The organism is Paenibacillus sp. LS-5, from assembly GCF_056121505.1.
Window position 1 is genome coordinate 1 of record NZ_JBWAVA010000004.1, and the last position, 230,686, is coordinate 230,686.

Consider the following 230,686-nt stretch of genomic DNA (forward strand, 5'->3'; position numbering starts at 1 on the left):
ATGACCATACCGTTCCGTCCCTCTTGAGTGCATAGCTACTACTTCTGTGGGCTGCAATGGCAACAACATTCGTTAGATTACTTACTTGTACCGGAACCAGACTGTCCGTGCCAGCTCCACTTTTGCCGTTTCCTAATGACCCAGAAAAGTTAACGCCCCATGCCCAAACAGTTCCGTCACTTTTGAGCGCCAAGCTATGCAAGGTCCCTGCAGCGACACTTATCACATGTGTTAACCCTGGTACCTGCACAGCTGTGGTCTTCGAAGTTGTAGTTCCGTCCCCCAATTGTCCAAGATTATTGGCTCCCCATCCCCACACACTTCCGTCTTCTTTGACTTGAAGGGTGTGCGCTTGTCCGGTACTAACAAGGCTAATTGGCGTTCGAACAACATATACCCCTTCAGTTGAAGAATTTCCTGCTTCATCTCGTGCAACCACTTTGAATGTATATGATTTATTAGAAATCAAATTATTAAATGTAAATTTAGTGTTTGTTGTATTCCCTAATAATACGGAATCTTGGTAGACATCATAACCTGTTACTCCAATATTATCAGAACACGGCAACCAAGATATACTTACCTTATTATAGTTAAATAAGTCGATATCAAATCCAGTAGGTCTCGTTGGCTTCGTTTTATCCACTTTTGCATCGCCAACAACGTCTTGACTAAGGTTAGTAGCATTATCTACTGATCGAGCTAAAACCTTATATAAACCCTCAGTATCGATAATAATAGGTGCGGTATAATCCTTCCATTCACCCTCATCAATCTTGTATTGGTACTTCTGAAATCCACTGTTAGGAACCCCCTTATTTGTATCGGATCCGCCAGTTAATGTAACGGTTACAAACATATTGGTCCACTTTAATGGCTCTACTGTCATAATTGGCTTAGGCGGATTGGTTTTATCAACTTTAGCCACCCCAGTTACTTCTTCACTCAGGTTAAATACATTGTCCATTGATCTGGCGTAAACATTGTATAGTCCTTCTGTATCGATTACGAAAGGAGCGGTATAATCTTTCCATTCTCCATCCTGGTTGATCTTGTACTGATATTTTTGAAAACCACTATCCGCATCCGTTCCTCCAGCTAATGTAATCGTGACAAACTTATTCGTCCATGTTGTAGGATCAACTGTCATTACAGGGATGGTCGGATTGGTAGTGTCAACCTTTACCGTCTCCGTTAATACTTCAGAGTCATTTCTATTTTTATCTCTTACATAGGATTTAAAATTATATGTCCCTGTAAGTGGTAGTGCTACTGGTTCTGTGTAATCTTTGTATTCAGAATCATTAAGATTATAAAAATATTTGTAAATACCAGATGTATTATCAGTTCCGGATAAATTATAATAAACGTTTTTCCCGTACCACTCATTGACACCTTTTACTCCAGCAACATGTGAGCTTAGCGTTGGAATTGTTTCGTCTTGAGTTCCTCCAAGATCAAGGTCAACTGAAGGAGAAATGGAACGTTCAATATTACCATCCCCATTCTGATCTACTTGAAGCACTACTTGCCCATTCTGAGTAACATCAGTTTTAAATATTGAACCAGGAGTAACAGCAACATTATCAAAACGCAATGTTTTATCTTCAACATCGTTTTCGTTCGCCCAAACTATTGAAAAGGTTAATTCCCCATATCCTGTACCAACGATGCTAACTTTATAGTTTTCAACATCGTTTACTAAAACAATCTTTGTTTCTCCATCTGTAAAATACTTAGCGTCTGGAATATTAGAATCAAAGTTGTCAGGACCACTTGGTCCAGTATGGTTTCCCGAAGAATCATAGACATGCAGTTCTACAGGACATTCAACTTTAAACTTTAGAGTATCTGTCTTAGTTGTTGTCGTACGTACATTAGGGACATTAACATTAGGTTGTCCCTTTAAAATGTTCAGAATTTTTTTCTGAACATCAACATTCTTTGCAAGGCCAATATGTGATGCTTTTACATAGTAAGTCCGGGTTGGGTCAAGTTGAAAGCCCGCTGTGGCACTAGAAGTAGGCACAACACCATCACCCTGTATATTTCTCACATCATCAAGATTAAAAGAAAGATTATTATTAGAATTAATACGGTAAACTAATTTTCCTAATGTTGGTTTTTGATCACCCACAAAATAGTATGAATCCACACTGTTAAGATTATTGACTACATCAAGAGATGAGTGGAAATTAATAGCTTGATCAAACATTGATCTATTAGAAAACTGTGTTGAATTGTTTTTTAAAAATTGGACAGTATCATTAAAATCATATTTCTTTATTGCCTCCCCCCGAGACTTATCGGGACCCAGAATTCTTCTCAATTCTATATATCCATTCGTCTGAAAAGAAAAGTATTCTTTTGTTGGAAGCAACTCAAAAAGTGAAGGAATATTTTTTGCGATTTGTTGTACAGGAATGTGGATAGCCAAATTTTGCAGATCAGTTTCTGCAATATTTCCTGTTTCCATCATATAAGCTGCTTGTGGTGCACCAAGAAAAGGAGTTCCTAAAGTAATCAATTTTTTTATCAGATGTCCGTTTCCCTGCCTTATAAATTCAGTAGCAATAATTCCCCCCATACTATGAGCCACAACATAGTAATTACTATAAGGGTGCTTAGTCCGCTCAGAATCTATAACTCCTTTCAACTCTTCGGCACTTTTGCTTGTACGAACCCTCCAATCATATGCAAAATCAATAACTTTAAAACCTTCATTATCAAAAAATGATCGTATGCTGCTATAGTAATCATCAATACTATGACCCACACTAATATTTTCAACACTTTCTCCAGAAGAATTCATTCTTAAATTGTGAATATCAGAAACAGCATTAAGATTTTGTCTTGGCATCCATTTCTTGTCCTGACCTAAAAACAATTCACTTCCCATGATCCCTGGAATGAATATTATCCTATCTTTGTAAACAGTAACTGTACATTCTCTTGTGTAATTAACAGCATCAGTAGGTTTAACTACAAATCTATATTCTCCTTCATCTCTTGGTTCATAAGAAAATCGTTCCCCCCAAGTTGAACCCCTAAAAATATAATCTGTCAATAATACATTATCCTTATAGATATTTATTAATACTGGGTGTGCTGTGTCATTAAAACCATAGGTTATGTATATTTTTTCACCAAATTTCACAACATTAGAATCGGGATACACTGAGGTACTTAATATTCCAATTGAACTAACAGTAGAATCAAGTTGAACTTTATTATTCAGTACATCCTGTTGTGTAACTTCTTTTGCAAGAATAACACCATTATGGCCAAATCCATATCCATTAATTAAGGAAAAGACCATCATTAAACACAACCATATTTTCCATTTTTCTCTCATATACTTAATCTCCTTCTACTAGTAATGTATGGATAGATAAACCTACACTTAAAGAAATCAATTAGTTTATTTGGGGAATTTCAATATCCAAAGCGCTATAATTAGAACTAATTGTATTAACAAGTAAGACAAAGGAAACAAAAACACCAATTCAACAAAACCATTGTCAAATTTAAAATCGATAAAACCAGGCCCATTCGCTTCATTCCCTTTAACTTTATTAAGAAAAAAAAGAATACTAATACTAGGAATAGTACTTGCGCAAAACCAAATTAAGTTATATTTAATTTTTTTTGTTACTAATGACATCATGCAAGTTACGTACAGAAGAATTATTAGAACAGAATAAATTATAAATATTTGTCGTATGGCCTCTTCCTCCCACTTTCCTACTTTTATATTCATAAAACGAATAACAAATAAATGTAAAATTACAATAAATACTATTTGTGAAATTGCTCTTATCCTGGTAGTAAATTTACTTTTCAATTTATTTACACCTCACAGTTATGCAATAAGAATTTGATAGATTTGGGCTCAATCTATAAATCTGTGATTGATATTCTCAACCAAATAAGCGATGTCGATTGCTTTCAACTAAAATGCCAGCTATGTAGCAAACGCGATTGCGAGTAAAATATTGTCTTCACTGATAAGCTTTATTGGGATCCCCTCTATACTTTCGAATGATTAACTTTTTTTCTTATTTTGATGAGATAATATAAAATCATAATAAATTGTATAATAAAAATACTCCAAGGAAGCAGAAAGAGCATTTCCGCTTGATATTTTGGAAAAAATTCAATAGAAACGAAAACTCCATACTCACTATCACCGTCACCTTGTATTGCTTTGAAAAATACAAGGAGTAAAAGGCTTGATAGCATAGTTACTAAAAACCAGATGACATTGTACTTTATCCTCTGAGTCCTTATTAACAAAAAAGAATTAATAAAACATAAAATTAGCGGCACAAAGTTAGATTAAGATAAGATGTAATCCAATAACTAGCGATACATAATGAATGGCTTGGAGAATTGTCTGTATTGATTCCCCCCTTTGACATTGTGTTAGGCTAAAGGAAAAATAACACTTCTACATCAACTACCTTTTAATGTAATTATCGGAAATATGAAGAATAAATTGAATAGTAATACTATCTTGGAAGTCGAAATAAAAAATTTATTTTGAACAGAGTATGAAACAAAAAAACAAAGTCAAACATAGAGAGCAACCTCTTTATAGAGTCTTTTGAGTTTTATGATTGATCTGATAAACTCAGGTAAAAACTGAATATAAGATAAAACGAAGATGAAGGTACTTTTCGCAACTACATCTAATTAGCAGCAGGATAGTGAGTAAAATCTTACGGGAGGAACGACCACTCATAGACAAAAAAAACTTCCAGTAAACCAATACAAGATTTCCGAAATTATTATCTTTACCCTCTTTACTGCGATAAGAGTTTGAGCTGTTCCTTCATCCACGTCTATAATGCACGTGTCTTTGTATTTACCCCCGCCGACGTTCACGTCAGCAAAGAACAGATTCACGCGCTTGTCTATGATGTGAAGAGCGGAAAATGGTTGCGCAAATGGCGCTCCTTTCCGAATATGATCTATGACCGCTGCCGGATTCAGCGCAGCCAGCGCTTCCAGCAGCTGCTGCGCTTCCGCGCGCGGTACAGCCACCTGACCTTTCTGAACCGCCCGCTGCGCAATAAATGGACGGTGCATCAGACCTTTTCGCAGCGGAGCCGCTTCCGGAAGCATATGCCGGAAACGCTGCTGTACCAGTCCTCTGCTGACCTCCACCGGATGCTGAAATCTAGTCCAGTCGTCTATGTCAAACCGGTCAACGGCACCGGCGGACGCGGGATCCTGCGGATCGAACGTCAGGGCCAAGACAAATCTCTCTACGATATCCAGGGACGCCGCCAGAGCCGGCAGATTATCGCGCCACGGAAGGTTTCGCTTACCCGCCTGGATTCTATTGTGCGCCAGTGGTGCCTCGGCGGACGCTTTCTGGTGCAGCAGGGCATCCCGCTGCGCCTGCCAAGCGGACGTTACCATGACTACCGCATGCTTGTGCAAAAGAACGGCCACGGTGCCTGGGAGCTGACCGGCATGGCCGGCCGGGTGGGTGCCGCCCGCAGCGTCACCTCGAACCTGCATGGCGGCGGTCACGCCATCCGTGCCGAGATTCTGCTGAAGCAATGGCTCGGGAGTGAAGACAAAGCTGATAAAGCGGTGAAGACCGCAGAGAAACTGGGCCTCGACGCTGCCGCTTATCTGGAGGAGAGCTTCGGTGCCCTCTGCGAACTGGCGCTGGATCTCGCCATTGACCGCGAGGGCCGAATCTACGTACTGGAGGTAAATCCCAAGCCTGCCCGCGAGGTCTTCGCCCGCTCCGGCGACAGCGGGACTTACCGCAAAGCGCTGGTCCGTCCGCTGGAGTATGCGATGTGGGTGTATAAGAACAAGAATACGCCGAGTTCGGTGAAGACGGTTGAGGAATAGAACAAAGTAAGATGAAGGTAACAGAGAAGATCAAAATGACCAATAAACCACAACCCATTAGGCAAGTTGTTTATTGGTCATTTAATTTTCAATATTACAGTAAAGATAATAAGTTATTTTGTTATTGTGAATATAACCCCCGCCCAAACGAAGCACAATATTCAACATTGATAACCAAATTCCCAGTCCTGCAAAGGCACTAAATATGAGGGATACTATGATTTCCTCCAAGCTTTATGTTCTCTGAAGTTCTTAAAATTCAGAAATAAATGGTATTACTAATTGACAAACAACCGCCCCTTCTCAAGTCTGCAGAAGGAGCGGTTATTTTGTAGATTGCGCTATTAAGCCTAATATCTATATAAGGGTGAAGCCGTCGGGAGAAGCCAACTTTGTTCCATGATAATTTGGGGCAGCCCCCTTCTCTTCTCGGTCCTTTCTGAATAGATAATCATCTGTTCCGTTGTGCCAACAGTTTTAGCAGAACCGTCACCGCCTCAGCTCTTGTCGCAGAGTCTTGCGGGGCAAACTCGTTATCCCCTCTCCCTTGTACGATTCCCGCTCGCTTCACGAATTCTACGCTGGCTTTCGCCCACGCCGGAATATTCTTATCGTCAGCGAAGCTGGTGGTCCGCTTGACTTCGGCAGACTTACCCAGGACTTTAGCGAGCATGACTGCCATTTCGGCACGGGTTATTTCCGCATTCGGATGGAAACCGCCGTCTCCATAGCCATTAATAATGCCTGCTTGCACCGCGTGTGCAATTGCTGTCTTCGCCCATACTCCAATTGTGTCTGTATCTGTGAAAGTTAGATCCGCTGCTGCTCCTTGCGGTTTCAGCACATTCATTAGCATCACCGCGAATTCCGCACGGGTTACCGTTTGATTCGGTTGGAACTTTCCGTCTGTGTAACCTTTAACCATTCCCATGTTCACCGCTTGCTGAATACTGGCCTCTGCCCAGTGCCCCGCGATATCACTGAAGTTCATTACCGTGGTTGTGTCCGTTACAGGTTCTGTGACTGGCAATCCCGTCACTTCGTCTACACTGAGCACAGCGTATTTCCCGAAATGATTCACTTCTACCATGATGTGATTCCCTTCGATCTTGCCTCCTGTTAATTCAACCCAGGCTTTCTTTACTTCGTCATAATAGAACACTGCTGCCTTTTGGTTACTTTTCACAAGGATTGGATCGAACGTAAGGTTCAACGTTACCGGTTTGTTGAAGTCCTCCGAGAAGTTTTTGGTAATCTCGTATACAGGGCTGAGCAGAATCTCGTTATTCGTGAACAGAACTTGAGGGCCCAGCACCTTTTCGATGGATACTATCAGTTCTTTAGATGCCGCTCCAGCGGGTATAGAGATCTTAACGGCGTCCTCGAAGCTAACCTCGCCCGCTTGGTTTACGGGAAGCGTTAAAGTACCATTCGTGCTGGTAACGATGATGTTGGTGGGTAGCGTGAAGGTACTGCCAGAGCCCGTATGGCTACCAGTGTCGGTATCAGTGCTAATAGGTGCTGTCGCCGGGAATCCGGCGGTCACAATACCTGAGTCCGCTGCATTCGTTGTGGTTGCCCCACCTACGGTGAAGAAATTAGCAGGCACTCCCGTTAAGGTATATCCTGGTTTAGGCGTGATTGTGATCGTAGCCGCGTAAGCTGTTCCTGGAACAAATAACGTCGTCGTAGGCGACCAGCTAACCGTTGCTGTATAATCTGGCGAATACGTTACCGTTGTTACTGGCGTTGCCCCGGTTACTGGGGCTGTTACACCAGCTATCCCTGCTGTTGAAATGGGGACGATTGTCACGGGTACTTCTGTGACAGGCGCCGCTGCGGTCGCCGGAAATTCGGCAGTTACAATGCCTGAATCCGCTGCATTCGTCGTGGTTGCTCCAGCTACGGAGAAGAAATATGCAGGCACTCCCGTTAAAGTATATCCTGCCTTGGGGTTAATTGTAATGGTTGCCGTGTAGGCTGTTTCTGGGTCAAATAATGTCGTCGCTGGCGACCAGCTAACCGTCGCGGAGTATTCTGCTGAATACGTTACGGCAGTTACTGGCGTTGCCCCGGCTACTGGTGCTGTTACTCCCGCTATTGCTCCTGTTGCGATAGGTATAGCGGCCGTTGCCGGGAATACCGCGGTCACAACCCCCGAATCCGCTGCATTCGTTGTTGTTGCTCCGGCTACGGTGAAGAAGTCTTTAGCCACTCCCGCCAAGGTAAATCCGGGCTTAGGTGTAAGACTTATCGTTGCCGTGTAGCTTGCTGCTCCGGCAAAGGCTGCATCTGCCGGGGTCCAGGCTATTGACGCCGTATATTCTGCAGTGTCCGCTATCGATGTTATCGGCGTTGCTCCTGCGACTGGTGCGGTTACTCCCCCTATCGCTCCTGTTGCGATAGGTATAGCCGCCGTTGCCGGGAATACCGCGGTCACAACCCCCGAATCCGCTGCATTCGTCGTGGTTGCTCCGGCTACGGTAAAGAAGTCTTTAACCACTCCTGCTAAGGTATAACCCGGCTTTGGTGTAAGGCTTATTGTTGCCGTGTAGCTTGCTGCTCCAGCAAAGGTTGCATCTGACGGAGACCAGGCTATTGAGGCTGTATATTCTGTTGCGTCCGGCAATGTCGCAACTGGTGTTGTCCCTGTTACCGGCACTGTTACCCCCGCTATTGCTCCTGTTGCGATAGGTATAGCCGCCGTTGACGGGAATACCGCGGTCACAACCCCCGAATCCGCTGCATTCGTCGTTGTTGCTCCGGCTACCTTGAAGAAGTCTTTCGCCACTCCTGCCAAGGTAAATCCGGGCTTAGGCGTTAGGCGAATTGTAGCCGTGTAGCTTGCTGCTCCGGCAAAGGCTGCATCTGCCGGGGTCCAGGCTATCGCCGCCGTATATTCTGCTGTGTCCGCTATCGATGTTTTCGGAGTTGCTCCTGCGACTGGTGCGGTTACCCCCGCTATCGCTCCTGTTGCGATAGGTATAGCCGCCGTTGCCGGGAATACCGCGGTCACAACCCCCGAATCCGCTGCATTCGTTGTTGTTGCTCCGGCTACCTTGAAGAAGTCTTTCGCCACTCCTGCTACAGTAAATCCGGGTGTAGGTGTTAGGTTAATCGTCGCCGTATAGTTTGCTGCTCCGGCAAAAGCTGCATCTGCCGGGGTCCAGGTTATCGCCGCCGTATATTCTGCTGCGTCTGGCAATGTCACAACTGGTGTTGCCCCTGCTACCGGCACTGTCACTCCAGCAATCCCCGCTTCAGTGATAGGTACTACGGTTTTTGGAAACACTGCGGTTACAACACCTGAACCCGCTGCATTCGTAGTTGATATTGCTCCGGCTACCGTAAAGAAATTCTCAGGAATACCTGTTAATGTATGAAAAGCGTCAGGAGTAATTGTAATCGTAGCTGTATAAGCCGTTCCTCCAGCAAATTCTGTAGTCGTTGGTGACCAGCTAATTGTTGATGTATATTCTGCCGAAGCTGTTATGGTTGATACTGGCACTGCGCCTGTTACTGGTACAGTTACTCCAACTATCGCTGCTGCGATGTTGTTGATTGGTCCACCACGATTCGCATCGTAACCAACTAAACCACCCACATAGCTTGATCCAGTCACACCAGTCACACTTCCTGTGGCGTAACTGTTGTTGATAGTTCCTTTGTAGTTTATTCCCACCAATCCGCCTACATATTGATGTCCATTCACATTTCCCGTGGCGTAACTATTGCTGATAGTTCCGTAGGAGCTTTGTCCCGCCAATCCGCCCACAACAGCCCAACCTTTCACTTCAACATTTTCCAGTTTCATATCGGTAATACTCCCATCAAATGATGCGAACAATCCAGAAAATCCATTAAAGTCTGCTTTTCTATCAATCTTCAAATTTGTGATTTTAAATCCATTGCCGTCGATGTTTCCATGAAAATTATTAGCACCGTTTTCATCGATTTGCCCTATTGGTACCCAGTTCACGTAACTGCTCAAATCAATATCCGCTGTCTGCTTAAAATAAAGACCCGGACCCAAATAATTCCTAACCTCATTCAGCTGATCGGCCGTTGCGATCTGATAAGGATCACTTGCTGTACCCGTTCCTCCAGCGAAGCTTACCGAAGCATGAGCCGTCCCCCCGCTAGGTACAATAACTCCTGAGATCCCACCCAATACCATTAACAACACTAGGAAGATCGACAATCCTTTTTTATACACCCTATCCATCGCATTCTCTCCTCCACAACTTCTCAACTTCATATATTTCTCACAAATAATTCCGATCTTCAAGCTCCATTGTGTCATTATTCATTGTGTTCATCCCACTATAAACTTTTCTGCGCAAAAAAGTACCTCCCCATTTGGGGAGGTACGCATAAATATTTATTAATTAAACTAAAATCCTTAATTCTTTGGCTCGCTGCAGAGCATGTACCCGATTGTTCGCTTCAAGCTTTCTGTACACATTCCGAATATGAAACTTTACGGTTTCACCTGTGATGTGTAGATCTGACGCAATCTGCTTATTCGTCAATCCACGTGCAATCAATACCAGAACCTTCGTTTCCTGATCGGTCAGTATTTCTTTACGAGGCTGTTCGATTTGGAAGCTGTCTTGGCTCGTGACCTGCATAGCCTGAAGCAGTTGCTGTACATAACCAAAAGTAACAAGCTGCGCATCTCCCAAGTAACTGCCTTGCAACCTCTTTCCATAAACCGATAGCAGCTCTGCCATCATAGGACCTTCATCTAAAAAGCTGCGAATATATCCCTCCGGCTCTGCTAAGTGTAGGGCTGTCTCTAACTGAAGGAGTGCTGCCTCCGTTTGACCAGAGCGCTTAAGCGCCATACTGTGCAAAATAATGACCTGAATACGATCCCGCAGACGGTCTTCCTTATCCGACATGCGATTTAACCGTTCCAGCAAGTTCAGTGCTTCATCCATCCGCTCACAAGCAACAAGTACTCTGGCATAAGCAAGATATTCTGCAACCCGGTTTAGCGAAACCTCATCCGTATGCACCATACCAGATCTTTGCAGCCAGTCCTCAGCTTCTTGTAGCGAGCCTTGCCGCAGGGACAGACAGGCCTGTTCCGCTTCAATTCTGAGCATAAATAATTCGTAATCTGGAGAGTTGATCTGCGATTTCAACCCGGTCAGCAGCGCAGTGGCCCGTTTAGGATTGCCTATGGCTTGTTGAATCCTTGAAGCGCTAATGGAAATTTGGATCATAATCCGCGCAAAAGGCTGCATATCCTGACGTCCGAGCACCATCGCAGCATACATCTCAGCTTCTTCCAGCCGGTTCCACTCGTATAACAGCTTGCTGTAGGAAGCACACAAGAATCCGAGAAAAGGATATTCCTGCTTGTTGTGCCACACGGTGATCCATTTGGGCAGGAATGCATCCGCTGCATGAAGATCATTGATATGGGCCAGCAGATCGTCAAACGAATCAAATCCCTGGTATCTGTTGCGCCCCACCGTTTGAAAGAAACTGCCTTCCGGCATATACTGTTCAACCAGCCCGAAGTAGTCTGACGTTCGTTCCAAATCTTTTTGCAGATAGGAGGTAATCGCATGGAAAAAGTAGATATTGCCCATGGCCTGCTTCCATTCCGCATCCGTTGCTTTGCCCTCCAGAGCTTGAAACCGGATGGTAGCTTGTTCCACTCTGTGAAAAGCTGCCGTCCATTCTCCAACGCCTAATAAGACGGATATATAGAACAATTCGATCATGGGCTTCTCCGCAAAGGAGTCGGCCGGCAAGACAGAGACCCAACGGATCAATACAACACTTTTCGTCTGAACTAACTTATGTAGATTTTTCTCAATCAAGCGGACAGCATCTGAAAACTGTTTTCCCTCTAAGTAATGTTCCACCGCTTCTTCGTCAAATCCTTGACTCTCCAGCCACTTCGCCGCACGAACATGCGCCTGCACCCATTGATCCGGGTCTGTTCTGAACAATAGCTGTTGTAAGAAATCCGAGAGCAAGTGATGATACCTATACCATTTCCGATGATCATCCAAAGGGACAATGAATAAATTCATTTGCTCTAATGTTTCCAATTGCGCTTGACCATTCATCTGACCGGTAACGGCCCGGCATAAGGATGCGTTCATGCGATTCAAGATGGATGTTTGCAATAAAAAAGCACGGGTCTGCTCCGGTTGATGGTGAAATACCTCTTGCAGCAAATAGTCGGAGATATGATGCTGATGACCGCTGAACTGCTGAAGGCTATCCGTAATATTGTCACTTTGTTTCAAGGAAAGGGCTGCCAGCTGCAAGCCGCTGATCCAGCCTTCCGTCTGCTGGAACAACATCTTCACTTGCTCTGGGGATAAGCCTAAATCGGTCGTTTCGCGAAAAAATACCAGTCCTTCGTCCAATTGAAACCGCAAATCCTGCATTTTAATCTGATGTAATTCACCTTTGGCCAACAGCCTGGCGGTAGGTATGGACAGATCCGTACGACTTGCAATATAGAGATGAATATGAGGTGGTAAATGCTCTAGCAGATAGATCATGGACCGATGGATAGAGGGAAGTTCAATGACATGATAATCATCAAGAATAATGACCAGATCGTGGGGGAAGCCGTTCAACTCATTCAAGAGTTCTGTGATGGCAGGCTCCGAGGAGATTGAAGGCCCACCATCAAGCAGGGATTGCACCGCTAAGCCGAACCCGGGTACTCTTTCCTGGATGGAAGCAGTGATGTAACTCCAGAACTGAATCCAATCATTATCCTGTGAGTCCAGCGAAACCCAGGCCACATCGCTATCGCATTGCTTCACCCATTCACTTAACACCGTTGTTTTCCCGTAACCCGCCTGCGCGGAAACCAGCGTCAATTTGGCTTCTCTTCCTTCATTCAGCTTATGAATCAGCCTCGGCCGGGCTACCAGAGATTTACGCACATGGGGGATATGAAGTTTAGTATGGACCAACAATAAATATCCCTCCGTATATTTAAAATAAAATAATAAAAGATATGCTGATAATCGCTATAAGTAAGCATGTCTCTTCAATCTCCAATTATATCAGATAAGATACATATAAAATATGGACTCAATCTCTACATTAGCGGTTGATATATTCACCCCAGGAAAGTATCACGCAGGTTAAACCGCCTCTCGACGCTGCCGCTTATCTGGAGGAGAGCTTCGGTGCCCTCTGCGAGCTGGCGCTGGATCTCGCCATTGACCGCGAGGGCCGCATCTACGTGCTGGAGGTCAATCCCAAGCCTGCCCGCGAGGTCTTCGCCCGCTCCGGCGACAGCGGGACTTACCGCAAAGCGCTGATCCGCCCGCTGGAGTATGCGATGTGGGTGTATAAGAACAAGAATACGCCGAGTTCGGTGAAGACGGTTGAGGAATGAAAAATACTGCCTAATAATAAAGCACCGCCCTGCATGTGCGGAGGGGCGGTGCTTAGTCCTTTTCTTCCACCGAATCGGACTCTTTATAGATTTGCGAATATGTAAATTATGGATGAAAAATAAACGATTATACTGGCCATATATAAGATGCGCTGTTTTCGCCTTTTGGACCAGAAAATGATCAGATAAAAAATGCCTAGAATGAGTAGTAAACCTAGTAAGGATCTATATAGATCAAAAGGATTATTATCACCAAACCCCTCTCCAGTACTAAACGCAATGACTATTATAAATTCACAGGTGATCCTTCCTAACACTGGAATTAACAAAAAAAGAAAACATCTTATAAGAAATGAAGAAACTTTATACACCATTAGCCTCCTCTCCTCTATCACTATTTCATAAACCCTATTTCTTGAAGGACAGTCCCTTTGCGGTGTCTGGAAGGTATAAATTTCATAATTATGAACAAATTAACCACATAGCCGGAGTGGCTCAGCCTCGGATTCTGTCTACTTTTATCAATTATTAGCTTATCGTTGAACGGAGTGAGTACAAGATGCTTAAACGGTGGATGAAAAAAGTTTTTATACAGAACCAAAGACAGAACCAAGATATCGAAAAAACCAAGAAGCAACAAACGGCTCGTGCGATCCTTCCCTCATTACCTCATACTCTACTCCTGCTTAAGGAGCAGTTCGGCCAAAGTCCTGACTTTATATTCCGCACCCTCTCCGGGGAACCGAGTGATGAATCCGGGATGGTCGTCTGTTACTTTGAAGGTTTAACAGATCAGAGATTATTGACAAGTGTATTCGAAAGTTTAATCCAAGAGGCTTCTGCCAATAATCCATTGACAACGAACCCTAATCTGCTCGCTTCCCGTTTACTCGAAAGGCTGCCTTCCGGGAACATTCAAATGATCCATACGGAAGATCAGCTCTTTACAGAAATCCTTTCCGGGAGCGTAGTGATTATAATTAACAACTGTCCGTTTTCTCTAGCGGTTATGATCTCTGGTGGGGTTAGACGCAGTGTGGAAGAACCTACCTCCCAAACCGTAGTCAGAGGTCCCAAAGAAGGATTCAACGAGGATATCTCCACTAACATTGCATTGATCCGAAGAAAAATCAAGTCACCCCGGCTCAAATTTGAATCTCACGATATCGGCCAACTCACGCATACCAAAGTAGTGCTGGCCTATATTGAAGATGTTGCTAACCCTGACGTGGTGAAAGAAATCACTTCGAGGCTGCAGTCTATTGATACCGACAGCATACTTGAAAGCGGCTATATCGAAGAGTTTATCCAAGATGCCCCCTTGTCACCTTTTCCTATGATGATTGACACGGAACGGCCTGATACCGTAGCCGGAAGTCTCTTGGATGGGCAAGTAGCAGTGCTCGTGGATGGTACTCCTTTCGCTCTAATTGCGCCAGTCACTTTTTTTAATTTCTTTCAGACGTCCGAAGATTATTATCAACGGTACGATATTTCCACTTTTCTGCGTTGTCTGCGACTAGTGGCTTTCCTCGTCTCTTTGCTCCTTCCATCTTTATATATTGCCCTGACTACCTTCCAGCAGGAAATGATTCCCACTACGCTCCTAATCTCACTTGCAGCACAACGGGAAGGCACTCCTTTTCCTGCCTTGGTAGAAACGCTCATCATGGAAATCACATTTGAAGTGATTCGTGAAGCCGGAATCCGGATGCCCAGGGTTATTGGGCCGGCTATTTCTATTGTGGGTGCCCTGGTTATCGGACAAGCCGCGGTCCAGGCAGGACTTGTATCCGCTGCAATTGTTATCGTGGTCTCTTTTACGGCGATCTCAAATTTTGTAGTTCCGTATTTTAGTATGTCCTCAGCCATTCGGCTTCTTCGCTTTGCCCTCATGTTTCTGGCAGGTTTTCTTGGATTATTCGGTATTTTAGCCGGGCTGATCCCTCTTTTAGCTCATCTGCTCTCACTGAAATCCTTTGGCATTGATTATTTAATGCCTTACAGTCCTTTTTTCAAATCCAATATGAAGGACCTGGTCATACGGGCTCCATGGTGGGCTATGAAGACAAGACCTAATGTCAAATCCAGCAAAAACAGAATTAGACAAGCCCCTCATCAGTTCCCAAAAGGGACCAGCAATAAATTGGACAACATGAAAGAGCCAGAACAATGAAGAGGTGATCGATATGCGTCGTTTAACATGTGTTCTTCTACTATCTATTCTTATATTACTGGGCAGTGGATGCGGTAACCGTACAGAGTTGAATGAATTAGGCATAACAACAGCAACAGGTTTTGACGGCGAAACAGGAGATTGGACAGTTACCTACCAGATCATGAATCCATCGGCATTATCCAATAGCAGCGGGTCATCTGGCGCCGGCGGTTCACAATCTCCCGTTCATACCTTCAGTACACACGGCAAAACCATAAGAGCAGCTGTGGCTGTAAGTAATCTGGAAAATCCGAGAAGACTTTATTTTGCCCATAACAATGTAATGCTGATTGGAAAAAAAACCGCGGAGCAGGGGATCGATGAAATAATGGACACTTACTACCGTAATCCGGACGCACGGGAAACGGTGAGGGTGCTTATCGTCGAGGGGAAGGCACGGGATTTTTTGAAAAAGCTAGATCCGCCGGAAAAGATACCCGGACAGGCATTATCTGAAATTTTGAAAAAAAACACTCAATTTGCATCCTTTTACCCTTCCATTACACTTCATGAGCTGGCACTAAAAATCACTTCAGACAGTGCTGCGGCCGGGGTTCCGACCTTGGCATTAACGGGAGAAGAGGATGTGAAAATGAATTCCACAGATATTTTCAATCAAACCTCTACAAAAGGAAAAATGAAGATATCGGGCTTATCGGTGTTCCGAAAATCCAAAATGATCGATGTAATTCACCAGCAAGAGAGCTTAGGTATTTCCTGGCTAAACAATCAGATTGATTTGACAACATTAACTACCCTGGATAGCCAGCCCAGACCATCGGCAATTCTTATCCAGAAAGCAAAAGTCAAGGTATCTCCCGTACTAGATAAAAATAATAATTTCACTTTAATGGTAAATGCTAAAGTCAGTGGCGAACTGCAGTCAACCCTCTCTAAGGAGGACATAACATCAATGTATGGTCTGGAGAAGTTACAACTCCAAGCGGAGGAGCTAATCGAAGCTCAAATGAGAGAAGGTTGGAAATCTGTTCAGCGAATGAAGATTGATCTGATCGGGATCGCTGACAAAATACACAGGAAATATCCAAAAGAGTGGAAACAATTAAAAAACTCTTGGCCCGATGAGTTAGCTAATATGAATTTGCAAATCAAGGTAAATGTAAATATAAAGCGGGTAGGTCTTCTGCAAAACTCCTTTGGTGATTTACTGAAGTCTGAATAATGAGAGTCTGTAAAATATATTGTGTAAACTCTCAAACCCATTAAAATGGAAGTAAGAGAAAGGTTGGGGAGAACACATGGGACTTTGGACAAAACAGCAGTTACGGGAATTTATTAAGGAAAACAATTTGGTAAGCGCACAGGATGCGCAGAATGCTCTAAAAGATCTATTTGCGGAGACAATTCAGGAGATGCTAGAAGCCGAAATGGATACTCACTTAGGCTACGGAAAGCATGAAGTGAAAGCGAAGCTCACGCCAAACAGCCGCAATGGAAAGAGCCGTAAAACGGTCGTCAGTGAGTACGGTGAACAGGAAATCGCTATCCCCCGGGACCGTCTGGGTGAGTTTGAGCCACTTGTCGTCAAGAAGCATCAGTCGAACGTAACGGGCATCGAAGAACAGATCATTGCCCTGTATGCCAAAGGTGTCAGTACAAGAGAAATCCAGGATCATCTAGGGCAGATGTATGGCATTGAAGTCTCTCCTACGCTCATTTCCAATGTCACGAACAAGATTGTTCCTCTCATTAAAGAATGGCAGAACCGGCCTCTACAAGGCGTCTACGCGGTCGTCTATCTGGATGCCATCCACTTTAAAGTGAAACAAGACGGGGCCATTATCAACAAGGCCGCCTACATGGTCATTGGCATTGATTTGGACGGAAACAAAGATGTGCTGGGCATGTGGATCGGGGAGAACGAGTCCTCCAAGTTCTGGCTTAGCGTGCTGAATGAGCTGAAGAACCGCGGGGTTCTGGACATTCTCATTATCTGCGTGGACAACCTGTCTGGGTTCTCTCAAGCGATTGCAGCCTGCTACCCCCAAACTGAAATCCAGAAGTGTATTATTCACCAGATCCGCAGCTCCACACGGTACGTGTCTTACAAGGACATTAAGAAGGTAACCGCCGACTTAAAGCCTATATACAAGGCTGCTACCGAGGAAGGTTCCTTGCTTGAACTCGACCGTTTTGAGGAAGTCTGGGGAGCGAAATACCCCCTCATTATACGTTCCTGGCGGACCAACTGGGACGAACTCGCTACCTTTTTCAAGTACCCGCCTGAGATCCGCAAACTCATCTACACCACAAATATGATCGAGAGTTACCACCGTCAGCTTCGTAAAGTGACGAAGGGAAAAAGCATCTTTCCCACAGATGAGGCTTTGCTCAAAATGCTCTATCTGGCCACCGTCGATGTTACCCGGAAATGGACGGGGCGTGTCCAAAACTGGGGGCAAATGCTACTTCAGCTCTCGGTCTTTTTTCCCGATCGGGTCGGTCAACACTTGCGTTAGATTCGCGACTTCCCCCTCGGGGGAATCTGTGCTTAAAAGAGTTTACACAAAATTATTGACAGACCCAATAATGAATGTAATCCATATCCGATAAGGGGTTGAGTAAAGCTTATGAGCAAGTATACCCTTCGCGTATCCGAATTGGTGATATGCCTCTCCTTATTTGAGGTAGGGAGCACTACTTTATTTTTCCTGGGTAGTGAAGCGAAACAAGATGCATGGCTGGCAATGCTTATTGGTGCCTTCGCGGGTCTGCTCCTGCTTATTCTTCATCTGTCCATTTACAATCAAGAGCCGAATCTGGATTTGTTCCAGCTTTTTCGAAGATATATGGGGAAATACCTGGGCTCCCTTCTGAATTTCATGTTTGTAGGTTATTTCGCATATGAGGCTTCAAGGAATCTACGTGATTTAGGAGAAGTCACTTTATTGACCCTCCTAAACCAGACTCCATTATGGATTGTTTCCTTAATTGCCATCCTGGTGGAGTCTAACACGATTCGTTACGGGTATAAGGTGTTCTTTGGGATGTGTATGATACTCTTCCCTGGAATGGTGTTTGGGTATACCATCATCAGTATCATCATTCCGGCCGCCGGCTTGCTCCACTTGGAGTATTTATTCCCGATTCTGGAAAACGGCTGGATTCCTGCCTTCAAGGCCGCGATTCCGGAGATTATCTCCTTTCCGTTTGGGCAAGTTGTGTTATTCCTTGTCTTCTATCCACACGCGCGGAAAGCAAAAAATCTTCGCAAAGCTGTAATAACGGTCTATATCCTTACAGCCATATCACTGACATTCCTCAATCAATTAACCGTATTGGTGATGGGCCACAAATTAGCATCATTCAGTACTCTTCCACTGCTCGAATCCGTACAATTAATCCGGTTGGCAGAGGTGTTTGAACGTATGGATGCTCTTTTTATCCTGCTGTTTTTTCTGGGTTTAGGCATTAAAATTGCTTTGTTTTTCCACGGTGCAGTCATCGGGCTCGAAAGAATCACAGGCGTTTCCTTTAAAAAGTGGGTGCTGCCTTTGGCTGCAGTGATTTATGGAATTTCCTTTTTGTCTCCAAATTACACCCACCACATTATAGTCGGACGCGAAGTAACCTTAAATACGTCTTCACCTTTTTTTCAAATCGTACTGCCTTTAATTCTATTTGTAGTGATGAAAATAACCAAAAAATGGCGGAAAAATCAAAAGAAGCCGCCCAAGCCTTTTGATAGCTAGGGGCAGCCTTCTTTGCTGATAGAATCTTCCCAAATAGCGCGTTTCTACTCCAGCATACAGATTCAGCATTCTGCTGCCGAAATAATGAATAGGAAGCTAAGAAGCTAACTACATAATGGTTTAAAGAAGGTGAATTATGCTGAAGGATCAATCGTTTATTCATGTAGTGGATGAGCTGCTTGTGCATTCAAACATCCAGGTCCAGGTGAAAATCGAAGCCTGCTTCCCCGGAAAAAGACTGGTTGGCGGCAAATATCATATGGGCAGTCACACCGTTTACCTATATAAAGAAGATATTATAGAGCAATGCGTCCGTCTGTTCGGGTCCCTGGACCGGCTGGAGGAATATATTGCGGTCATCTTTGCCCATGAACTTGGCCATTCGGAAGACCAAAGGCTGCAAGAGCTTGCCTTTCTTCTGGGCGAAGCCCTTACAGAAAGGGAACAGACGGAGATCAGTTTGACCATAGAAGAAAACGCATGGCATTATGCCCAGTGTCTGTTGAGTCATTATGACCCGCTTTTTATTGAACATATTATTGAACAATCCCTGTCGGGTTATCACCAGAGGCTCCAGACTAATATTGCCTAGACAGCCCTATAGTCAGGGAGACCACCATAAGATCCCAGAATGCTCAAGCTTTCTTCCTGAATATCCACTGTACACTAATGCCAACAGAGATCATCAGGAGAAGTAAGAATAGAATAAAGCCTACAAAAGGTATATTAACAAACGCAGTTAAGATAGCTGCACCAACCAGTACTTTCATCCAGTCAGACAATGGCTTATCCCCGTGAAATAGCTCACCGATTCGAAAACTTACTACTGTCGTTCCAAATGCCAAAGTAATCAGCATCAATAGAAGAAGCAGAATAATAAACGGGATACCGATTACAGTGACCAATAGAAGTGCACTTAATGCAGCGAGGATCAAAGTGCCAAAGAATCCGATAAGCAGCAGTCTTGTGAGGGATGCCAGAGGATACCGGTCCGTAAATGCGGCTATTTTTTGTTTACCGGCTATCCTGAAGAGAACTGGGATCAAGATCATTAGCAGACCTGCGGCGAGCTGCAGCACCCATACCCCCAGTGCAATCCCCCCTCCGATCAGCAGGCTGTTTTGAGTGGAGTTGTCCATGGAAATGTTATAAATGTCATCACCCAGCACCGCTCCCGGATCCTGCTTGACCAGACCTCCGATTACAACAACCAGACCTTTAATATCAGCGGTATTGCCCAAATGGAGATCTCCGTTCACCACAACCGCCACACCCGTCACCTGGCCAAAAATCTCAGCATTGCCTCCCACCACATAGACATCATCTACGGTTTGTCCTATAGGTACGGATGTATTCTGATGCTCAAAGATGCTCTTGGCGGATGCCATACCGGGAATGAGGAGCATGAGGAGCGCACAGCAACATAACGTATAAAAGATCTTTCTCAAGTATTTCATCCCTTTCAACTGGTTGACGTTTGAAGCAGGCGCCGCAGTGAGTATACAGAAGCCGTAATGATCCCTAAGGACAGTATAACCGTCAATCCGGATAAGACAGGCACACCTGACAGGAGATGCGATCCCATATATACCATGGCAAGCATCAATTTCAAGAATCCATGCAGCACTTTTGCGAAGATCGAGCCGGCGGCGAACCAGAGAATAACAAGAGACACGAAAGCTGCAATTGGAACCAGAAGCCAGCCCCTTTCTGACGTTGCCTGTTCCTTTTTGCCTGAGAGCGTCTGTAATACACGTATTTCCAGATTCTCCGGTTCTTGAATCTCCCCGAATGCATGAACGACGGTACTCTGTACCGATAATAATTCTTCCAGCAGGAGCTGACAGGACTCGCAGTTCTCCAGATGGGATTCGACCTGTCGCCGCTCCTCATCTGTTAATTCATCATCCATATAAGCTGACAGCTGATCCTCCAAATGACAGGTCATTCCTGGTCCTCCTCTGCTAATTCTCTGCGCAATGACATCCGTGCCGCGAATAATCTTGACTTCACTGTTCCGATGGGGACATTCAGCAGAGAAGCAATTTCTTCATATTTATAACCTTGAACATCATGTAAAAGAATGACCTCCCGATGGTCAACGGACAGCCTGCCTAAGCTCTCCTCTACAGACAACCTGGCAACCGGATCAGATATGCCTGAATCCTCTATGCGCTCATTAGGCTCATCTCTGAATTCCTGCTCTTTGTTATTCTTTTTGAGCCGGTCTTTGCACAGATTGGATACAATGGTCATCATCCACGATGAGAACGCATATTCATTATCCAGGCCGGACAAGGAATAGAAAGCTTTGACGAATGCCTCCTGGGAGACATCTTCCGCATCCATCCGATTGGTTAACATACCAACCGCATAACGGTATACATGGCCTTTGTATCTCCGGACCAGCTCAGCAAACGCCTCCTGATCCCCGCCCCTGGCCAGATGAATAATATGATATAGCTCAGCATCAACCACTTGAGTTCAACTCCTACCGAAACGGCAGCTTTGTCACTATCATGCCATAACTGAATTCGATTCGTAAATCATTCCCTGGAGGATCAGACGGCACTCCTATGATTGGTATGGAGCATTCTGAGGATCTCAAGCAGGAGTATGTTCAGACTGATCCAGACTCCGCCAAAGACATATCCGGCAACCACATCACTGGGAAATTGTACTTGAAGATATATCCGGCTGACTCCAATCAGAAGACATACGAATAATACAGCTGTAATGACCGCAACCCGGACAAGCTTATTCTTATAATGGCGGAGGATGAAGAATGCAGAGAACCCGCACACTGTGATTGAGGTTAGGGTCTCCTCACTGGGAAATGTATTAAACAATTGGAATCCGGCAGCAACAGGACCCGGACGATGAAACAAGCGACGCAAGCCGTCGTCAAGCCATTCTCCCCCAATGACGACCCAGAACAAAAAGCTAAGCTCCAGCAGTTTGTCGCGGACACCTGCAGCGATCCAGATAGCAGTTACAGCGATCAAAGGACCATATAGGTAAACCGTTCCAAGCTGGGTGAAAAGATTCATGAGAGGGTGCCATTCGGGTCCAAAAAGGGTGTGGACAATGTAACTGGCAACCTCATCAAATTGATTAAATTCATGGGCCAGGAAGTCCTGAATCAAGCCTAGCATCAAGGAAACAAATAGGACCAGGGCTGTAAAAGAAGACAGTACCAGAAATCTGACTTTGCCCAGAGAATGAAACCGACGTATACCTCTGGTAAGCAGAACGATCGAAGCTGTCAGCAGCCGTTGTCTGTATTTCTTCAACACATAGATCATCACAGTCAACAAAAGTGAAGCTATCGCAAAAATGATCATATAGCGGTTTACACTTTGGTGATAGACTTCCCATTTGGGTCCGAGGATTCTTCCAAGTGTAATGAACAAGCTGACCCAAAAAATCGCGCCGGAATAGGCATAAAGCGCATATTTTCGGAAGGGCATACGGGTTGCGCCGCAGAAATATCCTGTAATATGTCTGACCCCGGGTATGAAATAGGCAATAAACAGCAGCTTGTCACCATATTTCTCAAACCACACATTCATTCTTCCCAGCTGCTCTTCACCCAAATGAACACGATGTCCATGCTTCTGCAGGAATGGCTGACTCAGCCTGTACCCGATCCAGTAGGAAAGCGTAATGCCGGCGGTTACACCGGCACTCGCAGTAATAATACTGAGCACAAAATTCAGTTTCCCTTCAAATACGAACAATCCCGTATAGCTCATCATCATTTCACCCGGAAGAGGCAATGCGAGCATTTCAAGAAATAAGGCCGTAAATATTAGAGCATATCCATACTGTTCAAGCCAGGTGGTGATACTCATTGAAACCCCTCCTCTTCCTTATAGTGTGTACTTCTCCATTAACAATTAGACCGTTTCTCCATTCGCCGAGCCGCCAGCATTCCGGGCTGCTTTGCCCTGCATCCATTCATAGATAATCGGGATGACCACAAAGCTGTTAAGGGTGGAGGTAATCATCCCTCCGATCACTACAATGCCCAATACCTGGGAGATGACTGTATCGGCGCTGTGGGATAAGGCAAGGGGAATCAGGGTAAGCACTGTAGTGCCTGCTGTCATCATAATCGGCCGTACCCGGGACAGGCTTCCCTGAATTACCGAGCCCCGGAGGCTCATTCCCTCTTTACGGTTACGTTCAATGGTATCAATGAGAACTATTCCATTGGTTACTACGATACCGGTAAGCATCAATATCCCGATCAATGCGGCGAGATTCCACTGGCCATGGACCCCGTACAAGGCGATCACCACACCGGATAAGGCTAGCGGAATGCTGATCAATACGGCAAACGGTGCTTTCCAGCCCTTGAAGACAAAGCTGGTAATGAGCAGAACTAGAAGTATGGATACAACTACGGCTATAGCCATCTCTAGAACCATCTGCTTGACTTGCTGGGTAATGCCTCCAAGGGAGTAGGTCACGCCGTCCGGAAGCTGCATCTCTTTCAACGTCTGATCTACCGTATCAGACACTTTACTCATGTCACTGGAAATAATCTGTGCACTCACCACAGCGAACGGCTGGCCGTCGCGTTCCTGAATGGACGAGACCGCATCGCTTTTCTGAACGGAGGCCAATTGATCAAGCCGGTACATTTGCCCGTTGCTGCCAGCAAGTGTCTCCGCAGACAATGATGCCAGTACCTCTTCTGGCGTATAGACGGGCAATGACTTCTCATGGACAACGTTCGTTAGAACAGGATCAATATATACGTCTACCGGAAGGATACCCGTTCCTGTCGACGTCATGATATCAAAGTCCTTCCCTTTGGTCATGTACCGTTTCAGCAGGTTATTCAGATCAGCCTCTTTAATGCCCGCCTGCTGTACTTTCTCCCGATCCATGACAACGGCAAACTTCGGAATGCCGTTTGTCATATCCGTCTTCCCCGAAACACTAAGCCCCTGGATATCGACCAGTTTGGTTCGGACCTGATCAGCAGCCTTCTCAAGGGTTTGTTCATCTGCGCCCATCAGCATGATTTTGATTGTCGAATCATCGCCTGCAATGTTCTGGTTGGTTACCGTAATGGCTGCCCGGTCAGATAGGCTCGATAGATCCGATTGTAAAGCAGGTATGAATGTATTGACTGCCTTGACGTTTTTTAACTGGATAGAAAGATTGGCGACATTGGGCTGCTGAATGAATCCGCCGCCTTGGTCAAATACATCGTCAGCCTGTGGCGTGAACGAAGAACCAAAGGTAGCTGAATAGGAGGCGATTCCACCGTTGGCATGCAGAACATCCTCTACGGCTTTAACCTCCTTATCTACTTCCGATAGCGGTGTTCCTTTCGGGAGCTCCACTTTGACCGCAACCTGACCGCTGGCCGTGCTGGGCAGCAGGCTGAACGGAAGCCGTACAGCGAACAGACCGGCGACGATAAAGAGGAGGAGCGAGAGACTAATAACTATCTTTTTGTGCTTCAAAGCGTTCAAAAGAAATGGCTTCATCAAGGGTTCGAGCGTGACAGCCTGGGTCTTCGGCTCTCTCCAGCTGATAAAAGCAAAGGAAGGAATGACCAGCATGGCAACCAGGAACGATACCCCCAGTGCTATAACTACAGACCAGGCAAAGCCTGAATAAGAAGCGCCGATGATGCCGCCCACCAATGCAATCGGAACATAGACGGCAACAGTAGTCGCCGTAGAAGCGAATATAGCCGGCAGCATTTCCACTACTGCAGAAGCCAAGACGTGAAGCACAGGCTTGTCTTTATTTTCATGTACTCGACGGTAAATATTATCCAGAATTACAATGGCATCATCCACAATCCGTCCCATGGCTACAATCAGCCCGGACACAGTGAGGATGTTGAGCGTAACGCCCATCCATTTGAGCACTGCCACTGTAGCCAGCAGCGAAATAGGAAGCGATACGGCAATCAGAAGGGTGGACCGCACATTACGGAAAAAGAATAATACGCAGAGCATGGAGAACAGGCAGCCCAGCAGACCCTCACGAATCAGCCCTTTCAGGGAGTTATTCAAGTCATGCGCACGGTCCGTCAGCAAATTCATCGATACATCACTGCTTTTTACAGCGGAAATTCCGGAGACACGTTCTTTGACATGCTTAGCCACATCCGTGATGGTTGCCGTAGGTGTCTTGATGACATTAATAAGCACACTGGCTTTGCCATTGGTTCGCGAGACGGTTTTGACATCTGTCAGCGACCGGTTTACCGAGGCAACTGCCGATAAGGGGACGCTATCCCCGTCTTTATTTTTGATGGCAAGGTTGTTCAACTGCTGTTCCGTGAGATCCCAACCTTCTATTCGAATAGGAAAGGAAGCTTTGACATTGGCAATGTTGCCTTGCAGGGTGGGGAGATCCAATACAATAGATTTGTTGAAATCGTCCACGGACAGGCCGTTAGCCACCAGATCCTTCATGCGGAGTGCAACGACATATCCCTTATTCGCACCACCGACCGTCTGCACATCCGCCACTCCGGGCACGGATTTCAATTGGTTAACAATATCCGTCTGCAGAGACGATTGCAGAGTCAGATCATCGATTTGACCACTCTTCGCTGTCAGGCTATAACTTAGAATAGGAAAAGTACTTGAGGTTAAGCGGGTGACCACCGGCTTGTTAACTCCATCCGGCAAGTCCGCATCGTTCAACGCTTGCTTCAGTGTATTCTCCGCCTGCTCCATATTGTAATCCATCGGATAATACAGATTCATCAGAAGCCCGCCATCGTAGGAGGTGGTCTCCAGATTGGTAAGTCCGTCCGTCTTGCGGATAGCCTCCTCCAAAGGGGTGGTAATATCACGTTTGATCTGGTCTGCCTGGTACGAGGATGCCCTCAGGGATACCATCAGCGTGGTGTTATTGATCCCGGGGAGATAATCTCTCTGCATTTGATAGGCGGATACCGCCCCCCAGGCTAAAATAAGCACAACACCAATTATAATAATCGTCGCGCGCTGCATTACTGATTCTATGATACGTTTCATCTGTATGTCTCCTCTCAGGTCTATATAGAGAAAAGACTATGAAGTAGGCAGAATTGTTCACTCTGTAAAAAATATATTTTTCTCTATCATAGTTTCATTCTCCAAACGTCAACACGGGTGTCCTCCCTGCCGGATTATACGGCAGAAGTGACACCCGTGTTGATGTGGTTCTAATAGATATATGTTCCCTTCGATTACAGGACCTGCTCCATGCTGTTATCGTAAAGGCCGATCAACTCATCGAAAGCGGAGATAATTACATCCGATCCTTTCAGTTCATCCTGGCGTCCGAACCCAGCATAAGCGCATCCGATCACAGTCTGTCCGTTGCCTTTGCCAGCCTCCACATCGGAGGAACGGTCACCGACCATCCAGGCATCCTTTATGCCGTGATCATCCAGCAGGATGCGCAGCAGCTCGGTCTTGGTAGCAGTGCCCTGCCCGCCTGCGCTATAGAGACCCTCGAACAGCTCCTTCAGCTGATGCACCACAACAATGCTATCAATGTAATCCTTCAGCCCATTGCTCGCTACGAACAGTTTGACTCCGCGCTTATGCAGTGCTGCAAGGGTCTCAGTCACCTTGGGGTACAGCAGGGTACCGCCTGCCTCCAGTCCCTCAATCTCGAGCTGAAGCAGCAGTTCGTCTGCACGGCGGTGTACAGCCTCATCGGCATCCGGCATCACATTCTTCCAGATCTGTGACAGCAGCATACCCAGGCTGCTCAGAATCCGCTCCTCCGGCGGAGTAGGCCCGGAATATAGACCCTCCTCCCGCAATACATCAAACATTTTATGATAAGCGGGCAACAGCAAACTTTCGGTCTGAAACAACGTTCCATCCATATCAAATATGATCGCTTCCGGCTTCTTCAATTTCGTACTCATGAGGTATCCCAACCCTTCAAATGTATGTTTCTGTATTCTCTTCCTTCTGTTAACAGATATACTTCTTACTATGCCCTATAATATAGGATGGCAGCAGGTGTTGTCTACGTACGGTAAGCGGCTGTTCAGTCAATGAAAAGGGACCGGAAGGCAATACACCATAATGGTGTACGCCCTCCAGTCCCTGCTGCTCAATGCTCTATGAAGCCCGTTGCCGGTTTATACGTGATCGAAACTGGCAATCAATTCGTCAAGAACATCTTTGCTGACCATTTTGCCTTTGAAGTTGATGAGATTTTCCGCACTGCCGGAGAAGATGCAGGTAGGTTCATATTTTCTGAGGATGATCTTTTCACCATCAACGAAAATTTCGAGCGGGTCTTTTATGTCAATTCCCATCGTTCTGCGTAGTTCAATCGGAATTACGATACGTCCCAGTTCATCCACTTTTCTTACAATTCCTGTTGCTTTCATTACTATACATCCTCCCTCAAAATAATACTTCATATGTGTTGGTGTTAAAAGCTATCAAAGCTTCTAAATAGTAGAAATGATTAACCCTATATCTGCATTGTAAAGTTCTATTTCTTTCCTGTCAATTTTATTTCTACATCTTTTGATATATATCGACAAAATATTCGACAAAGTTTAGGGTTAATTCGACAAAATATTAGTTCATCCACCATTTTATCCAAAAACCTCGCCCATGAATAGTTCTTTATTTTTACAAAATTAATCTACCGGACACACAACTAAATAGAAACAGTCATAAAATAAAAAAAAACCTCCGGCAACAGTGAGATCTTCTCAGCAGCCAGAGGGTAATTCAGTAATTCAATATTTCAATAATTCAATATCTATGAATGTTTGTCATATTGTCAGGTGTGAATCTCAAAGAGGCGGGCGGTCTTGCCCTGCGGGATCGAGACGGTCAGCACACCACCCTGCTTGTCCCAGCTCCACTCCGAATGATGCTGTTTAGGATAAGCACAGCGTACTTCTGCAGCCTGATCTTGCAGCCCTGGAATCGGAAGCTTAACTGCCGCTGCATCTCCGGCAATCCGCCAGACCGCGAGATAGCGGGTACTGCCATGCCGCAGGCCAAAGCTGACCCACTTGCCCTCGCTGTCAGGCAGGCCCAGCGGCCAGAACGGCAGCGCCTTAGGAATGTGGGCACGGATGGATTTGTAATAATCCAAGGCTTCCTTCACGAGCTCTCTGCGCCGGGGCTCAAGCTCCGCCAGATGGCCGCTCTGATGCACACGGAGCAGCAGAGCGTTAACCATATTGAAGATGACCTCTTCATCATCGCCTTCACGCAGCGGATAGGACCAGACGGCCGATTGCTCCGGCGTAAGGGCTGCCGGCGAACCTGCGGCAATCGCCGCATACTGCACATAATCCTCCTGGTCGCTGGTGGATTGGATGCTGTGCCGGCTGAGCATGGCATAATCCATTCGCATGCCGCCGCTGGAGCAGTTCTCGATCACCAGCTCCGGGTAACGGACAAAAATACTGTCCAGCCAGGCCAGGTAAGCCCGGTTGTGCTGCAGCAGTCCATCACCGAAGCTGTCGGCATCCGTCTCTGTTCCTATGCCTGCATTGATGTTGTAGTCCATCTTAATATAACCCACACCGTACTGCTCCACTAATCTTGAAATCACACCGTCTGCATGAGCAATCACCTTAGGATTCCGGTAATCCAGCTGATAACGGCTGCGGTCTTTGACCCGTTTGCCGTGGCGCATGAAGAACCAGCTGTCATCGGTCTCAGCCAGCTTCGGACTGTTGATTCCCATGACCTCAAGCTCCAGCCAGAGGCCGGGAATCATCCCTTTGCTGCGGATATAATCGAGCACATACTTAATCCCCTCAGGGAAACGTTCGGCGGAAGGCTCCCACTGCCCTACTCCATCCCACCACTCCCCGGGTGCATACCAGCCGGCGTCGATGCAGAAATATTCACAGCCGACACCGGCAGCCGCATCGATCAGAGGAAGCAGCTTCTCCGTTGTCGGGTTGCCCCACAGGCAATTCATATAGTCATTAAAAATAATCCGCAGCAGCTCGTTGTCCTCATTCGGCCGGCGGATCAGCCGGCGGTAGGCTGTAAGCTGTTCCGCCGCACTCTGGAAGCCGCCTTGCACTGCGCCGACAGCTACAGGAACCGAGTTGAATTCCTCTCCCGGCGCCAGCTTCAGCCACCAGTGGTTGTCATGCTCGGTAGGTCCGCTGACCAGCAGCGTGAGCTGGTCGGCTTGATCCGTCAGCTCCCAGTGCCAGGAGCCATTATGCTCTATCTGCCAGAACAGGCTAGTCCCGCTCTCCTTATTGTGCAGAACAGCCATCGGCAGCAGCTCAGCCGCCGACCAGGAACCGGTGTTGCTGGCGGCGATACGCTTGGAGCCACGATCAGCCAGATGGGACATGCCAAGCTCCGGCAGCCGGTAAGTCCGCCACTGCAGCTCACTCTGCCACCCGCTGTGAGCAAGGGTGACCTCCATTTTGTCGTTACGGTCTCCACTGCCTTCCTTATCTACTCCAGTAAGCGCAAAGGTCGAGAGATATTCAACGGAGGCTATATCAGCCCCTTCATTCTTCAGCACCGTCCAGCAGCGGACGGTCTGCACGCCGGTATAGAACTGAAGATGCTGCACAGCTCTAACTCTAGTTACAGGGTCAACCAGACTAATCTCAAGCTTGCGGCCAAGCGCATTTACACTGTCCTTATGACCGGCATATTCCATCCGCAGCCCCGGGTAAGACGCGCGGTGCGTGCGCCCGTGATATTCATCCCGGTCTTCCCCTGAGAGCTGCAGCTCCAGTAACCGGAACCCCGGTTTGTTCTTCTCCGCGATCACTCCATCCTGCAATGGAGCTGCGCCAAAATGCAGCAGCCGGACATCCTGCTGCTCTGTAATTTCGATGGTAAGATAAAGTCCGTTTTCGGCAATTTCAATGAGCCTGCTGTCCATATATAACTTAGCCTCCTGACAAATGTTATTGTCTCTACCCTGCTTTGTGTCTCCTAATTATAAAGCGTCTTTTGTATTCGTAACTCTTGATTTCCAGCGTTCTGCAAAAGTGGCGAAGTAACGGAGGGGAAGTTTGGAATTGGAGGAGCGATAGCGTTCGCCTTTATGGTTGGATTTCCACTGCGCCCAGCAGTTTAAAATCAAGAAATCCAACCATAACAGCGGCCGGAAATCCAAACATTCCTCGCAGTTACGTCAAGCCACTAGTGCTTCCCGCCCCGAAATCTGTGTTACATAAAAAAAGACGGCTTATCCGGTAAATGAAATCTTACCTTCAAGAGCCGTCCCGGGATGGAAGCAATATTGATCTTATTGTTCAGCCGATCCGAATTGAATCCAGGCTTTCTGAATTTCATCGATGGCCTGATCTTTGGTTTTGCTGCCGCCGATATAAGCCTGCATCAGTTCACCGAATTTCTGGTGGAAGGTATCCAGCGAGTAGTTAACCGACAGGTCACCGGATTTCTCGGTTTTGAGGATTTCTTCCATTTCCTTAGGCATTTGCAGGTCAGGCATCGGAGCATCCTTGATTGGAGGGATTACCTTTGCCACTGTGGAGAACCAGTTCTTGCCGTATTCAGAAGTATACAGCCAGTTGAAGAATTCAATGGTTTCCTTAGCTACAGCGGAATCCTTGTTAATGCGAAGCGCCTGGTCGGCACCGGTAATGATCTGGGATTGTTCTGCTTTGTCACTGACAGGATATCCTGTGATTCCGAGATCAAAGTCAGGGGTAATTTTCTTGATGGCTTCTTCATCCCATGCGCCTTTACCAGTCATAAATGCCGCCTTGCCAAGAGCAAAGTCACTGACTTCCGCATTGCTGTCGCGTTCCAGCGGCTTGTCCGTTCCGTGTTTGACCGTGGTGTCGATGAAGCTAAAGAAATTGTTGTACAGTACAGGATGATCCTTGAAGGTAGTATCACCTGCGATGAATTTGCCTACAAGTGTCTTAGCATCCATGCCGGCATCCGTAGCCGCTGCATCCACGAAGTGTTGGAAGATATGCTTCCAGACCCACCACTCTTTATAAGCATTGGCAAATGGCGTAATTCCCTTGGCTTCAAGCTTGGTGATCGCATCATCCAGTTGGGCGGTGGTTTTTGGAACTTCGGTAATACCTGCATCAGCAAGCAGCTTTTTGTTATACATCAGTACGAACAGGTTGCCTTTGACCGGAAGTCCAAGAACCTTGCCGTCAGAGGAGGACATATTGGAGCGGACCGCATCGGTCATTGCAGATGCCAGCGGCTCATTGGTCAGATCGGCACTATATTCAGCAAAGGTGTCGATATCTCCGCCAGCCGTAGTCTGGAAGACGTCCGGAGTGCTGCCTGCGGCAATTTTGGATTTGAGGACCGTATTGTAGTCGGCCTGCATGATTTCCAGGTTGATGGTAACGTTCGGCTTAACTTTTTTGTATTCAGCGATATAGGCATTAAAAGCATCCGTGTACTCGGGAGATGCGGTGAACATATTGATGGTCACAGGTTTGGATGAATCGGTTGCTGTATCAGCTCCCTTATTAGCTCCACCTGTGTTGTTAGCGGCATTATTGGTGTTATTCCCGCCACAACCGGCCAGCAGTCCCCCTGCGAGCAGCAGACTCGCGGATAGTGCCATAATTTTCTTTACCTTCATGATGTGTTGCCCCCTTTTCCTCATGTTTCTTGTGGTCTTGGTGTTATTTTAAATAAAAAGAAAAAGGATAAGAATGTACATAAGTGATCTTATGAGGGTAAAAAAGTGGGCTGATGTAACCGTTTCACTTTTCTCCCTCTGCGAGCAGCAGCCGGAATTCAGTAGGTGAACATTCATAGTAATTGCGGAACGCCTTGCTGAAATAGTTCTTGTCCTTATAGCCCAGCCTCTCGGAGATATCCTGGATTTTGAGAGCGGGGTCCGACAGCAGATCTTTGGCTTTGTCCATTCTCACCTTTTGCACATATTCATGAATGCCATATCCATACTGGCCTTTGAACAGCTTCATCAAGTATTCTCTGCTCAGGAAGTACTTATCCGTGAACATCGATATTTTAATATTCTCAAAGTAATGGTTATCAATGTATGCTTTAATATTTTCCAGCACACTGCTCCGGTCTCCGGCCAGCGATCTGCTGATTTCTCTGGCATAGACATCCAGAATACTGCTGAGGACTACCTCGAACTCTCCAAAAGAGGCGAAATCACTGCCAATGCCAAGCCCCCTCAGCCCTTGGCGCCTTCCACTGCGCAGACGTTCCGGGACAGCATCCAGCTCCAGGGCAATATCCCCCAGCAAAATAATAAACTCTTGTATGGTCCGGTCCGCTTCACCAAGGCTGAACTGCTCCGAGGATTTCCACCTGTGCGTAAAATCGCTGAGTATACTCTTGGCATGATTCACATTCCCGCTCTCCAGGCTGCTGCGGATCAGCGGCATCCGCCCTGTAAGAGAAGGGCTGTCCTTGGCGACTGGCTTGGTATATTCCATATTCGAGACTACGCTGCCCTTCAGGCTCAGCAGATCGATCCCATCCAGTGCAGCTGTAGCCAGCTCATAGGACTGCGCAATCTCCAGACAATCGCTATAAGGCTGCCCAAGCCCGCCGGCACAGATTATCCCGAACAGTTCCTTCAGCGTGGAAGCCGCCTTCTTCATATGATGAAGCGAGAGAAACGCCGCATCTTCCGCATAACTGCCTTGTAAGGTGAAAATAGCGATAAACTCCCGCTCACTCCGGGGACTGGCAAAGCTGAAAGCCTCGAAATGACCGTCGCTATTCTCGTTAATCACATTGGTGACGGCAAAATGCAGCAGATCCCGGTCTTCATGGAACCGGTTATGGCGCACATGCTCCAGATTAAGCATCCGCAGAACCCCTACTGTAAAGTGATTACCGGGCTTGTCCGCACCGATCAGCGGCAGAAATGCCTCATTGGACTGGTTCTTGAAGCTGCGTTCAATGATCGACAGGTACATTTTCTCCTTCAGCTTCGGAAGGGACATATTTAAGGTGATGTTGCGGTTGATGAACTCGCTCTCCTTCTTGCGTTTGGCCTCAAGCACATCGACTGCCTTGCGCAGCGCACTGTTCAGATCCGCACGGTTGACCGGCTTCAGCAGATAATCCACAACCTTGGAGCGGATAGCCTGACGGGTATATTCAAAATCATTGTAGCCGCTAATGACAATCAGCAGCAGATCAGGGAATTCACTTTCAACAATTCTAAGCAGTTCGCTCCCGTTCAGCTCCGGCATTTTCATATCCACCAGGGCCAGATCAATCTTATGACTGCGAAGCATGTCCAGACCCATCTTCCCGTCCGTTGCCTCCAGTACCTGATCTACACCCAGGCCCTTCCAATCTCCAAGAATATTGATCGCTTCGCGCAGCGGCTCTTCATCATCAATAATCAGAACTTTATACATGTTGTCCCAGCCCTCCCCGCGGTAACCGCATATCCATTTGTGTTCCATGCTCATCACTGGCAATGCTAAGCCCAGCTTCTTCACCATATAAGAGCTTCAAGCGTGTATTCAGATTCTTAAGTCCGATGCTCTCCGCATAACCTTCCTCTGCTGACTCTACGCCGCTGTCATCCCACTGAACCTGCAGCGTGCTGATTACCTGCTGAAGGCGTTCTTCAGTTATACCCGGTCCGTTATCCAGTACGGAGATTATGCTGTACTCAGGCGTTATCCGGGCTTCAATCCGGATAGTAACCGTACTGGATACTTTCTCTAGCGCATGCTTGATACAGTTCTCCACCAGCGTCTGAATGGACAGCTTGGGAATTCTCAGTTCAAGCAGGCTGTCATTCCAGTCATATTCCACCTGCATCCGGTTGCCGAATCGGGCTTTTTGCAGGGCTAGATAACGTTCGATATGCTTCAGCTCCTCCCGTGCCTGCACCACATCTCTGCCGCTGATGCAGTATCTTAAGGTCAGTGCCAGATTATCAACCATCTCAACAATGTCATCATTGTTGTTCTTGAGTGCCTTGGTGGAAATCGCCTGCAGGGCATTATAGAGGAAATGCGGATTGATCTCCGCCTCCAGCGCCTTGAGCACAGCGTTCTTCTCGACAATTTTCATTTTATAGCGTTCATTAATCAGCTCATTCGTGTTCTCTACCATCTTGTTGAAATGGCGTGACAGGTAGGCGATCTCGTCACTGCCTTCCACAACTGCTTTGGCATCAAAGCTGCCGGTGCTGAAGCGTTTCATCTGCAGCGAGAGATGCTTCAAGGGACTGGTGATCTTGTTGGAAGTGAAGCTCACGAGAATGACGGACACGATCAAAAAGAGCAGACCGATCGAATAGCTCAACTGGCGCGTTGTCGTTGCCGCTTCATAGATCTGCTTGTAGGGAATCGGCTTGATGAGCTTCCAGCCTTCCTTTTGGCTGATGTCATAGATGACCAGATACTTCTGCCCGCTGTCCGACCAGGTCAAACGTCCGCCTTGGGCCGGAGTCAGCTTCTTAAGCAGCCCCGCCTTTTCAGACTTAAGAACAAATTCACGGTCATCCACCACAAACGGCTCATTGTCCGGACTGACATACATTAGATGCTCCCCTTCATTAAAGGGAATATCCTTCATAATCTCATCTGTGACACTGGAATTGAAATACAGGGACAGCACAGCCTGTGGCTCACGGGTCACAATCGAACGCAGCAGCCGGTGATAGCCCATGAAGCTTTTCTCCGTATTGACAGGGTAATCGCCACTGCTCTCCTCAGCCGACCGCTTCATCACAAAGGACTGATAAGAGCGGTTAAAAGGGCTGTCCAGCGCACGCTTGTACCACGAAAGATTCTCGATTGACGGATGCGGTGCCACCCGGACAGTAATATTGTAGTTCTCCTTGGTGACATAATAATATTTGTGCTCCTTGATCACGTACAGGTATATGGCTTCCAGATCATTTCGCGAAAAATAAAGATTCTTCAAATAAGCCTCTACATACATTTTGGACGCATAGTCACCGGATTCATGCAGGATCGCGTAATTGAACTCATCATAGGAGATCTGCGGCAGTGACAGCTGGCCGATTCCATCCAGATAACTCTCCAGATTACGTCCGACCAGGAGCAGGTTGTTCCGGGTGCTGGAGATACTGCTGTTGACCGATTCTTTGCGAAGCATCCCGTAGGAAATGAACGTCAGTGAGGTCACAACGAGAATAATGATAATTGTGAACAGCAGGATCAGCTTGTTCGCCAGACGGCGCGAAATCCGCTCCAGTAAAGGCTCAAACAGTTTGTGTAGGGTTCTTTTAATGATGCCTTCCTCCTTCTTGCACGGACTTTACGGGAAAATGTTCAGTTCACCTTTTTACCCCTAACTGTACTCTTAAATCCATTTTTGAGTATAGGGGTCTGCTCTATAATACACAATATAGCCTAACCGGAATGGTGATGTGTGGCAAGCCAGTTCAAGACTCCCACCCTATAAATCAAGAAGAGGTGCATCCATGTTAAAAACACTCGGCAGAAGATGGCGCGATAAATTAGACTTCGGGCTGTTCACGCTCCCTGTTCTAATCTGTATCGCTGTTGCGTTCTACATTCCTTTTATCATGACCATCCGGTATTCCATGACAAAATGGAACGGAATATCCAAACATCCCAAATTTGTCGGCCTGGACAATTTCAAAATGATCTTCTCAGGCGATACTAACTTTTCCAATGCAGCCTGGTTCACGGTAAAATATGCAATTCTCTATATTGTGATTGTCAACGTCCTGGCGATTCTGCTGGCCGTGCTGCTCGATATGAAGCTGAAGTCCACCTCATGGCTGAGAGCGGCCTTCTTCATTCCTTACATCCTCAGCCTTGTTATTGTCGGATTCATCTGGAAGTTTATCTTCATGCAGGGCTTCAACTCGCTGGGTGACAGTACAGGCTGGTCAATGTTTGGACTCAGTTGGCTGGGAACACCGGGGCTGGCATTTATCTCGATTCTAGGCGTTTCGATCTGGCAGTCGATCGGGTTCTACCTGGTAATCTATATTGCAGGCCTGCAGTCTGTCCCTGAAGATCTTAAGGAAGCCGCCACGGTTGACGGCGCCGGTCCATTGCGCAGATTCTTCAGCATTACACTGCCGCTGCTTGCACCATCCATCACGATCTCCGTGTTCATGGCACTAACCAACTCGATCAAGGTGTTCGATGTGATTCTGTCGCTGACCGGCGGCGGACCTGGCGGAACCACCTACAGTATCGCATATGATATTTACCGGGATACCTTCCAGAACAATCTGTACGGTTACGGCACTGCGAAAGCGCTTATCCTTTTCCTGGCAGTGCTTGTCGTAACGATCATCCAGCTGACAGTCTTCAAACGAAGAGAGGTTGAGGCATAATGAAAACTAACAACAGCAGAGCAGGCCGGATCATTCTCGAAGTGGTTCTGGTTATCCTCTCTCTTCTATTCCTTTATCCGCTGTTCCTGACGATTATCAACTCTTTAAAAAGCTTCAGCGAAGTCATGACCGATGTCATCGCGCTGCCGAAACATCTGACGTTCAGCAACTACTCGTATGTCTGGAAATTCATCAACTATCCCAGATTGTTCCTGAACAACTTCATCATTACCGGCCTTGGCCTGCTGGGTATTGTATTCGTCTCCTCCATCGCTGCCTATAAGCTGGCGCGGACGAAATCCAGATTAAGCGGAGTCATCTATTTCCTATGCATCATGCCAATGCTGATCCCGTTCCAGTCGATCATGCTGACTGTACTGCAAACGGCCAAGAACCTGAACCTCTCCGAGAGCACATGGGGACTGGGGCTGCTGTACTGGGGATTCGGCGCTCCACTGGCCGTGTTCATCTACCATGGTTTTGTGAAAGGCATTCCGCTGGAAATCGATGAGAGCGCCACAATCGACGGAGCTTCCAGCTTCCGGCTGTTCTTCAGTGTCATCTTCCCGCTTCTGAAATCGGTAACGACGACCATTGTTATTATTGACGTCATGTGGATCTGGAATGATTTCCTGCTCCCGCTCCTGATGGTTAATGGCTCACCGGATACCAAAACTTTGACGCTGGCCGCCTACACCTTCGTTGGACAATATACCTCCGACTGGCAGTATGCGATGACAGCGATGGTAATGGCCGTACTGCCTTCTATCATCGTGTTCATCTTCCTGCAGAAATATATCGTCAAAGGCGTTGTAGCCGGCGCGGTTAAGGGCTGATTAGGAAAAAGGCTGAAAGCAGCTGCTGATAGGTAAAATCGAAAAGCACCGCCAAGGAAGGAAAACTTGCCTTGGCGGTGCTTTTTGATTCTTCTTGGTTGATATCCTGTACCTACTTTCGCAATGCCACCCGGTACACCGGAACAGCCGTAACGCTGTGGAACACAGCGGTTGACTCTCCGCTATACTGCTTCTCTACTGCCATCGCGGCATCTGCCGCTATAGTCGTTACCCCCTTGCGCAGCGGTGTGGTCTCGAGAATAATCTCTCCGCTTCCCAGTACATCCCTGAAGCGGGATAAGCCGATCTCCCATGGCGCACCGTTATAGAAATGATCGTGAAAGAGTTGACCAGCCGTAAAGGCATATCCGACATTTCCTGTGTAATCGATGTTTAGCAGCACCTCTTCCACACCTTCCAGGAGATCCCGGGAAAGCTGAAGCGCTATTTTGTGGTCATGGATCCGGCGGAGGTCCAGCCGGATATCCTTAGCCGGCAGCTCCAGATCGAAGCTGTGGAACCATTCCCCGCTATGCTGCGCGATCGAGCAGTCTGTACGCGCCGTAGTCCACCGGGCAGGCGCAGCAAGGCTTCCGGTATATTCCCGGAAGGAGAAGCTGCTCTGGCCGCTGCTGAAGAATTCAATGCCATCCTGGGTCTGTACAGGCGGAACTTCCGAGAAAATGATCCGTTGCTGCCCCTCATCCTCCATCTCCCAGAGTGTAGCTGCTTCTTTGGCATGCATGGCATAAATCCGGATCTCCCGTGCGCCGTCCTGTGTAATCCGGATCATTCCTGAGCGATCATGCGGGATAACCACCGTGTACTTATTATCAAGGCCCTTTTCAACCGTTCCGACATCTGCCGATAGGCCTGTAATGCCCGATTGTGCATCAATCAGAAACTCCCCGTCCACACCCTCAGGCATGGAGAAAAAGTACGTAGCCGCTTCCGCAGACTCCACCAACGTCACCGGCTGGGCTGTAGCAAAACGCAGGTTCAGCCCGTCCAGCGCAAAGTTGAACGGAAAGATGAATGAGGCATTTTTACGGACGGTCAGTGAGCTCTTTCTTGGAAATTCAATCGTTTCGTCAGTCAGCAGGATAGCAAACCGGATATCCTCATGGGTCTCCATCACTACATGATCCTGATAGTTATTAATGAACAGGAACCCTGCTGTGCCATCCGTACGGACGGCATACCGCAGCGTATGTGAGTCTTCAGGAGTGATAGTCTCCGCACCTTCCGGCAGAGCCGTCGCCATTGGCGCAAGGCGTTCTCCGAACCGGCGGAGGAAATAATGCAAAGGACGCAGCAGGTGTGCCGAATCACGGATCTGTCCGAACTCTCCGATAGGAGCCTGGAAATCATAAGTAATCCTTGGAGTGGTGCTCTCATTCAAGTAAACGGTTCTCCCTACCGGATTCGTGCCGCCATGGAACATATAATAGCCGACAAAATTGCACCCGCCCCCGATCTTCATCAGGCTCATCGCCATCACACTTTCCGGTTCCACCTGGAACCGTGACAGGTACCAGGTCTGCATCCCTCCGCCCATTTCACAACAGGCAAACGGATATTTAGTCTTGGGATAGGGAGGATTGAATTCACCGGTTCCGGCAGCTTCATTATGATAATTCACGAATACATACTCTGGAGTCGGCTTCTGATGCGGATTCTGTTCGCTGATGCTCCATGGCGTATAAGCATATCCTCCATATAAAGGAAGCACCTCATCCTCCAAAAATGGTGCAGCTCCCCATCCTGTACTGGTATAGACCGGTGCAACCATTCCTGCTTCAACGGCATACTGCTTAAGCAGACGCATATGCTCGGAGCCAGCTTCACCGCCAAGTCCGCCGCTGAGGTATTCATCACCTTGCTTCGCGGTCAGCTCCCACAGGGCTGCAGCGGCATTGAACTCGTTCTCCAGTTGAATGCCAACCACCGGCCCGCCGTCTTTGAACATCTGCCCCGCTGCCTGTGCTCCAATCTCCTGGAACAGCCGCTGGACATAATTCAGGTAGCCTTCGTCATTGGAACGCACATCGAAGGAACGCCCGAACAGCCAGTCCGGCAGTCCGCCGTTACGGACCTCCCCGTGACAGAACGGGCCCACACGCAGAATGACGTACATATGATTCTTCGCGCACAGCTCTATGAATTTCCGTAAATTACGGTTACCCCGCCATTCAAAAAAACCTTCGATTTCTTCATGATGATTCCAGAAGATGTAGGTGGCGACAATATTAATCCCGGAAACTTTCATCTTGCGGATTTCTGCCTCCCAGCAGTCTTCCGGGTAACGGGAGTAATGGAATTCACCGCAGATGGCAAAATACGGCTTGCCGTTCAGCTCCATATAGTAGTTCGTGAAGCTGATGCGGTCTCCCTGTGGATGGGTTCCCCCCAGCCGCAGGGTCGCCGGATAAATATCTTTCGGGGCAATGCCCGCTTGGATGGTGTATGCCATATTCAGCAGCTCCTTTTCAAAATAAATAAGGGCCACCCCAAAGCTAATGCTTTGGAGCAGCCCGGAAGCCGTTACATAAGCTTCACTCTTATTCAGCTATTATTATTTCTTTGCAGCCAGGAAAGCATCGATCTGGGATTGCATTTCAGTCTGGACTTTATCAATACCAGCAGCTTTCAACTGCTTGATTAGATCTGCCTGACCTTTTTCAACATCATCGATCAAACCATATTCCAATGGAATCGCATAACGCAGCATTACGTTTCCGATATTTGCTACTTCGTTCTTCACTTTAGCGGAATCGAAGACAAAGGTTTCCAGCGGGAAGTGATAGATACTGGACTGCCAAGTGTTGAACATATCATCGGCTTCTTTCGGATATGCAGCATCTTGACGGTTCAGCGGGGAATTCCAGCCCCAGTTCGAGAAGCCCGTATAATTCGCAGCCGCAGGACCAGCAGTGTACTTGTCATCGCCTTGAGGAACATAGTTGCTTCCGGCAATACCGTACATAGTCAAGTCATGAATTTCCTTGTCATTCTGCAGCAGATCAATCAGCATCAGGGAACGTTCAGCGTTCTTTGATGTGGCATGGATGGACATACCGTTCTGGGTGGAAATGGCAGCGATTTTCTTCTTATCCGGTGTAAGGTCAGCAATTCCCAGCTCTACATCCGGTTTGTCGCGGCGCATTTCGGCAAGGTTAGCTGCTACCGTACCGAGGTTATGGGCGTAAGAGGAAACCTTTTCTGCTTTAACATCCTGCCATACATCGTTTTTATTGCTGACTACGTTTTTGGACCATGCGCCATTGTCGGCCAGATCTTTATAGTATTTAAGCAATGATGTGAATTCTGGTGTGTCATAAATGTCGAATACTTTGCCGGTAGCATCATCCAGCTTGTACGCCAGTGGCAGCAGGTTTGCATCCACCAGGTTGAAGTTGTTGTTCTGCTCGAGCAGGGTTTGGTCTAATTCATGGAACTTCCAGCCATCTGCAGGCTTAGCTCCGAAAGCATTCATTCCTTTTTCGTTCTTGGCAATTGTCTTCAAGTAATTAGCATAGGTTTCTGGACTGTTGATTGCCGGGAGATTGTATTTCTTGCGCAGATCTTCACGATACAACACAACTTTGTCAGTAACCTCAACATTATTGTTCGGAACCATGTAGAGCTTGCCATCTACTTTTGCTTGTTCCCAGTTTACTTTAGGCATAGCTTCCCAAGTTTTTGGCATGTACTTGGACAGCATATCATCCGTCAGCTCCAGAAATCCGCCTTTGAGGGCCTGATCGTTATAAAATGCCCAGTTTGCTGTGTAGACGAGGTCGAAATCCTCATTGGCTGCGAATTTCAGCGGGTACTTCTGTGTCCAGTCGGACCAGTCAAGGAATTCTGTTTCTACGGTTGCATTGATTTTCTCTTTCAACTTGGTGTTGAGCTCACCGAAGACTTTATCGTAATCGCCAGGCTGGCCGCCGACTAGAAGCATTTTGAGCTTAACCTCTTTAGAGGTATCCGGAGCGCCAGAATTTGTAGCTGCCCCTTCTGTAGCCTTTGCTCCGGCATTCGTGGCTTCCGCAGCTGTATTGCTGTTATTGCCGCCACCGCATGCGCTCAGGATTGTACCCAATGTCATCATGGTTGCCAGTGTAACGGTAAGTTTCTTTTTCTTGTTTGTCATGACAGATAGTGCCCCCTAAACTAATAATTGTGTGAAATATATTGATAACCGGGTTGCCCGGGTTTATCCTTTGACAGCACCGACAGTGAGTCCTTGCACAAAATACTTTTGAATAAATGGATAAGCAAGCAGGATAGGTCCTGTAGCCACAATGGTCATGGCCATCTTCAGGCTCTCTGTAGGCAGATCGGAATTCACCACGGCACCAGAAGCCATCATCGCTTTACGCATCCCATCCATGTTACCCAGCATTTTGTACAGGTAGTACTGAAGCGGCATGAGCTCGGACTTGGAAATAAAGAGCAGTGCATTATACCAGTCATTCCAGTAGGCAAGTGCGATGAACAGGCCGATGGTAGCCAGCGCTGGCTTGGACAAAGGCACAATCAGCTGCATGAAAATCCGGAAGTCACCCGCACCGTCAATTTTGGCAGATTCCGTAATCGCATCCGGGATACTGCTCATGAACGACTTCATGACGATAATGTAGAACACATTCATCATCATAGGCAGAATCAGCACGAGCAAAGTGTCTTTAAGATGCAGGTAGTTGACGATCATCAGATACCAGGGCACCAGACCCCCGCTGAACAGTGTAGTGAAGAAGAAGAAGAAGGAGAAGCGGCCGCGCCATTTAAAGTCTCTCCGTGACAGCACATAGGCTGTCATAGAGGTTAGAAACAATCCGAATAGTGTACCGATGGCTGTAACGGATATCGTCACGCCATACGCTCTCAGCATATCAGCCGGATATTTAAACAGCAGACTGTAGGCATCCGTTGAAAAATCAGTCGGGATCAGCTGGAAGCCTTTCTCGATAATCGTGCTCTCCTCACTTAGAGAGGAGGACACCACCAGAATGAAGGGAAAGATACAGAATATAGCGAGCAAAGTAAGTGACACATATCCGATAACCGACAGAAGCAGCCGGTCCGTATTAACACGCTTGCGCACTTTTGGGCTTTGTATTTTTGCAGTAGTGGTACTCATGGCATTACCTCCTTTTCCTAGAATAGGGCACGGTCTTTGTCGTATTTGCGTACAGCGTAGTTAGCCAGCATGATCGTTACAAAACCGAGCAGTGATTGATAGAAGCCTGCCGCAGCGGACATCCCAATCTCATTCGAGGTTGTGAGCGACCGGAATACGAAGGTATCAATAACGTCAGTGGACGAGAACAGCAGCCCGTTGTTACCGACCATATTGTAGAACATCCCGAAATCACCGCGGAAGATATTCCCAATCGCCAGCAGAACCAGTATGATGACTGTCGGCATCAGGTTCGGAACGGTAATCTTCATAATCCGCTGGAAAATGTTCGCACCGTCTATTTCGGCTGCTTCGTACATTTCAGTATCAATGCCTGTGATCGCCGCCAGATACATGATTGTACCATACCCCAGCGTCTTCCATGCAGACACGATCACCAGGATAACCGGCCAATAAGCGGCAGTATTGTAAATATCAACCGGCTCCATGCCCAGGCCTTTCAGCAATACATTAACGGTACCCACATCGAAGTTGAACAGGTTGTACGCAATGGCTCCAACTACAACCCAGGAAATGAAGTAAGGCAGGAACAGCATCGTTTGAGTAATCTTCCGGAACCATTTGCCAGCAACCTCAAACAGCAGGATACCCGCAAAGATTTGAAGCACGTTGTTCACAACAATAAATGCAATATTGTACAGCGCCGTGTTTCGTGTTACGCGCCAGGCGTCACCGGAATTAAAGAAGAATTTAAAGTTATCCAGTCCATTCCACGGGCTGCCGAAGACACCGCCTGTGTAATTAAATTGCTTAAACGCCAGTACAATACCCGCCATGGGCACGTAAGCGAATAACAGGAAAAACAATACTGCAGGTGTCAGCATGAGAAGCAAAGATTTGTGCTTCTTCACATCATCCCAGAATCCGTGTCGTTTCTCTTTCATCTCGAATCCCCTTTCCATGTCACTTTTCTCTATAGCTTTATTATAGAGAACCGCTTACCTGGTGTGGATTCAGCCTATCAACTAAAAGTAATACTTTTTCAACGATCAGTGGAAACATATGCTTTAATAAAAAACAAAAACGTTGCCCGGGGTCAGAAAACGGCCAGGGCAACGTTTTTATGGCTATATTTTATGCTTTTTACGATATTCTCCCGGAGTCATCCCCGTAATCTGCTTGAACTGGCGGTTAAAATAGATAATGTTCTTGTAGCCCATGCGTTCGGCGATCTCATAGATTTTGAGAGTCGGGTCACTAAGCAGCTCAGATACCCGGTTCGTCTTGCGTTCATTCACGTATTCACTGAAGGGGAGCCCATATTCCTCCTTGAACAGATAGCCCAGATAATTAGGAGTGAAGTCGAAATGAGCAGCTACTTCTTTTAAGGTAATCTTCTTCTCCAGATTTTCCTCCACGTAACGCATGATCTCATCAATTAGCTTACGCTTCTGCCGCTGCCGCTTCACATATAGCAGCTCCGATAGCTCGAAGAACCTGCGCCGCATCCAGGATAGGATATCATGGATAGTCTCGAACTGGAACAGGATATCCGGCTGATGGGATTCCCATTGCAGCAGCTCGTACAAATTCTCGTTCTGCTGCTGAAGATCGGCATGAAGCTTCGAGGTAATACGGATGATCAGCTCGTAGACTTCCTTCCTACCGGCACCGGGAAGATCCTTCGTGAACAATACCATGAGATGATCATCTATCGCAACGAGATCATACTGGACGATAGCCTCCAGCAGCAGATCTACCGTTTGTTCAATTTGCCCGCCGGCTGTTCCCCTTGGAGAAGATTGTATGGTATCGCGGATCAGACGGTTTTTGCCGAGCAGCCACTTTGCACTAAGCGCCGCTTGTGCTTGTTGGTATGACCCGTGCAACCCAGCCTCTTCTTCTGCATACTGTCCAATACCTACAGTCACCGTACATGGAGACGAATCGGCTACCTTGCGGATTAATTCCTCCAGCAGACTCAGAAAGCTCTCCTGCGGAAGTGAGGACAGAATGACAAACCGGGTATGATGTACAGCAATCCAGATCCCCAGCTTGGAAATCTCGACAAAATCTTTAATCACCCCGGCAATTTGCCGCGTGATACTCCGCGTATCTTCCTCGGACCAATCCCGCATTTTCCACTCCAGATCATCGATCTCCACGATCGCTGCGGCTGCCCCCTTCTGCAGCAAGGGAGTTAGAAGATTCCGAAGATGCGGCTCCACCGGTTCAGGAGATGCCTCATCGAACCAGCGCAGAAGCAGTTCCTTGTTCACCAGAGACAGGGCTTCAGTGAAAGACCGGTCCTGCTCCCTTTCCTGCTCCATTGTGCTGCACAGTGTGCCAAGCATTTCGTATAAGTCCTTATCCTGAACGGGCTTCAACAAATATCCCGAGGCATTAATCTCAATGGCTTCCTTAGCATAACTGAAATCCTCATGTCCGCTGATGAACACAATTTTGGTCTTAGGACTCAGTGCCTTCGCCTTGCGTGCAAATTCGGTTCCGGTCATAATCGGCATCCGGATATCTGATAAAATAATATCGACCTGTGCTTCCTCCATAATTTTCAGGGCGTTAAAACCGCTGCTCACCGTGCCCACTACGGTAATATTTAATCCGCTGGCAAGCACTCTTCGGCGCATCCACTCCAGATCAATAGCTTCGTCGTCCACCAGCAATACGTTAATGCTCATAGCTTAATGTTCCTCCTGTGTCAGTACAAGTTGCGGGTTGCAAGTTGCAAATTATGGGGTGAATTCATCATCCAGTTCCTCATTGTCCTTCATCCCGGCAGGAAGCAGGAGTTGAACGGTAGTGCCGGCCCCATAGTAGCTCGCAATGGTCACTCCGTAGTTATCTCCGTATCTGAGCTTGATCCGCTCATTCACGTTCTTCACTCCATAACCGCCGGCCTGGCTCGGCCCTTGCATCATACGTTTGATATCCGCAGGACGCATGCCAATTCCATTGTCGATGACTTTCAGTTCAATATTATCCCCGATCAGCCGGCCCGTCAGCCGGATCGCAATCGTCTCTCCAAACCATGCATGCTTAAAAATATTCTCCACAAAAGGCTGAAGTACCAGCTTGATGACCTGCATATGCAGAATCTCCTCGTCTACATCCAAATATACTGTGAACGCATCTGCATATTTGACCCGCTGGATCTCAAGATACGTAGCCACCTGTTCCAGCTCTTTCTCCAGTTCTATGTAGACATTGCCCTGATTCAGTGTTAACCGGTAAAAACGTGAGAGTCCCTGTACCATCCCGGTGACCTTATCAATCTCCCCGAGATTTGCCAGGCTGCTTATTGTAGAAAGGGTATTATACAGGAAGTGCGGATTAATCTGCGCCTGCAGCGCTTCCAGTTCCGCTTGCTTCTTTTGAATGCCCTGTACGTATACGCTGTTGATCAGCTCCTGGATATTGGTTGCCATCACATTGAAAGAGTCCGCAATCTGCACGAATTCATCATTGCCCGAGAAGCGGATACGCTTCTGGAAGTTCCCTTCCTGGAAAGAACGCACAAGTCCCACGATCCTGCTCATCTTGCGTCCAGACAGCCGCGCTACCACATAACCGATCAGCGTCATTACCAGGAAGCTGAGGGTGCATACTGCAATAATCACACGGCGCAGCCTGCCGGCATCCTTGGTCAGATATGTGTATGGTACCAGAGATTCGATGACAAAGCTGCTGCCGGGGATCTTTTCATGCAGACTGAGAAAATCACTGCCAGGCTCATCGTAATTCGCCGTACCACGTTGGAACAGAATATCGCCGGTGGTCTCCTCCACAAGCCGGAGGGTTATTCCCTCCTCCAGCGGGAAGGTGTCGAAGCCGCCGAACAAATCCTCAAGAGATACGGTAATGCGCACATAGCCGATCACGGTTTTATAATCGCTGAAGTTGACCAGTCTACGGACATGCGAGAGGTTATCCAGCTTCTGGTCTGTATCAATCTGCAGCCAGAGGTTGTCCTGTTTCGAATCCTTGAGGGACTGGTACCACCCGCTATCAGAGATATCTTTAAGCGGCAGAATGTAATAGTCGCTGCTGTAGATCGGCTCATCCAGATTATCACCGGATACAATGTTCAGATCACTGTTCGGCGTATACAGCATGAACCGGATCTTGTTCCCGAACAGCTGCAGCGGCGCGGTGATCTGGGGTACGATCTGGTCGATCATGGCCAGGTAGATCTCAAACGGGGTTCCCTTGAGCTCAAGTGCGCGCTGGAACGGCTGACTGCCGAACAGATTATCCGACATCCGCTGAATTTCATCCATCTGATAGCGGATATTGTTCCTGGACTGCTCCATTCCCGTCCGGATGTTGGACTCGGCCATCTCCGTCCGTGAATCGGTCAGCATGGAATAGGAGATATAGCCAATAGTCACATCGGTGAGAAGTACCAGCAACAGATAGGGAATCATCATTTTGTAGGTGAAAGGCATATATTTCTTCAGTTTGGGCATCAGGTGCAGAACATCCTTTGATATGGATTTCGGTATGTCTATATTATCGTCCCTATGGCCAGAAATAAATAGGGAATGGAAAAAGCGCCGGAATTCCTTCCGGCGCTGGTTTTTTTGTCCATTTTCAAATCGTTAATGCATGCAATACTACCTCTGCCGGTGCAAGTCCGGTGGCTACTGCCCGAACCATAATGGGACCTGCTTCCGCGGAAGTCTGGATCAAGGCCAGGCACCAGCCATTGAACGCCCGGCGTACGGACGCCTTGTCCGGCTCATGGCTGCTCGGATTGCCGTTGCCTACTCCAAGAAGAATTCCGGCGCCCTCCACTTCGAACCGGATTTCATGATCTGCGGTTGGAACTATATATCCGCGTTCGTCCACCACAGCCACACGGACCGGAATCGTATTCGAACCATCTGCATCACCCGTAAGCCGGTCCGGATATAAGCGAATCTGATGCGGCTGGCTGGCCGTAACCACCGTTTTCTCAGCCACAGTCTGGCTATCGCGTTTTCCAACCGCTTTTAACTCCCCAGGTTCATAGATGACTTCCCACGACAAATATCCGGTCCGGTTCACCCGTTGTTCTCCCAGACTTACGCCATTGAGAATAAGCTCCACTGTATCGGTATTGGAGAATACCCTCACTTCCACGGGCTGCCCCTCCGAACCTGGCCAATTCCAATGCGGCAGCAGATGAACCATCGGCTCATCCTTCCAGACGGCCTGCATGTAGTAATAGCTGTCTTTGGGGAAACCGCAGGTATCCATCAGCCCGAAGTGGGAATTCACACATGGCCACAGATAAGGCGTTGGCTCTCCGCGGTAATCGAACCCGGTCCACATGAATACACCGGTGAGAAAGCGGTTGTTAAGAGCATCACTCCATGCCTGCTGCGGGGTACAGCCCCATGAAGGAATATTCGTGCCGTATTCGGAGCAATAGCCGCGTACCGGGTCATCTTCGTAAATCCCTCTGGTCACTGTATAGCTCGCGCATTCACTGCCGATCATCAGCCTCTCCGGATGCTGCTCATGGTCCCGGATATCCAGATGATCCCGGTGTCCGTAATTGTAGCCAGTAATGTCAACAACCTCATTATATCCATTCTCATACCAGCCATGATTCATAGCCGCTGTGGTCGGGCGTGTGGGATCCATCCGGCGGACCGTATCCGCGAGCGTCTTCAGAATGCGTCTGCCGGTCACAGTTCCTTCCAGCACCTCTTCATTCTCCAGGTTCCAGATGATCACGCAGGGGTGGTTCCGGTCCCTGTAGAGCATCTGTGTCAGCTGCGATAGCCCATTCGGGCTGCTGTCGAGCTTGCGGTTCTCATCCATCACCAGCAGTCCCATCCGGTCGCAGAGATCGAGGAGCTCAGGCGTTGGCGGATGGTGCGCACTGCGGTAGGCATTAGACCCCATTTCCTTCAGCAGCTTCAGCTTATATTCAATCAGGCTGTCCGGCAGCGCCACACCTACTCCGGCAAAATCCTGGTGATTGCAAGTTCCCTTGATCAGCAGCGGTTTGCCATTGAGGAAAAAACCCTCCTCCGGATCAAAATAAATGCTGCGGATGCCAAACACGGTCTCATAGCGGTCAACCTCCGCATTCTCGTACTTCAGAATAGATACAGCTTTATAGAGATAGGGGGTCTCAGGGGACCATAACTCCGGGCGCTCCAGCCTGAACATCTGTTCCACTTCAGTCTCGCGGTACCAATCCACGTCAGTCTGGACCGATTGGGTATCTATCTTCTTCCCGGCGAAGTCGTATATTTCCGTATGCAGCGAGATCGCCCGCTCTTCTGTGTATTCATTTTGAATACGGGTGCTGACATGCACCTGGGCCTGGTGCTCCTCTACTTCCGGTGTCGTAATATACGTTCCATACTCCGCCACATGCAGCCGGTCCGTCTCTTCAAGCCAGACATGGCGGTAGATCCCGCAGCCTTCATACCACCAGCCTTCATTCTCAGTAGCATCCACCTTGACCAGAATGACATTCAAACCTTCCTCACCATAGCGGAGCACGTCCGTAAGATTATAGGTATAACCAGTGTATCCACCGCGATGTTCACCGATAAAATGTCCGTTAACCCACACCGTGCTCACCCCGGAGACGCCGTCGAAGGTGATTGTCCACTTGCGCTGTGCACCATCTGGAGGCAGCTTAAAGCTTTTACGGTAAAAGCCGATTCCTCCTGGCAAATACCCATGGCTGCCATCCCTCGAACCGAGCGATGCATCCTGTACATACTGCTGTTCCACGCACCAGTCATGCGGCAGGGATACAGACTTCCATTCCAGCTCCTGATGACTCATCCCTTTATCACTAAAGGCAATATCCAGCCATTCTCCCGCTTGCAGAGAACTATAGTCGGTTATGCCGCCTGTCATTCCTGCCTTCACAGCATATGGAATACGGATATCCCCTTTATAAAAACTCCAATCCTCATCAAACCGGCTTCTCTTTCTGACCGTTGCCATACTCACTTTATAACCGCCCCTTTACTAGACTATATTCTCATTGTAGATTAGATTATTAGAATATAGTTAGCACAATGCTAATATGAAACAGCACAAATTGAATGTGAGGGATATGTATGCTTCTGCCTTTTCGCCTATCCTCTGATCCTCTGAACTCAAGGTTACCGCTGGCTCTGTACAACGTCGGCTGCCACGCTCAGCATCCTATCTCCCGCCCGTCCGGTTATCTGGTGCCACAGTGTTTTATCGCATTCAAAGGCAAAGGCCGGGTTCGCTTCAGGGACGGAAAAAATCTGATTATGGAAGCCGGACAGGCGTTGATCCTTCCGGCCGGGCAGCCTCATGAATACTATGCGCTCCCTGGGGAACCCTGGCTGATTGGTTACGTGGGGTTTAAGGGAAGAATCGCGGAAGAAATGCTAACCGGCTGCGGGTTGCCGTTCAGCACAGTGATCGGCCTGCAAGACGCCGGAGTCTTGATGAATCCGCTGAAACAGTTATGGGAGCTTGCGGACCAGTCCGAAGCCTCCCGTGCCGCATACATCTCCGTCAGACTCTATGAATTCTTCCTGCTGCTCTCGGAAATAGCTGATCTCTCCTCCGTTGCTGATTCCCTTCCGGCAAACAGTACAGCACAGGAAGCCTTGCGCCGCGCTGCCGGGTATATGCAGGAACACTTCACCGAGAATCTGCAGATATCCAACATCGCCCATGTTGTGGGTTACTCCGTACAGCATTTCATGCGGATATTCCGTGAGGCCTACGGCATAACGCCTCATGCTTATTTACAGGGCCTGCGTCTGAACCAGGCCGTGAGGTGGATGGAGGAACACCCGGATATGCCCATCAAAGAAATCGCCGGCCGTCTGGGGCTGGAGCCCAATTATTTTATCCGCGCATTCAAAAAGACTTATGGGACTGCACCAGGAATGTACCGGGAGAATCTGTGGAATCACGCCGGATCTGACACAAACCAAAGGCCGGGCTCTAACACAACCCAAGACACGTGAGGTTTGAGCTGGGGACCTGAATGGAATCACCTGAGCTCTCCTTCCTTGCACAGAAAAAAGCCCAAGCCATGATCCAGCTAATCGCTCAGGCTTAGGGCCGAATGTTCTATTTCGTTCACTAATAATACGTCTTCACAGCTTCTCGCTAACCGCTCCATTCGCCGCAACACGGGCATTGAAAGAGAGCTGGTTCAGCCGCTTAATGGTGTCTTTATTATAAGCCTCTCCCATAAAATTGGGCTGGCCGCCGATAATCTTAACCGGAGTAATTCTGCCGGTTACACCGCTACTACTGACCTCAAAATTAACCAACATCGAATGGATCGTCTTGTCGCCGCCGCGTGTGGAACGGTTGAACACAAAATTGCCCAGCGAATAATAGATTGGCTTGTGCTTATAGTATTCAATCCCCATTAGGCAGTGGCTATGCGCGCCAATAATGATATCCGCACCGCTGTCGATCATCTGCTTCGCGAGCTTGCGGGCATAATCCTCCGGGTAGTCCTTGAATTCGTTGTTCCAGTGGATATATACAATCGTGTAGTCATTCTCTTTGGCCGATTTCTGTATGGCGCCCATCAGCGGTTCAGGTGTATAGGCTGAAGCTGCACCCGGACTGTTCTTCCCCGCATACCACGAAGGGCTGGAGAGCACACGGCTTACCCCGAGTATGGCGATCTTTTTCCCTTGTACCGTCTGGGTATATGGTTTATAGGCCTCGTTAATGTTCTTGCCTGCACCGGTATGCCCGATCTTGTATTTGTCGAGATGAATGAGTGTATCCAGCATAGCGACCTGCCCGAAATCCAGAATATGATTATTGGCAACGGTCACACCATCAATCCCTGCATAATTCAGTCCCGCAAGCGCTGTTGGCTTGGAACGGAACGCAAAGGTCTTCTCTGCCGCTTTCCCTCTCACCGATACCGGTGTCTCCAGGTTGGCAAAGGCAATATCCGCTTTCTTCAGAACAGGTGCTACCTTGGCAAAAGGAAAGTTCACACCGTACTTGGCGATCTGGTCGCCCACAAAACCATCCAGCAGAATGTCTCCTGCAAAAACAAGATTAACCTTCTCCCCGGCGGGAGCAGCTTGACTGAAAGCAGCCGGGGCAGGAATCAGCAAAAGTAATATTATAGTTATGACTGCAAATCTGCGCAAAATCGTTGACCCCTCTCTATCTGTTAACCTCTCATTATTCTACTATATTAGGAGAGGTATAACCAAATAAAGGATAGGTGCTAGATTCTCGCTTTTTTAAGTACGGCCCGGAAACAGTTCAGTCCGCCCCCCTGATCTGTACGCACAGCCTCTGCCGGAAGCTTGAAGTTTGTCTCCCCCCAGTACTCGAAACCGGCCTGAAGCAGCACTTCATTCATCCGCAGGAGATTAACGGTCGGATAGTCAAAAGTCAGCACCAGCAGCCCCTCACCATTCAGCGTACGGTGAAATTCTCTAACCGCCCGTACAGAATCCTCCAATGACAGGTGCTCCAGAGCCGAGATACAAAAAATCGTATCAAAGCACTCATTCTCATACGGCAGTGAGGTCAGACTCGCCTGGGCCAGATGGAGACGGTTCGTCCGCGCCGCTCCTGCCAGCTGCGCCGCCTCCTCCCCGACATCATCAGCAATTTCTGCGATAATAGCATCCCGGGACAGAATTCTTGCATCCATGTCACAGGCATGAACCTCCGCACTGTAGCTGGCAAGATAGAACTTGAGCGGATGGGATATTCCGCAGGCGGCATCCAGCACCACATCATGCGGGGATACGAAATTCGTACACCATTCGTATTCATAGGGCCGGCTCCACCAGGATTCCGGCAATTTGTAAACCAGCTTTTCGCGGCGGGCATCGGCATTCACAAAAAAACGGGAAACATACGGATGGGTAGGCATAGGCCAGGACTCCTTTTAGAGGAAATTCGGTAGTGAGAGTATATTCAGGAATCCCTGATTCATGCCTTAACCTTACACCAACCTGCACGCTAAGCATTTGTGGACTACACAAACAAGGCCATCCCATCCTCTGAAGGATGGAACAGCCAATGATTCGGACCTGTTTAATATAGATAGAATTCACACATAAAAGGAGAGCGGCTTCGCTTCAACGCCATGCTTCGCAATCAGGTTATCCACCATGGTACCCCATTCCGTATCGATGGTGCACAGCTCCGGGTGCTGATCGAACCACTCCACAGACCGCTTGACCCCTTCGGCAAAAGGAACCGTTGCGGCAAAATCCGGCACCAGCCGCTTAATCTTGCTGTTGTCGAATACACTGCTCACCGCCTGATCACCGATCAGCCCGTCCGCCGTTCCCGGCGGAGTAAAGGCCGTGATGAAATCGGTGGACATATGCACCACCTGTGGTTCTCGCCCAGCCGCCTTCCCGATGGCCGCATAAATCTGGTTCCAGTTCAGCAACTCATCAGAAGTAATATGAACCGCTTCTCCGATCGTCTCCGGTTGTCCCAGCAGCCCCACAAAACCTTTGGCAAAATCCGTATTATGGGTCAGGGTCCATAGTGAGGTTCCGTCCCCGTGAATCACGATAGGTTGACCTTTGCGGATTCGGTCGACCAGCGACCATGGATGCGCCCAGCTCGTTAGGCCTGCCGGTATCGCTGTTACCCCGTAAGTATGGGAGGGGCGGACAATCGTAACTGGAAAACCGTTATTCGTATAGGCTTCCATCAGCAGCTGCTCACAGGCGATTTTGTCGCGGGAATACTGCCAATAAGGATTCGTAAGCCGGGTCTCCTCGGTAATCAGATAATTCTGCTGCGGCTTCTGATAAGCAGAGGCGGAGCTGATGAAGATATACTGCTTGGTCTTGCCCATGAACAGATCCAGATCATTCTGCACATGCTCAGGGGTAAAGGCGATCCAGTCTACCACTACGTCGAACTCGTAATCGCTCAATATCTTTGCGGCTTCCAGCGGGCTCCGGATATCGCCTTGAATCACATGGGCACCTTCCGGCACGAATTCATCCCGCTGGCCGCGGTTGAATAGATAGAGCTCTATACCGCGCTCTACTGCAAGCTTGGAAACCGCTTCGCTAATTAGTCCTGTACCGCCGATAAATAATACCTTCACCGGTAACCCTCCTTTTACTTAGCTGATTATGGCTTCAATCGCTGTCAGAACATCTTCCGAGAGTTCTATGCCGGAAGCCTGCACATTCTCTTCCACCTGCTCAGGACGGCTGGCGCCGACGAGGGCGCTCGCGACATTCGGCTGACGCAGAATCCAGGCCAGGGCCAGATTGCCGACAGAAATATTCAGGTCAGCAGCAATCGCGCTCAGCTCTTGGACCTTGGCGATTTTCTCCTCGGTAATCCCCTTACGCATCCACTCCAGCTTCGCTGCGCGGCTGTCCTCCGGAATATCTGCGACCGAGCTGTATTTTCCCGTCAGCAGGCCTTGGGCCAGAGGGGAGAATACGACCTGTCCGATGCCCTTGCGCTGTCCCAGCGGAATAATCTCTTTTTCGATATAACGTTCGAACATGTTGTAGATCGGCTGATTAACGACAATATGGTCCAGCAGATACCGGTCGGCAACCGCCAGCGCTTCTGCCATTTGCGCCGCAGTCCATTCACTTACCCCCACATAGAGCACCTTGCCCTGACGGACCAGATCATCCAGCGCACGGAGGGTTTCCTCAATAGGTGTCTCAGGATCATAGCGGTGGCAATACAGCAGATCCACATAATCTTCTCCCAGACGTTTCAGACTGGCATGGCACTGCTCGGTAATGTGCTTGCGGGACAAGCCCCGGTCATTAGGACCGTCTCCCATTACGCCGTACACTTTAGTTGCCAGCACGTAGGATTCCCTTGGGAAACCGCGCAGGGTATCACCCAGGACCTTTTCGGCCGCCCCTTTTTCATAGACATTTGCCGTATCGAAGAAGTTAACACCCAGACCGTAAGCGGTCTCAATAGCTTTAACAGCATTGTCCCGCTCTACATAACCTCCATAAGTCAGCCAGCTTCCCAAACTGATCTCACTCACCTTAAGTCCGGTTCCACCCAATCTGCGGTATTTCATCTTGTACATGCTCCTCTCTGAATCCGGCCCATGCGCCGGCTGATTATCACTCAAACTCTGCTAAAATAGTTCGTCTATATTATATAGATTAAACGTGTGTTTTCCAAATCGATTTCATTCTCCCGATATTTTTGGGCCATGGGCATATGCCGTGATCATCCTAGGTTAAAGTCCATAGACTGTTGTCGAGATAAGATTAGAGGAGGCTATCCATGGATACAAATTACCAACAACTTGCTTGGAATTGTATGAACAAATATGTAGGTATGACTACGAATGACGGCCAGTCTTTTGACGGGTTTATTGCTCATGTGGATCAAGACTACGTCACACTAGCCATTCCTTCGAACGAAATGATGGGACAAATGAACGGAATGCCCGCCAGTGCATCTACTTACCGGCAATTCGGATATTATCCGGGTTTCTATCCGCGCCGACGTTTTTATCCGAGACGTATACCGTTTGGTGCTATCACTGCTTTGTACCTGCTTCCTTTTTTCATATATTGATGCTACGGGTATAGCTCCTATAGGGGTTATACCCTTACCGTTTGAAATGCAGCAACAATGCACTTTTTACCCTTAAAGGGTCTTGATCATGAGCACATGGGGGATTCCATCTTCCATAAAAACATCTGAGTTCGCTCATACCCCAACTTCTGATAAAAGCCTTCGGCCTGCTTCTGGCCATGCAGCTTGGCTCGCCGGAGACCCTTTTCAGCCGCCATTTTCTCCAGTGTTGCGATAATAACCGACCCAAGTCCGCTATTGCGGTACGGGGCAAGAAGACAGATCCGCTCCAGCTTGGCCCATCCGTCTACAATCCGCAGTCTGGCCGTTCCCACAGCCGCCTCTTCCTGATAGATCAAGATATGCTCAGCATCCTGCTCATATTGATCAAATTCATCGGCTAGCGGCACACCCTGCTCCTCCACAAACACTTCCCGTCTAATCCTAAAAGATTCCTGAAGTGCTTCTTCGGTCGTAACCCGTTCTATCCGCATATTCTCATTCCTCTCCTTCATTGGTATTCTTAATGCCCGCCCAGAAAATCTCCCAGATATCCTTCAAACGGCGCTCGAATTCTTCCTGATTATAAAAAAACATCTGCATGGAAATCCCGTCTTGTAAACAATAATAAGCCGCGAGCAGACTGTCCGTGCGCTGCCGCCGAATCTCCCCGGCATTCATGCCTTCCTCAAAAATAGCCTGGTAAAAGGCGGAGGACCGCTTCTCCATCATTGAAATCTGCTGCTCTAGCATCTCCTGAAAGAAAGGCGCCGGAAATTGAACACTTCTTATGTAAAAAGAGGTCAGTACCGGATGCTCCACCCTGTAATAGTAGGTCCGGTACATAATCTCACGAAGCCTCACCTCCGCAGATGTGCCAAGGATTTCCTTGAACAACTGATCCAGAAACTCAATATAGTGCCGGGCCATTTCCTGAAAAGCCGCCAGAAACAAATCTTCTTTTTTAGGAAAATAGGTAGCAATCGACTGTTTTTTAATGCCTACCGCCTGGGCAATCCCAGCCAGTGAAGCACCCTCAAAACCCTTTTCGGCAAATTGTGCTAAAGCGGCTTGCAGAATAGCATTAGCAGTCACAATAAACCACCTCCCTGACGATCGTCAGGACATTATTACATGCTCTTTCTGTTTTGTCAACGAGCAGAAATGCGGGATACGATGAGTATTGGGATTCTAGGATTGTGACCGGGGGTAAACTATCGATTCCGCAATTTTATCAGATATGCTATAATTTTCCTGCATCTAATCTATCTATTTAATAGGAGATGACCCATTTAATGTTTGCTATCCCGACCAATCGCCTTGTACTGCCGGCTGTCCAATCTATCCTAATTGAAATGACATCCATGCAGCAACGGGGAATCGATCCGGAAGAGTTAATCATCCTAGATAATGGACCTTCCCATGTAGTGAAAAAAAACAAGGAAGACATTATGGCACTTCAGAAGACCACTTCCATTCCGATCATTCACCATGATCTCAATGATCAATTAGAGTGGATTCAAGACTTGGCTGAGCATGGACAATGGGATCTCGCTGAATTAACCCGATTGCTCTATCCTCACCCGGAGGAAGTCGATTACGGTAAGGTTTTTAATATGCTCTATCTTGCTGCTGCGAGGTACGGGCGGAAGGTCATTCACCGCAGAGATTCGGATTGTTTTACTCCCCTGGGTGATGAGGCCTTGTATCCCGTTTCGGGGGAAATGCAGTTTATCGGCAAAACAGTTGCCGAGGTGCTTCCTATGATGGATACCTGCGAGAGCCTTACTGACGAATTACTGCCAGAAGAAATCTGGATCGCAGGCAGCGATTATATTGGGGATTGGAATGTGACTCTGGAGCTGCTTCAGCAGCATAACACACAGACACTAAATGAATTTCTGACCCTTCTAAGCATTCCTGAAGCCCGGATACCTGCTTATATCGACGCCAAATACAGTGATAGCGAGCTGAACTTCCGCACTCGGCCGTTATTAATCACTTGCGAGAAGCTTCCCGATATCCCTGAGATTGTCCCCACTTATCCTGAATGCGGCAATATTGCGATGATGGAAATTTTTAAGTGGATTCCCAATTTTATTGGCTCCCGCTGTATCGGATTCGATTATCACACTTATATATTGGGCTCACTGCTAAAGGTTCCCGCGGTCTATCATACCCAGCGCATTATTCATGCCCATGAATACACCCGTAAACAGCAGGACGGGACCTTGAACTATTGGAAAGGCATCGCGAAGCTGGCCGATTACAATTTTTTCATAACGGAATTCCGCTGCAATTATTTGCATCGGCTGGCCCTGCCTGAAGAGAACGGTTTTCATATTCTCCGGGATACGGGACCCTCCACTTTGGTGAATCTGCTATCCGAATGCCAGATGAACTTGGACAGGAAGACAAGGTTAGGCTTGGTTCACGATCTGGCACACAAAATTCTACTGCCCTCCGGGCTGGCCGAATATCGCTTGGTTGCTGAGGAACTGGAACGTGGTGCAAGCCGTCTGATTGACGAACTCGATGATGATTATACTAGAAGCATTAAGCTGCAAAATATCTGGAGAGAATTAATCCATCTTTCTGAGCAGATGGGAAGCGAATCCAGATGCAACGCATATTGAAACAACTACTGGCCGATTTAGCCGAATCGAGAGGCATCCCCACATATCTTCCTGCCTTAGCTTGCACCTTTCTGATGGGTGTCGGTTTCTCCTTGACCATGACATTCATGCCATTGTTCGGAATGCAGCAAATTGGAATGAGCTCATGGATGCTGGGGATATTTTTGACCGTCTCCTCTATGTTCGAGGTGGGGGTGTCCAGTTGGATCGGCAGGTTATCTGACAGACGGCTTAATCGAAAAACCATACTACTCGCCGCGTCATCAGCAGCAATCATCGGCTATACTCTTTTTGCTGTTTTTGAGAATTATTACACCTTACTGATCGTATCCATTACATTCATTGCTCTGGCGACTTCTGTATTCCCGCAAATATTTGCCTATGTAAGGGATGCAGCCACTGCGGTGAACAAGGACGCAGACATTGCGATATCTCTGCAAAGAACCTTATTTTCCCTTTCGTGGGTAGTAGGCCCGCTGCTTGCTCCCTTGTTGATCAGAAATCGGGATTATAGCCCGTTATTCCTATTTGTGGCGGGTCTCTATGCTGTAATAGCCTTGATTGTAATTGTATATCTGGTTAGATATGATCGTCCTTCCATGACTAGCACCGACCTGACTTTGGCGCAGACCAAGACTACCAAACAAACGGGACGCTGGCTACTGTGGGTATCCATCTCTGCCTTCATGATTTTCGAGACCAGTAATGCTATGTCAGGAATTGCCTTACCGTTGCTTACTACGGTTGATCTTCGGGCTACAGACCAAACCGTCGGTTGGCTGGTTGGGCTAGGCGCTCTGCTACAAATCCCGTTTATGCTTGGATTCGGTCTATTGGCTAAACGGTACGACAATACATTTATAATGAAAGCCGCCGGTGTATTTGGCGTTCTTTATTTTGTTTTATCGTCTGGGGCGGATACAACCTGGCAGCTGGCAGCTTGCCAGATTCTGAATGCTGCCTACGTATCCATTGTACTGGGCGTTGGCCTCAATTATTGTCAGGAGCTAATTCCTGAATCCCCTGGAACCGCGACAACAATGTACTCCAATGCTACAACCATCGGACTTATGCTTGGCGGATTCATGGCCGGGAGCATTGGGGAGTGGATGGGGAACCGTGCGATCTTCATTGCCTGTGCCACCTTGGCTGGGCTTGGACTCGTGCTTATTAACAGCACAAGCTTCCTAAGTAATAAGAAAGATTCCATGAAGAAGGCTGAAACGTTAGCATAATCCAGTAACTAACCACGAAACCTGCAGGTAAAAATACCGTACTACCGGGTAATTATAGAATAAGACCGCACTAAGCGGTCTATACAACCCTAGAGGAGGTAACATGATGCTAAAAAAAATTCTCGGCAAAGTCCTGCACTCCATGGAACACTCCCAACATGGAAGGCGGAGCAGATCTTCAAGCGGTCATAAAGGGAGGCCTGTGTACGGCAGACATTCTAGCAGTAGTCACGGATACAAGCGCCACTCATCTTCGGACTCGCACCATGGAGGAAATGGACATAAATATTATAAGAATCGCTACGGCAGCTCAAGCTAATGCTTCTTTGTTTGAACACTGTTCCAAAATCACAAGGCGCCTTTCATCTTTTGGATGAAGGCGCTTTTTTTGAAAATCAATATCATTGCAGGCTCTCATGCAAAGCTTCGGCCTCCCGGACAAATATGCCTGTATCCGGATAGGCTTCGTGCTCTCCGAGAAGCCGGGATACGATACGCAGCATTCCTGGCGACAAGTCCAGTTCTTCCCGCCAGCCCCGCTCCGCCTCTCCCGGTTCGGGAGTAAAACTGGAATACAGCATGAACAGCATTAATTGTCCTATGTCATACAGATCCGAGGCGATAACAGGCGGCATTCGTTTCGGTATCTCCTCCACCTTCGGGCTCTGCCTCTCCAGCACCGTTTCCGCTTCTCCGATCCGCCTTGCCAATCCGAAATCAATTAAGTACAATCCTTCATTCCGGAGAATCACATTGGGAATCCTCAGATCCAGGTGAACATATCCGCGCGAATGGACATGGGCTACCAGTTCCATCAGTCTCAAGATTGTGGCAAGACACTCCCGCTCGCCATAGACGATGTTCTCATCGAAGATCATATCCTCCAGCGTTTTACCCTCTATATAATCGGTTACCAGCCAGTTTGAACCCCTCTGTTCAAAGTAACCGCGGCACTTGGGAATGTGGGGATGATTCATGGCCTGTAAAATATCCCGTTCCTTGGCCAGCATACTCCGTCCCACCGCTTTCTTGCTCGGTCTGGACTGCTTGACGGCTAGAAGAGCTCCATTCCTGGTGTCACTGCACCGGTAAGTAAGCCCATAGCTCCCTTCCCCTAATAGGGATTCTATCGTATACCGATCACCGATCCGGCTCCCTTCCGGCAGCGGATAATCGTGCCAGGCCCGAACAAATCCCCGCCACCGTTCAAATGCCATTACTCTTTCACCTCTTCTGTCCTCATCTCGTATAGATTATACCAAGTTTCTGCGACTTGATCAGGATCAGAACCCAGACTGGGTCAATTAAAACGCTGTGATGATTGGATAGATTTGACTTCTTAGATTGAAGTCATAGTTCTGGTCAACAATACCTACCACATCGTTGCTATCATATAGCTCTACCATGAACCCCGCCATTTGTTCGGCAGTGTGGTACTTAGGCATGTTTGCTTTATAATCAAATTCTTCAACATCGATTGATTTCTTCACAAATTCCGTTTCGGTTATCGCTGGTGCTAACACTTTTGCTTTTAATTTCGCACCTTTAAGCTCCAGTTCTTTGGCAAGTCCTTCGGTGAAGGCACTGACATAGTATTTCGATGCAGAATAAGCCACACTCCCCACAGCAATCGCATATCCGAGTGCGGATGATACGTTAATTAACTGAGTTCCTTCTATATCAGCATAATCCCGCACAAATAGTGTAGAAAGGATCGTCAAGGATTCAACGTTAACCCGAAGCATAGTTTCAACTTTATCTAAATTCTGTCCTGCTACAAAAGAAGCTTCACCAAGCCCGGCATTATTAATCCATGTTTCAATTTGGTATTCCTTCAAAGTGTTATACAGGGTGTAGGCCTGCTCTGTAACAGACAGGTCACTTGTATGAACAATAACATTTACATTTGGATCCATTACCTGAATTGTTGATTTAAGCTCTTCTAATTTATCTAATCGTCTAGCTACCAAAATTAAATTTTTACCACGTGCAGCAAACGCCAATGCTGTTTTATATCCAATTCCTGAGCTTGCTCCTGTAATCACTGTGTACTTCATAATTATTCTCTCCCTTTTGTTTTGAATAAAATAATATTCTGAATGCATCCAACAGAGCTTTGCATACGATTTAGCTTGTAATTCATTCATCCTCCCTTATCAAATTCCTCCGGATCAATCGAGAACGATCATTCTAGTTAAAGCAAGTAAGACTCTGTTAGATCTGACTTGCACTAGTATAACAATTATAGAACGATTGGTAAAGAATTGTTTTGACAAGTAATGAGAACCACCTACATAAGCTCAAAATAGATACTTTTACAAATTTACTTTTGTGTGCGCTACCTATCTTCGTATTCATTTGCCTTAAGAATCATTCGTGCATTATACCAGCATTATTCAAAATAATATCCAGTTTCGGATGGTGTATAGCGAGTTCTTTGGCAAGCTGCTCAACACTTGAGGGATCACTAACGTCTGCCACCAGCCCAATGAGACCGTGATTGTTTTTTACTGCCTGATCGATGCGCTCTTGTGAACGCCCCGTAATGATCACGGTATTTCCCATCTCAAGAAAACGTTTAGCAAAAGCAAAGCCAATCCCAGATGTCCCGCCTGTCATCAGTATCGTTCTATTTATTAATTTCATTGTTATGGTCTACTCTCCTTAAAACCGGATGATCACTTTTCCTTTGGGATGACCTGTAGCCACAAGATCCAATGCTTCGTTAATATCTTCAATGTGGAATTCTGTCGGGTCAACTGCTGGTACAATCCCGTTATCTTCAATAATTTTCGTGATTTTCTTTAATTGATCGCCATCACTGCGCACAAAAATAAAATGATATTGAATCTTCTTTTTCTTCGCTTTGTAATCATACTTAGCTCCGGCAATGGCGAAGAGCTTCTGCTTCCAGCCTGACAAGCCCATAGCTTCGGCGAAACGTTTGTTAGGACCAGTCCGCAGAGAAAGAAGTCGTCCGCCTGCTTTAATAATTGAGAGTTCATGATCAAATTCGCTTGGTCCCAAGGTATCCATCACATAATCTACATCACGAAGTTGTTCCCAATAGTTCTCAGTCGTGTAATCAATATATCGGTCTGCCCCAGACGCCATTGTCCGTTCACGTGCTTGCGGGTTTCCACTAACGATGACCTTGAGCCCCATGCTTTTGGCAATAGGAATAGCCATTTGTCCAAATGAACCAGAACCCCCGGGAATAAACAGGCTTTCGCCAGCTTTAGCAGCTAATTCCTCATGTAATCCTTGATAGGCAGTCAATCCTGTTAATGGTGCAGCAGCACCGGTCACAAAATCCAGATTAGCGGGTAAGTGCCCGATGGCATCCGCACTAATCGCCGCATATTCCGCAAAGGCACCGATTTTGTGTAGTGGCAGGCGTGAATAAATGGTATCGCCAGCTTTGAAACCCTGTACCTTCTTACCAACTTTTTCAATAACACCCGTCAGCTCGTTACCGAGTACCAATGGGAACTTATAATCCTGAATCAGCTTCACGCTCCCGGTAGCGATAAGCAATTCTAAATGATTAACCGCCGCTGCTTTCACTTTGACCAAGACTTCACTATCACTTATTTCCGGGATTGGAATATCGTTGACTTCTACTTTGAACTTTTTTGAATATTTGGTGATCTGTGCTGCCTTCATAATTAATGGCCTCCTTTGCACTGAATAATAAGTAACATTTATTATTTTTTGTAACTTATACAACAAGCATAAATCCAGAGGTTACAAAAGTCAACAATTGTTACTGGCCATTGTATATGCTAAAATACAGGCAAGTGTATCAACGATGATTAAGGAATTTATTAAAGAAGAAAGGGTTGGCAGTAAGATGGCTAAAATCACACAAGAGCTCATTATAGAAACAGCTGAGGCCTTAATGGAGCGCACAGACAAATCCGAAGTGACGCTCTCCCAAATTGCAGATGAATTAAGTATCACCCACGCCGCGCTCTATAAACACTTTAAAAATAAGCAAGAGCTCTGGGCAGCCGTGTCTAAGAGCTGGTTCAACCGGATGATTTCAGAACAAATCCAAATCGATATGACTAATTCGGCTAATCCAAAGGAATTGTTACATGATTGGCTCTGGGCATTTGCTAACGCCAAAAAACGCGCCTATAACGAAAATCCCAAGATGTTCGCCCTGAATACGCAATACGTAGATAGCAATCCACTGGTATTACGAGACGTTCTCTGGGATTCCTACCAAATTATTGACGGATTCATGGACTATCACGATCCCCACTTAGAAAGGGCAGAGGCAATTCTATCCGCATTTGCGGTATTTAGCCTCCCATCCTTCAAAGAATCCTGGAATTACCCAGACTACCAAGACAGGTTCGAACGTATCTGGAATTTGATCAAACAGGGGCTGTGAATCCAAAAAACCGCTCTCTTATAAAAGAGAACGGCAGTTTGAATACTATTTTCTTATTTCTCCTCAGAATACCCGCTTCTTCTCCCTATCCTCAATAATGATCTGCACAGACTCCTGGAACCTCAGCGCATGCACAATCTCCCGCTCCCTCAGGAACTTGAGGCTGTCCTGCAGGTCCACATCGTCCGTCATATCGATCAGCCACTGATATGTAGCCCGGGCCTTTTCTTCGGCTGCGATGTCTTCGTACAGGTCGGCGAGCGGGTCACCCTTGGCCTGAATATATGTCGCTGTCCATGGAACTCCTGCTGCATTCTGGTAGAACAACGCATGATCCCGCGTCGCGTAGTTCGGGCCGAGTCCGGCAGCTTCCAATTGATCAATAGTGGCGTCCTTGGTCAGCTTGTAGATCATCGTGGCAATCATTTCAAGATGAGCAAATTCCTCAGTCGATATATCCGTCAGTACACCAATTACTTTGTCCGGAATAGCATACCGCTGATTCATGTACCTCAGCGCAGCTGCCAGCTCCCCGTCCGCTCCTCCATACTGCTCCATTAGGTAACGCGCCATCCGTACGTCGCATTTGCTTACACGTACCGGATATTGCAGTTTTTTCTCATATATCCACATTTGGGAACTATCCCTCCTAAAAATTTTGTGAGCATAAGAATCCTTGAATAAGCTTCGTACAAAACTCACTTCGGAAGCATGCACTTAGTTTTGTGAGCATAAGCATCCTTGAATAAGCTTCGTACAAAACTCACTTCGGAAGCCTACGCTTAGTTATGTGAGTGTAGGCATCTGCCAGCTAGACCTGCCAAGGCCAGGGGGTCTGATTCCATTCCCATGGACATTTCGAATAAGCGCGGCCGAAGTTCTGAAGCGGACCATACAGCTCCTGGAACTGGTTCGCCAGCCGTGTGCGCTCCTGAGTCAACTGGTTGAATTGCTCGATGGCCTTTAGATCCTCAAGATGAGTATCCAGATACAAATTCAGCTCCACCAATGCAAAATCGAGAACCTGCAGCTGCTCCAGCATCTCATAGTAACGTGGTTCGCAAGGACTTGCTTCCATGTTTACTTGCCTCCTTTGCTCTTGGATTCATACGGGCTGAACAGGGCAGGCCATAGCGTACCCGCTTTCAGAGCCTCGGGTAAAGCAAACTGCGGCAAGTTAGGCGGCTGGAAATTAATAAATTGATTCGGGGGTACTACATACGTCTTGAATGGCACCGGCGGGCAAGGATCAAACGGGCCACCGTAAGGGGTCCATACGCGTTCCTGGGGATTCATACTTTTCTCCTCCTCTGATTACTTGCAGCTCATTACCGGAGTAAACACAGTACTTTGTAATCAATATATGACCTGCGGCTAGTCCATAGACCAAGGAAAGTACTGCTCCCTGCAAGCCGGAACAAGGATACATCAGCGTCCCAGGTGCATATGCTAGTCCCTAGATTGTTTGGCGTAAGGTGAAGGCCAACTCGCAAAAAAAAGCGCCTCAAGAACCGTTATACGGTCTTGAGACGCTCCTCTTTAACAAATACTGCAGTTTGGCAGCAAATATATAAAAACAGATTTAGAGTTCATACTTATATTTCGGTATCCGGTCTGTTTGCTTATTACAAGCCTTCCTCATCTTCCCCGGCCTCATCGTCATCCACTGGGAGCGGTGTTTCACGGTGGATATTGATCCTGGTAATCCGCAGACGTGTAGATTCTTCCACCTCAAAGGTGACATCCCCAACGATTACCCGCTTGCCTTTGGATGGATTACCTTCCAGCTCCTTGAACAGCCAGCCCCCAATCGAATCCACCTCGTCGTCTTCGATCACAACACCAGTGAGGTCATTGACATCCTCGATCAGCATCCGGCCTTCTACAGAGATGTAATCTCCGTTGCGTTCTACACTTGGACGTTCATCTTCGAACTCATCATGCAGGTCGCCCACGATCTCTTCAAGGATTTCTTCTGCTGTGAGCAGCCCGGCTGTCCCGCCGTATTCATCCACCACCAGCGTAAGCTGGGCCTTGTTCTTCTGCATAAGGCGCAGCGCGTGACTAATCTCCATGGATTCCGGCACATTAAGGATAGGACGGACCAGCGAAGCCAGATCATTCTGCTGCTCTATCGGAGCAAACAGCAGGTCGGTAATATGAATGAAGCCGATAATCCGGTCTTTATCCTCAAAAGCCACCGGATAACGGGAATGCTTCGTCTCCGTAATAATCCGCATATTTTCTTCCAGAGAAAGATTGCTGTATAACACATCCATATCTGTACGCGGAAGCATGACCTCACGGGCCAGCAGGTCGGAGAATTCGAAGATATTGTCCATCAGCTTCATTTCATCTTTATCAATGACCCCGCTTTTGGCACTTTGATTCATCAGAATGCGGATTTCTTCTTCCGAGTGGGCTGCCTCCGCCTCACTGGCCGGCTCCACGCCTACCAGCTTCAGGAGTGCATTGGCTGATGCGTTAAGCACCCAGATAAACGGCAGAAACACATTATAGAAGAACATCAGCGGCGCGGAGAGCAGCAGCGCGGAGCCTTCAGTTTTTTGAATGGCCAGGGATTTCGGTGCAAGCTCACCCAGCACAATATGTAAAAATGTAATAATCGAGAAACCAACAATCACGGACACCGTGGAGATCAGGGTATGGTCAGTAACACCAAGCTGAATCATCAGCGGTTCCACGAGCAATTCAGAAATAGCCGGTTCTCCGACCCAACCGAGCCCCAGCGAGGCTAGAGTAATCCCAAATTGGGTAGCTGACAGATAAGCGTCCAGTTTTTTGTTAACCTTCAGCGCATATCCAGCCATCTTGTTGCCTTCACTGACGAGCTGTGTAAGGCGGGACTGCCTCACCTTTACCAGCGAGAACTCCGCTGCCACAAAGATGCCGTTCAACAATACGAGCACCAGAACCAGCAAAAGATTGAGCAGCAATCTCCCTACTTCAAATTCCGTATGCACTATAACAACGCCTCATTTCTACAGAGTGATCGCTTTTCTTGTTTTGAAATCAACCTTCGGATAATACATATCGGCTACGAGAAGATTGGGACCACAGCAGCCGGCTTCATCACAGTGGCAATTCACCTTCTGATTGAGCGGATGTTTCAACTGCCATTCGGTAAAAATATCATCCAGCCTGCTGCTGCCAATGTTGCCAAAGGCGGAAATATCGGCAAAATCCGTCACAAACACATCCCCTGTGAACAAATTGACATTCACCCGGTTTCTGCCGTCCGGATCATTGCGCAGAGTAACGTTCTTCTCCTCCCGCAATCTGCGCAGAAGCTTCTGGTCTTCTTCCAGAAAGCTGCAGGCAAAGAAAGGAAGCGTACCAAATAGCATCCACATTTCAGGATTGCGATGATCCAGCAGATCATGGATCGCTGCGCCCATTTCCTTCAGGGACAGCACAGGGAGCTTCGATGCAAAGCTGGAAGCATACATTGGGTGCACCTCATGCCGGCCTGCCCCCATCTCGCCAATCAGCTTATGAATGGCCGGCAGCTTGTTATGCGTCCGGTAATTAATCATAGATTCTGCCGAGATCAGCATGCCGTCGCTACTGAGGCGGCGGGAATTTTCCAGCATCGTGTCATAGAGCCGGTAAGCCGCTTCTTTCGAAACCGGGTGGCCGCTGTTCGCGAAGCCCACCTCGTGGAAGTCGTCTCCATTCACATAATTAAAAGAGATATGCATAACGTCCAGATACGGCAGCAACTGCTCGTAACGGGAATAAGGCATAGTGAGATTGGAATTAATCTGGGAACGGATACCCCGCTCGCGGGCATATTTCAGCAGTGGAACAATGGTATTCTCCACGGTACCGGCGCGGAACATGGGCTCGCCGCCAGTAATACTGATCGTCTGCAGATGCTCAACCTCTTCCAGACGGTCCAGCATATTTTTTAGCGGCAGCATTTCTCCTTCTTTGGTAGTCAGGCTGTCGCCAACCGCACAATGCTCACAGCGCATATTGCACAGATTGGTAACCGTCATCTCGACACTGGTCAGCACATGACGCCCATGCTTGCGTAGTGAAGAAATCGGGTCCCAAGGATCGTAGCTTGGCGACAGCTCCCTTAGAGGTGTTGAGGATGGTTCTAATATACTCATTTTTAATGGTACTCCTTCGATGCGTATTCCTTATTATTAACCCAAAATCAATGAAAAAGAACGGTAACTTAACCTACATCATACCACGACTGGGCAAAAACTGCAGGGAGGGCACTTTATGTGCTTCGTTTCCGATAAAAGATCCTGCTCAGGGCTGCTCATACCGCTAAGATATGTATAACAAAAAAAACGGGACAGCCACGATGCTCCGCACTCATGCGGCTTGCCCGTTTCCTGTCCTCGCTTCGAACCGGGTATTAAGTGGTTCTGACCACAACCCCGTCATCATCGGTCACATCCACAATCACTACTGACAGCTTGCTGCCCAAATCCAGCTCATACGGAGCGGTCGGTTCGCCTTCAGGTCCGTTCAGCACACGCACAACCGGTCTATGCGGCGTTGACGGGTCTATTTTGACTACTACACCGCTCTCCCCCGTACTAAGCTTGACAGTTAATCCAAGCGGATAAATGGCTACACGGTCTCTGAACAGCTCCAGCTGCTTCTGTTCATACAGTGTTCCTGAACCAACATAGAGCGCTTCAACCGCCTGATGCGGCAACATGGCCTTCTTATAGATCCGGTTCGAGGTCATCGCATCATAGGAATCTGCAACGCCCAGCCATTTGGCATATTCATGAATTTGCGGACCCTTCAAGCCGCGCGGATACCCCGAGCCGTCGATGCGCTCATGATGCTGCAGTGCGCAGTGTGCTGCAAGCAGCGGGATATTCGGCTCATCCTTGAGAATCCGGTAGCCAATCTCCGTATGAGCCTGCATATGCCGAAACTCCTCGTCGCTGAGCATGCCGGGTTTTTGTACAATTTTGAGAGGAATCTGCGTTTTGCCGATATCATGAAGCAGCGCACCCAGGCCGATAACCCGCAACTCCTCCCTGCTGTAGCCGTGAGCAATTCCAAGCACCAGTGTGTACAGGCAAACATTAAGGGAGTGGGCATACAGGTAGTTGTCGGCTGTGTGCATATCCAGGAGCATTATCATGGGGTCATCCTGCGTAGCCAAATCATCCAGAATGGAATCCATCACCCCGGAGAATTTCTTGTCCAGATGATAAAAGCCCTTGGCAATACCGGATACTCCTGACATCTGCTGGAACTGGTTCCGGACAACCTTGAGCGCCTGATTGCGGGTCTCATCCTGCAGCATTCCGGTAATCTCGACATCTTCTGTGAGGGAATCCTCTATGTAGATATATCCGATGTCAATCTTGGCCAGCCGCTTGATCATTGCATCAGTAAGCTCAACCCCGTCCGCAAGGAGGACCAGTCCTTCATCATTATATATTTTTTTACCCAGCTTCATTCCGGCTTGAAGCCGGTTTACAGATACTAGACGCACCTTGGCTCACTCCTGCCTTTAACGGTAAATTGCTCTTCTGTTTCAAAATCCCCAGGTGACTCTATGTGTATATACCGTTACCTCGAGCGATTAGTCATGAGCTTGTAATTAACGCATAATAAACAGCCAGAATGCAGCTGCCAGAATAAAGCGGTAGATCGCGAAATGGGTCGGTCTGATCTTCTGGATCATTTTCATGAATGCCACCACAACTACATAAGCAACCACAAATGAAATCACAAAACCGATCGCGAAATCCATAATCGTATCTTTGGTAAAATATTGGTAGGAATCGAGCAGTTCATAGCCGGATGCCGCACACATAATCGGGATTGCAATCAGGAACGAAAAATCTGCCGAAGCCTTATAGCTGACCCCGCTCAGCATACCGCCTGAGATGGTCGAACCGGAGCGCGAAAATCCCGGCCACAGCACAGAAATAATCTGATAGAGTCCAATGGCAAGAGCCTGGCCGTACGTCAAATCATCCAGCTCATGAGCCGTCACCCGGATCTTCCGCCGGTTTACCCATTCCGCCACAATCATCAGAATCCCGCCGGCGACAAGCGCCCAGAGTACGGTGGTGGCTCCAAACAGACTTTTAATGAAATCCCGGGCCAGAAAAGCAACTGCAAGCGCCGGTACAATCCCCAGAAGGACATGGATCAGATTCAGTCTGGAGGCCTTCATGACTCCGCCCCGGTCTGTCCGGCCGCGCCCGATGCCCAGCAGGTTCAGAATCCGCTGGCGGTATACCAGTGCAATAGCCAGAATAGCTCCCAGCTGAATCACAATCTCATACGTCTTCATAATCGACGACTGGTCATCAAATCCGAGCAGCTTGGTCGTTAGAATCATGTGTCCCGTTGATGACACCGGGATAAATTCCGTTATTCCTTCTACAATTGCGAGAATAATTGCTGTAATAGTGTCCATATAATCCTCCTGATCTTAAATAAATTAAACCTAATGCGGCTAGAGCTCCTAATATTCATACAAAATAAAATTCAGTGTTTATACAGACTTCGTACCCCACCGCAGTACCTCACATTCATCAAGGCTTCCCGGCCGCTGCAGCTCCATTCGCAGCAAATCCCTCAGGAAATGAGGCAGCAGATACAACGGATCCGTTCCGTTCGCAAGGCTCTCATATCCTGTGCGGAACGTGAACATATCCAGTGTTCCAACCGAATATATGGCGTAGTCATCCAGCGGTTCTCCGTCAACAAAGACGGCAATACCGTTATCATAAGGCATGATCCCAGGATCGTACAGGATTTTCAATCCATCCACTGCAAGGCTGCCCAGAACCTTTCCGCGGAATCCGTAGCCGTAAATAGCCTTGGTACGAAACTCTTCCGTAAGGCTCTGCTCAAGAGCTGTGCGGATATCCTTACCTTTCAGTTGAACAATACAGGCGTTAATCGGAGACGGACACAGCGCATGGAGCATCCCAGCAGTAATATTGCCTGCTGGCAGAGATTCAAGCAGTTGCCCGCTGTTGACCAGTGATAACGGTGCTCCAGTAAAGCGCCGGACAGCCTGGGCCAGAAGATTGCCGAAAGGGGATTCGCCCAGAGTATTCAGATCAAGCTCGCGGTCAGTGATGGCTACCGTCTCGTTAAGAACCTCCCGTCCATGCTTCAAATGCAGCGCCGCCGCAGGAAAGATTACATCCTCGGTAAGCGAAGGATCCACGGGGAAACATTGGCCGCTCACCAGCTCAAAGTCATGCCCGGCAGACTCCCGCTCAAAAATAAGCTGTCCGACATAACGGCCGAACTTGCCAGCACCGCAGACCGCAGTTCCGTTGATGATCTCCGGCGTCTCCAGCATATGATGGGTGTGGCCGCCCAGAATGGCATGAACCCCCTCCAGTTGCTCTGCCAGCCGTCTATCCGCCGGAAGCCCCAGATGGGACAAAATAATCAGGAGATCGACCTGCGGAGCTAGCAGTTCACATTGTTCCCGGAGCGCCATTTCCGGGTCCAGCGCCTCCCAGCCCAGCAGCGAATAAAAAGTGGAAAAAGCAGCTGTTGCTCCCGTAACCCCTATTTTGATGCCTTCTTTCTCCAGAATCGCATGCCGTTTCATCCAGCCAGGGGGCTCACCGGTTGAGTTCTCCAGAATGTTGCAGCATACTACCGGGCACTGGATACCTGCATACAGAGCAGAGAGCGTCTCATGCGGGAAGGTCAGTCCTTCATTGTTGCCAATTGTTACCGCATCATAACCGGTCAGGTTAATCATATCGATATTCGCCTGCCCCACAGTCCCCTCAGTCTCCACAGAGAACCGGTCCATATGATCGCCAATATCCATCAACAGCACAGGCTCGTCCCCTGCCATTGCCTTTAGCTTGGCTATTTCAGCAGCAACAGGGCTCATCATCTCAAAGTGGCTATGTATATCATTGGTGTGAATCAGAACCAACCTCTGCATGGCTCGCTCCATATGCTTCTCTTCCCTCCCACCTGTAAAGCCGTTTTAGAATTAGCGGCAGGCTTGTTATCTCATAGTGCTTAGCATAACATTTTCAGATTCAATATGGTATATTGGAATCATTATTGAAAGTTCAATAACCCTACATTCCGAGGTGAATCAAGCATGCATTTGACTATTCGTCTGTTCGCCGGCCTTGCCGAAATCATTGGCTCCTCTTCACTGCCCTTCCATTCGCATGAGGTTCCGCTTACTGCCGGAAGACTGAAAGAGCTGCTCTCTGCCTCCTATCCGGATGCCGCAATGCAGATCAAAGTGTCCCTGGTGGCCATTGACCATGAGTATGCACCGGACGACTCCTTCATTTCCGAAGCCTCCGAAGTAGCGCTCATTCCTCCCGTGTCCGGGGGAGAACCTTCTGAAGAGGACCAGGAGACCTCTGACGGAAGATTCATTATCACAGGCCAGCCCCTTAACGGAGAAGCTCTGCTGAATAAAGTGCTGGACGCAGGTCACGGCGCTTCGCTGATCTTCATAGGTACAACCCGTGAGATGACTGGCACCCAGCGCACCTCAGCACTATACTACGAAGCATATGTCCCCATGGCCCTCTCCAAGCTGCAGGAAATTGGCAGGGAGGTTGAAGAGAAATGGGATGCCCGCTGTGCCATTGCACACCGGACCGGGCTTGTCGGCCTAAAGGAAGCAAGCGTAATAATCGCCGTCTCGGCTCCCCACCGTGATACCTGTTATGAAGCCAGCAGGTATGCTATTGAGCGGCTGAAGGCAATAGTGCCCGTATGGAAAAAAGATATCGGCGACTCCGGAGAACAGTGGCTTGGAGCAGATCCCCAAGCTATGAAATACCGCAGTCTGTAAATGTTAATAAATAGCTTTTCTTCCTATTGAATAATCTTACATTAGTTGCTATGCTGGAAAAAATCGCTATAGTAAGGTGGCATAGTCATTGAAAATACACGTCTCAGATCTGAAACCAGGGTATTCCCTACTGAGGGATACCTTTAGCTCAAGAGGGTTACATGTATTGCCCAAAGGAACAGTGCTTCAAATGGAAGAGATTGCAAAACTGATGCAGCTTGGAGTAGATTATGTTGATATAGAATCTACTCAGGAAGAACCAGCGTCTTCCAACAGACCCGCTATCATCCAGTCAGCTTCCCAACATTTCGATTCCATGATTGACGGCTTTGAATCTGTATATATGGAAGCGGTAACTAAGGGCAGCTTCAATCAGACGGTGGTGGATGATATCCTTCAGCCTTCGCTGGAGTCCTTGGACAAACACAAGGATGTGGTTTCCTTACTGTTACTGCTTGACCGGGAAGATAATTATACATATAACCACTCGTTACAGGTGGGCATGCTTTCTTATTATATAGCAACCTGGCTGGGGTATTCCAAGAAAGAATGTTATGAAGTCGGCCGGGCCGGCTATCTGATTGATATCGGTAAATGCCGGATCTCCCCCGATATTCTGAATAAACCCGGCAAGCTGACTGCGGCAGAATTTGACGAAGTCAAACTACATACGATTTATGGCTATGAAATTATCCGTAATTCCATGGATGACCCTACCGCAGCCCTGGTGGCACTTCAGCATCATGAACGTGAAGACGGTTCCGGGTACCCGCATCAGTTGACCAAAGTTGATATTCACCCGTATTCCCAGATCGCAGCTGTAGCCGATATCTACAGTGCTATGACCTCTCAACGGATCTATCAATCGAAGCAGGAGCTGATCTCCGTTCTTCGTGAGATCTACACACTCAGCTTCGGCAAGCTGGACGGCAAGACTGTACAAGCCTTAATCCAACATCTGATGCCGAATTTCATCGGCAAACACGTGCTTCTCAGCACGGGGGACATGGGTGTAATCATTATGAACAATCCGCTCGATGTCTTCCGTCCGCTTGTACAGAGCGAAGGCAAATTCCTGGACCTGGCCCGCGAACGCAAGATTACGATCGTGGAGATTTATATGGATTGATTTTCGATTCCTTCCAGACCCTCCCTTACCAAGGGAGGGTCTTAAGGGTCTACCCTCTGGACACCTGGAAGCTTGGCGGAACGCTGCGGCTGTGGCAGAAGAAATCTTCGGTGCATTTAGCCCCCTTGAAGCTCTCTGCTTTGCTCCGTAAAGGACGGGTGCTTCAAAGCCACTATTCACTCCTGCAGTTTTTCCTACTATTTATACGAACTAATTCCACTTATTTCCCTGCAGTTCCCCACGTGCTCCCCACTTCTCCTCTGAGTCCGCCACCTCTCCTACACAGCAGATCATGCAGGTCGAAACACATATCTCCCTATTAGAAGACAATTATAATTTCCTGGGTAATAAGAAAAATAGGAGACTCCCTCACCGGACGGTTTGGGAATCTCCTATTTTGATGATATACCGGGTTTCTACAGCCGTAGCCATTTGCAGCCGTATGCAGCCGCTTGTCTCCTTCTTTTATAGTTCTTCACACAGATATTCGTGCCTGGGTTTGGATCGCTTTTTCTATGGCGAGAATGATAATAGTATTTCACATTCGGATGATTATAGGAGGGAGAATATGCTATCCATTCATCAGCGGCTTGCGGAGTTGTACATTTTAAGTCTGCAGCGGACCCTGACGGGTTATGAATTAACCGAACAGCAGCATTGTCTCCAGGTTAATGCAGCGTATTGCTGGGAAATGGCACGGCTGAACAATGAAGCGAAGCTTGCCACGGATACAAATGATGCCCAGTGGCAGCAGGAGATCAGTGCCCAAATGTACGAGGTCATGTTAACCGGCAAAGTGGGCAACCGGAGTACATAAAAGCAGCCCCTTCCACACCTAAACGTGCCGGAAAGGGCTGCTGCTGTCAGACTCTACAAGAAGCGGAACTGTGCTTCGATCAGACCGTTATAGATTCCCTCATGCGCTGTAAGCTCGGCATGGGTTCCTTCTTCCTTGATCTCACCGTGATCCAGTACGACAATCTTATCCGCATGACGGATAGTCGACAGCCGGTGGGCGACGATGAAGGAAGTACGACCCTGAAGAAGAATCTTCAGCGCCTCCTGAATCTTGATCTCCGTCTCGGTATCAATGCTGGCTGTCGCCTCATCCAGGATCAGAATCCGCGGATTGGCCAGCAGCGCACGGGCGAAGGACAACAGCTGGCGTTGTCCCATAGAGAGTGCGCTACCGCGTTCCTCGACCTCAGTCTCATAGCCGCCCGGCAGGCTGCTGATGAAGTCATGAGCGTCCACTGCCTTCGCCGCATCCTCCACCTCTTGATCCGTAGCATCCAGCCGACCGAAACGGATATTATCCCGGATAGTTCCTGAGAAAATAAATGTATCCTGCAGCACGATCCCGATCTGCTCGCGCAGACTCTGCAGTGTCACGTCACGTGTATCCCTGCCGTCGATAGTGATGCTGCCGCTCTTAATATCATAGAACCGGCCAATCAGGTTGATGATTGTACTTTTACCTGAGCCGGTATGACCGACAAGTGCGATCGACTGGCCGGCCTTAACATCGAGATCAATACCTTTCAGCGCCGCCCGGCCTTTTTCATATTCAAACACTACCTTATTAAACTGAATGTCACCCTGAATTTTTGGCAGCGGTGTTGCCCCTGGTTTGTCTTGCACAGCAGGCTGCTCATCCAGGTATTCAAAGATCCGCTCCGAGGAAGCCATCGCCACGAGCAGCTGGTTATACATCTGGCCCAGCCGGTTAATCGGGTCCCAGAAGTTGCTGACGTAAGTGCTGAACGCGACCAGAAAGCCTACCGTAAGATCCCCGGTCTGGATCAGATAGGCTCCGAACCAGAAGAGAATCATCGTGCCGAAGCCGCCTGTAATTTCAATAATCGGGCCAAATGCCTGGTTCATCGCCGAAGCCTTGTTCCATGATTTCCGGCTATCCATGTTCATCGCATCGAAGTAGTTCATATTTTCCTGTTCCTGGGTGTAGGCCTGAGTGACCCTTATCCCTTGAATCGACTCATTCAGGTGAGAATTGATCCGAGAGTTCTTCATCCGCACATCCTGCCAGGCTATCCGGATCTTCTGGCGCAGCTTGGTAGAGACAAAGAACATAACCGGTACGGTGATCATCACCGCCAGTCCCAGTTTCCAATTGATCAGCAGCAGAATCACCATAATTCCGAGCAGCTGTACACAGTCGATCATCAGATTGACGACCCCGTTAGTGAACAGATCCTGCAAAGAGTTAATATCATTGGTAACCCGAACGAGCACTGAACCTGCAGGACGTTTATCAAAAAAGTTGAAGGAAAGCTTTTGAATATGCCGGAAAAGGTCTGAACGCAGATCATAAATGACCCGCTGTCCTATCACATTCGTATATTTAATACGATAGACTCCGGCAATCCACTGGATCAGATAAAGTACAATTACAGCAACCGTCAATGTATATAATAGTGTCAGACTCGGATTCCCCGCCTTGGGAGCAATTGCCTTGTCGATAGCCATACTCGTCAGATAAGGGACCGTCAGCTTCGTAATCGTGCCGAGGATCATCATCACCGACACGAGCGGCAGCATCTGTCTTGCATAGGGCTTCATATAACTGAACAGCCGGGTGAACTGCTTCCAGTCAAACGCCTTGTCGATGATATCATCGTCTTTGTACACGAAACGTTCGTCTAACGCCTGCTCCTGGGCTGAACTTTGCTTCAGTTTTACAAATTTCCCTTGGTTAGCTTCTGGCTTCATGCCTGATCACCTGCCCCTCTTCCATGCTCCCTGTTCAGATAATCAGCATACTGAACCCGGTAGACATCCTGGTAAGGACCGGGAACCTCGATCAGCTCATGGTGGGTACCCTGCTGCACCATATTACCTTCGTTCATCACAATAATCTGATCGGCATGCCTCAGGGAGGATATCCGGTGGGCAATAATCAAAGTGGTCCGTCCGCGCATAACCTCCTGGAATCCCGCCTGAATCTCATGCTCAGTCTCCATATCAACGGCACTGGTGGCATCGTCCAGAATAAGGATCCGCGGATTCTTCAGAAGGGCTCTGGCAATGGCAATCCGCTGCTTCTGCCCGCCTGAGAGTCCCATTCCCCGTTCGCCAACCACCGTATCATACCCTTCAGGCATTTCCATAATAAAATCATGAGCCTTCGCCAACTGTGCGGCACGGATAATCTCTTCCATACTCACATCCTTCAAACCGTAAGCGATATTGTTGCGGATGGAGGAGGAGAACAGAAAAGTCTCCTGAAACACTGTGGCGATCTGCGACCGAAGGCTTCGTACATTATATTCCCGGATATCCACACCATCCAGTGTAATGCTGCCTTTATTCACATCATAAGCCCGCATCATCAGCTGGATAATGGTAGACTTCCCGGAGCCGGTACCGCCTAGAAATCCAATAACTGCCCCTGGCTTGGCATGGAAATGAATGTCCTTGACTGCAGGCATTTTGTTGCCATAGGCAAAGGTCACGTGATCAAAGACGACTTCACCTTTCACTTCTGCCGCCACAAGCTCACGGGCATTCTCTTTATCTTTTACATCGATAGGCTGATTAAGTACTTCAAGTACACGTTCTCCGGAAGCTTTGGATTGCGTATAGTTGTTGATATGGAAGCCAAGACCCCATACAGGGCCGATAATATACCAGATTAAGCTGAAAAAGGCTACAAGCTCGCCAAGCGACATATGTCCCTTGATGACCAGCGTTCCGCCAACCCCTAGCAATATAGCTACACTGACCGAAGCCAAAAGCTCCATCACCGGGAAAAACTTACTCCACAGCTCCGCGGCAAAAATCTGGTTATCCTTGTATCGCTCATTACGGTGTGAGAACTTCTCTACCTCATAGGCTTCTCTGGCGAATGATTTGACAGTCCGCACACCGGTAACATTCTCTTGGACAGCCGTGGTAAGAGAGCTGAGCACAAGCCGCATCTCCTGGAAGGCCGGGTGAATCTTGGATTCGAATCTGAATGCAACAGCAGCCAGAAACGGCATTGTGATCAGCGTAACAAGGGTAAGCTGCCAATTGATCGTGAACATCATAATGGAGCCGAACAACACCATAAAAAACACATTCAGCAGTTGGGCAAATCCGAACCCGATAAACAGCCGGATGGCCTCAAGATCCCCGGTCAGCCGGGACATCAGGTCACCTGTCTTCGCCGTGTCATAATAGCGGAAAGACAGGAATTGCAGCTTCTCATAACAGGCATTGCGCAGACGGTAGGCCAGAAAGTTGCCGAGCCGCCCTCCGAAAAAGCCATGGGCAAACTGAAGACAAGCCTTAACAAATACGACGGCCAATACGCTGAGCGCAAGGACGGGTACCTCAGTGAACTTCATGGGTACGATAACATCATCAATCAAACGTCTTAACAAGTTGGGGGTAATAAGCCCCACTGCAGTTGCGGCTGCCAAACAAACAATCGACAGAATCAGATAGTTCAGCTTCTCCCGATAAAAGCCCCGCAGTTGCCTGAGAACATCCATATCTCTCCTCCTTAGTGCGTGGATTTTTAGCGCTTCCATCTTAGTGACTTTATGCAGTTTATCACCCTTGATTTAATGCGGCAAAGGGGAGAAATCCTCATTTTCTCGGTTTTTCCCGAAAGATTCGGGCTTCCTCGCAAGGTAAAGGACAGCTTCAGCTTTAAATGCTTCCATTTCCTCCTGAATCCTATTGGATTAAGATAATCCATGATTCTGCCTGTTTTCCTGTACGCAGAGCGCATACAAAAAGAAGACGAACATAAAGTTCGCCTTCTGCACCAGCATTTTATTTTTTTGTTACCCAATACTGCCTTCCATTTCGAACTTGATGAGACGGTTCATTTCTACCGCATACTCCATCGGCAGCTCTTTGGTGAATGGCTCGATGAAGCCCATGATGATCATCTGAGTCGCTTCGGCTTCGGTGAGGCCACGGCTCATCAGATAGAACAGCTGCTCTTCAGAGACCTTGGAGACGGTCGCTTCATGCTCAAGCACGATGTTATCGTTCATGATCTCATTGTATGGAATCGTGTCCGAAGTGGACAAGTTATCCAGAATTAGCGTATCGCATTTGATGTTGGATTTCGCGCCTTCCGCCTTACGGCCGAAGGAAGCCAGACCACGGTATGTTACTTTACCGCCATGCTTGCTGATCGATTTGGAGACGATCGTCGAAGTCGTGTCCGGTGCCAAATGAATCATTTTGGCCCCTGCATCCTGATGCTGGTCCTTGCCCGCAACCGCGATGGACAATACCGAGCCTTTGGCTCCGCGGCCTTTGAGTACAACGGCAGGATATTTCATGGTCAGCTTGGAACCGATGTTGCCATCGACCCATTCCATCGTAGCGTTCTCTTCAGCAACGGCACGTTTGGTAACCAGATTGTAGATATTCGGTGCCCAGTTCTGAATCGTTGTGTAACGAACGCGAGCGTTCTTCATGCACAGGATCTCAACGACCGCACTGTGCAGAGAGTTCGTGCTGTAGATAGGAGCTGTACAGCCCTCTACATAATGCACGAAGCTGTCTTCATCGGCAAGAATCAGAGTACGCTCGAATTGGCCCATGTTCTCAGAGTTAATCCGGAAGTATGCCTGCAGAGGCACTTCGCATTTCACACCCTTCGGAACATAGATGAAGCTTCCCCCAGACCATACAGCACTGTTCAATGCAGCAAACTTGTTATCCGCAGGCGGGATAATAGTACCAAAGAACTTTCTGAAGAGCTCGGGATGCTCACGCAGAGCAGTGTCGGTATCGGTAAAGATTACCCCTTGATCTTCAAGGTTCTTCTGCATGCTGTGGTAGACCACCTCGGATTCGTACTGCGCCGAGACACCGGCCAGGAACTTCTGCTCCGCTTCCGGAATCCCCAGCTTGTCGAAGGTCTCTTTAATCTCGGAAGGAACCTCCTCCCAAGTCTTCCCTTGCTTCTCGGACGGTCTTACATAATACTGGATTTCATCAAAATCCAATTCATCGAGATTACCGCCCCATTTAGGCATCGGCATTTTATAGAATTGCTCCAGAGATTTCAGGCGGAATTCCAGCATCCACTCCGGCTCATTCTTGATGGCAGAGATTTCTTTAACAATTTCGGCCGTAAGTCCCTTACCAGACTGGAATATCGACTTATGCTCGTCATGGAACCCGTATTGGTACTCTTCCATATCAGGCGCTTTCTTAGCCATGGTGTCAGCCTCCTTGTTTTTAGTGTTCTTGGTGATGCTCTTCTTCTTCCTCGTCTATACCTTTGCGCAGCGCGTTCCATGCCAGTGTCGCACATTTGATCCGCGCCGGAAATTTATTAACACCGGAAAGGGCTTCAATATCTTCATAGTCATTAAAATCCGCTGCTTCGCCCTTCATCAGGCAGGAGAAACGGTCAGCCAGGTCAAGCGCATGCTGGATCGTCTGGCCTTTGACCGCTTCCGTCATCATGGAAGCCGACGACATGCTGATCGAACAGCCTTCGCCGCTATAACGGGCATCCTTGACGATGCCATCCTCCACCTTTAGCTGAAGTGTAATACGGTCGCCGCAGGTAGGGTTGTTCAGTTCAATCTTCACGGCGTCATCTGCAAAAGAACCACGGTTCCGGGGATTTTTATAATGATCCATAATTACGCGTCTATATAAGTCATCCAAGTTCATAGGCGAAATACTCCTTTGCCTTGATTAAAGCTTGCACTAGTGCATCCACGTCCTGCTCCGAATTGTACAGATAGAAGCTTGCACGGGCGGTTGAACTGACCTGCAGCCACCGCATCAGCGGCTGGCAGCAGTGATGTCCGGCACGGACAGCGACACCCTCAGCATCCAGCACAGTAGCTACATCATGAGGATGAACATCCCCGAGATTGAAGGTAACTACGCCGACCTGACGGCTGCGCGGTCCATAAATGGTGAGTCCGTCCACCCCTGAGAGACGCTCTTCCGCGTAAGCAGCAAGCTCCATCTCATGACGGTGAATTTCATCCATCCCGATTTCCTGGAGGAAATCAATCGCTGCCCCTAGGCCGACCGCTCCGGCAATAATCGGTGTACCCCCTTCGAATTTCCAGGGAAGCTCTTTCCACGTCGATTCATACAGGCCTACATCGTCGATCATTTCACCACCGAACTCGACAGGCTCCATAGCCTCTAGCAAAGCCTTCTTGCCATACAAGGCGCCAATGCCTGTAGGTGCAAGCATCTTGTGCCCGGACAATGCGTAGAAATCGCAGTCGAGATCCTGAACATCCACCTTCATATGAGGTGTGCTCTGAGCCCCGTCCACAACGATTACAGCACCGTGACGGTGAGCGATGGCTGCCAGCTCTTTTACCGGATGGGTAACACCCATTACATTCGATACATAGGCGATGGCGACGATCTTGGTCTTATCGGTTATCGTCTCCTCAGCATCCGCTAGTGTAATGGTTCCATCCTTCTGCAGCGGGAGGAATTTCAAGGTTGCCCCTGTCTTCTTCGCCAGCTGCTGCCATGGGATGAAGTTGCTATGGTGCTCCATCTGGGTAATGACAATTTCGTCGCCTTCACCCACATGGGCCGGGCCGTAAGACGAAGCTACAATATTCAGAGCGGTTGTTGTGCCGCGGGTAAAAATAATTTCCTTCGTACTGCGGGCGTGAAGGAATTTCGCCAGCTTCTCGCGGGCTCCTTCATAAGCGTCCGTAGCCCGGCTGCCCAATGTATGGACGCCGCGGTGTACGTTAGCGTTATCCCATTCATAATAGGACTTCACTGCCTCGATAACCTGGCGCGGTTTCTGTGAGGTTGCCGCGCTGTCCAGGTACACCAAAGGATGGCCGTTGATCTTCTGGTTCAGTATGGGAAATTGCTCCCGGATGGCGCTGTTAATCATTGGCCTAACTTCCTTTCCACAAGAGATTGGAGCTGATTGCGCAGTCCCTCCAGTGGAATTTGCGACACTACAGGAGCTAGGAAGCCGTATATGATCAGTGTTTCTGCATCATGCCGTGTAATCCCCCGGGACATCAGGTAGTATACCTGCTCGTAATTGACCTGTCCTACGGAAGCGGCATGGCCTGCAGTAACATCGTCTTCATCAATAAGCAGAATCGGGTTAGCGTCTCCGCGTGCTTTGGGACTCAGCATCAGAACTTTTTCTGTCTGCTGGCCATCGGCCCGGGTTGCGCCTTTTTCGATTTTGGTAATCCCATTAATAATGGAGGTTGCGGAATCACGCATAACCGCACGGGTAATCATATCACTTGGCGTGTTTTTGCCGAAATGCTGAGCCTGTGTGGTGTAACTAAGCTTCTGTACGCCTGAGCCCACTGCGATGACTTTGGCGTCGGAGCTTGATCCATTGCCTTTAAGCACGGACTTGGTATCGCTGGCGGTATCACCGTAGTTCATTTCGCCTACAATCCATTCAATCGTCCCATCGTTCTCCACAACAGCGCGCCGGTAAGTCACGTCAGTTGTATCCTCACCCAGCTGATGAACCGTAGCATAACGCACCTTGGCGCCTGCTCCGACGAATACTTCCACCGCACCGTTGTGTAGTCCGGCTTCAGCTTTGTCCGATACATAGTTGTCAACGTATGTTAAAGAACTATTTGCTTCAGCAACAATCAGAATATGCGGAACAAAAGCAGCTTCAGCATCATCTGTGAGCAGAACCGCCTGTAGCGGTGTCTCAATAATGACGTTCTTCGGAACATAGAGGAATACCCCGCCGTTCCAAAGGGCTGCATGCAGCGCGGCAATAGAATGCTCATCAGGCAGTATTGCCTTGTGCAGATAACGCTGCACCAGATCTCCATGCTCTTTGACTGCCGTTTGCAGATCGGTAAAAATAACACCCTGAGCTGCCAGCTCCGGAGCAAGCCGTACATATATAGCGCTGGAGTTGCGCTGAATAATCAGGCTGCCTTCCTCCTGATCCTTGATCAGAGCTGTAACAGAAGCAGGAGCTTCACTAAGTGCAGTGATAGCTTGGCTTGCTTTATAACTTCCATAAGTGTTCACATTCCAGCGGTCAATCCGGGTCTTTTCCAGTTTCGGCAATGCCAGGCCTGCGGCCAGAGTAAGTGCGTTCAAACGGCTGTCCTTCAGCCAGCCCGGCTCGCCGCTGCTCTGCGACAATTCGCTGAGCAACTGTGCATCCACCGGAAGAATGGTTTGCGTCGTCATAAGTGGTTTCCTCCTTCCTGGCGTATCTTAAGCTTCCTGTCCTACAGTTTCATCTTCAATGCCAAGCTCTTCCTTCACCCATTCATAACCCTCTGCTTCCAGACGTTCAGCCAGTTCAGAGCCGCCGGATTTTACGATCCGTCCTTGCATCATCACATGTACATAATCTGGCTTGATGTAATTCAATAGGCGCTGATAATGGGTAATCACTAGGAAACCGCGTTCGGGGCTGCGCATGGAGTTAACGCCTTCAGCGACAATTTTGAGTGCATCAATATCAAGGCCGGAGTCAATTTCGTCAAGAATGACGATCTTGGGATCCAGCATCATCATTTGCAGAATTTCATTACGTTTCTTCTCGCCGCCGGAGAAACCTTCGTTCAGATAACGGTGCAGGAACTCAGGGTTCATATCCAGTTCTTTCATCTTGGCTTCCATTTGACGGATAAAGCGGATCAAGGAAATCTCGCTTCCCTCTTCACGGCGGGAATTGATCGCGCTGCGCAGGAAGTCGGAGTTCGTTACGCCGCTGATTTCACTTGGATACTGCATCGCCAGGAAAAGACCGGCACGTGCGCGTTCATCCACAGCCATTTCGAGCAGGTCTTCACCCTCCAGAATAGCTGTACCCTCAGTAACAACGTACTTGGGATGACCCATCAGTGCCGAAGCCAGGGTGCTTTTACCGGTACCGTTCGGTCCCATGATGGCGTGAATTTCGCCGCCCTTCATTTGAAGGTTGATTCCCTTCAGAATTTCTTTTCCCTCAATTGTTGCTTTCAGTCCCTCAATGACAAATTCTGCTGCCATAATAATGTTTCCCCCCATTGTTGGATTTGCGAAATCAGAAAGCTGTATTGTAACAGGTTATCCCTGATGCCAGCAAAAATTAGATTTTATATCATATTATAATAATTATAAAGTGTATTGGAGTGATTATCAATGATTCTCACTAATTTTATTACAAACCATGTTTTTTTACAAATATCTATTTTTGAGTAAAGCTCATCATGCAAGGTCTAAGATATGAACAAAAATCAAAAAAGAAAGCCCCCACACTGGAGGCTTTACTTCTATTGTAGATTTAATTATCCGCAACGTGCGATCAGCCCAGGAAAGAGCGAAGCATCCATTGGTTTTTCTCCAAATCACTGCGGATTTTGATGAACAAATCAGCTGTAGGCTGATCGCTTCCCTGCTCGGCCAGCTCAATACCCTCTGTAAGCTCTTCGGCCACGGTGGCGAAGTCTTCAATAAGCGTCTGAACCATGCTGCGTGTATCTTCCTTGCCTGTTGCTTCCTGGATAGTAGACAATTCAAGATATTCTTTCATGGTTGCTGCCGGGCTGCCTTTGATGCTCAGCAGTCGTTCAGCCACCTCATCCATTTTGAGGGTAATATCATCATACAGCTCTTCAAACTTCACATGGAGGGAGAAAAATTGCTCTCCTTTCACATACCAGTGATAATTGTGAATTTTCACATACAGTACGTTCAGGTTTGCAACCTCACGGTTGAGTACTTGTTCAAGTGAAGTAGTGTTTACTTTACCAGATGCTTTAGCCATTGTAAGATCCCTTCCTTATCCATAATTTAGCCGGCTGCCTGTCCATGGTCCGGCTTGCAGTTGTCTATACTGAATTTACCCTTCCCTGAAGAGGACGAAACATGAAATATCCCTCCGGTGAAGACACCAATGTCCGAACTTCTCCGTTGTTGGATGGTTTATGCTTGTAGGATGAACCAAGCCTGCCCCGCTTATGCTTCTCCAGATAAATCAACCTTGGACAAAAGCTAAAGGGCAGCAAAAAGAGGCCCGAAAGGCCTCTCTTTTGAAGCACACAACTGCCAGAAAATCTTTTACAGCATAAGAAGCAAAGCTTCCGCCCCACTCATTCCAGGCACAATCCCCAGCTTCTCTGCTTCTATGGTTACGGACTCCAAAGGTGCAGCCAGAAGCTGTGGCAACGTACGAACTCCAACAGCCCGGGCTGCTATAATGCCGCGGTCACTAAGCTTGTCATTGAGCAGGCCCACATCTAGCGCTCCGCACATGATATACCCTTTATCCGTGCTGATTGACAGCAGTGTTGTCTTCGGAAGCTTCACTTCAACACCAATCATTACATGACCACCAACGACCATAGGTTCCATTGTAACCAACCCGCCTAACCTCCTTGTTCTTGATCCTCCATCACGATGTATGTGTATGCTATATTTGGGATCAGTGTGTGGACGGAGGACTATATCCTCTGTTAAAATATGGTCAATAGTCCTAATTTCTCAATAACGAGGTATATGCTTATTCATGAATTAATGGTATAGTTTATATACTTTTAAATTAATATTTTGAATAGTGTCTACTGACAAAGCTGGGGGATTTATGGACAAGAAACTACAACACACGGACGGCAACTATTTATTTAATGTCGACATCCTGATCAACGCCCGTACTAACCCGCTTGCCCTGCAATACTTGCTTGAAATGTTGAACGGCAACGGGAAAATAACAGATTTCAACATTAACTCAGGTCTTGAGCTTGGAAGAACGATTGACTCTCTTCTCCGGTCCGCAAAGCTAGCACTGAAGCAGGAACCCGCAGCTGTTGCTCAAGAACCTTTAAAATTGCCAGTAAAGCAAACAGGTAAACAAGCGGAGAAGCCCCAATCCAAGAATGTTCCCGCAGACAAACCTGCAGCAACCCCTGCGGATGCGTACGGTAAAATCAGACTATACATTCAAAATAACCAACTGGTCCGGCTCCGTGCTAACCGGCACGGCAAACAAGTGTCCATGCCCTGCCGTATACTGAATTTTGATGAAACCGCTAATACACTCAGTGTGTATCATGTGGATGAGAAGCAAGTGTATACTTTCCAGCTCAATGAGATTGACGAATTTTCGTAATACATCAATGGCTGTGACACCAGACAAACAAGCACCTAACCTAGAAGATAACCTTCGGGTCAGGTGCTTGTTTGTTGATGTGGGTTCTTATGCTTTGAATGTTCTTCAATCTTTTCGGGAAAAAGCTTCCCAGGCCAGACAAATCCATCCGGCAATAAAGCATACCCCGCCGATAGGAGTGATCGCTCCAAGCACCTTAATACCGGTAATGCTCAGGACATACAAGCTGCCGGAGAAGAAAAGGATTCCCAGCGTCAGCAGTCTTCCCGCCCAGCGCAGACGCGAGCTCTCCCCCCATTGTCCCGCGACCAGCCCAATTAAAATTAGCCCCAGTGCATGAATCATGTGATAATGTACGCCCGTCTCGTAGACCTTCAGGTAGTCCTCACTAATTGAATTTTTAAGCAGATGCGCTCCGAACGCTCCTATGCCGACAGACAGCATAACCAGCAAGGCTCCAAAGGCGATAAATCTTCGTTGCATGGATTCACAGCTCCTTCAATTGAACTTGTCCCTATCTTACCGTAACCGGGCTGTTTATTTCCAGCAGCAGCAACATTGGAAGGGTATACAAACAAGACTTGCTTTTGCCGCCATCTTATGGAAAAGTGGGTATGAAGCATCTTTTATATCAAATAGGATACAAGGAGTGCCGTGCATGGACGATTATTCTCTGCCAAAAGAAGAACAAGCCTTGGATGAAGCAAGTTATCGGGATCTCAAACATTCCGGCCCGGGAATCGCCTCGTTTATTATCGCCCTCATTACGTTTGCCGGCTACATTATCACCTTCGTTGTTGTAGGTGTTAACGCCTCTTCTGTCACAGGAGGAAGCGACTCTTTTATTACCAATTCTGCAGAGTCTATCTTTTATCTGGGGATGTCTGTCCTCGTACTGGCTGCGGTAAATGTGATCGGGACTGTCATTGGCATAATCGGACTCACCCTCCGTAAGCGCCGCAAGGTTTATGCTGTTATCGGGACTATTATTAATGGAGTTATTCTGCTGCTGTTCATGCTGATGATTGCCACAGTACTCGTTAATGCCGGTTCAGCCTAAGGCTTCAATATTTTGAGACCGCCGCCCATTCCAACGAAGAAGCCGCTCCGGTCTAACGGAAGCGGCCTTTTTAGTATATCGCCTACTGCAAACTGCAGCCTGGAACAGGATTAACGGCTTACCAGACTATCCAGCGAAGTGTAGACATGCGGTCCGAAACCCTCGGAAGCTTCACGCTGCGGGATGTTCAGCTTGATGATATATCCCTGCCCGTCCATTTCCTTCACCACATACTCGCGGGTCAGACCTGACCCCATGGCAGTTAGATAGAGCCGGATGCCGGTCATCCGCCGGTCACGTTCCTGTTGATCGAGAGCAGCTACTTTGCCAGTGGAGGAGAGTTCCTTTTCACCCTCCTTTTGAAGAGCATCGAGATTGAAGTCTGAGGGCAGCTTGGTAATCTCAGCGTAATATCCCGGATCGACTTTCATTGCCAATTTACCGGTCTTCGCATCAAAAGTGAAGATATCGAATACATAGAGCGAGTAGCCCGCTCCAGTAGCCAGGGTTGCCGTCTTTTCTTCCTCCATACCCTCCAGCGTCAGCTTGAATGTCCTCGTCTTGGGGAGTTCACTGGTAGAAGGCGCTGTGCTTCCGCTCTCCGCAGACTTCTCCAGCTTCGACAGCACGCGCTGCGAAATGGATGAATCCCCTTCTACACTGCGCTCCACATATTCGAAGACTACAGGATCATCCATATTCAAAGACTCCAGGGACTTTTCCAGCCCCGCGCCAAGCTCAAATGATGTTGCCCCTTCTTCTGTCTTGATCTCTACCGAATGATTGTCGATCTGTCCGACGTAGATCCCTGTACCGTGAATCGTGTGCGCGTCCCCTACAGGAGATGAAACAGGTTCAGTTGCGGGAGATGAACTGGGTTCAGCCACAGGGCTTGGCGACGGTGATGCCGTGTTCTGTGCCGGAGAGGCAGAAGCGGTGGCCGATGGCTCTACCGGAGCCTCAGCCGGGGTATTGTCACTGCATGCGGTTATCGCCAGTAATAATACAGCAGTTGCCGCCAGAACAGGTAGTGCACGTGGTGATTTCATGTTGACTGCCTCCTCTTTGGTGAATCGGTAATCGAATCGCCTGGCAAGGCTTACTCTTATAAACGAATAACCCTTCCCCCGGGTTGCATAAACTTAACGGCCGTTCCATTCACATATCCCTAAGCCTCATGAATATACTTTAGTTACAACCTGCCCTTCAGTTACCGCTTGTGCCTGTACCGATTATATTCCATGGGAGGTGGTCATCCTGCCGCATTCATCCGGTCATTACACGTTTGTCGTATCCAAAGAAGACTGGTCCCTTCACCGCAAAGGCCATCAGGATCAGGAACGTCATCAGCAGAAGGTCCGGGAAGCCATTAAGGATAATCTGCCCGATCTCGTGACGGAAGAAAATATTATTATGTCCGACGGCAAACAAATCGTAAAGGTCCCTATCCGCAGCCTGGATGAATACCGGATTATTTACAACTTTCGCAAGCAAAAACACGTCGGTCAAGGCGACGGCGAAAGTCAAGTCGGGGACGTGCTTGGCCGCGATTCCCAATCCGCCCAGCCGGGTAAAGGCGACAAAGCAGGCGATCAGCCCGGTCAGGATACGGTTGAAGCGGAAGTCGATCTGGAAGATCTGGAAGACATCTTGTTCGAGGATATGGAACTTCCTCATCTTGCCCCCAAGACACAAGAAGAGATTGAGGTCAAATCCATCGTCTTCAACGATATCCGCAAAAAAGGCATGATGTCCAACATAGACAAAAAACGCACCCTGCTTGAGAACCTGCGCCGCAATGCCAGCCGTGGCAAGCCAGGCATCCATAGCATCAGCCCAGACGATCTGCGCTACAAAACCTGGGACGATATCACGGTGCCTCACTCTAATGCCGTTATTATTGCGATGATGGATACTTCCGGGTCCATGGGCACTTTTGAAAAATACTGCGCCCGCAGCTTCTTCTTCTGGATGACCCGCTTCCTGCGCCGCCAGTACGAGAAGGTGGACATTGTGTTCGTGGCACACCACACAGAAGCCAAAGAGGTTAGCGAGCATGACTTCTTCACCCGCGGTGAGAGCGGGGGAACCATCTGCTCCTCAGCCTACCAGAAGGCGCTGGACATTATCGATAGCCGTTATCCGCCCTCCAAATACAATATCTACCCCTTCCACTTCTCTGACGGCGACAACCTTACCTCCGATAATGAACGGTGTGTCAAGCTGATCGGGGAGCTACTGAAACGCAGCAACATGTTCGGTTACGGAGAGGTTAACCAATACAACCGCAGCAGCACGCTGATGTCCGCATACCGGCATCTGAAGCAGGAGCAGTTCATGCACTATGTGATCAAAGACAAGAAGGAAGTGTATCAGGCACTGAAGACTTTTTTTGGCAAAAAGAACGCCGTACAATGAGCAAAAGACCTCCACCCGGAAAGGTGGAGGTCTTTTGCTGTCGATATCCTTTTGAACAATATGACAGTTATTCGTCACTTAATAAAAGCTCACCATGCAGCACAGTATCCCCCTTGTTATCCAGATACCATTTGCCATCGGAGGCCTTGACAACCGATTTAAGATAATAAAATAGTTCTATCACTGAACTTTTATCATCCTTGTCACGGACAGTATAAACAAAATAGACTGTGGCCTTATTCGGTCCATATGAGACAACGGTCGCCTGCTTCTTGGTATACTTCAGTTCGTGTTTGAGAAAGTTGTATTCCAGCAGCTGCTTGACCTGATCTTTGCTCAGATTTCGATTGATATAATATGCTTCTGGAGAGCGATCCACCGCCATGAGCGCCAGTGCATCCTCATTGTTCATTGCTTGTATATATTTATCAAGCAATGTATAGATGGCTACCTTGTCGGCATCCGGAACAGCCGCTCCCTTATTGGCAAGGGAGAGATCATCAGGAGACTCTGCTTCAATCTGGTAGACATCAATATTTTTATGAACGGCATCATAATTCATTCTGATATTGGAAGTAGCATTGAACAAATGATTCATAACCATTACATTGGCTCCGGAACCCAGTATCATTGGAGCATCTTTACTGTAGGTAAATTCACGGCCGTTAAGAAAGGTCTTCCCCGATTTAAGATCAATCTTATAGGAAGTATCCTTCAAATCTGCTGTGATCATCTTTTTGGCCGCATCGTAGTTGAACTTGAATCCTAAAGCCAGCACAACACTGCGGAACTCGATGTACACTCTGCCCCCTTGCACGATAGGAGCAGCCTTCGGATGGATTTCCTCGCTCTGGACGAAGACTCGGATCGTCTTCACGTTTGCTGCCGCTGCGGAGGCTGCTGCCGGACCCAAAGACATAACTGTCAGAACGAAGGCCAGAAAGAGCATTGCAATCTTACTCATATTTAAATTCTTCATTAAATACCTTATACCCCCATTTTAATTAAAATCACCCTTTCTACTTTATCGTCAACTTGCATGTAATTCCTTTGAAGTCCTAATTAGCCTTCTCTCTATCCTTACCCTTGTCGGATTCACCAGCGTTCTTATTTGCGGATTCACGATCCTTCATCATCTCGTCCACAGACTTCACCTTCAGCCGTGCAGCCCCGGCGTTATCAGCCATCGTCGGTACGAGATTACCGGAAGCAAGGCGAGCCTTCGCTTCAGCAATCGCAGCACCATACTGCGGTAGCCACTGCTCCCCGGCAACCAGCATCTCATCGACCATCTGCCAGATTTCCTTCGGATTGCAGACGGCTCCGACCAGCGGGTCCATCATGAAGGCTTGACGCAGCAGCTTATCATCGCCATGCACCGCAGCCTCAACTGCCAGACGTTGCACAGAAATGCTGACATTGCACACAGCAGCAAGCCCAAGCGGTAGTTCCCCTACCACCGGCATCGAGATGCCGTTATGATCGACGTACCCCGGCGCTTCAATAATGGCATCATCCGGCAGATTACCAATGATACCGTTATTGACGGTATTAAAGTGGCCTCTATATACTCTGCCCGTCTCCAATCCTTCAATAATATAGGAGCCATGCTCTTCGCCGCGGTGCTCAGCCGTGTATTCCAGCGCCGGGTCCTTCATCCAATTAGGAAAATCAGTCTCGAACCAGTTGCGCCCTTCTGTGCAGACCCGTAAGTATCCCCCGGTTTCTCCGTTGATCCAGCTGCCCAGGTCGATCCAGTCCATAATTTCGCTGCTTCGCTTGCGGTACCACGGAACATATTCGCTTAAATGTCCATTAGACTCAGTGCTGTAATAGCCGAAGCGGCGCAGCATATCGATCCGCACCTTTTCCGTCCGGCTGAATTCAGGGTGCTTTTCAAAAGCTTCCAGTAGTCCTGCGGTCAGATCCCTGCCTTTATGCTTGGCTGAGATATACCAGGTCTGGTGATTGATCCCTGCACATATGATATCCACCTCAGATTTCTCCAGCCCATAGACCTCAGCAATCTGCTGATGCCCATGCTGCACTCCGTGGCAGAGCCCAATGGTCTTCACACCCCCGTATTTATTGCAAGCCCAGGTCAGCACGGCCATGGGATTGGAGTAATTGAGCAGCAGCACATCGGGCGCAGCTACCTCCCGGATGTCACGGCATATCTCCAGCATCTCGGCAATCCCGCGCTGCCCGTACATGATTCCGCCTGCACATAAGGTATCACCCACGCACTGGTCCACACCATACTTCAGCGGAATATCCACATCGGTCGCAAAAGCTTCAAGCCCTCCCATACGAATAGTACAAAATACGTACTTCGCATCCTTAAGTGCTTCTCTGCGGTCTGTCGTAGGCGAGATTGTGATATTCAGGCCGTTCTCCCGGATATCCCGCTGACACAGCTCGGTGACCATCTGCAAGTTGAGAGGATTAATATCCATAAAGGAGACTTCAATCTCCTTAAATTCCTGTACCGTCAGCAGGTCACGCAGCAATCCCCGTGTAAAACCTATACTGCCTGCTCCAATAAAAGCTACTTTAAAAGACATTGCCATCATCCTCCCAATGAATGAATTATTCCTGTTCATTGTAGCAAGGAGGCTGCGGGAAGCGTTATCAATATCACGACCATTTTACTGATGAACTGTCAACAATCCTCACTTGTCGTCGACACCGGTTGATAATCCCCCCATGATAACCGTTCCATCGCATTACGGTACTCCACCGGTGTACAAAGGGTGTACTTCTTGAACAGGAGATGAAAATACTGCCTGCTGCTGATCCCCACGTAGTCGGCAATTTCCGCAACAGGAACTTCGCTCTGTCCGAGGAGCATCTTTGCCTTCTCCATACGCAGCATATTCAGATAGTCCGTCAGTGTCCGTCCCGTATGCGCCCGGAAGATGCGTTGTAAATACCCTGGATGCAGACTGACCTCGGCAGCAACCTCTTTGACCTGGATACTGCGGTCATAGTTCTGATGCAGAAATTCAATCGCGCGCCGCACATAAACCTGCGAGGGCTGCTGGGTGGCCTGTATCTGTTCCCTCCGTAGTCTGGAGAGGCGCAGCAGCAGCTCGGCGAACAGCAGACCGATCATTATGCTCCCTTGTCCCGTCTTTTGCGCTTCTCCGTCACCACCTTGCTGGTCCAGCTCCAATACTAGCGATTTAAGTACACGAAATATCTCTTCGGGGTCCGGCAGCACCAGACTGCAGAAGGGCACACGTAGCAATTCTGCCAGATCCGGCTCCTCCTCAGCCAGTCTGGAGATGGAAAGGGATGCCCCCTTGGAGGGTGTGAACCCAAATTCAACATTCAGCATTCGGCACGATGTTCCCTCTTCCACAATCAGCCGGTGCGGCACATTGGCATCGAGTATAATTAATTCTCCTCTTTTCAAGCGGATACGTTCCTCATTCACACCCTGTTGTACATCGACCACACAGCTTCCCGAGATTAGATACATGATCTCCGTCCAATTATGCTGATGATGCGCCATCGTATATGAATTCCATTGCTTATAATAGTAGGCAAAAAAATGCGGCCCATAATGCCCTTCCAGCAAAGCCTGCTGAAACAGGCTACCATTTAATTCCGGCAAGCAAATCCCCTCCTTTCTGTCTGCAGAATTCTTATTTCACCCTGCAAAACTTCTCGATTCCTTCTATATAGGACAAGTGTATCCCTTGAACCTCCCCGGGACAAGGAGCGGATACGTACAACAGGAAGCAGTCCATGCCAAAAACCCCCGCGCCGCCGATGACTCGGAACGCAGGGGCTATTTTCTATCCAGATTATCCCTGAAAAGAAACCAGAGACAGCTTCAACTCCTCAGCCAGTGCCTCCAGCTTGCCGGATAGAGCGACCAGTTCCTCGCTCACGATGAACTGCTGCGAGGACATGGAGGCCACTTCCTCCGTCGAGGCACTGGTCTGCTGGACTACCGCATGCACGCTGGCCATGGATTCACCGAGCAGCTGCTGGCATTCTGTCAGTGAAGCGATCGAGGCCGACGACTCATTCAAATATCCGATAAACTGTTCCATTTCTGTCCGGACACCTTCAAATATAATAGAGGATTCCCGTACAGATGCAATCTGCTCACGAAAAAGAGGCGCTGTCTCCCCCACAACCTGAACCGTATTTTCTATATGCCTGCTGATCTCTTCAGTGATTGTGGCCACAGAAGCGATCGACTGGTTGGATTGGTTGGCCAGTCCGCGGATTTCGTCCGCAATCACTATGAAACCTCTTCCGGCTGCTCCGGCTCTAACGGCTTCTATAGAGGCATTGAGCGCCAGAATATTCGTCTGCTTATTCACGGCGACCATCGGGGTAAGAATGCTCCGGATCAGAAGTGTGCTTTCTCTCAGCCTTATGGAATTTTCCTGAATCAAATCCATCATCCGCGCAGTAGATTCGCTCTGGGCAACCAGCGCCTTCATCAGCTCCGCTCCCTGGTCGCTGACCGTGATTACCTTCTCCGCCGATGTATCCATGGCCTGATTTATCTCCTTCACTTCCTTGATCTGGAGATTCATCCTTTCCACGTTGCGGTTGCTGTTCTCTGCTTCAAGAGCCAGGCTGGCTGCACCGCGGGCAATCTCTCCTGTAGCGGCCGCCACTTCTCTCGCATGGGTGGATGTCGCACCGGAAGCGTTCACTAACTGTTCCGAGGTAGCCAGTACCTGAGCCGCTGAACTTCCGCTCTGGCCTGCCAAAAGGGAGATCTGCTCCATCATCTTGTTGAAACTATGGCCCAGCCGGCCAATCTCATCCTGACCTTTGAAGCTGGTACGCACCTGGAGATTACCTTGCTCGCCTTCCTCCATCAGACGGGCAAGCTTGCCCAGCGGGCGCCCAATCTGGCGGACCAGCAGGTAGCCGATCAGCAGTGCAATCACAGCTGCAGCGAGGACAACCAACAGCGTAATATAGAGCAGCTTGTCCGCAGATTTGGTAAAGTCACTGACCGGAGCATATCCCATCAGAGTCCACTTAGCTGTATCCAGCGGCTGATAGACCACCAGTTGTGATGCCCCCTGCTCATTGCTGCTTGTAAATGAATGAAGCTGTCCCTGCGCCAGTTCTGTTTCAGGGTGTATGTATGAGGACTCACCAAGCAGCTTGTTGTCCGCTCCGTACACAATACTTCCTGCCGGGTCCAGAATGCGGATCTCTCCGGCAAGCCCGATATGGAGATTGGCGAGCATATCCGTAAGCGCCTGGCCCTTGATCTCAATCAGCATATAATACTCAGCCTCGGGATGCTGTATATTCCGCAATAGCCTGCCCATCGTCAATGAAGACTGGTCATAGGCATCGAAGAAGCCTTTGGCCCTTACCGGGAACCAGACGGGATTGCCTTTGGCTTCATCGATCTGCTTCACTCTGGCCAGGATGCCTTCATCGCTGCGGACAGCACTAATACCTGTCGACTTGTACGATTCGGCATCTACTAGGCTTTTGGAGATAAGCCGGATGCCCATCATCCGTTCATCCGAGCCCTTCACCGAGTCCAGCTTGCGTCGGATCCGGTCCTCAGCCGCAACTTTGGCGACGGTTCCGGCTCCCGGACGGTTCACCGTCTCCATATCTGCTTTTAAAATAGAATCCACAGCAAACTGCCGGGAGAGTGCTTCATACTCGGCAAATAAAAAGTCCAGCTTGTCTGCAGCCTGCACAATGGACTGTGAGGATGCAGCAGCAACCTGATCAGTGATAATGCCTTTAGCGGCATAATATGAGGTTAGGCCCAAAACCGAGGATAGTACCACAATCGTACAGAACAAAATGACGAACAGCTTAATGCCTACCGATCTAAATCGTAAATGAAGCGGTCGTTTCATTACACACTCTCTCCTCATGCAACAAGTAGAACCCGCTTTGTCGCCCTTTTTCTAAGGACGATATCCGTTTCAGCGAGAAATAGAAGGATAATTTATAGTGCAACACATATAAACTCTTCTATATTAAATAAAGATACAGCCCTTAATAGACAACATAAAGGCTGTACCCCTTGTTTCAATAATTCACAATCACACAAGACAACTATCCTTTGCTTGCACCTGCGGTCAAACCGTCAACGAGCAACCGCTGGAGGAAACCGAACAGAATCATAATCGGTACGGATATCAGTACAGCCCCCGCTGCGAACAGGGTGAAATTCGAATTCTGCATCGTATTCACCATATCCCACATACCGACGGCGACCGTCCAGTTCTCCTTCGTCCGCAGAATCAGCTTGGCAAAGATGAAATCCACCCAAGGACCGACGAATTGAGTAAGTGCCATATAGGTGATCATCGGCCGGGAGAGCGGAAGAATAATCCGGGCAAAAATCCCGAAATTGCTGGCTCCGTCAATCCGCGCCGCTTCATCCAGCGATCGTGGAATGGTGTCAAGGAAGCCTTTGGCGATCAGCGTTCCGCCAAGCGGCGCTCCTGCCGCATAGACGATAATCAGTGCCATATGCGTATCCAGCAGATGGAATTCTTTGAGCAGCAAATAGATTGCAATCATACTCATGAAACCCGGGAACATTCCGAGAATGAGCAGGGTCGACATGGTAGTCTTACGGCTCTTGAAACGAAATCTGGAAAGAGCGTAACTCGTCAGGAGTGTCAATATCACACCGATCAGCATGGAGAACACGGCAATCTTGAGCGTATTAGCATACCAGGTTCCGAACATATAGACGGGTGAAGTAAACAGTTCCTTATAGTGGCTAAGCGTGAAGTGTTCAGGAATCAGGGTCTTGCTGTACAGGGATTTACCGGGCCGGAAGGATGCGAGCAGAATCCAGAGTGCCGGATAGATCGCAGCAATCGCCAGCGCAACGAGAATGATATAACTGAGGCTTAAGCGAACAAAGTTCGCAAGCTTGCGTCCGATGATCATTGAATCATATCCTCCTCTTTAAATGATTTGGTCCGGCGGTAATTGTACAGGGAGAACCCGGCGACAATTATGAAGAGTATAATACCTATCGCGGAAGCCATATTATTTTTGTTCTGGTCCAGCGTCAACTTGTACAGCCAGGTTACCAGCAGGTCCGTTGATCCGGCATACTGGTAATTTCCGTTGACCGGATTGCCCGCAGTCAGCAGGTAAATCGCATTGAAGTTGTTGATATTGCCGGCAAATTGCATGATCAGCGTTGGTGCAGTGGAGAACAGTATCATCGGCAGCGTAATAATCCGGAACTTCTGATAGTTGGTAGCCCCGTCTACTTCGGCTGCTTCGTACATATCACGCGGGATTGTCGTCAACACGCCCATAATCAGCAGCATGGAAACCGGAATCCCGACCCACATATTAACGATAATGACCGTAGCCTTGGCCCAGAACGGATCCGTCAGCCATGGCAGCCCTCCCAGCCCGAAATAACCGAGATACTGGTTGATCGGACCGAACTGCCCGTTGAACAGATTGCGCATAAGCAGCAGGGATATCATCTGCGGGATCGCATAAGGCACTATCAGAATCAGTCTCCACAGACCCTTGAAGCGGATACCTTTTTGGTTAATCAGCAGAGCGACAAGCAGCCCGCCGAAGTAAGTAGTAATGGTGGATAGAACCGCCCAGATAATGGTCCAGGTAAGTACTCCGTAAAAGGTATGGCTCCATGATTTGAGGACCAGCAGGTTGCGGAAAGTTTGAAAGCCTACCCAGTCGACCAGCCTAGCCGGCGGAATATGATCCGGTGCGGCATAGTTCGTGAAGGCCAGCATGATCATAAAAATAATCGGCATGATTGTGAAGAACAAAATACCGATACCCGGAATCAGCAAAAAGCTCTGGGCAAACTTGTAATCCAGAATATAGCGTACAGATTGCTTGAATGTATTCGAAGGACGACCGGTTTCGCGTTCTTCTCCGATTTTATGGGCATCCTTAATATTCATGTACCAGCCAATCAGGAATAACACAAAAAACAACAGGGTAATCAAACTTTCGATCAAAATAACGATGGAATGGTCCCCGGGCACCATTTTAGCGATTCCCTTAACCTTTTCCAGATGGCTTGGAGAATCCCCCAGGGTTGTAATCCCCCAAAAGGCTCTACCCAAATTAGCTATGAAATAGACCAGAGCTCCAGCCTCTACGGCTATAAAAATAAGCCCTTTAATGAATTGGCGGTTATATATTTGTCCCAATCCCATAAAAATGGTCGACAGTATTGCGGCTCTGCTGCGGTGTCGCTGCATTTCCCTTCCGTTCTCCTCTCCGTGCGGAATTCAGGAAACTCGCCCGCCGCTACTTGGAGCGGCGGGCGAGTTGATTCCACTATGTGCTATTGTTTGGCTGATTGAAGACTCTCTTACTTGGCGGTTGAACCGTTATTGAGGTCCTTGATCTGCTGTACTGCTTTGTCCATAGCCGCTTTAGGGTCAGCATTGTTATCCCAGATTTCCGGAAGTGCAGCATTCACAGGGCTCCATACATTGCCCATCTCAGGGATCGATGGCATTGGCTGGGAGTTCTTAGCCTGCTCAGCAAAAGCGGAGATGAACGGATCACCTGTAATTTGCGCATCCTTCAGCGCTTCGTTATTGGTCGGAACAGCACCGATCAATTTATTGAGCAGAAGCTGTGAATCCTTGCTAGAAGCAAAGTGTGCGTATAGTTTCGCAGCGTTCGGATATTGCGAGTATGCGTTGACACCGAAAATTTTGATACCGGAGAATGTAATTGCCGGTTTGCCGTCAATGGTTGGAACTGGAGCGATACCCAGCTTGTCGCCAAGCGCTTCTTTGTATCCCGCAAGCTCCCAAGGACCATTAATATCCATGGCAACATCGCCGGAGCCGAACAAACTGCGTTTGATGTCGGCATTGATATCACCGCTCTTAATGGGCAGGATTTCTTTCAATTTGACGTAAGTTTTCAGACCTTCAATTGCAGCATCGCTGTTCAGGCCGATATCGTCTTTGTCTGTGCCGTCTTTACCAAACAGGTAACCGCCAGTAGTGGCGATGAAGGGATAGTTAAAGTACATGTTGCCGACTTCCCACATAATGCCGTATCTGTTCTTGGCTTTGTCTGTGAAGGTTTTGCTGAAGGTAATCACGTCATCGAAGGTTTTAGGAGCTTCTTTGACTAGCGATTTGTTGTAATAAAGGGCATAGGTTTCTGCCGCTCTCGGGTACCCGTACAGCTCGCCGCCGTAAGAGGAGCCTACGATGGAAGCCTCTGTGTTGTCTGCTTTGGTCTGCTCGGCAAAAATATCATTAGGGAGCAGCAGGCTCGCGCTTGCAGCTTTACCCAGATTGTCATGCGGGATCAGCACTACGTCTGCAGCCAGGCCGGATGGGCCATCCTGTGTGAGCTTGCCGACCTGATCTGGTGGTGCTACCTCTTCAATTTTCACGGGAACATTATATTTAGCTGTAAATTGCTTGGCGATTTCTTCGGCAAAAGGTCTTTCTTCTTTACTCTCCCACACAACCAGGGATGCGCCATCTTCAGGTGTAATATCAGTTGTTGCCGCAGTGTTGCCGCTATTTGTAGCAGCATTAGTAGCTGTAGCGTTATCTGCTGGTGCATTGGTTGCCGCAGCATTTCCCCCGTTATTCCCATTGTTGTTAGAACCGCACGCCGTAATGGATACTGCCATAGAGAACGCTGCGGTGAGAACCATGAGCTTTTTCAATTCCATTGCTTAAACCCCTCCTAATTTGTGTATCTTGCCTCACGCTTACGATGAAATCCAGATCTTGCGCAAACGATTTCAGGGGATTCAAAAAAAATGTATGTATTCGTTGATACCCCTTCTATATACGCTTCAACAAGTTCTAGAAAGCGCTTTATTTCCTATTTCATAATACAACAGGAATGTTAATAGTAAAAACGTTTGCACAGCGTATATTCAAGCGAATTTCTGCGTTTTTAATATAAAAAAACCGGTTTCCTCTCTTTTTCAAAAGAAAACTCATGTTTTTTCCGTTTTACAGTGATTCATTTCTAAAATATTATGATTTGAAGGTTTTTTATCGAAATAATTGGTTATAATTAGGTATTTATACTTATATAATCCAAAAGAAAACCGGTTTTCCGCGTTCCGACATTTTGTGCAATGGTTTGAACTAAAGTATTGAACCCATAATTATTCCATGCTATAATCCAAAACATTATTAACAGCCCGACCTTCTCTGCCAGTCATCACTGCTGCCCTTTCAATTCTTACAACCAAAAGGCAATGTTACTTTAAAAAAGGTACAACCTCGGACAAGCTACCCGGCGGCGGTTGTGCCTCTTTGTTATGGGCAGAGAACGGAACGTTTGTGCAATAAGGCATAAAAAGTGTGCAACAAGCATAAACGAAGCATTTTCTTGCTTTTTACTTTTTATGGATATTAATTGGCGTTAAGCATTCGTACATCTACGAGCGGTCTGCGGCTCCTTTGGCCGGAATTTCCCCGTAGGTTACCTATGCTCACAAAACTTAGTGTGTGCTTCCGAGGCCAGTTTTGTTCGAAGCTGTTCAAGGATGCCATGCTCACAAAACTTAGCGTGTGCTTTCGGAGCCAGTTTTGTTCGAAGCTGTTCAAGGATGCCATGCTCACAAAACTTTTAGGAGGAATTATGAATGTTACTTGAAGCTGTCTACCACCGTCCGCGGTTAAACTGGTCTTATGCTTATGATCACGAGACGATTCATCTGCGCCTGCGCGCTAAAAAAGGGGATTTAACCGAGGTGTTCGCCTGGGCCGGAGACAAGTATGCCTGGGATGCCACCAAGGAACTGATCCCAATGACTCTTTTTACCTCAGATGCGATGTTTGACTATTGGGAATGCTCTTCGGTACCTCCGCACCGCCGGCTCAAATATGGATTTCTGCTGCAAAAAGGACATGAACGCATATGGATGACTGAAAGTGATTTCCAGACCGAACGCCCTTCCAATCCCAACCGTCTGTTTGAATTTCCCTACATAAACCGTGGTGACGTCTTTTCTCCGCCGGCTTGGGTGAAGGACGCCATCTTTTATCAAATCTTCCCTGAACGGTTTGCGAATGGCGATGCCAGCCGTAATCCGGATAATGTACAGCCCTGGGGCGGTACGCCTACACCCGAGAACTTCTTCGGCGGCGATCTGCAAGGGGTTATCGACCATCTGGACCATTTAAGCGAGCTTGGTATTACCGGGATCTACTTCACGCCGATCTTTACCGCCACCACCAACCACAAATATGATACGGAAGACTATATGTCTGTGGATCCGCACTTCGGAGATGTAGAGACGCTCAAAAAACTGGTCGCCGCCTGCCACGAACGCGGGATTCGCGTGCTGCTTGATGCGGTGTTTAACCATTCAGGCCGAACCTTTGCCCCGTTTGTGGATGTACTTGAAAAGGGTGAAGCTTCCCCTTATAAAGATTGGTTCCATATCCGTGAATTCCCGCTGCAGGTAGTGAACAATATTCCGACTTATGATGCTTTTGCATTCGAGCCCCTGATGCCGAAGCTGAACACCGAGAATCCCGCTGTAAAGGAATATTTGCTGAAAGTCGCGGAATACTGGATCACCGAAGCCCACATTGACGGCTGGCGGCTTGATGTAGCGAACGAGGTAGATCATGAGTTCTGGCGTGACTTCCGCAAAGTGGTCAAAAAAGCCAATCCGGATGCCTATATCCTGGGTGAAATCTGGCATGAATCTGCCCCTTGGCTGGAAGGCGACAAATTCGATGCGGTAATGAACTACCCGTTCACCGATGCGGTGCTCGACTTCTTCGTCTATGGCACACTTGATGCCGAAGGCTTTGCCAACGCCATTGGCAAACAGCTTTCCCGCTACCCGCTGCAAGCCAGCGAAGTGGCCTTTAACCTCTTGGACAGCCATGACACACCGCGCCTGTTAACCCTGGCTGAAGGCGATAAGAACAAGCAAAAGCTCGCCTCGTTGTTCCAGTTCACATTCATGGGCACACCTTGCATTTATTATGGTGATGAGATCGGGATGGACGGTGAGGGTGATCCAGGCTGCCGCAAATGCATGGAGTGGAACCCTGAGAATCAGGATCTGGACTTATTCAGCTACTACCGCAAGCTAATAGAAATCCGCAGCAGTCATCCTGCACTTCGCACCGGATCTTTCACCTTCCTTGAAGCTGGACCGCAGGGCACCAAGCTGGCCTATGAACGCCGTCTGGGAGACGACATTATCCTGGTACTGGTCAACACAGAGGAGACAGCGCAAACTTTCCGCCTGGATGTGGAGGACCGCAATTGGGAGAACTTATTCACTGGCGAGGCACTGCGAGCGGAGCGGAACAAGCTGTCGATCAAACTGCCTGCCTACGGGTATGCCGTGCTTAAGGCGTTATTGTAAAAGCACAAGACAGCTATAAGAGTCATGAATTCGACTGACCTAGCTTATCAAACCACAGAAATAGAAGGGGCTGTCCCAACTTATGGGACAACCCCTTCTGTATGTCTGATAGGCTATCAAAAATGAATAACCCTATGCTCATTTGCACTCCTGTAAGTTTCAAATACAAGCTCCAGCGTCTTTATGTTGTCTTCTCCGCTGGTCTGAAATTCCTCGCCCGTGTTCAGACAATGGATGAAATGCGATTGCAGGCGGTAATGGCTTTCTTCAAAATCGAGGCTGTTGTTCTCCGAAACCTTGACTTCGGTGCCATGGTGGTCAATCACACTGATGGTGCCGTTGCTGTATAGCTTCACCGTTGCCTTATCACCCTCAATAACCAGTTGCTCCTGGTGTTTGGGAAGCACCGGGGTTGTTAACTTCTCCGGCAGGTTTTGCCGCGTAGCCCAGCTCATATCCATTAATCCCATATAATTATCATATCCCAGAGTTATCAGTCCCGCATCCTCCCCCTTGATATAAGGGCTGATTCGTCTGGTTTCGGCATACAGCCGTTTGGGGTCCCCAAACAGATAACGCCAGGTGTCATACCAATGAACCCCCATTTCATAGAACAGCATCTTGGGCATCTCCCGAAAAAACGGTTGCGGAAGCTCATTGTCCGGTGCAAAGCGCGGGGAATAATAATCAGTATGGATGTAACGGATCGTGTTCAAGTTACCCGCTACACCGTCATCAAGCATTTGTTTGATTTTCTGGAACGGCTGCAGCCAGCGCCAATTCTCTGTGACCATAAGCCGTACATTCGCGGCCTTAGAAGCTTCTACCATATATCTGGCTTCCTCTACAGAACGGGCAAAAGGCTTCTGGCACATGACATGCTTACCCGCTTGAACCGCTCGGCTTACTAATTCCGGGTGAGTATCCGGTGCAGTAATAAGATCAATTACGTCGACATCAGCGTTAGCCAGCATATTATCTAAGCTGACGTAGAGTTTATCGGCAGAAAGACCATAGACCTCTGCCTTCTTTTGCAGCTTAAGCGTATCCAGATCACACAGTCCTTGAATCTGAACACCTGGAATACGCTTCCACGCTTTCAAATGCATATCAGACCAATATCCCGCGCCTACCACACCAATTTTCCACATATCCGTCACCTCTCTACCGGCCGCCGGCATCTTCCAGACGAGTCATCCTGAGTGCCATGTACATCCGCCCAGGCAGATCGATCTGGAAATGGCCCTCATAGCTGCCCTCCAGCTTGTCAACAGTCATGTTCCAAGTATCGAGCAGTTCAACTTGATAGCGGATGCCTGGTTTCATCTTGAACTCGCGGAACTTGGGCTGATTGAAACCGAAGTAGAACAGGTAGTATTCATCTTCAATCCCGGCCCGGGGCAGATCCCAATCGGAAGGCAACGGGTTCAGGCCGTCTGCCGGCCCCTCATTCATAACACGGCGCAGAAATGCTATACGCTCTGGACTGGTTCCGTAAAGCTGACCACCTTTGGCCCACCAAATTTTATCCTCCGGATGCAGATACGTCTCCCCATGGCCAACATATCCTCCGCGAATATATCCTTCCCAGAAGCGACGGACCATTTCTTCTCCGGTAATGTTCCCCCAACCGTGTTCCATATTGCCTTCATATGCACATTCATCGATCACTACTGGCTTATTCCATTGGTTTCTCCATTCCCCTGTATTCTCTGCTGTCTTGTATACGTCAATACGTTGTATACTGCAATGCGTCACCCAAGGCTGATGATAGTCGTAAAATTGGATACCGTTGTGGTTGGAGATCAAGTGCCCGTAAGGGTCATTGTCTGTTACTATTTGAGCGAACCGTTCCCAATCCTCAGCGGTTTTATTCTCCATGAAATCGTATTCATTCGCAAGTGACCACCAAATATGCCGATAAGCCGATAGTCTTGCCACAATATAACGGAGATACCGGTCATCTGCTTCCTTGCCCATATCAGCAAATCCCCAGCGGTCATAGGGGTGAAACAGTATCAAGTCAGCCTCTATGCCAAGATCGCCAAGATTGACAATCCGTTCCTCAAGATGCCTAAAGAAGGCCGGATGAAATCTGGTGTAATCCCAGCCCTGTTCAATCGAACCTTCGAATGGATAGTATATCGGCTCATTAGTGTTGTAGCAGTACGACTTAGGGAACACGCACATTCTCAGTTTGTTGAATGAACTCGCTTCCAAGGTTGCTAGTGTCTCCTGTTCCATCTCCTCTCCCTGATGGGTCCAGGCATAGCATGTAGTGCCGACCGGAAAATAAGGGGTTCCATCCTCATAGGCAAAATGAAAGGTATGTTTAACACGAACCGGCCCATGATTCCCTGTGTCGGCAGCTACACATTCAAATCCCCCTTCAATTCCGTCAAGAGTGTGCTCCGTGCTGCTGGTTCTGAACGACCACTCGCCTTCTCTATCAGGCATAAATCGGATGCGGTATACACCTTCCCCATCATAGAACCCAGGGCTCTGAATAGTGTGTCCGCCCTCAGTAAATGCTGCTTGTAAGGTAACATCCACAAAAGGATTGCCCTGTACAGGTCCTTCATGCAGTACAATTTCACACACTCCCCATTTGGACACTTTATCCGGGATCATAATGGAGACCTTCTCTTGTCTATCCGTCATAACATCAACTCCTCCCTTCAACTTTTGCTACGAATAAAAAGTAAATCAAACCCAAAACCGATTACTAAACGACACTACTAAAAAAAGAAACAAAGCAAAACATTTAACTAAACAATAACTAAACAAAATAAAAAATACACTGTCTATTTTTATCCTACACGAAGATAAAAAGATCGTCAATATAGTGATTATATTGCAAAGTCAAGTGATCTATTATATACTAAACAAACTAAACAAATGTGAACGGAGGAAAACCGGTGAATATGGAAGAGCTTGCTAAGCTTGCCGGAGTATCCAAAGGCGCAGTCTCTTTGGCACTGTCCGGGAAGCCTGGAATTGGACAAGACACACGCGAGCGGATTCTTCGCATTGCGGATGAGGTTGGCTATACGTTAAAAAAGCAGAAATCCACGGGCGAAAGCACCGGCAGGTCTCTGCGGTTTTTGGTATTTACTAATGATGGACTGGTGCATGAGGAATATTATCAGCAGCCTTTTTTCAGAGAACTCATTCATCATATTGAAGAACGCTGCCGGATTAAAGGATATACACTGATCTTCTCTGCGATCGAACAGAACAGCTATGAACAAGACATTCAGATCGTTATGAACGAACGGACGGACGATGGAATCATTCTTCTGGGCACCAATTTACCCGCCCACCAAATCTCGGATATCGCAGACAAACTGCCCAATTTAGTAGTCTTGGATACCTGCTTCGATTCGCTTCCGGTTCGTTTTGTGGAGATCAATAATTTCATGGGGGCATATCAAGCAGGCAAATATTTGGCAGAGCTGGGACATCAGCGATTGGGGTATATTACCTCCGAAGAACGGATTCACAACTTTGAGGAGCGCAAAAGAGGGTTTTGGTCTGCCTTGGCTGAGTATCATTTGGAGATTTCCAAAAGCAACATTCTGGCTGTGCCTCCGACCATGTTATCCTCCCAAGGACCCTTAAAGGAGAAATTGCGCAAATTAATGGATCATGGACAACCTTTCCCTACCGCTTTCTTCTGTGAATGTGATTATATAGCCATCAGCACTATGAAGGCACTCGCTGAACTTGGCTTCTCCATTCCAGAGGATGTATCGGTCGTCGGATTCGATAATATCAACGAATCTCTCATTCTGACACCGGAGCTAACCACCGTTCACGTTGAAAAGCAGCAGATGGCGCATTGGGCCGTTGACCTCTTGACTTCACTTCACACGAGCTCAGGCGTGAGCGCAAAAATTAAAATCGATACCCGCTTTGTCGACCGGTCATCCTGCAAGCGGCTTAATTCGCCATAAATCGGCGCTTAATCCACAGCATTCATCAGTAAGACTATGTGCGAATGCGAATGTATCTTCCAACACCATAAAGGCACTCTTCCAGGTGGAGAGTGCCCTTGTGGTGTTATTTGCTATGTTGATGTACCGCCTGCTGAATTAGTCAGCTCTTGAGTCCATCATTAATGGCTACTTCCCAAGCAACCTGTAGATGACCTCTGCCGCTTCAGCACGGGTCATCGATGCCTGTGGCGCAAATTGGTTGTCAGTTCTGCCCTGCAATAGACCCAATTCAACAGCAGCCTGGACATAAGCAGTTGCCCATGAGCTGATGCTGGAAGTATCGGCAAACGCCGGGTTGCCAGTTACAGGTTCTCTCTTCTTACCTTGCTTCACCTCCAGTGCCCGGATAATCAAGACAGCCATCTCTTCACGGCTGATCGCTGCACCCGGAGCGAACAAGTTCTTGCTGCGTCCAGTCACCAGCCCCTGACGGACTGCTGCGGAAACATAGGATGCATACCAGGCATCCGCCTTCACATCCGTGAATCCGCTCTGCTCTTCCGCCTTCACATCCGCAAATGCAGACTGCCCGTCAGCCTGAAGTCCGAGCGCCCGCATGAGAAGTGCGGTGAATTCTGCGCGGGTGACCAGGCCCCCCGGTTTGAATTCGGTAGTCGTCACACCCGATATTACCTGCTTGGCACTGAGCGATTTAATTGCTGTCTCTGCCCAGTAGGAAACCGGAACATCCAGGAAAGATCGGCTGATCTCAAGCGCCGCATATGTGCTGAAATGAGTAACCTTAGCTGTAATTACATCTCCCTGCTGTACGCCTCCGATATACTCCAATGAATTGCGCTCACCCAAATTATATACACCAAGCAATGCCTTGTCGGGATTGCCCTTAACCTGGAAGGTCAGTGTAACCGGCTCAGCAAAAGAGGTCACCGGAAGAATCGTCTTGTCTTTACGTATAATCTCAAGCTTGAACTCATAGACATCCGATGCCGCTTTTACCACCGTATGATCCTTGTTGAGCCCAGTCAACAGAGCGCTTGATGCCTCGCCTTGCAGCGACGCTGCTCGCAACAGAATCTGCGCACCCTCGGCATCCGCTCCAGATAATGTTCCCTGAATTCGACCCAGAACCTGGGCTGGCAGCGTAATTGTGAGCCTATCCATATGAAGCACGAGATCATTTGGCCCCAGCATAGCTGCAGCCTGAATCGGCAGAAGCACTGCCTGCTTGCCTGAAGCCAGTTCCACTACAACTTTACCATCCTTGCCGTTCTTCAGCGTATCCCCGTTCACAAGCTGCGTATCTGCCGCAGGTGTGACCGTGGGGACGACAGGTGTTGGCACAGGTGCTGCCGTTTCCGCTGGTGCTGGTGTAGCTGTCGGGGTTGGTGTTGGCACAGGGGTCACCTTCGGCACTAAAGCCAGAATAACTGTTCCGCCCTCATCCCTGCCCGGCAATTCAACCGTAACTTTTTGATCTTGGGATACCGTATAGGTCTGCCCGCTATATTCATCCACAACCGCAGCCTGTGCGGCAAAAGGAACCGGAAGACTAACCGATGCCGCCTCTGTCTTCGTGTTGATCGCCGTTACTATATTTTCTTTTCCATACTGCTTGTCAAAAGCCAGATAACCCAGCCCATCCGAGCCGGCCAGCTTGGTGCGTACACCCTTAGAATAAATCTGCGAGTATTTGGCACGGATGTTCAGCAGCTTCTGGTAGTGATCGTGAAGATCCTGCTCCGCACTCAGCTGATCCCAAGGCATATCCCCCCGGTTCTCGCTGAACTCTCCTTTCGACATATCTCCGGCATTTGCACCGGAACGCCCCAGCTCTTCTCCGTAGTAGATGACCGGCTGGCCTTTGGCTGTAATCTGCAGCGCAGCAGCCACCTTCAGCTTGCCTTTGTCACCACCTATATAGCTGGATAAAAAGCCGTTCTCGTCATGACTGCTCAGGAATTGAGCCATCATTCCAGTATTGTCCATCCGGGCTTCCCGGGTTTGCAAATATGCATCTACAGCCGTGATTTTTCCGTCTGTAAAATCTTTTGCGGCATTCTTGAAGCCAAAATCAAGCAGACCATCCATCTGGCCGGACTTCAGATTGCCCCCATCGTTATCCAGAGTACCGCTGTAATATTCGCCAACCAGCTTGAAGGCTGGATCTATTGCAGTCAGCGCATTTTTGAACGCCTTCCAGGTTGTGCTATCCACATGCTTCACCGTGTCCACACGGAAATAATCGATTGTATCTCCGCGTTCGGTCCGGGCATTATCCAGCCAGCCCGTCTGCCAGTCGATAACGGTCTGACGCACTGCCGGATCTTCAGTCTTGAAGTCAGGCAGACCTGCCAATTCGCCCTTCACCGGGTCCGTATCCGCGGACACACCGTCCGTGCGGAGCATACCGCCAAAACGCGCCTTATCCTCAGCCGTAACACCAGGATAACTGTCCTCCGCCTTCAGGCCGTATCCGGTATGATTCAGCACAACGTCCACCATAATCTTGATGCCTTTGTCATGGGCTTTCTCGATCAGCTCTTTGAACGTGGCCATGTCCCCGAGATGCTCATCCAGCTGGGTGAAATCCTTGGCCCAGTAGCCATGATAAGCATATTGCGTGCCGCCAAAATCAATACCCTTGTTGAAATCGATATTGTCTACAATCGGCGTAATCCAGAGTGTATTAATGCCAAGCTCCTGAAGATAGTCCAGATTGTCGATCATCCCGCGGAAATCTCCGCCATGGTAGGCTTCCAGATGGGTTTTGTCGACATTGGTATTGTTCGTAGCATCCCCGTCCTTGAAACGGTCAGTCAGTGCGAAATAGATCCGGGCTTCATCCCAGTCAAAATCAAGCCGGTCACCCGTATACGTTCTTGCCTTCACCTCAACTTCAGCCGTGCCTTTGTGCGTATTTCCATAGGAATCCATTAGCGTAATCGGGATGGTTTTGATTCCCGCGGGCACAGTGTTCTTAACGGCAACCGTCTGTTTCATGAGCGCTGTGTCCAGCTTCACTGCAGCCGGTCCGCCCAGGGCAGTCAGATCCATATAACCGTCCACGAACGATACATCTTCCGCAGAAGCAGCTTTAACGGTTACCACTGCATTTTCATTGGAGGTAATGGCTTCCGGCTGGACTGCCGCAGTAATCGTCACATCCGGGATATGATAGACGACGACTGATTCACCGTTTACGGTGTTTTTCGGATCGTTCAGCTCTTCGGTCACTCCGTCCTTGGTCACGAGGAAAGTATACTTGTATGTGCCTTCCTGCAGATCCTTCAGCTGATAGCTGAACCATTCATTGGCCGTATCGTATAACATAGGATACTCCGTGCCATTCACTTTAATCTTAACCCCGCTGATTGCAGCCAGATTATCAGTTCGGAAGAGGGCATCATCCCGGTAGCGGAAGGTGATCGTCCCGTCTTTCATCACAGGACCGCTTATCATCGGTTTGATATCCAGCTCTTTTACCATACTGGTGATAACCACCTTGGTAAAAGCTTCACCAGCCGTGAGCGGAATGACCCGGTCGTCAGGGTAGTCCTGCTTGCCGGTATTCCAGTCCGTTCCCTTGCGAAGCACAAAACCCACACTCGTGGCATTCGGTGCCACCTCAAGCATCACACTGGCCTTGCCATCCTTGTAGGTAGTGAAATCGATCTGGTCGTTTTTGACTCCCGTATTCCACACCCAGAGATTCCAGTCGGTATAATCCTTATCGTCCCGTACATAGGTAATTTGAACATACCTTTTGGTATCCTCCGCGTCTTTGGTCACTTCAACAGCAACCGTTGTGGTGAGACCGCCATACGTGATTGTAATGGTGGCAGTGCCTGCCTTAACGGCTTGGACCAGCCCTTTGCTTGTCACCGTGGCAATCTCCGGATTGCTGGAACTATATGTCGACGTATCTGTAACCTTTCTGGAGCTGCCGTCATCATATTTGGCCATAACAGCACTTTGATGCGTGCTGCCGGTTTGGAGCGAATAGCTTGGGCTGTCCGTTCCAAGAGAAGTCAGCACAGCAGCGGCGGCATCCTTACGGATGACCACAGCAGTAAGCGGGGCTAGCGTAATCGAATTCGCTGTAAGCGTGAAGCCCGTCTGGCTCCCTGCAGGGATTGCCGCAGTTCCCGCTTGATCGTCGTCCACAAGCACCTGCCCTCCGGTCAGATCCTCGGAAAGCGTAAGGGTTCTCGCTGCATTATCCCCGTTCATGAAGACGTAGTAGAATCCGGTTCCATCGGTCGCTTTATTCTTGTAGCCGATCACCAGATCGGTTGCCTGGATTTCAGGCGCTGCGATCAGGCTGACATTCGAGTCCACCAGACTTTTGTCACCAAGTCGGAAGGCGTCGGTGGATTGTCTCAGCTGAATCAGTCCAGAAGTATATGCCCGGGTTGCATTCTGAACAGGATAGTTGATGTCATCCGTGGCTTTGGCCCAATCGAACTGGTTAACGGCATCCGAAGAATCGTAGGAATCGTTGATAAAATAGCCAACGCTCTGCCCGTTCCCGTCCTTCAGCTCCGTATATTTCTGCTCGGGAACCCCCGCTCCCTTCCACTGCTTCGTGCGTCCATACTCCTGGCCCTCCTGCAGGAAGGCTGTCCCTTGGGAAGTGAGCTCCAGCAGATTGCCCAGCCGTATCCGCTTCTGGATTTCCAGCTCATTCCCGGCAATCGACGGGTCCTTCCGGATCGACTGCGCAATGACATCATGCAGGGTCAGATTGTCATGGGCTTCGATATACGGCACAACATCACCCGGATCATCTGCAGGAATGTTGGAAGGCTGCGCTTTGATATTGTTGAAGATCGTAGCGATAGACCGTGCTCCGCCTGTTATGAACCGGGGCTCCCCTTCCGAGCCAAAACCGGACTTCAGCTCATTACGGAATTCATCGGAGAATACACCGATATTATCCGTTTTGTCCATCCAGGACTGGTCTGCGCCTTTACCGGTTAGTGCCGGATCGGAGGCGGCCCCGCCGAAGGTCTTCCAGCCTTCCCCGATGAACAGCGCTTGCGGATTAACCGCTTCAGCAGCATCATAAGCTGCCTGAACAGCATCTGCTGTCGCGTCCCCCATCATATCCCAGCGCATGCCGTCGATTTTATATTCGCTGAACCAGTATTTGACCGAATCCACCATCAACTTCTCGGCCATCTTATGGCTGGTCGCCAGATTGTTGCCAAAGCCCCCGATAAAGCTGCCGTTCGCATCCTGGAAGGCATAGTAGTTCGGTACGATGTCGTTCAGAAAATCTTTTTTCGCCATATGGGTATAGACGACATCGAGAATGACTCCCATGCCCGCCTTATGGACCGCATCTATCAGGCCTTTCAGCTCCATGATCCGCTCTTCGGGATCAGCAGGATTCTGCGAGTAAGCCCCATCCGGTGAGAAATAGCTCTGCGGATCATACCCCCAGTTGTATTCATTGTTCTGGGCTGAATAAGCGGATTCCCTGTTACCCATCTTCGTTTCGTCTCCATAATACCAAGCCATTACCGGCAGCAGCTGAATATGGGTCACGCCCAGGGATTTGATATAATCGAGCTTCTTCTCAAAAGCCGCATACGAACCCCAGCGTTCACCGCCCAGCTCGCTTTCAATCGACACATCCGAGGTGAAATCCCGTACATGAATCTCGTAAATAACAGCATCCTCCCGCTTCTGATAGCCAGGGATAGCCGCTGCCCCGAAATCCGGCGGATTCGTCCCGTTGAGATCAACGATAGCTGCTTTACCAACCATGTCTCCGTCAGGCCCAGCCGCACCTGTGGTATTCACAGTGAACACTGCCATTGATTTGGCATAAGGATCAAGTACCTGCTTGCTAATACCGTTATTCGTCACTTCGTACTGGTAGTAGAAGCCGCGCACATCCCCGGCCGCGGACGCACCACTCAGATCAGACGGCTTCAGCTGCACCGACCAGACCCCCTTATCGCCTGGAGTAAGGCTGACCTGACCCACCTGCATGGCGGCGTCAGTCTTGCTGTACACATTTGCTACTACACGGCTAGCCATGGGTGCCCACAGCTTCAGGGTCGCAGAGTGGTCTGCCGGATGATAGTTAGCCCCCAGATCATCTCCGGTGTAATTGTACATTTCATCAAGCATTCTCCAGCCTGCCGATGCCGATACACTTTTACCGGAATATGTCACGCTGAGAGGAGCCTGGTCCAGTGCAAAAGCCGCTGTGTCCACCTCAACAGAAGTCGTGCTCTTGATCATCACGGCCGTGACAGTAACCGGATTGCCCGCTTTGTCCTTGACGGTTATGGCAGATTTCAATGCAGCAGCATCCAGACCGTCCGTTAAAGTAAAGGTCAGAAGAAGCTTGCTGGTGGACAAGACCTCCGCCGATGCAAGACTCACAGGCAGCTCGCCAAAAGGGGACACATACACATGATCATCACCCTTTTTGATCCACAGCTGATTGTAGCGGTCCAGCAGACCGAAGGTTTTATCGCCGCCGTCCTTATCGCCGCTGGAACGGTTCACCACCACAAAGCCCATTTTTTTGGCATTCGCCTGAAGCGGAATATCGGCATAGAGTCCATAGGCATCCTTATGTTCGGCTAGAAACGGCGTCGCATCCCCCGGCCAGGTCACCGGCAGCGAAGCAACCTCATCCCAGAGCCACAAGCCGTACTGATTCTGGTTGCTATCCTCTCTCGTATAATGGACCCGCACAGTATTGGCCGGGAGTACCACCGGTTCGTAAGAAGTCACAGCATCCGAGTCTTGCTTGATCCAGACCTCATTGGTCTGCGGAGTGTTGATGGTAAAAAGCTTGTCGCCTCCGTCCTTTGCCTGTGTGCTGCGGTTAACGACGAGGAAAGAGATTTTCTTGGCCCCCGTCTTCAGCGGCACATCGGCATAAGCTCCATAGGCATCGGTCTGCCCATCAGGAAAAGGGGTTGCACCTGCCGGCCAGCCTGCGGAAGTTGAAGCCACATCATCCCACAGCCACAGCCCCTGATCGGTGTAATCCCCGGCAGGCCGGTTGTAATGAATCCGCAGCTGCCCATCCGGTACAGGAATCACTTTTCCGGGTACAGCTGGCGCTGTAAAAGAGGCACTAACCCCGTGGTCCTGTGCATTATACCTGAAGGTAACCTTCAGATCGTTCGGAAGCTTCAGGGTCTGGTCCACATCTGGGTACAGCTGATCCACACTCGGCGTATCTCCAGGAACATACACCCGATAAGTGTATTCACCTGCCGGCAGATTGGCGGTCCGTTCATAAATCCCGTCCATATCAGGATCGGATAACGCGGCCGCCGCGTCAGCCGGAGAAGAATCCCGCACATCGCCCAGCTCCGTCTGCAGCGTTCCAGTCAGCTTGGGAAGCCTGTCGGCCGCTATCGGTGTGTAATAGGTGGAATCAGCGATTTTCTTGGTGATGTCATTATAATAAAAGGTTACGCTGGTCTCAGCTGTAAGCGTTAACATAATATTGCCGTTTTTGTTGACTCCAGCGGGATTGGTGTAGCTGCTGTATCCGTAGCTCTCATCCCAGGTACCGTTCAAAGCGATCTTGTATTCATATACGCCTGCGGGCAAGGTACCCGTGAACTTGTACATTCCATTGTCCACATAGGTTAACTGTGTCACGCTGGCATCAGGATTCCAGTCTGCGGTAGGCGCTGCCCCCGTTGATAATTCGGACTGAAGATCGCCCACGAGCACAACCTTGGACGCTTCCGCTTGCACGTTGCCCGGGTAAGAGAAATAAGAACACACAAAAACCACACTCATACAAATGGCAAATGCCTTCTTGCCCCATAACGCCCATTTCATTTTGGCTGATACCCCCATCATTGAATTTGCCTAAAAACGCTACTGTTCCACCATCTCACGGCTCTTACATGGATCTTTCGCGATATTCTTTGCGGCTTCAATTGAGCCCTTTCATTCTGCTTTGGCAGCCTCCTCCCGATAAATAAATTTGTTATCGATCCTTTGAACTGCTTCGTTACTGCGAATTGCTTCTTTTCTGCGAATGGCTTCACTAAGAATGCGCAAACGTTTGCAATTAACGGCATGCAGTAGATAAACCATAGAAACTAAGGGTCCGGCATGACGAATCGAGTAGAAACAGCAAATGTAAGCGCTTTTTAATTCTGTTCAACATACTAATCCCCTATCTGGATCGTTGTCAATAACCATTTCCAAATGAACAAGTAGCCAGCATCTGGAACGGCCTTCTGCAACTCTTGCCATTTTGCACACAAATCCTGCCGGAAGTTGCGCAATCTTGCATCTCAGCTATCAAAAACTATCGTATCTCTCCCTCCTAACCACCTGATTTCACAAGTGAATTTCAGGAAGCGAATAGTCTTTGCTAGTCTTGCAGGACGCCTGCCTATGGCCCTTAGCAAGAGTTTCACTATTTACAATTAACAGCTCTTCGATTAATATTACAGAGTAAAGCAAACGGTTCCATAAGGAGGTTTCTATGACAGTTACCATCAAGGACGTGGCTAAGAAAGCGGGAGTATCTCCCTCCACTGTATCCCGGGTGTTGTCAGGTCATCCCAGAATTAGCCTAGAAACTTCCCGTAAAGTCAAAGTAATTATGGAGGAAATGGGCTACACTCCGAATATGATGGCCAAAAGCCTGGTTTCAAAGACCACGAACAGCATTTGCATCATCCTGCCGAAACCTGCTGAAGAGCTGTTCTCCAATTTATTTTTTATGGAATTGATCCGTGGGATTGTTACACAGTCCAGCCGATCCGGCTATGATGTACTGATCAGTTCCGGTGCGAACGAGAAGGAAGAACTTGAATCCGTCTCCCGCCTGCTCAAAGGCCGCCGTGTTGACGGCGTTATTCTGCTGTATTCACGCAAAGACGATGCGGTGATTGATTTTCTGGAATCGGGTGGCTACCCTTTTGTTCTGGTAGGGCGAAGTGACCGCTATGAGGACATCCTATCGGTGGATAATGATAATGTGATGGCTGCTTACGATGCTACCAACCACTTGATATCCATGGGACATGAACGAATTGGCTTTGTAAGCGGCCCTCCCAATCTCATCGTTTCACGCGACCGGCTGGAAGGCTACCGCAAAGCGATGGAGAAGAGCGGACTGGAAATGCGGGCCGAATGGATCGTTGAAGGTGAATTTTTGCAGGACAGCGGCTACCGGGCGATGTCTTTCTTCATGAATCTCCCGAACCGTCCCACAGCACTAGTAGCAGTCGACGATATGGTCTCTTTCGGCGTACTTCGCGGGCTGAATGAGCTGAAATACAAGGTTCCTGAGGATCTGGCGATTGTCAGCTTTAACAATATTCCGCTTTCGGAATTGTCCAGTCCGCCGATCAGCAGCATCGACATCGGTATCTACCATCTTGGCTACACCGCTTCCCAGGTGCTGATCCAGAGCATCCAGAAACCGGATAACCATGACGGATATACGAACCGGTTCGTGATCCCGCACCGCTTAATCGTCAGAGAATCATCCATGTATTCACCAGTGAAGAAGTAATTGCAGAACCAAATAAATGAAGCTATTGATGCTTCATTTATTTTTTCGAAGTTTGTACAAACGTTTGCGCTACATATTGTTCCAATTGCTCAACTCGACTTACCCTCATTCAGTTGAGATTGGGAATACGGTTTATTGCACACTATGAAGGATATCCGATTGCAGTACATCATACAGGATTCCACCAAATATATGTGCTCGGCAACCGTATTGTGGAACATCGCACCACACTTTCCGCCTGTTTAATTAGTGCAACTTGAGGTCTACCTTGTCTGAAAAACTATTACTAGGAGGTTCTACCATGTCAGAGATTAAAGCCTGTTTGTTCGATTTGGACGGAGTGCTCGTAGATACCGCTAAATATCATTTCATTGCCTGGAGAGAGCTGGCTCAGCAACTCGGCTTCGACTTCACCGAGAAGGATAATGAACGCCTCAAGGGCGTCAGCCGGACGGCATCACTCAACATTCTGCTGGAAATCGGCGGACTAACCCTGGATGAAGCACGCAAAGCCGAGCTCGCCGAGCAGAAGAACAAACGTTATGTCGAATACATCGCCAAGATGGACAGTTCGGAGATTCTGCCGGGCGCCTTGGATTTCCTGAAGGAATGCCGGGCGCAGAAGATCAAGACCGCTCTCGGCTCCGCCAGCAAAAACGCAATGATGATCCTGCAGAACACCGGTCTCACGCCTTATTTCGATGCCATTATCGACGGCACACACACCAGCGCAGCCAAGCCCGATCCTGAAGTCTTCCTTCTTGGAGCCAGAGCCGTATCCGCTGAACCGGGTGAATGTGTGGTGTTTGAGGATGCCGAAGCAGGAATCACCGCCGCCATCCGCGCCGGCATGCGCAGCGTAGGCATCGGTTCGCCGGAGACCCTTGCGGCAGCGGATATCGTTGTCCCTTCCCTGGCGCACATTAGCGTGGCTGCCCTAAGAGAATCATTTGCACGCGTATGACGAACATTAACAGTTATCGGTAATGTGAGTCTCTTTTGCCCTACTTTTTTTATAAATGAATTAAAAATGACGTTTTAGAGTTATGGTGACCAAGCCACGGAGTGGAAGTTTGGAACTGTAGGAGCGTCAGCGTCCGCCTTTATAATCAGATTTCACCCTTGAAAAGTGTCTTCAAATTTAAGAAATCTGATTATAACAGCGGCCGGAAGTCCAAACATTCCGCGTAGTGGCGACGCTGTCACAAGAATTCTAAGACAAGAGATTTAGTTCATTATATATCCTCATCCCCCATTTAAAAGGAGCCGGTACCCATGAAACAATATTTAAAAATCGACGAATGGTCCATCATCGAAGAATCTTTTGATCCGCAGACCCAGGAAATTTCCGAAAGCGTATTTAGTCTCGGGAACGGGTACATGGGCGGACGCGCCAATTTTGAAGAGCAGTACAGCGGGCATAGCCTGCAAGGCAGCTACATGGCTGGTGTCTACTATCCGGATAAAACACGGGTGGGCTGGTGGAAAAACGGCTATCCCGAGTATTTTGCCAAAGTGTTGAACAGTACGAACTGGATCGGGATCAATATTGACATCGACGGCATTCCGCTGGATTTGGCAGCCTGCACCGTCAGCGAATTTCACCGGGAACTTAATATGAAAGAAGGTACCTTGTCCCGCAGCTTCACGGCCACAATGGAGAGCGGTAAAGAAGTAAAGGTTGAGAGCATCCGTATTGTCAGCATGGCCCGCCGCGAGATAGGTGCGATCCGCTACTCCATCACTCCGCTTAATTTTGCCGGGGAGCTGACTATCACTCCTTACCTCGACGGTGACATCAAGAACAAAGATGCCAACTATGACGAGAAATTCTGGAACGAAGTCGAGAAAAAAGGCGCACCGGACGGCGGACACCTGACTCTGAAAACAAAGAAACTCGATTTTCACGTGACTTCGGCCTATCTCTTCGACATTCTCGTGAATGGTGACAAGCTTACACGCACAGCCGAAGCGATCGAGCAGGAAAAATATGTTGCCAGTAAAGTAGTTTTTCCGGTAAAGTCCGGTGATCAGGTGGTTATTTATAAGTATGCCGCAAATGTCACCTCACGTAATCATGGGCTGGGCCAGTTGGTTGAGGCCGCACAAACTGCGCTGCATAGTGCACGGGAAGCTGGTTTTTCGGCGCTTTTGACTGAACAGCTGGAAGCATGGAAGGACAAATGGAAGGAAAGCGACATTATCATCGAGGGTGATGTGTCGGCGCAGCAGGCGATCCGGTTCAATATTTTTCAGCTGAATCAGACTTATACTGGTGAAGATGACCGGCTGAACATTGGACCGAAGGGCTTTACCGGGGAAAAATACGGCGGCAGCACCTATTGGGATACAGAAGCTTATTGTGTGCCATTCTACTTAAGTACTGCGGATTCCTCGATTGCCCGCAACCTGCTGATCTACCGGTATAAGCATCTGGAAAAAGCCAAGGAGAACGCCCGCAAGCTCGGGTTCAAAAAAGGCGCGCTCTATCCAATGGTAACGATGAATGGCGAAGAATGCCACAACGAGTGGGAGATTACATTCGAAGAGATCCACCGCAACGGCGCCATTGCCTATGCCATCTATAACTATGTGAATTACACCGGAGACAAAGCTTATCTCGGCCAATACGGCCTTGAGGTGCTAGTGGAAATCTCCCGATTCTGGGAAGAACGTGTACACTATGTACCGCACAAAGACAAATATGTAATGCTCGGCGTCACCGGCCCGAACGAATATGAGAACAATGTCAACAATAACTGGTATACGAACCGGATGGCTTCCTGGACGATGGAATATACACTGGAAGCACTGGCGTATCTGCAAGAGAATGAGTCCGCCCGCTATGCAGAACTGGTCGACAAGCTGGAGCTGGATGAGGCTGAAACGGTGAAGTGGAATGAGATTATTGCCAAGATGTACTATGCTGCGGACGAGGAACGCGGGATCTTCCTACAGCAGGACGGATTCCTCGACAAGGAGATCATTCAGGTCAAGGATGTACTGCCGGAGAACCTGCCGCTCAATCAAAAATGGTCCTGGGACCGCATCCTGCGCTCCTGCTTCATCAAACAGGCTGATGTGCTGCAGGGACTCTACTTCCTGGGCGACCGTTATGACCTGGAGACCAAAAAGCGCAATTTCGATTTCTATGAGCCGATCACCGTTCATGAATCCTCCCTCTCCCCTTGTATCCATTCTATTCTCGCCTGCGAGCTGGGGTATAAGGAGAAGGCTTATGAAATGTACCTGCGCACGTCGAGACTGGATCTCGATAATTACAACAATGATACGGAAGACGGCTGCCATACCACCAGCATGGCGGGAACCTGGATGTCCATCGTACACGGCTTTGGCGGACTTCGGGTGCATTCAGACCGTCTGATTCTGAACCCATCCAATCCAGGTCACTGGACGGCTTATTCGTTCAAAATCATGTTCCGCGGCTCCCGTCTGAAGGTAAGTGTGACCGATGTGTTGGTTACCGTTGTCAATGAAACCGATATTCCGGCGTCCATCACGATTCATGGCAAGGACTATACAGTGAACGGACTGAGCAGCGTTACATCTGAGGGAACTTCTGTTACTGTATAATCTTTGTTACCCCGGAGGCTTTTAGTACTTCGGGGCTTTTTTTGTAATTTGAACTTGCGATGAGAATTACAAGATGAAAGTAACGGAGGGGACTTTTGGAACTGTAGGAGCGGTAGCGACCGCCTTTGTCACCGGATATCAACCGCTGGCAGCGGTATAAATTGAAGATATCTGGGGGCAACAGCGGCCGGAAGTCCAAAATCACCGCAGTTACGACCAACATCTAAATTGGAAACTTCTCTGGCTCAAATTCAAAACACTCAAAGGAGCTAACCGAATGAACAGAACCTTTTGGAAAGAAGCCGTAGTCTATCAGATCTACCCGCGCAGCTTCCAGGACAGCAACGGAGACGGGATCGGGGATCTGCAGGGGATTATCTCACGCCTCGATTATCTGCAGAAGCTGGGGGTGGATGTCGTCTGGCTCTCACCGGTCTATAAGTCCCCCAATGACGACAACGGCTATGATATCAGCGACTATGAAGATATTATGGATGAATTCGGCACCTTGCAGGACTGGGAGGAGCTGCTGAACGGGCTGCATGAACGCGGGATCAAGCTGATGATGGACCTTGTGATCAACCATTCTTCGGATGAACACGCATGGTTCCTGGAGTCCCGCTCCTCCAAGGATAATCCGTACCGGGATTATTATATCTGGCGTCCTGGCGGTTTGGATGGCGAGTTGCCGAACAATTGGAGCTCGATCTTCAGCGGCCCCGCCTGGGAGCTGGATGAACAGACAGGCGAGTACTATCTGCATCTGTTTTCCCGCAAGCAGCCGGATCTCAACTGGGAGAACCCGAAGCTGCGGGACGCGCTGTACAAGATGATGGCTTTTTGGCTGGACAAAGGAGTTGACGGACTGCGCATGGACGTCATCAACATGATCTCCAAGGTCGAAGGCCTGCCTTCTGCCCACTATGAAGGTCTTGCTCCCGGCGAACTGGCCGGTGGAGGAGAATATTATATGAACGGGCCTCGCGTCCACGAATATCTCCAGGAAATGAACCGTAAGGTTCTCTCCAAATATGATGTGATGACAGTCGGTGAAACCCCGGGTGCTACGGTGGAGGATGCCATCCTCTACACTGCAGAAGACCGTCAGGAGCTACAGATGGTCTTTCAATTCGAGCATATGGACGTGGACTCCGGCCCTGGCGGCAAGTGGAATGTGATTCCCTGGACACTGACCAATCTGCGCAGCATCCTGCATAAATGGCAGGTAGGTCTGGCGGAACGCGGCTGGAACAGCCTGTATCTGAACAATCATGACCAGCCCCGTATGGTATCCAGGTTCGGCGATGACGGGGATTACCGCATTATTTCGGCCAAAATGCTTGCTACCCTCCTCCATACCTTGAAGGGGACCCCTTACATTTATCAGGGTGAGGAGATCGGCATGACGAACGTGGAGTTCCCGCGCCTTGAAGATTACAAGGATATTGAAATCCATAACATGTACCGGGAAAAGGTTACCGAAGGCGGCGGGGATCATGATACGATCCTCAAGGCCATCCATGCCAAAGGACGTGACAATGCGCGTACACCTATGCAATGGGACTCTTCGGCCAACGCCGGATTCACGGAGAGCACTCCATGGCTGAAGCTCAATCCGCGTTATGAGGAGATCAATGTGGAACAGGCGCTGGCCGACCCGGATTCGATATTTTATTATTATCAGAGGCTGATCCGTCTGCGCAAAGAGCATCCTGTTATGGTCTACGGCGATTATGATCTGCTGTTGCCGGAGCATGAACATATTTATGCCTATACTCGGACGCTTGCGGGCGAGCGGTGGCTGGTGCTGCTGAATTTCTGTGAAACTCCGCAAACCGTGGAGTTTCTGGATGAGCTGAACCATGTGACTGAAATCATCATCAGCAATTATCCCGAAGAGCAGGCGGATATGGACCGGGGAACCCTGCGCCCTTATGAAGCCAGAGTCTGCCGGCTGGGGAACTGACGTCTTCTTCTCACTTGAGCTATACTTAAAAGAGCATGCCTGCCAGACGGGAGATTGAAGATTAGACCTGTCAGCGATGAGCAGAGAATAACAGGACCGCCCTGGGATTGGCATGATAGTATGGAATCAAAGGGAGATGGCAGACTTGGAATGGCTGATCCGCATGAAAGATGCATTGGATTATATGGAGAGCAAGATGACTGAGCCGCTGCGAATTGAGGATATTGCAAGGGTGGCTCATGTCTCTCCTTTTCACTTCCAGCGTATGTTCAGCATGCTGACAGGAGTTACGGTGGCAGACTACATCCGCAAACGCAGGTTGACCTTGGCAGCTCAGGAGCTGGCTATTTCACAAATCAGGGTGCTGGATGTGGCGTTGAAATACGGCTACGACTCGCCTGAGGCATTCGCCAAAGCATTCCGCAGGGCGCATGGGCTGACCCCATCCTCCGCGCGCGAGCCCGGGGTACAACTCAAAGCATTCCCCCGCCTCTCCTTCCATCTATCTTTGAAGGGAGATCAGGAAATGGACTACAAGATCGTGGAGAGATCAGCTTTTACTGTTATCGGTAAGTCTATGGAGGTTACTACAAGGGATGGAGAGAATTTCCGCAAAATCCCTGAATTCTGGAATCAATGCAATGCAGACGGTACTTCGGATAAGCTGATTCAGCTCGGCACCGAACCCAATTGGCTCGGGATCTGTATGAGTATGAACATGGAACAAGAACTGTTATCCTACTGGGTTGCAGTGGAGGGGAGCCCGGGAACTAACCCAGAGGGCTATGAGACTGCTGTCGTTCCGGCTGCAAGCTGGGCCGTATTCACATCAACTGGACCTATGCCCCATGCGATTCAACAGGTGTGGCAGCGGATTTTCCAGGAGTGGTTCCCGGGAACTGGCTATGAGCATACAGGTGGACCCGAATTTGAGCTATATCCGCCAGGAGATCCGAATGCAGAAGATTACGTATGTGAAGTGTGGATTCCGGTAATGAAGAAGTAACCGTCTATGTTGGAAGTTCAAGACCAGCCGCAGGTGCGGCTGGTCTTTTTGCCGGGACAGAAGTGAAACTATTATTTTCATTTTGAGAATTGGTGCGGGCTTGGTATAATTACAGATTATACGGCTTTTATACTATGAAAGATTGTCATCCGAGAATCGGTGAAGGAGAAATTCATGTCTATCGTAAAAATCTTTTCAGACAGCACATCTGATCTGCCTCAAGGCTGGAAGGAAACGTATGATATCGGTATCGTCCCGCTGTACGTGGTATTCGATGATGCTACTTACAAGGATGGGGTGGACATCACTCCTGAGGAAGTGTACCAACAGGTAGCAGCACGGGGTGCCCTTCCCAAGACAGCAGCACCCTCGCCTGCCGATTTCATAACTGCCTTCGAACCGGTGATCCGGGATGGGGCAGACATCGTCTATATCAGCCTTTCCTCTGCATTATCCTCTACATATCAGAATGCCCTGCTGGCTGCCGGAGAGTTCCCGGAAGGCCGGGTGCAGGTGGTTGATTCCGAAACGCTGTGCGGAGGCATAGCCCTCCTGGTTATGAAGGCCGCCCGTGCGGCAGCAAAGGGCGAAAGCGCCCTGGAGATTGCTGCTATGCTGAAAGCGTGCCGCAGCCGGGTAGAGACAGAATTTGTTGTAGATACGCTGGACTATCTGTATATGGGCGGGCGCTGCTCCGGTATGCAGAATTTGATCGGCAGCCTGCTTAAGATCCGGCCTGTGCTGCGCTTGATTGACGGTGCCATCGTACCAGTCAGCAGAGTCCGCGGCAAGAAGGAGAAAGCCGTCGAGCAGATGCTGCAGCATGTTCTGGACCACACTGGAGATATCGACAAGGAGCTTCTGATTGTCGCCCACACCCTTGCAGAAGAGGATGCCAAGTACTTGGAACAAGCACTCCGGGAGCAGACAGGAGTGGACGAAATCGCCTGCATCCACGCAGGCTGTGTAATCGGCAGCCACTGCGGCCCAGGAACAGTAGGCCTTATGTACATGCATTAATAGACTGTTGCGGGCTGGCAAGCGATCGTGCTCCAGCCTCAATAGAAATAGCTACAGTTCACTTAGACGAATCCATGGTCTACATTTTGTAGAGACATGGGTTTGTTTTTTCATTACAATCTCTACCCGCCTCTGCATGATTTACACTTTACGGGCTACTGCACACAAAAAAAGCAAGTCCCTGGTCATATCATTCACCCGAGACTTGCTGTATCATGCTGTAAAAGTCCTCCGGCTGTTCGGCACGCCAGGGTTAAATCAGAATGTCATATCCGCCTCTACCTCTTCTTTGACGAAAGGAAGCATGAAGCGGAAGGTTGAACCCCGGTCTTCTTCGCTCTCCACAAAGATCGTTCCGCCCATCAGCTCCACCAGCTGCTTACAGATCGCCAGCCCGAGACCCGTGCCTCCATATTTGCGGTTGATGAACGGATGCAGCTGGGAGAAGGATTGGAACAGCAGATTCTGCTTGCTCTCCGCAATCCCGACCCCAGTATCCCTTACGGAGAATTCCAGGAGATATTCGGAAGCCGGAAGCTGGATATTCTTCACAGATAAGGTAACGCTCCCCCGCTCCGTGAACTTCAGTGCATTGCCTACCAGATTCACAATAATCTGCCGCAAACGGCTGGGATCTGTTGTCACAATGGATGGCACGCTCGTATCCGCCCACCATCTCAGCGCGAGCTGTTTCTCTTCCGCTTTGGGGGTAAATAGATCAATGATGCTCTCAATCATTTCACGCAGATCAAATCTTTCCGATTGCAGCGGCATTTTACCAGCTTCCATCTTACTGAAGTCGAGGATATCATTCAGGATTTTGAGCAGATTGTAACTGCTGCTGCGCAAAATCTCGGCATAGGTATGCTGCTCCTCCGCAAGCTTTGTTTCCAGCAGCAGATCGGCCATCCCGATCATCCCGTTCATCGGGGTGCGGATCTCATGGCTCATCATCGCGAGAAAATCTGCCTTGGCCTGGGCCGCCTGCTCCGCCATTTCCTTGGCCCGGAGAATCTCACGTTCATTGGTAATATCACTGAAGGAACCCACCACACCGCATATGATTCCTTTATGCAGAAGCGGAGCGATCCGGTAGCTGACAAAGAAACTGGTTCCGTCCTTCCTCCAGAAAATCTCATCCGTCCTGCTGCGGGTAATGCCATCCTGCAGGGTCTGCCAGATCGGACATTCATTCTGCTGGTACCTCGACCCGTCCCCGCGGATGTGATGAATCTGATCTGCAAGACTCCGTCCAATCAGCTCGACAGGCGCATAACCCAGCATATCTGCCCCTTCCCGGTTAATAAAGAAAGTCCTGCCCTGCGTGTCCAGTCCAAAGATTCCTGCTGCAACAGAGTTGAGGATCAGGGCAAGATGCTTATCCTCAGACATCTCCAGTACCAGCTCCGCCTTCTGCTGTTCCTCCGCTGCAACGATTTCACTCTGCTTCTCTTCCAGCTCTGGTCTCCGGTCATCTGTCCAGACCATGGGAGGCTGATCTTGTCCGGCCAGCAGTCTTCTGAACCATTTCTGTAGCGGAAGTGGCAATCCGCAGCTGCGGTTATACCGGATAAAAGCGAAAATGCCTGCGATCCCTTCGGGAGTCTTCACCGGTACATAAGTAATTGCAACCGGGCTGTCTTCTGCATCCTCTGCTGTCTCCAACTCAAAACCGGAGCAGATCCCGCCTAGTGCTGCGGCAAAATGTTCTTCCCCAGGAAGCTGCGATATCACACCGGAGGAGTGCATGTGTATCTCAGCATTTGCATCAGCAGCATCATCCTCTAATGGACGGTTGCTGTCCACATACTGCCCCTGCCTGTCCAGCACAATAATCAGATCAGGATGATGATCATATAACATTTTATAGGCACTTTCTTCCGAAAGCACCCGGTTCAGAATGGATGTCCACTCTTTAGGCATAGCCCACCTCCTCCGCGCTTCAATCTTGCGTTAGTCTGTAAGAAGCTGCGGATAAACTATATATTACCAATCCAGACTGCGCTCAAGGCAGCAACTGCAATCAGCTATTCATGGATAGGGTCAAAAAATGCTGAAATATATACTATTATAGCAAAAAACCGCGATAAACCGCCATCTAAACATTGATGCAATACGGTTTTTAAGCAAAAAAAATTCCCTCCACCGGATGAGCAAGGATAGAAGTAACTCCTTGACATCAGAGGAAGGAACTGTGAACTAGGTTAGGCAATATCCTTCTGTTCTATATTACGGATTGACAGATAGGCGATGCTTGCACCAATGAGGGCCAGCGACAGAGAAACCCCTACCTGGTTGCCCAACCGGAATTCACCGAAGCCGGAGGAAAGCAGACTAACGAGCAGCACTGCTGTAACGATAGTGGCAGGTACAGACTTTTTACGCATCCCGATGAATAATGGAATTAAGCCAATACCTGCTGCATATACCGCATCCGCACTAATTTTGATCAGCTCAGACGGAATAATCTTGAGATCAAACGGGCCTTGAATCACGTGGGTGAAGGAGTTAATCCCTACCAGAATTACGTTTAGCAAAATATCTGAGACAAAAATACTGACGACTGTAAACAGGAACACGATGATGATTTTGGCAGTCATGAGCTTCTTGCGGGAAATGGGATACATGAACAATAGAGTAATGGTATTATTCTTATACTCATCGATCACCAGCTTACTCAGCACCACTGAAGCAAAAATGATAAAGGCTGCCTTCGTGAAGATATACACGCCCTCGAACATATCCGCATACGACTTGAATTCACCGCCGTTTTCACTCGTATCAATGTAGGTGACCAGAATCATGAAGGCAAGAATAGCCAGGTTGGTAATGATGACGCCCTTTAACATACCTAAGAGCTTGTTTTTGCGGATTTCCAGTTGAATCAGCTTAAGCAATGCCTTCACCCCCCATCAATTCCACAAAATGATCTTCCAGCGTATGACTCTTTTTGCTCAGACTTTCCAGCTCTACATCCGCTTCTGCCAGTGCCTTGTTCAGTTCCCGCTGCTGTACAGCATCGTAAATACGGATGGTCCGGGGATCCAGCACCTTGAAGTTGGTAAGGCCCAGCTTGTGCTCCAGAATATACACCGCTTTGCTGCTCTCTCCGGTAATCAGTTCAATGTACTGTGAATCCCGGCTGCGGATCGTATCCATCGCCACTTCCTCAAGCAGGAATCCTTCACGGATCACACCAATCGTATCGGCGACCTGTTCAATCTCCCCTAGAATATGGCTGGAGATCAGCAGCGTCATCCCATATTCCCGGCTCAGCATGCGGAACACCTCGCGCAGTTCCTTGATGCCCATGGGGTCCAGCCCGTTGATCGGCTCATCCAGAATGAGCAGCTCCGGCTTTGTCATCACCGCCCGGGCAATACCCAGCCGCTGCTTCATTCCCAGGGAGAACTGCTTGACCGGCTTTTTGTCCACACCCTTCAGTTTTACCAGTTCCAGCGCTTCTTCCATGGCCTTGGCGTCGTAGTATCCCATATACTCTCCATGCAGCTGGAGGTTTTCTCTGGCGGTCAGCTTATCATAGAACACCGGATATTCTATAATACAGCCCATGCGCTTCAGCATTTCATACGAGCGGTCTGTCATACTCTCACCGAAAAACTCAATGTTCCCTGCCGTCGGCTTTACCAGATTGGTAATCATCTTCATTACCGTGGTCTTGCCAGCGCCATTGGGTCCGAGGAACCCGTAGATTTCACCTTGCTTGATGCTCATATTCACGCCGTTAACAACCTCTTTGCCTTGATACTCCTTGGTTAAATCCCAGGTTCGCAATATGGTAGTCATATCCGTTATCTCCTTTTGGCTCTTCGTTTGTCTTCCTGGTTCTTATTGTACACAGCGGAATTTTCTTTTTTATTACCTGAATCTTACGAAAATCTTAAGCTGCTGTAATCCAGGTATAACCGCCAGACCAGGATAGCTATTAGAAGGTCAGCCTGCGAAAAGAGAGCGTGAATGCTGTCCGCACAAAAGGTTTGCTGCGCAGCGTAATGCTGCCGTTCATCTGTTCCGTCAACCGTTTGGTGATGGTCAGCCCCAGACCGCTCCCCTGATAATCCCGGTTACGGGAATCCTCCAGCGTGTAGAGCCGCTCGAAGACTTTATCCTGATGCCCTTCGGTAATGCCCTTCCCCCGGTCCCATACCTCGATGCACACCTGATCCCCGTCGCTGTATAGCCGAAGTCCAAGTACCCCGCCGGCATCCCCGTATTGGATGGCATTGGACAGCAGATTAGATAACACCCGATCCAGCGCCTCTCCGTTGCCCATGATGTACATCGCCTCATCCGGAATCTCGATCTCCACTTCACTGCCCTTGGCACTCAGAATATCGTAGAAGGAAAGAATGTTACGCCGGCAGACCTCCCCCAGCTCCACCCGCGACAGGGTGATCTCCTTATCCCCCGACTCCAGCTTGGCCAGATCAAAGAAGCTGTTCATCAGCCGGATGACCTCTTCTGCCTTGCCGTGAATCGTCCGCAGAATATGATCCCGCTCTTCTTCTGTCATCGCGGAATCATGAAGAATCGTTTCAATATAGCCGAGCACTACGGTCAGCGGAGTCTTCAGATCATGAGACATGTTCGCCAGCATGCTGCGCATGGACTTCTCCAGCCTGGCCAGTTCCACTGCACCCTTGTGGTTGACGTCCAGCAGCCGGTTCAGATCGGTAAGCAGCTTCTGCAGATGGAGATCGCTGTTGAACAGTAGTAGCCTTTCGTGCGAGCCCCTGTCCATAATCCCATCAAGCTTCGTATGGATATAATCAAGCTGGCGGGAACGCTCCCGCAGACGCAGGTACTGCCAGAGGATCACAATTAGAAGCAGCAAAATAGCCACACTGAGCAATACTATCATTCCAGCACATCCCCCAGCTTATAGCCGATGCCCCATAATGTTTTGATGTATTCCGGCTTGGATGGATCATCTTCAATCTTTTCACGCAATCTGCGCATATGTACATTAATGACATTCTCGTCCCCGTAATAATCGTCTTCCCAGACACTGCTATAGATCTGCGCTTTGGTGTATACCCGGCCGGGGCTGCTTACGAACATTTTTAGAATCTGAAATTCCTTGGCGGTCAGCTTGACCTCCTCACCGTTCTTCAGGGCCGAGAAATTATCAAGATCTACGGTTAGTCCGCGCAGCGATATCCGGTTTGACTTCTCCTCCACCGGAGGAGTTGTCAGGCCGGAACTTCCTGCAGCAGCATAACCGGCCCTCCGGATCGCAGCCTTCACCCGCGCCGCCAGCTCGATCATCGAGAACGGCTTCGTAATATAGTCATCCGCGCCGAAGCCAAGGCCCAGCGCCTTATCGACATCACTGTCCTTCGCGGACATGATCAGCACAGGCACCAGACTGTCGCGGCGGATCGTCTGCAGCACATCACTACCGCTCCGCTTGGGAAGCATCAGATCCAGCAGCACCAGATCATACACGCCGCCGCGATGAAACAGCTTCTCCGCAGCCTCCCCGTCAAACGCCGTCTCCACTTCATACCCCTCTTTTACCAAATACGAGCGAACCATTTCACTTATCGCTTCGTCGTCCTCTATCAGCAGCACGCGCTGTGGCATGTCCGAACCTCCCTGTAATTGACAATAGGCTGGTTAAAGTGGTAAAAACCAAAATCAGCAGTTTCACTCTCGAAATTAGAACCGCTACGGGTTCGGAGGGTTCTTACGATCGCTTTTAAAGCCCAACTTCCTGACTGTACAATGATTATAGGTTGAAATTGATCTTTAAAGGCGAACACTTCCGTTTCTCCAGAATCCCTCCGACCCTCCGCTCTGTTCACACATACAGCCAACCGTCGATTTATAGCTTGAGTCCTTAAAGGTTATCAGTCTTTGCTATGCAGTTCTATCACTGAATTGTCTTATTCGTACCCGCCTTCGGCCCACTTAACAGCCTCGCTTTCTTCAATCCTATCTATAATGAACTGAGCCACACGGGTCATGCTCTGGCCGTCCTTGCTCGTATCGCATTCACTCCAGGCATATTGACGCTCTGCGCCATTCACTTGGACCATCAGTTCATAGCTTTCATAAGGCTTCCTATTACATTCTGTGGAAAGCTGCTTGTCTTCCAGGATATTACGGAGTACCAGCTCGCGAAAAATGCTCTGTAGGTCCTTGTCCGGCAGCTTATAATCCTCAGTAACGCGCACCGTACCGTTCCGCAGGACTTGGACCAGCTTCTGCTCTACAGTATTGATCTCATTCTTGCGGTTCACCCCATATTTCAACATGAACTCGAACCGGTCCTGCTTCGCCATATCATATTCGACCGATAGCAGTTGGCGCTCGGATGGCTCAACATTGCAGCCTGTTAGTGTATATTTCAGCAGAGTATCATTCTCCACCCGCTCCAGCTTCGCGCAGGAAACTGTACGCACCTCAGGACTTCCAAAGGCATCTTCCGTTGTATCGATTGTGTATTCCAGTCTTCCTTCCTTGTACTCCAACACCGTAAATATCGGATCACCCTCTATGGTATGCTGCACCACCCGCTGTACACCGCTCCTCCGTCCGATAAAAGCATCCAGCTTGTCCAGATTCTCCGTGCCTAAGCTATTACGGTTGATTACATCCTCCTGCTCGTTCAGCTTGTGGCTGATCTTCGGGAGGGCTGCCGTATCTTTATTCCAAGGCAGCAGAGAGCAGCCTGTAAATGCAACCAGCGTCAGCAAGACGGTTAGAACCATCAGCAATAGTCTCATAGCGTGGCTATGGATCGCCTCGTGTAGACCCGGCCATTTTGAAGAACGGTGTGGACTCATCGCATGAAGCCTCCTTTTCAGGGCGGACGGAATTTAGCATTTGTTAAAGTATACCATTGTTAAAAATCATCCGGCCATTTCTATTTCAGTTTCACTAAAGGTAGCCCAGGTAAGATGACCTTAACAACTTACTTGATGAGGTGATCCTTCAATGAACAACCCCCAAAGAAAACAAGCCTGGAGCTTTAAACGCAAACTGCTGATCGTGATGATTGTAGTCCTCCTGGGTCTCGGTACAGTGATATATAGTCTCGCAGACCAGTACCTGATCGAGCATGTCGAGGTCGTCGTAGCAGATGATACAACCACAACCGCAGCGGGTTCCGGCACAACAGCAACTACTGCCGCAGCCGAGGTTCACGCAACTTCAGACGACTGGAGTTATTCCAGCGACGATGTCCAGATCCAGATCGACCAGGTTCAGACCGGGTCCGGCTCGGACCAAATCACCTATTTTGTCGCAGATGTAGTCCTTAAGAATGCCAGCAGCCTGCGCTCAGCTTTTGCCGACAATAGCTTCGGTACGAACATCACCGAGGATACTTCGGAGATTGCCTCCAGCAACCATGCGATTTTTGCCATCAACGGCGATTACTATGGCTTCCGCGACAACGGGGTGATTATCCGCAACGGTACGGTCTACCGGGATGATCCGGTGCGGGATGCGATGGCGCTGTTCGATGACGGTACGATGCAGACTTACAACGAAGAGGAGGTATCTTCGTCCGACCTGCTGGCACAAGGGGCTACCAACACGCTGTCCTTTGGACCGATTCTGATCCAGGACGGCAAGATCGTCAGTGACTTCAGCAATGTCAAAATCGATACCAACTTCGGCAACCGCTCGATCCAAAATGCAAATCCCCGGACCGCCATTGGCATGATTGCACCGAACCATTATGTATTCGTTGTGGTGGACGGACGCAGTGAAGGCTACAGCCGCGGAATGACGCTTACGGAACTTGCCAGTCTCATGTCGGATCTTGGAGCTACGGAAGCTTACAATCTGGACGGCGGGGGTTCATCCACCATGTATTTTAATGGACGGGTCGTCAATAATCCGCAGGGCAAGAATCAGGAACGCGGCGTCAGCGACATTCTGTATATCACAGAGGGGGCAGCATCATGACTATACTCATTCCGGCCTATGAACCTGATGAACGTCTGCTTCATTTAATTGAACAGCTCCGCGATTACCAGCTTGGACCGATTATCCTTGTGGATGATGGCAGCGGCCCGGATTACCGTGGGATCTTCAACATTGCTGAAACGCTCGGCTGTACGGTTCTGACCCATCCGATCAATTTCGGCAAAGGCCTCGCTCTGAAGACAGGGTTCCGCTATATCCAGGAGGCTGGACTACCGGGTTACGTGGTCTGTGCAGACAGCGACGGGCAGCATCTGCCCCACGATATCAAACGGATCGGCGAAGTGCTCCAGAATCAGACTAACCCTGGAATTGTACTAGGCAGCCGCCGTTTCAGCGGGACCATTCCCCTGCGCAGCCGCTTCGGCAACTCGGTAACACGCGGGATCTTTTCCCTCACGACTGGCACCAAAATATATGATACCCAAACCGGTCTGCGTGGCTTCTCCCACCAGATGCTGGACTGGCTGTGCCGGATTCCCGGCGAACGGTTCGAATATGAAATGAACATGCTGCTGACTGCCCACAAAGAGGGTTATACGATTACCGAGGAATTCATCGAAACCGTCTACCTGGATGATAATCAATCATCCCATTTCCGGCCACTGGTGGACTCCTTCCGGATATATCTGCCGATTCTGCTGTTCAGTACCTCTTCGCTGGTATCTGCTCTGATCGACTTCACCCTGCTGTTCCTGTTCCAGCGTCTCAGCAACAATCTGTTCCTGTCAGTTGCCGCCGCAAGATTGTGCAGCTCCATCTTCAACTATTCCATGAACCGGAAATACGTGTTCTCCAGCGGCAGAACCTCCAAGCTTCAGAAGTCGCTGCCCAAATACTTTGCACTGGTGATCCTTGTATTACTGTTCAATTACGGGCTGCTCTATATTTACAACGAAAAGCTGATCATTCCGCTGGTCGCCGCCAAGGTGCTGACCGAGGTCTCGATCTTCCTGTTCAGCTTCTGGGCGCAGCGTAGGTTTGTGTATTGAGGGGTGAAAATTAAAAGACTCCAATAGGGGACGGTCGTGACTGCGGTGAATGTTTGGACTTCCGGCCGCTGTTGTCTCCAGATTTCTTTATTTATACTGCTTGTAGCAGTTGAAATCTGGAGACAAAGGCGGACGCGTTCGCTCCTCCAGTTCCAAACTTCCCCTCCGTCACTACTCCCTTTTTGCTGGTTCAGTTCAAGTTCACACCCGTTGCAGGAGTCTCACCTTGCTCACTCAGCAATAGTAAAAAGCTTTTCACAAACGATATGGGATCGTTTGTGGAGAGCTTCCTTTATTTGCAGTGTTTCACCTAACGTCATACACTTATCTCTCCTCCCATATACATAAAAAGAACCGTTCCGGTCGTCGCCGCACATCTGCGGCTTGGCCTGAATATAATGCAGTCTTAAGCCCAAGCTGGAGGGGGAGATGGATTCATGCCCGGAGATAAGATTCAAGCGCTGGAACGGGCGATTGCCGAGATTACGGAGATTGCTTCCGGGTTTGGGCTGGATTTTTACCCGATGCGTTATGAGATATGCCCGGCTGATATTATCTATACGTTCGGTGCCTATGGGATGCCTACCCGATTCGGGCACTGGAGCTTCGGGAAGACGTTTCATAAGATGAAATCACAGTATGATTTTGGCCTCAGCAAAATCTATGAGCTTGTCATTAACTCCAATCCCTGCTACGCGTTCCTGCTGGACGGTAACTCGCTGGTCCAGAATAAGCTGATCGTGGCGCATGTGCTCGCCCACTGCGATTTCTTCAAGAACAACATGCGTTTCTCCATGTCGAACCGGGACATGGTCGAGAGTATGTCAGCCACGGCGGACCGGATCGCCGATTATTCGGTCACTTACGGCATGGATGCTGTAGAGAGCTTCATCGATTCCGTGCTGGCCGTCCAGGAGCATATCGACCCCAGCCTGATTCAGCCCCGCAAGCTGGGCAAGACCCATCTGCTCGAAGCCAAGATGAAGGAACGCAAGGATACGCCTCCCGGAACTCCCGGCCCGGCGAATCCCTATGATGAGCTGTGGGATCTGGAGAACGGCAAGGCTGTCGGTCCGGAACCGGAAACCGCCGGGAAACGCAAGTTCCCGCCCGAGCCGGAGAAGGATATCGTCTGGTTCATCCAGCAGTATTCGACCGCTCTGGAAGACTGGCAGCGCGACATCATGACGATGCTGCATGACGAGATGCTCTATTTCTGGCCGCAGATGGAGACTAAGATCATGAACGAAGGCTGGGCTTCGTATCTCCAAGGTGCTTACGCAAAAAGGCTCTCCATGAACGATATACATCGTTTTGGAGAGCCTTTTAATGGCCAATAATCTGATACAATAAAAGGACAAGCCTAATTGGAGGTGCCAGCCATGCAATGGGAAGAAGTTCGGAAGATTTATCCCAATCAATACGTTAAGCTGCAAATCCTTGCGTCACATACCGAAGGTAATACCAAGTTTGTTGATGAAGTCGCACTCATTCGTGCCATTCAAGACCCGAAAGAAGCGACAAAAGAATTGCTGCCGTCTAAGGATGGCGTGATTGTATCCCACACCGCAAACGATGAGTTGAAGGTTGAGATTCGTTCGCTTCTTGGATTACGGGGAGTCGTGCAGCATGAAAATTGAATATGTTGATAGTATATTGATAACATCACTTAACTGGAAATATTAGAAACTCCCAACAAAGATTCTTTCAGTAGCTCTATTGAAGACTCATTTTGTATGTCAGTTGTATCAAGCTCTCCAGAGAACGCTTTGGTTAATATCCCATTAGTCATTGTATCAAGCTTAGATTCTATTTCTTCAATTGACTGTCTGATGGTTTTTTCATTATTGATTATTTTCTCAATTGTACCTAGTATTAGTTTTTGCTCACTTATAGAAGGTAATGGAACGGGGAATTCCTTAACAACTTTTTGATTTATCTTAGGCATATTCCCAGCCGTACCAGTTGCATTTTCTCTAATATAATTCTTTCCAAAAGATGAATTTATCCAAAATACTAAATACTGCGGGAGAATAATTGTTTCATCTACTTTTCCCTTCATAATAAGATCGGGGTATATACAATCATCATCAGGACCAGTGTAAATTGCTGCTGTCCCTACATATTCAATGGAATTCGCACGTTGTATTAGAAAATCTCCAGTTTTAAGCCACAAATATGAGTCAGTCTGTATTTCCTCATCTATAAATTTGAATTCTTCTTTCTTAAAGTACCCCTTTGTTATTGCACCAAGCTTTAATGTTTTCACAAGAGAACTTTCACCTGTTGATTTTGGGGAATACCCATTTCTCGGGAAGGAAAAAAACAGACTGCCTGCTTTCACCCATCTCCACTCATTTGGTATCTCAAATAGACTAACATGACTCTTTTCAATAATGATATTCCCATTTTTCTTTAAATGTTCATCGCGAAAATTTGAAGTCAATTCCCCACGAAAAGCCTTATCCAAAATTGCCGCTCGACGAAGTTCAAATGTTTCTTTGGCTTGTTCGATTAATTGTTTGGCTTGTTTAATTTTGTTCAAGAGTCCTTCGATTTTATTAACTATCCGCATTTGCTCATTAATTGGTGGAAGTGGGATTTTTAGTTCTTGAATCCGATGAAGGGCCAGTTTGGGTTGTGAGGTAGCTTTCATCGATAATTCAATTTGATTTTTCAATTCATGACTATTTAATAGAAAATGAATAAATTTATTAAATGAGCCCTTTATATTTGTTATTTTAGCAGCATTTTCAGTTAAGTTTGATCCATTTAAATGTTTAGGTACTATACCAGTTCTCCCAATAGTTCCTGCTATAGAAATATAAACGTCATCATTAGAAATGGTATAACGAGAGATTAGCTGATGTGTTTCTTCAGAAATAAATTTCAAGTCGTGGTCTAATACAGTACCGTCTTTAAGATCAATCACTCTTAAATATGCATGGTTAGTTGTACCTTCGACAAATTCATGCCCTGGAGGCAGTCTCTTTCCCCCCTTAACTTCTGCTATGACATGAATTTTCGTCCAGACCCAATTCTCAGGCACCTTATAAGGCTGCTCCTCCTCAGGAACCAATGCCTCTTGCAGCAATTCCTCTGCTGTCTTTCCTTTGTTCTTGCTCATACGTTATATTCTCCACGCGCTTCTGCAACCTGAAGCAGCTCTTGTCGCTCTTCAGCTGCGTACTCTGACTTCGTCTCAACAGCTTTAAGCTCCGCCACAACCTCAAGCAGCAATGTCATTGCTTCATCCAGCTTGGCAATCGCCAATTCCGCAGATTCAATCGGATCAGGTAGATTATCATAAGCGGACAAAGACTCATCCGCAATTAGTCCAATGTCCAAACTGTCATCTTTCTTGCGGATGTCCTCGCGAGTGAACACATTAAATCTTTCGTCCTGTACACTACTGCGATCCTCAGCGGTGTAAGCCTCCACAAACGCATCAAAATGCGCAGTAGTCAGCGGAGTCCGCTTCCCGAAGCTCGGCATATTTGTCCGTAGGTCATATACCCATACATCTTTGGTACTATCCTTATCTGTCTTCTCACGACTGAAGAACAGAACGTTGGTTTTTACCCCTTGAGCATAGAAAATACCCGTAGGCAGACGCAGAATGGTGTGCAGATTACACTTGTCCATTAAGTCCGCACGAATCTTCGCTCCTACTCCACCTTCAAACAACACGTTGTCAGGAAGCACTACCGCTGCGCGGGCTTTTCCGTTCGCTTTTAACGCGCGATAGATATGCTGCAAGAAGTTCAACTGTTTGTTCGAAGTGGTAAAAGTTAAGTCATCCCGAGTAAGTCCTTCTCCACCTTGTTTGGTACCAAACGGTGGATTGGTCAGGATCACATCATAATTCTTCAAACCTTTCCCCAGATCTGAAAGCGTATCTCCAAGCATAATATCCCCATGCAGATCATGAAGCATTGCATTCATCATCGCTAGGCGATGTGTGTCCTTAACTAACTCAACCCCTGTGAAAGCTTCGTTTCTTTGAAACTCAGCTTCTTTTTGACTCAACTCAAAATATTCATCTGTCTTACTCCGAATATAGCTATCCGCTGCAATCATAAATCCAAAAGTACCTGCGGCTGGGTCATTACAGCGTTCGCCTGGCTGTGGATCAACCAGTTTTACGATCACATCAATCAACGGACGCGGGGTGAAATATTGGCCCGCCCCTGATTTGGTTTCACTCGCGTTCTTCTCCAGCAGTCCCTCGTAAAGATCCCCCAGACCTTCTTCCTTGGCGGAATACCAATCAAGTTGATCAATGGAACGCACGATTTTCTCCAAATTCTTGGGTTCATCGATGTTGGAGCTTGAGTTCATATAAATCTGCTTAATGATCTCGTGACTGTCTTTCCCAAGATCAAGCAACAGTTGGCGATAATGGTTGGTTAATTCAAGCCCGTGGCGTTCCTCTAAAGAATCCCAGCGATATTGTTCAGGCAGAATGCCCTCGTTATTCGTTTCCTTCATCATTTTAAGAAATAGCAGATAAGTAAGTTCCGTTACATATTGGTGATACGTGATGCCATCATCACGCAGTACATTACACAGGTTCCAAAGCTTTTGTACAATTTCCTGATTCCTCATGGTTTAAGCTTGCTCCTTCTGTCTGGTTGGATATAGCGCAACGTTTATTGTAGCAACAATCTCGTCCAATTGACCATCAAAAATTTTATTTAACTGCTTATAGCCGCCCTTGCTGCGGAAAGGTTCCACATCGAATGCTTTTTCGGGATTCGGGTCCAGAACAGATTCTTGCAATAATTGCTTCTCAATCCGCTTCAGCCAATCCTTCTGCACTTTCGGCCATACTCTCATCTCATAAATCTTCTTCATAGCTTTCTCGATCCGTTCTTCATGGCTGACAAGTGGATCACCGAGCGCCTGTTGACGGATAAAACTGATAATATCTGCGGCAATATCCTGCTGCTTCACATCTCGCCATGCGGTTTGCAGATTTTTCTCGGTAAAGCCTTTCTGATCCAGAGCCACACGAAGCTTCCGCAGTTCTTCACGGGTCAGATCATTCGGGCGGGTGCAGATAATATTTAGTGCTGGAATCAAGTTCAGATTCTCACGGATAAACCCGTTGAATCCTTCCAAATAATCCTCTGGTTTGTTGGCATCCCCATAACCGCGTGTAACTCCGATCAGTTTATCCTTGTGATCCGAAATGAACTGGCGATTATGCCGCCCTTTGTTCTCTTCAATAAACAGAAGCAATTGTGGTTTGCTTAATAAAGCTTCGCTAACCTGCTCAGCACTGGCCTTTTTCACCTTATCAATGAACTCATCAATAGTCTGCCCATCCGACAGCGCTTTGAAATCCTCATGGTCCTGAGGTGTCCAGCTCTGCTTCTTCCGCTGCATCTTAGCCACAATCTCTTCCTGATGCGACTTGAGGTGATGCTCACTCTTCATCTGCTTCAGCTCATCGACCAGGAGATCCAGACTGACTTGAGGTCTAGTCACAACAGGTTTCATGTCTGTATAGGGCTTAAGCGACTCATAAATCCCTACTGCATCATAGATCATAAAATGATCCTTCTCGATCTCATCACAGCGTCGGGTAGCCCGTCCCAGCATTTGTTCATACAGGATACGGGAGCGAACCCGCCGCAAGAAGACCACATGGGAGATGCTAGGGATATCTATTCCAGTCGTAAGCAGATCCACAGTCACAACGATGTTCGGCAGCCGTTCATTTTTGAAGAGCTTAATGGCATGCAGTGGATCTTTGATCGAACCTGTGATTTTTAGAATTGCTCCATCATCTACTGGGCCGTAGACCTTCTCCAATTCTTCCTTAAAGATCCGAACCACCATATCCGCATGATCATCCGTTGCAGCAAAGATCAAGGTCTTACCATCCGCTTCAGGGTCGATATATTCAGTGAGCGCCTCCAGCACTACCCGATTGAAATTCTCCGTGATCACCGTCTTATTGAACTGGGTTACTTCGAGGTTGACCTCGTCTTCCAGCATTTCTTTCTCCACGGTTCCCAGGTCTACATTATATACAGCTACTTCCTCACCAATCTGCCACTTGATGCCGTTTTTCTTCAGTTCTGTTTCAAACTGAACAGGCGGCTCATGGTCGATCAGATAGCCGTCAATGACAGCTTCACGGTAGGAGTAGTTAAAGATCGCTTTGTCAAAAATCTCAACCGTATGAAGAGCTGGTGTAGCCGTAAGCCCGATTCGCACAGCGTCAAAATAATCCAGTACCTTCCGATACTTGCTTACATAATCGGCATGATCCCGAAACTCAAGTTCGATCTCAGTCATTTCCTTATCCAGCGTATAACCACGGTGAGCCTCATCCACGATGATGCAATCATACTGATCTACAGAAGGAATGCCTTTATCGTCTTCGCTATAAAACAGCCGCTTCACCATACCCTGAACGGTAGCAATCTGTACCTTCGTTTCCACATTCGGTTTCTTATCATCCAGCGTCTGAAGTTCAAATATCTGTGTGAAGGAATTAAAGCTTTCCAGCTTGGAATCCTTAAACGCAGCCTCAGCCTGACGGCCTAATGCTGAACGGTCCACGAGGAATAGAATTCTTTTAAAACGATTATGTTTGATCAGACGATAAATTAAGCCAATGGCCATTCGCGTCTTGCCCGTACCTGTTGCCATGGCTACCAGAATTCTGCGCTGTCCAGCTTCTATCGCATGTTCCACAGACAAAATCGCATCTTCCTGATACTCACGCAAATGTAGATAATCCAGCGATTCATCGCGAAGGTCCTTTGTCGCTTTATCTATGTCCTGCTGTAAAAGAGCTTTTAGCCCTTCAGGTGAATACCACGTTTGTAGCACTCTGGCATGGTTCGTAGACTTGCGCGCATCCAGAAACCATATTCCAGATTTATGTTCAAGCTGCTTTAAATACGGGCGTCCATTGGTCGCAAAAAGAAACGGTACCTGATAATTCCCCCATGGTCCATGAATAATCTCATCACCATGTTTAAGCACATAGGAGGCATATTTCTTCGCCTGTTCAATGTCGGCTTGAACATCTTTGCTCTGTCTTTTAGCTTCAACGATACCGATCAGTTCCATTCCATAGAAGAGAGCATAATCGGCAAATCCGTTTTTCAATGGCCATTCGGATATAGCGAGGTATCTGCCTTTTTCAGGACGAGTCCCTGCACTATAACGCAGTTGTAAGGTATCTGCCTCCCAGCCAGCCTGAACGAGCTTCTCGTCAATAATAATACGGGTCTGCGCTTCAGTAAGCTTAAGAGCACTGCCTAGTTGTCTGGCCTTCGTATGGCGTTTTTGCTTCTCGTCTGGGGTTTTGGAATCTTGCTGCTGAGTAAGTTTCTGTAATTCCTGTTCCAGGTACTGTACCTTCGCATCGTAAGAAGCAGCCAGTGACTGAAGCTGCTCTTGATTCTGTGAATCCTCTACCTTAGAAGGTTCGATATACTCTGGAGCTGTGAAATCCCACTCACCATAAACCTGCATAAACCATACAGATAAGCGAAAAGCCATGTTCAGCAAAGCTTTGGCTTCCTCCGTAGTTCCGTAAATTCCTTCTTCATGATTGGCTTTATTCCCAATTTTGCGAATAGCATGGAGAATATCCAACAGTTCTTCCGTCAAAAGATCTTCTTGCTTCAAAATTCTAAGCCTATCATCCTGAGTCGCTCTGTCTGATAGTTGCAGTTCCTCAAAAGCACATATGTATTTTGTAATCGTCTCCCCAAACATGCGGAGTTTGATCAGGGAAGTATTCGGGTCAATATGAACATTCCGCTCGGCCATTTCGGCCAGATTGGAGAGAATATTCCAATGGTTCGACAAAAAAGTGAAATTGCTATTACTCATACCATTCACCTCTGGATGATTTATTCTTGAAATGTAAAATGATTCATAGGAAAATATTCCTAAGTCCATAATAACATGTCTAAATACTAGGGGAGTATAAAAAAATGAGGACTCAAATTGAGTCCTCTACATTCATCTAATCTATACCTATAAGCCATGCATCAAAATAGCTTCTGCTAAGCTCCTCCACCCAATGATTGCACAACAAGTAATAGATCCCATTAATCTTGTATGGATCGGCGTAGAATCTAGGACGCCCGTTTACATTTCGCTGTTCAGTCATGGAAATAGTATGATCGATCTTTTTTAATACAGGATAAGTGATGTTAAATGTTCTCTTGGCGTAGTCCAGTCGCTGCAATCGCTCAATTTCGCGCTCTGTTAATAGATCATCTGCAACCAGTCGCTCAAAACTAGATCTAACCAAAGCACCAATCTTTATTTCCTCAGATCCTTTAAAATCAGCAGGTAACTTTTTTGCTTTTACTGTCGATTTCGGTAGGCCTACTGGCTGCTTATCTTCTACAAAAAGATTGTACATTTGTATGCTGCGCATAAACAGCTCCGAAGTATCAGACACAGAATTGGATAAGGCTGTAACCACATTGAAGATTTTCTCCTTGAAGTCTTCATTGCATAAAAGCTCAAAACGAAAATCCAAACCTTTTGCATGGAACAGCTCCTGGAGTTCGGCTATGTAGAGGTGAAGAGGTTCACGAATTGCACCATATATTTTTGGAGCAGCAAATATAATATTTCCAGCATTCAAATTGAAATACCCATGAATCGCCATAGCCGTGCGAATCATTTTCTTCAGTACTCTGGAAGTTGTTTCCTCCTTGGAGCCGTAATTCAAGCCATTCTCATGAAAGGCTACATCTATACCGTATATACTCTCAACACCATTTAGCCCTCCAACTTCCATACCCAAAGCATCAATCTCCGCCTGTTGGAGTAGTTGGGAGAATGAACTGTTCTGTTTAAACAAATCAAGGCTGTATTTGTCTTTAAAATGTCGGTCCGAATCTTTCATCATACTTTCGACAACAGCTTCGTTATGGATCTCCCACGACTTCACAGATGGTTTCCAATTCAATTGGACAAGCTGACAATTCTTTGCATGTCTCAGCCATGAGAGCATCAAGGATTCTCCGATTTCTATTTTCAACAGAGCTACACCTCTTCACCTATTTTTCTGAATGCAGTCTTCTCTCCAAGCGTGACTGAATCTATTTCCCAGCCAGCGTGCAGCCAAGACTTAGCTTGTGAACTTGTCTTCGTTTCAAAGAGTACATAGACCCCATTTTTGGGGATCAGGTTGTCCTCAAAAGGAAAATGATGCCGAGTCATATTATTGACGATCCTATGTAAGTCACAACATTGTTGGCTCATACAGATTGGCCCCCTTTAGATCTAGAAAATCATGATATCAAGTGTTAATAAATGTAATCTTAACACAATAAGATTGCTATTGGTTTATGATATAATGGGCAAAAGGAAGGTGAGAAGAATGTCCATTTCCAAGGAACAATTGGAACAGAGCTTTCAGGGCAAATCTTACGTAGACCTTAAAGATTTGGTCCAGCTAATCGAAGAAAACTTTGGATTCAACGTTACGCTGCAAAGAAAAGATGAGCAGCCTACATTTACAAATGAACAAAAAAAGCGGATGACTTCAGTAATTTTTAAAGATGAAGGTGTTCTGTCCCAACTGAAGCAAGCTCAAAAGGATCGTAACGATGGTATTTCCACATACAGTGACAGCGAAGAGGAGTTTACACAATTACTGAAAGAGGCTCAGAATGATATCTGACCGATTCAAGGTTCTCTGGACCACTTATGCTCGGGTAGCGCTTGCCCGAATGAAGGAATATAAAGTAGACCCCATGAATGTCTTCAGACGTTCTAAATCCGTCTTGGCTGATGAGCCGAAATACAAAGCTGATGGAGTCTCTGACTTCCCTGGTTTTGAGTTTAACGGATACTACTGGGTGTTAATTGGTAATGTGATCATTATATACAGGATTGATGACGAGCTTCGCGAAGTGTATGTCGATGCTTGTTACTTTGCAAATACGGGGTTGTCCCATTATGTATTTTGGGGGATAGATCCAGATGAAGAATAACCTAACGATAAACGATCTGTTTATTGTTAGGTTATTTTTATTTTCACAACCAAATCATACGAAGTCTATAAGCCCAACTACCGCCTCACCCATCATACTCCCCCTCCTCCACCCATATACATAAGTAGAACAGTTCCGGTCGTCGCCGCACATCTGCGGCTTGGCCTGAATATACTGCAGTCTTAAGCCCAAGCTGGAGGGGGAGATGGATTCATGCCCGGAGATGAGATTCAAGCGCTGGAACGGGCGATTGCCGAGATTACGGAGATTGCTTCCGGGTTTGGGCTGGATTTTTACCCGATGCGTTATGAGATATGCCCGGCTGATATTATCTATACGTTCGGTGCCTATGGGATGCCTACCCGATTCGGGCACTGGAGCTTCGGGAAGACGTTTCATAAGATGAAATCACAGTATGATTTTGGCCTCAGCAAAATCTATGAGCTTGTCATTAACTCCAATCCCTGCTACGCGTTCCTGCTGGACGGTAACTCGCTGGTCCAGAATAAGCTGATCGTGGCGCATGTGCTCGCCCACTGCGATTTCTTCAAGAACAACATGCGTTTCTCCATGTCGAACCGGGACATGGTCGAGAGTATGTCAGCCACGGCGGACCGGATCGCCGATTATTCGGTCACTTACGGCATGGATGCTGTAGAGAGCTTCATCGATTCCGTGCTGGCCGTCCAGGAGCATATCGACCCCAGCCTGATTCAGCCCCGCAAGCTGGGCAAGACCCATCTGCTCGAAGCCAAGATGAAGGAACGCAAGGATACGCCTCCCGGAACTCCCGGCCCGGCGAATCCCTATGATGAGCTGTGGGATCTGGAGAATGGCAAGGCCGCTGTCCCGGAACCAGAAACCGCCGGGAAGCGCAAGTTCCCACCCGAGCCGGAGAAGGATATCGTCTGGTTCATCCAGCAGTATTCGACCGCTCTGGAGGACTGGCAGCGCGACATCATGACGATGCTGCATGACGAGATGCTCTATTTCTGGCCGCAGATGGAGACCAAGATCATGAACGAAGGCTGGGCCTCCTACTGGCATCAGCGGATCATGCGTGAGCTGGATCTGACGTCCGAAGAGACAGTGGAATTCGCGAAGCTGAATTCGTCGGTCGTTCAGCCCTCCCGGCAGAGCCTCAATCCCTACTATCTGGGATTGAAGATCTTTGAGGACATCGAGCGCCGCTGGGACCGTGACAAAATGTTCGAGGTCCGGGAGCTGGACTCCGACATCTCTTTTATCCGCAGCTACCTGTCGAAGCAACTGGTCCAAGACCTGGATCTGTATGTTTTCGAGAAAAAAGGCCCGGAATGGAAAATCACAGACAAGGCCTGGGAAAATGTCCGTGACCAACTGGTGCTGGCCCGTGTCAATGGCGGCTCGCCTTACCTGGTAATAGAGGATGCGGATTACGAGCGCAACGGGGAACTGCTGATCGCCCACCGCTATGAGAGCATCGAGCTGGATCTGAAGTACCTGGAGCGCACCCTGCCGCACATCTATGCCCTCTGGGGCCGTACCGTACACCTGCAGACCGTGGTCGAAGACAAAAAAGCCCTTTTTACCTATGACGGTAAAAGGGTGCAGCGGAAATTCATGTAGAAGTAAATGCGGCACTATCAGCGCGTTTCTCTGGCGGAAATGCGCTGATAGTGCCCTTTTCTTTTAGATAAGCAAACTGAGTTGTGCGCGGCTGGGATAGCCTGTTCCGTAATTTATGAAGGCGAATATACGAACTTCACCTCCGGAAAGCGGCTATCTGGCCCTTTCATTAAGTTTCCGCCTTGATTTTTCAGATACATATCGAAGAAATCCAGCATATAGGCATTGATAACGAAGTCCGCTCTTTCGGGCTTAATCTTTCCTGTAATGCCCAGCATTTTGAAAATCGGAGAAACAAACTGTACGTCGGTAAAATTTAAATGCTCCGTATTGTCAATATATAGGGCTTGCCCCCCTACGCCGACCGTTTCGCGCATCCGTTCAAGCTCCAGCTTTTTATCTTCCGTTACTTGATCCTCCCACTCTCTAGTCGAGCCCATACTTTTAAGCTCTGCATCCGTGTAGACCCTGTTATCCATCACCCTTTTTAATTTTTCGAAATAGCTTTCCGAGTTGATGAACAAAAACGGCTTTCGCAGACCCTCTCTGTCCCGCAGACGATATAGCCCTCCATCAAGGTCTATGCCCACTGATATTCGCGGATCGTAAGAAGCGTCATAAGCCGTTGCTCCGCCGATGGAGTGACCGAATACCCCGACATGACCGAGATCAATCTTCCCTTTTAACTGACTTGGAATCTGCCCAGATTGGATGAGCTCGAATTGGTCCAGCACAAACGCCACATCTTCGGTTAAGACTTTTCCTAACTTGTCGCGAATTTCTCTTCCTGTCTGGTAGTCATTGTCGGGTGAAAATAAGTCGTTGGTTGTGCTGGTCGTGATTCGCCCGTCCGGAAACTCAGTGGCAAAGGTATTGTAGGTGTGGTCGATCACTGCCACGATATATCCGTGACTTGCGAGATCTTCAGCTTGCGACGTGTGGAGGAACCTGGAGGAGCCGTTGCCGGGATTCGCAAGGATCAGCGGGTATGAAGTCTGTGCTGAAGAGGCTTCGGCCCCAGAATAAGTATGACTGGATACGTACTTCAGGTGTCCAAAAGTAAACCCGGGAAGTCCATAGTCCGCGGCCATATAACGTAAAATCCGGGTATCAGGGATAAAGGGAGCATACTTGCCGGAGCCCGCTTGAGCCGGATACCATACCTGAACCATTAATTCTCTATTTCCCTCTCCGGCTGCGTCAAAAATCTCTTTCCTATTGGTATCCACGAAATGAAAAGTTTGCGTTCCTACCTTAAATTCGCCTGTCGGTTCAGGTAGTGTAAATACAGGAAAAGCATACATAAGAACTGCTGTTCCGGCCAGCATTGCCGCTATCGCGGTATAAGCTGCACCCAATAGGAATCGCGGAATTTTTTTGGGACCGTTTTTGTTAAAATAGCTATAACCTGATACGGCTAAAAACAGGATGGTTATGCAATATGGGAAAAATAGCTGCACTCTGTATCCTTCCACCGTCCAATGAATGACCAGTAAAAGGGTAGCGATCCCGCTTGCAACGAATACTGGAATTTTACGCCGTCCTTTTTTTAATAGGACTGTACAAGCAAACAAGCCGATGTTTGATACAAAAAGCAACAGTTCAAACAGTCTCATCTCGATTCTCCTTTTTTAAAACTTTCTATTTGCGTTTGTTCCAATCTTATCCTGCCAGGCTGTCCTAAGCTTTCGATTTGCCTTACATCTAACTTACATTTTTGTAACTCGATCTTACGGTATTGGTAGGCTTGTAAGACAGTTCCTTTTGGAAAACAAGGCCGAAATTGCCCCTATTTCTGAAAGAACCGCCGGCATGTTCAATAGCCCGCCAGCACACGAAGATGCTAGCGGGCCTTAATTAGCGGTCGCTACCCCTTAGCGACCGCTAAAATAGGAATTCTAGGAAATAGCTGTAAGGGTGAGAGTAACGGAGGGAAGTTTGGAACTGAAGGAGCGGTAGCGTCCTCCTTTAAGGTTGGATTTCCACCGCTGTACAGCGGTTCAAATCAAGAGATCCAACCTTAACAGCGGCCGTAAGTCCAAACATTCCCGCAGTTACGGCCATACACCGGATAGCCTTGCCCCGTTTTTCTTTTTCTCAAAGTCGCCCCTTCACCGGAACATAAATCTCCATCACCGTATCCACCCGGGAATGACAGCGCTCGTCGTAGAATTCAAAATCCAGTTTGCTCTCATCATAATCATATTCACCCGCCGGAAACCATTCTTCAAAAATATACTTCCAGGTGCTCTTGATCACCTGCACGAACGCTTCCTGATCCTTCCCCTCCGATGTATCCACGGGCGGTGTAGTGAAGACCGCATACAGGGCTTCCGGCACATCGGCGGTGACCATGTCTTCGCTTACCCGGCTGAAATCGTCCACGATCACACCCAGCAAATAGGTGGCATGGCCGCCGTCAGAGCCTGGCACGCATAACCCAACCTCTCCATGCTTCGGCGGGTGTAGAAGAGCATACATTTTGGACTCCAGATTTTCACCTTCATAATGGCTCCAGAAGGAAGCAATATCTTTTGTATAACTGCCTTCCGCCACATTTGTGGCTATGCCGTAGCCTGCGACCTTGAAAGCCGGTTTCTGTACTATCACTGGATTCATTAGATAACCTCCGATTTCAAAAATAGGACCATCCTGAAGATAACCATTCATCCGCGCCGCATATTGCGAGGGACTGTAGCCAAAAGCCTTGCGGAACGCCTTCGTGAACCCGCTCTGCGTCTCAAAGCCGTACTCCAGTGCGATATCAATGATCCGCTTTCCGCTGAACAGCTCTACTGCCGCCAAAGACAGCTTGCGGCTGCGCACATATTCCATCACAGACATCCCCTTACACAGGCTGAACACCCGGCTGAAATGATACAGCGAATATCCCGTCTGCGCGGCAATTTCCTCAGCAGTCAAATTTTCTTTTATATTTTGTTCAATATATTCTATGGATCTCTCGATATCCTTACTGTAATTCAAGCAGCCACCCAGCCTTTCCCCGATCGGTGATTTTATTATAGCAACTGGCTGCCAAGCGGGCTGTTCCTGTTTTGCTATACTTGAGATCTTCACGCAGCAATCGTTCTAACCTGACGGACTGTGGTCCCGGCAAAAAGCAAACAGCCCGCTCCTTCCTTTTCCAAGGAAAGAACGGGCTGTACATCTAATGTTAATCACACGTATCCAACACATCATTCACATCATTCTTTGGCATCAGACGGATAAGTACTTCTCCACTTCAAGTGAAGCCAGCAGCCAAGGAGCAACGCCCATCGGCACATCGGACAATACGGCTTCCGAAATGTAGTAGTCATAGGAACCGTTACGGTCTTTGCTGAGCCCGGCCCCATGGCAGATTCGATGCAGGTGCACGCCTTGATCATCTTCACTGGCCAGGTGCGTCAGAATACCCTCATAGCCGCTTAACATAGCTTCTTTGAAGGAAGGCTCGAGATAACCGAGTCTTAATCCTTTGGCCATTGCATAGACGAACATGCATGAGCCGGAGGCCTCCAGATAATTGCCCTTGCGGCTTGCCTGATCCAGCACCTGGTACCAGAGTCCGGTCTCTTCGTCCTGTACCTCCACAAGTGCCCCGCACATCCGCTGGAATATTCCGATGATCGTTCCCCGTTTAGGATGCGTAACCGGGAAATGCTCCAGGCAATCCACTACCGCCATCGCATACCATCCCATCGCCCGGCTCCAGAAATGGGCGGACAAGCCGGTAACCGGATTGGCCCATTCCTGCTCCTTCGATTCATCCCAGCCGTGATAGAGCAGACCAGTGCGCGGATCCCGGGTTCTGCGTTCGATCAGCAGCAGCTGATGAGCCGCCTCGTCAATCTGTTCAGGACGCTGGAAGACTGCACCATACTCCGCTAGAAACGGCGATGCCATGTACAGCCCATCCAGCCACATCTGGAACGGATAGATTTTCTTATGCCAGAATCCGCCCTCGGAAGTGCGGGGATGTCCAATCAGCTGAGCAGCCAGCATATGAGCAGCTTCGGCATAACGCTGTTCTCCGGTTTGCTGGTATAGGAGGAACAGATTCTTGCCCTGGTTGATCTGGTCCAGATTATACTCCTCCAGCCTGTACGTGCGGATCGAGCCATCCTCGCCGATGAAGCTGTCCATGTGCCGCTGCATATAGCCGACATATTCAGGCTTACCAAGCTGGACACCGGCCCGTGCCACCGCCATCTGCAGCATGCCCGGGACATAAGCCCAGCGTTCCAGCACAAAGGCATGCTCACCCTGTTCGTTGCACTGACTGAGGATCGAATCCGCAATTTTGCGGGACCAGCTTGCAGTACTTGCTTCTGTAATAGACATCCCAATTCCTCCTGTCGCTTGTCGTGCAAGCTAAGTTTGGCCTTAATTACCGGCAAGCTGCCTGTGCAGCCAGGCAAATGCCGGTTCTCCATGAATTTCATGACCGCCTGAGAAAAAATCCGCCTCCACCTGCCCGCCCTGTCCGGCCGCGCTGTATATAAGCTGCAGTCTGGCTAAGGCTCGCCTCGCCCCTGCCGGACCGAATAGAGGGTCTGCATCCCCCGACTCCAGGAATAAGCCTCTTGGTGCAATCAGCCCCAGCAGATCCGGCATCTCTGCTTCGAGCAGAATTCCGGGGATATAATTATCCAGGCAGTGGTTCCGTGTCAGAATACTGTCTGCAAAGGTATTCGCATATCCGCTTACCACTGCGCAGCGTATCCGCTCGTCAAGTGCTGCCGTGAACCCGGCCACCAGTCCTCCGCCGGAAATGCCCATGATCCCTATACGCTCACCTATAACCTCATCCCGGGTCTGCAAATAATCCAGTGTCCGCATCGTTTCATAGATGCGGTAGCCAGCCATGGTCTGACCGGCCATTAAGAGTGCCGAGGACAGGCGGAAGCAGGAATTCCGCCCCGGTTCACCACTGGCCAGGTCTTCTGCCAGCCGTCTGTCACCGAATCCAAGCACTTCCGGGGCAGCGACCACATACCCTTCCTTGACCAGAGAGACAGCAAAATCCTTATGCAGTCCCGCTTCTCCCTCACGGTCTGACCCCTCCGGATTCAAGCCGGTAATCTCCCGGCTGCCGTAGCCGTGTCCGTGAACTGCAATCACGGCAGGCACCGCTGAAGTAGCCGCCTGTTCCGGGATGAGGAGGTATAGAGGCATCCTCATTCCGTCATAGGTAGTGATCTCTATACGCTCCCGTGTATAGCCGGAGCAGGCAACCCGCTCCAGCAATACCGGCTCCAGCTCAGCCGGAGCCTCCGGGAATCCGCCCAGCTGCCCGGTGAAGCCGCTAGCGAGCATAGAACGCCATTCCCCGTAAGGAAGGTCCGCGCGGAACTCGGCACTGCGGGGTGCTGAATCCGTCAGCTTATTCATGTATTGCTGTAGTGCATCCATCCATGGTTCACCTCCTAAACTATTTCCGCACTGCAAACGGTTACCCTAATCCTAGTAACCCTCCGGATGCCAGCCGTCCAATATAGTGAGTACCCTGTACTCCGAAGCTTTCTGCGGGTTCAGCTGCCGGGACCATGCTACTCTGGCTTCCGGTTGGGCTCCGGGGCCCATACTCCCGAATTCCTCATAGCGGCTGGTCTCCTCCCGCTCAGGCTGCCCCCAATTATGCCAGCCTTCGCCGATTACTGAACCATCCATGAGTGTGCGGATGAAGGCGACATGCGCGTGGGGACGCCAAGGGCGTCCAAGATACACCTCGCTTACACCCTCCCCTCCGGTAATCCGGCAGTCCAGGAATACATAGCCGAATGCTGCGCCTTCCGGTGTGGAAGCGGCTGTGATATAGCCTCTGGAGCGCTTGTTGTGCAGGTGACAGCGGTCGAATAAAGCCGTAGCGGCACCAAAGATATAGTCCACATCGCCTTCGATATAGCAATCATCGTAATATTGCTTGCCTGTTCCGGTATACAGCGTGTCCTGATCCCCAAGCAGACGTACGCGGCGGAAGACCGCCTGTCCGGCATCGATGAAAGCCGCTACCGCCTGACCGGTGCCCGGACCGGAGGCGTTGCAGATCGTCAGATTCTCCGCTGTGAAATGTTCGGCGAACACATTGAGCGTTCCTGATCTGAACGTACCCAGCGGCTCTCCGTCAGAGCCAGGCGTATGGGCGTTATCGGACCAGGTGAGGACGGTCGACTGCGGGTCCTCGCCAAGCAGCAGGATCGGAGGCGCCTTAGGCCCAACAGTGATTTTCTCCTCGTAAATGCCGGGCTTGATCCGGATCGTTACCTCAGAGGTATGCTCCGGCGGGATGGAATCCAGCGCTGCCTGCAGACTGGCATATCCTTCAGTGCTATTTTTGGAGACTGTAATTAGCATGTGCCGCTCCTTTCATATCAGCCTGTGTTTATTCTATAATAACCGTAACGGTTAGGAGAGAAGAGGAGATTCATGACCAGCGTAAGTAGCCCAAATCCCAAATATTATATTGAAGACGGCCGGTACAGCATCCAGCATATGAAGCGTAAAGGCATTACCGCCATGCCGCGTCCCCACAGCCACGAACTGACCGAGCTATACTACCTGCTGGAAGGGGAGCGCGTATATTTTGTGGACGACCGGGTGGTTACAGTGCATAAAGGCGAGCTGATCCTGATTCCCGGGGGCGAGCTTCATGCCACTGCCAGTTCAGAGATGGCCGAGTTCGAGCGGATTCTGATCAATTATGATCCGGGTCTGCTGCCGCCCGTGCTGCGAAATGGAGCACAGTGGTTCCACAGCCGGGGCTACCGCCTGTTCAGGTTAACGCTGCGTGAACAGGACGAGGCGGAGAGCCTGCTGACCCGGATGCTGGAGGAATGCCGCCTGCAGCGCCCGTATTATGAAACCTGCGTAAGCACTTTATTGACCGAGCTGATGATCCTGCTGCAGCGCTCAGAGACCACATCACAGGCCGGAGGAACAAAACATCCGCTGCATCAGCTGGTCACGGAAGTCGCTACCTTTATCCGCAGTCATTACCGGGAGTCCCTGACCCTTGAAGAGACGGCAGGACATTTTTTCATCAGCCCCTCTTATTTAAGCCGGGTATTCCACCGGTTGACGGGCTTCCATTTCCGTGAATACATCGTCCACATCAGGGTAAGGGAAGCCGAGCGGCTGCTCGCCGGGTCTGACGACAGAATCCAGGAAATCGCCGCTGCTGTCGGGTTCGAACATCTCTCTCACTTCAATAAGACTTTCAAAAAATCAACCGGACTGACCCCGCTCCAATACCGGAAGGAAGCACGGATGCGCCATTCATCCAGGGTATAGTGTGAATTCCGGTTTCAGGTGCGCAGAAGGTCGTTATCTTTCCGTACCAACCAAATCTGCTGAGTTCGTTACTGTGACACCGCTACTGCTCTGCATCTGCAGGGCCGGCACAGTCGGGGTTTGAAGACTGATGCGGTCCAGCAGCACGCCTTCGGCATGACGCAGAATGATCCCGCGTTCGCTTACGGCATGAAAGTTCTCGACAGCAAGCCGGGAGAGAGGCATTTCCGGCAGCCCGTTTACAAGCAGTGCGGTGGCCGCTCCATGGCAGATGATGTTCCGTAAGATGATATCCCGAAATTCAGGGGTTGCTTCAGTTACCGGGAACAGCTGGCTGTCATGCCCTTCCGAGCCTTCAACTCCTGCATAGAACATATGAAAAGACACCGCCTCGTGGAGAATACCGCTCATCGTGATATTTTCCATTACAATATCCTCAACTACTCCGCCCCTGCCTCTGGTGCTTTTGAACCGCAGGCCGATATCCGTGCCGATGAACAGGCAATCATGGACTCTTACTGCATGGACTCCTCCGGACATCTCACTGCCGATCACCACCCCGCCATGTCCGTGATACACGGTACAATACCGGATCGTAATATACCGGCAGGGCATACCCATTCTGCGGCCTTCGTCGTCTTTGCCCGACTTCAGACAGATCGCGTCATCCCCGACATCGAAGCTGCAGTGCTCGACAAGCGAATGTGTACAGGATTCCAGATCAAGGCCGTCCCCGTTCTGTGAATACCACGGATTGCGCACCTGAATATTACGCACAGTAACCTCCTCACACCCCATGGGGTGAAGACACCAGGCCGGAGAATTCTGGAACGTCGGCCCTTCAAGCAGTATTCTGCGGCAGTTCCGCAGGCTAAGCAAGGCCGGACGCAGATATGGCCGCACTGGCAAATAAGCCTCCATCCCGCTTTCTCCATTCTCCTGCAGCTTACGGACGAAGGCCTCCCCTTCCATCGCTTCACGGCAAGGCCACCAGATTTCACCCTCCACATCCGTTACACCGCCGGAGCCAGTGAGCTTCTGCCACTGCTGCTCTGTCATTTTGAACCGTTTTACCGGCCGCCATCCTTCACCGCTGCCGTCGAAGATGCCTTCTCCTGTAATCGCCACGTCACTTAAAGCTTCTCCGTCCAGAGGCGCCTGGCAGCGCCAGCCGGACGTTCCCTCATAATGCGACGGAAGCAGGGGGTACAGCTCCGGATCGGCAGCAAACAACACAAGCGCTCCCCGCTCAGCGTAGAGATTGATCCGGCTATGCAAGGTAAGCGGACCCGTGCGCCAGATTCCGGGCGGAATGATTACTTTTCCTCCTCCGGCAGCAGCACAGTCATCCAGCGCAGCCTGTATACTAGAGGTGCACAGTGAAACTCCGTCGCCCTGTGAGGCTCCATAATCAGTTATGCTAAATATCCGTTCAGGAATCTGCGGAAGCTCAGGCAGTGGATAAGCATGTGAATTCTGCTTGCCGTTCATCGTCTTATCCCTCCTTTTACTCAAGACCATCGTAGCTGAACCAGTCAAAATCCGCGTGATTCCCGCTTACTGTCCCTTGTGAGCTTGCATACATCCCCATATAAGCCCCTGTAAAACCTCCGGCCAGATCGGTGCTGAGTACCCTTCCGTCCGCTCCTTCATACAGAGCACTCCACTTGTCAGCTTCCGAAGATCTGAAAAAGAAGCTGTATTCCTGCCCTTTGGCCTCTACCTTAAACTGCACTTTATCCTTCGGATAAGGCAATGCTGCAAGCAGCTGTTCACTTCCACCGCGGCGTTCGATGAGGCGCAGCATCTGCTCACCTGCATCCATCCCCAGTTCAAACCGGAAATGATAATCTGCATTCTGCAGGAGAACAAACCCGGCCGTTTCATTCTCCGTACCCGGACTAAACGTCATATCTGCAGCGGCTCTGAAGCTGAGGTGTTGCTGGCGTCTTCCGACAAAGGACGGGTTATTGATCTCGGAGAGCCGCTCGGGCTTCAATTGCAGCCGCAGTACCCCCGGTTGTTCCGCAAGACTCCAGAATCCACCGCGCGGTGTCCTTAGGAAGTTCCATACCGGCGCAAGCTCACAATCATCAAAATCATCACGCACCGGCAGCTCCGGCCATTTCGTCTCCGGCAAATCCGGAGCAGCCGCCTCCAATTCCAACACCCCTTTGCCGGGATTCACTACAGGCCATTCATTCTCCCAGCTGACCGGTGTGAGGAAGGTTTCGCGTCCCAGATTGCGGTAATAACCGCCGTTCGTCCGGGAGGCCAGACAGAACATCCACCAGTCCCCATGCTGGGTCTCCACAAGTTCCCCGTGGCCGACATTCACAATAGGATATTGTCTGCCGAGATGCCGGTGAGTCAGAATCGGATTGGCCTTGTAGCCTTCATAAGGGCCGATCACATTCCTGCTTCTGGCAATGGTAATTGCATGGGTATGGCCGGTTCCGCCTTCGGCAATCAGGACGTAATACCAATCTCCGATTTTGTACACATGCGGGCCTTCCTGTGCATGGGCCACCTTGAGTGCCCCCTGCCAGATGCTGATCTTGGGTCCTGTCAGCTTGCCCGCTATAAGATCGATTTCCTGCAGCCAAATATCCATATGCTTCGGATAATCCTGGCCTTCCGGCGGAACCCGGTTGCCGGTATAGTACACTTTGCCATCATCATCGAAGAATAAGGAAGAGTCGATGCCCGGCGCATCCTCCAGCCACACGGGATCAGACCAATCCCCGGCGGGGTCGGTTGCCGTAACATAGAAATTGTGCTGATTCTTGTCATTGTCAATATAGGTAGTAATCATATAAAAGAGGCCTTCATGATAGCGGATGGTCGGCGCCCAGATGCCCATAGAGGGAATCGTATGATCCAGATTCAGCTGCGACGGACGGTCCAGCACATGCCCGAGCTGCCGCCAGTTCACCAGATCCTTACTGTGAAAGACCGGAACACCGGGGAAGAACTCAAAGCTGGAAGTCACAAGATAGTAATCCTCACCTACACGGATGGCCGAAGGATCAGGATAGAAGCCCGGCAGTACCGGGTTGCGGAATGTTCTCAATATAGGAAGCCTCCTCAATGCATTTAAAATGTAAGCACAACCAATTATAGTTCGTCCAGATTTAACTTTCTTGCATTTTTCATGCTCTGTTTCTCCGATTTTATACTTTTATGCTCAATCCATCACTTTTCCTGTCTTGTCAGAGAATGACTTGTCCCTCTAGAATGAGTATAGTAGGATTACACAAAGGGGCGATCAGCATGGGCAAAAACAGGAAAATATACACCCGCTTTTTTATCAGCCTGACTACAATATCTGTCTGCTGCATCCTTGTGCTGGCAGTTGTAATCTTTTACTGGTACCGGAATATCTCGATAGCAAGTGTCAATAAAGCGAACCAGAATGTACTACTGAATACAGAAACCGTATTTATGAACTATAAAGAGATTGTCCAGAACTATACAATGGACTTCTATGCCAATCCGAATATCCATGCATTGATGATGAGCGGAGATACTGACTGGAGCGACCAGCTCTATAGTGCCCTAAGCCAGATCCGCGGCGCACTGGTAGTCAATCAGTATCTTGAGAACGCATACATCTTTGGTGTAAAAGAGCCCGTCGCCATGTTTGAGAATATGCCACTAAGCCCCTCGTCCAAGCTGGAGCTGTCACAGCGGATGCGGAACAGCCGCATTATTGAATCTCCCTTCCTCTGGAAGGCTACTTTGAACAATGGGAGTCCCGTGACACTGCTGACCGTCTTCTATAATGACCGGGCCTTCGCGGACAGTGAGTATTATGGGGCAGTGGCGTTAACAGTCAATTTGTCCAAGCTGCAGAATAATCTGTTTACGCAGACAGACGGTGAAGCGACTCGTTATGCCGTGCTCGATGCGAACGCTACAGTGCTTATGCACAGCGCACTGTCCGGAACTCCCCTGGATTCTGACATGCTGGAGAAGATCGTCGCTTCTTCTGATGAAAGAGGTTCTTTTGTCTATAAAGCTGAGGGGCAACAACCCCAATTGGTTACCTTTGTGTATTCACCGGGGGATAAGCTGTGGTTCGTGTCGGAGACTTCTTATAAGGACAGCATCCGGGATATCTCCAGCGCACGTAATCTGATGATTGGCCTGTGCCTCGCCCTTATTCTGGCTGCGTTCATTATCTCGGGCCTGCTCTCCCGGCACATCTACAAGCCTATCGGCCGTCTGTTCGGCAATATCGTCCATCTGTCCGGAAATGATGAGGCACTGAAGACAGGCGGGGATTTCGATACAGCCAGTCAGGAATTAGCGATGATCGGGGTCAAGCTGGAGCAGTTGAAGAAGGAGAATCATGACAGCGCCTTGATGCGCTGGCTGCTCTCGCCCCGCGGAGCTCCGGAACACAGCGGGAATCCCAATATGAGCTTAATCTCGCCTGGAGGAGCTTATTGCGTATGCGTAATGGAGGTATTAGCGGAAGGAGCACCCGGGGATGCCTGGGGTGTGGGCAGTGAAGGCATTCAGCAGATCCGCTCAGCATTCGCCGCACTGGCTGAGGTGCAGTCCTTCCAGCCGCATGAAGGGTCCGCAGTCCTCATTCTCAGTGAGCTTAACACTGGAAGCTTCGGGGATTATGCCATGTACCGCAGTAAATGGGAGGAGACCGCTACCCTCCTTCTCCCGTCCGGTGTACGCTTCGCCTTTGGAATCAGCGGATTGTCGGATGACCTGAGCCAGCTAAAGTCCAAATACAATGAAGCTGCCGATTGCCTGCAGTATATTAAATTTCACGATAAGCAGAATATTGTCTTTGCTGATGATACCATCCACCTGAACAGCAGTCCGGTACCTGAGCATACGCTCGAGCCTGTGCTGCAGGCAGTCAGGCTGCCGGAGCAGGGCGTACACATTCCGCAGGCGGTAGAACGGCTGCTGGCGGTTATGACCAGCTATCGTGCTGAACCTGCCACTATTGCCTTGTCAAGGCTTGCTGTTGAGCTGAGCCGCACCGCTGAGCTTAGCAGCGAGGTTCAGCACTCCGGGTTTCTGGATGATTACCAGCGGATCTGGAAGATCCGAAGTTATGACGAGCTGCGCAGCTGGATTGAAGCCGGCTGTTATTCCGCCCTCGCGCGGATCTCTGCCATGAGCGCCGTACAGACCCGGAGTATCGCAGCCGAAGCTATCTGTTATATCCGGGAGCATTATGACGATCCAAGGCTGTCGCTGAACGCGCTTGCCGAGAAGATGTCGCTTAGCCCTGCCTACCTCAGCAGACTGATCGCCGATGAAGTGAACAGCAGCTTCCCCGATTTCATCAATCTCCTGCGCCTGGATCAGGCACAGCTGCTGCTGGTTACCGAGCTCGGAATGGATATACGGGAAATTGCCGGAAAGGTAGGGTACAACAGCAGCACCTATTTTACAACCCAATTCAAGAAGCGATATGGGGTAACGCCCTCCAAATGGAGAATGAATCATATTCTGCAGCATCAGGATTAGCTGGAATAGCCTCTCCTCTCCGCTTGCCCAAGCAGTCAATAATAAATCCAAGGATGTCCAGCAGCCGTTTAAATGGCCTGGGCATCTTTTTTTGGGCCGAAAAAGGCCATTATGCTCTCAAAAAGTAGAAAAGTGATGCCTTTTTCGTTTTTTTAAGGCCTATGTTTCTGTTTTTTTAACCTTTTTCCGTTTATTTTGATAGCGTTTACATTTACTGCTGATTTATGATTTGCCTTGTAAAGCACCCCCCTGAGATACGGGGAAATAGGATAACGCTAGTCACAAAGGAGTGAATTGTAAATGATTCAAGAGGCTGCACCGGAGAAGCCGGAACGGCAAAGCCTGAGCCTGAAGCTTAAGGCCGCCAGAACCGGAAGCCTCCGCAGATCCCTAAGGAAAGACAGCTCCCTGTACCTGCTCGCTCTACCGGGTATTATCATTTTAATTCTTTTTGCGTACCTGCCAATGAGTGGACTGATTCTCGTCTTCAAAAATTACAACTATAACGACGGAATCTTCGGCAGCCCCTGGGCAGGCTTCTCCAACTTCGAGTTCTTTTTCTCCAGCATGGAGGACGCCCTGAGAGCCACACGCAACACCGTAATGTTGAATGCGCTTTATATGCTGACCGGTACCTTCTTTTCCGTCGCTATCGCCGTGATCCTGAATGAGCTGCGCAGCAAGTGGTTCATTAAAGTAACGCATAGCGTGATGTTTTTCCCGTATTTTATCTCATGGATTATTATCGGAGCCATCCTCTTCTCCCTGCTTGATTACGACAAAGGTATTATGAACCAGCTGTTTAAGGCGCTTGGCCTGGCCCAAATGGACTGGTATTCCAGCCCGTGGCTATTCGTAATTATTCTGGTGCTGGCAAACATCTGGAAAAGTGCAGGCTACGGGGCGATTATTTACTACGCTGTACTGCAGGGGATCGATACCTCCTACTATGAGGCCGCACGGATCGACGGTGCTTCCAGGTGGCAGGTCATAACCAAAATTACCATACCGATGCTGATTCCCTCCATTATTCTGATGACACTGCTCGGTATCGGCGGAATGCTCAAAGGAGATCTCAGTATGATTATGGGTGTAACCTTCCTCAATCCGCTGCTGCTGCCTACAACCGACATTATCGACGTATACGTCTACCGCACCGCCATCCGTTCCGGTGAGTTCGGCTTCGCTTCTGCTATTACGCTATATCAATCCGTCTTTGGCTTCATTCTGGTACTGCTGGCGAACAAGCTGGCGGGATGGTACGACAAAGACAGCAAACTATTTTAGGAGACAACTATCATGCATACTACCGAAAGCAAAGGCATGCTCATTCTCTTTTATGTCTGTATAGCCGTTTTTTCGGCCATTTGTCTTGTGCCGTTTGTGCTGGCAGTCTCCGGTTCACTCTCTACCGAATCGCGGATTGCTGCAGAGGGGTACTCGTTCTGGCCCAGAGGTTTTACCTTTGAAACCTACGAATTCCTGTTTGGCTCCAAAGCAGAGCAGATTCTGCGGGCGTACTCCATGTCGGTGATTGTAACCGTGCTGGGTACCCTGACCGCCGTGCTCGTAACTACCGCTTACGCCTACGTCATTTCGGTCAAAGGCTTCAGACTCAAAAATTTCTTCGCCTTCTTCGCTTATTTCACGATGCTGTTCAGCGGCGGAACGCTGCCCTGGTATCTCCTGAGCACCAAATATTATCACTTAGACGATACGCTGCTCGGGCTGTTCATCCCTTATGTACTGAGTGTGTTTCTGATGTTCCTGATGGCGAATTATTTCCGCAGCATTCCGCACGAAATTGTGGAATCGGCGCAAATCGACGGGGCTGGCCATCTGCGGATCTTTTTCTACATTATGATTCCGCTCGGCCGGGTCGGGCTTGTCACTATTTCCTTGTTCTATGCGCTGCAGTTCTGGAATGACTTCTATCTGCCGCTGATGCTGGTATCCAACCAGGATCTCTACACGATCCAGTATTTAATGTACAACATGATGGCGAACATCCAATTCCTCGCTTCCGGCAACGCCGCACAGGTGGGTGGCGCGATGATCGCTCCTCCGCTTGAGACAGCCAAGATGGCCATGACCTGCCTGACTGTTCTGCCGATAGCCATTCTGTATCCTTTTCTTCAGCGCTTCTTCGTCAAGGGCATTATCGTCGGCTCAGTCAAGGGCTGATTCCTGCACAATGCAGCAGTATGGATTGCTTCAGGCCCCTGCTCCCCGCAGCCAACTTGTTGTACAATGGGTGAAGGGAGCACAGCCTTTGCAATATATGCCTCATATGTACATTCTATTTTCAGGAGGGTTCATCATGAATAAGAAAAAAGGTTGGTACAATCTGCTCCTCTCTGCTGTGTTTCTGTTAAGCGCCTGCTCGCAGGGCAATAATGAAAGCGCTAACTCCAGTAAATCCGGCAATAGCGGCAACGAAGGTACAGCAAATGCAGCGTCAGCGGACAGCGGAACTGAAGGCAGCGCCCTGGCCCCCGCCAAGCTGAAGATTGTCCTGTACGGGGATGAGTCGAACCGGATGAAGGAGCTGGCAAAGACGGAGTTCTATAATGTAATCAAAAAAGAAATCAATGCCGAGGTAGAGTTCCAGTTCCTGCCCTGGACTGAATACGGCGGCGGCAAAACCGATCTGATGCTCTCAACGGGTGAGGATTTCGCCACCTATACCGATGCCAATTATATGGTGAAATCGGTAGCCAAAGGACTCTATGCCGATCTTACCTCCTATGTCCCCGCTGCAGCTGATCTGAGCAAAACGGTGGATGAAGCCTCTTTCACCGCCTTTCAGCTCGATGGCAAACAGTATGCCATCCCGGTGGGCAACAAACCGAATTCCGCAGAATTCTACAGCGTCCTCGTCCGCCAGGATCTGCTGGAAGAAGCCGGGATGAAGCAGATAACTTCACTGGCAGAGCTCGAACAATTTTATGATAAAGCGCATGCCCTTCATCCCGAGCTGATCGGCTACGCCAGTACCGATGCCCGCAGAATGCTGCAATATGACTTCACTGACAAAAATCTGTACTGGCAGAATGACTTCATTGCGCTTGATGAATCAGCCCAGGACGATCAGATCATCAACTGGTTTGAATCCGAAGAGTTCAAAGCTTATGCCAAGCTGATGCGCGGCTGGTATGAAAAAGGCATCATCCCCAAATATGCCGCCACCAATGTTCCGCAGCTGCAGTCGGACTGGAATTCCGGCAAAGCAATGTTCTGGGCAGGCACAGCGGCCCGTCCGTTCGAGGGTGCGGCAACCATCTCCCAAGCCGTACCTGACGCCAAGCTGGTTAACTATTTCCTCGGCACGGGCCGCCCGAAAATCAGCCGCGGCACTTACAGCACCGCCTTCTTCGTCTCTTCTGCCGCCAAGGACCCTGAACGCTATGTCATGTTCTTCAATCTCCTGCAAAAAAATCAGGAGCTGTACGACCTCTTTGCCTATGGCATCAAGGGAACTGATTATACCCTGGATGAGAACGGCCGCCTGACCAAAATCAGCACCGATTCACTGATTCCCGACTGGCTGCTGATGAATAAAAACTTCATCCGCTTCGACAACACCGTACCGGATGATTTCATTGCCGAATACAAAGCATGGGATGATGGAGCAATCATCTCCAAAGGTGCCGGCTTTAATTTTGACAACACGCCGGTCAAGAATGAAGAGACGAAGCTGAATGGAGTGTTCACTGAATACCTCGCCCCAATCGGCAGCGGCTTTAGCGATTATGACACGGCATTCCCGAAAGCGCTGGATAGACTGAAGGCGGCGGGGATTGATAAATATATCGCCGAGTACCAGAAACAGTTCTCGGAATGGTACGCCAAGCAGTCAAAATAATCCTTAGTCGCAGCAGGCGAAGCTGTGGTTCCCACAGCTCAACAGGGGATGTCCCAAAGACCATGTAATGGCTTAGGACATCCCTTGTTCATGTCATTAACCAGCCGGGAACCGGCTCACAGCATGGATCATACCGGTATGACCCACCAAAGTCATGTATCATTTCAACGATACCCTGAATAGGCTGTTGTAATTAATTGAATAATGGAGGTATTCCAAATGACCTTTGGGAACGAATATTCAAACAGTCCGGTTTATTCATCCGTGTATCCTTATTCCCGCTCCACTTCCTACCCCTACTCTCATTACTACCATCTGGTTCGCTCAGACAGCAGCCCGGAAGCACCGCCAGCAGACAGCCCAACCACAAACAAGGAACTGGTAAGTGGTTATATGAACGCAGGTGTGGGCAGCGGGCAAGGGATTCATGTTGATACTGGAGGAGAAGTAGGCGGCAAACACGGTATTGGCTTACAAGCTGGCGGGAAATTAAACTATGGAGGCGCGGGGATGCATGCAGGCGGCCACATTGGCAACACATCCTATGGCATCCATGCGCAAGGCAATACCCATCTGGACAGCAGTCAGGGTCTGGGGCTGAATGCAGAAGCTCAGGCCTTAGGGAAATACGGAATTGCAGCCCAGGCCAAAACCCAGCTGGGCGGCGGTCAAGGCGCAGGTTTCCACACAGGGGCGCAAGTTGGTGGAACCTACGGTCTGAGTGCAGATGCGGAAGGCCATCTGGGCTTCAGCCAAGGCGCAGGATTTCAAACCCAGCTGCAGCTTGGCGGTGATAACGGTCTCGGCGCCCAGGCTACAGCACAGTACGGCGGCGGTCAAGGCGCAGGCTTGGGCGTTGCCGGGCAGGTGGGTAAATATAATGGACAATTAGGCTTTAATATTGGCGGTAAGAACCCGGAATCTGCAGAATCTAAGGAGTCTAAGAAGTAAGCCGGGACGATAAACCAGGATAACTAAGCTTCTCACTGTGGAGGAGGGAGCGGAAAATCTCCTTCCTCTTGTCCTGTCGTATGTAAGGGTTAAACCGTTATGGGACAAGCCTCTACACTAGTTTTGCCTCCAATGATCGATTTCAGGGAATTTCATGCATAGCAAAAAGGACCGCCAGCAGGCAGTCCGTGCATTGTTCTACTAATAACCTGACATGCTGGCTAACAAGCGGATGTTCCGTCTGTTATGCATTACAGGCTGCATGCTCCCTTAGCGGTTTAGCAGACTTCCGACATATTTCAGCAGCTCGTTGGCGCAGATCGGGCAATAGGAATGTTCATCGATCAGGCGTCTGGAGACCTCGTTGATGCGCTTCAGCTGGCTTTCATCCGGTGTTTTGGAGGAGGTGGTGATTTTGACGATATCCTTCAGATCTGTGAACAGCTTTTTCTCAATAGCTTCCCTCAGCCGGTCATGATTGTTATATTCGAACTTTTTGCCTTTACGGGAGTAGGCCGAAATCCGGATCAGGATCTCCTCACGGAAAGCTTTTTTGGCATTCTCGGAAATACCGATCTGCTCTTCTATGGACCGCATCAGCCGTTCATCCGGCTCCATCTCCTCATCGGTCAGCGGATCGCGGATTTTGGTCCAGTTGCAGAAGGCTTCAATGTTGTCGAGATAATTCTCGAACAGCGTTTTGGCGGATTCCTCAAAAGAGTAGACAAAGGCCTTCTGCACTTCGCTTTTGGCCAGAATGTCGTATTCCTTGCGGGCAATGGAAATGAAGTTCAGATAGCGCTCGCGCTCCTCCTTCGTAATCGAAGGATGCTGGTCCAGACCGTCTTTGATCGCCCGAAGCACATCCAGCGCGTTCATACACTGCAGATCGCCTTTGATCAAGGCACTGGAAATCCGGTTGATAACATAACGCGGATCGATGCCTGACATCCCTTCGTCCAGATATTCGGTCTGCATTTCCTTGAGATCGGCTTCCTTGTAGCCTTCAACCTCTTCACCGTCGTACATGCGCAGCTTTTTGATCAGATCCATGCCCTGCTTCTTGCTCTCCTTAAGGCGGGTCAGAATCGAGAAAATCGCCGCCGCGCGCAGCGCATGAGGGGCAATATGGACATGCTTCATATCGCTTTGGGCGATGAGCTTGGCGTAGATTTTTTCCTCTTCAGACACCCGGAGATTATACGGGACAGGCATGACGATCATGCGGGATTGGAGTGCTTCATTCTTTTTATTAGAGATAAAGGATTTGTATTCCGTCTCATTCGTGTGGGCGATGATCATCTCATCGGCAGAGATCAACGCGAAGCGGCCGGCTTTGAAGTTCCCTTCCTGGGTCAGTGACAGCAGGTTCCAGAGGAATTTCTCGTCGCATTTGAGCATTTCCTGGAACTCCATCAGTCCGCGGTTGGCCTTGTTCAGCTCCCCATCGAAGCGGTAGGCGCGCGGATCGGATTCCGAACCGTATTCGGTAATGGTCGAGAAATCGATGCTGCCCGTCAGGTCGGCGATATCCTGCGACTTCGGATCGGATGGACTGAAGGTCCCTATGCCGACACGCTCCTCCTCCGACAAAAGCACACGGACCACCTTAACCTGTTCGATATCGCCGTGGTATTCATTCTTGAGCCGCATCTGGCAGGACGGGCACAGGTTGCCCTCGATGCGTACACCAAGCTCCCGCTCAATCTCCGGACGAAGCTCCAGCGGAATCAAATGCAGCGGGTCTTCATGCATCGGGCAGCCTTCCACCGCATATACCGCACCCTCTTCCGTCCGCGAATACTGCTCCAGTCCGCGCTTCAGCAGGGTAACCAGTGTCGATTTGCCCCCGCTGACCGGCCCCATTAACAGCAAGATCCGTTTGCGCACATCCAGCCGCCGGGCGGCAGAATGGAAATACTCTTCCACCAGCTTCTCCACCGCACGGTCGAGTCCAAAGATCTCCTGTTCAAAAAACTTATACCGTTTGCGTCCGTTAATGTCCTCTACGCCGTGTGACTTGATCATGTCGTATACGCGGGAATGAGCCGTTTTCGCGGGAGAGGGATCTTTTTTCAGCAGTTCTATATACTCCTTGAAGGTGCCGCTCCACGCCAAACGGTCGTTCTCAGCCCGATACGAAGCTATACGCTCAAATATATCCATTGCTCGCTACCTCCTCTTGCGCTCCTACTTGCTCCACCAGCTTAGAAAGTGTATTACATAACTATGCGGCGGGCCCGGAATAGTTGACCTCTTTTTTGCTGTGCTATAATAGAGAATCATGAATCATCCAGTAAAATGCATATACCTATAAATTAGGGCGCAGGAGTGACAACTATGGCCGTTAAGCATGAAACGGAGCTGTATGCTCCTTTGAAGAGTTTTTTTGAGAAACAGGGCTATTCGATCAAAGGCGAGGTGAGGACCTGCGATCTGGTAGGCCTGCGTGAGGATGAAGAGCTGCCGCTAATCGTGGAGATGAAAAAATCGTTCAACCTCGCTTTGCTGCTGCAGGGGGTTGAACGGCTCCGGCTCAGTCCTAATGTCTTCCTCGCGGTAGAACGCGTGCGGGACAAAAAAGGCGCGGTGAACCAGCGCTGGGGCGAGCTTACCGCGCTGTGCCGCCGCCTCGGCCTTGGGCTGATCACCGTGGTCTTCTACAAGACCAAGGCTCCGCTGGTCGAGGTGCTCGCGGAGCCGGGCGACGCGCCGCCTCAAGTCCGCAGCGGCGCGAGACGCCGCGAGCGGTTGCTCTATGAGTTCAAGGGGCGCAGCGGGGACTACAACACCGGCGGCAGCACGCGCGTCAAGCTCGTGACAGCCTACCGCGAAAAGGCGCTGCGCGTGGCCCTCGCGCTGCAGGCGGCCGAGGCCGAAGCCGCCCACGCGGCCGGCTTCGCCCTAAGCCCGGCGGCTGAGCGCAGCCGGGCGGAGGCACCGCTCGGCGTGACCCCCGCCGAGCTGCGCAAGAGAAGCGGCGTGCCGGGCGCCGCCGCATTCCTGCAGAAGAACTACTATGGGTGGTTCTTCCGGGTGGGGCGCGGCCGCTACACGCTCACGGCCGCCGGGACCGCGGCGCTGCTTGAATATGCCGCGATCGCAGAGATCAGCGCGGGCAAGCTGTAGCCTTCCCGCTCCGTACTGCGGGGCCAACGCTAGAATAAGTGCGTTTGCCCCGCTTTCGGCCGTCTTCACAGCTGCCCTAGGCTTCATTTATAATTCCGCCCATGACCTCTCTCTCCGCCCGATAACACTGAAAAAACGAGTCCCCTGAATTCAGGAGACTCGTTTTTCATAACAGACTGTACACAACCATACCTTCAACCCCAGATTTCCTGGCCCCTGAACCCTCAGCTCCGCGCCGTGAACTCCGTAACCGCCTCGCTCATCAGGTTCATGCCCAGCAGCAGCTCATCCCGGCCGGGATGACTGAAGTTAAGCCGGATACGGTCATTTCCGCCGGTTACACTGCATAGCGGTCCGGGCAGAAAGGCCACGCCTTTTGCCAGCGAGGCTTTCAGGAGCGCCATGGAATCCAGGCCCTCTGGAAGCGTCACCCACAGAAACATACCGCCTAACGGCAGATCATAGCTGCAGCTCTTCCACGCCGGACGCTTGAGCAGCTCCGCCATCAGCTTCAGGCGGGTGTTATATTCGCGGTTCAGCAGGGCGATATGCTCGCGCAGGTCAAAAGCGCTCGCATCCAGCAGATGATGCAGCAGCCGCTGATTAAGCGAGCTGGACTGCCAATCGGCCATCTGCTTCGCTGCGGCCATCATTCCGATCAACTCGCGGCTGCCTGCCGCCCAGCCCGTCCGCAGGGCAGGTGCAACGGTTTTGCTGAAGGAACCAATGTAGAGCACATGTCCACCCTCACTGATATTCTCAAGTGCATACAAAGACGGATATTTCTTTGACGGATGTTCAGTGTACCTCTGAAAATGAAGATCACCATAAGAATCATCCTCAACAATCAGCAGGTTATGCGAGGTACACAGCTCAAGTACTTCCCTACGTCTGGCCAAGCTCCATAACATCCCGCTTGGATTTGTAAAGCTCGGCGTAGCGAACAGCATCTTGGGCCGATGCAGTCGGATCTGGGTCCGTAAGTGCTCCGGCAGCAGCCCGTCCCGGTCACTTCGGACTGGAATAATCACAGCACCCTGCATCCGCAGCACCTGCAGAATTCCCGGAGATGTCGGGTTCTCCACCAATACACGGTCTCCGGGGTCAATATACACCCTGGATAATAGATCAATCGCTTGTTGGCTTCCCGTTGTCAGAAGAACTCCGCCTTCGGGAACACTCACACCCTTGGCCTTCAGCCAGTCTCCGGTTAACCATTCACGAAGCGGCCCATACCCTTCAGGATCACCATATTGCAGGGCTCCGGCATCCTCCGAGATTACTGTGGATGCTGTTTCAGCCAGCAGAGATAATGGAAACAATTCTTCGGCCGGCAGCTCTTCGGCTAATGAAATCAACGTACCCCTGCGTGTCTCTGTACGTATGCTCAGCAGTGGTGAAGAATTCAATGTATGTGCGCGGGCAGAAAACTCATATTTCATATGCTCCCCCCTTCTCCCTGGTACCAAGAATATTCCTTCCGGGCCTGCAATATGTCGTCATGCTTGGGTTATGCGTACATTTGCCTTTTTTGTCTGGAGAAAAGCGCGAATTTCTCAATAGCCTGCGCTCTGGTGGAGACCTCCAGCTTCACATATATTTTTCTCAGATAGTTATCAATAGAACGCCGGCTGACTTCAATTTCAAGAGCAATTTTATCGTATGTAATTCCCTGAACAATCCGTTCCATTATGAACATCTCAGTCTGGGTCAACTGCAGCAGCCCGTCCAGTCCCCGGGAGCTTGTCATGGGCCGAAGCCCTTTCTCCACCCAGTTCAGCGGAATAGAGAGAAATCCTTCACGCAATCCATTGATCATTTGCAGCAGCTGACGGGGAGAAGCCCCCTTGGACAATACGCCGCTTGCGCCCAGCTCCATGAGCGGCTGGAACAGGTCACAGTCCTCTTCCTCGGTCATAATAATGAAATGAGACTCTTTCGAGCTCTGTTTCATTTCTACCAGCGGACCCTCCACTCTGCCTTCCGGCATTTCATAATCGGTCAGCACCAGATCCGGCTGCTCCTGTTGAACAGTATTAACAGCCTCATTCCACGTGGAGAACATACCTACGACTTCAATTTCTTTTCCTTCCTCTAAAATCAATTTTGTACCCAGCATACTTGTGGGATGACATCCCACGATGATCACCCGCCACACCTTCATCATTACTGCCCAAACCTCCTGCTACTATATATATTTACCCAGAAAGAGAAGCGCCGTAGCGTTTTTTGTCGGTACACAAGCAAGGCTCCATGATGACTTGTCAATATTCCCTTCTTTTTCCTTGAATACGCCCCTCATAACTTCCAATCTATAGAAATTGTATCCAGTAGTTTGATAAAGTGCAATTACTTTTTCATGTTTTCATAAGCCTTTTCACTTTTGCGAAAATAGTAAAAGTCTGATAGAATGAGAACTTGAAAAAAATTTGCCTGAGGTGATTACATGCAACCGCTAGCGGAATCGACACCGATACACTCGCGTTCTACTTCAGCGAGAAGCCGATCTTCCGTAAAATGGTTTTTACTGTTCTGGATTTTGATGATCGGACTCGGATTTTACGCCGTGTACAGCTATACCAACCATCTTAAAGAGCAGGTGCTGAGCGAGCTTAGCACCCAGAGCCAGCAGCAGCTTACCGTTTTGAAGACCGATTACGAGACGCGAATTGGAGTGCTCTCCCAACAAGTCAAGGAATTGCAGAATACGGTGCAAACCTTTAACGAGCTTCTCACCTTTACCAAAGATAATGCCAGCAACAAAACAGATAACAGCAATAAGCTTTACACCCAGCTTAACGAAGTGCGCAAACAACTGGCTGCCCTGCAACAAGAAATGGACCTGCTGAAATGATGACGCCGGTTAAAAGAGTCAACCGTTTCTTCATGCTTCTGACCGCGCCATTTATCGGATTATTTCTCTGTTTATGGTGGTATCAGCCACCTCTTGAACTGAACCTGGATGCAGGCAAGTTCACTGCAGAACCTGGACCTGTCCATGAAACAGCCGCGCTGCTCAATGAGTTGACCGCTGCTCAAGCATCGGCCTCGTATACTATAGATTCCATCGGAGCCAGTGCGAAACTGTATAATCAGACTACTAATGCCATGAATGCACTGGTCCAAATGGCCAAGTCCCAGGCAAAACGTCCGGAGAATATCTACAACCGCCGGATCACTTCTAGGCTCGGCATTCCTGCCGATGTCGTACAAAGCGACCGGATAACCATTGAACTCTACCGGCTGAACCCCGGCAACTATAAAGCTTATGCTCTCAAAGTAAAACTCAAGGACCCTACCGCCATGAAAATGAGTCTGGCCGGAAACGGCAAAGGCGGAGCAGAAACGACACTTCAGGCCGTGAACCGCTATGGCGCAACTGCCGGCATCAACGCCGGCGGATTTGCGGACCAGGACGGCAAACGTTACCCGCTCTCCACAACAGTCATCGGCGGTAAATACTTGTACGGCTTCGAATCCAGCTATAAGGATCTCAGTTTTGTTGGACTAAACGCTTCAGGCCAGCTGATCGGAGGACAATTTTACAGCCGGACCCAGCTGGACCGGCTGCAGCCTGTTTTCGGCGCTACTTTTGTCCCGGTTCTGCTGAAGAATAACAGCAAGATGCCCATTCCATCCAAATGGCAAGTGTCCCCCAAACGTGCCCCGCGCACAGTTATCGGCAAGTATAAGGATGATCAGCTGCTGATTATGGTAGCAGACGGTTATAATGAAAATGGGAACTCCGGCGCAACTCTAACGGAGCTTCAAAACAAACTGTCGAGCATGGGTGTTACGGATGCCTACAATCTGGATGGCGGAGGTTCTTCTTCCCTGATTTTCAATGGAAGGGTCATCAATCAGCCATCGGATGGAAATCTGCGTAAGGTTCCTACGAGTTTTCTCTTCTTTAGATAATAATTATGTATTGTCAATGAAGCTGATCACATTTTCGTTTATTTTTGGTAAACTGCGGGTTATAATCAGGGAAACGAATACAGTCACTCACGGAGGTGTACGCATGTCGTTTTCCCTGACTTTTTGGATCATCACCCTTGTATTTCTGTTGTTTCTTGCAGGTATTCTTACTGCTTCGTACAACGATGACAAGACCAACGGCCTATAAAAAAGAGCGCCGCACAAATGTGCGGCGCTCTTTTTTGGGAAGAGAAGGATGTAGAACTTCACATCATGATACATCCTTCTATCCCTCAGGGACGGTCACCGTCCTTTGTCAGTACAGCAGTCGCCGCTTGGCTGCAGCCCACTTTGGAACTTGAATGGTGTTTCCGCAAGAGGGCGCAAGTTGATGTCTAACCTATGTACATGTTGCCTCTTGCGAACATTCTCCTGAAATGCCCGGTCTGTTCTAGGCGTGTCTTGGCAATTGGGTCATTTCCGTCAGGCATTCAGCACAAATATAACGATCTTTATATTCGCTTACGCCTTCGATCGATCCGCAAAAGACACATTTGGGACGGTAACGCTCCAGAATGATATGATCTCCCTGCACCAGAATTTCTACAGGATCCCCTTCATTCATTTGGTACCTTTTACGCAGGGACTTAGGCAGAACAATTCTACCCAGCTGATCTACTTTTCGAACTACGCCAGCAGGTTTCATATCTAACTTACACTCTCCTGTTCAACTAAAAATTAGTAGCTATATAAGATGAACTTAAGATTGGGGCAGTGAAGTTGCCAGAAAAGCTGATACACAGAATTTTCCGGCAACTTCTCTTATAACATTAGTAAGTTCACGCTCTATACTACTTATTTCGGCACTATTCTTCTATTTCGTTACCAAAATGTCGAATCCTGCTGAAAAAATCAAAAAAATTAGGATAATTTTTAAAAAAGTTGCGGAAAATTCATTTGCCTCAGTGCTTCATAAACAATAATCGCTGCCGAGTTCGATAAGTTCAGTGATCTTACAGCCTCACTCATCGGCATACGCATGGCGGTTTCCCTGCCAGCTTCCAGAATCTCTGGAGACAAGCCTTTGGTTTCCTTGCCAAATACAAAGAAATCCCCGTCCTGGAATGCAAAATCACTATAGCGCTTGTCTGCCTTGGTTGTTGCATAAAAGAACCGGCCCTCTGCATACTTTTCCAGTACCTCCGCAAAGGAGTCGTGATATTCGATATGCACCGCATGCCAATAATCCAGTCCTGCACGCTTCAGTGTGGCATCGTCGGTACGGAAGCCGAGTGGACGTACCAGATGAAGATGGGTGCCCGTTGCTGCACAGGTCCGGGCGATGTTGCCGGTGTTGGCCGGAATCTCCGGTTCCACCAGTACAATATGTAATGCCATAACGTAGTGAACTTCCTCTCTTCAGGCTCAACAGCCTGTTGGTGTTGTAGGATTTGAAAGCAGAAAGCCTCCCGCCAACAGGCGGAAGGCTGCAAAATTCGCATTCATTAACCTTGAGTTTGCCGGAAATGCTTCATGAAATCGGATAGTGCCTTTATGTTCTCGTAAGGAACGGCATTGTATATGGAGGCGCGCAGGCCACCAACACTGCGGTGTCCCTTCAGCCCAACAAAACCTTCCTGCTCGGCCGCTTTGACAAATTGCTTTTCCAGCTCTTCCGACTGCATACGGAATGTAACGTTCATAATGGAACGGCTGCCCGCTTCCGCCACCCCGCGGTAGAAACCGTCGCTGCCATCGATGTGATCATACAGCAGACCTGCTTTATCGCGGTTCTTAACTTCTATACCGGCCAGTCCGCCTTGCTCCTCAATCCATTTTAACACTTCGTTAACCATATATATAGAGAAGGATGGTGGTGTATTGTACAAAGAGTTGTTCTTCAGGTGTGTATCATAACGCAGGATCGTCGGAATATTCGATGGAGATTTGGCAACCAGCTCTTCCTTGACAATCACCACGGTTACACCGGAAGGTCCGAGATTTTTCTGCGCACCAGCATAGATCAGCCCAAATTGGTTCACGTCAAAGGAACGGCTGAGAATGTCACTGGACATATCCGCGATCAGTGGAATAGAACCGGAATCCGGATACTCCGCGTACTGCGTTCCTTCAATCGTCTCATTCGAAGTAATATGCAGATAAGCTGCATTATCGGCCGCCTTGATGCTGCTCAGCTCCGGAATAGCCAGAAACTTCTTATCCTCGGAAGAAGCAGCGACATGTGCACCGCCTGCCAGCTTCGCTTCCTTGAACGCCTTCTCCGCCCAGCTTCCTGTCATAACATAGCTGCCTACCTGGCCCTCAGAGATAAAGTTCATCGGGATCATGGCGAACTGCGTGCTTGCTCCGCCTTGAATGAACAGAACCTTGTAGCCTTCAGGATTGCCGAGGAGCGAAAGCAGACGTTCCTGCGCTTCATTATGCACGGATTCGTATATCGCCCCACGATGCGACATCTCCATAATGGACATTCCGCTCTCCCGGAACTCGACAAACTCCGCTTGTGCGCGCTCAAGTACTGTGAGCGGCAGTGCCGCTGGACCAGCGTTAAAATTGTATGCTCTCTTGTTCAAAATTGCTCCCCACCCTTTCTCTCCTATGAATATGGATATCGCTATGATAGCAATAATCTCACACACCATCAAGTATAATTATTCACATAAGAGGTAAGATTGCGGCCATTATATGTTGAAAAACCGATAGCTGCGGCTCCAATGCTTGCTGTGACGCGGTAAAATGCTGACGTCCACAAAAACCTCGGGAGAAATTACATGTTTTTCACCCCACAGCGCCATACGGTCAACTGTGAAATCTCCACTCTCTTTCACTGCGACTCCACTTGTGGAATGACGCAGCTCCCAGAAGCAATCGGCCTCCCCATGCCCCCTGCCTCCCAGTCTGCAGTAGAATGGACGGTCAGGCTCCGCCCTCCAGCTAAGGGTATCTCCCGATACCATGAGCAGCTCTGCCGTATAGGAAGATTCCGGTTCTTCCACTTTGAGTCCAGCCGGGATTCTAAGCTCATAGTCAGGCCCGACATTTGCCTCGTTAATTCCCACAAAGTTATGGATATACTCTTCGGTATGCAGCGGCTTGTCTCCCATGTTCTCCAGTGTATAGGAAATATTCAGCCGGTCCTGCTGCAGCACAATGGACTTGGTCAAAAGCATGCTATAACCCCGGCACTCCATCGGCTGAACGGTATAAATAGCGGACACCCCGCTGCGTTCTTCAACCACCTCGAAAGGAATCAACGGATAACTCCCGAAAAAATCGTATGGTGCATCACTTACCTTTTGAAGCAACCCAACTCCAGGCTTAGGAAACCACTCGCCAACCGCTGCATCCTCATAACCAATTGCCCGGGAAATGCCGAACTCATTACAGAAGCCCATACCGCCGCTTCCCTGACCTGGAACCAGGCTCTCCGGAACACCAAAGGTATGTCCCCCCTGTACTAAAGTCACTCCTGTAATAAATCCAGTCCAATCGAATCGCGTACCGCTGTACTCCCCGATATCGGCAATATCTACCTTAAGAATGCCATTTGAGAGACTGTAAGCCATGTTTGAAACCTTCCTTTCCACAACTGCTAGTCTTGACTTCACACATACTTATTAACCATAACATTCATCTTAACGCCGCACTATTGCGGTTACGTATACCGCCACACGTCTGTGCATTCAGAAAAAAAGCGTCCGCCGCCGTATATCCGGGTAAGCTGACGCTCCTCTTATCTATTCTTCAGTTAGATCAGTTCCACCCTAAGCAGATGAACCTCTCCTTCAGACAAAGCCGTCAGCTCTCCGCGGGGAATTACAACACCCTCTGAGACGCGCTGAAGCGTCACCTCAGCACCATTAAGCTTAACGGACTGTATTTGATATGCTCCGTAATCCGCACTGCTTAGAGACACGTAGACGACCTCAAGCAGACGTTCCGCAAAAATTGTCTTCAGCGACGCTTGGCCTTCCAGGTCGAACTGCTCCTTCATCAGCTTCGGCTGAAGCAGCAGATCGCCCACTTGACCTTTGACCCCGAACACCTCCGTCACCATAGTCAGCAGCATCCAGCTTGCGGAACCGGTTAAATAGGTGTACATGCCTCTTCCCTGTTCATTAATGTACTCAGGAATACCGGGGTACATCCGGCTGAGTTCAAAATTGGCACTAAGGCTGTATAGTGAATCCAGTACCTTGCGCCCTTCTTTTACATAGCCGCGCTTATATAGTGCATTCGCATACATCACAGTCATATGACTGAACATAGCGCCGTTCTCTTTATGTCCAAAGGCAAATCCGAACGCACGGCCCAAATTCTGTTGAATACCGCCAAAGTTCGAATTCAGCCGGTACCCGATTTTCTCATCATACAGATTGCGCTCCACCGCTGTGATGATCTGCGGAATCTGCTCCGCAGAGGCGGCATGGCCGAGAAGCGGAAACACCTGGCCGGTAAGCGTCATTCGGACATGGTCTTCGAATTCGCCCTCCACACGTTCCCCGTCATTATTATAATAACCGTTGAACCAGCCGTCTCCTTGTGCGCTCTGTACCCACTCGCTCTGACGCAGATGTTCAAAGATCCACTCCGCTTTATGAGCCAGATCATCCGCTACATTGTCCGCAGCAAGCTTGACTTGTCTTCCGCTCACCTTATTTGGTGCTGCAGCATAATACCGGTCGAGGAGTGCCTGTTTGGCAGATACAGACTCATAATCCACCGCTTCATACAATGAATCCAGCAGCAGCGTAATTTCTTCTGCCATTTCCACTACTTCAAGCCCTTTACGCTCTTTCAGCGTACGCAGCAAATGGGAGAGATCCAGAAGATTGCTGGCATAGAAGGACGTGAAGGTAACACTTTCACCACGCTGTGCAGCCATGTCCAGACCATCATTCCAGTCCGCACCTTCCAGCAGAATATTGTTATGTTCGCCCACATTGAAGAAAGGCACCAGATTCTGCAGCAGGATATGCTCCAGGATCGTCCCTGAATATTGCTCACCATCTACGGTCCGAAGCGTGCTGCCTGTGGAAGGTTCCCAAGATGCATCGCGCTCCCTGCAGCGGGCCATGAAAGAATCACGGAAATAGCTCTGCTGCTCAAACAAGAAATCCAGATCACCGCTTTGATCCAGATACAGCATAGTTGTGAGGAATGGCCAAGCCCCGTGGTCCATCCATACGCGCGGAATATTGTTACGGTCGGCAAGGAACTCACCTGGCTGCTGTCCGATAATCGTCGCATTGCTGCCGTCAATTCTCACACCTGCATAATTATTCAGCAACAGACTGCGGACATCCGCCGGTTCCATGATCAGCAGCGCCAGGCAGTCTTGCCAGAGATCACGCCAACCTCTGCCACCCCGCCCGTAGTCATGATACGGTAAAAAGGAGTTGCCATACAGTCTGCGGAGCACCGGCTGCAGCGTGACCCATTTCATCCACTGATCGGCATCCGGATCGCTGGTGTGGAACTCCACTGTATTCACCTTATTAGCCCAGAACGATTGGTTCTCCTGAAGCCATTGATCAAAAGCATGGGGTGAACCGTATTTGTCCATCAATGCTGACACATCGATTCTGTCACTCCCAATTGCTAGCAGAACCACATAACTAATACTCTGACCTGGCTGTAAAGCTACTGTGGCAAACCTCAGACCACCAAGCGCTTCGTAGCCCTCCTTACGTTCGCCTCCACCTGCTCCAACTTGCGGCTCCAGATTCAACACCACTGCTTCCGGCCAATCCAGACTGCCGCCTTCACCGATGAATTCCTCCTGCACAGGAAAGAAACCAACAGGTTGCTCTCCGCCTTCTGAGGTCCCAAACACTCCATAAGTGGTATGGTTAACCTTGTGTCCACGCTCATCAAATGATAAAGCAGGCTGTACTTCAATACCATGCTCAGAAATATAAATCCGGTTCAGCAATGAAGTGACATGACGATGGTCGCGCAGATCATCCGCTGAACGCGCATACAACGGAACCGCCGCTGTCGGCGTAATTGTTATTTCCTCTAGAGAAGAGTTAGTGAGCACCACCTTCATAAGCTCAACCTTATCACCACCCGCCGGTACGTAACTGGTGATCTCTGCCTTGATCCCTAACTCCCGGCTCTCGCGGGTTACACGGTGCCATAGCAATCCAGCTTCTAACAGTGCTTCGTCAGCTTCATCCCCATACATCTTGGCATTTTGCCGGGCGGAGTTCCCTGCTGCGGACCAGGCGCCTTTACCTTCTACATACACCCAGAAATTACGGGAAGCCCGTGAGTTATGCAGATCCTCCACCGACAGGGGAGGTGTCAAAAAGGTATTGTGACCCGAAGTCACCTGACCGTGAAGCTTAGGGCTTACTGAAGACATCATGCCCCCCTCATTCACCAGAGGAAAATATAAGAAGCTGCTCCGGTCTGGCTGTCTCAGACTGAAATTCCCATTATTTCCGGTAAAAGTCCATCCCGCTCTCTTGTGATTCACTAATATCATCCTTTCTACCGCCCATAATACAGAAACCGGTTTCGATTTTTATTATTACATCGCGGGATTTCTTTGTAAAGTTTTTTCTTTATCATTAACCTTCATCATATAAACCCTATATAAACAGCATTTATCGAAAAAAATCCGGTCACATTATTTACGAAACCATTTTCGAAATTGACCAATCATAATCTAAAAAGAACTAATTATTCATTGATAAATTTATATTTCCGCCAGATAAGTAAGCAAATTACTCCTTTGCAAACGCAACCATAAATATTTGAAATAAATCAATGGTCTTTCCGGATGATATTATCGAAAATTTTCGTATCAATCCAATGTGAATCCATACGTCTCAGATGCCCTCACAACAGCTTCAAAGCTCTCGCTTCATAAATGCAACACTGCGCCGCTGTAAAGCCATTAGAGAGGCAGCCAGCACCGTCACACTCGCATCATACATGCATTCCCACACTCTAATGGCTGGTTTCCTGCCGCTCCATCCATTTACTAATCCCAACAGAAGCAATAGAAAAAGCCCCCGGTTTCCCGGAGGCTTCTTGCTTAAATATGGGTCAGACGATCTTATACATCAAAGTACAGGGAGTATTCATGCGGATGAACACGAATGGCAACCGCTTGAGCTTCTCCACGTTTCAGAGAGATGTAGTTATCGATGAAGTCCTTAGTGAATACGCCGCCTTCTGTAAGGAATTCGAAGTCAGCTTCCAGGGCATCCAATGCTTCCTCTAGTGTACCAGGAACGCTGCGAATCTGCTTCTTGTCTTCATCGGACAATTCGTAGATGTTCTTGTCCAGTGGACCGTAACCCATTTCTTCAGGGTTAATCTTCTTCTTGATTCCGTCCAGACCAGCCATCAGCATTGCCGAGAAAGCCAGGTAAGGGTTAGCTGTGGAATCCGGTGTGCGGAACTCGATGCGACAGCCCTTAGGTGTCACAGCAGCTACCGGGATACGGACTGCAGCGGAACGGTTACCTTTGGAATATACCAGGTTAACCGGTGCTTCATAACCAGGAACCAGACGTTTGAACGAATTGGTGCTTGGGTTAGTCAGCGCGATCAATGCCGGAGCATGATACAGGATACCGCCGATGTAATGCAAAGCCATTTCACTCAGGTTGGCATAAGCGCCTTTTTCGTAGAACAAAGGAGAATCGCCGTTAAAGATGGATTGGTGAACGTGCATACCGCTACCATTATCGCCGAACAGCGGTTTTGGCATGAAAGTCGCTACTTTTCCGTATTGGCGTGCAGTGTTTTGCACAATGTATTTGTAAGTCAGGAGATTATCAGCTGTTTTCTTCAGGGTGTCAAACCGGAAGTTGATTTCCGCTTGGCCTGCAGTGGCTACTTCATGGTGATGGCGTTCGATTTCAAGGCCTGCTTCACCAAGCAAACGGCACATTTCACTACGGATGTCCTGTTGGGAATCCACTGGTGCAACCGGCACGTAACCGCCTTTAACGCCTACTTTGAATGCCATGTTGCCGCCTTCGTCTTTACGGTTGGTGTTCCATGCCGCTTCTTCCGAATCTACAAAGAAGGAGGAGCTGTTCATTCCGCTCTCATAACGAACATCATCAAAGATGAAGAATTCGGATTCAGGTGCGAAGAATGCTGCTGTACCTACACCGCTTGCTTGCAGGAACTCTTCTGCTTTTACTGCGATACCGCGCGGGTCGCGCTCATAACGTTCGCCATCAGGTGTGAAAATGTCGCACATGATATTAAGCGTTGGGTGAGCTGTAAAAGGGTCGATATATGTAGTGCTTGGATCAGGCATCATGACCATATCTGATTCTTCAATTCCACGGAAACCAGCAATGGAAGAACCATCAAATGCTACACCATTCTCAAATGTTTCTTCTTCAACCGCAGAAGCTGGCAGTGAGATATGATGGGCGCGTCCACCCAAATCTACAAAACGAAAATCCACCCATTCGATATTGTTCTCTTTGATCGTCTGCAACACTTTTTCAACCGACATGAATTTATTCCTCCCCAAGTTCCGAACATTAGGCCGCTCACAGTATCAAAATGTTCTTGTTTTTAATTTTTTACTGTCGTCATTATAAATCTCAGACCTAACATCGTCAATGCTTATGTCAGGTATTTCTTGAGACAATGTAAGATATTCTGACGCTTTGGTGAAAAATGCACATCGTGTCCATTCACATGTTACATTCACTCCGCTATATGCAAAAACAGTCCTCTTACCCCGCCCATAAGCAGGATGGAGGACTGATAGACATCGTATGCAGCGGTAATGTTAAAGGGCGGGAGCCGCCTCCAGAGAATTGGAGAACTTGCGTCCCACAAGCGGCGCCAGCTTCTCTAAATCTCTCAGCAACTTGTCAAATTGCTCAGGGAACAGAGATTGCACTCCATCTCCCGTCATAGAATTGTCCGGATCGGTATGCATCTCAATAATCAGTCCGTTAGCCCCAGCAGCAACCGAAGCTTTGGCCATAGGCTCAACCAGCTCACGCCGTCCCGTACCATGACTCGGATCGGAAATGACTGGAAGGTGGCTCAGGTTCTGGAGCACAGGAATAGCTGACAGATCAAGCGTATTGCGTGTGTACGTCTCGAATGTGCGGATACCGCGTTCGCAGAGCATGACATCACGATTGCCACCGGCAAGGATGTATTCAGCCGCATTCAAGAACTCATCGTAAGTCGCGCTGAAGCCGCGCTTGAGCAGCACAGGCCGCCCGCAGGTACCCAGCTTGCGCAGCAAGTCAAAGTTCTGCATGTTGCGTGTGCCTACCTGCAGAATATCCGCATGCTCCGCACAAATATCAACATACTCCGGTGTCATTACCTCGGTGATGGTCAACAGACCATGGCGTTTGCCGGCTTCCGCCATCATCGTAAGACCTTCCACACCTACACCCTGGAAGCTGTATGGACCCGTGCGAGGTTTGAATGCTCCGCCGCGCAGTACCTGGCCCCCGGAAGCTTTGACCAGCCGGGCGATTTCATCGATCTGTTCAGGAGATTCCACGGCGCAGGGCCCCCCCATGATGACCAGATTCTCACCGCCGATCTTCACTCCACGGATATCAATCACCGTATCTTCGGGATGGAAGTCACGGCTGGCCAGTTTATAGGACTTGGAGATCTTCACCACGTTCTCGACGCCTTTCATCTGACGCAGATGCTCTGCAAGCATAGGTGTAACTCCGCCTATGAGGCCGATAACGGTATGATCTGCACCGCGTGAGAGATGGACTTGAAGGCCTTCTTTTTCAATGACGGCAATAATCTCGTTGACCTGTTCCTGTGGTGTTTGATTGGATGTGATGACGATCATATTATAGCTCCCCTTTTGGACAAATATACTGAATTAGACTTTAAGAAAAAGAATATACTATTTCGCTACGACGCGTGTACGCTTTTAAGCACTAAAGCAATTTTAACGTATTCCCCTGCATTAGTCAATCCGTAATCTGCTATATCCTCGGGACTGTGTCCATATTATGGCTGGTTTCCTCTAATTCCCTGAGGTAACTTATGGGTTCGCAGGGAGTTATAGCCACAGAAAAGAGCACGCATCCCCCAAAAATGGAAGTTGCGTGCTCTCTGCAAACGGTATAAGTCCATCAGAATATCATTAGTTCAGGTCGCGCTTGCGCTCTTGTTCTTCACAGGCGGCAATAGCTTCGCCATATTCACAGTACGTTTGATCTCCCATGTCTCAGGAAGTTCAGGGTCGTACTGCTCGAGGTAACTGATGACTTCTTTGGTAATTGGCGTAGGTGTAGAAGCACCAGAGGTTACTCCTACCTTGGTAATCCCCTGCAGCCATTCCGTCTTCAGCTCTGACAAATCGGAAATCCGGTGTGCAGGCACACCGGCAATCTCTTCTGACACCTGGGCCAGGCGGTTAGAGTTGTTGCTGCGAGGATCGCCCACAACGATGACGAGCTCACATTGTCCGGCCTGTTCAGCCACAGCTTCCTGGCGTACCTGGGTTGCCATGCAGATCTCGTTGTGCACCTCAGCTCCGGGGAAGGTCTCCAGCAGTTTTTTCATGATGTGCTTGATATCCCATTGACTCATGGTGGTCTGGTTCGTAATCACGATACGGGAAGAAGAGATCGACAGGCTGGAGATGTCCTCCTCCTTCTCGATCAGATGGACATGCTCAGGTGCAATACCCACGGCGCCTTCCGGCTCGGGGTGACCTTTTTTGCCGATATAGATAATCTCGCAGCCTTCTTCTACCTTTTCCTTGATAAGATCATGAGTCTTTGTCACATCCGGGCAGGTAGCATCCACTGTGGTCAAACCTTTGGCCCGGGCCAGGCGGCGTACTTCCGGCGATACGCCATGGGCAGTGAAAATCACCGTGCCACTGTCTACTTTATCCAAAATATCCAGACGGTTATGTCCGTCTAGTGTAATGATTCCATCGTCCTCGAACGAGTTGGTGACATGGCTGTTATGCACAATCATGCCAAGTATATAAATCGGCCGGGGCAAATCAAGATTTTGCGCGGCCTGCCGTGCCATAACCATGGCATCGACGACGCCATAGCAATAACCCCGGGGAGAAATTTTGATGACTTCCATATATTCACCGGCTTTCTGCTGTCGTTGAACTGCTGTAATAGGACCTGCCTAATTATACCCTATTCCAGCGGGGGAGCAAAGAGCAGCGGTAGCCAGATCACAAAAGTCGTACCCTCGCCCTGACGCGTAACCACTTCTACCGAACCCCCATGCTCATCAATAATCCATTTGGCAATCGACAAGCCGAGACCGATTCCTTCCGTAATCCCCCGCGATTCATCCGCACGGTAAAAACGGTCGAATATATGCGGAATCTCGTCTTTATCCATACCAATCCCTGTATCTGTAATGCGAATACCCACCTGATTCTGATAAAATACGGCATCCAGCGTGACCTCACCCGATGGAGTGTACTTGAAGGCATTATCAATAAAAATAAACATCATCTGCTGCAGATAGTCTTTGTTGCCGACAATATATTTGCCATTCAACTGGCTGAGATCCCCAACGGTCCATTCGGCCTGCCGTGGCAGGAAGGCTGCTCTGCGGGCCACTTCTGTCATCATTGGCTCCAGCGCTACAGGCTCAATATCAAACGTCCGGCCTGTATCTGCCCGGGCGAGCGACAGCATGTCGGCCACCAGGCGGCTCATACGTTTGGATTCATCCGCGATATCCTTCACCGATTCAAGCGATAGCTGGCGGACCTCAGCGTCCGTCATCCGGCTTTCCTCGGGATTCATTTCCCATATTTTTTGCAGAAGGTCGATATTCCCCCGTATCGTTGTCAGCGGTGTCCGGAGCTCATGTGATGCATCGGATACAAAACGGCGCTGAGTGGCATAAGAATCCTCCAGCTCCGTATAAAAACCCTCCATCCGCCCGAGCATGCTGTTGACCGTCTGAATCAGCCGTCCAATCTCGTCCTGCGGCCCGTCATATACAATACGTGAGCTCAGGTCGGTCCCTGTCTGAATCCCATTGGCCGCCTCAATGACCTTGCCGATCGGGCTCATCGCTTTGCGTGCAAGGAACAAGCCGAAGGTGAAGGCTGCAATCAAGGTGGCAAAAGAGCCGACAATCAGGATGTTCTTCAGCCTGTTCAGCAATGACACTTGCTCTCCTGTATAAACCGCAACTTGAAGCACAGCCGAATGACTGCTGTTAGAACTGGAGACTTCAATGGGCTGCTGGTAGATCAGAAAGGGGTTTCCATTGTAATAGGCTTGCGAAAATCCTTGCTGCTTCATAACAACTTCCTGTGCCGGAACCTTAAATTCAAGATTGATCTCAGACATATTTGGACTGGAGATCATCTTTTCCAGATCATAAATATACATTTGGGCAAACAGGCTTTGACCTGCAGGACCGCCAAGCACTTGCTGTAATGTGCCATCGTAGTTAATTCCCAGCTTGAGGCTTACTTGCTGTGCCTGATGGGTAAGCCGGTCCTTCAAATCACCATACGTATTAAAATAGACAAATCCGTAAATTGCGGCTGATAAGGCCAGCAGCATAACGGCCAGAATCCCTGAATACCAGGCAGTCAGCCGCAATCGTATCGACATATTAGTCACCTCTTAGGATGTAACCGGCTCCCCGGATCGTCTGAATCAGTCTTTTGCCGCCGTGCTCCTCGGTTTTCTGGCGAAGCATGGCAATATACACTTCAAGCACATTGGATTCCCCGCTATAATCATAGCCCCAGATTTTATCCATGATCAGATCACGGGACAGCACCCGTTTTGGATTCTGCATGAACAGATGCAGCAGCTCGAACTCTTTTGCGGTCAGCTCCAGACGTTTGCCCCCGCGGGTTACCTCACGCGAATCCACATCCAGGGTAATATCTTCGTAGGAGACTGCCTGATCCGAACCTCCGCCCTGCTCGCTCTTACGCCGCAGTAATGCGCGTACACGGGCAAGCAGCTCCTCCAGCGCAAACGGTTTGACCAGATAATCGTCCGCTCCCAGATCCAGCCCTTTTACCCTGTGCTCAATTTCATCTTTTGCTGTGAGCATGAGTACCGGAACCGTACTGCCACCCTCCCGCAGACGTCTGCATACCTCGAAACCATCTACCTGAGGCATCATGACATCCAGCACTACCACGTCTGGATCACTGTTCAGAACAGCGCGCAAGCCATCGGCCCCATTTGTAGCCGTCTTTACGTCATACCCTTCAAAGGCAAGTCCCCGGCGCAGCATAGAAATAATTTTTTCATCATCATCAATAATCAAAATATTCGGTCGCATCCAAACAGCCCCCATTGTCCAAATCGTATATCTCTATTGTAACATGATTGCATGGTTTCTCAGCCAGTGCAGCAAAAGCGGAAGGGTCTCCCCTTCCGCTGTGCACTTCACCGTCCGGTGTCTGTTACTGCTGCTGAGTCTGAGTAGTGTTGAAGTCATTTTTGTTGCCAATCGTTACGGAAAGTTCCAGTGTTTTGCCGTCGCGAACGACATCGAGTGTGATTTTGTCTCCTACTTTGAGCGTCTGGATGTAGGTAATCAGATCCTGGCTGGTTGCATATTTCTTTCCGTTCACACCGGTTATGATATCGTATGGGCGCAGATCAGCAGTATAGGCTGGCGATTTAAAGATAATGTCGGCTACGACAGAACCTTCTTTGATATCCGTACCCATCTGTTTGGCTACTTCATCAGTAATGGTCATCAGCGAAGCACCAATAAATGGAACCGGCTCTTTAGGAATTTCCTGGTTGGCTTCGAGTTTGTCTACAACCTCTTTGATGGTATTCACCGCAATAGCGAAACCGATCCCTTGTGAATCTGTGCTAACGGCTACGTTCATTCCGATAACCTGACCATTCAGATTGAGCAATGGACCGCCGGAGTTACCAGGGTTGATAGAGGCATCCGTCTGCAGCAGGTTTTTATAATTGCGGGTGCCGCTTCCGTCTTCTTCATTGATATCAATACTGCGGTCTTTGGCGCTGAGCACACCTGCAGTAACTGTATGGTCGAAGCCCTGCGGATTACCGATAGCGACTACTTCAGAACCGACCTTGATGCTGTCTGAATCGCCAAGCTCTACAGTCGGGAAGTTGCTTCCTTCAATCTTCAGAACAGCCAGGTCCAGATCTTTGCTGACACCGAGCAATTTGGCTTCATATGGTTTAGTATTGCCGTCAACAGTTACCTGAATCACATCGGCATTGTCAACCACATGCTGGTTGGTCAAGATATACCCGGCCGCATCATAGATAAAACCTGTACCGATTCCATACGGCGTAAGCTGGGAAGAATTCGACCCTGAATTTGATCCTGAATTCGATCCTGAATCTGAACGGGAAGAGCCGTTGCTTCCGAATTGATCACCGAAGAAAAACTGCGAGAACGGATCACTCATATTCGGATTGGTGGAATTTCTACCAGCGTTGGTTTTCACTAAAGTCTCAATCTTGACAACTGCCGGCCCTACGGTATCAACTACTTTGGAAGCATCCGTTGTTCCTGTCAGCAGCGACGTTGTGGTAGTTGCCGGTGCAACATTTGCGCTACCATTAGCCGTCTTGGCCGCAGTGTTAGATACAGCCGCTGTCGTTATCTGATCTCCTGTAAACCAGTTACCGCGATCCGCCATGAACATCGAGCCTGAGAGAACAACCATTCCGGCCAGAAAAGAGACCAGCACCGCTTTTACAGGTTTCTTGGTTTTGCGGTTGTACTGCCAGCCGTTGCCTCCGTCTGCTCCATTACCGCCCCGCGAGCCGTTGCCGTCTCCGGTTGTACGGAGTGAAGTGCTGTAAGGCACCGGTCTGATCGGCTGCGGAGGATTAATCTCTACACGTTCCGGTTCCCGGCGGTTATAATGCTGAGGGTCTTCCGGATTCTTCTCATCTTTGTTCAAAGATTGAAAAGGACCGTAAGAATAGTAGTAGGAAGATCCGGATTCCGGAGTGTTATTATTATTGTTATTTACGCTATCATTGCTGTTTACATTGTCGCTGTTGTTGCTATCCCATTCCCGCTCCGGAGACAGATCATTATCACGATTAAGGTTGTTGTCACGATCATAGTTGTTTTTGTTATCGTCCATGTTATTCTTTCCTCCCGCACCTTGCGCATCAGGCAAGGATTAATTTGTTTTCTTGGTCTTATTTTGTACTTTAAACCTTAAGGTCACATTAAAAACAATTTAAGCGGAGATAAAAAGTGGTTGACCCTAGTGCCCTGCAGGAGAGCAGAGAATAGGCCTTGCTAAGTTGTTCGCGTCTAGAAACGAAAATAGGCCCGAGCGCACAGAACGCGCCGGGCCAGAAACTACTAAAGGGAAGAAATTAATATTGCAGTTAAAAGGTAACACACACTGCCACCAAAAGAACACGAGCAAACGCAGGGCGTCCTCTCTCCTTATGCCTGCGCCCAGCCCTTGCGGTGAGCATAAATTGCCAGCTGGGTTCGGTCATCCAGCTCACATTTCATCAGCAGGTTGCTGACATGGGTCTTTACAGTTTTGATGCTAATATGCAGTTCCTCGCCGATATCCTTATTGGTCTTGCCTTCGGCAATGAGAAGCAGCACTTCCTTCTCCCGTTCGGTAAGGCCGGAAGAGTCTCCTTGAACCATTCGCTGGCGGATGCCGCGGGTAAGTGCCTGGGATACATCACCTGTCATAACCGGCATGCCGCGGAACGCGCCTTGAAGCGCGTAGATCAGCTCCTCAGCCGAGACCGTTTTGAGCACATAGCTGACGGCACCGGCTTCAATGGCATCTACAACAAGATCATCCTCCAGGAAGCTGGTGAGAATCACGATTTTGAGACCCGGAAATTCAGCCAATACCGCACGTGTGGTCTCCGCACCGTTCATCACCGGCATCATCAGGTCCATCAGAACCAGGTCAGGAAGTGCATCCTTCCCCCAGCTCCGGAGCGTTTGCAGCGCTTCCTGTCCATTTGCCGCCTCTCCGATAACCTCAAACATCGGGTCCAGCATCAGATATGTTTTGAGGCCCATCCGAACCATGTCATGATCATCTACAAGCAGAACTTTTATAACACTCATATTTATCCTCCTCAGAGTATGTTGGAGCTTAACCTCCTGCATGCAGTATAAGCAGTATCTTAAGCTTTCGCCTGGTGTATCAGTTCTCAGCAGCGCCGGCATTATCCAGCTCCGGGTTACCCTGAACAAATTTTGGTATATGTACACGGATCGTAGTACCCGCTCCCTTGCGGCTGATAATCTCCACCTGCCCGCCGAGCTTCTCCGCGCGTTCACGCATCGTTGTAAGTCCATAGGAACCCTGCTTATGCTGAACATGTTCAAAGCCTTGTCCGTCATCGCTGATGCTGAGCACTACTTGTCTCGGCACTTCACGCAGCGACAGGCTGACGAGCCGTGCTCCCGCATGCTTAACAATGTTCGCCATCGATTCCTGGATAATCAGGAACAGCTGATGCTCAATGGCTTCGGACAGCTCTCCTTGCAGTTCAAGCTCTTTCACGCCTTTAAGCCCATTCTGACGGCAATAATCCGGGAACCATTTCTCCAGCGCCTCGAACAGATTCCGCCCCTCCAGTTCGACCGGCCGAAGCTGCGCAATCAAGGCTCTCATCTGCTTCTGCGCCATTTGGGACATGGTAATCAGCTGATCCATTACAGTTCTGCCATGCTCTGCACTCCGCTCCAGCACTTTAGGCAGCGAAGAAGCGGACATATGAATCGCAAACAGCTGCTGGCTTACGGTATCATGCAGATCCCGTGCCATACGCCTCCGCTCTTCAAGCACCGCGCTCTCCGCTGCCTTTTCCTTTTCAATCACTTCCTGCTCACCCAACCGCTGCAGCAGCTGCATCTTGTTCTCCACAGTATCCATCATCATGTTGAACTCGTGATATACCCTGGCAAAGGACTGGTCATCGCTCTCGGGCATCCGTACCGAAAGGTTCCCTTTGGCCACCTGCAGCATATTCAGGTCTAAAAGGTCAATCCGCCGCTGAATCCGCTGGCCGGCCATATACCCCACAACTACAGTGAACAGCACGATCCCCACACAAAGATACAGCCACATGCGATAATCTTGAACCTTGATATAGCCCAGGCATGTCCCGGCATACATAAGTCCGGCGGTTACCCCTCCACTAAGCAGAAAATACACCAGCAGCATCCATTTGGTATTGCTTAATAATTTCCCCATGCTTACCCCACCGTTTTAATTTTAATGTCGCCAATGAAGGCACTGACATTAATGCGGATTTTTTTGCCGGCTTCCTTATAATACGGTGTGGTACATTGGACACTACTCATGAATCCGCTGCGCGACTGCTCCAGCACCTGCATGTCTCCGATAAAAGAACTGCTGTTCACCTTAACTCCCAGGTTCATATCTTCCGGTATATACACCTTGATATCGCCTACAAAAGCAGAGATATTGATCTTCGTCTCTCCGTAGGGAATCTGTGCGTTGGTAAGATCCAGGACGGTGTCGCCAATGAACTGCGAAATATTTGTATTTTTCAACTGAAAGTGATCCTTACCCATATGAACATCCCCGATAAAAGCAGACCGGTTCGTCGAATCCTTATGTTCACCGGCACCATGGAACTCTTCATGCCATTCGCCATGCCGGCGGGCGTGGCGGTCCCTGCGCTCCTGCCGTCTGCGTTCATGCCGTTCGTGCTTCTCCTGCCAGCGTGAGTCTGCAGCGGAGTGAAAATGCCCGGTTTCATCCTCATCTTCCTCTTCATCCTTATGAAGGTACTCATTCCAATCCCGTTGCCCTTCAGGCTTGCCGAATTTCTGTTCGAACTGCTCATCCAGCGTGGATTCGAGGGGCTTGGGAGGTTCGGCATCCAGAGAACCTGCTCCAGGTCCCGGAGGATAGAAAGGTGGCGGTGCTGGCGGTGACGGAGGTACTGGCGGAGTATGATCCCGGGGCTTGAAGATCACGTATAATCCTCCACCGATCAGCATCACGGGAATCAGTAATTTGAAGAAATCACCGGCAGAAACCTCAAACCAATCCAGATTGCGCCCCAGAAAATAAACCCCAAGTGCCAGGTAGAGGAACCCCCAAAAAGCAGATGAACCCTTGGAGCCGCGCTCATTCGTAGACAGAAAATTCTGCATTCCCATTATGATGAGAATAACCGGCCAATAATCAGCAAAAAGGGAACCTATACTGAAATCGGTATATCCCATCTGCCGTAGAAGAAACATTCCTCCCAGACCTATCAGGATCAAGCCCCCGAGGATCTGGCTGGTGAACCGTCTTTTCATCCTTCATTTCCCCTTTATATTGGTGTAGCTTACTCATTCATTCTTATAGCCTTAGTCTACAGGAACAAGCAGCCGTAGAACAGCGCCGGGAGAAGGAAACTTGACTCAGCCTCGGGACCGAGGCGCATGGAAATAACAGTAAAACTCTGTCCACACAAAAAAAAGACTGCCCTGCCGCTCAGAAACTGAACGAAAACGGGACAGCCGGTGATTGATCATCTGGAACTACAGCATTATTGCTGCGGTTTTTGAACCGGTTTTGCAATACTCTGCTTGGATGCGCCGTCATTTTCTACAGCAAACTCAGCATTGTATTTTTCATTAGGTGTTTTATAGTTTTCTTGAACCTTTGGTTTTTTAGAATTGGCCACGGAAATCACCTCCCTTGTCTCTTATGCAGTCTGATACCAGAGCACACCAGAGAATCTTACGAAAGAGGCTGTGAATTCTGCCCCAGTCCGTATTATGGGAAAGGCGGGACCTTATTATGCATGCTTATGTGAAATAAACTTCATACTGCCAATGAATAGGGCAAACCTAGATGACTTCCTCAAGAAGATCCTGTGGAATGGCATTGTAGGTTTGGATAGCCTTGCCCAGGCTCTTCAGCATGTTCTCGGTACATCTTCCGTTCCCCCGCTTAATGAGCTGCACGACTACCGTTTTTTTACCCCATTCCTTATACACCTGTTTGGTAGTGGAAAAATAAAGATCAATCTTCCGGCCCTTGATCGCCGAACCGGTATCTGCCACAATCGCGTAGCCATAGCCGGGAATATACAAAACACTGCCAAGCGGAATCACCTTGGGATCAGCGGCAATGGTCGATACAGCATTCTTGTCCCGGCGCACTTTAACACCTGAATACGTGATCCCGTACTGCGGATGCTTTGCTGTTTTGCCTGTAGATTCAAACCCTGCTGTGTAACCTGTGGCTGTAACCTTTAATGAGGTGATAATCTGTTCCGGCGCCGGTGCCGCTACCTGGACACTTTCCAGAGGCTTGGCTGCTGCATTACCCGGTGGTTTGGTTGCTTGAGGTGCAGCTGTATGTTTTGGATTCTGAGTGGCTTCCGGCTTGCCGGACTGTGCGAGCGCTTCAGAACGGGATACCCCTCTGGAGACAGATTCTCCTTGATCATATAGTGCAGCTTGACCCACTGACAACACTTCCGGACGGGTGTTCCTGCTGACACTGCTGAACTGCAGAATATCTTTGGTATGTTGCGAATCGACTGACTGGTGTAAGTTGTTACTTAACTGGTCTGCAGTGTCTTCCGCCCCGTTAGCTTTCACTGGCTTGCGTCCAAAATCAGGATAGACCCCGGCAGCAGTCAGCAGCAGCACAATAGTGACGAAAAGACACCAAAACCTCTGGCATAAGCCCATTTTGTTCATTAGTTAAACCTCCCCCTATTAGCGAAGGTTTCCCGTTTCACAAAATTTTATACCTGCAGCTGTTAATACTGGCCACAGGCGGCGTATGACAGAGGTTAATTGAATGATAATAAAAATACGGAAAATGGTCTGTTACTGAAGCGTTAGATTACACGCTCTGCAACTTCCTTAACTAAGGAAGCAATCACTTCCTGCAGCGGCTGGGCACCGATATCGCCTTCTCCGCGTTTGCGGATGGAGACACTTCCGGCGTTCATTTCATTCTCGCCCACCACGAACATATAAGGGAGTTTCTCTAGCTGCGCTTCACGGATTTTGTAGCCCATTTTCTCATTACGAAGGTCCACTTCAGCCCGGATTCCGCTGGCAAGCAGTTTGGCTTCCACTTCTTTGGCGTAATCATCAAAGGCAGAGGACACCGGAATGATCTTCACCTGCTGTGGTGACAGCCATAATGGAAGCGAGCCAGCAAAATTCTCCAGCAGGAAAGCTACAAAACGTTCCATAGTACCCAGGATTCCGCGGTGAAGCACGACCGGACGGTGTTTTTGTCCATCGTCTCCGACATATTCCAATTCAAAACGCTCAGGAAGCAGGAAGTCAATTTGCACAGTAGACAAAGTTTCTTCTTTGCCCAGTGCTGTACGAATCTGCACATCGAGTTTTGGGCCATAGAATGCGGCTTCTCCATCGGCTTCGAAGAACGGCAATCCGGCTTCTTCTGCCACTTCACGCAGCATCCGCTGAGCAGTCTCCCACATTTCATCATTCTGGAAGTACTTCTCGGTATCCTGCGGATCCCGGTAAGATAAACGGAAGCGGTAATCGGTAATACCGAAATCGCTGTACACCTGCTTGATCAGATCAAGTACGCGGGTAAACTCGCTCTTGATCTGGTCCAGACGGCAGAAGATATGCGAATCGTTCAGGGTCATGGAACGCACACGGTGCAGTCCAGTCAACGCCCCTGACATTTCATAGCGGTGCATTGTGCCTAGCTCGGCTATACGGATCGGCAGATCACGGTAGCTGTGCATCGAGCTCTTGTAAATCATCATGTGATGCGGACAGTTCATCGGACGAAGTACAAATTCTTCAGTGTCGATAACCATTTTAGGGAACATATCTTCCTGGTAATGCTCCCAGTGTCCTGAAGTTTTATACAACTCAACATTACCGAGTACCGGAGTATATACATGCTGGTAACCGAGGCTTGCTTCCAGATCAACGATATAACGTTCCAGAATACTGCGCAGCTTCGCGCCTTTCGGAAGCCAGATCGGCAGGCCTTGTCCTACCAGCTGGTTGAAGGTGAAGATCTCCAGTTCTTTACCCAGCTTGCGGTGATCGCGTTTCTTTGCTTCCTCCAGCAGGTGCAGGTACTCATCAAGCTGAGCTTTTTTGATCCAGGCAGTACCATATACACGCTGCAGCATTTTGTTCTTGCTGTCGCCACGCCAGTAAGCTCCGGCTACATTCATCAGCTTAAAGACCTTGATCTTCGCAGTGGAAGGCAAATGCGGACCGCGGCAAAGGTCAAAGAATTCTCCCTGTTCATAAATCGAGATCACACTATCTTCAGGTAATGCTTCAATCAGCTCGAGCTTATAGGGGTCACCCAGTTCTCCGAAACGATCCAACGCTTCCTTGCGGCTAACCTCAAGACGCACGATCGGCAGATTCTCAGAGACGATACGTTCCATTTCCTTCTCAATCTTGAGCAAGTCTTCCGGATTCAGCGGGTGCTCCAGATCCATGTCATAATAGAAGCCATCTTCGATCACAGGGCCTACACCCAGTTTAACTTCCTTAGTCCCGAAAAGGCGGCGTACTGCCTGGGCCATCAAGTGGGCCGTACTATGGCGCATCACTTCGAGGCCTTCCGGCGAATCCAAAGTGACGATCTCCACCAACGCACCTTCTTGCAGCGGTGTAGATAAGTCTACAACAATTCCATTCAGCTTGCCGGCTGCGGCATTCTTGCGCAGACCGCTGCTGATCGAAGCGGCAACATCATCAATGCTGCTGCCATCGGCATATTCCCGGACCGAGCCGTCCGGAAGCTTGATATTTACTGACATGATTATTCCTCCTAATATTTTGGTAAGACAGATTAGTTACGGAACGGTAATGTCCATGCACACAAAAAACACCCGTCCCGCAAAGGGACGAGTGATTGCACCCGTGGTTCCACCCAAATTCGATTCCCGGCTTACAGGAATCCTTCGTCAGCATGGAGATAACGGCCATGAACCGGCGGTTCTTACTATCCCTGACAGGTTGTCCGCTATTGAACAGCACTTGGGAGTTCATAACCGCAGCTACAAAGGGGTAGATGAATTACCGGATACCGGAGGAAATCACAGCCTGAAGTTCCCTCTCTCTGAAACGGCCCTACATGTAAACATCCATGTCTTTGTCAACGCTGATAACGTGAATCTTGTGTAATTATAATTCTCCCTCCGGCCTTCCGTCAAGTCAGTCCCTGCATTAAGTCAACCGCAATACCATTCCACGTAAAATAGCTTAAGGGCAGAAGCTGCATTCTGCCCAACAAGTCTATTCTTCCCGGCGTTTCCGTTCAGGCAAGCGGCCTGCGCGTTTCAAAGCTTCACGCAGCAGATATTCGATGTGTCCGTTTACGCTGCGAAATTCTTCTCCCGCCCAGCGCTCCAGCGCTTCGTGCAGGTCGGGATCGATCCGCAGCGGAAAGCTTTTCTTGGCCGCCATAAGGAACGTCCCTTAGTACAACGAGCCGGCATTAATGACCGGACTCGCTCCACGCTCTGATACAATCGCAACCATCAGATTGTTGATCATCGCCGCTTTGCGTTCTTCATCAAGTTCGACTACACCGCTCTCCTTCAGCTGGCGGATCGCCATATCTACCATACCGACCGCCCCTTCCACAATAATCTGCCGTGCGGACAGTATCGCAGAAGCCTGCTGGCGCTGAAGCATAGTGCTGGCGATTTCAGTGGAATATGCCAGATGAGTCAGCCGTGCTTCAATCACTTCAACACCGGATAAGGAAAGGCGGTCCTGAAGCTCAACTGCAAGTTCCTTGGCGATCTCATCCGAATTCGCACGAAGAGACATTCCCGTTTCGTTAAAATTGTCGTAAGGGTAACGGCTGGCCACATGCCGCAGTGCCGTCTCGCTCTGGATTTCTACAAAAGCCATATATTTGTCGACATCAAACAGGGCTTTGGCCGAGTTGATTACTTTAAATACAATGACCGCAGCAATCTCAATTGGATTCCCTTCGACATCATTGACCTTCAGCTTGACGCTGTTGAAATTCCGCACCCGCAGGGATACGGTCTTGCGGACACTGAACGGAATAACTGCAAAGAGTCCGCTAGTGGCAATAGTACCAATGTATTTTCCAAAAAAAGTTACCACAACCGACTTGTTCGGCTGTACTACCGTGATACTTGTGCATAGCACACCTGCTATGACGAACAGAACTACAGGAACCACAGCATAGTCATATGCTGCACCGTAAATCCCCCCTGCCAAGCAGATGGCAATAAGCGCAATAACCAGAAAACCGCTGACTGGATGCAGTGTTTTTTCTTTCATAATAGGCACCTCCATAAGATATGTAATTGATATTGATATGATATCACTTATGGATATTGTTGTAAACTAAAAACATCACTGCATCACCTCTGATTTTCTCTTATACTAAAGAATCTATCCAAAGTCATACTATTCTTTATGAAGGAAGTGGAACACATGAGTGTCAAGGAACAAGTACTGGATATTATCAAGGCATCTGCAACTCCGCTCAGCGCAGGCGAGGTCGAAAAGCTCTCCGGTCTGGAACGCAAAGCTGTCGACAAAGCCTTCACCGAGCTAAAAAAAGAAAATGCGATTGTCTCCCCGGTCCGCTGCAAGTGGGAAGCCGCTTCTAAGTAAATTCCCAATGAAACCCTTGCTGTAATTGAATGCACGATTCTCGCCATACAGGTCATCAATCTTTATCCTTGCATCAAAAAAGGAGCTCCACAGCCATCTACGGATGACGGCGGAACTCCTTTTTGCATCTGTTATTTCATGCTGGATTCAAAACTTAGGAAGCCTTCTTTTCCAGCATACGGTAAATGATAACCGCCGCTTGAGCGCGGGTTGCATCGTTCTTCGGTGCGAATTTCTGTCCATCCACCCCGTTGACAATACCAAGCTGTGTAAGCTGAGCTACTGCATCTTGGGCGTAAGGTGCAATTTTTGACTTGTCGCCGAAGTTGGCCAATGCCGCTTTAGTATCAATGGATTTCAACTGACCTTTAAGTGCAGCAGCGATCATCAGCGCCATTTCTTCACGGGTCACTTCACGGCCCGGTTCAAATTTGCCGTTGCCGGAACCTTTCACAATACCGGCTTTAACAGCAGCTGCGATGGCATCTGTGTACCATACCCCTTGCTTCACATCGTTGAATGTGGCGCTTGCTCCTGAAGTACTGAGATTGAGATTCAGGGCACGAACCAGCATGGTTATGAATTCTGCGCGGGTTACTGTTTTGTTCGGTGCGAAGTTTGTTCCGTCAACACCCTTAAGAATTCCCTTCGCAGCCAAGGAATTGATCGCTGTCTGGGCCCAAGCCACTTTGCTCAAATCTCCAAAAGTGATTGCAGGTGTTGCTGTTGGAGCTGGAGTCGCAGTTGGTACAGGTGTAGCAGTTGGTGCAGGTGTTGCAGAAGGTACAGGTTTAGCCGAAGGCGTTGGTGTTGGTACCGTTCCTACGCTACCCGGATCAGAAGCTTTTCCGTTATTGATCCGGCCTTCAACCGCGGCTGTAATTGCACCGCCCTTGAATGTCTTCACAATATAATCATAGAAAACATCCAGGTCTGTTGGTCCTGCCAATGATGCACTGGCTTTGGTCAGTACGGTGTAGTTATCACCACCGGCAGCCATGAAGTTATTCACTACTGCTGTGTAGCTTTGAGTCATGTTGATTGGTGTTCCGTCTGCCTTAGTAAGGGAAGTAATACGGCTAGCTACTGGCAGTTCCATGTTCGCTGTATACTTCAATCCGGAAATTTGCAGTGTCTTCGTATCTGCAGTTCCGTCAGCTTTGATTGCCCATTGCTGCTGCAGCAGTGTCTTGATTTGTTCACCAGTCAGTGTCAGCTTCACCAGCGTGTTGCCGAATGGCTGGATTTTGGCCAAATCTCCGAAGGATACATTGCCCTTTGGAAGATCAGCGCGGATACCGCCCGGATTCATAAAGGCGAAATCTGCGGAGCCTTTGCCATCACCGAAGTCAGCTTGACGCATCGCATCGGCAATCAGGTTACCGAGTGGAGCTTCTTTAAGGTAAACATCTGTACGAGTGACCGAACCGTCTGTTGTACCGACAGGTTTCGTCAACTCCGGATGCTTGGCCAGATATTTGTTAACCAAAGCTGCTGTTTCCGCATCTGGTGTAACATTTTTTTGAAGTGTACTGGTTACAGTTGCCGATTTGCTCTTCACATCACCAGTTGCACTATCAATAACCAGCTTGATGTCTTCGAACGCCGTACCATAAGAATAGGCTTGAACAATCAGCTTGCCATTTACAACGCCATTGGCAAGTGCATGATTATCCCCTGCTACAACAACGTCAACTGGTGAGTTCGCAGGCAGAGCATTAGCCAGATCAGCAGCTTCTCCCGTGGTCACATCTGCTTTGGTTGTCGCCGGATCATGTGCAAGTACAACGATTGTCTTCACACCTTTTGCTACCAGCTCGGCAGCATATTTTTCAATAGCTGCTACTTCTTCGCTGGCGCTCAGGAATTTCACTCCTTTGGTGCCTTCAGGAGATACTTTACTTGGCGTAGCTTTGGTAACCACACCGATAAATCCGATTTTCACGCCGCCTACTTCTTTGATAACGTATGGGTTGATAATCGGTGCCCCAGTAGTGCTGTCTACTGCATTGGCATTGATATAGTCAAAATCCGCTCCTTTATGAACAATGCTGGTGTTCTTAGGATCAGCACCGCCATAAATTTGGGTCTTCATGGCTTCAACGCCTTGGTCAAATTCATGGTTCCCGAGCGTACCAACATCGAATTTCATCAGGTTCATCCATTCCATCGTCGGCTCGTCACGCTCAAGCGAGGATACCGGCGCAGATGCACCTACAGAGTCACCATTGTGGAACAGCAGGGCATTAGGATATTTCGCACGTGTTTCTTTCAAGTACGCTGCGAGTGTTGCTGCAGTCCCTACTGCATCGCTGCCCACATAAGAAGTGGTATCGAGCTGGCCGTGGAAGTCATTGATTCCGAGCAAGTGAACTTCCACATCTCCGGTTGGAGCAACTGGAGCTTCTTTTAGATTAAGATTATAGATTTCAAAGCCTTTGATATCTTTAGAGCCTGTGTCTGTAACATTGGCAGGCTTCACTGCCGCTGCCTTCGGTGAAGAAGTGAAGGTCACATTGACATTCCCTTTAATTGGAGCGATTGACCAGTTGTTGTCTGCGGTCGGATCAACAGTTCCGGCTGCACTGATATAATCCATCAGTACCTGGCGGTTTTCCATTTGGGAGTCAATAATCATCTTCCCAGCTTTAACCCCCGGGAAGTTCCCGCCGCCGCTTGCGCGGTAGTTATTGGTAACCACGATGAAATCCTGATTATCATTCAAAGGTTGATCGCCATAAGTTATGGAAGTCACGCGGCTGGAAGAAGCATCATTAATCGTTCCATCCGGCTTGTACTTCGCATTTTTGGTTACATCAATTGTGTATTTGATACCATCAATAACATCGAAATTGTAGACAGCAAACGCCGAGTTCAAAAGCGGCTGTGGCGTGGTGATTGCCGGCTTGATTCGGTTGAACGCTCCTGCACTCATCTCTACCCATTCCTTCACTGTAGAGCCTTTAACCACAACGGCTTTCAGCGTGTTGTCATAGAGATACAGATCACTTGCACTCGCAATCGTAAGATCGCCCTTTTGAATTTCAGTATATTCCTCAGGGCCGTTACGTCCGGCCTTGAATGGTGCGCCTACACTGAGAATCGGCAGGTCTTTATACTGAGCAAGCTTAGCATCCGTATTGACCAGATTCGAAACATACTGCTGCTGTGCATAGGTTACGATCTGAACGGTCGGATCATCCTGTACCAGAGCAAAATAACTGTTCATCGGAGCAGTGGTTTTGCCGAGCGGCTGATTCACGTATTTGATCGTGGCTTCATGGGCAGCTCCTGCAACTGCATCAATAGCAGGATCAACTGCTACACCGGCAATCGAGCGTGTCGAAGCCTTTGAAGATGCCTTATCGACTTTATAGCCGCTGCCATCAGGTACAATCTCCAGATCGATCAGACCCAGGTTACCCCCGCCATAACCGGCTTGAACTGCTGGAGTACCGTTAATATGACCGTTGAGGTTATCAATCTTTGCCACATCAGAATCATACGGCTTCTTGGTTGCCGGATCCTTAAAGGAAGCATCCAGCTTAGTGTCATCCCCGTTCGTCGGGAACACCTTGTGTGTATGAGAGAAGGTGATTGCATCAATACCATCAACCTTGCTTAGCAGGTTGATTGCATTTTCCGCGCCGGTTCCTGCAACCGCAGAGGCATCAAACCCGGTGTGAGCCATTGCGATAATGACATTGGCACCTTTTGCCTTCATTTCAGGAACAAAATTGGCTGCAGTCTCAGCGATATCCTTGGTGATTACCTTGCCTTCAAGGTTTACCTTGTCCCAATCCATAATCTGCGGAGTTACCAGACCTAGGAGGCCGACATTAATCGTTACCATATTACCGTTACTGTCTGTAACCTTTTTAGGAATGATGACGTAAGGTGTAAATGTGTTTTTACCATCAGATACATTATAAATGTTAGCATTTACATATGGGAAATCCGCATCCGTATTTGATTTATCCGTTGCGCTTCCGTTGATCGTGCGGTCCAGATAATCCAATCCATAATTGAATTCATGATTGCCAAACGTTGCAGCATCATAGCCCATAAGGTTCATAGCTGCGATAAGAGGATGAATCTGGTCTTGGCTTGCCTTGAAATTCGATACCTGGGCCATGTATGTACCCAGCGGTGTACCCTGAATCAAATCACCGTTGTCGAGCAGGAGATTGTTCGCTTCTTGGGTTCGAGCTTCCTTAACCAGCGTTGATGTGCGGTCCAGACCAACTGTAGTGGAAGCTGCATTTTTGAAGTAGTCCCAACCGTACACATTGGTGTGAACATCCGTGGTACTCATCAAGCGCAACTTCACTGTCCCAGGAGCAGCGATTGTTGAAGCACTTGCTGCCTCCGCCTTGCCTGCACCCAAAACCGGAACTGCAAAAACTCCGCCCAGCACTTGCGCTGCAAGAACAGCGGATGCCAATAAAGTAGCTACTGGCTTGTTCCATCTTTTTTCTACCATAAGTCAGATATCCTCCCCATATGTTTCTTATTCCTACTTATGCTGACCGCAAGATTGTATCATAACCAAAAATAGGAATCTAGCAGAAACCATTAAATCTACTAAATAGTTGTGTAAAATATCACTTTATCCCTATTATTTTTGTTCCAAATGACGACATATGTTTACAAAAAAACAAAAAACGCCTATTCTCGAGGTTTTCATTAACAAAATCACCCAAGAATAGACGCCGCAAAAAAATCTTACACACAACGTTATGAATAAATAGATTATTATTGCAACATTAGTTCTGCATTACAAAATCATTATCAATCTTCACATTCCCGTCCTCGAAGGTACGCAGAATATCGTAACGCGTGTTGCGCTGCGCAGGAATCTTGCCTGCTTCGCGGATCAGCTGGGTAATCGACTCGATGTTCACCTTGTAAGTGGCGCCCGCCGAGGACACGACATTCTCCTCAATCATGGTGCTTCCAAAGTCATTACAGCCATACTGCAGCGACAGCTTGCCAACCTCAGGCCCCATTGTTACCCATGAGGACTGGAAGTTCTTGATATTGTCGAGCACCAGCCGGCTGATGGCTACTGTCTTCAGATATTCCTCCGGGGACTGTCTGTCCAGCTTCAGATTCGTATTATCAGGCTGGAAGGTCCAAGAGATAAAGGCCAGGAAGCCTTCGGAATCATATTTGTTCGCAATACACTCATCCTGAGCTTCACGTACCCGCAACAGATGAAGTGCACGCTCTTCCATGCTTTCGCCAAGACCAATTACCATAGTCGCCGTAGTGTTCATGCCGATTTTGTGAGCGGTCTGCATCACGTCCATCCATTCACGCCACGAGCCTTTGAGACGGCTGATTTTACGGCGGGTCCGGTCATCCAGAATTTCTGCACCGCCGCCGGGGAGGGAGTCGAGGCCTGCAGCATGAATCTCCCGGACCACCTGTTCCAGCGGCAGCCCGGATACTTCGACCATCTTCATAATCTCCGCCGGGGAGAACGAATGCATCGTAATTTCCGGGAAACGCTGCTTAATCCCGCGCAGCAATTCCGTATAGTAGCTAAATGGCAGATTCGGGTTGGTTCCGCCCTGCATCAGGATTTCCGTTCCGTTCACATCGATAGTTTCCTGGATTTTCTGAAAAATCGTCTCGTCAGGCAGTACATAACCTTCCTCCGAGCCCGGTCTGCGGTAAAAAGCGCAGAAACGGCAGTACACATCACATACATTCGTATAATTAATATTGCGGCCAATGACAAATGTAGCCAGCGGGTCCGGGTGCCAACGCTTCATGATCACGTCGGCGGCAGCGCCCATTTTCTCAATTTCATTGCTCTCGAACAGCCGAATTGTGTCCTCCAGACCAAGACGTTCACCCTTCAACGTTTTGTCCAGAATCAGATCTATCGCACTCATCGTTCGCAGCCTCCTTTTTATGCCCATATTATAAGAATGGATAAATAAAATTTGCACAACATTTAAATACGCTCGTTCCTCCATCGTATCACAATCTGAACAGCTTGAAAAACCTTTACCGGTGCCGTTATAGCAATATTAATAGGTGATACATATAAATCCATATATTCTCTAAAAAAACAGCAGCCTCCGCTTGGAAGCTGCTATAAGGATTCATGATTTGAATGTCTAAGTCTAGCCGGCGGTCTCTTCCAATTCAATCCGCGCAGCTTCCAGAGCCTGGGCAAGGTCCGCAATCAGGTCATCCACATGCTCAATACCAACGGAGAAGCGCAGCAGTCGATCATCCACGCCGACGGCATCGCGGATTTCCACCGGGATGTCGGCATGAGTCTGCACCGCTGGATAGGTCATCAGTGACTCCACACCGCCCAGACTCTCGGCGAAGGCGATTAGACGGATATGGCGCAGCAGTGGCTCAACATACCTGGCGTCTTTTACCTTGAAGGAGAAAATCCCGGTGTTGCCTGAGGACTGTCGGTTCTGAATCTCATAGCCGGGATGATCCGGCAGGCCAGGGTGGAAAACCTCAGCCACGGCTGGATGCTCCAGTAGATAGCGGGCTAGCGCCAGGGCATTGCTCTCATGACGCTCCATCCGCAGAGCAAGTGTTTTCATCCCCTTCATGAGCTGATAGCTGTCGTTCGGAGCAAGCACTGCACCGAGCGAATTATGAAGAATGGCCATTTCTGCCGACAGCTCCGTGCCTTTGGTTACAATCAGCCCGGCAAGGACATCGTTATGCCCCCCCAAATATTTGGTTGCGCTATGAACGATGATATCCGCTCCGAGCTCCAGCGGCCGCTGGAAAAAGGGCGTCAACAGCGTGTTGTCGACAATGGTGAGCAGGCCATGACGGTTGGACCAGGTACAAACAGCTTCGATATCTGTAATCATCATTAGAGGATTGGTAGGTGTTTCGATAAATACAGCCTTGGTATTCGGACGCCGCGAAGCCTCCAGCCCGTCCAGATCATTCGTATCCACATAGGAAGCGCTGATGCCATATTTGGAAAGAATCCGTTCAAGCAGACGGTAGGTTCCGCCATACAGGTCCAGCGAAACCACCAAATGGTCGCCCTGTCCAAACAAAGAAAATACCGTCGTCAGCGCCCCCATTCCAGAACTGCAGGCAAAGGCTGCATCGCCGGATTCCAGTTGTGCTGCAGCTTCTTCCAGCACCGAGCGGGTAGGATTCTTGGTACGGATATAATCAAAACCTGTGCTCTGCCCGAGTCTGGGGTGACGGAAAGCCGTAGCGTTATAGATCGGATAATTAATTGCTCCTGTAGCCGGGTCCTCGAGTGAACCTATCTGTGCCAATCTGCTCTCAATCCTCAGTTTCTCATCCATTGCTGCTGCCTCCTAAGTGTGGTGTATGCATATATTTTCTATATTTTAAAATACTAAATAATCGGCCTGGTCTATATCGTAAGGGGTCTCCTGGTATACATAGTAATTGAGCCAATTAGAGAATAATAAGTTGGCATGAGCACGCCAGACAGCCGGCGGTGTGCGCTGCGGATCATCCTTAGGGTAGTAATGCTTCGGAATGGCAATATCCATTCCTTTGGCGATATCCCGGTCATACTCCCATTTTAACGACAACGGGTCATATTCGGAATGTCCGGTCACGAAAATTTGTTTTCCGTCAAGCGTCGACACCAGATACACTCCGGCTTCCTCGGATTCGGCAAGAATCTGCAGCTCGGGATTCGCAAGGATATCTTCACGCGAGACATCCGTGTGCCGGGAATGCGGAACATGGAACACCTCGTCAAAACCGCGCAGCAGCTTTACGTTAGTATGGTTAATGGTGTGTGGAAAAACGCCGAAACACTTCTCTTCCAGTTCCACCTTGTGAACGCCGAAGTGATGATAAAGCCCTGCTTGTGCGGCCCAACAGATATGCATTGTCGAGGTCACATTGTGCTTGCTCCATTCAAATATTCCCTTAAGCTCTTCCCAGTAGTTCACGTCTTCGAATTCAAACTGCTCCACCGGAGCGCCGGTTACAATCAGCCCGTCAAAGCGGCGGTCACTGATCTCATCAAAGGTTTTGTAAAAACTCTTCAGATGTTCTGCCGAAGTGTTCTTCGAGGTATGGGAGCTAGGGTGCAGCAGTACAACATCCACCTGAAGCGGTGAATTCCCGACCAGACGCAGCAATTGCGTCTCCGTGGTTTCCTTAGTAGGCATCAAATTCAGAATCGCGATACGAAGCGGGCGGATATCCTGGTGGAAAGCCTGGCTTTCATCCATTACAAAAATATTTTCTCCGGACAAAACTTCCTTGGCCGGCAGGCTGTCGGGAATTTTAATTGGCATTACAGTTTCCACTCCTCCGTTAAAATGAATATAAAAAAGACCTTTCCCGGGCGAGAAAGGTCATATATCTGTTAGTCATATGCGCCTCTCTCATCTGCCAGAGAACTTGTGCCAGGCAGCCTGAATGGCTTACCTGCAAAAGCTTCCGCAAGAATTAGCACCGTGCGTTCACACGCCGGTTGCCGGGTTTCATCGGGCTAGTCCCTCCACCTGCTCTTGATAAGATTTAGCTGTATTCAATTGAGAAAAAGTCACATAACGTTAAATGCTTTTCTTAAAATTTACTTTAAATCATGAACCTCCTTTTCGTCAAGTCCATACAATGCTAGTAGGCCCTTTTAAGCGTAAAGAATTTAGCTTGAAAGACCTATACCCGGGGGTTATACTAGACAAGGGTTTCAAAGGCCCTACCTGACGATAAGAAGAGGTGAGAGAAGAATGGAAGGCGACCCGAGTTCGCAGTTAAGCGTCCAGAAAGAGCAACCACACAGGATTAACATCAGCTTGCCGGCGGCGGGAGCATTTCTTCTTCATGCCCTCGAACCGTCATTTGGCCTCATGGATTGACCGTACCACCGGCCAAGCTGATTTTTCCCTGTGCCTATATTAGCACAAGCCCTGGAGAAGACCGGGGTCAAGAGGAGCGGAATCAGATGAAAATCCGGTTGGTAAACGCAGGCGTTTTTACACCTGTAGATGACATTGAAGAAACATTGACAGTCCCTGCAGAGGGATTTTATTGGATTGATGCGGATGTTGAGGATCTGGAGCTGCTTCAGCCTTTGTACAATCTGCATGATCTGGCCGTTGAAGACTGCCTCAGCGAAGAGGATCAGCGTCCAAAGCTTGAAATTTATGAGAGCCATTATTTTATTGTAGTTAATAGCATCCGTTTTGATGATGAAGAGATCTTCCTCCGGGCGCTCAACGTGTTTCTGGGCAGACATTTCATTATCACCGTGACCAAGCAAAAGATCCACGAACTGCGTGTGCTGAAGCCCGTCCTGTGGGAGCAAGAGGTTAGTGAGCCGGACCGGTTCCTTTATCTGCTGATCGACCTTGTCGTAGACAACTTTTTCTCCGTTGGTGACCGGATAGAGGCGCGGATTGAGAAACTGGAAGAGGATATCCTGATGCATACCAAGAAATCGCATCTGAGCGAGATCATCGGTCTGCGGAGTGAAATTCTCTGGCTGAAGAAAATGCTGGGACCACAGAAGGAAGTTATCAATACCCTTAACAAAAAAGACCTCCGTCTGATCGATGATCAGCTGCAGAAATATTTTAGCGATATTTATGAAAATGCGGTCAAGATCTCTGAAACCTTTGAAACCTACCGCGATCTCATGGGCAACTTACGTGAAGCTTACCAGTCCAGTATCGCCAACCGCGCGAATGAGATCATGAGAGTCTTCACCGCCATTACCACGATATTCATGCCGCTGACAGTTATTACAGGGATCTACGGGATGAACTTTGATAATATTCCTGAAATCCATACCCGTTACGGCTACTATGGAGTCATTGCGGTCATGGTTACACTTGGCTGCGGGATGCTGTTTATTTTCCGCAAAAAGGAATGGCTATGAATCATATTGGACGAATAAGCAGGACGAAGGCCCCCTATACCTCATGGTAAGGAAGCCTTCGTCTTTTTGGTTTATATCAGAGCTTAAGCATCTGCTGCCTCGATTAGCGCAAACAACCGTTCCGTATCCCCGCGTTTGCACAGCTCACGCTCCGGGTTCATTACCGCCGCCGCTCCGGAGGCGATTCCGAATTGAACCGCCCGGCGCAGAGGCCACCCCCGTTCCAGACTGTAGACCAGCCCGCCCACCAGACTGTCACCGGCCCCTACCACACTCAGCACGGGAACTTCAGGTGCCTTGATATGCTCGCAGCCCTCCCTTGTAATCAATAGGGCCCCCTCTCCGCCAAGCGACACCAGTACCACCTCTGTCCGTCCTTGCTCGATCAGCTCCAGCGCAGCCGCCTGAATTTCGGCATCACCTGTAATTGCGTGTCCGGCCAGCTCCTCAAGCTCGCGTGCATTGGGTTTGAGCAGATATACGCCAGCATCCGCCGCCTTTTGCAGCGCTTCGCCCGAGGTATCCACAATAACCTTCGCCTGCCATGGCTTCACCGCTTCAATAACACGGCCATAGAAATCTGCCGGACAGCCTGGAGGCAGGCTTCCGCTCGCTACAATATACGATGGTTTCCCTGCCAACGATTTCAATTGATCCAAGCACTGCTCCCAGTCACCTTCAATAAACCGCGGACCCGGCATATCGAATCGGAACTGTTGTCCTGTGGATTCCTCTACGACAATTAGATTTTCCCGTGTCTGTCCGGAAATCGGGATCTCCTGGTGGCTGACCCCCTCCTTATCCAGCATCTCATGAATCAGTTGCCCGTGCAGTCCGCCAGATGCATACAGGGCCAGGGAATCGCCACCCAGTCTGTGGATGGCCCTGGATACGTTGACCCCGCCGCCTCCAGGCTTATAAGAAGCTTCCCGGCAGCGCAGCTTATGGTCCGGCACCACCTTTTCAATCCCTGTGCTGGCATCCACGCTAGGGTTAACCGTTAATGTTACGATCATAGCGTTCTCTCCTTTTACTCGGAATACCTGTATTTTACTCCAATACACTGTATTTTCCTAAAGGGAGAACTCCAAGGAAACTGCTTCATTCAAGACACCAGTCTGCCGAAACTAAAAATTCGTTGCCGAACCTAACTGAACCGCCTGCCCCCTCCGATACCGGATGCGGATTAGGCGCAGCCGCTCATAATAGACATCCAGCCCTTCCGCAGGAGTGAAGGCTTCCCCATAGGCTTTGAAAAGGACGGGCTTCAGGAAGGTATCTCCCATAAGCTCATAGGCCGTCCATATTCCGTCTAGCTCACTTGGGGATATACCCGCCAGTTCAAGCGCAATAAGCTTCTCCACGGAATAGCCGTCCTTTTCCAGCTCCTCTACAGCTTCAAGCACTTCACGACGGCTCACTCCACTCTGTACCTTCAGCTGCTCCATGCCGAGACCGTCCTCAATTCCCTGCAGCAGCACTCTTCGCAGCCGCAAGCGCTCCAGCTGCTTCTTGTATTTCAGCTCTTTCTGCTTATACTGCCAGGACATAAAATGTTCCTCATCAACAGCTTCATGCACCCAGCCCAGCGGAAAATTATGCTCCCGCTCTATACCAGAAGTTATGTTTAACCAGTCTCCGCCATACTGCGAAGCCTTGCCTTCACCCACACCCGGAATTTGCAGCAGCTCCTCCGGGGTACGGGGTAGAAAGGCACTCAGCATTCGCAGCAGCCGGTTGCTGGCTAGAATATAAGGCGCCTTCCGTTCACTGGAAGCCTTACCCCGGCGCCATGCACACAGCTCTTCATAGATAGATTCATTGCCATGCTGCTCGCTGAAATACTGCAGTTTCTGCTGCTCCTGATTACGTAAGCCCGTGGGGCTGTCCTCCTCGTGAAAGGAACCATCGATCAGCGGCCGGTAGCCATCCCCCATCTTCACCGCCAGCTCATGCCGGTAAACGCAGAGCATCTCATTCCAGGAGCCGCCTTCATACCACACGTTATCTCCCATTTCCTCTGTGCCCGAGAATTCACGCCAGCCAAGGCGCCAGAGACCTTCTTCTTCCCCGATCCAGAGCTGGGCGAATACCTCCTGATCGGCCCCTGATATTCTGGACAAACGATTCATAAATACAATTTGCATCTGCGTTCCCTACCTTCCTAGTCATACAGTATGCATCATCCCGGTGCTGATCAGCGTCCCGCTAGCCGGACAGCACCGGGGAATAAAAGGATGATAGTAAGCCTGAAGCTATACATCCTTAAGTTTGGACACAAAAAAGCACCTCTCTCACGAATTGCGTGAAAGAGGTGCTTCCTCTGAATGCTATACTGTTAATGCTTACAATACCTATTTATGGAGAAACAGTCAATCTCTTTTTATTGCAAGTATTAAAGATGGATCCGTTCTTATGCTACTCCCGGTCCAATGCCAGTTTAGCCAACCCAATCGCTCCTGACAAACCCGCATTGTCTCCCAGCTGCGGCGGTACAATATAACTGTCTATGGCCTCATTCAGTGCCGGATGCTGAACGTAGCCGCCCAGTAATTCCTGAAGCTGAGCATGAATCAGCGGGAAAAGCTGACTCTGCTTCATGACTCCGCCACCCATGACAATCTTCTGCGGAGAGAGAATAAGCACGTAATTCATCAGTGCATGCGCCAGATAGTGGGCTTCCATTGCCCAGGCCGGATGTTCGGGTGGCAGTTCCCCTGCCGGTATACCCCAGCGGGTGCCAATCGCCGGACCTGCCGCCAATCCTTCCAGGCAATCACCATGATACGGACAAAAGCCGGCAAACGTATCTTCCGCATGGCGGCGCACAAAAATATGCCCCATTTCAGGATGAGACAGGCCATGAACCAGCTTGCCTCCTACTACCGCACCAGCCCCAATCCCTGTGCCGACTGTGATATACAGGCAACTGTCAAGTCCCTGGGCCGCACCCCACTTGTATTCTCCCAGCGCCGCACCGTTCACATCCGTATCAAAGCCGATAGGCACGGAAAAATGTCCGGCAACTGTTCCAACCAGATTATATTGTCCCCAAAAAGGCTTAGGGGTGGTTGTGATGTAGCCGTAGGTCGGGCTGCCAATCACAGGGTCAATGGGTCCGAATGAACCAATGCCGATCGCTTCTACATTTTTCCCCGTAAAATAATCCAGCACAAGCCCCATTGTTTCCTCGGGTGTAGTTGTCGGAAAGGTGACCCGGTCGATAATCGTACCGTCCTCATGTCCAATCCCGCATACAAACTTTGTTCCCCCTGCTTCAATAGCTCCAAGTACTTTCACTGCAGTAGTCTCCCTTCCCATACACGTGCTCTTCTCAATTAGCATTGTCCCCTTGTTAGGACATTGTTACGAAAACCTCAAACTGGGCGAAACCAAATTGGGCATCCTCCCGGAAATTCCATTCTAATATATATCGCCGCTTAAAAAGCGGGCATTGGTGCTTCTTGCCCTTATTATACGTGGCATGCAGATATATGACAAGCGGTTGACATATCAAAAAAATAAAACTGGAAAGGTAGATTTATTTCGGATTTTAGGACTGACGAATTGTCCGGTGAAAATAAAGAATTAGACTGATTACTTAAAATAAGCAGCGGCAGAACAAGACTTAATAAATAATGTCTTAGACTGCCGCTGTTGTCATTTAACTAATGTTTGTCCCTATTGTTGAACTATTGATCCTTAAAAACTCAGTTGTTGCTTCCTGCATTCCCGATCGCCTAAATCCTTCAATCGCATCGGGGCTGAGCGAAACCACGAATCTTAAACTTGTATTTATCCGTTCGATAATATCCATTCGTGGGCCACTTCTCCACTCCTCACTATTGTAGAACGCATCTTGAGAAGAATTAAGGTGGTCCAGGTTATCGTATGACCTGATAAGGTAATAAGCATCCTGATCGTGCAGGGAATTACCATAGGTAACAACATCCATCCCAATGCTGGTATGCAGAGGAACACTGATCTCATGCATGATTTTATGAAACTCGTCGCCAGTGCCAGCTTTCAGAGTATAAAGAAGAATCTCGATCACTCTATTCATAAATGCCTCCTGAGTATGTTCGTGTGTTTGTGTCACATTAAAGTATATGAATCGATCTAATTATATGAGTATCTAATTATATATTATGATTGTTTAAATGTTTTGGCAAAGACCAATCGATCTGGAAATACTTGCGTGGTGAGGGATTTTCCAATACTGTTAGGACAGGGAATGCTGTTATAACATTAGGGGGGTACACACCTTTCTTGTTGGCATAGTCGCTAGCCACTTCCAGGTTACTGTACAAGCGAGGTGTATTTTGTCAACAAGAATAAAGTCTTCACACTTTCATTATGTTGCGCTGTTATGCCAGTTGTGTCCGGCAAGGCTTTGCTCTATTGGTATCCTTGCAGGACTGACTTGTGCCCGAGTCGTGGATATTGTGTTATGTGAAGAACGATTACCACTCCCTCCATTCTTCTGTAATATCTTGATCCTCCTCAATTACTAATCCAGCTAACCTAGCTGCCTTGTCAATAAAATCAGCTAATTCTTCACGCTCCATCGTTGCAATAAAATAGCCATTTTCCTCATTCATTTCATTAAACGTAACTACAACTTCTTCCACAGCCTTCATAACACTCTCAGGATGTTTAGTTTCTTGTACTACTATTAATCGGTTTAGAAATTTATCCAGGACTTTATCAGACATTAGTAATCTCTCTTTCGTAAAAAGCTCATCTCCATATTCTAACGTCATTGAGCATACCCTCATTTTCTTGTTTTTAATGGTATATCACATAACGTTTCTGTCTTCATGACATCCTGGGTCAGTTTTGTAAAAAAACATCCGAGTCATGGCAGTTTTTTACTTCCATCATCCCTCCCCCTCATTTGAAGGAACGTCATGCCCAGTCCATATTCAATTGATATACCTATATTTTACTTGTGCTCATTTTTTCGTACAAGTGTTCTAATGTATAGCCAGGATCGCCAGGAAACTATCAGTGAGTTTGTTTAATTTTTTATGCATCATTTGTGGCTAACTATAGATCTCAGCCAGGTATCAACTTTATTGCTTCAGAATGCCTTTCTTTCCCGGTAGTTGCGGCAGGCTTCTACAAGCCGGAATGCCGCCGGAAAATAAGATGCCAAGTGAATATGCGCATAGGCAGCCAAGATATTTCCGTCCGCGTAACCCTCAGGCTGGTTTCCGCTTCTGCCGTGACTGTCATAGGCATACAATTGTGGCTCCTCAGGCGCATAACTCATCTGGGAGTAGTGAAACTCATGACCGCGTATTCGTTCCCCCCGCTTCAGCAGTAGGCAGTCCGCACGTGCTGTTACTTCGCGGTAGCCGAGTGCAGCGCGCCGCTCCTGCATGACCGTGGCGGCGGGAATAACCCCGGCCATCTTGTGTACAGCCCCGCTGCGGTCGGTGAGACTGCGGGCCAGCACCATGTAGCCGCCGCATTCCGCATACAGTGGCATTCCAGCTGCCGCAGCTGCCCTTAAGCCATCCAGGAAGGCGGCATTACTGGCGATCCCAGCGGCAAATTCTTCCGGGAAGCCGCCGCCGATGTAGATTCCGTCCGCGTGCGGAGGAATACCGTCGCCGTTAAGCGGACTGAAGTACACCAGACTTGCCCCGGCGCGGACCAGCAGCTCCAGATTGTCGGCATAATAAAAATTGAACGCGGCATCCCGTGCAACGGCAATGACAGGCGTAATGTCCTGTATAGTGACCAGAGCTTTAGGAATATCTTCTGCCGGATTCTCGTCTACTGGAACCTGCTCAGGCCACCATCCCTGCGCTAAAGGATAACGCAGGGCTGGCGCGGCCGCAGCAAGCTCCAGCAGCAGATCCAGATCCGTGCCGGCTTCCAGCAGATCGGCGGCACGGTCAAATAACGGATCCAGTTCACCGCGCTCGGCAGCAGGCAATAGTCCTAAATGCCTCTCCGGGATATCCAATTCCCGGTCCCGTTCCAACCATCCGATGACTGGAATACCACTGGCTGCTTCAATCGCCGCTTTGACAGTCTGGTAATGGCTGGCACTGCCACAGCGGTTCACGATTACAGCAGCGATGCGTACCCCTGGCTCCAGCTGCCCAAAACCAAGGACAATCGCTGCTGCACTGCGGCCCATACTGCGCACGTCTACGACCAGCAGCACCGGACTGTCCGTAAGTAGAGCAATTTCCGCCGTTGATCCGGTAAGCGCTGTTGCCTCTTTGCCGTCATACAGTCCCATTACGCCTTCAATTACTGACAGATCGGCCCCCTCCGAGGAACGCAAATAATACTCCAGCATATATTCGCTGGAGGTCATCCAGGAATCCAGATTCCGGGCCGGCCGGCCCGTTACAGCCGCGTGGTAGGCGGGATCAATATAATCTGGACCGCACTTGAAGGCCTGCACCATCAGACCGCGCCGGGCAAACGCCCGGAGCAGTCCAAGCGTCACTGTGGTTTTACCTGATCCGCTGCCTGTTCCAGCTACCACAATGCGCGGGCGGGCCTGGGAAGGCCACGCCGGTCTGCTTATCTCATTCATCTGATCACTCCTCCGCTTCGGAAAAACGGACTCTCGCTACAGCGATGGTTGCATTGCCGCTTTTTTTCTTTCTCAGTACAAGAACCCGGGCACCTGAAGACAGCAGGGCCGCCGGCTCGCAGACGCCGTAAGCCCCAGTCACCTTGAATACAGTCTCCGAAGGCTGCTCCAGCACAACCGTATTTAGCTGCTCCGGCGAATACAGGTCCAGCTTCCAGCCGTATTTGGCACATAAGGCCAAAAGACCAGCCTCATCTCCTTTGATCCCGGCGGTAGCCACATTGCGGACACAGTGAAGCGAAAGCCCCAGCTCCGCCAGTGTATCCTGAACTACCGCTTCAAGCTCCGCCTGTTTGGTGCCGCGGTTGCAGCCGAGCCCAAGCACCAGGCTGCGCGGTCGGTAGACTACGGCCCGCTCGCCCAATAGGGCCGACTCCGGCTCGGACAATAGCCGGTCCGTAACCACGATCGCCGCACTGAACGGCGCTTCCTGCAGCTCTGCCATGCTTCCGCAGAGGCGGACATGAGCAGGCAGAACCGCTCCTTGCGGCAGCCAGCCGCGTTCGCCGCTCTCCTGCAGGAAGGCCACCGCCTCCCCGTTGACCAGGGCCGCACTGACCGTTCTCATCGGCGCGAAATCTTCTGCGCGCCAGCCGAACTCTGAACCGAGCAAGTCCACGGCGAAGGTGCCCTGCACATCCGAGGCGGTAGTGATCACCGGATGGCTGTCAAGCAGCTGCGCGATCTGCAGCGTCAGCCTGTTAGCCCCGCCGAGGTGCCCGGAGAGCATGCTGATGACATGCTCTCCATGCTCGTCAATGACGATGACGGCGGGGTCGGTTCTTTTATTCCCCAGCAGAGGAGCAGTCAGCCTGACCGCCGCACCCAGCGAAAAGAACAAAATAATCCCTTCGTACTGCCGGAACAGCTTCGGAAGCAGCTCTTTGACCGGTTCCGCGAATATCTGAAAGGTGCAAGAAGACTCACGCAGGTCCCTGCTGTACTTGGCATAGCCATAAACATCTGTATCTGCGAGCATCTCTCCCAGCTTCAGCGCCAGACGGATACCATTTGTGGTAATAGCAACCGCCGCATACCGGTTAGCCATCGGATTCGGTTCCTTCCCGGCAGCCGTGGGTAAACTTCTTGTCGTACAGCTTCGAGCGGTGCTGGTCCCGCTCCGTAAGTGTCGGGTCAAGGGCCCAGCCGGCGAGGATCATCGCATGCATGGTAATGCCCGCATCCCGCAGATCATCTGCAAGACGGGACACCGTAGTCCGCAGAATCTGCTGGTCCGGCCAGGTCGCCCGCTTCACGACAGCCACTGGCGTATCCGGACTCCAGCCGGCAGCGAGAAACTCAGCTGACACATGTCCGGCCAGTGAAGCACTGAGGAACAGGGCCACAGTGCAGTGATGCGAAGCGAGCTGCCGCAGCTGCTCGCGTTCCGGCACGGGCGTCCGGCCTTCAGCCCGGGTCAGAATCACTGTCTGCGTCAGCTCCGGCACCGTCAGCTCCGCGCCTAGAGCCGCCGCTGAAGCAAATACAGAGCTGACCCCAGGCACAATCTCATAGCTGACACCGCACAGCTTCAGCAGCGACATCTGTTCCAGAATCGCCCCGTACATTGAGGGGTCTCCGGTGTGGACGCGGGCTACGCTTTTACCCGTCTTCACTGCCGCTGCCATGATCTCTACCTGCTGCTCCAGGTTCATTCCCGAGCTCTGCAGCACCTTAGCTCCCGGCTTGGCGCTGGCAATGAGCTCCCCGCTAACCAGAGAATCTGCGTAGAGCACCACATCTGCGGTGCGCAGGATCCGGCTGCCTTTTAGCGTAATCAGCTCGGGATCACCCGGGCCGGCTCCTACGATATATACCTTTGGCTCCAAACTGGCTGTTATCATTTGCTCACCACCATAAGACTTAGATATTCCAGCTCCCGGCCACGCAGCTCTCGGGCGTCCCGCCACACTGTCTCGTACGGCGAGGTCACCTTAGTGACAACGGATGCTTTGCCTCCAAGATCTAGCTCGTCCAGCACCTCCAGCACCAGATCCAGCACCTTCGCCACCTTCAAGAACACTACCGTATCATGATGCAGCAGTGCCTCCTTCAGCGCCTCGCGATCGTCTGTAGCCGGAATAATCCCCACTCGCTGATTGCCGTCCGCAAGCGGCTGTTCCAGCGCAGCAGCAGCACCCAGCAGTGACGAAATCCCCGGGATCGTAACAATAGGCACATCAGGATGCAGCTCCTGCATCAGCCGGGCCAGGTGAATGAATGTACTGTACAGATTCGGATCGCCCTCTGTCACAAAAGCAACATCACGCCCCAGCTTCAGCTCATTCCAGCACAGCTCTGCCGTATGGTTCCAGCCGCTAGCCAGCCGTTCCGGGTCTTTAGTCATCGGGAACACCAGTCCCAGCATAACCTTTTCGTTAGCATTGACGTGCATCTCTACAATCTCGTGGGCGTAGGATTTCCCGCCCTTTTGGGTAGCCGGGTAGGCAATTACCGGGCATTCCCTCAGCAAACGGCAGGCCTTCAGTGTAATCAGCTCAGGATCACCGGGACCCACGCCCACACCGTACAAGCTGCCGATCCCGTTGCCCGTTTCTTTTGTTGTCATACGCTTTCCCCTCCTATGTTCTGCTAAGTAAGTGGCTAATCCTATCTCTTGCTCTATTGGCAGTCCTGCCTGCGTCCGCTAACCACATATACAGGGTTCATCCCCTCAAACCGGGTCATACCGAGGATCGGCTTCCCCCGCGAAGCCTGGAGCTGCGTCACTTCGACAGCCAATCCTGCAAGCTTCAGCGATTCCATACCGGAATAAAGTGTTTCAATCGTGATCGCTGCGATGACCATCCGTCCGTCCCGCCGCAGCCGCTGAGCGCAGAGGGCAATAATATCCTTCAGTTCGCCCCCGCTGCCGCCGATAAACACCGCATCCGGGTCCGGCAGACCGTCCAAGCCCCTGGGGGCTTTGTCATGGATAATCTCAAAATCAGCACGGAATTTACGGCGGTTGGCCTCCATGTTGGGCAGGTTCTCGGCACTTTTTTCAAGTGCGTATACCTTGCCGAGACGGGCAATCCGTGCACATTCCACCGCCACTGCCCCTGATCCTGAACCGATATCCCAGACGACTGCGTCCTCGGACAAATTCAGCTCTGACAGGACAAGTGCCCGGACCTCGCGCTTTGTAATCAGGCCTTTCTCCGGATAACGCTGATGGAAGGTTTCATCGGGATAGGCAAAACCCCGCCGCAGAGCCTTATCGTCCTCCCGTTTCCACCGCAGAATTACTATATTTAACGGAGAAAAGACCCCCTTTTCGAGCTCATCCAATTCCCAGAACCGGCAGACTTCACCGGAACCACCCAGTTTTTCGCAGACAAACGCCTCATATTCCGTCATTCCAAATTCGCGCAAATAGGCTCCTATCACTGCAGGGGAATTGACCTCATCGGTTAGTAGAGCTATTTTGCGCTTGCCGTCAATCCGCTGGGCAAGCCCCCGGATCGGACGGCCGTGGAGACTGACCAGCTCCGCATCCTGCCAGCTGTCTCCGAGCCGGGCAAACGCTAGCTGCACACTGCTGTAATGTGGAATCACCTCAACATGCTCGGGACCGAACCTGCGGACCAAATACCCGGCAATGCCAAAAAACAGCGGGTCTCCCGAAGCAAGCACCACGACACGGCGCTCCTTCCATATTTCCTCCAGTTTGTCCGCAAAGGCCTTCAGGCCATTTTTCAGAACAATCTTTTCCCCGTGGTAGGTGCTGAAATAAGACAGCTGCCGCTCCCCGCCGAGCAGCACTTCGCTTTCATGCACTTTGCTCAGGCTATCCGGGGTTAAGCCTCCGGCTCCGTCCTCCCCGATGCCAATAATATATATAATGTCAGCCACGGATCTCCGCCCTTCCCAGCACCCGGCCCTTCATGGTGATCAGCACCATCTCCACCGTCATGCCGCCATGTATATGTTCCATACAATGCCTGCAGGCATGCAGACACAGCAGTTCAAAAAAACCATCATGCCCGGCCTCCGTCATATGGTCCACAACCTGTGAAGCTGTGTTAGCTCCAGCAATCTCCGCTACCAGTTCCCGGTCTGCTCCCGACTCCGCCGCCATCCTGGCCAGAAAACCGAAATCGACTGGAGCATGTTTGGAGTGGATCAGCATCGCACCCTGTGCTACTTTCGAGTACTTGCCCGCCATTCCCACCAGCGTAACTTTACGGATTCCGTAAGCCTTGGCATGCTCCAGGGAGTAGCCGACATATTCACCCATCTGGATAAAAGCTTCCTCAGGAAGCGCTCCGAACATCGCCATAGCATATTTCTCACTGCTGCCGCCCGTGGTCAGGATAATCTGCTTGTTCCCCATGGCCGCAGCGACCGAAATAGTCTGCACCACGCTCGCCTTGTAAGCATCGGTGGAGAACGGCGTCACCACACCGCGAGTACCCAGGATAGAAATGCCGCCCTGGATGCCCAGCCGGGGGTTCAACGTCTTGAGTGCAATGGCCTCGCCCTCCGGCACACTGATGACTACCTGCACCCCCCTGGCCGCGCCATGCTCCTCCAGTACCTCGGACACCGCATCCCTGATCATGCGCCGGGGCACAGGATTGATCGCCGCTTCTCCGGGCGGTACCGGTAACCCCGGCTTCGTTACTCTCCCGACACCTTTGCCTCCGTCTATCTCTACACCGGGAGTATCGCTCCAGCTTACAGCAGCCACAATCCTTGCCTGATGTGTCGCATCCGGGTCATCCCCGGCATCCTTCACAGTTGCACAGATTGCCGAGTCCCTGCCGGTAAGCTCACCCCCTGTCAGGTCGAACGTATGCCGGAAGCCGGCAGGCAAATCGATCTCCACACGCTGTGGAACTTCGCCGGTAACCAGCAGGAGCACTGCGCCTTTGGCGGCAGCGGCAGCACAGGCACCGGTCGTATAACCGCGGCGCAGTGGTACTGAGGGATCGGCATACCCGGAATCCCTGCCGTGCTTACTACCCTGGAAATCCAGTGACTCCCGTTGTTCCATGACCCAATTCGCCTCCCTTCTCTGCTGTGTCAGGTGATATTCACCAGGGCCCTACTGGCCCTGATTCTGCAACTCTGACGCTTGACGGACAGCCAGCAGGCTGAGTGCGTTGACCGCTGCAACCACAACTGTGCTGCCGCCTTTGCGTCCGATGTTAGTGATATATGGAATATCTAGTTTGCGCAGCTCATCCTTCGACTCAGCAGCAGATACAAATCCGACCGGCATGCCAATCACAAGTCCAGGCTTTGCAGCACCTTCTTTGATCAAACGAATCAATTCCAGCAGCGCGGTTGGCGCATTGCCAATCACGTAGATCCCGCCTGGCGCTTCAGCGCAGGCTTTACGGGTTGCGAGGATAGCGCGGGTTGTTCCTTCCGCCTTGGCAGCCTCAATTACATCCGGATCAGAGATATGCACCCGGACTTCGCCGCCATATTTGTGAATCCGCTCCTTGGCAATGCCGGCTTCCACCATACGCACGTCTGCAATAATGGGCTTTCCCGCCAAAATAGCGGAAATACCCGCCTCCACCGCCCCGGGATGAAACACGAGACTCCGCCCCAGTTCAAAATCGGCAGAAGCATGAATGATCCGCTGCACGACTGGATACTGCATGGCGCTGTAATCATGCTCCCCCAGCTCACTGGTAATCATTTGAAAGCTCAGACTTTCAATCTCCTGCGGCTGCACCGTAAGCGGCTTAAAGTCCGTACCAAATTCCATAGCTATCCCTCATTTCTTATATAAAGCTGTAACCGCCGACACGATCTCATCAAAGGACTGATACACCCTGCAGTGATCTCCAAAAGCCGTTTGAGGGCGTGCAATCAATATGACATACAGGCCCATATCCAGCGCCGCATGCACCTTTTCATCGAGGGAACCTTCTGCTCCACTCTCTTTCGTAACCATCACTTGGGTTCCGTATTGTCTATAGAGAGCTTCATTCATTTCACGTGAAAAAGGTCCCTGCATCGCAATGATGTTGCGCTGTTCTATCCCGAGGGAAATGCACTTCTGTATATTTTCCAGACAGGGCAGCAGTCTTACGGTTAACCGGATAGCGGTATTCTCCAGCAGCTGTCCTGCAAAAACCTCTAATGTTTTGCCGCCGGTCGTCAGCATAATGGAGCCTTCCAGCTGCTTGGCCCTGCGCGCTGCCTCTTCATAGGAATGCACGACCATTAACCGGGGATGTTTATCATAACTGACGCTGCGCCGCTCATAACGCCAATAGGGCAGACCGAGCACTGCAGCGGCTCTCATCGCATGGGCATGTGCCTCCTGTGCAAACGGATGGCTGGCATCAATGATGGCGCTGCAGCCTTCCTTCCTCAGGCAGGAGATCATTCCATCCTGATCCAGCCTGCCGATACGCGTCCGTATGCCCGCTGCTTCAAGGCGTTCCGCAGCACTTGCCGTCACAACGGACGCCAGCAGCTGTAGCCCTTCACTTGACAGGGAAAGCGCCAGTTCACGGGCATCACTGGTTCCACATAGCATAAATATCATCGGGTCAGCGCGCCATTGGAGTAGTTGGCGGGTTCATGGCCACATCCATGCCCTTCTCCCCCATGGGAGCCGTGATGATGCGCCTCGTCACCGTGGTGATGGTGATGATGATGAATAGAAGCTTCATCGCGGTATTTGCAATTGTCGCAGTTGGCTACAGTCAGGCCCGCCACAGTCTCATCTATCCGATCGATCAGCATGTCGGACAGCAGTGGGTGTGTGCCCAGATAGCTGCCTGCCTCTACTTCAATCTCCGGGTGTGCTGCGGTAAAACCGTTCACCGTTTCGTTGAACTGTCTCATCAGCACCCCGGTGAATAATAAATACGGAAGCACGATGATTTTCCGCGCTCCAAGTGCAAGGCACCGCTCCAATCCTGCGTTCAGCGAAGGCTTGGCCATAGCAATAAAGCAGGCCTCGACGCTTTTAAAGGAGGTTCTTTCCCAGAGCAGACGGGTCAGCTTGAAGAGGTCGCTGTTCGCATCCGGGTCACTGCCTCCGCGGCCCATGACAAGCACGATAGTATCTTCATCTGTGATCTGGTCCTTTTCCTCACTCAGCACAGCCGCTATCTCCTGCTTGCTGCTATCCGGGTGCGCAAAGTGGCTTTGGTGTGCGCGTACGATCGCATTATTAGTGATGTCTCCAGATTGCGCCCATTGTTCTGATGTCTGAATCGGCCGCGACAGCGCCATAGCTCCTGCAATGCGGTCTAACAGAATTTCCGCTGCTCTCTCCTGCACGCCAATAGGCCGGCCATATATAAATTCCATATCCGGATATTTCAGCTTCGCCTGATCCAGGGCCATCGGAATATCCAGCTTGGAATGTCCCGCCGCGAACAAAATAATCGGTACAACATAGACCTTAACGGCTCCTCCCCGGACACATAGATCTATGCCTTCGGAAATGGTTGGAGCCGACAACTCGATAAAGCAGGTCTCCATGATATACTCCGGCCTCCGGTCAGCCAGCAAACGGGTAAAGTTCCGCAGCTCCTCATTCCCCTCTTCCACACGGCTTCCATGTCCTACTAGCAGCACCGCCGGCTTCCGGCTGGCACCTTCCGGGTTCTGCAAAAGCACGGGTTCAGATTGAATCCCGCTCTCCTGGTCACCGCCAGCCAATGCCGCCAGCGACCAAGGTTCTGCTGCGGTCTGCAGCCGTTCATGCGGCTTCAGTACCTGCGTATCAGCGCCAAGGCAGTACTTGCGCTCATAGCCGCGTGGTGTAACTAAAAGGCCTTCATAGACTATGGTAGCTGAATTGCCGACGATTACAGTCGAGAGCATGCCGATCTCATGATTCAGCATATCCTGGAGCGTTGTGACGATGGTCTGCTGGCGGTCACGATAGGCGCTTTTTACGATACCGACCGGAGTGGCAGGGTCCCGGTAGCGTAGCAGAATCTGACGGGCTTCTTCAATTTGGCGTGTCCGCTTCCCGCTGCGCGGATTATAAAAGGCAATTACAAAGTCAGCCATTCCTGCTGCTTCCACCCGTGCCGCAATGCTCTCCCAAGGCGTAAGATGGTCACTCAGGCTAATCGTACAGGAATCATGCATAATCGGTGCTCCCAGCAGCGAGGAGCAGGATTGAATCGCCGAAATACCTGGAATCACTTCGACCACTACACCTGTGTCAGGTTTCCAGCCCCGTTCGATCAGCACTTCATAGACCAGCCCCGCCATTCCATATACACCTGCATCTCCGCTGGAGATGACAGCAATGGTCTGCCCAGCCTCTGCCCGGCGAACCGCTTCCTGGGCCCGGCTGACCTCCTCGGTCATGCCTGTTCCGACAATCTCCTGATGCCGCAGCAGCGGCCGGACCAAATCCACATAAGTGCTGTAGCCGATCACAGCCTCACTTTCTTCCAGCGCCGCCAAAGCCCGGCCCGTAATATGCTCCATTGCACCGGGACCAAAACCGATAATCAGCAGCTTTCCTAGTCTGTTCATTCTTGTTCCTCCATCCTTGATACAGCTTCGGTACTCAAAGCAAAAACTCCCGCCTTGTGGGGTGGGAGGTACATGTACGTATTCAGATCACAAAAAGAAGGCAGGCCCGCCGCCAAAACAAGCAGCGCCCCCTCATCTGTTCATCCATTCGTACACCGCTCCTATCCGCGTAGAGTCGTGTGTGCGCAAACAAGGTAGGTCTCCTGGCTCGGGATCATCGCCTGGCTTCGTCTTCCCCGGAGCTATCGCCGAGTGACTTGTTGAAGCCGGCTCTTCCTTACAGTGGCGGGACCGCTCGGGAGTTGCACCCGATTCCCTGTTATCCCTTGATATCAATCAAAGGCACCTTGTTTCGTCGCTGATTCATCCTGTACATCATAGCGGAGACCGCTCACGCATGTCTGTGATAAAAGTGCAGCGCAGGAAGCTTGTAAGAATGTCACTTGAGTAATATAATTATTAACTATAACGCTGTATCGGAGGCTTTTCATGAAACTTGATCTTACTGAAGAATCCCTGCCGGTGTACGAAGCATTATCCAGCTCTGTTCGACTGCATATGCTCCGTCTGCTTGCCGTCCAGCCCATGAATGTCAAGGAATTAGCCGGAGCGGTGCAGCTCAGCAGTGCGATTATGACCATGCATGTGCGTAAGCTGGAGGCTGCCGGACTTATCAGCACCCATATGGCTCCCGGACGGAGCGGCTTGCAGAAAATCTGCACAATAGCCGTGGACAATGCCGAGATTTTGTTCCCGGGACAAGGTAAAACAGAGCGTAAACGCCACCGTAAAGAGATCCCCGTCGGGCATTATTCCAATTTCCAGATCGAACCGACCTGCGGTCTGGCTACCACGGATCAAATCATCGGCAACTTTGACGATCCGCGTTATTTCTGGGATCTCGAGCGGATGAATGCCGGTATTCTCTGGTTTGGCAAAGGATATGTCGAATATAAAATCCCCAACTTTCTGCTATCCAGCCAGCAGCCAGAGGAACTGGTCATTACGATGGAGATTGCCTCGGAAGCACCATCCATTAATAATAATTGGCCTTCGGACATCACCTTTACCCTGAACGGGCACAAGCTTGGCTACTGGACAAGTCCCGGTGATTATGGAGACAGGCAGGGCAAATACACACCATCCTGGTGGCCAGCCCTCACCAATCAATACGGACTGCTCAAGCAGCTGAGGGTTACTCCAAAGGGTACTTTTATGGATGGCCATAAGCTGTCCGAGGTTACGCTTGAACAGGTGGGCATCCGCAGCAAACAATGGACGTTCATGCTGTCTGTGGAAGAAGATGCCGAGCATATCGGGGGTCTAACCCTCTTCGGCAAAGGGTTCGGCAATTATAACGAAGACATGCTGGTAGATTTATATTATACAGATATGCCAGACAGCAATGAGTCGGCAGGGTCTGCTTAACCCCCATATACGCACAAAACAAAGAAACCCCGAATTCCGCAGTTTATCAAACTGGTGGAATTCGGGGTTTCTGGGCTTAGCCAGGTTTAGCAATCGTTATACCGTTACAGCACGGCCTGGCGATAGTGTACCTTGTCTATTCGTTAACCGGCTGCCACAGGCCACCCCCGGGAAGCGGACAGCCCCTTGCCTTCAAACGGGCAACAACCGGTATGATGCAGCCGCAGGCGGTGCAGGTTACCCCATCCTGCAGTTTGGAGCAGGTACTGCAAATGGCGACCCGCTCCGCATACAACGAATCTGAAGCGGTGTTACCTTCATTGAACATCGAGGATGCCAGAATACGGGCGATCTGTGCATCTGTGACCTTATAGTCGTCCCGGCAGCCTTTACAGGAAGAGGTTGTGGCCATAGCAGTACTCCTTTTATGCGTTCGGTGTAATCTCCAGTACCGTTACCGACATCGCCGGCAGCTCCACAGTAATCGTATCGCCCTCCAGCTTGAAAGCTGTGAACGGCTGCGGAACGACAGCTTCCGGCTCGCTGAACGAGTTGTGGGCATCGATCGTTGCCCCGGCCAGAGTTGTACCGCTGATCTGAACGGCTTGGCCGGCGAGTCCGCGTAATTCCAGTGGAAGTACTGCTGAGGCTGCATGATTCAGGTTACAGAGGCTGACATGAATCACACCCTCTGCCGTTACCGAAGCTGAGGCGGATACTTCCGGAATCTCCTTACCTTCAAAGCTGTAAGATCCGCTCTCCTGAGTCAGATCGAGCAGTTCTGCATCCTGATGCACCTTGTACATATTGAATACATGATAAGTCGGAGTGAGCAGCATTTTCTCGCCTTCGGTAAGAATGACAGCCTGCAGCACGTTAATCGTCTGGGCAATGTTCGCCATACGCACACGGTCGCTGTGGTTGTGGAAAATGTTAAGTGTCAGTCCGGCAACCAGCGCATCGCGGATCGAATTCTGCTGATAGAGGAAGCCTGGGTTCGTTCCCGGTTCCACATCATACCAGGTTCCCCACTCATCAACGATCAGGCCGACTCTTTTCTCAGGATCATATTTGTCCATAATCACACTGTGGCGGGTTATCAGTTCTTCCATGTGCAGCGCCTTTTCCAGTGTCGTGAAATATTCCGAAGCTTCAAAGCCGGTAGCCGCACCCTTATGCTCCCAAGTTGCACCGGGAACCGTATAGTAATGCAGTGTGATGGAGTCCATAAACCGGGTGGCTTCGCGCATTAGCACTTCCATCCAGTAATAATCGTCCGAATTCGGTCCGCAGGCGATCCGGTGAATCTTATTGTCTCCATAGTTGCGGACATAGGTCTGGTACTGCCGGTACAAGTCTGCGTAATACTCAGGACGCATATTGCCTCCGCAGCCCCAGTTCTCATTGCCTACGCCAAAATACTTGACGGCCCACGCTTCTTCGCGGCCATTCTTCGTGCGCAGCTCAGCCATCGGAGATATACCGTTAAAGGTCAGATACTCTACCCATTCAGACATCTCCTGCACCGTTCCACTGCCTACATTGCCGTTGATATAAGGCTCGCATTCCATCATAGCGCACAATTCCATGAATTCATGCGTCCCAAAATGGTTGTTCTCCACGGCGCCGCCCCAATGTGTATTGATCATCCGTTTGCGTCCTTCGCGTGCTCCAATGCCATCTTTCCAATGATATTCATCAGCAAAACATCCGCCCGGCCAGCGCAGCACCGGCACCTTGATCTCCTTAAGCGCTTCCACAACATCATTGCGGATGCCTTTGGTGTTCGGAATCGGTGAATCTTCTCCTACCCAGATGCCTTCATAAATGCAGCGTCCCAAATGCTCGGAAAAATGTCCATAAATATTCCGGTTAATCGTTCCCTTGCGGATATCCGTATTAAGCACAACACGCTGAGCCATTTCAATGCCGCCTCTCTTAAATTAACATATTTATTAATCATTTAATATTCATATTAACATTATAAAGGGCTTGCTTCTCATCCGTCAATAACAAAAAGCGCCTCTTAAGCCGTTAACGGCTCAAGAAGCGCTTTGGGTACAATCCATATATTTGCTCAGTCAATCATCCTGCTGGACAGAGGGGATTAAGCTTCACCCGAGATCCCCCAGCTCGATCTGCACAATGCCCCGCTCATCCTTCACCGTTCCTACGAGATGCATCAGGCTGCCGAACTCCAGCTCCTGGAATTTGCGGACTGCGTTCTCGCGCTGCAACTCCCACAGGCATTCCGCTAGTGTACATACTACAGGCACATCGCAGCGAATCTCCGCCAGCTCGCGGGATAGATGAAGCATATCGAGATCAGCTTCGATTTTGGCGCGCACCCCTTTGGGCAGTAAGTGAAGATTCTCGATCACGCCTTCCACGGTACCATATTCTGTCAACAGCTTCAGTGCGGTCTTCTCTCCAATGCCGCGCACGCCAGGATAATTGTCGCTGGTATCGCCCATAAAACCCTTCAGATCAATCACCTGGGCAGGGGTAAGTCCTCTTTCTTCGAGCAGTTCGGCCGGATCGTACACTTTGTAGTTGGAGCGGCCTTTTTTCATAATCACGACCTTAACGCTGTCACTGACCAGCTGCAGCATATCATGATCCCCTGTCAGAATGTAGACCTCGGACTCCCCGCTGTAACAGGATGCAAGCGTGCCAATGCAGTCATCCGCTTCATAGCCCACCAGGCCGATATTCGGCACACCCAGCTCAGCCACCACCTCTTTGACGAGATCGAACTGTGGAATCAGCTCCAGCGGCGCATCAATCCGGTTCGATTTGTAGCCATCATACTTCTCCGTGCGGAAGGTCCCTTTGCCCATATCCCAGCAGCAGACCACATGTGAAGGCTCAAACGTGCTCACCGCATCGAAAAAATACTGCAAAAATCCGTACACCGCATTCGTCGGCATTCCTGCCTTAGTCTTGCGGATATATCCTCCATAGGCGGTCGCATAAAAAGCCCGGAACAGCAGAGCCATTCCATCGACGATCATTACCCGGCTCTTTGTTTCTGAACTCATGTGTAACCTCTCCTTGTATCTTCATATTTTGGGGTTTGCAGCGGAAGGCCGATAAAAAAGCAAAAACTCCACTGCGATGTTTGACAGGAATTCCATCAGCCGTCTATCCCCTAGTTACTTAACCCGTGACACCCGCGGTGGATGTTAAGCAAGAATCATGCCTGGCTCCAAGCAGCAGCGTACTGTTCTTCCTTAAAGCCCACAGTAACCTTCTTGCCGTCAGTGACAATCGGACGTTTGATCAGCATACCATTGCTGGACAGCAGTGCTAACTGCTCCTCTTCACTGAGACTGGTCAACTTGTCCTTCAGTCCAAGATTCTTATATACTTCTCCGCTTGTATTAAAAAACTTCTTCAGTTCCAGCCCGCTGTCCGCCACCAGATCACGCAGCTCAGCCACTGTTGGCGGCTGTTCGGCAATATGCTGCAGCTCCAGCTCGTGGCCAGCTTCCTTAAGCCATTTTACAGCATTGCGGCACGTGCCGCATTTGGGATATTGATAGACTTTTAAGTGACTCATCAGTTACTCCTTCGGTTAAGTTAAAAGTAATAGACAACGCTTAACAACGGCATTTCTTCCATTGTCTGCGTCAAGAGCAAGCGCTTCGTCTTGCCCTTGACACTGACGCTACTGCCCGGCCGCATCCCGCTGCAGTCTCTCCTGCAGCAGCGCCAGATCCGGTGGAAGTGGCGCTTCAAATACCAGCTCTGTGCGTAGCACAGGATGCTGAAAGGACAGCCTAACCGCATGCAACGCCTGGCGCGGAATAGACGCATCCAGCTCCGTTACCCGCTCCAATTGCGCTTGCTCTTCTGCACCCAGCTCCGCTACCCGCTCCAATTGCGCTTCCTCTTCCGCATCCAGCCCCGCAGCTTGCCCCAGTTGCGGATGCTCTTCCACAATCTGCGACTGAGTATTCACGGCCAGCAGCCCCGCCTTGGCGTAAAGCGGGTGACGGTACATCCCGTCACCAATCAGCGGGCAGCCGATGGAGCCCATATGCACCCGGATCTGGTGGGTGCGGCCGCTCTCCAGCTTCAGCTCGACCTTTGCCGCGCCGGAGTACACCTCCTTGACCTCATAGCGGGTCAAGGAAGGATAGCCATCCGGCGTTACGATCCGCCGGTGCGGCTCCGCCGGGTCGCGGTCGATCGGGCCGTCGATATCACCGCTCGGCACAGCAGGAACGCCATGCACCCAGGCGTTGTAACGCTTGTCCACCGTTCCGGCAATCATCTGCTCGGAAATATGCTGGTGACTGTATGGATTCTTCGCAATCACTAGTACGCCCGACGTCTCCTGATCCAGCCTGTGAACGGGGCGGAAGCGGAATTGCACACCTTTTTGCGCCCAGTAATAGACAACTCCATTCGCCAGTGTGTCGGTATAGTGCCCATGGGTCGGATGCACAATGATTCCAGCCGCTTTGTTCACGACCAGCAGATGCTCATCCTCATAAAGGATTTCAAAAGGGATCGGCTGCGGCAAAATATCCTCTGATGTCTCCTGCTCCATGCGGATCTGCACGTTATCGCCAGCTGCTACCCGCACGCTGATATAGACCCGTTCCCCGTTCAGCATAATGCCCTGTTCCGTCATTTTGAGCCGGGACAGCAGCTTGCGGGAGACATCCATCCGCTTCTGCAGGATGGTCTTAAGCAGCCAGCCGTCCTCAGACTGCGGCACTTGATATGAAATGGGTGAATAATAGCTCATTGTCATATTAGTTGCGGAATACCTTTTTGCTCCGCACATATTCTACATCAGCAATCCCGAGACGTGTGTTGGCCGTGCGGGCCAATGCAAAAAAGTAATCCGACAGCCGGTTCAGATAGATCACTGCCTCCGGGTTGATATCTGCACTCCGTCCCAGCGTAACTGCACGCCGTTCCGCGCGGCGGCATACGGTACGGCAGACATGCAGTACGGATGACAATGTGCTTCCTCCCGGCAGAATGAAGCGCTCCAGTACCGGATTTTCGGCCTGTAGCGCATCAATCCAGCCTTCGAGGCGCTCAGCCATCTCACTTTTCACCTTATATTTGTTCTCGCTTAGCTTCACAAAAGCAAGATCCGAGCCGCAGTCGAACAGCTCATGCTGAATCTCCAGCAACTGCTCCCGCACATCTTCGAACTTCTCATCCTCCATCAGGCTACGTGCCTGGCCGACAAAGCTGTTCAGCTCGTCAATCGTGCCGTAGGCCTCGACGCGTACATCGTCCTTGCCTACGCGGCCGCCAATAACTGATGTTTCCCCTTTATCCCCCGTACGTGTATAGATCGCCATTCGTTTTCTCCTCCTGCCTCTTGAATCACATATTCTTAGTTTAAACGCTCCTATGCAGATAAGGCAAACAAAGTTCGGCATTTCTGACATGTAAATAACTCCCTGAACCGGGGTTATGAGCTTAATCTTCTGCTACAAACAAAAAAGGGACCCGGAGGTCCCAAACAAAGAACATTCGCAGCTTCAGCGTCTGCGGGAATGCCCTCTCATATATTCATTAATCTTCAGGTCCAGCAGGCTACTGACTTCGATCACATTAGCCGAAGTGAACGAATTCTCCTGTACAAAAAGCTGTTCCATTCTGCTTCGGAGAACACGGATTTCATCTTCCAAAGAGAGTCTGTGTGCGTTAATATCGCCCTTGGGGGGCCGTTTACCGCTTCCGGTCAAACATTCCCCGCCATAGGAAGGCAAGTAATAATCGGCGCTGAGCACAATCATCCCTCCTAAATGTATGTTCAGAGAAGAAAATCCATGTAAGTACTAACACAGGGGTTTCTTGTCCTCAGAGTAAAATAATACCATACATTATAAAGATCCGCTATAGTCCGATTTACTTCATCTTGTAGTCTGATTACACGCGTTCACGCTCTAGTTGTGAGACAAATGCCCCTATCCGCTCAACGGCCTCATTCAGCTGGGAGACGGAAGTGGCGTAGGAGCAACGGAGATACCCTTCGCCTCCAAGTCCAAACACACTGCCGGGAACTGCGGCTACCTTATACTCAAGCAGCAGACGCTGGGCAAACTCGTCGGAAGTAAGTCCGGTGCGGCGTATGCTTGGAAATGCGTAAAATGCGCCTTGCGGCTCATGGCAGTCCAAGCCGGCATCCCGCAAGCCTTTGACTATCAAACGGCGGCGCTGGTTGTAGGAATCGGTCATCCGGTCCTTCTCCTCCATGCCGTTGGTTAACGCCTCCAGCGCGGCTACCTGGCCCATGGAAGGGGCACACATAACAGTGTATTGGTGGATCTTCAGCATCGCAGAGATCAAGTCCGGATGTCCGCAAGCATAGCCCATTCGCCAGCCGGTCATGGCAAATGCTTTGGAGAAACCGCTGACCAGAATCGTCCGGTCGATCATTCCCGGCAATGAAGCGAAGCTAACATGATTGCTGCCATAGGTAAGTTCCGCATAGATTTCATCAGAAATTACGATGAGATCATGCTTTTCTACAACCTTGGCAATAGGCTCCCAGTCTTCACGGCTCATAATCGCACCTGTCGGATTGCTGGGATAACAGAGAATCAGAATTTTGGAGCGCGGGGTAATCTTGGCTTCCAGCCCCGCTGCGGTAAGCTTGAAATTGTTCTCCCCGAACGTTTCAATGCCGACAGGAATCCCGCCGCCAATCGCGGTAATCGGAGAATAGGAAATATAACAAGGCTCAGGAATAAGAATCTCATCTCCGGGCGAGATCAAGGCGCGCAGCGCCAGATCAATGGCTTCACTGCCGCCCACTGTGGCGATGATCTGATTGGCCGGATTATAATCAACGGCGAAACGGTTGTGCAAATATTCGGCTATTCCCTCCCGAAGCTCCGGCATACCTGCGTTAGAGGTATAACCTGTAAAACCTCTCTCCAGCGAATATACGCAGGCTTCCCTGACATGCCAGGGCGTCTTAAAGTCCGGCTCACCGACCCCAAGTGAAATAATATCTTTGCTGCCTGCCGCCAGATCAAAAAACTTGCGGATGCCCGAAGGCTGAATCTGCTGGACCAGCGGTGCCAAATAGGAACTCATCGATTTGCCTGTATCTCCGGTATGCTGACTATTATTCGTGATCATTTGATTACTTCCTTTACGGAGATATCATGAGACGGTTGTCTTCCTCATGCTCTTCAAAGATGATACCGTCCTGTTTGTATTTTTTGAGCGTAAAATTGGTTTTGGTCGAGAGTACCGCATCAATCGGAGACAGCTTCTCGGATACGAAATTAGCGACATCCCGCAGATTCCGGCCTTCTACTTCTACTAACAGGTCATAGGCTCCCGACATGAGGTAGACCGATTTCACCTGGGGATACAAATAGATTCGTTCAGCAATCCCCTCAAAGCCCCGGCCCCGTTCGGGTGTAATCTGTACTTCAATCAGCGCTGTAACCCGCTCATCGTCCACCTTATCCCAATTCACGACGGTGGCATATTTAACAATGACATGGTCTTTTTCCATTTGCTCAATCACTTGCTTGACGTCGTCTTCTTCCGCTCCCAGCAGCGTTGCCATCAGTGCTGTAGAGCTTCGCGCGTCCTCCTTGAGCAGTTCCAGCACTTTCCTCTTCAGTTCATTCATTTCCTTCATGCCTTCCCTCCTGCGATAAGAGTTTAATACTAATATGACATGAAAATGGTACTTCTGCAAACAAAATAACCCCGCAGAAGCGGGGTTAACGGATTGCCTTATTCTGAAAAAGCACCTATTATCCCGGGAAGCGGGAAAGAGCTATGGTGCTGCGTCGGCCATAGGACAGCCGGGTTACATATAGTATGAACTTTGCACGTTCGGCTGATGCTGCGGCACGTTAGGAGCCTGACGGTAATCACCAGTTCCATTTAATTTTTGCTGTACAAAATGTTGGCATTTCTGCTGGATTTGTTGTGCGCTTTGGATCTGCTTATCCACAGCCTGGCGGAGGGCTTTGTCTGGTGTTTGATAAAATCCCATCTGAGACATCTGGTTGTACAGGTCCCCTTGAATCCGCAGTGTATCCATGGTGAGATCATTGAAGACCCGGCGCACGGTTTGACAATTCGATTCAGTAGCCGCTGTTGTATATTCGCGTACTGTCCGTTTCAGGTCATCCAGAATCATGGTCAACAGATCCTCATCTGCCATAAATTGTGCTCCATTTTGTGCGTACACTTTATTACCTCCTTGAAGTATTTTTAGATTTCATGCTTAAAAGCACTTATTGCTGCGGTTGGGATGGGGCATATTGCTGGTGCTGCTGCAAAAGCTGAATGAGCATGCCCATATGGTGGGTATGGCTCTGGATTTGCTGATTGCAAATCTGGTTAACCGTCGAGTTCTGAGTGCTGCTGGCGGTTGCTGCCAGCTGCTTGATCAGCAGATCCTCATTGGAGATGGAGTCCGCAATATATTCCAGTTCTTTCCCGCTAAGGGCCTGCATTTGCGTAGATTGCATGTTCTTGTGTCCCTCCTTCTAAATGGTTCAAGCCGTATTATTATGCTGCGCATTAAGACTAAATATGTGCAATAAGGCACATCTTCCTGACTGTAAAGAAGACGCGTAATGATGTATGAGAGTAAATACAGCGACCAATACTACCTTATCGGAATCTCATAAAGGGGAGATCAACAGATGAAATTAACCAGCGGGCAGACGCCCTGGGAGAGAACCTTGCCGCATTTCCCTGTATATCCAGTACTGGATGGGGACATCACATGCGATTGCCTGATCGTAGGCGGAGGCATGGGAGGGGCTATGGCTTCATACCGCTTGTCCTTAAGCGGGGCCAGCACCGTATTGATTGATAAACAGGCAGTGGGTCACGGCAGCACGCAGGCCAACACCGGTTTGCTGCAGGTTGCCAACGACAAATCACTCACCTCATGCATGAATACCTTTGGTGCTGCAGAAGGTTTGTTATTTTATAAGTTATGCCGTGAAGCTGTTGAGAAGATTCTGACACTTCCGGACCAGCTGGATATTGATCCGCACATTATTCCCAGAAGCAGCCTGTTGTATGCCAGCTTCCCGGAGGATGTTGCCCAGCTGCAGCTGGAGTATGAAAACCTGACGGCACACGGATTCGACGCGGAGTTCTGGGAGGAAGACAGGATCCGCACTCATTACTCCTTCTCCAAGTCTGCGGCAATCTACTCCAGAGGTGATGCGGATACCAATCCATTCCGGATGCTTCACAGTCTGATTCAAAAGGCACATGCAAAGGGAGTACGCGTATACGAACACACTAAAGCCCGGCATTTTGAGTACGCTACAGATGGGGTCACCTGCTACACAGAGCATGGCCGGATTTTTGCCAAAAATGTTATTTTTGCCATGGGTTATGAAACTCAGGAGATGAAAAAGGACCGGGGAGCCGAACTGATTAACACCTATGCGATCATGACCCGGCCCTTGAAGAATTCCCCCAAATGGCATGAGCACAGCATGATCTGGGAAACGGCACGGCCTTATTTGTATTTTCGCATGACTAATGATAGACGTATTATTGCAGGAGGCAAGGACGAACAGTTAACGGGTCCCCTGCAAAGGGAGACCAGAGTGCTGTCCCAGAGCCAGAGGCTGCTGGAGGAGCTCGAAGCCCTCTTTCCAGAAGTAAAAGGAGTTGAAGCGGAGTTCACATGGGGCGGTGTATTCGGAACCACCCGTGACGGACTGCCTTTTATAGGCCCTCATCCGGAATATCCCCATTGTTACTTCATCGAAGGCTACGGGGGCAACGGAACGGTATACAGCATGATTGCGGCAGAGCTGCTCACCGACACCCTCGCTGGCCGGACCCGGCCGGAGCTTGACCTATTCTCATTGACCCGGACGGCCAAACCTTCTCCGGTATCCTAGAGGGCTGGTTTCTTGCGATCTTGTGCAAAAAAAGGGCGTTCCAAGCAGCCATTTTATTTCATGGCTTTTGGAACACCCTTCTCAATTAAGCTAATCTATCTATTGTGCCTGTACGAATTCAGCCGACTTGATTCCGGCTTGACGGCCGAAGATAATAATTTCGGCTACAGAGTTGCCGCCGATCCGGTTTTGACCGTGCAGTCCGCCTACCACTTCACCAGCCGCGAATAGACCTGTGATGGGTTGACCCTCTTTATTCAGCACTTCTGTATTTGTATTAATTTTTACACCACCCATGGTGTAGTGGATCCCTGGGCCGATTTTGATAGCGTAGAATGGTGCGCCGGACAGGTCGTTATCCATCCCGGTTGTTCTGCCGAATTCAGCATCCTTTTTATTCTTGACCGCAGTGTTCCATGTGTCCACAGTTGTCTTCAGCTGATCTGCAGGAACACCCATTTCTTTAGCCAAGGCTTCGATGGAATCACCCTTTAGAACAAATCCCATTTTATCATACTGTTCAATCGCTTTAACACGGGATCTGACACCGGAATCAAAGACAAGGATCGCAGCTTTTTCAGGAAGCTTATTGATGGCTGCCGTAACATTATCCCGGGTATCCATTTCGTTAACGAACCGTTTACCTTCACTGGTTACAAGCAGAGCGCCTTCTCCGCGAACCGCTTCCCCGATCAGATAGGATTTCTCCTGCTGTACCGTCGGGTGAACCTGGATTTGATCCATATCCACTGTAGTGCCACCGAGCTTCTCAATCATCTTAATACCGTCACCGGTGCTGCCAACCTGGTTGGTGGTTACAAGCCCTTCCAGATCAGGTCTAACCTCGGAGATCATCTCCTTGTTCGCGCCAAAACCGCCGGTTGTAACAATGACAGCAGAACCTGTTATTGTTTTTTCATCTGCCTGGTTGAAGAGGACTTTGACTCCATTAACCTTACCGTCTTTTTGAGTAATTTCCTTAACATCAGCGTTCACAAACAATGGAATGCCTTTTTCCTGAACGTTTTTCACTAAGCCTTTGACGAGGTATTGCCCAACTGCCGAACCGTCCTCAGGACGGTGTGTGCGTTTTTCCTTCATGCCGCCGGTAATCGTGATGTTATTCAGACGGATTCCGATGGAATCCAGCCAGTCGATCGCACTCGCAGAATTATCAACGAAGAAACGGAGCATTTCTTTGTCATTCGTATCATGGCCGCCCTTAAGGGTCTCTTCATAAAACAAATCGTTGCTATCTTCAATGCCTTGCTCTTTCTGGAACTTCGTCTCTGAAGCGTTCATTCCGGATGAAGATTTAGATGTATTACCGCCCGCTACAGGCATTTTTTCAAGAATAACCGGATTCAGGCCTTTAGCTTTCGCCTCAAGCGCTGCCGACATCCCGGCACCACCGGCACCGACAATGATGATATCGTATTTATCTTTTAATTGATCGTACGGAGTATAACTTGCTTCAGATGCCCCTGAAACTGCTTCTGTCTTTTTAGTCTCAGTGTTCTTGCTCTTGCTCTCAGCACTGTTGCTGTTGCCGTTGTTGCCGCATCCCGCTATAACCAGCAAGACAGAAAGAATGAGAATAAGAGCCGCTGCTGCTTTCTTTTTCATTGTAATGTTGCCCCCTTGTGCATATTTTCACAATTATCATAGCGGCAAAGGGGCTGATCATGGAAGCTTACGTAATTAAAGAAATTGTTAAGTAACTAAAGTAAGTGGATTCTGCAACTTCCATCTCCTACAACCACTCCTCAAAAATAGGACCAACTGTTTTCAATCGATCATTGGGATTATGAAAAAAAGGACCCAAAGGTCCTTTCCGCTTCAGCATCCGCCTAAATATATTTTGCAATAATATCATAGCCCGTAGCGGTTACGGTATACATATATACGGGTCTGCCTACCGCACCGTAGCTGATCTCCATGTCCAGTACACCCGCCTCTGTGAGAAACGCCAGATACTTGCGGACGGAGATCCGTGATATCGGGGCTACCTCCGTAATATCCTCAGTCGAAAACACCGGATGCTCAAGCTTTTGTATGGTGCTCCAAATGCTCTCCAACGTACCTTCTGTTAGACCTTTGGGCAGTGTGCCGCTCTTGTTGTCCTCCTCGGTACTGAGGGAATGGCGCAGCAGCTTATCCAGCTGCTCCTGACTAAGATTCTCCTTGTGCTTCATCAGAGCGAAATCCTCCCGGTATGTGGTCAGCGCCGCCTGAAATCGGGCGAATTCAAATGGTTTGATTAAATAATCCACAGCCCCAAGCTGAAGAGCCTTCCGGATGCTGGCATTATCGCTGGCCGCTGAAATGACGATAATGTCTACCATACTCCCCTGCTCCCGCAAAGCGGAAAGCAGCTGAAGCCCGGTGGTATGCGGCATGTGGAAATCCAGCAGCATGAGATCAACCTTAGTCTCTGCGAGCATCCGTCCGGCCTCATCGCCCGAAGCAGCCCAGCCCGCGAACTCGAAGCCCGGGATCTGCTCCAGATAGTGGCGGTTGAACTTGGCTACCATCGGATCATCTTCAACGATCAGTACTTTAATGGTCATCTGGCCTCATCCTCCTTCACCGCATATGGCACATCAACCATGAACGTAGTTCCGCGCTCCACACCGGGTAAGATCTCAAGCCGGCCATGCAGCTTTTCAACACTTTTACGGACCAGATATAGGCCTATCCCCCGGTGTTCTCCCTTGGTAGAAAATCCTTGGACAAATATCTGCTCCCGAAGTGCTTCAGGAATTCCCGATCCGCTGTCACTCACTGTGCAGATCAGACGCTCCCGGTCATAATGAAAAGCCAGCTCAATCTTCTTTAGGCTGCAGCCTTCCAGTATTTCCATAGCGTTGTCGAGTAAATTACCGGTGATGGTAATCAGTTCATGCATGACTTGCGGATCTGCAGATTCCGGCAGGTAACCGTCCTCGGCCAATTGCAGCTCAATTCCCGCTTCCCGGGCCCTGCTCAATTTCCCCAGCAGAAAGCCGGCCATAACCGGGTCCTTGATGTGCCTGGTAATCGAACCAATCTCATTCTGATGATTGATGACGGTTCCCGAAATATACTGCTGCAGGTCATCGTACAGACCCATATGAGTCATTCCCATGATCACATGCAGCTTATTCATGTATTCATGCGCCCCTGCACGCAGGGCATCCGCATAGACAGAAATACCTGACAGCCGTTCCGCCAGTACCGCAAGCTCGGTCTTGTCCCTGAACGTGGCAATAGCACCTGCGATCTGGCCATTTACTCGGATCGGAACACTATTCGCCAAGATAGAGATACCATTCAGCTCCAAATTCTGATCCTGCCTCGCCTCACCGC

Annotated in this window: 178 protein-coding genes, 3 pseudogenes and 2 riboswitches (1 of these 183 cut by a window edge); of the genes and pseudogenes, 49 read left to right on the top strand and 132 right to left on the bottom strand. The window is 49.4% G+C overall.

The window, feature by feature from the left end; genetic code table 11:
• Positions 1–3,355, bottom strand: a 3,355-nt coding sequence (locus AC0MA3_RS07745; RefSeq protein WP_474655744.1) for an OmpL47-type beta-barrel domain-containing protein, incomplete at its 3' end; no start/stop codon positions are given.
• A 1,466-nt stretch (positions 3,356–4,821) separates the two neighbouring features.
• On the opposite strand from AC0MA3_RS07745, the gene AC0MA3_RS07750 reads away from it, so the two are divergent.
• The gene (locus AC0MA3_RS07750; protein ID WP_474655745.1) at positions 4,822–5,874 is read left to right on the top strand and encodes a YheC/YheD family endospore coat-associated protein; all 1,053 of its coding nucleotides are present in this window, start codon (positions 4,822–4,824) and stop codon (positions 5,872–5,874) included.
• Between the two features lie 451 nt (positions 5,875–6,325).
• Here the strand turns inward: AC0MA3_RS07750 and AC0MA3_RS07755 are convergent, their stop codons facing one another.
• Positions 6,326–10,099, bottom strand: coding sequence for an S-layer homology domain-containing protein (locus tag AC0MA3_RS07755; RefSeq protein ID WP_474655746.1), 3,774 nt, complete (start codon positions 10,097–10,099; stop codon positions 6,326–6,328).
• Positions 10,100–10,262: 163 nt separating this feature from the next.
• Positions 10,263–12,830 carry a winged helix-turn-helix domain-containing protein gene (locus AC0MA3_RS07760; protein ID WP_474655747.1) on the bottom strand — a complete coding sequence of 856 codons (2,568 nt, stop codon included), beginning with the start codon at positions 12,828–12,830 and terminating at the stop codon, positions 10,263–10,265.
• A 185-nt stretch (positions 12,831–13,015) separates the two neighbouring features.
• Between AC0MA3_RS07760 and AC0MA3_RS07765 the strand changes: the two are divergent.
• The 6 genes and pseudogenes from AC0MA3_RS07765 to AC0MA3_RS07790 form a co-directional block, all read left to right on the top strand.
• A pseudogene (locus AC0MA3_RS07765) lies at positions 13,016–13,261 on the top strand (YheC/YheD family protein); the annotation flags it as partial.
• Positions 13,262–13,820: 559 nt separating this feature from the next.
• On the top strand, positions 13,821–15,437 hold the full coding sequence (locus AC0MA3_RS07770) for a spore germination protein (RefSeq protein ID WP_474655748.1): 1,617 nt from the start codon (positions 13,821–13,823) through the stop codon (positions 15,435–15,437).
• A 13-nt stretch (positions 15,438–15,450) separates the two neighbouring features.
• A complete protein-coding gene (locus tag AC0MA3_RS07775) occupies positions 15,451–16,662 on the top strand; it encodes a Ger(x)C family spore germination protein (protein ID WP_474655749.1) in 1,212 nt (403 codons plus the stop codon).
• Between the two features lie 76 nt (positions 16,663–16,738).
• A complete protein-coding gene (locus AC0MA3_RS07780; protein ID WP_474655750.1) occupies positions 16,739–17,959 on the top strand; it encodes an IS256 family transposase in 1,221 nt (406 codons plus the stop codon).
• Positions 17,960–18,070: 111 nt separating this feature from the next.
• Positions 18,071–19,192, top strand: coding sequence for a GerAB/ArcD/ProY family transporter (locus AC0MA3_RS07785; RefSeq protein ID WP_474655751.1), 1,122 nt, complete (start codon positions 18,071–18,073; stop codon positions 19,190–19,192).
• 136 nt (positions 19,193–19,328) lie between these two features.
• Positions 19,329–19,784, top strand: coding sequence for a hypothetical protein (locus AC0MA3_RS07790; protein ID WP_474655752.1), 456 nt, complete (start codon positions 19,329–19,331; stop codon positions 19,782–19,784).
• Between the two features lie 43 nt (positions 19,785–19,827).
• On the opposite strand, the gene AC0MA3_RS07795 is transcribed toward AC0MA3_RS07790, so the two are convergent.
• The 11 genes from AC0MA3_RS07795 to AC0MA3_RS07845 form a co-directional block, all read right to left on the bottom strand.
• Complete coding sequence (locus AC0MA3_RS07795) at positions 19,828–20,640, bottom strand: hypothetical protein (protein ID WP_474655753.1); 813 nt, start codon at positions 20,638–20,640, stop codon at positions 19,828–19,830.
• Between the two features lie 14 nt (positions 20,641–20,654).
• Positions 20,655–21,140: an anti-sigma factor family protein gene (locus AC0MA3_RS07800; protein WP_474655754.1), complete on the bottom strand. Its 486-nt coding sequence runs from the start codon at positions 21,138–21,140 to the stop codon at positions 20,655–20,657.
• Positions 21,137–21,670, bottom strand: coding sequence for an RNA polymerase sigma factor (locus AC0MA3_RS07805; protein ID WP_474655755.1), 534 nt, complete (start codon positions 21,668–21,670; stop codon positions 21,137–21,139). Before AC0MA3_RS07805 ends, AC0MA3_RS07800 begins: the two co-directional genes overlap by 4 nt.
• A gap of 83 nt (positions 21,671–21,753) precedes the next feature.
• Positions 21,754–23,046 (bottom strand): bifunctional DedA family/phosphatase PAP2 family protein, encoded by a 1,293-nt coding sequence (locus AC0MA3_RS07810; protein ID WP_474655756.1) that lies wholly within the window; start codon positions 23,044–23,046, stop codon positions 21,754–21,756.
• A gap of 45 nt (positions 23,047–23,091) precedes the next feature.
• Positions 23,092–26,211: an efflux RND transporter permease subunit gene (locus tag AC0MA3_RS07815; RefSeq protein WP_474655757.1), complete on the bottom strand. Its 3,120-nt coding sequence runs from the start codon at positions 26,209–26,211 to the stop codon at positions 23,092–23,094.
• 194 nt (positions 26,212–26,405) lie between these two features.
• Entirely contained in the window at positions 26,406–27,098 is a 693-nt protein-coding gene (locus AC0MA3_RS07820; RefSeq protein ID WP_474655758.1) for an HAD family hydrolase, read from the bottom strand.
• 219 nt (positions 27,099–27,317) lie between these two features.
• Positions 27,318–27,572 (bottom strand): AbrB/MazE/SpoVT family DNA-binding domain-containing protein, encoded by a 255-nt coding sequence (locus tag AC0MA3_RS07825; RefSeq protein ID WP_231575410.1) that lies wholly within the window; start codon positions 27,570–27,572, stop codon positions 27,318–27,320.
• A gap of 404 nt (positions 27,573–27,976) precedes the next feature.
• Positions 27,977–30,073, bottom strand: a complete 2,097-nt coding sequence (locus tag AC0MA3_RS07830) for a glycoside hydrolase family 36 protein (protein ID WP_474655759.1) — start codon at positions 30,071–30,073, stop codon at positions 27,977–27,979.
• Between the two features lie 369 nt (positions 30,074–30,442).
• On the bottom strand, positions 30,443–31,774 hold the full coding sequence (locus AC0MA3_RS07835) for an ABC transporter substrate-binding protein (RefSeq protein WP_379160856.1): 1,332 nt from the start codon (positions 31,772–31,774) through the stop codon (positions 30,443–30,445).
• A gap of 124 nt (positions 31,775–31,898) precedes the next feature.
• Positions 31,899–33,545 carry a response regulator transcription factor gene (locus tag AC0MA3_RS07840; protein ID WP_474655760.1) on the bottom strand — a complete coding sequence of 549 codons (1,647 nt, stop codon included), beginning with the start codon at positions 33,543–33,545 and terminating at the stop codon, positions 31,899–31,901.
• Positions 33,538–35,295 (bottom strand): sensor histidine kinase, encoded by a 1,758-nt coding sequence (locus tag AC0MA3_RS07845; protein WP_474655761.1) that lies wholly within the window; start codon positions 35,293–35,295, stop codon positions 33,538–33,540. The genes AC0MA3_RS07840 and AC0MA3_RS07845 overlap by 8 nt, the downstream gene beginning before the upstream one ends.
• A 298-nt stretch (positions 35,296–35,593) precedes the next feature.
• Here AC0MA3_RS07845 and AC0MA3_RS07850 point away from each other — a divergent pair, with 298 nt between their 5' ends.
• Entirely contained in the window at positions 35,594–36,484 is an 891-nt protein-coding gene (locus AC0MA3_RS07850) for a carbohydrate ABC transporter permease (protein ID WP_379160847.1), read from the top strand.
• Entirely contained in the window at positions 36,484–37,320 is an 837-nt protein-coding gene (locus tag AC0MA3_RS07855; protein ID WP_474655762.1) for a carbohydrate ABC transporter permease, read from the top strand. Before AC0MA3_RS07850 ends, AC0MA3_RS07855 begins: the two co-directional genes overlap by 1 nt.
• 112 nt (positions 37,321–37,432) lie before the next feature.
• Here AC0MA3_RS07855 and AC0MA3_RS07860 read toward each other — a convergent pair whose 3' ends face one another.
• The 7 genes from AC0MA3_RS07860 to galA form a co-directional block, all read right to left on the bottom strand.
• On the bottom strand, positions 37,433–39,793 hold the full coding sequence (locus AC0MA3_RS07860) for a beta-galactosidase (RefSeq protein ID WP_474655763.1): 2,361 nt from the start codon (positions 39,791–39,793) through the stop codon (positions 37,433–37,435).
• A 102-nt stretch (positions 39,794–39,895) separates the two neighbouring features.
• Positions 39,896–41,476, bottom strand: coding sequence for an ABC transporter substrate-binding protein (locus tag AC0MA3_RS07865; RefSeq protein ID WP_474655764.1), 1,581 nt, complete (start codon positions 41,474–41,476; stop codon positions 39,896–39,898).
• Positions 41,477–41,539: 63 nt separating this feature from the next.
• The gene (locus AC0MA3_RS07870; protein ID WP_474655765.1) at positions 41,540–42,466 is read right to left on the bottom strand and encodes a carbohydrate ABC transporter permease; all 927 of its coding nucleotides are present in this window, start codon (positions 42,464–42,466) and stop codon (positions 41,540–41,542) included.
• Between the two features lie 17 nt (positions 42,467–42,483).
• Positions 42,484–43,410 (bottom strand): ABC transporter permease, encoded by a 927-nt coding sequence (locus tag AC0MA3_RS07875; RefSeq protein ID WP_474655766.1) that lies wholly within the window; start codon positions 43,408–43,410, stop codon positions 42,484–42,486.
• 183 nt (positions 43,411–43,593) lie between these two features.
• Positions 43,594–45,165 (bottom strand): response regulator, encoded by a 1,572-nt coding sequence (locus AC0MA3_RS07880; protein ID WP_379160829.1) that lies wholly within the window; start codon positions 45,163–45,165, stop codon positions 43,594–43,596.
• Positions 45,166–45,216: 51 nt separating this feature from the next.
• On the bottom strand, positions 45,217–46,953 hold the full coding sequence (locus tag AC0MA3_RS07885) for a sensor histidine kinase (RefSeq protein ID WP_474655767.1): 1,737 nt from the start codon (positions 46,951–46,953) through the stop codon (positions 45,217–45,219).
• Positions 46,954–47,077: 124 nt separating this feature from the next.
• Entirely contained in the window at positions 47,078–49,444 is a 2,367-nt protein-coding gene (gene galA, locus AC0MA3_RS07890) for a beta-galactosidase GalA (protein ID WP_474655988.1), read from the bottom strand.
• Positions 49,445–49,560: 116 nt separating this feature from the next.
• On the opposite strand from galA, the gene AC0MA3_RS07895 reads away from it, so the two are divergent.
• Positions 49,561–50,454 carry an AraC family ligand binding domain-containing protein gene (locus tag AC0MA3_RS07895; RefSeq protein WP_474655768.1) on the top strand — a complete coding sequence of 298 codons (894 nt, stop codon included), beginning with the start codon at positions 49,561–49,563 and terminating at the stop codon, positions 50,452–50,454.
• A gap of 132 nt (positions 50,455–50,586) precedes the next feature.
• Here the strand turns inward: AC0MA3_RS07895 and AC0MA3_RS07900 are convergent, their stop codons facing one another.
• The 4 genes from AC0MA3_RS07900 to AC0MA3_RS07915 all read right to left on the bottom strand — a co-directional run bounded on the left by AC0MA3_RS07900 (position 50,587) and on the right by AC0MA3_RS07915 (position 54,515).
• Complete coding sequence (locus AC0MA3_RS07900) at positions 50,587–51,579, bottom strand: CapA family protein (RefSeq protein WP_474655989.1); 993 nt, start codon at positions 51,577–51,579, stop codon at positions 50,587–50,589.
• A gap of 116 nt (positions 51,580–51,695) precedes the next feature.
• Positions 51,696–52,355, bottom strand: coding sequence for a class I SAM-dependent methyltransferase (locus tag AC0MA3_RS07905; protein WP_474655769.1), 660 nt, complete (start codon positions 52,353–52,355; stop codon positions 51,696–51,698).
• A gap of 180 nt (positions 52,356–52,535) precedes the next feature.
• Positions 52,536–53,558: an SDR family oxidoreductase gene (locus tag AC0MA3_RS07910; RefSeq protein ID WP_474655770.1), complete on the bottom strand. Its 1,023-nt coding sequence runs from the start codon at positions 53,556–53,558 to the stop codon at positions 52,536–52,538.
• A gap of 18 nt (positions 53,559–53,576) precedes the next feature.
• Entirely contained in the window at positions 53,577–54,515 is a 939-nt protein-coding gene (locus tag AC0MA3_RS07915) for an aldo/keto reductase family protein (RefSeq protein WP_379160809.1), read from the bottom strand.
• Positions 54,516–54,727: 212 nt separating this feature from the next.
• On the opposite strand from AC0MA3_RS07915, the gene AC0MA3_RS07920 reads away from it, so the two are divergent.
• Entirely contained in the window at positions 54,728–55,024 is a 297-nt protein-coding gene (locus AC0MA3_RS07920) for a phosphatidylinositol kinase (protein WP_379160806.1), read from the top strand.
• A 72-nt stretch (positions 55,025–55,096) separates the two neighbouring features.
• On the opposite strand, the pseudogene AC0MA3_RS07925 reads toward AC0MA3_RS07920, so the two are convergent.
• Positions 55,097–55,518 (bottom strand): annotated as a pseudogene (locus AC0MA3_RS07925) (GNAT family N-acetyltransferase).
• Between the two features lie 4 nt (positions 55,519–55,522).
• Positions 55,523–56,119, bottom strand: coding sequence for a TetR/AcrR family transcriptional regulator (locus AC0MA3_RS07930; protein WP_474655771.1), 597 nt, complete (start codon positions 56,117–56,119; stop codon positions 55,523–55,525).
• A 200-nt stretch (positions 56,120–56,319) separates the two neighbouring features.
• On the opposite strand from AC0MA3_RS07930, the gene AC0MA3_RS07935 reads away from it, so the two are divergent.
• A complete protein-coding gene (locus tag AC0MA3_RS07935; RefSeq protein ID WP_474655772.1) occupies positions 56,320–57,660 on the top strand; it encodes a DUF6271 family protein in 1,341 nt (446 codons plus the stop codon).
• A complete protein-coding gene (locus AC0MA3_RS07940; protein ID WP_474655773.1) occupies positions 57,645–58,895 on the top strand; it encodes a sugar efflux transporter in 1,251 nt (416 codons plus the stop codon). The genes AC0MA3_RS07935 and AC0MA3_RS07940 overlap by 16 nt, the downstream gene beginning before the upstream one ends.
• Positions 58,896–59,296: 401 nt before the next feature.
• On the opposite strand, the gene AC0MA3_RS07945 is transcribed toward AC0MA3_RS07940, so the two are convergent.
• From AC0MA3_RS07945 to AC0MA3_RS07960, 4 genes are all read right to left on the bottom strand, one after another.
• Positions 59,297–60,112: a serine/threonine protein kinase gene (locus AC0MA3_RS07945; protein ID WP_474655774.1), complete on the bottom strand. Its 816-nt coding sequence runs from the start codon at positions 60,110–60,112 to the stop codon at positions 59,297–59,299.
• Positions 60,113–60,199: 87 nt separating this feature from the next.
• Positions 60,200–60,952, bottom strand: a complete 753-nt coding sequence (locus AC0MA3_RS07950; RefSeq protein WP_474655990.1) for an SDR family NAD(P)-dependent oxidoreductase — start codon at positions 60,950–60,952, stop codon at positions 60,200–60,202.
• A 313-nt stretch (positions 60,953–61,265) separates the two neighbouring features.
• Positions 61,266–61,541 carry an SDR family NAD(P)-dependent oxidoreductase gene (locus tag AC0MA3_RS07955; protein WP_474655775.1) on the bottom strand — a complete coding sequence of 92 codons (276 nt, stop codon included), beginning with the start codon at positions 61,539–61,541 and terminating at the stop codon, positions 61,266–61,268.
• A gap of 18 nt (positions 61,542–61,559) precedes the next feature.
• Entirely contained in the window at positions 61,560–62,561 is a 1,002-nt protein-coding gene (locus AC0MA3_RS07960) for an NADP-dependent oxidoreductase (RefSeq protein ID WP_474655776.1), read from the bottom strand.
• 145 nt (positions 62,562–62,706) lie between these two features.
• Here AC0MA3_RS07960 and AC0MA3_RS07965 point away from each other — a divergent pair, with 145 nt between their 5' ends.
• A complete protein-coding gene (locus AC0MA3_RS07965; protein WP_474655777.1) occupies positions 62,707–63,297 on the top strand; it encodes a TetR/AcrR family transcriptional regulator in 591 nt (196 codons plus the stop codon).
• A gap of 63 nt (positions 63,298–63,360) precedes the next feature.
• Here the strand turns inward: AC0MA3_RS07965 and AC0MA3_RS07970 are convergent, their stop codons facing one another.
• The 8 genes from AC0MA3_RS07970 to AC0MA3_RS08005 form a co-directional block, all read right to left on the bottom strand.
• The gene (locus AC0MA3_RS07970; RefSeq protein WP_379160779.1) at positions 63,361–63,930 is read right to left on the bottom strand and encodes a manganese catalase family protein; all 570 of its coding nucleotides are present in this window, start codon (positions 63,928–63,930) and stop codon (positions 63,361–63,363) included.
• 178 nt (positions 63,931–64,108) lie between these two features.
• Entirely contained in the window at positions 64,109–64,375 is a 267-nt protein-coding gene (locus tag AC0MA3_RS07975) for a spore coat protein CotJB (protein WP_074109765.1), read from the bottom strand.
• A 2-nt stretch (positions 64,376–64,377) separates the two neighbouring features.
• A complete protein-coding gene (locus AC0MA3_RS07980; RefSeq protein WP_474655778.1) occupies positions 64,378–64,593 on the bottom strand; it encodes a spore coat associated protein CotJA in 216 nt (71 codons plus the stop codon).
• 329 nt (positions 64,594–64,922) lie between these two features.
• Positions 64,923–66,281, bottom strand: a complete 1,359-nt coding sequence (locus AC0MA3_RS07985; protein WP_379160772.1) for a hemolysin family protein — start codon at positions 66,279–66,281, stop codon at positions 64,923–64,925.
• 18 nt (positions 66,282–66,299) lie between these two features.
• Positions 66,300–67,436, bottom strand: a complete 1,137-nt coding sequence (gene yfkAB, locus AC0MA3_RS07990; protein WP_474655779.1) for a radical SAM/CxCxxxxC motif protein YfkAB — start codon at positions 67,434–67,436, stop codon at positions 66,300–66,302.
• A 257-nt stretch (positions 67,437–67,693) separates the two neighbouring features.
• A complete protein-coding gene (locus AC0MA3_RS07995) occupies positions 67,694–68,797 on the bottom strand; it encodes an HD-GYP domain-containing protein (protein WP_474655780.1) in 1,104 nt (367 codons plus the stop codon).
• Between the two features lie 108 nt (positions 68,798–68,905).
• Positions 68,906–69,733, bottom strand: coding sequence for an undecaprenyl-diphosphate phosphatase (locus AC0MA3_RS08000; protein ID WP_379160763.1), 828 nt, complete (start codon positions 69,731–69,733; stop codon positions 68,906–68,908).
• A 78-nt stretch (positions 69,734–69,811) separates the two neighbouring features.
• Entirely contained in the window at positions 69,812–71,251 is a 1,440-nt protein-coding gene (locus AC0MA3_RS08005; RefSeq protein WP_474655781.1) for a bifunctional metallophosphatase/5'-nucleotidase, read from the bottom strand.
• Between the two features lie 153 nt (positions 71,252–71,404).
• Here AC0MA3_RS08005 and AC0MA3_RS08010 point away from each other — a divergent pair, with 153 nt between their 5' ends.
• From AC0MA3_RS08010 to AC0MA3_RS08020, 3 genes are all read left to right on the top strand, one after another.
• The gene (locus AC0MA3_RS08010; protein WP_379160757.1) at positions 71,405–72,118 is read left to right on the top strand and encodes a molybdenum cofactor biosynthesis protein; all 714 of its coding nucleotides are present in this window, start codon (positions 71,405–71,407) and stop codon (positions 72,116–72,118) included.
• 88 nt (positions 72,119–72,206) lie between these two features.
• On the top strand, positions 72,207–73,247 hold the full coding sequence (locus AC0MA3_RS08015; protein ID WP_474655782.1) for an HD-GYP domain-containing protein: 1,041 nt from the start codon (positions 72,207–72,209) through the stop codon (positions 73,245–73,247).
• A gap of 568 nt (positions 73,248–73,815) precedes the next feature.
• Positions 73,816–74,064, top strand: coding sequence for a DUF7667 family protein (locus tag AC0MA3_RS08020; RefSeq protein WP_474655783.1), 249 nt, complete (start codon positions 73,816–73,818; stop codon positions 74,062–74,064).
• Positions 74,065–74,117: 53 nt separating this feature from the next.
• Here AC0MA3_RS08020 and AC0MA3_RS08025 read toward each other — a convergent pair whose 3' ends face one another.
• The 9 genes from AC0MA3_RS08025 to AC0MA3_RS08065 form a co-directional block, all read right to left on the bottom strand.
• On the bottom strand, positions 74,118–75,977 hold the full coding sequence (locus tag AC0MA3_RS08025) for an ABC transporter ATP-binding protein (RefSeq protein WP_474655784.1): 1,860 nt from the start codon (positions 75,975–75,977) through the stop codon (positions 74,118–74,120).
• Positions 75,974–77,743, bottom strand: coding sequence for an ABC transporter ATP-binding protein (locus AC0MA3_RS08030; protein ID WP_474655785.1), 1,770 nt, complete (start codon positions 77,741–77,743; stop codon positions 75,974–75,976). Before AC0MA3_RS08030 ends, AC0MA3_RS08025 begins: the two co-directional genes overlap by 4 nt.
• Positions 77,744–78,040: 297 nt before the next feature.
• The gene (gene sufB, locus AC0MA3_RS08035) at positions 78,041–79,438 is read right to left on the bottom strand and encodes a Fe-S cluster assembly protein SufB (protein WP_474655786.1); all 1,398 of its coding nucleotides are present in this window, start codon (positions 79,436–79,438) and stop codon (positions 78,041–78,043) included.
• Between the two features lie 19 nt (positions 79,439–79,457).
• Positions 79,458–79,901: a Fe-S cluster assembly sulfur transfer protein SufU gene (sufU, locus tag AC0MA3_RS08040; protein ID WP_474655787.1), complete on the bottom strand. Its 444-nt coding sequence runs from the start codon at positions 79,899–79,901 to the stop codon at positions 79,458–79,460.
• On the bottom strand, positions 79,888–81,114 hold the full coding sequence (locus AC0MA3_RS08045) for a cysteine desulfurase (protein WP_379160735.1): 1,227 nt from the start codon (positions 81,112–81,114) through the stop codon (positions 79,888–79,890). The genes sufU and AC0MA3_RS08045 overlap by 14 nt, the downstream gene beginning before the upstream one ends.
• The gene (gene sufD / locus AC0MA3_RS08050) at positions 81,111–82,412 is read right to left on the bottom strand and encodes a Fe-S cluster assembly protein SufD (RefSeq protein WP_379160732.1); all 1,302 of its coding nucleotides are present in this window, start codon (positions 82,410–82,412) and stop codon (positions 81,111–81,113) included. Before sufD ends, AC0MA3_RS08045 begins: the two co-directional genes overlap by 4 nt.
• 27 nt (positions 82,413–82,439) lie before the next feature.
• A complete protein-coding gene (gene sufC / locus AC0MA3_RS08055; protein ID WP_379160729.1) occupies positions 82,440–83,222 on the bottom strand; it encodes a Fe-S cluster assembly ATPase SufC in 783 nt (260 codons plus the stop codon).
• A 295-nt stretch (positions 83,223–83,517) separates the two neighbouring features.
• Positions 83,518–83,979: a Dps family protein gene (locus tag AC0MA3_RS08060; protein ID WP_379160726.1), complete on the bottom strand. Its 462-nt coding sequence runs from the start codon at positions 83,977–83,979 to the stop codon at positions 83,518–83,520.
• A 293-nt stretch (positions 83,980–84,272) separates the two neighbouring features.
• Positions 84,273–84,575, bottom strand: a complete 303-nt coding sequence (locus tag AC0MA3_RS08065; RefSeq protein WP_474655788.1) for a YunC family protein — start codon at positions 84,573–84,575, stop codon at positions 84,273–84,275.
• Between the two features lie 220 nt (positions 84,576–84,795).
• Here AC0MA3_RS08065 and AC0MA3_RS08070 point away from each other — a divergent pair, with 220 nt between their 5' ends.
• Entirely contained in the window at positions 84,796–85,320 is a 525-nt protein-coding gene (locus tag AC0MA3_RS08070; protein WP_379160720.1) for a hypothetical protein, read from the top strand.
• A gap of 105 nt (positions 85,321–85,425) precedes the next feature.
• Here AC0MA3_RS08070 and AC0MA3_RS08075 read toward each other — a convergent pair whose 3' ends face one another.
• Complete coding sequence (locus tag AC0MA3_RS08075) at positions 85,426–85,803, bottom strand: DUF423 domain-containing protein (protein WP_379160717.1); 378 nt, start codon at positions 85,801–85,803, stop codon at positions 85,426–85,428.
• Between the two features lie 175 nt (positions 85,804–85,978).
• On the opposite strand from AC0MA3_RS08075, the gene AC0MA3_RS08080 reads away from it, so the two are divergent.
• A complete protein-coding gene (locus AC0MA3_RS08080; protein WP_474655789.1) occupies positions 85,979–86,380 on the top strand; it encodes a hypothetical protein in 402 nt (133 codons plus the stop codon).
• 110 nt (positions 86,381–86,490) lie between these two features.
• On the opposite strand, the gene AC0MA3_RS08085 is transcribed toward AC0MA3_RS08080, so the two are convergent.
• The gene (locus tag AC0MA3_RS08085; RefSeq protein WP_474655790.1) at positions 86,491–87,429 is read right to left on the bottom strand and encodes an RAD23 family protein; all 939 of its coding nucleotides are present in this window, start codon (positions 87,427–87,429) and stop codon (positions 86,491–86,493) included.
• Positions 87,430–87,637: 208 nt separating this feature from the next.
• On the opposite strand from AC0MA3_RS08085, the gene yhbH reads away from it, so the two are divergent.
• Entirely contained in the window at positions 87,638–88,798 is a 1,161-nt protein-coding gene (gene yhbH / locus AC0MA3_RS08090; RefSeq protein ID WP_379160934.1) for a sporulation protein YhbH, read from the top strand.
• A 67-nt stretch (positions 88,799–88,865) separates the two neighbouring features.
• Here the strand turns inward: yhbH and AC0MA3_RS08095 are convergent, their stop codons facing one another.
• The 7 genes from AC0MA3_RS08095 to AC0MA3_RS08125 form a co-directional block, all read right to left on the bottom strand.
• Entirely contained in the window at positions 88,866–89,762 is an 897-nt protein-coding gene (locus tag AC0MA3_RS08095) for a stalk domain-containing protein (protein WP_474655791.1), read from the bottom strand.
• 94 nt (positions 89,763–89,856) lie between these two features.
• Complete coding sequence (melA, locus tag AC0MA3_RS08100) at positions 89,857–91,362, bottom strand: alpha-galactosidase (RefSeq protein WP_474655792.1); 1,506 nt, start codon at positions 91,360–91,362, stop codon at positions 89,857–89,859.
• 98 nt (positions 91,363–91,460) lie between these two features.
• Positions 91,461–92,417, bottom strand: a complete 957-nt coding sequence (locus tag AC0MA3_RS08105; protein ID WP_474655793.1) for an AraC family transcriptional regulator — start codon at positions 92,415–92,417, stop codon at positions 91,461–91,463.
• Between the two features lie 193 nt (positions 92,418–92,610).
• Positions 92,611–94,665: a methyl-accepting chemotaxis protein gene (locus tag AC0MA3_RS08110; RefSeq protein ID WP_474655794.1), complete on the bottom strand. Its 2,055-nt coding sequence runs from the start codon at positions 94,663–94,665 to the stop codon at positions 92,611–92,613.
• Positions 94,666–94,867: 202 nt separating this feature from the next.
• Entirely contained in the window at positions 94,868–95,716 is an 849-nt protein-coding gene (locus tag AC0MA3_RS08115) for a sugar ABC transporter permease (RefSeq protein WP_379160695.1), read from the bottom strand.
• Positions 95,713–97,026 carry a carbohydrate ABC transporter permease gene (locus AC0MA3_RS08120; protein WP_474655795.1) on the bottom strand — a complete coding sequence of 438 codons (1,314 nt, stop codon included), beginning with the start codon at positions 97,024–97,026 and terminating at the stop codon, positions 95,713–95,715. The genes AC0MA3_RS08115 and AC0MA3_RS08120 overlap by 4 nt, the downstream gene beginning before the upstream one ends.
• Positions 97,027–97,139: 113 nt before the next feature.
• A complete protein-coding gene (locus tag AC0MA3_RS08125; protein WP_379160689.1) occupies positions 97,140–98,477 on the bottom strand; it encodes a sugar ABC transporter substrate-binding protein in 1,338 nt (445 codons plus the stop codon).
• A 930-nt stretch (positions 98,478–99,407) separates the two neighbouring features.
• Here AC0MA3_RS08125 and AC0MA3_RS08130 point away from each other — a divergent pair.
• Positions 99,408–101,153: an alpha-glycosidase gene (locus AC0MA3_RS08130; RefSeq protein WP_474655796.1), complete on the top strand. Its 1,746-nt coding sequence runs from the start codon at positions 99,408–99,410 to the stop codon at positions 101,151–101,153.
• A 116-nt stretch (positions 101,154–101,269) separates the two neighbouring features.
• Here AC0MA3_RS08130 and AC0MA3_RS08135 read toward each other — a convergent pair whose 3' ends face one another.
• Together AC0MA3_RS08135 and AC0MA3_RS08140 are read right to left on the bottom strand one after the other, a co-directional pair.
• On the bottom strand, positions 101,270–102,304 hold the full coding sequence (locus tag AC0MA3_RS08135) for a Gfo/Idh/MocA family protein (RefSeq protein ID WP_474655797.1): 1,035 nt from the start codon (positions 102,302–102,304) through the stop codon (positions 101,270–101,272).
• 13 nt (positions 102,305–102,317) lie between these two features.
• Entirely contained in the window at positions 102,318–103,814 is a 1,497-nt protein-coding gene (locus tag AC0MA3_RS08140) for a DUF5605 domain-containing protein (protein WP_474655798.1), read from the bottom strand.
• A 257-nt stretch (positions 103,815–104,071) separates the two neighbouring features.
• Here AC0MA3_RS08140 and AC0MA3_RS08145 point away from each other — a divergent pair, with 257 nt between their 5' ends.
• Entirely contained in the window at positions 104,072–105,109 is a 1,038-nt protein-coding gene (locus tag AC0MA3_RS08145) for a LacI family DNA-binding transcriptional regulator (protein ID WP_474655799.1), read from the top strand.
• Between the two features lie 168 nt (positions 105,110–105,277).
• On the opposite strand, the gene AC0MA3_RS08150 is transcribed toward AC0MA3_RS08145, so the two are convergent.
• The gene (locus AC0MA3_RS08150) at positions 105,278–112,939 is read right to left on the bottom strand and encodes a pullulanase (protein ID WP_474655800.1); all 7,662 of its coding nucleotides are present in this window, start codon (positions 112,937–112,939) and stop codon (positions 105,278–105,280) included.
• A 658-nt stretch (positions 112,940–113,597) separates the two neighbouring features.
• Between AC0MA3_RS08150 and AC0MA3_RS08155 the strand changes: the two genes are divergently transcribed.
• The 6 genes from AC0MA3_RS08155 (at position 113,598) to AC0MA3_RS08180 (ending at position 122,221) form a co-directional block, all read left to right on the top strand.
• A complete protein-coding gene (locus AC0MA3_RS08155) occupies positions 113,598–114,635 on the top strand; it encodes a LacI family DNA-binding transcriptional regulator (protein WP_379160673.1) in 1,038 nt (345 codons plus the stop codon).
• Positions 114,636–114,936: 301 nt separating this feature from the next.
• Complete coding sequence (gene pgmB / locus AC0MA3_RS08160; RefSeq protein ID WP_474655801.1) at positions 114,937–115,599, top strand: beta-phosphoglucomutase; 663 nt, start codon at positions 114,937–114,939, stop codon at positions 115,597–115,599.
• 311 nt (positions 115,600–115,910) lie between these two features.
• Entirely contained in the window at positions 115,911–118,229 is a 2,319-nt protein-coding gene (locus AC0MA3_RS08165; protein ID WP_474655802.1) for a glycoside hydrolase family 65 protein, read from the top strand.
• Positions 118,230–118,506: 277 nt separating this feature from the next.
• On the top strand, positions 118,507–120,195 hold the full coding sequence (locus tag AC0MA3_RS08170) for a glycoside hydrolase family 13 protein (protein ID WP_474655803.1): 1,689 nt from the start codon (positions 118,507–118,509) through the stop codon (positions 120,193–120,195).
• A gap of 145 nt (positions 120,196–120,340) precedes the next feature.
• On the top strand, positions 120,341–121,201 hold the full coding sequence (locus tag AC0MA3_RS08175; protein ID WP_474655804.1) for an AraC family transcriptional regulator: 861 nt from the start codon (positions 120,341–120,343) through the stop codon (positions 121,199–121,201).
• 174 nt (positions 121,202–121,375) lie between these two features.
• The gene (locus AC0MA3_RS08180; RefSeq protein WP_379160661.1) at positions 121,376–122,221 is read left to right on the top strand and encodes a DegV family protein; all 846 of its coding nucleotides are present in this window, start codon (positions 121,376–121,378) and stop codon (positions 122,219–122,221) included.
• Between the two features lie 258 nt (positions 122,222–122,479).
• Here the strand turns inward: AC0MA3_RS08180 and AC0MA3_RS08185 are convergent, their stop codons facing one another.
• The 6 genes from AC0MA3_RS08185 to AC0MA3_RS08210 all read right to left on the bottom strand — a co-directional run bounded on the left by AC0MA3_RS08185 (position 122,480) and on the right by AC0MA3_RS08210 (position 129,033).
• Positions 122,480–124,144 carry a PAS domain-containing sensor histidine kinase gene (locus tag AC0MA3_RS08185; protein WP_474655805.1) on the bottom strand — a complete coding sequence of 555 codons (1,665 nt, stop codon included), beginning with the start codon at positions 124,142–124,144 and terminating at the stop codon, positions 122,480–122,482.
• A gap of 281 nt (positions 124,145–124,425) precedes the next feature.
• Complete coding sequence (locus tag AC0MA3_RS08190; RefSeq protein ID WP_474655806.1) at positions 124,426–125,118, bottom strand: ABC transporter permease; 693 nt, start codon at positions 125,116–125,118, stop codon at positions 124,426–124,428.
• Positions 125,111–126,028 carry an ABC transporter ATP-binding protein gene (locus AC0MA3_RS08195; protein WP_379160652.1) on the bottom strand — a complete coding sequence of 306 codons (918 nt, stop codon included), beginning with the start codon at positions 126,026–126,028 and terminating at the stop codon, positions 125,111–125,113. Before AC0MA3_RS08195 ends, AC0MA3_RS08190 begins: the two co-directional genes overlap by 8 nt.
• Before the next feature lie 139 nt (positions 126,029–126,167).
• Positions 126,168–127,103 (bottom strand): sensor histidine kinase, encoded by a 936-nt coding sequence (locus AC0MA3_RS08200; protein ID WP_474655807.1) that lies wholly within the window; start codon positions 127,101–127,103, stop codon positions 126,168–126,170.
• On the bottom strand, positions 127,100–127,828 hold the full coding sequence (locus AC0MA3_RS08205; RefSeq protein ID WP_474655808.1) for a response regulator transcription factor: 729 nt from the start codon (positions 127,826–127,828) through the stop codon (positions 127,100–127,102). The genes AC0MA3_RS08200 and AC0MA3_RS08205 overlap by 4 nt, the downstream gene beginning before the upstream one ends.
• A gap of 302 nt (positions 127,829–128,130) precedes the next feature.
• On the bottom strand, positions 128,131–129,033 hold the full coding sequence (locus AC0MA3_RS08210; RefSeq protein ID WP_474655809.1) for a DUF4362 domain-containing protein: 903 nt from the start codon (positions 129,031–129,033) through the stop codon (positions 128,131–128,133).
• A gap of 151 nt (positions 129,034–129,184) precedes the next feature.
• Here AC0MA3_RS08210 and AC0MA3_RS08215 point away from each other — a divergent pair, with 151 nt between their 5' ends.
• The 4 genes and pseudogenes from AC0MA3_RS08215 (at position 129,185) to AC0MA3_RS08230 (ending at position 132,812) form a co-directional block, all read left to right on the top strand.
• Positions 129,185–130,162 (top strand): phosphodiester glycosidase family protein, encoded by a 978-nt coding sequence (locus tag AC0MA3_RS08215; protein WP_474655810.1) that lies wholly within the window; start codon positions 129,185–129,187, stop codon positions 130,160–130,162.
• Positions 130,159–131,172, top strand: a complete 1,014-nt coding sequence (locus AC0MA3_RS08220) for a GtrA family protein (RefSeq protein WP_474655811.1) — start codon at positions 130,159–130,161, stop codon at positions 131,170–131,172. Before AC0MA3_RS08215 ends, AC0MA3_RS08220 begins: the two co-directional genes overlap by 4 nt.
• Before the next feature lie 437 nt (positions 131,173–131,609).
• Positions 131,610–132,470, top strand: a pseudogene (locus AC0MA3_RS08225) (SpoVR family protein); the annotation flags it as partial.
• Between the two features lie 84 nt (positions 132,471–132,554).
• On the top strand, positions 132,555–132,812 hold the full coding sequence (locus tag AC0MA3_RS08230; protein ID WP_474655812.1) for a hypothetical protein: 258 nt from the start codon (positions 132,555–132,557) through the stop codon (positions 132,810–132,812).
• A 29-nt stretch (positions 132,813–132,841) separates the two neighbouring features.
• On the opposite strand, the gene AC0MA3_RS08235 is transcribed toward AC0MA3_RS08230, so the two are convergent.
• From AC0MA3_RS08235 to AC0MA3_RS08255, 5 genes are all read right to left on the bottom strand, one after another.
• On the bottom strand, positions 132,842–134,299 hold the full coding sequence (locus tag AC0MA3_RS08235) for a restriction endonuclease subunit S (protein ID WP_474655813.1): 1,458 nt from the start codon (positions 134,297–134,299) through the stop codon (positions 132,842–132,844).
• Positions 134,296–135,780, bottom strand: coding sequence for a class I SAM-dependent DNA methyltransferase (locus AC0MA3_RS08240; protein WP_474655814.1), 1,485 nt, complete (start codon positions 135,778–135,780; stop codon positions 134,296–134,298). Before AC0MA3_RS08240 ends, AC0MA3_RS08235 begins: the two co-directional genes overlap by 4 nt.
• Before the next feature lie 3 nt (positions 135,781–135,783).
• Positions 135,784–139,035 (bottom strand): type I restriction-modification system endonuclease, encoded by a 3,252-nt coding sequence (gene hsdR / locus AC0MA3_RS08245; protein WP_474655815.1) that lies wholly within the window; start codon positions 139,033–139,035, stop codon positions 135,784–135,786.
• A 136-nt stretch (positions 139,036–139,171) separates the two neighbouring features.
• Entirely contained in the window at positions 139,172–140,203 is a 1,032-nt protein-coding gene (locus AC0MA3_RS08250) for a hypothetical protein (RefSeq protein WP_474655816.1), read from the bottom strand.
• A 5-nt stretch (positions 140,204–140,208) separates the two neighbouring features.
• Positions 140,209–140,427, bottom strand: coding sequence for a hypothetical protein (locus tag AC0MA3_RS08255; RefSeq protein WP_474655817.1), 219 nt, complete (start codon positions 140,425–140,427; stop codon positions 140,209–140,211).
• A 118-nt stretch (positions 140,428–140,545) separates the two neighbouring features.
• On the opposite strand from AC0MA3_RS08255, the gene AC0MA3_RS08260 reads away from it, so the two are divergent.
• The 3 genes from AC0MA3_RS08260 (at position 140,546) to AC0MA3_RS08270 (ending at position 142,769) form a co-directional block, all read left to right on the top strand.
• Positions 140,546–140,848, top strand: a complete 303-nt coding sequence (locus AC0MA3_RS08260; protein WP_474655818.1) for a hypothetical protein — start codon at positions 140,546–140,548, stop codon at positions 140,846–140,848.
• The gene (locus tag AC0MA3_RS08265; RefSeq protein ID WP_474655819.1) at positions 140,838–141,161 is read left to right on the top strand and encodes a hypothetical protein; all 324 of its coding nucleotides are present in this window, start codon (positions 140,838–140,840) and stop codon (positions 141,159–141,161) included. The genes AC0MA3_RS08260 and AC0MA3_RS08265 overlap by 11 nt, the downstream gene beginning before the upstream one ends.
• Positions 141,162–141,374: 213 nt before the next feature.
• Positions 141,375–142,769: a SpoVR family protein gene (locus AC0MA3_RS08270; RefSeq protein ID WP_474655820.1), complete on the top strand. Its 1,395-nt coding sequence runs from the start codon at positions 141,375–141,377 to the stop codon at positions 142,767–142,769.
• 113 nt (positions 142,770–142,882) lie between these two features.
• Here AC0MA3_RS08270 and AC0MA3_RS08275 read toward each other — a convergent pair whose 3' ends face one another.
• The 5 genes from AC0MA3_RS08275 to AC0MA3_RS08295 all read right to left on the bottom strand — a co-directional run bounded on the left by AC0MA3_RS08275 (position 142,883) and on the right by AC0MA3_RS08295 (position 149,126).
• Entirely contained in the window at positions 142,883–144,385 is a 1,503-nt protein-coding gene (locus AC0MA3_RS08275) for an alpha/beta hydrolase family protein (protein WP_474655821.1), read from the bottom strand.
• A gap of 481 nt (positions 144,386–144,866) precedes the next feature.
• Positions 144,867–145,754, bottom strand: coding sequence for an AraC family transcriptional regulator (locus AC0MA3_RS08280; RefSeq protein ID WP_474655822.1), 888 nt, complete (start codon positions 145,752–145,754; stop codon positions 144,867–144,869).
• Between the two features lie 234 nt (positions 145,755–145,988).
• Positions 145,989–147,113 (bottom strand): glycoside hydrolase family 88/105 protein, encoded by a 1,125-nt coding sequence (locus AC0MA3_RS08285; RefSeq protein WP_474655823.1) that lies wholly within the window; start codon positions 147,111–147,113, stop codon positions 145,989–145,991.
• Positions 147,114–147,155: 42 nt separating this feature from the next.
• On the bottom strand, positions 147,156–148,184 hold the full coding sequence (locus AC0MA3_RS08290) for an alpha/beta hydrolase family protein (protein ID WP_474655824.1): 1,029 nt from the start codon (positions 148,182–148,184) through the stop codon (positions 147,156–147,158).
• A gap of 51 nt (positions 148,185–148,235) precedes the next feature.
• Positions 148,236–149,126 carry a pectinesterase family protein gene (locus tag AC0MA3_RS08295; RefSeq protein ID WP_474655825.1) on the bottom strand — a complete coding sequence of 297 codons (891 nt, stop codon included), beginning with the start codon at positions 149,124–149,126 and terminating at the stop codon, positions 148,236–148,238.
• A gap of 72 nt (positions 149,127–149,198) precedes the next feature.
• Here AC0MA3_RS08295 and AC0MA3_RS08300 point away from each other — a divergent pair, with 72 nt between their 5' ends.
• Positions 149,199–150,062 carry a helix-turn-helix transcriptional regulator gene (locus tag AC0MA3_RS08300; RefSeq protein WP_474655826.1) on the top strand — a complete coding sequence of 288 codons (864 nt, stop codon included), beginning with the start codon at positions 149,199–149,201 and terminating at the stop codon, positions 150,060–150,062.
• A 33-nt stretch (positions 150,063–150,095) separates the two neighbouring features.
• Here AC0MA3_RS08300 and AC0MA3_RS08305 read toward each other — a convergent pair whose 3' ends face one another.
• Both AC0MA3_RS08305 and AC0MA3_RS08310 read right to left on the bottom strand, forming a co-directional pair.
• A complete protein-coding gene (locus AC0MA3_RS08305; protein ID WP_474655827.1) occupies positions 150,096–151,553 on the bottom strand; it encodes a glycoside hydrolase family 28 protein in 1,458 nt (485 codons plus the stop codon).
• A gap of 16 nt (positions 151,554–151,569) precedes the next feature.
• Positions 151,570–153,135 (bottom strand): glycoside hydrolase family 43 protein, encoded by a 1,566-nt coding sequence (locus AC0MA3_RS08310; protein WP_474655828.1) that lies wholly within the window; start codon positions 153,133–153,135, stop codon positions 151,570–151,572.
• Between the two features lie 200 nt (positions 153,136–153,335).
• Between AC0MA3_RS08310 and AC0MA3_RS08315 the strand changes: the two genes are divergently transcribed.
• The 5 genes from AC0MA3_RS08315 (at position 153,336) to AC0MA3_RS08335 (ending at position 160,383) form a co-directional block, all read left to right on the top strand.
• Entirely contained in the window at positions 153,336–155,567 is a 2,232-nt protein-coding gene (locus tag AC0MA3_RS08315) for a helix-turn-helix domain-containing protein (RefSeq protein ID WP_474655829.1), read from the top strand.
• A 300-nt stretch (positions 155,568–155,867) separates the two neighbouring features.
• The gene (locus AC0MA3_RS08320; protein WP_474655830.1) at positions 155,868–156,854 is read left to right on the top strand and encodes an ABC transporter permease; all 987 of its coding nucleotides are present in this window, start codon (positions 155,868–155,870) and stop codon (positions 156,852–156,854) included.
• 12 nt (positions 156,855–156,866) lie between these two features.
• A complete protein-coding gene (locus AC0MA3_RS08325) occupies positions 156,867–157,751 on the top strand; it encodes a carbohydrate ABC transporter permease (protein WP_474655831.1) in 885 nt (294 codons plus the stop codon).
• A gap of 136 nt (positions 157,752–157,887) precedes the next feature.
• A complete protein-coding gene (locus tag AC0MA3_RS08330) occupies positions 157,888–159,432 on the top strand; it encodes a DUF3502 domain-containing protein (protein WP_474655832.1) in 1,545 nt (514 codons plus the stop codon).
• A gap of 219 nt (positions 159,433–159,651) precedes the next feature.
• Positions 159,652–160,383, top strand: coding sequence for a hypothetical protein (locus tag AC0MA3_RS08335; RefSeq protein ID WP_474655833.1), 732 nt, complete (start codon positions 159,652–159,654; stop codon positions 160,381–160,383).
• 270 nt (positions 160,384–160,653) lie between these two features.
• On the opposite strand, the gene AC0MA3_RS08340 is transcribed toward AC0MA3_RS08335, so the two are convergent.
• Positions 160,654–162,549, bottom strand: coding sequence for a PrkA family serine protein kinase (locus AC0MA3_RS08340; RefSeq protein WP_474655834.1), 1,896 nt, complete (start codon positions 162,547–162,549; stop codon positions 160,654–160,656).
• Between the two features lie 174 nt (positions 162,550–162,723).
• Between AC0MA3_RS08340 and AC0MA3_RS08345 the strand changes: the two genes are divergently transcribed.
• Complete coding sequence (locus AC0MA3_RS08345) at positions 162,724–163,512, top strand: DUF2161 family putative PD-(D/E)XK-type phosphodiesterase (RefSeq protein WP_474655835.1); 789 nt, start codon at positions 162,724–162,726, stop codon at positions 163,510–163,512.
• A 224-nt stretch (positions 163,513–163,736) separates the two neighbouring features.
• On the opposite strand, the gene AC0MA3_RS08350 is transcribed toward AC0MA3_RS08345, so the two are convergent.
• Together AC0MA3_RS08350 and AC0MA3_RS08355 are read right to left on the bottom strand one after the other, a co-directional pair.
• Entirely contained in the window at positions 163,737–164,954 is a 1,218-nt protein-coding gene (locus tag AC0MA3_RS08350) for an aminotransferase-like domain-containing protein (RefSeq protein ID WP_379160585.1), read from the bottom strand.
• A 68-nt stretch (positions 164,955–165,022) separates the two neighbouring features.
• The gene (locus AC0MA3_RS08355) at positions 165,023–165,679 is read right to left on the bottom strand and encodes a response regulator transcription factor (protein WP_379160582.1); all 657 of its coding nucleotides are present in this window, start codon (positions 165,677–165,679) and stop codon (positions 165,023–165,025) included.
• Between the two features lie 279 nt (positions 165,680–165,958).
• Between AC0MA3_RS08355 and AC0MA3_RS08360 the strand changes: the two genes are divergently transcribed.
• Positions 165,959–166,366 carry a hypothetical protein gene (locus AC0MA3_RS08360; RefSeq protein ID WP_379160579.1) on the top strand — a complete coding sequence of 136 codons (408 nt, stop codon included), beginning with the start codon at positions 165,959–165,961 and terminating at the stop codon, positions 166,364–166,366.
• Complete coding sequence (locus AC0MA3_RS08365; RefSeq protein WP_474655836.1) at positions 166,363–167,430, top strand: phosphodiester glycosidase family protein; 1,068 nt, start codon at positions 166,363–166,365, stop codon at positions 167,428–167,430. Before AC0MA3_RS08360 ends, AC0MA3_RS08365 begins: the two co-directional genes overlap by 4 nt.
• A 451-nt stretch (positions 167,431–167,881) precedes the next feature.
• Here AC0MA3_RS08365 and AC0MA3_RS08370 read toward each other — a convergent pair whose 3' ends face one another.
• From AC0MA3_RS08370 to thrS, 17 genes are all read right to left on the bottom strand, one after another.
• Positions 167,882–168,136: an AbrB/MazE/SpoVT family DNA-binding domain-containing protein gene (locus AC0MA3_RS08370; protein ID WP_379160573.1), complete on the bottom strand. Its 255-nt coding sequence runs from the start codon at positions 168,134–168,136 to the stop codon at positions 167,882–167,884.
• 227 nt (positions 168,137–168,363) lie between these two features.
• Entirely contained in the window at positions 168,364–168,828 is a 465-nt protein-coding gene (gene trmL / locus AC0MA3_RS08375) for a tRNA (uridine(34)/cytosine(34)/5-carboxymethylaminomethyluridine(34)-2'-O)-methyltransferase TrmL (protein ID WP_379160568.1), read from the bottom strand.
• A 107-nt stretch (positions 168,829–168,935) separates the two neighbouring features.
• Positions 168,936–170,027, bottom strand: coding sequence for a 3-phosphoserine/phosphohydroxythreonine transaminase (gene serC / locus AC0MA3_RS08380; protein WP_379160929.1), 1,092 nt, complete (start codon positions 170,025–170,027; stop codon positions 168,936–168,938).
• A gap of 105 nt (positions 170,028–170,132) precedes the next feature.
• The gene (locus AC0MA3_RS08385; protein WP_474655837.1) at positions 170,133–171,017 is read right to left on the bottom strand and encodes a hypothetical protein; all 885 of its coding nucleotides are present in this window, start codon (positions 171,015–171,017) and stop codon (positions 170,133–170,135) included.
• Positions 171,018–171,199: 182 nt separating this feature from the next.
• Positions 171,200–173,935 (bottom strand): GH36-type glycosyl hydrolase domain-containing protein, encoded by a 2,736-nt coding sequence (locus AC0MA3_RS08390; protein ID WP_474655838.1) that lies wholly within the window; start codon positions 173,933–173,935, stop codon positions 171,200–171,202.
• A gap of 585 nt (positions 173,936–174,520) precedes the next feature.
• Positions 174,521–175,945 (bottom strand): type I glutamate--ammonia ligase, encoded by a 1,425-nt coding sequence (gene glnA / locus AC0MA3_RS08395; protein ID WP_379160558.1) that lies wholly within the window; start codon positions 175,943–175,945, stop codon positions 174,521–174,523.
• Between the two features lie 282 nt (positions 175,946–176,227).
• Entirely contained in the window at positions 176,228–177,274 is a 1,047-nt protein-coding gene (gene aroF / locus AC0MA3_RS08400; protein ID WP_474655839.1) for a 3-deoxy-7-phosphoheptulonate synthase, read from the bottom strand.
• Between the two features lie 305 nt (positions 177,275–177,579).
• Positions 177,580–178,536, bottom strand: coding sequence for a 4-hydroxy-3-methylbut-2-enyl diphosphate reductase (locus AC0MA3_RS08405; RefSeq protein WP_474655840.1), 957 nt, complete (start codon positions 178,534–178,536; stop codon positions 177,580–177,582).
• A gap of 59 nt (positions 178,537–178,595) precedes the next feature.
• A complete protein-coding gene (locus AC0MA3_RS08410) occupies positions 178,596–180,044 on the bottom strand; it encodes a sensor histidine kinase (protein WP_379160549.1) in 1,449 nt (482 codons plus the stop codon).
• A 1-nt stretch (position 180,045) separates the two neighbouring features.
• A complete protein-coding gene (locus AC0MA3_RS08415; protein ID WP_219221090.1) occupies positions 180,046–180,732 on the bottom strand; it encodes a response regulator transcription factor in 687 nt (228 codons plus the stop codon).
• A gap of 124 nt (positions 180,733–180,856) precedes the next feature.
• Complete coding sequence (locus tag AC0MA3_RS08420; RefSeq protein ID WP_474655841.1) at positions 180,857–182,542, bottom strand: S1C family serine protease; 1,686 nt, start codon at positions 182,540–182,542, stop codon at positions 180,857–180,859.
• A gap of 314 nt (positions 182,543–182,856) precedes the next feature.
• Positions 182,857–183,510: a response regulator gene (locus tag AC0MA3_RS08425; RefSeq protein WP_474655842.1), complete on the bottom strand. Its 654-nt coding sequence runs from the start codon at positions 183,508–183,510 to the stop codon at positions 182,857–182,859.
• A gap of 79 nt (positions 183,511–183,589) precedes the next feature.
• Complete coding sequence (locus AC0MA3_RS08430; RefSeq protein ID WP_379160537.1) at positions 183,590–184,645, bottom strand: HAMP domain-containing sensor histidine kinase; 1,056 nt, start codon at positions 184,643–184,645, stop codon at positions 183,590–183,592.
• A 2-nt stretch (positions 184,646–184,647) separates the two neighbouring features.
• Positions 184,648–185,727, bottom strand: coding sequence for a cell wall-active antibiotics response protein LiaF (gene liaF / locus AC0MA3_RS08435; RefSeq protein ID WP_474655843.1), 1,080 nt, complete (start codon positions 185,725–185,727; stop codon positions 184,648–184,650).
• Between the two features lie 233 nt (positions 185,728–185,960).
• A complete protein-coding gene (locus AC0MA3_RS08440; protein ID WP_178382567.1) occupies positions 185,961–186,098 on the bottom strand; it encodes a hypothetical protein in 138 nt (45 codons plus the stop codon).
• A gap of 166 nt (positions 186,099–186,264) precedes the next feature.
• Positions 186,265–187,125 carry a 3D domain-containing protein gene (locus AC0MA3_RS08445; RefSeq protein WP_474655844.1) on the bottom strand — a complete coding sequence of 287 codons (861 nt, stop codon included), beginning with the start codon at positions 187,123–187,125 and terminating at the stop codon, positions 186,265–186,267.
• Between the two features lie 143 nt (positions 187,126–187,268).
• A complete protein-coding gene (thrS, locus tag AC0MA3_RS08450; protein ID WP_379160530.1) occupies positions 187,269–189,206 on the bottom strand; it encodes a threonine--tRNA ligase in 1,938 nt (645 codons plus the stop codon).
• Positions 189,207–189,261: 55 nt separating this feature from the next.
• Between thrS and AC0MA3_RS08455 the strand changes: the two genes are divergently transcribed.
• Complete coding sequence (locus tag AC0MA3_RS08455; RefSeq protein WP_474655845.1) at positions 189,262–189,573, top strand: hypothetical protein; 312 nt, start codon at positions 189,262–189,264, stop codon at positions 189,571–189,573.
• Between the two features lie 111 nt (positions 189,574–189,684).
• Here the strand turns inward: AC0MA3_RS08455 and AC0MA3_RS08460 are convergent, their stop codons facing one another.
• A complete protein-coding gene (locus AC0MA3_RS08460) occupies positions 189,685–189,855 on the bottom strand; it encodes a type II toxin-antitoxin system antitoxin (RefSeq protein ID WP_074109682.1) in 171 nt (56 codons plus the stop codon).
• Positions 189,856–189,867: 12 nt separating this feature from the next.
• The gene (locus AC0MA3_RS08465; protein WP_474655846.1) at positions 189,868–190,710 is read right to left on the bottom strand and encodes an SPFH domain-containing protein; all 843 of its coding nucleotides are present in this window, start codon (positions 190,708–190,710) and stop codon (positions 189,868–189,870) included.
• 156 nt (positions 190,711–190,866) lie between these two features.
• On the opposite strand from AC0MA3_RS08465, the gene AC0MA3_RS08470 reads away from it, so the two are divergent.
• Positions 190,867–191,049, top strand: a complete 183-nt coding sequence (locus AC0MA3_RS08470) for a transcriptional regulator (protein ID WP_379160520.1) — start codon at positions 190,867–190,869, stop codon at positions 191,047–191,049.
• Between the two features lie 154 nt (positions 191,050–191,203).
• Here the strand turns inward: AC0MA3_RS08470 and AC0MA3_RS08475 are convergent, their stop codons facing one another.
• The 4 genes from AC0MA3_RS08475 to metA form a co-directional block, all read right to left on the bottom strand.
• The gene (locus tag AC0MA3_RS08475; protein ID WP_474655847.1) at positions 191,204–195,532 is read right to left on the bottom strand and encodes a bifunctional 2',3'-cyclic-nucleotide 2'-phosphodiesterase/3'-nucleotidase; all 4,329 of its coding nucleotides are present in this window, start codon (positions 195,530–195,532) and stop codon (positions 191,204–191,206) included.
• A gap of 283 nt (positions 195,533–195,815) precedes the next feature.
• Complete coding sequence (gene mqnC / locus AC0MA3_RS08480; protein WP_474655848.1) at positions 195,816–196,952, bottom strand: cyclic dehypoxanthinyl futalosine synthase; 1,137 nt, start codon at positions 196,950–196,952, stop codon at positions 195,816–195,818.
• A 234-nt stretch (positions 196,953–197,186) separates the two neighbouring features.
• A complete protein-coding gene (locus AC0MA3_RS08485) occupies positions 197,187–198,365 on the bottom strand; it encodes an aminotransferase class I/II-fold pyridoxal phosphate-dependent enzyme (RefSeq protein WP_474655849.1) in 1,179 nt (392 codons plus the stop codon).
• Positions 198,366–198,410: 45 nt separating this feature from the next.
• Entirely contained in the window at positions 198,411–199,340 is a 930-nt protein-coding gene (gene metA / locus AC0MA3_RS08490; RefSeq protein ID WP_474655850.1) for a homoserine O-acetyltransferase MetA, read from the bottom strand.
• A gap of 87 nt (positions 199,341–199,427) precedes the next feature.
• Positions 199,428–199,566: riboswitch (SAM riboswitch) on the bottom strand.
• A gap of 427 nt (positions 199,567–199,993) precedes the next feature.
• Here metA and corA point away from each other — a divergent pair.
• On the top strand, positions 199,994–200,929 hold the full coding sequence (corA, locus tag AC0MA3_RS08495; RefSeq protein ID WP_379160502.1) for a magnesium/cobalt transporter CorA: 936 nt from the start codon (positions 199,994–199,996) through the stop codon (positions 200,927–200,929).
• Positions 200,930–201,012: 83 nt separating this feature from the next.
• Here corA and AC0MA3_RS08500 read toward each other — a convergent pair whose 3' ends face one another.
• The 14 genes from AC0MA3_RS08500 to cobJ all read right to left on the bottom strand — a co-directional run bounded on the left by AC0MA3_RS08500 (position 201,013) and on the right by cobJ (position 216,026).
• On the bottom strand, positions 201,013–201,945 hold the full coding sequence (locus AC0MA3_RS08500; RefSeq protein ID WP_474655851.1) for a 1-phosphofructokinase family hexose kinase: 933 nt from the start codon (positions 201,943–201,945) through the stop codon (positions 201,013–201,015).
• A gap of 111 nt (positions 201,946–202,056) precedes the next feature.
• Positions 202,057–203,076 carry an HRDC domain-containing protein gene (locus AC0MA3_RS08505; RefSeq protein WP_474655852.1) on the bottom strand — a complete coding sequence of 340 codons (1,020 nt, stop codon included), beginning with the start codon at positions 203,074–203,076 and terminating at the stop codon, positions 202,057–202,059.
• Between the two features lie 271 nt (positions 203,077–203,347).
• Positions 203,348–204,229, bottom strand: coding sequence for an ROK family protein (locus AC0MA3_RS08510; protein WP_474655853.1), 882 nt, complete (start codon positions 204,227–204,229; stop codon positions 203,348–203,350).
• A gap of 364 nt (positions 204,230–204,593) precedes the next feature.
• Positions 204,594–204,992 carry a hypothetical protein gene (locus AC0MA3_RS08515; RefSeq protein WP_474655854.1) on the bottom strand — a complete coding sequence of 133 codons (399 nt, stop codon included), beginning with the start codon at positions 204,990–204,992 and terminating at the stop codon, positions 204,594–204,596.
• Between the two features lie 400 nt (positions 204,993–205,392).
• A complete protein-coding gene (locus AC0MA3_RS08520) occupies positions 205,393–205,692 on the bottom strand; it encodes a hypothetical protein (protein ID WP_474655855.1) in 300 nt (99 codons plus the stop codon).
• A 320-nt stretch (positions 205,693–206,012) separates the two neighbouring features.
• Positions 206,013–207,491 (bottom strand): cobyrinate a,c-diamide synthase, encoded by a 1,479-nt coding sequence (locus AC0MA3_RS08525; protein WP_474655856.1) that lies wholly within the window; start codon positions 207,489–207,491, stop codon positions 206,013–206,015.
• A gap of 4 nt (positions 207,492–207,495) precedes the next feature.
• Entirely contained in the window at positions 207,496–208,599 is a 1,104-nt protein-coding gene (locus tag AC0MA3_RS08530) for a cobalt-precorrin 5A hydrolase (protein ID WP_474655857.1), read from the bottom strand.
• Positions 208,592–209,395, bottom strand: a complete 804-nt coding sequence (cobM, locus tag AC0MA3_RS08535; RefSeq protein ID WP_474655858.1) for a precorrin-4 C(11)-methyltransferase — start codon at positions 209,393–209,395, stop codon at positions 208,592–208,594. The genes AC0MA3_RS08530 and cobM overlap by 8 nt, the downstream gene beginning before the upstream one ends.
• Positions 209,392–210,120, bottom strand: a complete 729-nt coding sequence (gene cobI, locus AC0MA3_RS08540) for a precorrin-2 C(20)-methyltransferase (protein ID WP_474655859.1) — start codon at positions 210,118–210,120, stop codon at positions 209,392–209,394. Before cobI ends, cobM begins: the two co-directional genes overlap by 4 nt.
• Before the next feature lie 53 nt (positions 210,121–210,173).
• Positions 210,174–211,406 carry a precorrin-6y C5,15-methyltransferase (decarboxylating) subunit CbiE gene (gene cbiE, locus AC0MA3_RS08545; protein WP_474655860.1) on the bottom strand — a complete coding sequence of 411 codons (1,233 nt, stop codon included), beginning with the start codon at positions 211,404–211,406 and terminating at the stop codon, positions 210,174–210,176.
• The gene (locus tag AC0MA3_RS08550) at positions 211,399–212,550 is read right to left on the bottom strand and encodes a cobalt-precorrin-5B (C(1))-methyltransferase (RefSeq protein ID WP_474655861.1); all 1,152 of its coding nucleotides are present in this window, start codon (positions 212,548–212,550) and stop codon (positions 211,399–211,401) included. Before AC0MA3_RS08550 ends, cbiE begins: the two co-directional genes overlap by 8 nt.
• 51 nt (positions 212,551–212,601) lie before the next feature.
• Positions 212,602–213,276, bottom strand: coding sequence for a precorrin-8X methylmutase (locus AC0MA3_RS08555; protein WP_379160470.1), 675 nt, complete (start codon positions 213,274–213,276; stop codon positions 212,602–212,604).
• A 9-nt stretch (positions 213,277–213,285) separates the two neighbouring features.
• Entirely contained in the window at positions 213,286–214,065 is a 780-nt protein-coding gene (gene cobK / locus AC0MA3_RS08560) for a precorrin-6A reductase (RefSeq protein WP_474655862.1), read from the bottom strand.
• On the bottom strand, positions 214,062–216,026 hold the full coding sequence (gene cobJ, locus AC0MA3_RS08565) for a precorrin-3B C(17)-methyltransferase (RefSeq protein WP_474655863.1): 1,965 nt from the start codon (positions 216,024–216,026) through the stop codon (positions 214,062–214,064). Before cobJ ends, cobK begins: the two co-directional genes overlap by 4 nt.
• Positions 216,027–216,202: 176 nt before the next feature.
• Positions 216,203–216,391, bottom strand: a riboswitch (cobalamin riboswitch).
• Between the two features lie 124 nt (positions 216,392–216,515).
• Between cobJ and AC0MA3_RS08570 the strand changes: the two genes are divergently transcribed.
• A complete protein-coding gene (locus AC0MA3_RS08570; protein WP_474655864.1) occupies positions 216,516–217,454 on the top strand; it encodes an ArsR/SmtB family transcription factor in 939 nt (312 codons plus the stop codon).
• A gap of 136 nt (positions 217,455–217,590) precedes the next feature.
• On the opposite strand, the gene AC0MA3_RS08575 is transcribed toward AC0MA3_RS08570, so the two are convergent.
• The 11 genes from AC0MA3_RS08575 to AC0MA3_RS08625 form a co-directional block, all read right to left on the bottom strand.
• Positions 217,591–217,866 carry a DUF6171 family protein gene (locus tag AC0MA3_RS08575; protein ID WP_379160459.1) on the bottom strand — a complete coding sequence of 92 codons (276 nt, stop codon included), beginning with the start codon at positions 217,864–217,866 and terminating at the stop codon, positions 217,591–217,593.
• 13 nt (positions 217,867–217,879) lie between these two features.
• Positions 217,880–219,376, bottom strand: coding sequence for an alpha-N-arabinofuranosidase (locus AC0MA3_RS08580; RefSeq protein ID WP_474655865.1), 1,497 nt, complete (start codon positions 219,374–219,376; stop codon positions 217,880–217,882).
• A gap of 192 nt (positions 219,377–219,568) precedes the next feature.
• Positions 219,569–220,495: a 5'-3' exonuclease gene (locus AC0MA3_RS08585; RefSeq protein ID WP_474655866.1), complete on the bottom strand. Its 927-nt coding sequence runs from the start codon at positions 220,493–220,495 to the stop codon at positions 219,569–219,571.
• A 155-nt stretch (positions 220,496–220,650) separates the two neighbouring features.
• On the bottom strand, positions 220,651–221,016 hold the full coding sequence (locus AC0MA3_RS08590; protein WP_379160450.1) for an arsenate reductase family protein: 366 nt from the start codon (positions 221,014–221,016) through the stop codon (positions 220,651–220,653).
• Between the two features lie 108 nt (positions 221,017–221,124).
• The gene (locus AC0MA3_RS08595) at positions 221,125–222,219 is read right to left on the bottom strand and encodes an RluA family pseudouridine synthase (RefSeq protein WP_474655867.1); all 1,095 of its coding nucleotides are present in this window, start codon (positions 222,217–222,219) and stop codon (positions 221,125–221,127) included.
• Position 222,220: 1 nt separating this feature from the next.
• The gene (locus AC0MA3_RS08600) at positions 222,221–222,784 is read right to left on the bottom strand and encodes a cob(I)yrinic acid a,c-diamide adenosyltransferase (protein ID WP_379160444.1); all 564 of its coding nucleotides are present in this window, start codon (positions 222,782–222,784) and stop codon (positions 222,221–222,223) included.
• A gap of 183 nt (positions 222,785–222,967) precedes the next feature.
• Positions 222,968–223,174 carry an aspartyl-phosphate phosphatase Spo0E family protein gene (locus AC0MA3_RS08605; protein WP_379160925.1) on the bottom strand — a complete coding sequence of 69 codons (207 nt, stop codon included), beginning with the start codon at positions 223,172–223,174 and terminating at the stop codon, positions 222,968–222,970.
• Positions 223,175–223,358: 184 nt separating this feature from the next.
• Positions 223,359–224,576, bottom strand: a complete 1,218-nt coding sequence (locus AC0MA3_RS08610) for an aminotransferase class I/II-fold pyridoxal phosphate-dependent enzyme (protein ID WP_379160441.1) — start codon at positions 224,574–224,576, stop codon at positions 223,359–223,361.
• Between the two features lie 13 nt (positions 224,577–224,589).
• On the bottom strand, positions 224,590–225,090 hold the full coding sequence (locus AC0MA3_RS08615; RefSeq protein ID WP_379160438.1) for an Lrp/AsnC family transcriptional regulator: 501 nt from the start codon (positions 225,088–225,090) through the stop codon (positions 224,590–224,592).
• Positions 225,091–225,264: 174 nt separating this feature from the next.
• Complete coding sequence (locus AC0MA3_RS08620; protein WP_379160435.1) at positions 225,265–225,651, bottom strand: spore coat protein; 387 nt, start codon at positions 225,649–225,651, stop codon at positions 225,265–225,267.
• A gap of 46 nt (positions 225,652–225,697) precedes the next feature.
• On the bottom strand, positions 225,698–225,934 hold the full coding sequence (locus AC0MA3_RS08625) for a hypothetical protein (RefSeq protein ID WP_379160432.1): 237 nt from the start codon (positions 225,932–225,934) through the stop codon (positions 225,698–225,700).
• A gap of 177 nt (positions 225,935–226,111) precedes the next feature.
• On the opposite strand from AC0MA3_RS08625, the gene AC0MA3_RS08630 reads away from it, so the two are divergent.
• Positions 226,112–227,338, top strand: a complete 1,227-nt coding sequence (locus AC0MA3_RS08630; RefSeq protein ID WP_474655868.1) for an NAD(P)/FAD-dependent oxidoreductase — start codon at positions 226,112–226,114, stop codon at positions 227,336–227,338.
• A 99-nt stretch (positions 227,339–227,437) separates the two neighbouring features.
• Here the strand turns inward: AC0MA3_RS08630 and AC0MA3_RS08635 are convergent, their stop codons facing one another.
• The 3 genes from AC0MA3_RS08635 to dcuS all read right to left on the bottom strand — a co-directional run.
• Entirely contained in the window at positions 227,438–228,964 is a 1,527-nt protein-coding gene (locus AC0MA3_RS08635; protein WP_379160426.1) for a flavocytochrome c, read from the bottom strand.
• 224 nt (positions 228,965–229,188) lie between these two features.
• Positions 229,189–229,908, bottom strand: a complete 720-nt coding sequence (locus AC0MA3_RS08640) for a response regulator (protein WP_474655869.1) — start codon at positions 229,906–229,908, stop codon at positions 229,189–229,191.
• A protein-coding gene (dcuS, locus tag AC0MA3_RS08645; RefSeq protein ID WP_474655870.1) for a DcuS/MalK family sensor histidine kinase crosses the window boundary here: on the bottom strand, positions 229,905–230,686 show its final stretch. The gene runs 823 nt beyond the window's last position; 782 of the gene's 1,605 nt are visible here — the last part of the coding sequence; its start codon lies off the right edge, out of view — the gene reads right to left on this strand; its stop codon occupies positions 229,905–229,907. Before dcuS ends, AC0MA3_RS08640 begins: the two co-directional genes overlap by 4 nt.

Excerpts from the sequence above, each read along its gene's own strand:
- AC0MA3_RS07755 (WP_474655746.1), bottom strand. The coding sequence starts at position 10,099 with ATGGATAGGGTGTATAAAAAAGGATTGTCGATCTTCCTAGTGTTGTTA.
- AC0MA3_RS07770 (WP_474655748.1), top strand. The coding sequence starts at position 13,821 with ATGCTTAAACGGTGGATGAAAAAAGTTTTTATACAGAACCAAAGACAG.
- AC0MA3_RS07775 (WP_474655749.1), top strand. The coding sequence starts at position 15,451 with ATGCGTCGTTTAACATGTGTTCTTCTACTATCTATTCTTATATTACTG.
- AC0MA3_RS07780 (WP_474655750.1), top strand. The coding sequence starts at position 16,739 with ATGGGACTTTGGACAAAACAGCAGTTACGGGAATTTATTAAGGAAAAC.
- AC0MA3_RS07785 (WP_474655751.1), top strand. The coding sequence starts at position 18,071 with ATGAGCAAGTATACCCTTCGCGTATCCGAATTGGTGATATGCCTCTCC.
- AC0MA3_RS07790 (WP_474655752.1), top strand. The coding sequence starts at position 19,329 with ATGCTGAAGGATCAATCGTTTATTCATGTAGTGGATGAGCTGCTTGTG.
- AC0MA3_RS07800 (WP_474655754.1), bottom strand. The coding sequence starts at position 21,140 with ATGACCTGTCATTTGGAGGATCAGCTGTCAGCTTATATGGATGATGAA.
- AC0MA3_RS07810 (WP_474655756.1), bottom strand. The coding sequence starts at position 23,046 with ATGAGTATCACCACCTGGCTTGAACAGTATGGATATGCTCTAATATTT.
- AC0MA3_RS07815 (WP_474655757.1), bottom strand. The coding sequence starts at position 26,211 with ATGAAACGTATCATAGAATCAGTAATGCAGCGCGCGACGATTATTATA.
- AC0MA3_RS07820 (WP_474655758.1), bottom strand. The coding sequence starts at position 27,098 with ATGAGTACGAAATTGAAGAAGCCGGAAGCGATCATATTTGATATGGAT.
- AC0MA3_RS07825 (WP_231575410.1), bottom strand. The coding sequence starts at position 27,572 with ATGAAAGCAACAGGAATTGTAAGAAAAGTGGATGAACTGGGACGTATC.
- AC0MA3_RS07830 (WP_474655759.1), bottom strand. The coding sequence starts at position 30,073 with ATGGACAGCAGGCTCATTGAAATTGCCGAAAACGGACTTTATCTTACC.
- AC0MA3_RS07835 (WP_379160856.1), bottom strand. The coding sequence starts at position 31,774 with ATGAAGGTAAAGAAAATTATGGCACTATCCGCGAGTCTGCTGCTCGCA.
- AC0MA3_RS07840 (WP_474655760.1), bottom strand. The coding sequence starts at position 33,545 with ATGTATAAAGTTCTGATTATTGATGATGAAGAGCCGCTGCGCGAAGCG.
- AC0MA3_RS07850 (WP_379160847.1), top strand. The coding sequence starts at position 35,594 with ATGTTAAAAACACTCGGCAGAAGATGGCGCGATAAATTAGACTTCGGG.
- AC0MA3_RS07855 (WP_474655762.1), top strand. The coding sequence starts at position 36,484 with ATGAAAACTAACAACAGCAGAGCAGGCCGGATCATTCTCGAAGTGGTT.
- AC0MA3_RS07860 (WP_474655763.1), bottom strand. The coding sequence starts at position 39,793 with ATGGCATACACCATCCAAGCGGGCATTGCCCCGAAAGATATTTATCCG.
- AC0MA3_RS07865 (WP_474655764.1), bottom strand. The coding sequence starts at position 41,476 with ATGACAAACAAGAAAAAGAAACTTACCGTTACACTGGCAACCATGATG.
- AC0MA3_RS07870 (WP_474655765.1), bottom strand. The coding sequence starts at position 42,466 with ATGAGTACCACTACTGCAAAAATACAAAGCCCAAAAGTGCGCAAGCGT.
- AC0MA3_RS07875 (WP_474655766.1), bottom strand. The coding sequence starts at position 43,410 with ATGAAAGAGAAACGACACGGATTCTGGGATGATGTGAAGAAGCACAAA.
- AC0MA3_RS07880 (WP_379160829.1), bottom strand. The coding sequence starts at position 45,165 with ATGAGCATTAACGTATTGCTGGTGGACGACGAAGCTATTGATCTGGAG.
- AC0MA3_RS07885 (WP_474655767.1), bottom strand. The coding sequence starts at position 46,953 with ATGCCCAAACTGAAGAAATATATGCCTTTCACCTACAAAATGATGATT.
- galA (WP_474655988.1), bottom strand. The coding sequence starts at position 49,444 with ATGGCAACGGTCAGAAAGAGAAGCCGGTTTGATGAGGATTGGAGTTTT.
- AC0MA3_RS07895 (WP_474655768.1), top strand. The coding sequence starts at position 49,561 with ATGCTTCTGCCTTTTCGCCTATCCTCTGATCCTCTGAACTCAAGGTTA.
- AC0MA3_RS07905 (WP_474655769.1), bottom strand. The coding sequence starts at position 52,355 with ATGCCTACCCATCCGTATGTTTCCCGTTTTTTTGTGAATGCCGATGCC.
- AC0MA3_RS07915 (WP_379160809.1), bottom strand. The coding sequence starts at position 54,515 with ATGAAATACCGCAGATTGGGTGGAACCGGACTTAAGGTGAGTGAGATC.
- AC0MA3_RS07920 (WP_379160806.1), top strand. The coding sequence starts at position 54,728 with ATGGATACAAATTACCAACAACTTGCTTGGAATTGTATGAACAAATAT.
- AC0MA3_RS07935 (WP_474655772.1), top strand. The coding sequence starts at position 56,320 with ATGTTTGCTATCCCGACCAATCGCCTTGTACTGCCGGCTGTCCAATCT.
- AC0MA3_RS07940 (WP_474655773.1), top strand. The coding sequence starts at position 57,645 with ATGCAACGCATATTGAAACAACTACTGGCCGATTTAGCCGAATCGAGA.
- AC0MA3_RS07945 (WP_474655774.1), bottom strand. The coding sequence starts at position 60,112 with ATGGCATTTGAACGGTGGCGGGGATTTGTTCGGGCCTGGCACGATTAT.
- AC0MA3_RS07950 (WP_474655990.1), bottom strand. The coding sequence starts at position 60,952 with ATGAAGTACACAGTGATTACAGGAGCAAGCTCAGGAATTGGATATAAA.
- AC0MA3_RS07955 (WP_474655775.1), bottom strand. The coding sequence starts at position 61,541 with ATGAAATTAATAAATAGAACGATACTGATGACAGGCGGGACATCTGGG.
- AC0MA3_RS07960 (WP_474655776.1), bottom strand. The coding sequence starts at position 62,561 with ATGAAGGCAGCACAGATCACCAAATATTCAAAAAAGTTCAAAGTAGAA.
- AC0MA3_RS07965 (WP_474655777.1), top strand. The coding sequence starts at position 62,707 with ATGATTAAGGAATTTATTAAAGAAGAAAGGGTTGGCAGTAAGATGGCT.
- AC0MA3_RS07970 (WP_379160779.1), bottom strand. The coding sequence starts at position 63,930 with ATGTGGATATATGAGAAAAAACTGCAATATCCGGTACGTGTAAGCAAA.
- AC0MA3_RS07975 (WP_074109765.1), bottom strand. The coding sequence starts at position 64,375 with ATGGAAGCAAGTCCTTGCGAACCACGTTACTATGAGATGCTGGAGCAG.
- AC0MA3_RS07980 (WP_474655778.1), bottom strand. The coding sequence starts at position 64,593 with ATGAATCCCCAGGAACGCGTATGGACCCCTTACGGTGGCCCGTTTGAT.
- yfkAB (WP_474655779.1), bottom strand. The coding sequence starts at position 67,436 with ATGAGTATATTAGAACCATCCTCAACACCTCTAAGGGAGCTGTCGCCA.
- AC0MA3_RS08000 (WP_379160763.1), bottom strand. The coding sequence starts at position 69,733 with ATGGACACTATTACAGCAATTATTCTCGCAATTGTAGAAGGAATAACG.
- AC0MA3_RS08005 (WP_474655781.1), bottom strand. The coding sequence starts at position 71,251 with ATGGAGCGAGCCATGCAGAGGTTGGTTCTGATTCACACCAATGATATA.
- AC0MA3_RS08010 (WP_379160757.1), top strand. The coding sequence starts at position 71,405 with ATGCATTTGACTATTCGTCTGTTCGCCGGCCTTGCCGAAATCATTGGC.
- AC0MA3_RS08020 (WP_474655783.1), top strand. The coding sequence starts at position 73,816 with ATGCTATCCATTCATCAGCGGCTTGCGGAGTTGTACATTTTAAGTCTG.
- AC0MA3_RS08025 (WP_474655784.1), bottom strand. The coding sequence starts at position 75,977 with ATGAAGCCAGAAGCTAACCAAGGGAAATTTGTAAAACTGAAGCAAAGT.
- AC0MA3_RS08030 (WP_474655785.1), bottom strand. The coding sequence starts at position 77,743 with ATGGATGTTCTCAGGCAACTGCGGGGCTTTTATCGGGAGAAGCTGAAC.
- sufB (WP_474655786.1), bottom strand. The coding sequence starts at position 79,438 with ATGGCTAAGAAAGCGCCTGATATGGAAGAGTACCAATACGGGTTCCAT.
- sufU (WP_474655787.1), bottom strand. The coding sequence starts at position 79,901 with ATGAACTTGGATGACTTATATAGACGCGTAATTATGGATCATTATAAA.
- AC0MA3_RS08045 (WP_379160735.1), bottom strand. The coding sequence starts at position 81,114 with ATGATTAACAGCGCCATCCGGGAGCAATTTCCCATACTGAACCAGAAG.
- sufD (WP_379160732.1), bottom strand. The coding sequence starts at position 82,412 with ATGACGACGCAAACCATTCTTCCGGTGGATGCACAGTTGCTCAGCGAA.
- sufC (WP_379160729.1), bottom strand. The coding sequence starts at position 83,222 with ATGGCAGCAGAATTTGTCATTGAGGGACTGAAAGCAACAATTGAGGGA.
- AC0MA3_RS08060 (WP_379160726.1), bottom strand. The coding sequence starts at position 83,979 with ATGGCTAAAGCATCTGGTAAAGTAAACACTACTTCACTTGAACAAGTA.
- AC0MA3_RS08070 (WP_379160720.1), top strand. The coding sequence starts at position 84,796 with ATGGACAAGAAACTACAACACACGGACGGCAACTATTTATTTAATGTC.
- AC0MA3_RS08075 (WP_379160717.1), bottom strand. The coding sequence starts at position 85,803 with ATGCAACGAAGATTTATCGCCTTTGGAGCCTTGCTGGTTATGCTGTCT.
- AC0MA3_RS08080 (WP_474655789.1), top strand. The coding sequence starts at position 85,979 with ATGGACGATTATTCTCTGCCAAAAGAAGAACAAGCCTTGGATGAAGCA.
- AC0MA3_RS08085 (WP_474655790.1), bottom strand. The coding sequence starts at position 87,429 with ATGAAATCACCACGTGCACTACCTGTTCTGGCGGCAACTGCTGTATTA.
- AC0MA3_RS08095 (WP_474655791.1), bottom strand. The coding sequence starts at position 89,762 with ATGAGTAAGATTGCAATGCTCTTTCTGGCCTTCGTTCTGACAGTTATG.
- melA (WP_474655792.1), bottom strand. The coding sequence starts at position 91,362 with ATGTCTTTTAAAGTAGCTTTTATTGGAGCAGGCAGTATAGGTTTTACA.
- AC0MA3_RS08110 (WP_474655794.1), bottom strand. The coding sequence starts at position 94,665 with ATGAAACGACCGCTTCATTTACGATTTAGATCGGTAGGCATTAAGCTG.
- AC0MA3_RS08115 (WP_379160695.1), bottom strand. The coding sequence starts at position 95,716 with ATGATCATCGGACGCAAGCTTGCGAACTTTGTTCGCTTAAGCCTCAGT.
- AC0MA3_RS08120 (WP_474655795.1), bottom strand. The coding sequence starts at position 97,026 with ATGCAGCGACACCGCAGCAGAGCCGCAATACTGTCGACCATTTTTATG.
- AC0MA3_RS08125 (WP_379160689.1), bottom strand. The coding sequence starts at position 98,477 with ATGGAATTGAAAAAGCTCATGGTTCTCACCGCAGCGTTCTCTATGGCA.
- AC0MA3_RS08130 (WP_474655796.1), top strand. The coding sequence starts at position 99,408 with ATGTTACTTGAAGCTGTCTACCACCGTCCGCGGTTAAACTGGTCTTAT.
- AC0MA3_RS08135 (WP_474655797.1), bottom strand. The coding sequence starts at position 102,304 with ATGTGGAAAATTGGTGTGGTAGGCGCGGGATATTGGTCTGATATGCAT.
- AC0MA3_RS08140 (WP_474655798.1), bottom strand. The coding sequence starts at position 103,814 with ATGACGGATAGACAAGAGAAGGTCTCCATTATGATCCCGGATAAAGTG.
- AC0MA3_RS08150 (WP_474655800.1), bottom strand. The coding sequence starts at position 112,939 with ATGAAATGGGCGTTATGGGGCAAGAAGGCATTTGCCATTTGTATGAGT.
- AC0MA3_RS08155 (WP_379160673.1), top strand. The coding sequence starts at position 113,598 with ATGACAGTTACCATCAAGGACGTGGCTAAGAAAGCGGGAGTATCTCCC.
- pgmB (WP_474655801.1), top strand. The coding sequence starts at position 114,937 with ATGTCAGAGATTAAAGCCTGTTTGTTCGATTTGGACGGAGTGCTCGTA.
- AC0MA3_RS08165 (WP_474655802.1), top strand. The coding sequence starts at position 115,911 with ATGAAACAATATTTAAAAATCGACGAATGGTCCATCATCGAAGAATCT.
- AC0MA3_RS08170 (WP_474655803.1), top strand. The coding sequence starts at position 118,507 with ATGAACAGAACCTTTTGGAAAGAAGCCGTAGTCTATCAGATCTACCCG.
- AC0MA3_RS08180 (WP_379160661.1), top strand. The coding sequence starts at position 121,376 with ATGTCTATCGTAAAAATCTTTTCAGACAGCACATCTGATCTGCCTCAA.
- AC0MA3_RS08185 (WP_474655805.1), bottom strand. The coding sequence starts at position 124,144 with ATGCCTAAAGAGTGGACATCCATTCTGAACCGGGTGCTTTCGGAAGAA.
- AC0MA3_RS08195 (WP_379160652.1), bottom strand. The coding sequence starts at position 126,028 with ATGACTACCATATTGCGAACCTGGGATTTAACCAAGGAGTATCAAGGC.
- AC0MA3_RS08200 (WP_474655807.1), bottom strand. The coding sequence starts at position 127,103 with ATGATAGTATTGCTCAGTGTGGCTATTTTGCTGCTTCTAATTGTGATC.
- AC0MA3_RS08205 (WP_474655808.1), bottom strand. The coding sequence starts at position 127,828 with ATGCCACAGCGCGTGCTGCTGATAGAGGACGACGAAGCGATAAGTGAA.
- AC0MA3_RS08210 (WP_474655809.1), bottom strand. The coding sequence starts at position 129,033 with ATGAGTCCACACCGTTCTTCAAAATGGCCGGGTCTACACGAGGCGATC.
- AC0MA3_RS08215 (WP_474655810.1), top strand. The coding sequence starts at position 129,185 with ATGAACAACCCCCAAAGAAAACAAGCCTGGAGCTTTAAACGCAAACTG.
- AC0MA3_RS08220 (WP_474655811.1), top strand. The coding sequence starts at position 130,159 with ATGACTATACTCATTCCGGCCTATGAACCTGATGAACGTCTGCTTCAT.
- AC0MA3_RS08230 (WP_474655812.1), top strand. The coding sequence starts at position 132,555 with ATGCAATGGGAAGAAGTTCGGAAGATTTATCCCAATCAATACGTTAAG.
- AC0MA3_RS08235 (WP_474655813.1), bottom strand. The coding sequence starts at position 134,299 with ATGAGCAAGAACAAAGGAAAGACAGCAGAGGAATTGCTGCAAGAGGCA.
- AC0MA3_RS08240 (WP_474655814.1), bottom strand. The coding sequence starts at position 135,780 with ATGAGGAATCAGGAAATTGTACAAAAGCTTTGGAACCTGTGTAATGTA.
- hsdR (WP_474655815.1), bottom strand. The coding sequence starts at position 139,035 with ATGAGTAATAGCAATTTCACTTTTTTGTCGAACCATTGGAATATTCTC.
- AC0MA3_RS08255 (WP_474655817.1), bottom strand. The coding sequence starts at position 140,427 with ATGAGCCAACAATGTTGTGACTTACATAGGATCGTCAATAATATGACT.
- AC0MA3_RS08260 (WP_474655818.1), top strand. The coding sequence starts at position 140,546 with ATGTCCATTTCCAAGGAACAATTGGAACAGAGCTTTCAGGGCAAATCT.
- AC0MA3_RS08265 (WP_474655819.1), top strand. The coding sequence starts at position 140,838 with ATGATATCTGACCGATTCAAGGTTCTCTGGACCACTTATGCTCGGGTA.
- AC0MA3_RS08270 (WP_474655820.1), top strand. The coding sequence starts at position 141,375 with ATGCCCGGAGATGAGATTCAAGCGCTGGAACGGGCGATTGCCGAGATT.
- AC0MA3_RS08275 (WP_474655821.1), bottom strand. The coding sequence starts at position 144,385 with ATGAGACTGTTTGAACTGTTGCTTTTTGTATCAAACATCGGCTTGTTT.
- AC0MA3_RS08285 (WP_474655823.1), bottom strand. The coding sequence starts at position 147,113 with ATGTCTATTACAGAAGCAAGTACTGCAAGCTGGTCCCGCAAAATTGCG.
- AC0MA3_RS08290 (WP_474655824.1), bottom strand. The coding sequence starts at position 148,184 with ATGGATGCACTACAGCAATACATGAATAAGCTGACGGATTCAGCACCC.
- AC0MA3_RS08295 (WP_474655825.1), bottom strand. The coding sequence starts at position 149,126 with ATGCTAATTACAGTCTCCAAAAATAGCACTGAAGGATATGCCAGTCTG.
- AC0MA3_RS08300 (WP_474655826.1), top strand. The coding sequence starts at position 149,199 with ATGACCAGCGTAAGTAGCCCAAATCCCAAATATTATATTGAAGACGGC.
- AC0MA3_RS08305 (WP_474655827.1), bottom strand. The coding sequence starts at position 151,553 with ATGAACGGCAAGCAGAATTCACATGCTTATCCACTGCCTGAGCTTCCG.
- AC0MA3_RS08315 (WP_474655829.1), top strand. The coding sequence starts at position 153,336 with ATGGGCAAAAACAGGAAAATATACACCCGCTTTTTTATCAGCCTGACT.
- AC0MA3_RS08320 (WP_474655830.1), top strand. The coding sequence starts at position 155,868 with ATGATTCAAGAGGCTGCACCGGAGAAGCCGGAACGGCAAAGCCTGAGC.
- AC0MA3_RS08325 (WP_474655831.1), top strand. The coding sequence starts at position 156,867 with ATGCATACTACCGAAAGCAAAGGCATGCTCATTCTCTTTTATGTCTGT.
- AC0MA3_RS08330 (WP_474655832.1), top strand. The coding sequence starts at position 157,888 with ATGAATAAGAAAAAAGGTTGGTACAATCTGCTCCTCTCTGCTGTGTTT.
- AC0MA3_RS08335 (WP_474655833.1), top strand. The coding sequence starts at position 159,652 with ATGACCTTTGGGAACGAATATTCAAACAGTCCGGTTTATTCATCCGTG.
- AC0MA3_RS08340 (WP_474655834.1), bottom strand. The coding sequence starts at position 162,549 with ATGGATATATTTGAGCGTATAGCTTCGTATCGGGCTGAGAACGACCGT.
- AC0MA3_RS08345 (WP_474655835.1), top strand. The coding sequence starts at position 162,724 with ATGGCCGTTAAGCATGAAACGGAGCTGTATGCTCCTTTGAAGAGTTTT.
- AC0MA3_RS08350 (WP_379160585.1), bottom strand. The coding sequence starts at position 164,954 with ATGAAATATGAGTTTTCTGCCCGCGCACATACATTGAATTCTTCACCA.
- AC0MA3_RS08355 (WP_379160582.1), bottom strand. The coding sequence starts at position 165,679 with ATGATGAAGGTGTGGCGGGTGATCATCGTGGGATGTCATCCCACAAGT.
- AC0MA3_RS08360 (WP_379160579.1), top strand. The coding sequence starts at position 165,959 with ATGCAACCGCTAGCGGAATCGACACCGATACACTCGCGTTCTACTTCA.
- AC0MA3_RS08365 (WP_474655836.1), top strand. The coding sequence starts at position 166,363 with ATGATGACGCCGGTTAAAAGAGTCAACCGTTTCTTCATGCTTCTGACC.
- AC0MA3_RS08370 (WP_379160573.1), bottom strand. The coding sequence starts at position 168,136 with ATGAAACCTGCTGGCGTAGTTCGAAAAGTAGATCAGCTGGGTAGAATT.
- trmL (WP_379160568.1), bottom strand. The coding sequence starts at position 168,828 with ATGGCATTACATATTGTACTGGTGGAACCGGAGATTCCGGCCAACACC.
- AC0MA3_RS08385 (WP_474655837.1), bottom strand. The coding sequence starts at position 171,017 with ATGGCTTACAGTCTCTCAAATGGCATTCTTAAGGTAGATATTGCCGAT.
- glnA (WP_379160558.1), bottom strand. The coding sequence starts at position 175,945 with ATGTCGGTTGAAAAAGTGTTGCAGACGATCAAAGAGAACAATATCGAA.
- aroF (WP_474655839.1), bottom strand. The coding sequence starts at position 177,274 with ATGATCGTCATCACATCCAATCAAACACCACAGGAACAGGTCAACGAG.
- AC0MA3_RS08405 (WP_474655840.1), bottom strand. The coding sequence starts at position 178,536 with ATGGAAGTCATCAAAATTTCTCCCCGGGGTTATTGCTATGGCGTCGTC.
- AC0MA3_RS08410 (WP_379160549.1), bottom strand. The coding sequence starts at position 180,044 with ATGTCGATACGATTGCGGCTGACTGCCTGGTATTCAGGGATTCTGGCC.
- AC0MA3_RS08415 (WP_219221090.1), bottom strand. The coding sequence starts at position 180,732 with ATGCGACCGAATATTTTGATTATTGATGATGATGAAAAAATTATTTCT.
- AC0MA3_RS08420 (WP_474655841.1), bottom strand. The coding sequence starts at position 182,542 with ATGGACGATAACAAAAACAACTATGATCGTGACAACAACCTTAATCGT.
- AC0MA3_RS08425 (WP_474655842.1), bottom strand. The coding sequence starts at position 183,510 with ATGAGTGTTATAAAAGTTCTGCTTGTAGATGATCATGACATGGTTCGG.
- AC0MA3_RS08430 (WP_379160537.1), bottom strand. The coding sequence starts at position 184,645 with ATGGGGAAATTATTAAGCAATACCAAATGGATGCTGCTGGTGTATTTT.
- liaF (WP_474655843.1), bottom strand. The coding sequence starts at position 185,727 with ATGAAAAGACGGTTCACCAGCCAGATCCTCGGGGGCTTGATCCTGATA.
- AC0MA3_RS08445 (WP_474655844.1), bottom strand. The coding sequence starts at position 187,125 with ATGAACAAAATGGGCTTATGCCAGAGGTTTTGGTGTCTTTTCGTCACT.
- thrS (WP_379160530.1), bottom strand. The coding sequence starts at position 189,206 with ATGTCAGTAAATATCAAGCTTCCGGACGGCTCGGTCCGGGAATATGCC.
- AC0MA3_RS08455 (WP_474655845.1), top strand. The coding sequence starts at position 189,262 with ATGCACACAAAAAACACCCGTCCCGCAAAGGGACGAGTGATTGCACCC.
- AC0MA3_RS08460 (WP_074109682.1), bottom strand. The coding sequence starts at position 189,855 with ATGGCGGCCAAGAAAAGCTTTCCGCTGCGGATCGATCCCGACCTGCAC.
- AC0MA3_RS08465 (WP_474655846.1), bottom strand. The coding sequence starts at position 190,710 with ATGAAAGAAAAAACACTGCATCCAGTCAGCGGTTTTCTGGTTATTGCG.
- AC0MA3_RS08470 (WP_379160520.1), top strand. The coding sequence starts at position 190,867 with ATGAGTGTCAAGGAACAAGTACTGGATATTATCAAGGCATCTGCAACT.
- AC0MA3_RS08475 (WP_474655847.1), bottom strand. The coding sequence starts at position 195,532 with ATGGTAGAAAAAAGATGGAACAAGCCAGTAGCTACTTTATTGGCATCC.
- mqnC (WP_474655848.1), bottom strand. The coding sequence starts at position 196,952 with ATGAGTGCGATAGATCTGATTCTGGACAAAACGTTGAAGGGTGAACGT.
- AC0MA3_RS08485 (WP_474655849.1), bottom strand. The coding sequence starts at position 198,365 with ATGGATGAGAAACTGAGGATTGAGAGCAGATTGGCACAGATAGGTTCA.
- metA (WP_474655850.1), bottom strand. The coding sequence starts at position 199,340 with ATGCCAATTAAAATTCCCGACAGCCTGCCGGCCAAGGAAGTTTTGTCC.
- corA (WP_379160502.1), top strand. The coding sequence starts at position 199,994 with ATGAAAATCCGGTTGGTAAACGCAGGCGTTTTTACACCTGTAGATGAC.
- AC0MA3_RS08500 (WP_474655851.1), bottom strand. The coding sequence starts at position 201,945 with ATGATCGTAACATTAACGGTTAACCCTAGCGTGGATGCCAGCACAGGG.
- AC0MA3_RS08505 (WP_474655852.1), bottom strand. The coding sequence starts at position 203,076 with ATGCAAATTGTATTTATGAATCGTTTGTCCAGAATATCAGGGGCCGAT.
- AC0MA3_RS08515 (WP_474655854.1), bottom strand. The coding sequence starts at position 204,992 with ATGAATAGAGTGATCGAGATTCTTCTTTATACTCTGAAAGCTGGCACT.
- AC0MA3_RS08520 (WP_474655855.1), bottom strand. The coding sequence starts at position 205,692 with ATGACGTTAGAATATGGAGATGAGCTTTTTACGAAAGAGAGATTACTA.
- AC0MA3_RS08525 (WP_474655856.1), bottom strand. The coding sequence starts at position 207,491 with ATGAATGAGATAAGCAGACCGGCGTGGCCTTCCCAGGCCCGCCCGCGC.
- AC0MA3_RS08530 (WP_474655857.1), bottom strand. The coding sequence starts at position 208,599 with ATGGCTAACCGGTATGCGGCGGTTGCTATTACCACAAATGGTATCCGT.
- cobM (WP_474655858.1), bottom strand. The coding sequence starts at position 209,395 with ATGATAACAGCCAGTTTGGAGCCAAAGGTATATATCGTAGGAGCCGGC.
- cobI (WP_474655859.1), bottom strand. The coding sequence starts at position 210,120 with ATGACAACAAAAGAAACGGGCAACGGGATCGGCAGCTTGTACGGTGTG.
- AC0MA3_RS08550 (WP_474655861.1), bottom strand. The coding sequence starts at position 212,550 with ATGGAACAACGGGAGTCACTGGATTTCCAGGGTAGTAAGCACGGCAGG.
- AC0MA3_RS08555 (WP_379160470.1), bottom strand. The coding sequence starts at position 213,276 with ATGGAATTTGGTACGGACTTTAAGCCGCTTACGGTGCAGCCGCAGGAG.
- cobK (WP_474655862.1), bottom strand. The coding sequence starts at position 214,065 with ATGATATTTATGCTATGTGGAACCAGTGATGCCCGTGAACTGGCGCTT.
- cobJ (WP_474655863.1), bottom strand. The coding sequence starts at position 216,026 with ATGAACAGACTAGGAAAGCTGCTGATTATCGGTTTTGGTCCCGGTGCA.
- AC0MA3_RS08570 (WP_474655864.1), top strand. The coding sequence starts at position 216,516 with ATGAAACTTGATCTTACTGAAGAATCCCTGCCGGTGTACGAAGCATTA.
- AC0MA3_RS08575 (WP_379160459.1), bottom strand. The coding sequence starts at position 217,866 with ATGGCCACAACCTCTTCCTGTAAAGGCTGCCGGGACGACTATAAGGTC.
- AC0MA3_RS08580 (WP_474655865.1), bottom strand. The coding sequence starts at position 219,376 with ATGGCTCAGCGTGTTGTGCTTAATACGGATATCCGCAAGGGAACGATT.
- AC0MA3_RS08585 (WP_474655866.1), bottom strand. The coding sequence starts at position 220,495 with ATGAGTTCAGAAACAAAGAGCCGGGTAATGATCGTCGATGGAATGGCT.
- AC0MA3_RS08590 (WP_379160450.1), bottom strand. The coding sequence starts at position 221,016 with ATGAGTCACTTAAAAGTCTATCAATATCCCAAATGCGGCACGTGCCGC.
- AC0MA3_RS08595 (WP_474655867.1), bottom strand. The coding sequence starts at position 222,219 with ATGACAATGAGCTATTATTCACCCATTTCATATCAAGTGCCGCAGTCT.
- AC0MA3_RS08600 (WP_379160444.1), bottom strand. The coding sequence starts at position 222,784 with ATGGCGATCTATACACGTACGGGGGATAAAGGGGAAACATCAGTTATT.
- AC0MA3_RS08610 (WP_379160441.1), bottom strand. The coding sequence starts at position 224,576 with ATGATCACGAATAATAGTCAGCATACCGGAGATACAGGCAAATCGATG.
- AC0MA3_RS08615 (WP_379160438.1), bottom strand. The coding sequence starts at position 225,090 with ATGAAGGAAATGAATGAACTGAAGAGGAAAGTGCTGGAACTGCTCAAG.
- AC0MA3_RS08625 (WP_379160432.1), bottom strand. The coding sequence starts at position 225,934 with ATGCAATCTACGCAAATGCAGGCCCTTAGCGGGAAAGAACTGGAATAT.
- AC0MA3_RS08630 (WP_474655868.1), top strand. The coding sequence starts at position 226,112 with ATGAAATTAACCAGCGGGCAGACGCCCTGGGAGAGAACCTTGCCGCAT.
- AC0MA3_RS08635 (WP_379160426.1), bottom strand. The coding sequence starts at position 228,964 with ATGAAAAAGAAAGCAGCAGCGGCTCTTATTCTCATTCTTTCTGTCTTG.
- AC0MA3_RS08640 (WP_474655869.1), bottom strand. The coding sequence starts at position 229,908 with ATGACCATTAAAGTACTGATCGTTGAAGATGATCCGATGGTAGCCAAG.